This window comes from Lentzea sp. NBRC 105346 (assembly GCF_030269605.1).
Taxonomy (GTDB): domain Bacteria; phylum Actinomycetota; class Actinomycetes; order Mycobacteriales; family Pseudonocardiaceae; genus Lentzea.
Genome location: NZ_BSTQ01000015.1, coordinates 115344 through 281225, shown reverse-complemented (window position 1 = coordinate 281225; position 165882 = coordinate 115344). Strand labels below are relative to the sequence as shown.

The 165882-nt window shown below is 69.2% G+C and carries 149 protein-coding genes, 1 tRNA gene and 2 pseudogenes (1 of these 152 cut by a window edge); 75 read left to right on the top strand and 77 right to left on the bottom strand.

What is annotated here, in order from left to right; all coding sequences use genetic code 11:
• Window positions 1-279 precede the first annotated feature (279 nt).
• The gene (locus QSK35_RS29835) at window positions 280-606 is read right to left on the bottom strand and encodes an STAS domain-containing protein (protein ID WP_285750874.1); all 327 of its coding nucleotides are present in this window, start codon (window positions 604-606) and stop codon (window positions 280-282) included.
• Between the two features lie 187 nt (window positions 607-793).
• Here QSK35_RS29835 and QSK35_RS29830 point away from each other — a divergent pair, with 187 nt between their 5' ends.
• On the top strand, window positions 794-1186 hold the full coding sequence (locus QSK35_RS29830; protein ID WP_285750873.1) for an ATP-binding protein: 393 nt from the start codon (window positions 794-796) through the stop codon (window positions 1184-1186).
• Window positions 1187-1194: 8 nt separating this feature from the next.
• Here QSK35_RS29830 and QSK35_RS29825 read toward each other — a convergent pair whose 3' ends face one another.
• Together QSK35_RS29825 and QSK35_RS29820 are read right to left on the bottom strand one after the other, a co-directional pair.
• Entirely contained in the window at window positions 1195-1425 is a 231-nt protein-coding gene (locus QSK35_RS29825) for a hypothetical protein (RefSeq protein WP_285750872.1), read from the bottom strand.
• A 46-nt stretch (window positions 1426-1471) separates the two neighbouring features.
• Entirely contained in the window at window positions 1472-2326 is an 855-nt protein-coding gene (locus tag QSK35_RS29820) for a Ppx/GppA phosphatase family protein (RefSeq protein ID WP_285750871.1), read from the bottom strand.
• 144 nt (window positions 2327-2470) lie between these two features.
• Here QSK35_RS29820 and QSK35_RS29815 point away from each other — a divergent pair, with 144 nt between their 5' ends.
• Both QSK35_RS29815 and QSK35_RS29810 read left to right on the top strand, forming a co-directional pair.
• Entirely contained in the window at window positions 2471-2977 is a 507-nt protein-coding gene (locus tag QSK35_RS29815; RefSeq protein WP_285750870.1) for a CHRD domain-containing protein, read from the top strand.
• Between the two features lie 56 nt (window positions 2978-3033).
• Window positions 3034-4227, top strand: coding sequence for a glycoside hydrolase family 88 protein (locus tag QSK35_RS29810; RefSeq protein ID WP_502881738.1), 1194 nt, complete (start codon window positions 3034-3036; stop codon window positions 4225-4227).
• A 3-nt stretch (window positions 4228-4230) separates the two neighbouring features.
• Here QSK35_RS29810 and QSK35_RS29805 read toward each other — a convergent pair whose 3' ends face one another.
• Window positions 4231-4800, bottom strand: coding sequence for a hypothetical protein (locus QSK35_RS29805; protein WP_285750868.1), 570 nt, complete (start codon window positions 4798-4800; stop codon window positions 4231-4233).
• A 29-nt stretch (window positions 4801-4829) separates the two neighbouring features.
• Between QSK35_RS29805 and QSK35_RS29800 the strand changes: the two genes are divergently transcribed.
• From QSK35_RS29800 to QSK35_RS29780, 5 genes are all read left to right on the top strand, one after another.
• On the top strand, window positions 4830-5501 hold the full coding sequence (locus QSK35_RS29800; RefSeq protein WP_285750867.1) for a response regulator transcription factor: 672 nt from the start codon (window positions 4830-4832) through the stop codon (window positions 5499-5501).
• Window positions 5498-6793, top strand: a complete 1296-nt coding sequence (locus QSK35_RS29795; RefSeq protein ID WP_285750866.1) for a HAMP domain-containing sensor histidine kinase — start codon at window positions 5498-5500, stop codon at window positions 6791-6793. The genes QSK35_RS29800 and QSK35_RS29795 overlap by 4 nt, the downstream gene beginning before the upstream one ends.
• A 401-nt stretch (window positions 6794-7194) precedes the next feature.
• Window positions 7195-7821, top strand: coding sequence for a DUF4360 domain-containing protein (locus QSK35_RS29790; RefSeq protein WP_502881737.1), 627 nt, complete (start codon window positions 7195-7197; stop codon window positions 7819-7821).
• Window positions 7822-8022: 201 nt separating this feature from the next.
• Window positions 8023-8529, top strand: a complete 507-nt coding sequence (locus QSK35_RS29785; protein WP_352244157.1) for an ATP-binding protein — start codon at window positions 8023-8025, stop codon at window positions 8527-8529.
• A gap of 402 nt (window positions 8530-8931) precedes the next feature.
• Window positions 8932-9558, top strand: a complete 627-nt coding sequence (locus QSK35_RS29780) for a DUF4360 domain-containing protein (protein ID WP_285750864.1) — start codon at window positions 8932-8934, stop codon at window positions 9556-9558.
• 69 nt (window positions 9559-9627) lie between these two features.
• Here the strand turns inward: QSK35_RS29780 and QSK35_RS29775 are convergent, their stop codons facing one another.
• The 3 genes from QSK35_RS29775 to QSK35_RS29765 form a co-directional block, all read right to left on the bottom strand.
• Window positions 9628-10455, bottom strand: a complete 828-nt coding sequence (locus QSK35_RS29775; RefSeq protein ID WP_285750863.1) for an extensin family protein — start codon at window positions 10453-10455, stop codon at window positions 9628-9630.
• Between the two features lie 149 nt (window positions 10456-10604).
• A complete protein-coding gene (locus tag QSK35_RS29770; RefSeq protein WP_285750862.1) occupies window positions 10605-11114 on the bottom strand; it encodes a helix-turn-helix domain-containing protein in 510 nt (169 codons plus the stop codon).
• A gap of 111 nt (window positions 11115-11225) precedes the next feature.
• A complete protein-coding gene (locus QSK35_RS29765; protein WP_285750861.1) occupies window positions 11226-12608 on the bottom strand; it encodes a serine protease in 1383 nt (460 codons plus the stop codon).
• A gap of 73 nt (window positions 12609-12681) precedes the next feature.
• Between QSK35_RS29765 and QSK35_RS29760 the strand changes: the two genes are divergently transcribed.
• Window positions 12682-14163 carry an FAD-dependent oxidoreductase gene (locus QSK35_RS29760; protein ID WP_285750860.1) on the top strand — a complete coding sequence of 494 codons (1482 nt, stop codon included), beginning with the start codon at window positions 12682-12684 and terminating at the stop codon, window positions 14161-14163.
• A gap of 234 nt (window positions 14164-14397) precedes the next feature.
• Here the strand turns inward: QSK35_RS29760 and QSK35_RS29755 are convergent, their stop codons facing one another.
• Together QSK35_RS29755 and paaZ are read right to left on the bottom strand one after the other, a co-directional pair.
• Complete coding sequence (locus QSK35_RS29755) at window positions 14398-14952, bottom strand: hemerythrin domain-containing protein (RefSeq protein ID WP_285750859.1); 555 nt, start codon at window positions 14950-14952, stop codon at window positions 14398-14400.
• A 71-nt stretch (window positions 14953-15023) separates the two neighbouring features.
• Window positions 15024-17039, bottom strand: a complete 2016-nt coding sequence (gene paaZ, locus QSK35_RS29750; RefSeq protein ID WP_285750858.1) for a phenylacetic acid degradation bifunctional protein PaaZ — start codon at window positions 17037-17039, stop codon at window positions 15024-15026.
• Window positions 17040-17769: 730 nt separating this feature from the next.
• On the opposite strand from paaZ, the gene QSK35_RS29745 reads away from it, so the two are divergent.
• The 4 genes from QSK35_RS29745 to QSK35_RS29730 are packed head-to-tail and all read left to right on the top strand — an operon-like array spanning window position 17770 to window position 21960.
• Window positions 17770-18825: a cytochrome P450 gene (locus QSK35_RS29745; RefSeq protein ID WP_285750857.1), complete on the top strand. Its 1056-nt coding sequence runs from the start codon at window positions 17770-17772 to the stop codon at window positions 18823-18825.
• Window positions 18822-19982 (top strand): cytochrome P450, encoded by a 1161-nt coding sequence (locus QSK35_RS29740; protein ID WP_285750856.1) that lies wholly within the window; start codon window positions 18822-18824, stop codon window positions 19980-19982. The genes QSK35_RS29745 and QSK35_RS29740 overlap by 4 nt, the downstream gene beginning before the upstream one ends.
• Complete coding sequence (locus tag QSK35_RS29735; protein WP_285750855.1) at window positions 19979-20938, top strand: aspartyl/asparaginyl beta-hydroxylase domain-containing protein; 960 nt, start codon at window positions 19979-19981, stop codon at window positions 20936-20938. The genes QSK35_RS29740 and QSK35_RS29735 overlap by 4 nt, the downstream gene beginning before the upstream one ends.
• Window positions 20935-21960: an aldo/keto reductase gene (locus tag QSK35_RS29730; RefSeq protein ID WP_285750854.1), complete on the top strand. Its 1026-nt coding sequence runs from the start codon at window positions 20935-20937 to the stop codon at window positions 21958-21960. Before QSK35_RS29735 ends, QSK35_RS29730 begins: the two co-directional genes overlap by 4 nt.
• Here the strand turns inward: QSK35_RS29730 and QSK35_RS29725 are convergent.
• Together QSK35_RS29725 and QSK35_RS29720 are read right to left on the bottom strand one after the other, a co-directional pair.
• A complete protein-coding gene (locus QSK35_RS29725) occupies window positions 21913-23151 on the bottom strand; it encodes an MFS transporter (RefSeq protein WP_285750853.1) in 1239 nt (412 codons plus the stop codon). The two genes, QSK35_RS29730 and QSK35_RS29725, sit on opposite strands and share 48 nt — an antisense overlap.
• Window positions 23152-23225: 74 nt before the next feature.
• Complete coding sequence (locus QSK35_RS29720) at window positions 23226-23933, bottom strand: type 1 glutamine amidotransferase domain-containing protein (protein ID WP_285750852.1); 708 nt, start codon at window positions 23931-23933, stop codon at window positions 23226-23228.
• Between the two features lie 119 nt (window positions 23934-24052).
• On the opposite strand from QSK35_RS29720, the gene QSK35_RS29715 reads away from it, so the two are divergent.
• Window positions 24053-25267, top strand: a complete 1215-nt coding sequence (locus QSK35_RS29715) for an RICIN domain-containing protein (RefSeq protein ID WP_285750851.1) — start codon at window positions 24053-24055, stop codon at window positions 25265-25267.
• On the opposite strand, the gene QSK35_RS29710 is transcribed toward QSK35_RS29715, so the two are convergent.
• From QSK35_RS29710 to QSK35_RS29700, 3 genes are all read right to left on the bottom strand, one after another.
• Complete coding sequence (locus tag QSK35_RS29710; protein ID WP_285750850.1) at window positions 25242-26111, bottom strand: ornithine cyclodeaminase family protein; 870 nt, start codon at window positions 26109-26111, stop codon at window positions 25242-25244. The two genes, QSK35_RS29715 and QSK35_RS29710, sit on opposite strands and share 26 nt — an antisense overlap.
• Window positions 26108-26542, bottom strand: a complete 435-nt coding sequence (locus QSK35_RS29705) for a DODA-type extradiol aromatic ring-opening family dioxygenase (RefSeq protein ID WP_285750849.1) — start codon at window positions 26540-26542, stop codon at window positions 26108-26110. The genes QSK35_RS29710 and QSK35_RS29705 overlap by 4 nt, the downstream gene beginning before the upstream one ends.
• 482 nt (window positions 26543-27024) lie before the next feature.
• Complete coding sequence (locus QSK35_RS29700) at window positions 27025-28353, bottom strand: hypothetical protein (RefSeq protein WP_285750848.1); 1329 nt, start codon at window positions 28351-28353, stop codon at window positions 27025-27027.
• Window positions 28354-28517: 164 nt separating this feature from the next.
• On the opposite strand from QSK35_RS29700, the gene QSK35_RS29695 reads away from it, so the two are divergent.
• A complete protein-coding gene (locus tag QSK35_RS29695; RefSeq protein WP_502881736.1) occupies window positions 28518-30176 on the top strand; it encodes a DEAD/DEAH box helicase in 1659 nt (552 codons plus the stop codon).
• Between the two features lie 611 nt (window positions 30177-30787).
• On the opposite strand, the gene QSK35_RS29690 is transcribed toward QSK35_RS29695, so the two are convergent.
• From QSK35_RS29690 to QSK35_RS29675, 4 genes are all read right to left on the bottom strand, one after another.
• Entirely contained in the window at window positions 30788-31246 is a 459-nt protein-coding gene (locus QSK35_RS29690) for a (2Fe-2S)-binding protein (protein WP_285750846.1), read from the bottom strand.
• A gap of 10 nt (window positions 31247-31256) precedes the next feature.
• Window positions 31257-33458 carry a xanthine dehydrogenase family protein molybdopterin-binding subunit gene (locus QSK35_RS29685; protein ID WP_285750845.1) on the bottom strand — a complete coding sequence of 734 codons (2202 nt, stop codon included), beginning with the start codon at window positions 33456-33458 and terminating at the stop codon, window positions 31257-31259.
• Window positions 33459-33556: 98 nt separating this feature from the next.
• Complete coding sequence (locus QSK35_RS29680) at window positions 33557-36925, bottom strand: S8 family serine peptidase (protein ID WP_285750844.1); 3369 nt, start codon at window positions 36923-36925, stop codon at window positions 33557-33559.
• A gap of 66 nt (window positions 36926-36991) precedes the next feature.
• The gene (locus QSK35_RS29675) at window positions 36992-38134 is read right to left on the bottom strand and encodes a sulfite oxidase (RefSeq protein ID WP_285750843.1); all 1143 of its coding nucleotides are present in this window, start codon (window positions 38132-38134) and stop codon (window positions 36992-36994) included.
• Window positions 38135-39006: 872 nt separating this feature from the next.
• On the opposite strand from QSK35_RS29675, the gene QSK35_RS42890 reads away from it, so the two are divergent.
• Window positions 39007-39693, top strand: a complete 687-nt coding sequence (locus tag QSK35_RS42890) for a potassium channel family protein (RefSeq protein WP_502881735.1) — start codon at window positions 39007-39009, stop codon at window positions 39691-39693.
• Window positions 39694-39750: 57 nt separating this feature from the next.
• Here QSK35_RS42890 and QSK35_RS29665 read toward each other — a convergent pair.
• Window positions 39751-40743: pseudogene (locus QSK35_RS29665) on the bottom strand (AI-2E family transporter); the annotation flags it as partial.
• 55 nt (window positions 40744-40798) lie between these two features.
• Between QSK35_RS29665 and QSK35_RS29660 the strand changes: the two are divergent.
• On the top strand, window positions 40799-41524 hold the full coding sequence (locus QSK35_RS29660; RefSeq protein WP_285750841.1) for a metallophosphoesterase: 726 nt from the start codon (window positions 40799-40801) through the stop codon (window positions 41522-41524).
• 243 nt (window positions 41525-41767) lie between these two features.
• The gene (locus QSK35_RS29655) at window positions 41768-44635 is read left to right on the top strand and encodes a glycoside hydrolase family 2 TIM barrel-domain containing protein (RefSeq protein WP_285750840.1); all 2868 of its coding nucleotides are present in this window, start codon (window positions 41768-41770) and stop codon (window positions 44633-44635) included.
• Here the strand turns inward: QSK35_RS29655 and araB are convergent.
• Genes araB through QSK35_RS29635 form a run of 4 tightly spaced genes read right to left on the bottom strand, consistent with a single transcriptional unit; the run spans window position 44607 to window position 48424 of the window.
• Window positions 44607-46187 (bottom strand): ribulokinase, encoded by a 1581-nt coding sequence (gene araB, locus QSK35_RS29650; protein ID WP_285750839.1) that lies wholly within the window; start codon window positions 46185-46187, stop codon window positions 44607-44609. The two genes, QSK35_RS29655 and araB, sit on opposite strands and share 29 nt — an antisense overlap.
• A 9-nt stretch (window positions 46188-46196) precedes the next feature.
• A complete protein-coding gene (locus tag QSK35_RS29645; protein WP_285750838.1) occupies window positions 46197-47105 on the bottom strand; it encodes a serine hydrolase domain-containing protein in 909 nt (302 codons plus the stop codon).
• 18 nt (window positions 47106-47123) lie between these two features.
• Window positions 47124-48035 carry a catalase gene (locus QSK35_RS29640; protein ID WP_285750836.1) on the bottom strand — a complete coding sequence of 304 codons (912 nt, stop codon included), beginning with the start codon at window positions 48033-48035 and terminating at the stop codon, window positions 47124-47126.
• Between the two features lie 11 nt (window positions 48036-48046).
• Window positions 48047-48424, bottom strand: coding sequence for a VOC family protein (locus tag QSK35_RS29635; RefSeq protein ID WP_285750835.1), 378 nt, complete (start codon window positions 48422-48424; stop codon window positions 48047-48049).
• A 63-nt stretch (window positions 48425-48487) separates the two neighbouring features.
• Here QSK35_RS29635 and QSK35_RS29630 point away from each other — a divergent pair, with 63 nt between their 5' ends.
• Window positions 48488-49255 (top strand): AraC family transcriptional regulator, encoded by a 768-nt coding sequence (locus QSK35_RS29630; protein ID WP_285750834.1) that lies wholly within the window; start codon window positions 48488-48490, stop codon window positions 49253-49255.
• Here the strand turns inward: QSK35_RS29630 and QSK35_RS29625 are convergent.
• The 4 genes from QSK35_RS29625 to QSK35_RS29610 form a co-directional block, all read right to left on the bottom strand.
• On the bottom strand, window positions 49212-50348 hold the full coding sequence (locus QSK35_RS29625; protein WP_285750833.1) for an RNA polymerase sigma factor: 1137 nt from the start codon (window positions 50346-50348) through the stop codon (window positions 49212-49214). The genes QSK35_RS29630 and QSK35_RS29625 overlap by 44 nt on opposite strands.
• Complete coding sequence (locus QSK35_RS29620; protein WP_285750832.1) at window positions 50345-50749, bottom strand: YciI family protein; 405 nt, start codon at window positions 50747-50749, stop codon at window positions 50345-50347. The genes QSK35_RS29625 and QSK35_RS29620 overlap by 4 nt, the downstream gene beginning before the upstream one ends.
• 285 nt (window positions 50750-51034) lie before the next feature.
• A complete protein-coding gene (locus QSK35_RS29615; RefSeq protein ID WP_285750831.1) occupies window positions 51035-52186 on the bottom strand; it encodes a cytochrome P450 in 1152 nt (383 codons plus the stop codon).
• Between the two features lie 212 nt (window positions 52187-52398).
• Window positions 52399-53697 carry an amidohydrolase family protein gene (locus tag QSK35_RS29610; RefSeq protein ID WP_285750830.1) on the bottom strand — a complete coding sequence of 433 codons (1299 nt, stop codon included), beginning with the start codon at window positions 53695-53697 and terminating at the stop codon, window positions 52399-52401.
• A 121-nt stretch (window positions 53698-53818) separates the two neighbouring features.
• Between QSK35_RS29610 and QSK35_RS29605 the strand changes: the two genes are divergently transcribed.
• The 8 genes from QSK35_RS29605 (at window position 53819) to QSK35_RS29570 (ending at window position 62779) form a co-directional block, all read left to right on the top strand.
• Window positions 53819-53980, top strand: a complete 162-nt coding sequence (locus tag QSK35_RS29605) for a hypothetical protein (protein WP_285750829.1) — start codon at window positions 53819-53821, stop codon at window positions 53978-53980.
• A 90-nt stretch (window positions 53981-54070) separates the two neighbouring features.
• Complete coding sequence (locus tag QSK35_RS29600; RefSeq protein ID WP_285750828.1) at window positions 54071-54808, top strand: AfsR/SARP family transcriptional regulator; 738 nt, start codon at window positions 54071-54073, stop codon at window positions 54806-54808.
• A gap of 73 nt (window positions 54809-54881) precedes the next feature.
• Complete coding sequence (locus tag QSK35_RS29595; protein WP_285750827.1) at window positions 54882-55070, top strand: DUF6229 family protein; 189 nt, start codon at window positions 54882-54884, stop codon at window positions 55068-55070.
• Between the two features lie 6 nt (window positions 55071-55076).
• Entirely contained in the window at window positions 55077-57857 is a 2781-nt protein-coding gene (locus QSK35_RS29590) for a type 2 lanthipeptide synthetase LanM family protein (RefSeq protein ID WP_285750826.1), read from the top strand.
• A gap of 83 nt (window positions 57858-57940) precedes the next feature.
• Window positions 57941-59887 (top strand): ABC transporter ATP-binding protein, encoded by a 1947-nt coding sequence (locus QSK35_RS29585; protein WP_285750825.1) that lies wholly within the window; start codon window positions 57941-57943, stop codon window positions 59885-59887.
• Window positions 59880-61187 (top strand): FAD-binding oxidoreductase, encoded by a 1308-nt coding sequence (locus QSK35_RS29580; RefSeq protein ID WP_285750824.1) that lies wholly within the window; start codon window positions 59880-59882, stop codon window positions 61185-61187. The genes QSK35_RS29585 and QSK35_RS29580 overlap by 8 nt, the downstream gene beginning before the upstream one ends.
• 66 nt (window positions 61188-61253) lie before the next feature.
• On the top strand, window positions 61254-61658 hold the full coding sequence (locus QSK35_RS29575; protein WP_285750823.1) for an SsgA family sporulation/cell division regulator: 405 nt from the start codon (window positions 61254-61256) through the stop codon (window positions 61656-61658).
• A 32-nt stretch (window positions 61659-61690) separates the two neighbouring features.
• Complete coding sequence (locus QSK35_RS29570; RefSeq protein WP_285750822.1) at window positions 61691-62779, top strand: nucleotide disphospho-sugar-binding domain-containing protein; 1089 nt, start codon at window positions 61691-61693, stop codon at window positions 62777-62779.
• On the opposite strand, the gene QSK35_RS29565 is transcribed toward QSK35_RS29570, so the two are convergent.
• The 4 genes from QSK35_RS29565 to QSK35_RS29550 form a co-directional block, all read right to left on the bottom strand.
• Window positions 62758-63480 (bottom strand): ATP-grasp domain-containing protein, encoded by a 723-nt coding sequence (locus QSK35_RS29565; protein ID WP_285750821.1) that lies wholly within the window; start codon window positions 63478-63480, stop codon window positions 62758-62760. The genes QSK35_RS29570 and QSK35_RS29565 overlap by 22 nt on opposite strands.
• Window positions 63481-63495: 15 nt before the next feature.
• Window positions 63496-63568, bottom strand: a tRNA-Asn gene (locus QSK35_RS29560).
• A gap of 230 nt (window positions 63569-63798) precedes the next feature.
• The gene (locus QSK35_RS29555; protein ID WP_285750820.1) at window positions 63799-64269 is read right to left on the bottom strand and encodes a methylated-DNA--[protein]-cysteine S-methyltransferase; all 471 of its coding nucleotides are present in this window, start codon (window positions 64267-64269) and stop codon (window positions 63799-63801) included.
• Window positions 64269-64613: an MmcQ/YjbR family DNA-binding protein gene (locus tag QSK35_RS29550; protein WP_285750819.1), complete on the bottom strand. Its 345-nt coding sequence runs from the start codon at window positions 64611-64613 to the stop codon at window positions 64269-64271. Before QSK35_RS29550 ends, QSK35_RS29555 begins: the two co-directional genes overlap by 1 nt.
• A 78-nt stretch (window positions 64614-64691) precedes the next feature.
• Here QSK35_RS29550 and QSK35_RS29545 point away from each other — a divergent pair, with 78 nt between their 5' ends.
• The 3 genes from QSK35_RS29545 to QSK35_RS29535 all read left to right on the top strand — a co-directional run bounded on the left by QSK35_RS29545 (window position 64692) and on the right by QSK35_RS29535 (window position 67903).
• Window positions 64692-65450 carry an SDR family NAD(P)-dependent oxidoreductase gene (locus QSK35_RS29545; RefSeq protein ID WP_285750818.1) on the top strand — a complete coding sequence of 253 codons (759 nt, stop codon included), beginning with the start codon at window positions 64692-64694 and terminating at the stop codon, window positions 65448-65450.
• Between the two features lie 67 nt (window positions 65451-65517).
• Complete coding sequence (locus tag QSK35_RS29540; protein WP_285750817.1) at window positions 65518-66822, top strand: hypothetical protein; 1305 nt, start codon at window positions 65518-65520, stop codon at window positions 66820-66822.
• 25 nt (window positions 66823-66847) lie between these two features.
• Complete coding sequence (locus tag QSK35_RS29535) at window positions 66848-67903, top strand: quinone-dependent dihydroorotate dehydrogenase (RefSeq protein ID WP_285750816.1); 1056 nt, start codon at window positions 66848-66850, stop codon at window positions 67901-67903.
• Here QSK35_RS29535 and QSK35_RS29530 read toward each other — a convergent pair.
• A complete protein-coding gene (locus tag QSK35_RS29530) occupies window positions 67900-68805 on the bottom strand; it encodes an SDR family NAD(P)-dependent oxidoreductase (protein WP_285750815.1) in 906 nt (301 codons plus the stop codon). The genes QSK35_RS29535 and QSK35_RS29530 overlap by 4 nt on opposite strands.
• Before the next feature lie 105 nt (window positions 68806-68910).
• On the opposite strand from QSK35_RS29530, the gene QSK35_RS29525 reads away from it, so the two are divergent.
• Window positions 68911-69441, top strand: a complete 531-nt coding sequence (locus QSK35_RS29525) for a TetR/AcrR family transcriptional regulator (protein WP_285750814.1) — start codon at window positions 68911-68913, stop codon at window positions 69439-69441.
• On the opposite strand, the gene QSK35_RS29520 is transcribed toward QSK35_RS29525, so the two are convergent.
• From QSK35_RS29520 to QSK35_RS29485, 8 genes are all read right to left on the bottom strand, one after another.
• On the bottom strand, window positions 69420-71036 hold the full coding sequence (locus tag QSK35_RS29520; protein WP_285750813.1) for a cellulase family glycosylhydrolase: 1617 nt from the start codon (window positions 71034-71036) through the stop codon (window positions 69420-69422). The two genes, QSK35_RS29525 and QSK35_RS29520, sit on opposite strands and share 22 nt — an antisense overlap.
• The gene (locus QSK35_RS29515; protein WP_285750812.1) at window positions 70993-72141 is read right to left on the bottom strand and encodes a hypothetical protein; all 1149 of its coding nucleotides are present in this window, start codon (window positions 72139-72141) and stop codon (window positions 70993-70995) included. Before QSK35_RS29515 ends, QSK35_RS29520 begins: the two co-directional genes overlap by 44 nt.
• Window positions 72142-79149: a non-ribosomal peptide synthetase gene (locus tag QSK35_RS29510; RefSeq protein WP_285750811.1), complete on the bottom strand. Its 7008-nt coding sequence runs from the start codon at window positions 79147-79149 to the stop codon at window positions 72142-72144.
• A 12-nt stretch (window positions 79150-79161) separates the two neighbouring features.
• Entirely contained in the window at window positions 79162-82101 is a 2940-nt protein-coding gene (locus QSK35_RS29505) for a non-ribosomal peptide synthetase (protein WP_285750886.1), read from the bottom strand.
• Between the two features lie 255 nt (window positions 82102-82356).
• Window positions 82357-83601 carry an NAD(P)/FAD-dependent oxidoreductase gene (locus QSK35_RS29500; RefSeq protein ID WP_285750810.1) on the bottom strand — a complete coding sequence of 415 codons (1245 nt, stop codon included), beginning with the start codon at window positions 83599-83601 and terminating at the stop codon, window positions 82357-82359.
• Window positions 83598-84350 (bottom strand): amino acid ABC transporter ATP-binding protein, encoded by a 753-nt coding sequence (locus QSK35_RS29495; protein WP_502881734.1) that lies wholly within the window; start codon window positions 84348-84350, stop codon window positions 83598-83600. The genes QSK35_RS29500 and QSK35_RS29495 overlap by 4 nt, the downstream gene beginning before the upstream one ends.
• Complete coding sequence (locus QSK35_RS29490) at window positions 84347-85060, bottom strand: amino acid ABC transporter permease (protein WP_285750809.1); 714 nt, start codon at window positions 85058-85060, stop codon at window positions 84347-84349. Before QSK35_RS29490 ends, QSK35_RS29495 begins: the two co-directional genes overlap by 4 nt.
• A 12-nt stretch (window positions 85061-85072) precedes the next feature.
• Window positions 85073-85957 carry a substrate-binding periplasmic protein gene (locus QSK35_RS29485; protein WP_285750808.1) on the bottom strand — a complete coding sequence of 295 codons (885 nt, stop codon included), beginning with the start codon at window positions 85955-85957 and terminating at the stop codon, window positions 85073-85075.
• A gap of 130 nt (window positions 85958-86087) precedes the next feature.
• Here QSK35_RS29485 and QSK35_RS29480 point away from each other — a divergent pair, with 130 nt between their 5' ends.
• A complete protein-coding gene (locus QSK35_RS29480; RefSeq protein WP_285750807.1) occupies window positions 86088-87167 on the top strand; it encodes a CdaR family transcriptional regulator in 1080 nt (359 codons plus the stop codon).
• Here QSK35_RS29480 and QSK35_RS29475 read toward each other — a convergent pair.
• On the bottom strand, window positions 87158-88171 hold the full coding sequence (locus QSK35_RS29475; protein ID WP_285750806.1) for a serine hydrolase domain-containing protein: 1014 nt from the start codon (window positions 88169-88171) through the stop codon (window positions 87158-87160). The two genes, QSK35_RS29480 and QSK35_RS29475, sit on opposite strands and share 10 nt — an antisense overlap.
• Window positions 88172-88230: 59 nt before the next feature.
• Between QSK35_RS29475 and QSK35_RS29470 the strand changes: the two genes are divergently transcribed.
• On the top strand, window positions 88231-88695 hold the full coding sequence (locus QSK35_RS29470) for a MarR family winged helix-turn-helix transcriptional regulator (RefSeq protein WP_285750805.1): 465 nt from the start codon (window positions 88231-88233) through the stop codon (window positions 88693-88695).
• Here the strand turns inward: QSK35_RS29470 and QSK35_RS29465 are convergent.
• The 3 genes from QSK35_RS29465 to QSK35_RS29455 are packed head-to-tail and all read right to left on the bottom strand — an operon-like array spanning window position 88681 to window position 91252.
• Complete coding sequence (locus QSK35_RS29465; RefSeq protein ID WP_502881733.1) at window positions 88681-89454, bottom strand: ABC transporter ATP-binding protein; 774 nt, start codon at window positions 89452-89454, stop codon at window positions 88681-88683. The two genes, QSK35_RS29470 and QSK35_RS29465, sit on opposite strands and share 15 nt — an antisense overlap.
• A 2-nt stretch (window positions 89455-89456) precedes the next feature.
• A complete protein-coding gene (locus tag QSK35_RS29460) occupies window positions 89457-90458 on the bottom strand; it encodes an ABC transporter substrate-binding protein (RefSeq protein ID WP_285750803.1) in 1002 nt (333 codons plus the stop codon).
• 14 nt (window positions 90459-90472) lie between these two features.
• Window positions 90473-91252: an ABC transporter permease gene (locus QSK35_RS29455; protein ID WP_285750802.1), complete on the bottom strand. Its 780-nt coding sequence runs from the start codon at window positions 91250-91252 to the stop codon at window positions 90473-90475.
• Window positions 91253-91335: 83 nt separating this feature from the next.
• On the opposite strand from QSK35_RS29455, the gene QSK35_RS29450 reads away from it, so the two are divergent.
• Window positions 91336-92433: a LacI family DNA-binding transcriptional regulator gene (locus QSK35_RS29450; RefSeq protein WP_285750801.1), complete on the top strand. Its 1098-nt coding sequence runs from the start codon at window positions 91336-91338 to the stop codon at window positions 92431-92433.
• Window positions 92434-92442: 9 nt separating this feature from the next.
• A complete protein-coding gene (locus tag QSK35_RS29445; RefSeq protein WP_285750800.1) occupies window positions 92443-93570 on the top strand; it encodes a mandelate racemase/muconate lactonizing enzyme family protein in 1128 nt (375 codons plus the stop codon).
• Here QSK35_RS29445 and QSK35_RS29440 read toward each other — a convergent pair.
• Window positions 93548-94597, bottom strand: coding sequence for a chitinase (locus QSK35_RS29440; RefSeq protein WP_285750799.1), 1050 nt, complete (start codon window positions 94595-94597; stop codon window positions 93548-93550). The genes QSK35_RS29445 and QSK35_RS29440 overlap by 23 nt on opposite strands.
• A 279-nt stretch (window positions 94598-94876) precedes the next feature.
• Here QSK35_RS29440 and QSK35_RS29435 point away from each other — a divergent pair, with 279 nt between their 5' ends.
• Both QSK35_RS29435 and QSK35_RS29430 read left to right on the top strand, forming a co-directional pair.
• Window positions 94877-97738: an EAL domain-containing protein gene (locus QSK35_RS29435; protein ID WP_285750797.1), complete on the top strand. Its 2862-nt coding sequence runs from the start codon at window positions 94877-94879 to the stop codon at window positions 97736-97738.
• Window positions 97735-99276, top strand: a complete 1542-nt coding sequence (locus QSK35_RS29430) for an ABC transporter substrate-binding protein (protein ID WP_285750796.1) — start codon at window positions 97735-97737, stop codon at window positions 99274-99276. The genes QSK35_RS29435 and QSK35_RS29430 overlap by 4 nt, the downstream gene beginning before the upstream one ends.
• Here QSK35_RS29430 and map read toward each other — a convergent pair whose 3' ends face one another.
• Window positions 99277-100038 carry a type I methionyl aminopeptidase gene (gene map / locus QSK35_RS29425; protein WP_285750795.1) on the bottom strand — a complete coding sequence of 254 codons (762 nt, stop codon included), beginning with the start codon at window positions 100036-100038 and terminating at the stop codon, window positions 99277-99279.
• 36 nt (window positions 100039-100074) lie between these two features.
• Between map and QSK35_RS29420 the strand changes: the two genes are divergently transcribed.
• Complete coding sequence (locus QSK35_RS29420) at window positions 100075-100326, top strand: helix-turn-helix domain-containing protein (RefSeq protein WP_285750794.1); 252 nt, start codon at window positions 100075-100077, stop codon at window positions 100324-100326.
• Window positions 100327-100549: 223 nt separating this feature from the next.
• On the opposite strand, the gene QSK35_RS29415 is transcribed toward QSK35_RS29420, so the two are convergent.
• Complete coding sequence (locus QSK35_RS29415) at window positions 100550-101776, bottom strand: HNH endonuclease signature motif containing protein (RefSeq protein WP_285750793.1); 1227 nt, start codon at window positions 101774-101776, stop codon at window positions 100550-100552.
• A 392-nt stretch (window positions 101777-102168) separates the two neighbouring features.
• Window positions 102169-102630, bottom strand: coding sequence for a hypothetical protein (locus tag QSK35_RS29410; RefSeq protein ID WP_285750792.1), 462 nt, complete (start codon window positions 102628-102630; stop codon window positions 102169-102171).
• A gap of 73 nt (window positions 102631-102703) precedes the next feature.
• Here QSK35_RS29410 and QSK35_RS29405 point away from each other — a divergent pair, with 73 nt between their 5' ends.
• A complete protein-coding gene (locus QSK35_RS29405; RefSeq protein ID WP_285750791.1) occupies window positions 102704-103480 on the top strand; it encodes an SDR family oxidoreductase in 777 nt (258 codons plus the stop codon).
• 67 nt (window positions 103481-103547) lie between these two features.
• Entirely contained in the window at window positions 103548-104090 is a 543-nt protein-coding gene (locus QSK35_RS29400) for a dihydrofolate reductase family protein (protein ID WP_285750790.1), read from the top strand.
• Here QSK35_RS29400 and QSK35_RS29395 read toward each other — a convergent pair.
• The 3 genes from QSK35_RS29395 to QSK35_RS29385 are packed head-to-tail and all read right to left on the bottom strand — an operon-like array spanning window position 104075 to window position 107494.
• A complete protein-coding gene (locus QSK35_RS29395) occupies window positions 104075-104464 on the bottom strand; it encodes a DnaJ family domain-containing protein (protein ID WP_285750789.1) in 390 nt (129 codons plus the stop codon). The genes QSK35_RS29400 and QSK35_RS29395 overlap by 16 nt on opposite strands.
• A gap of 10 nt (window positions 104465-104474) precedes the next feature.
• A complete protein-coding gene (locus QSK35_RS29390) occupies window positions 104475-105239 on the bottom strand; it encodes a siderophore-interacting protein (RefSeq protein ID WP_285750788.1) in 765 nt (254 codons plus the stop codon).
• Window positions 105236-107494, bottom strand: a complete 2259-nt coding sequence (locus QSK35_RS29385) for an ATP-binding cassette domain-containing protein (RefSeq protein ID WP_285750787.1) — start codon at window positions 107492-107494, stop codon at window positions 105236-105238. The genes QSK35_RS29390 and QSK35_RS29385 overlap by 4 nt, the downstream gene beginning before the upstream one ends.
• Window positions 107495-107564: 70 nt before the next feature.
• On the opposite strand from QSK35_RS29385, the gene QSK35_RS29380 reads away from it, so the two are divergent.
• Window positions 107565-108371, top strand: a complete 807-nt coding sequence (locus QSK35_RS29380; protein WP_285750786.1) for a TetR/AcrR family transcriptional regulator — start codon at window positions 107565-107567, stop codon at window positions 108369-108371.
• Here QSK35_RS29380 and QSK35_RS29375 read toward each other — a convergent pair.
• On the bottom strand, window positions 108319-109308 hold the full coding sequence (locus QSK35_RS29375; protein WP_285750785.1) for a WD40/YVTN/BNR-like repeat-containing protein: 990 nt from the start codon (window positions 109306-109308) through the stop codon (window positions 108319-108321). The genes QSK35_RS29380 and QSK35_RS29375 overlap by 53 nt on opposite strands.
• Before the next feature lie 136 nt (window positions 109309-109444).
• Between QSK35_RS29375 and QSK35_RS29370 the strand changes: the two genes are divergently transcribed.
• Complete coding sequence (locus tag QSK35_RS29370) at window positions 109445-109984, top strand: hypothetical protein (RefSeq protein WP_285750784.1); 540 nt, start codon at window positions 109445-109447, stop codon at window positions 109982-109984.
• 20 nt (window positions 109985-110004) lie between these two features.
• On the opposite strand, the gene QSK35_RS29365 is transcribed toward QSK35_RS29370, so the two are convergent.
• Window positions 110005-111183 (bottom strand): MFS transporter, encoded by a 1179-nt coding sequence (locus QSK35_RS29365; RefSeq protein ID WP_285750783.1) that lies wholly within the window; start codon window positions 111181-111183, stop codon window positions 110005-110007.
• A gap of 54 nt (window positions 111184-111237) precedes the next feature.
• Here QSK35_RS29365 and QSK35_RS29360 point away from each other — a divergent pair, with 54 nt between their 5' ends.
• Together QSK35_RS29360 and QSK35_RS29355 are read left to right on the top strand one after the other, a co-directional pair.
• The gene (locus tag QSK35_RS29360) at window positions 111238-112383 is read left to right on the top strand and encodes an MFS transporter (RefSeq protein ID WP_285750782.1); all 1146 of its coding nucleotides are present in this window, start codon (window positions 111238-111240) and stop codon (window positions 112381-112383) included.
• The gene (locus QSK35_RS29355) at window positions 112380-113108 is read left to right on the top strand and encodes an SDR family oxidoreductase (RefSeq protein ID WP_285750781.1); all 729 of its coding nucleotides are present in this window, start codon (window positions 112380-112382) and stop codon (window positions 113106-113108) included. The genes QSK35_RS29360 and QSK35_RS29355 overlap by 4 nt, the downstream gene beginning before the upstream one ends.
• Here QSK35_RS29355 and QSK35_RS29350 read toward each other — a convergent pair.
• Entirely contained in the window at window positions 113092-114066 is a 975-nt protein-coding gene (locus QSK35_RS29350; protein ID WP_285750780.1) for an ABC transporter substrate-binding protein, read from the bottom strand. The two genes, QSK35_RS29355 and QSK35_RS29350, sit on opposite strands and share 17 nt — an antisense overlap.
• Window positions 114067-114140: 74 nt before the next feature.
• Here QSK35_RS29350 and QSK35_RS29345 point away from each other — a divergent pair, with 74 nt between their 5' ends.
• The 6 genes from QSK35_RS29345 to QSK35_RS29320 all read left to right on the top strand — a co-directional run bounded on the left by QSK35_RS29345 (window position 114141) and on the right by QSK35_RS29320 (window position 119428).
• On the top strand, window positions 114141-114464 hold the full coding sequence (locus tag QSK35_RS29345) for a hypothetical protein (RefSeq protein WP_285750779.1): 324 nt from the start codon (window positions 114141-114143) through the stop codon (window positions 114462-114464).
• Window positions 114465-114511: 47 nt separating this feature from the next.
• Entirely contained in the window at window positions 114512-115546 is a 1035-nt protein-coding gene (locus tag QSK35_RS29340; protein WP_285750778.1) for a PLP-dependent cysteine synthase family protein, read from the top strand.
• Window positions 115498-116727 (top strand): MDR family MFS transporter, encoded by a 1230-nt coding sequence (locus tag QSK35_RS29335; protein WP_285750777.1) that lies wholly within the window; start codon window positions 115498-115500, stop codon window positions 116725-116727. Before QSK35_RS29340 ends, QSK35_RS29335 begins: the two co-directional genes overlap by 49 nt.
• A gap of 25 nt (window positions 116728-116752) precedes the next feature.
• The gene (locus QSK35_RS29330; protein WP_285750776.1) at window positions 116753-117091 is read left to right on the top strand and encodes a hypothetical protein; all 339 of its coding nucleotides are present in this window, start codon (window positions 116753-116755) and stop codon (window positions 117089-117091) included.
• A 43-nt stretch (window positions 117092-117134) separates the two neighbouring features.
• Window positions 117135-118106: a C40 family peptidase gene (locus tag QSK35_RS29325; RefSeq protein ID WP_285750775.1), complete on the top strand. Its 972-nt coding sequence runs from the start codon at window positions 117135-117137 to the stop codon at window positions 118104-118106.
• Window positions 118107-118432: 326 nt separating this feature from the next.
• Window positions 118433-119428 carry a C40 family peptidase gene (locus QSK35_RS29320; RefSeq protein WP_285750774.1) on the top strand — a complete coding sequence of 332 codons (996 nt, stop codon included), beginning with the start codon at window positions 118433-118435 and terminating at the stop codon, window positions 119426-119428.
• A 78-nt stretch (window positions 119429-119506) separates the two neighbouring features.
• Here the strand turns inward: QSK35_RS29320 and QSK35_RS29315 are convergent.
• From QSK35_RS29315 to QSK35_RS29305, 3 genes and pseudogenes are all read right to left on the bottom strand, one after another.
• A pseudogene (locus QSK35_RS29315) lies at window positions 119507-119605 on the bottom strand (response regulator transcription factor); the annotation flags it as partial.
• A gap of 91 nt (window positions 119606-119696) precedes the next feature.
• A complete protein-coding gene (locus QSK35_RS29310) occupies window positions 119697-120875 on the bottom strand; it encodes an ABC transporter substrate-binding protein (RefSeq protein WP_285750773.1) in 1179 nt (392 codons plus the stop codon).
• Between the two features lie 81 nt (window positions 120876-120956).
• Window positions 120957-123521 carry an AfsR/SARP family transcriptional regulator gene (locus QSK35_RS29305; protein WP_285750772.1) on the bottom strand — a complete coding sequence of 855 codons (2565 nt, stop codon included), beginning with the start codon at window positions 123519-123521 and terminating at the stop codon, window positions 120957-120959.
• A 64-nt stretch (window positions 123522-123585) separates the two neighbouring features.
• On the opposite strand from QSK35_RS29305, the gene QSK35_RS29300 reads away from it, so the two are divergent.
• Window positions 123586-125208 carry a C39 family peptidase gene (locus QSK35_RS29300; RefSeq protein ID WP_285750771.1) on the top strand — a complete coding sequence of 541 codons (1623 nt, stop codon included), beginning with the start codon at window positions 123586-123588 and terminating at the stop codon, window positions 125206-125208.
• Window positions 125209-125503: 295 nt separating this feature from the next.
• Here QSK35_RS29300 and QSK35_RS29295 read toward each other — a convergent pair whose 3' ends face one another.
• Window positions 125504-126247 (bottom strand): anti-sigma factor family protein, encoded by a 744-nt coding sequence (locus QSK35_RS29295; protein WP_285750770.1) that lies wholly within the window; start codon window positions 126245-126247, stop codon window positions 125504-125506.
• Window positions 126244-126810 carry a sigma-70 family RNA polymerase sigma factor gene (locus QSK35_RS29290; RefSeq protein WP_285750769.1) on the bottom strand — a complete coding sequence of 189 codons (567 nt, stop codon included), beginning with the start codon at window positions 126808-126810 and terminating at the stop codon, window positions 126244-126246. The genes QSK35_RS29295 and QSK35_RS29290 overlap by 4 nt, the downstream gene beginning before the upstream one ends.
• Window positions 126811-126925: 115 nt before the next feature.
• Here QSK35_RS29290 and QSK35_RS29285 point away from each other — a divergent pair, with 115 nt between their 5' ends.
• From QSK35_RS29285 to QSK35_RS29255, 7 genes are all read left to right on the top strand, one after another.
• Window positions 126926-127504: a hypothetical protein gene (locus tag QSK35_RS29285; protein WP_285750768.1), complete on the top strand. Its 579-nt coding sequence runs from the start codon at window positions 126926-126928 to the stop codon at window positions 127502-127504.
• A 59-nt stretch (window positions 127505-127563) separates the two neighbouring features.
• Complete coding sequence (locus QSK35_RS29280) at window positions 127564-128283, top strand: DUF4142 domain-containing protein (RefSeq protein WP_285750767.1); 720 nt, start codon at window positions 127564-127566, stop codon at window positions 128281-128283.
• A 173-nt stretch (window positions 128284-128456) separates the two neighbouring features.
• Window positions 128457-129275 (top strand): ferric reductase-like transmembrane domain-containing protein, encoded by an 819-nt coding sequence (locus tag QSK35_RS29275; RefSeq protein ID WP_285750766.1) that lies wholly within the window; start codon window positions 128457-128459, stop codon window positions 129273-129275.
• Complete coding sequence (locus tag QSK35_RS29270) at window positions 129275-130645, top strand: NAD(P)/FAD-dependent oxidoreductase (protein WP_285750765.1); 1371 nt, start codon at window positions 129275-129277, stop codon at window positions 130643-130645. Before QSK35_RS29275 ends, QSK35_RS29270 begins: the two co-directional genes overlap by 1 nt.
• A complete protein-coding gene (locus QSK35_RS29265; RefSeq protein WP_285750764.1) occupies window positions 130645-130839 on the top strand; it encodes a hypothetical protein in 195 nt (64 codons plus the stop codon). Before QSK35_RS29270 ends, QSK35_RS29265 begins: the two co-directional genes overlap by 1 nt.
• A 102-nt stretch (window positions 130840-130941) precedes the next feature.
• On the top strand, window positions 130942-131340 hold the full coding sequence (locus tag QSK35_RS29260) for a hypothetical protein (protein WP_285750763.1): 399 nt from the start codon (window positions 130942-130944) through the stop codon (window positions 131338-131340).
• A complete protein-coding gene (locus tag QSK35_RS29255) occupies window positions 131340-131831 on the top strand; it encodes a YkvA family protein (protein WP_285750762.1) in 492 nt (163 codons plus the stop codon). The genes QSK35_RS29260 and QSK35_RS29255 overlap by 1 nt, the downstream gene beginning before the upstream one ends.
• A gap of 410 nt (window positions 131832-132241) precedes the next feature.
• On the opposite strand, the gene QSK35_RS29250 is transcribed toward QSK35_RS29255, so the two are convergent.
• A complete protein-coding gene (locus QSK35_RS29250) occupies window positions 132242-132712 on the bottom strand; it encodes a GNAT family N-acetyltransferase (RefSeq protein ID WP_285750761.1) in 471 nt (156 codons plus the stop codon).
• A 57-nt stretch (window positions 132713-132769) separates the two neighbouring features.
• Here QSK35_RS29250 and QSK35_RS29245 point away from each other — a divergent pair, with 57 nt between their 5' ends.
• The 4 genes from QSK35_RS29245 to QSK35_RS29230 are packed head-to-tail and all read left to right on the top strand — an operon-like array spanning window position 132770 to window position 136310.
• A complete protein-coding gene (locus QSK35_RS29245; RefSeq protein WP_285750760.1) occupies window positions 132770-133915 on the top strand; it encodes a PP2C family protein-serine/threonine phosphatase in 1146 nt (381 codons plus the stop codon).
• Complete coding sequence (locus QSK35_RS29240) at window positions 133912-135429, top strand: sensor histidine kinase (protein WP_352244156.1); 1518 nt, start codon at window positions 133912-133914, stop codon at window positions 135427-135429. Before QSK35_RS29245 ends, QSK35_RS29240 begins: the two co-directional genes overlap by 4 nt.
• Window positions 135422-135862 (top strand): response regulator, encoded by a 441-nt coding sequence (locus QSK35_RS29235; protein WP_285750759.1) that lies wholly within the window; start codon window positions 135422-135424, stop codon window positions 135860-135862. Before QSK35_RS29240 ends, QSK35_RS29235 begins: the two co-directional genes overlap by 8 nt.
• A gap of 49 nt (window positions 135863-135911) precedes the next feature.
• A complete protein-coding gene (locus QSK35_RS29230) occupies window positions 135912-136310 on the top strand; it encodes a ChaB family protein (RefSeq protein WP_285750758.1) in 399 nt (132 codons plus the stop codon).
• 6 nt (window positions 136311-136316) lie between these two features.
• Here QSK35_RS29230 and QSK35_RS29225 read toward each other — a convergent pair whose 3' ends face one another.
• The 5 genes from QSK35_RS29225 to QSK35_RS29205 are packed head-to-tail and all read right to left on the bottom strand — an operon-like array spanning window position 136317 to window position 138917.
• Complete coding sequence (locus tag QSK35_RS29225; RefSeq protein ID WP_285750757.1) at window positions 136317-136754, bottom strand: ClpX C4-type zinc finger protein; 438 nt, start codon at window positions 136752-136754, stop codon at window positions 136317-136319.
• Between the two features lie 25 nt (window positions 136755-136779).
• Complete coding sequence (locus QSK35_RS29220; RefSeq protein WP_285750756.1) at window positions 136780-136914, bottom strand: hypothetical protein; 135 nt, start codon at window positions 136912-136914, stop codon at window positions 136780-136782.
• A 16-nt stretch (window positions 136915-136930) separates the two neighbouring features.
• Window positions 136931-137635, bottom strand: coding sequence for a lysophospholipid acyltransferase family protein (locus tag QSK35_RS29215; protein WP_285750883.1), 705 nt, complete (start codon window positions 137633-137635; stop codon window positions 136931-136933).
• A 2-nt stretch (window positions 137636-137637) separates the two neighbouring features.
• Window positions 137638-138633, bottom strand: a complete 996-nt coding sequence (locus tag QSK35_RS29210) for an MBL fold metallo-hydrolase (RefSeq protein ID WP_285750755.1) — start codon at window positions 138631-138633, stop codon at window positions 137638-137640.
• Window positions 138634-138665: 32 nt separating this feature from the next.
• Window positions 138666-138917: a GNAT family N-acetyltransferase gene (locus QSK35_RS29205; RefSeq protein ID WP_285750754.1), complete on the bottom strand. Its 252-nt coding sequence runs from the start codon at window positions 138915-138917 to the stop codon at window positions 138666-138668.
• 48 nt (window positions 138918-138965) lie between these two features.
• Between QSK35_RS29205 and QSK35_RS29200 the strand changes: the two genes are divergently transcribed.
• The 3 genes from QSK35_RS29200 (at window position 138966) to QSK35_RS29190 (ending at window position 143328) form a co-directional block, all read left to right on the top strand.
• A complete protein-coding gene (locus QSK35_RS29200; protein ID WP_285750753.1) occupies window positions 138966-139958 on the top strand; it encodes an LLM class flavin-dependent oxidoreductase in 993 nt (330 codons plus the stop codon).
• Between the two features lie 71 nt (window positions 139959-140029).
• The gene (locus tag QSK35_RS29195; RefSeq protein WP_285750751.1) at window positions 140030-140812 is read left to right on the top strand and encodes an ABC transporter ATP-binding protein; all 783 of its coding nucleotides are present in this window, start codon (window positions 140030-140032) and stop codon (window positions 140810-140812) included.
• Between the two features lie 23 nt (window positions 140813-140835).
• Window positions 140836-143328 (top strand): ABC transporter permease, encoded by a 2493-nt coding sequence (locus QSK35_RS29190; protein WP_285750749.1) that lies wholly within the window; start codon window positions 140836-140838, stop codon window positions 143326-143328.
• A 67-nt stretch (window positions 143329-143395) separates the two neighbouring features.
• On the opposite strand, the gene QSK35_RS29185 is transcribed toward QSK35_RS29190, so the two are convergent.
• From QSK35_RS29185 to QSK35_RS29175, 3 genes are all read right to left on the bottom strand, one after another.
• The gene (locus QSK35_RS29185) at window positions 143396-143872 is read right to left on the bottom strand and encodes a hypothetical protein (RefSeq protein ID WP_285750748.1); all 477 of its coding nucleotides are present in this window, start codon (window positions 143870-143872) and stop codon (window positions 143396-143398) included.
• A 35-nt stretch (window positions 143873-143907) separates the two neighbouring features.
• Window positions 143908-146346 carry a LuxR C-terminal-related transcriptional regulator gene (locus QSK35_RS29180; RefSeq protein ID WP_285750747.1) on the bottom strand — a complete coding sequence of 813 codons (2439 nt, stop codon included), beginning with the start codon at window positions 146344-146346 and terminating at the stop codon, window positions 143908-143910.
• Between the two features lie 85 nt (window positions 146347-146431).
• The gene (locus QSK35_RS29175; protein WP_502881739.1) at window positions 146432-147289 is read right to left on the bottom strand and encodes an alpha/beta hydrolase family protein; all 858 of its coding nucleotides are present in this window, start codon (window positions 147287-147289) and stop codon (window positions 146432-146434) included.
• Between the two features lie 100 nt (window positions 147290-147389).
• Between QSK35_RS29175 and QSK35_RS29170 the strand changes: the two genes are divergently transcribed.
• Genes QSK35_RS29170 through QSK35_RS29160 form a run of 3 tightly spaced genes read left to right on the top strand, consistent with a single transcriptional unit; the run spans window position 147390 to window position 151955 of the window.
• Window positions 147390-148565, top strand: a complete 1176-nt coding sequence (locus tag QSK35_RS29170; protein ID WP_285750746.1) for a CaiB/BaiF CoA transferase family protein — start codon at window positions 147390-147392, stop codon at window positions 148563-148565.
• Window positions 148566-148581: 16 nt separating this feature from the next.
• The gene (locus tag QSK35_RS29165; RefSeq protein WP_285750745.1) at window positions 148582-150498 is read left to right on the top strand and encodes an endo-beta-N-acetylglucosaminidase; all 1917 of its coding nucleotides are present in this window, start codon (window positions 148582-148584) and stop codon (window positions 150496-150498) included.
• Complete coding sequence (locus tag QSK35_RS29160) at window positions 150495-151955, top strand: AfsR/SARP family transcriptional regulator (protein WP_285750744.1); 1461 nt, start codon at window positions 150495-150497, stop codon at window positions 151953-151955. The genes QSK35_RS29165 and QSK35_RS29160 overlap by 4 nt, the downstream gene beginning before the upstream one ends.
• On the opposite strand, the gene QSK35_RS29155 is transcribed toward QSK35_RS29160, so the two are convergent.
• The 4 genes from QSK35_RS29155 to QSK35_RS29140 form a co-directional block, all read right to left on the bottom strand.
• A complete protein-coding gene (locus QSK35_RS29155) occupies window positions 151952-153877 on the bottom strand; it encodes a galactosylceramidase (protein ID WP_285750743.1) in 1926 nt (641 codons plus the stop codon). The genes QSK35_RS29160 and QSK35_RS29155 overlap by 4 nt on opposite strands.
• A 40-nt stretch (window positions 153878-153917) precedes the next feature.
• A complete protein-coding gene (locus tag QSK35_RS29150) occupies window positions 153918-154706 on the bottom strand; it encodes an ABC transporter ATP-binding protein (protein ID WP_285750742.1) in 789 nt (262 codons plus the stop codon).
• Window positions 154707-154803: 97 nt separating this feature from the next.
• Window positions 154804-155739, bottom strand: a complete 936-nt coding sequence (locus QSK35_RS29145; RefSeq protein ID WP_285750741.1) for a FecCD family ABC transporter permease — start codon at window positions 155737-155739, stop codon at window positions 154804-154806.
• A complete protein-coding gene (locus tag QSK35_RS29140; RefSeq protein WP_285750740.1) occupies window positions 155736-156737 on the bottom strand; it encodes a FecCD family ABC transporter permease in 1002 nt (333 codons plus the stop codon). The genes QSK35_RS29145 and QSK35_RS29140 overlap by 4 nt, the downstream gene beginning before the upstream one ends.
• Before the next feature lie 62 nt (window positions 156738-156799).
• Here QSK35_RS29140 and QSK35_RS29135 point away from each other — a divergent pair, with 62 nt between their 5' ends.
• Both QSK35_RS29135 and QSK35_RS29130 read left to right on the top strand, forming a co-directional pair.
• Window positions 156800-157618, top strand: a complete 819-nt coding sequence (locus QSK35_RS29135; protein WP_285750739.1) for a DMT family protein — start codon at window positions 156800-156802, stop codon at window positions 157616-157618.
• Window positions 157615-158292, top strand: coding sequence for an SDR family oxidoreductase (locus QSK35_RS29130; RefSeq protein WP_285750738.1), 678 nt, complete (start codon window positions 157615-157617; stop codon window positions 158290-158292). Before QSK35_RS29135 ends, QSK35_RS29130 begins: the two co-directional genes overlap by 4 nt.
• On the opposite strand, the gene QSK35_RS29125 is transcribed toward QSK35_RS29130, so the two are convergent.
• On the bottom strand, window positions 158285-159244 hold the full coding sequence (locus QSK35_RS29125) for an ABC transporter substrate-binding protein (RefSeq protein ID WP_285750737.1): 960 nt from the start codon (window positions 159242-159244) through the stop codon (window positions 158285-158287). The two genes, QSK35_RS29130 and QSK35_RS29125, sit on opposite strands and share 8 nt — an antisense overlap.
• A gap of 70 nt (window positions 159245-159314) precedes the next feature.
• Here QSK35_RS29125 and QSK35_RS29120 point away from each other — a divergent pair, with 70 nt between their 5' ends.
• The 3 genes from QSK35_RS29120 to QSK35_RS29105 all read left to right on the top strand — a co-directional run bounded on the left by QSK35_RS29120 (window position 159315) and on the right by QSK35_RS29105 (window position 161323).
• A complete protein-coding gene (locus tag QSK35_RS29120) occupies window positions 159315-159857 on the top strand; it encodes a DinB family protein (RefSeq protein WP_285750736.1) in 543 nt (180 codons plus the stop codon).
• A 230-nt stretch (window positions 159858-160087) separates the two neighbouring features.
• Window positions 160088-160417 (top strand): hypothetical protein, encoded by a 330-nt coding sequence (locus tag QSK35_RS29110; RefSeq protein ID WP_285750735.1) that lies wholly within the window; start codon window positions 160088-160090, stop codon window positions 160415-160417.
• A gap of 63 nt (window positions 160418-160480) precedes the next feature.
• Window positions 160481-161323: an MFS transporter gene (locus QSK35_RS29105; protein ID WP_352244160.1), complete on the top strand. Its 843-nt coding sequence runs from the start codon at window positions 160481-160483 to the stop codon at window positions 161321-161323.
• Here QSK35_RS29105 and QSK35_RS29100 read toward each other — a convergent pair.
• The 3 genes from QSK35_RS29100 to QSK35_RS29090 all read right to left on the bottom strand — a co-directional run bounded on the left by QSK35_RS29100 (window position 161314) and on the right by QSK35_RS29090 (window position 164698).
• Entirely contained in the window at window positions 161314-162273 is a 960-nt protein-coding gene (locus QSK35_RS29100; RefSeq protein WP_285750734.1) for a glycosyltransferase, read from the bottom strand. The two genes, QSK35_RS29105 and QSK35_RS29100, sit on opposite strands and share 10 nt — an antisense overlap.
• Before the next feature lie 10 nt (window positions 162274-162283).
• Window positions 162284-163639, bottom strand: a complete 1356-nt coding sequence (locus QSK35_RS29095) for a GH1 family beta-glucosidase (protein WP_285750733.1) — start codon at window positions 163637-163639, stop codon at window positions 162284-162286.
• A gap of 63 nt (window positions 163640-163702) precedes the next feature.
• Window positions 163703-164698, bottom strand: coding sequence for a LacI family DNA-binding transcriptional regulator (locus tag QSK35_RS29090; protein WP_285750732.1), 996 nt, complete (start codon window positions 164696-164698; stop codon window positions 163703-163705).
• Window positions 164699-164875: 177 nt separating this feature from the next.
• Here QSK35_RS29090 and QSK35_RS29085 point away from each other — a divergent pair, with 177 nt between their 5' ends.
• Entirely contained in the window at window positions 164876-165016 is a 141-nt protein-coding gene (locus tag QSK35_RS29085) for a hypothetical protein (RefSeq protein WP_285750731.1), read from the top strand.
• A 4-nt stretch (window positions 165017-165020) separates the two neighbouring features.
• On the top strand, window positions 165021-165572 hold the full coding sequence (locus tag QSK35_RS29080; protein WP_285750730.1) for an MOSC domain-containing protein: 552 nt from the start codon (window positions 165021-165023) through the stop codon (window positions 165570-165572).
• On the opposite strand, the gene QSK35_RS29075 is transcribed toward QSK35_RS29080, so the two are convergent.
• Window positions 165573-165882 carry the 3' portion of an IclR family transcriptional regulator domain-containing protein gene (locus tag QSK35_RS29075; RefSeq protein ID WP_285750729.1) on the bottom strand. The gene runs 443 nt beyond the window's last position, so 310 of the gene's 753 nt are visible here — the last part of the coding sequence; the start codon falls outside the window, past its right edge — the gene reads right to left on this strand; it ends in the stop codon at window positions 165573-165575.

Sequence of the window (165882 nt, the reverse complement as noted above, 5' to 3'; positions counted from 1 at the left end):
GCATCCGAGACCCCAGGTCAAGCACGCTTTTCGCTTGACCTGGGGTCTCGGATGTGGCTGCCTCAGGTGCGATGCGACGGGAGGGGCCCACCACCCCAACGCAACCCACTACGAAACGACACCACGGCTGGGCCCCTCTTTGAGCTGAGCCGGGGTCCGGGGCGGAGCCCCGAGCAGTAAAAGGCGACCACGCACGAAACCGGCAGGCGGGGAAGCGACCAAGCACGAAACCGGCAGCCAACAGCCACGAACGAAAGCCGCCGCGTCACAAACGCAAGCTCAGGCGCAGGCGTCCGCCACACTCCCCCGAACGTCGAGCACATCAGCCACGTCCGCCAGAGCAAAAAGGCGGAGCACAGGAGCCTGAGGAGCAGCGATCCGGAGGATCCCACCCTTCTCCCCCAGTCGCCGATGCCAGTCGAGCACCAACGCCAGCCCCGTGGAATCCATGAACGTGACCTCGGCCAGATTGAGCACAGCCCGATCCCCTGTCACGTCCTCATCCAGGCGTGTGGCCAGCACGGGAACGGTGTCGATGTCGAGCTCGCCCGCGACGGCGATGACCCGCCAGCCGCTGAGGACCTCACTGCCGACCCGGAGTTCCATCGTCGCCGTTCCTTCCCGCCACGCCCGACACGTGCAGCCCAAATCGTGCAGCACGCGCCCTCCGGGTGCGACCACCGGGGGGTTGAAACACGCGTGCGCGTGTCGTGGCTCACGTCGATGGGCGCCTGGTGCGGTGTGCGACGATGCGGGTTGCACGCGAGGTCTACCGGGAGGCGCGGAGCGGAATGTGCTGAACGACCCACTGGCAGAGGTGCGCTTGACGCTGGCCGCGGAGGGCGGGTCCTGCGCACGCGCCAGGCAGCTGGTCCGCGAGGCCGCCGCGTCCTGGAACCTCACCGAGGACCTCGCGGACGACGCACAGCTGGTGGTGACCGAGCTGGTGTCGAACGGCATCGACCACGCCGAGGGGCCGCTGGAACTGACCGTCAAGAGAACCACGGGCGGGATGTTCATCGAGGTCTCGGACCGGTCGACGGTGCTGCCGCAGCTGCGGCCGGTCGATCCGACTTCGGCACGCGGGCGTGGGATGCAGCTGGTGAACGCGCTGAGCGAACGATGGGGCGCTGAGCCCAACTCAGTCGGCAAGGCCGTCTGGGCTGAGCTCAACGCCGGCAGGTGAGAAAAGAGTTACTTCCCGAGACGGGACGCGAGCAGCTCCTTGGCCTGCTCGGCACCCTTGCGGCTCTCGCCCTGGGCGCGCTTGAAGAACTCGGCCAGCTCGGTGTCGCCCGCGCGCTCGGCGTCGGCGACGTACTGCTCGAGCCGCAGCACGTTGTTCAGGCACGCCTCGGTGAACCAGATGATGTTGTAGTCCTTGTCCTGAGTCCCGGTGACCTGGCCGGTCTCGGTGGTGCTCACGGTGGAATCCTCCTTCGGAAGGGATCTCTCCACCGGGTACCCGCGTTCAGGCCGCTGACACGGCCCGGTTCTCCAGCAGGCTGAGCAACAGGCCCTCCTTCGTGGACCACGGCGAGATCTCCACGGCCTCCTGACCGGTGGCTCGCATGAGGCCCTCGGCGACGACCGCGCCGGCCAGCGACTGGTGCGCGCGGTGGCGGGAGATGCCCGGCAGCCGGGCGCGCTTCGACGCGGACAGCTTCGCCAGGCGCGGGATCCAGGCGGTGAGGTCGTCGGCGCGCAGCACGCGGCGGGTGCCCGCCAGGCGGGCCATCTGGCCGAACACCTTCGAGCAGCCGACCGCGCGGCCGGACGCGGGGAGGTCCACGCCGGACAGGCCGTCGGCCACGAAGGAACGCATCTCGGGCACGGTCAGGCCGGTCATGGTGAGCGTGCGGGCGCCCAGGGGCAATGAGCACGTGAACGACGGGTTCGCGGCATCGCCGTGCGCGACCTCGACCGTGCCGCCGCCGACATCGAGCACCAGCAGGGAGCCGCGGCCGAACCAGTGGCGCGCGGCCACATAGGCCAGGCGCGCCTCTTCCTTGCCGGACAACACCTTCAGCCATACACCGGTGCGATCGGCCACGCGTTCGATCACTTTCGCGGCGTTCGGGGCATCACGCACGGACGACGTGGCGAACGGGACCACACCGGCGATCCCGGCGCGGCGGGCGACCTTTCTCGCCGCCTGCACCGCTTCGCTGATCTGGTCGATCCCCGTACGCGAGATGCGGCCCTGCCGGTCGATCACGCGGTCCAGGCGCAGCCGCACCTTGTGCGACAGCACGGGATGCCTCAGGTCACGGTCCACGACGACGAGGTGCGCACTGAAACAACCGACATCGAGCACACCCGCCATCTGTCACCTCACTTGAGTCAGGCCTAGAACGTTCCCTGAAGCCGACCATTCAAACACCACTTCGCTCCGCGAGTCCCCAGTGTTTCTTGAACCTCACATACCGCGACGGCGTAGAAGCACCCGGAGGGAAGGGAGAACACCACCATGAAACGAGTGGCACTCGCGGTTCTGGGCCTGCTGTTCGCCGCCGGGTCGACGGCGGTCGCGGGCAGCGACGGCGACCAGGTCCGCCTCAGCGGGTACAACGAGGACCCGCAAGCACTGTCGACGACCGGAACCGGGCAGTTCAGAGCCAGAATCGACGACACGGAACAGGAGATCTCCTACCGGCTGACCTACAGCGAGCTGGAAGGCCCCGTCACCCAGGCACACCTGCACCTCGGCGGGCGGTCCCAGTCGGGCGGCGTCATCGTCTTCCTGTGCACCAACCTCGGCAACGGGCCCGCGGGCACGCAGGCCTGCCCGGCGGCGCCGGCGACCGTCACCGGCACGCTCAAGGCCGCCGACGTCATCGGCCCTACCGGGCAGGGCATCTCGGCCGGTGAGTTCGCCGAACTGACCCGCGCTCTGCGCGCGGGATACGTGTATGTGAACGTGCACAGCGCGAAGTACCCCGCGGGTGAGATCCGCGCACAGCTCGACCATCACTGACACTTGATCGTCAAAGATCCACTGGGCATAGTGAGCACGGGCGCACCGACAACAGGATGGGACACGTGAACCTGTCTCGACGCGCCCTGCTCACGGCAACCGCGATCACAGCCGTGACTCCGGCCATCGAAGTGAACGCCGCGCCTTCGGTGTACCGCACCGCGCTGGACTACGCGATCACCAAACTCCGTGCCACGGCACCGAGAATCACGAGCTTCCCCGAAGGCACCCGCTTCGAGAAGTGGACCTATGTCGGCGACGGCGGCTGGGTCGGCGGCTTCTGGCCCGGCACGCTGTGGCTGGCGGACCTCGACAGCGGCGACGAACTGTTCAAAATCCTTGCCGTGGCGGCGAACGACCGGCTGGCGCCGCGCCGGCTCGAACCACGGGACCACGACCTCGGTTTCCTGTTCTACCCGTCGTGGGTGACCGCGTACCGGCTCACCGGCGACACCAAGTGGCGCGACGGCGCGATCGACGCCGCCGCCACGCTCATCAAGCGGTACAACGACAAGGGCCGCTACATCCGGGCGTGGGGAGCGCTCGGCACGCCGAACAACGCGGGCCGCACGATCATCGACACGATGATGAACCTCGACCTGCTCGCGTTCGCGACCAAGGAGACCGGGGATCCGAAGTACCTCGACGTCGCGATCGCGCACGCGCGGACGACCCAGGCGAACTTCATCCGCCCCGACGGCTCGACGCCGCATGTGTTCGACTTCAACCCGGACACGGGCGCGCCCATCGGGCCGAACACCGTGCAGGGCTACAGCCCGACGAGTTGCTGGTCGCGCGGCCAGGCGTGGGGCATCTACGGCTTCACGACGATGTACCGGCGCACGCGAAACCGAGAGTTCCTCGACAGTGCCCGGAAAATGGCGGACTTCGCACTGAAAGCGTTGTCATCGGACCATGTTCCGGTCTGGGACTACCGCTCCCCCTTGGCGCCCAACGACATCAAGGACGCCACCGCTGGCGCGATCATGGCGTGCGGGCTGCTGGACCTCGCCACCGCGACGAGCAACCCGGTCTACCGGACCAAGGCGTACCGGATCGTCGAGGCGTTGTGCCGCACGTGTCTCACGACGAACTCCACCCGCGCCGAGGCGATCCTCGCGCGCGGCACGCGCAACCGGCCCGCCGAGGACGGTGTGGAGATCTCGTTGCCCTACGGCGACTACTACCTGATCGAGGCGTTGCTCAGGATCCTAAAGCCGCAGCAGATCGCCAGGGCGATCGGCCTGTGAGGATCACTGCTCGATGATCTTCCACGTCGGGCCGTCGCCCCATGTCGCCTCCAGTCTGGAGAGACGGCCCGACGTGGTCCGGAAGTTCACCACCAGCGGACCGCCCGGCTGCTCGACCGAAACCGAGTAACCCTCATGTGGGACAGCGGACATCGCCTCGACGTTCTGCGGCGTGAACCGGGCGGTCACCTCGCCGCCCTTGAGCTGGAAACTGCGCACGTAGCTGCCGTCGGACTGCCACACGCCCTGGTCCGGTTGAGCCGCCGGTGCCTTCGCAGCCGTAGTAGTAGTCGTGGGAACGTTCGCACGTGTGGCAGGAGGCGGACCGGGCACCGGAGTCGGTGCGGCCGGTGGCGCCACCGATGACGAAACCGTGGTGGGCGCGGGACTCGCGACCTCGGTGATGCTCGGCGCGTCCACGATGGCGGGCTGCCCGCCGTCGGTCGAGACCAGCGCCTGCGGTTCGGCCGTGACCCCGCTGTCCAGCGCCGACCGGATGCCCAGCCAGGACAGTCCGACCGCGACCGTGGTCGCGACCGCCCAGGCCGACAGGTATCCGACCGAACGCCTCATCGCGTCATCCTTTCAGTAAGTTGCCACGCATGCCCTCAGTACTTTTAGTCGAGGACGACCCCGTTGTGCGAGCGGCGGTCACCCGAGCACTCACCGACTTGGGCTATCGGGTGCACGCGGTGGGTACCGCTATCGATGCTCTCCGTGAGGTCGCCGCCGCTCCGTCCGACGCGATCGTCCTCGACCTCGGGCTGCCCGACCTCGACGGCGGCGACGCCCTGCGGATGATCCGCGGCGTCACCGACACGCCGGTCGTGGTGGCCACCGCACGCGACGACGAGGGCGAGATCGTCCGCCTGCTCAACGCGGGCGCCGACGACTACCTGGTCAAACCGTTCTCCAGCGAGCACCTCGCCGCCCGGCTCACGGCCGTGCTCCGGCGGTCGCGCTCCAAGGGCTCCTACACCGTCGGCGGCCTGGTCGTCGACCTCGACCGCCGGCAGGCCACTTTGGACGGACGGGACCTGTCGCTGACCCACAAGGAGTTCGAGTTGCTCGCCTACCTCGCCGCGAGGCCGGGGGAGGTCGTCCAGCGCGCGGAACTGCTCGCGAACCTGTGGCAGATCCCGAGCGGACAGGACGACCAGACCCTCGACGTGCACCTGTCCTGGTTGCGCCGCAAGCTCGGCGAACGGGCCGCCCAGCCGCGCTACCTGCACACCGTTCGCGGTGTCGGCGTCCGGCTGGTCGACCCGAGGTGAGGCGCTCACTCGTCCTCGTCGCACTGGCCGCCACCTCCATGGTCGCGCTGGCGTTCCTGATCCCGCTGGCGCTGCTCGTCCGCGAACTGGCCGAGGACCGCGCGCTGGCCGAGGCGCAGCGGCAGGCCAACGCGCTCACGCCGGCGCTGGTCATCACCACGGACCCGAACGCGATCCGCCAGGCCGTCGTCAGCACCCGGTACGGCGGCGAGCAGCGGCTCGCCGTGCACCTGCCGGACAAGGGCACGCTCGGGTCGTCGCGGATCAACAAGGATCAGCTCGCGGCGGCACGCAAGGTCGCGCGCGCCGCGACGCTGAAGCTGCCCGACGGCGTGGTGTACCTGCAGCCGGTGGCGCTGAACCTGGGCCGCGTCGCGATCGTCGAGGCCTACGTGCCCAGTGCGGAGCTCACCAGGGGCGTGACGACGACGTGGTGGGCGCTCGGCGGCGTCGCGATCGGCCTGGTGGCCGTGTCGGTCTTCGTGGCCGACCGGATGGGCGCACGGGCCGTGCGGGCGGCCACGGCGCTCGCTGAGGGCGCGCAGGCGATGGGCAGGGGTGATCTGGCGGCCCGCGTGGAACCGAGCGGTCCTCCCGAACTGAAGGCCGTCGGCGGGGCGTTCAACGCCATGGCCGAACGGGTCCATCACCTCGTGACCGCCGAACGCGAGGTCGTCGCCGATCTGTCTCACCGCCTGCGCACTCCCCTCACCGCGTTGCTGCTGGACGCGGAGACTCTGGGCGACGGCAGCGGAGCCGAGCGGATCCGCCAGGCCGTGCGCGGCCTGGAGCGCGAGGTGGACGAGATCATCCGCACCGCGCGCACGGGCCTGTCCAACCGCGACGGCGCGGCGAGCGACGCCACCGAGGTCGTCCGCGACCGCCTGGTGTTCTGGTCCGCCCTGGCCGACGACCAGGAACGCCCGTGGACCGTCCGCGGCACCGACCGGCCCGCGTACGTGCCGTTGCCGCGCACCGACCTCACGACCGCGCTGGACGCCTTGCTCGGCAACGTCTTCCGCCACACGCCCGAGGGCACGCGGTTCGCCGTGACCCTGTTCCACCAGGCCGACATGGTGGCCCTCGTCGTCGAGGACGCTGGTCCTGGCATCGAGAACTCCGAGGTCGCGGTCCGGCGCGGTGCTTCGGGCGGCGGTTCCACGGGGCTGGGCCTCGACATCGCCCGGCGGGCCGCCGAGTCCACCGGCGGTTCCCTGCGGGTCGACCGAGGCCCCCTCGGCGGAGCCCGAGTTCAACTCAGGCTCCGCCGCACCCTCCCCGCTCGGGTCTAGGAAATCCACGCCGGGGGCGTCGGATCCGTGGGACGAGTTCCGACGCCGCCCGGCGGGCACCGGCCGTGGCGCTCAGCGCACCGCTGCCGCACCACCGGTTCCGAGCAGGAGGGAGGAACCGATGAGCGATGCGCGATCGCCTTCCCACACCGGTGTTGTGAGGGGGACTGCCGGGGCTCACGGCGTCTGGTGTGGTGGACGGTGTATTCAGGTGGCTTGTGATCACGTTTGCTGTGATCACCACGAAAGTTACGCGACGGTACGCCGTCGCCAATCCACCGTTCAGACGATTAATCCGTTTTAAATATATTTAAGTTAACCCGGTCGGCTGTCCGCTCGTAAAGAATATTTACGATATCGTCACCGCACGCCGCCATCCAGCCCCGAAAGAAAGGCGCCTCATGCTCAGTGCGATGGCTGCTACCGGTTTGGCCCTGTCACTCGTCGTCGCGCCGACTGCGCCGAGCAGCGCGGACGTGGTCCCTCCCGGCAAAATCAAGGTCGAAGTCGTCACCGTGAACGGCTCCGGCTGCCCCGCGGGAACAGCCGCTGTCGCGGCCGCCGACGACAACACTGCATTCACGGTCACCTACAGCGACTACACAGCCAAGGCCGGCTCCGGATCGTCACCGACCGACTTCCGCAAGAACTGCCAACTCTCGCTGCGCGTGTTCTACCCGCAGGGATTCACATACGGCATCGCACAGGCCGACTACCGCGGGTTCGCGTCCTTACCCAGAGGCGGGAGGGGACTACAACGAGCCAACTACTACTTCATGGGAACATCGCCCACCGCGGTGAGCTCCCACAACATCAACGGCCCGTTCGGGGACGACTGGCAGTTCACCGACAAGACCGATGTCGCCTCGATCGTTTTCGCACCGTGCGGTGAGACGCGCAACCTCAACGTGAACACCGAACTGCGCGCCTACTCCAACGGCCACAACGCCTCGTCGTTCGTCACGATGGACTCGACCGACGGCGGGGTCAGCACGAAGTACCATTTCGCCTGGAAGACCTGTAAGTAGACTTGATCTTCACCGAGCGTCCCCGGTGCTCCACACAGAGTGAGCGCCGGGGCCTCGGCATGTGGACTACGAGGTGACTTTTGAGGCGAGAGTCAACCGGGGCGTTGCTTCCTCCGTATACCTGTGTAGATTCCCCCGCACCGCGACGGCCATTCGGGTGACTGTTGCGTGGTCGCGCGGCCGCACGCGAACGGAGGCAGCATGCAGGTGAACGCCCAGACCGCCCAGGTCGACGACCTCACACTCATCGCGCTGCCTACTGCTGTGAACTGCGCGGACATGTTCGTCCGCTTCACATTGGGCGAGTGGCGCCTGCGCAATCTGATCGAGGAGACGTCGCACGTGGCGTGCGCGCTCGTCGAGGCCGCGATCGAGTGCGCGGACCCGAAGACGAGCCGGTTGATCACATTGCGGTTGCGATTGAGCGGTGAGTACCTCGTGATCGAACTCGAGGCGGCGCGGTTCGTCATGCCGCCCACGAGCCCGGACCTCCGCACGGGCGAGCTGCCGCTCGGTGGCGGCGCCAAGCTCATTTGGTGCGAGCTCCCGCTGCCCACCGGCGTTAACGCAAACGCGGTGCCGCTGCCGCGCCGTGAGCCCCGCCGCTCCCCCGCCGCCGAGGCGCTCGGCGACGAGCCGGACGTCGACCCGGAGCTCATCCAGCGCATCCTCTTCGGCCTCGGCGGATCCATGGGCGGAAACGCCTGAAACCCCGAAACCCGCGGTTTCACCCACAAGGACGCGTCCGAATGTGGACGCGTCCTTGTTCGTGAAGGGTCTTCACGTCAGTTGACGGTTCACCAGATGCGCACGTGCAGTGGCCGCCGGCTTGCTCCGTTCGAGAACCGTTACATTAACCGCATGGCCCGCGAGCATGCGGTTCGAGCGAACCTTACGTTTTCGTAAGGTAGTGATTCCCCAATTACCGGCGCGAGATGTCCGACATTACTCTCCGCGATTGATCGGTAACTGTCATAATTGGCCGATGACATTCCTGTAGACCGATGCCTGCGCAATGTTGCTCCGGTTGGCGGGCGTTCGTTAAGACCCTTTCCGATACGGTCTGGTACCACGCCGCCGACATGTCGAGAGCATTCGGAAAGGTGTCCCATGATTAGCACGTTGGCTGCTGTTGGCATGGCCCTGTCCACAATCATCGTCCCGCCGGACTCGGTCCCTCCGCCGACCGGTGAGATCACCATCGACGTCGTCACAGTCAACGGGTCCGGCTGCCGTGCCGGCACCGCCGCGGTCGCCGTCTCGCCGGACAACAAGGCGTTCACCGTGACCTACAGCGAGTTCATGGCACAGGTCGGCCCCCAGGCCAAGCCGACCGACTTCCGGAAGAACTGCCAACTCAACCTGCGCGTGAACGTGCCCGGCGGATTCACCTACGGCATCGCCCAGGCCGACTACCGCGGTTTCGCACACCTGGAGAAGGGCGCGACCGGCACGGAACGCGCGAACTACTACTTCCAGGGAATGTCCGAAACCGAGTATCGCTCACACACCTTCAAGGGTTCCTACAGCGATGACTGGCAGACGACGGACAAGACCGACATCGCCGCCATCATCTACCACCCCTGTGGCGCCAAGCGGAACTTCAACATCAACACCGAGCTGAGGCTGAACAAGGGCACCTCGGACCCGAAGAAGACCAGCTTCATGTCCATGGACTCCACGGACGGCTCGATCTCGACGATCTACCACTTCGCCTGGAAGAAGTGCAACACCTGATCCTGACCCCCGGCACGGCCGCCGACGGCCCCCGTCCAGTTCGGACGGGGGCCGTTTCCCGGTCTGTGCCTAGAAGTTCTGGTTCGCGAAGCCCTTCTGGGCGATCTTCGAGAGCATCCCCTGCCACACCGACGAGCTCGTGTGCGGGTCGCCCGTCACGCCCAGCGCCGACTTGGCGGCGTTGAACGCCGACTCCGTCCTGGTGCCCCACACGCCGTCGATCGCGAGCCCGGCGTTGCGGAAGTTGTTGCACATGGCCTGAACGAACTTCGTGTCGGACTCCGAGTCCTTGAGCACACGGACCGGCATCCCGCCGAAGTCGGAGTGGATGTGGTCGTGGTGGTCGGCGTTGTACCAGCCGTCCAGCACGTACCGGAACCGCCTGCGGCACACGGCTTCCGTGGCGAGATACCGCTTGCGGATCTGCGCGTTGGTCGACGCGTGCTGCTGGTCGAGCGGTGAGATCGTGGTGCCGCTGCTCCACCGGACGTGGTCGAGGTCCATCGCGGTGCCCGCGCCGTGCTGACCCGGCTTGTCGACGTAGAAGCCGGCCGAGACGAGGTAGGAGATGCTGCCGTAGCCCGACGACAGCGACCGCAGGTCCCGGATCCACGCCACGAGCGCGTTGTAGAACTCCTGGGTGCACTGCCAGTTGCGCAGTGTGGTGTTCCCGCGGTTGGAACGCCAGTAGTAGACGGGCGTGCCGTCGATCTTCTGGAAGGTGATCAGCGCGGCCGCCGAGACGTCGGCGGCCGCGGGCTCGCTGATCGGGCCGTGGCCGATCGGGTCAGCGGCGGCGATGCCGGGCGCGACGGCCGCCAGGCCCGCGAGGCCGGCCGCGCCCGCTGTCCCGATGACGAACGACCTCCGCGTGATCTGCCCCTGGTTTTCGAGCACGCTCGACTCCATTCACACGTAAGAAGCTGTTAACAAGCCCTCCAGACAGTTGGTTGCTTTCCAACCAACCGGCGTGCGAAGTGTAGGGACGCGCCCGACGTTTCGGATACGGCCGAATGCCGTATCACAGGCCGATCACAGGCGAACCTTTACTGGCCGGCCGGACCGAGCTGGTAGCCCTGGTTCCACAGCGTCTTGATGACCAGTCCGAGCGGCTCGATGCGCCTGCGCAACCGCATGATGTGCAGGTGCAGCGCGTTGCTCGTGTCGCCGTCGCGTGTGGGTAGGCAGCGCAGCAGCTCGTCGCGCGATGTCAGCGCGCGGAACCGCCGCAGCAGCTCGGCGACCAGCGCCCGCTCGGTCGGCGAGAGCACCACCGACCGGGTGCGGAAGCGCAGGATCCCGGACGTGTCGAGCTCCGGTACGGCGTAGCGGGCCGCACGGGCGCGCAACATCGCTATCCGCACGGTGAGGTCCTGATGAGCGACCGGCGCGCGCACCCAGTCCTCACGCAGGTCGGTCAGCACCGGCGCGGGCGCGCCCTTCTCCACGACCAGAAGGCACAGCGTGCCGTTGCGCTGGCACACGTCCCGCGCCTCGGCCTCGATCGGCCAGCGGATGACCTCGACGGGCAACTGGTTCGACTGGTTCGGCGACATACACGTCCACTTCCGCTTGTCCACCACAGGGGAGCACCGACCCAGCCAATCGGTGCTATGCGTCGACAATAACCCGACCTGTTATGAAATATCTATCGTTGTCACGCGAATTCATTTCCCAATTCGCCATTTGAGATGCGGTTCGCGGTCCGGACGCTGGTCGTCGAGGCCCGGAGTGAACCGTGCTGTGGAGATCGTCACACCCGCCCAGCGGCGGATGGCCGACTCGGCCTGAGTCCGTTGCGCCGCAGGGAGATCACGGATGTCGACGTTGTGGTTGCCGCCGGGCACCTCGTACCAGAACGAGTCCGTGGTGCCGCTGCCCAGGCGAAACGGTTCCGCGCTCCACGGATCGACCTGCCCGTAGACGAACATCAGCCGTTCGCCTTGCTCCCGCACCCAACGATCGATGTCGGCCATCACTCCGGACTGATAGGTCATCGGGATGTCGCGTGGAACGAGGTAACGCGGTACGAACTGTCCCGGATAGCGCAGCAGGCCATTCAGGTGCGACTCCGGCATCGCGGGATAGCCGAGCTGCGTTCCCGCCTGGAAGTAGTACGGCAGGTAGTGCTCGATGGTCTGGTCGGTGTAGGAGTCGAATCCGACGGTCCGATCCAGCCACAGATAGAGCTGATCGGTGCTCACATTCGTCGCGGGAACCGAACGGCACTTGTATTGGCCGCCGTACTGCCAGAACACGTACGGCATCTCCACGACGAGCCACTCGAACGACCGGTCCGCGCCGCCGGAGGTGCGGCCGAACGTCCGGCCGTTCTCCTTGGCCCACGCCTCGTACCGGCCGATCAGCTCCGGGCGCCGGCGCAACGCCTCGGTCTGCAGGTCCTTGAGCGCCGTCCGGCACTTGGCGTCGGTGCCCACGCGGTCCAGGAAGCTCTCGTACGCGTCGTCGCCGTCGACCACGTCGTTGGGTGCGACGTAGGCGATGGTGGCGGTCACGTCGTCCGGGAAGAACCGCCGGTGGTAGACCGACGCCATGCCGCCCTTGCTCTCCCCCACCGACAGCCATTTGCCGGTGTAGATCTGCTTGAGCGCGGTGACGATCCGGTGGTGGTCGCTCGCCGCCTGCCAGATGTCGAGCTTGGACCAGTCCTTCGGCGCCGGGCTGGACGGCGGGAAGAACCGCTGCTCGACCGCGATCTGGTTGCCGCCCAGCAGGAACGTGGGCTCGGAGCGGAACGGCCGGTCCCAGTACACGTCGTACCCGCTGGTGTGCAGCACCATCGGTTTCTGCTCACCGTTGTGCAGCAACGTGAACCGCTGCTCGAACGATCCCTTCGCCGGGTCCCGGTGGTCGACCGGCTGCCGGTAGGTGATCGAGATGAACCGCTGGAACCCCGCGGGCGGCTGGCGGTCGGCGACCACGGTCAGCCCCGGTACCGCTTTCAGCCTGGTCACGATGTCCTCGGCCGCGCGGGCCGGTGCGACGGGAACGACGAGCAGCGCGAATACGAGAACGAGCCAGCGCCTCATCCGGCAACCTCTCGGGTCGACTCCGGGTACGGCGGCTGGCTAGAAGTTACCGCATCGCGGGTATCCCGTGACCATGACGACCACCGCTGACCAGTCGCTCTGGCTCCAGGACCTGCCCAAACGCGTCTACCCGCCGCTGTCCGGCCGGCAGGAGTTCGACGTCGCCGTAGTCGGCGCGGGCATCACGGGGCTCACCACAGCGCTGCTGCTCAAGCGCGCCGGCCTGCGGGTCGCGGTCCTGGAGGCCGACCGCGTGGCCGGCGGTGTCTCCGGCAACAACACCGGCAAGGTCACCGCCCTGCAGTCCACTGTGTACTCCACCGTCATGCGCACGCACGGCCTCGCGGGCGCCACCGACTACGCCACGGCGAGCACGGCCGCGGTACGCCAGGTGGCCGACCTGGTGGCGCTGGAGGGCATCGACTGCGACCTGCGCCGCTCGCCCGCCTACACCTACGCGATCAGCGAGTCCGAGGTCCCCGCGGTCGAGGAGGAGCTGACGGCCGCCCGGCGCGCGGGTCTGCCCGTCCGCCCCAGCGCGGACATGGACGTGCCGTTCCCCGTGCACGCCGCGGTCCGGCTGGACGACCAGATCGCCCTGAACCCGGTGAAGTACGTGACCGGGCTGGCCCACGCGGTCGACGGCGACGGCTCGCGGGTGTTCGAGCACAGCCGGGTGCTGGACGTGACCGAGCACCGGGTGTCCACATCGGACGGACAGGTGGGCGCACGGCACGTCGTCATCGCCACGCACTACCCGATGCTCGACCGCGGCCTGTACTTCGCGCGGCTGGAGCCGACGCGGTCCTACTGCATCGCGCTTCGTGTTGAAGGCGAGGTGCCCGCGGCGCTCGCGATCAACGCGGGCAGCCCGGTGTGGTCGATCAGCGCTTCCGGCGACCTGCTGATCGTTGGGGGCCAGGGGCACAAGACGGGTCAGGGCGCGCGGTCGCCGTTCGAGTCGCTGGAGAAGTTCGCCCGTACGCACTGGGACGTCGAGGAGGTCACGCACCGCTGGTCGGCGCAGGACCCGACGTCCTACGACCAGCTGCCGATGATCGGGCGCTACCTGCCCGGATCGACCGACATCTACACCGCGACCGGGTTCATGAAGTGGGGCCTGACCAGCGGAACGTTCGCCGGCCAGCTGCTCACGGACCTGATCACGGAGAAGCCGAACCCGCTGGCCGGCCGGTTCAGCCCCTATCGTGCGTCGCTCACCGCGCTACCGCACCTGGCGAAGATGAACGCCGAGGTGGCGATCGCGCTGGTCGGCGACCGGCTGCGGCCCGCCGACGCATCGTCGTCGTCGAGCCTGCCGCGCGGGCAGGCCCACGTCGTGCGGGACGGGCTCGGGAAGACCGGGGTGTATCGCGACCACGACGGTGAGCTGCACGCCGTGTCGATGCGGTGCACGCACCTCGGGTGTCTGGTGCGGTTCAACGAGGCCGAGACCAGCTGGGACTGCCCGTGCCACGGGTCGCGGTTCGACGTGGACGGCGAGGTGCTGGAGGGGCCGGCGACGAAGCCACTCCCCCGCCGCGACCCGCGCTGACAGGAGCTTCGTGGCCGAGACCTGGGCTGACCGGGGCTTCGTGGCCGCGCTCCGCGCTGCCGGGGATCCACGGCTGCCGGGGCGTGGCCGGGATCCACGGCTGCCGAGGTCTCGTCGCCCGCGCTGCCGGGGTCGTGAAGGCCCCTCCGCACCCGAAAGCCTGTGCCCGACCCTCAAACCCATTGAGGCCGCCCTCCCCAACCTCAGGTTCGGGAGGGCGGCCTCAATGGCCACTCAGGAGGTGGCCTTCTCCAGCTCCTTCTTGAGCTCGGCCTTGCTCATCCCCTGCGCACCCGAGATGCCGGCGTTGCGCGCCTGGATCAGCAGGTCCTCCCGGCTGGCCTGACCGGGCATGTCACCCAGGTGCTGCGTGCGCCGCTCGGCGAACGCCCGCCCCAGTTCGGCCCGCCGCGCCTCGGGGATCCGAGCCTTCATGCCGGGCAGCACGGTCGACTCCTCCTCCTCGACGTGGTGGGTGACCGCCTCGACGACCTTCTCCAGCGCCCGGTCGTACTCGGGAGACGCGGGGTCGCACGCCGACAGCTTGATCAGCAGCCGTTCCGCCTGCGCGTGCTCCTCCTGGCTGTGCTCGACCTCGTCGGTCTCGCCCGCCTCCTGCCGGGCCACCGGATACACCTCGGCCTCCTCGGCCCGGCTGTGCGCGACCAGCAGCGAGCACATCACGGGCGTGAGCAGCGGCCGTTTCTCCGGGTGGTTCTTCAGCTCGTCGAACAGCCGCTCGACCTCGCGGTGGTCGGACATGATCAGGTCGACGACGTCGTAGTCCACGATGGCTCCCTTCGACTGAACAGCACGCCCCTGGAGTACCCGCGAGCGCGCTGTTCAGTCGAACGGAGAGATCACCTCTTCGAGACCAGCGTGAGCACGTCGTACCGCGCGACCGACTCGCCCTTCTGGTTCGCGACGTCGGCGTCCCAGCGGACCTCGCCGTAGTCCTGGTCCTCGCGCGGCGTGATCTGCTTGACGGTGAGCGTCACGGTCAGCTCGTCGCCGGGGAACGTGGGCGTGAGGAACCGCAGGTTCTCCAGGCCGTAGTTCGCCAGCACCGGGCCGGGCTCGGGCGAGACGAACAGGCCCGCGGCGAACGACACCACGAGGTAGCCGTGCGCGACGCGACCGCCGAAGAACGGGTTCGCCGCGGCCGCCTCCTCGTCCATGTGCGCGTAGAAGGTGTCGCCGGTGAACTCGGCGAAGTGCTCGATGTCGGCCATCGTCACCGTGCGCGGGCCCGCGACGACCGTGTCACCCAGGCGCAGGGTCTCGAGCGTCTTGCGGAACGGGTGCACGTCCTCGGTGTTGCGCGGGGCGCCGGTGACCCAGCGGTTCGTCACCGCACCGAGCACGCGGGGGCTGCCCTGTACGGCGGTGCGCTGCATGTGGTGCAGCACGCCGCGCATGCCGCCCATCTCCTCGCCGCCACCGGCGCGGCCGGGGCCGCCGTGCACGAGCATCGGCAGCGGCGAGCCGTGGCCCGTCGACTCACCGGCGTCGTCGCGGTCCAGCACCAGGATGCGGCCGTGCCACGGCGCGACACCGATCACCACGTCCCGCGCGAAGTCCGCGTCGTGCGTGACCACCGAGCCGACCAGGGACCCGGCGCCGCGCACGGCCAGCGCGACGGCGTCCGAAGGCGAGTCATACGGCAGCAGCGTCGACACCGGCCCGAACGCCTCGACCTCGTGCGGCTGCACGGCGTCGGCGGCCGCCTTGAGCAGCGTCGGCGACATGAAGGCGCCGCGTTCGGCGTCGACGTCCACAAAGGACGACTCGTCGTAGACGACGGAAGCGTTCTCCAGCAACGCCTTCAGCGACCGGCGGACCTCCTCCCGCTGCTCGAGCCCGGCCAGCGCGCCCATCTTGGTCTCGCGGTTCGCCGGGTTGCCGATCACGACCCGCGCGAGCTTCTCGCGGGCCGCCTCGGCAACGTCGTCGAGCAGGTTCGACGGCACGAGCGCGCGCCGGATCGCGGTGCACTTCTGGCCGGCCTTGACCGTCATCTCGCTGACCAGCTGGTCGACGAACAGGTCGAACTCGGGCGTGCCCGCGACCGCGTCCGGGCCGAGGATCGAGCAGTTCAGCGAGTCGGCCTCGGCGTTGAACCGCACGGAGGACCGGATCACGGCCTGGTGCGTGCGCAGGTGCTGCGCGGTGGACGCCGAGCCGGTGAAGCCGACGAGGTCCTGCTCGGTGAGGTGGTCCAGCAGGTCACCGGCCGAGCCAGAGACGAGCTGCAGCGAGCCCTCCGGGAGCAGCCCGGAGGCGAGCATCAGCTCGACCAGCTTCTCCGTGACGTACGCGGTCTGCGACGCGGGCTTGATCAGCGACGGCACGCCGGCGATGAACGCGGGGGCGAACTTCTCCAGCGGCCCCCACATCGGGAAGTTGAACGCGTTGATCTGCACCGCGACGCCTCGCAGCGGGGTGCAGATGTGCTGGCCGACGAACGTGCCGCCGCGCCCGAGGGGCTCGAGGTTGCCGTCGACGTACACCTTGTCGTTCGGCAGCTCCCGCTTGGCCTTCGAGGCGTACCCGAGCAGCACGCCGAAGCCGCCGTCGATGTCGATCCACGAGTCGGTCTTCGTCGCGCCCGTGCGGTACGACAGCGCGTACAGCTCGTCCTTGTGCTCCTTGAGGTACAGGCCGAGCGCCTTGAGCAGCTGCGCGCGCTGGTGGAACGTCAGCTCGCGCAGCGCGGGCCCGCCGACCTCGCGTCCCCAGCGCAGCGCGTCCCCCATGTCGATGCCCGCGGACGAGATCCGCGCGATCTCCTCGCCGGTCACGGCATCGTGCAACGGCGCGCCCTCGACGTCCGGGGTGTGCCAGCGCCCGGAGACGTAGCTCCGCAACATGCTCATCGGGAATGCCCTCCTCCGCGGGGCCGGCGGATCCGCGCCGACCCGTCTGCACGCGAGCCTAGTGCGGCGGCACCGCCGAGGGCAGGTGCGCGGCAGGTAGGCGCGCTGTTCCGGTGGACGAGGACAATTCAATGCCGAGTTCATTTGCATCATGCCATTGTTGACTCTCCGCATTCATCAGCTGATCGCGAGGCGAAATCATTGCTCCGGACGGGTGAACGTCAAGATCGTCGATGACGTCGCTTGCGTTGGCCGTTGACCACTTGTACGTTCGAGTTCTGGGGAAGAAGCGACGACTGTTTGAATAGTCGGACGCAAGGGGGCTGGGGGCTCCGAGTCGTCGTTATTCGGGAATCTGGGCAGTGCCCGCTTCCGGGTGCGCCTGTCCTGTTCTGCCGCATAGCGGCATTCTCTTCCCGTTATGACCTCCGGTTGCCGACACATAGCCGAATGTACCGACAACTGTGGCTGTGACCTGCGGGTTTGTGCTGTTCGCAACCCGCGATGGCGCGCCAGGAAAGGGGGGTGTCATGCGTTACGCGTACTGATTGCCGCGCGGTGGCCCGGGCCGGGTGGTCCGGGCCACCACATCACGACGATTATTCCGGAGGTCTACGTGCCGGACTTCGATCCGCTGTCCCCATCGATGATCAGTGACCCCTTTTCGACGTATGCGAAACTCCGGGAATCCGAACCGGTTTTTTGGAGCGAACGACTGGGGTCGTGGGTGTTGACCAGGTACGAAGACTGCCGTTCCGTCCTGAGCAACACGGATATTTTCGCCTCGGACTGGCGCCGCGCGGGATTCGACGAGGTCGGGCCGGTCGCGAGCATGCAGGAGCTCGACCCGCCCGAACACGTGCCGATTCGCCGGTTGTTCACCACCGCATTTCGCGCGCGGGACCTGACCGCCATCGGCCGGCGGGCGCTCGCCCTCACCGAGTCGATCGTGGCCGGCCTGGCTCCTGGTGCCGCCTTCGACTTCACCGCCGACGTGGCCCGGCCGGTCGCGCTCGACGCCGTGTGCGCGCTGCTCGGCATCGATCCGCCGCCGGCGCACACGTTCGCGCCGCTCGCGGACGCCCTGGTCCGCGGGATGGACGCCGGCCTGCTGCCGGAGGTGCTGGAGCCCGCGATGGCCGCCCGCGCGGAGCTGAACGACCTGATCGCGGGCTGGTTCGCGGGGTCAGGAGACGGCGGGTTGCTGGCCCAGGTGCTGGCCGGCGCGGACGCGATCGACGTGTCGCAGGAAGCGGTCTGGAACAGCGCCAGGGTGCTGTTCCTGGCCGGGTTCAGCACGACGGTGGGCGCGGCGGCCAACGCCGTGCTGGCCCTGCTGCACGATCCCGAAGCACAGCAACGGATGCGTGACCCGGAGCTGCTCGAGTCCGGTGTGGACGAACTGATGCGCTACGACGGCCCGGTGCAGGGAACCAGCAGGGCCTGCGTCGAGGACGTCACGATCGGCGAGGTCGGGGTCAGGCGCGGACAGCTGGTGTTGCCGCTGTTCGCCGCCGCGAACCGCGATCCCCAGCGGTTCCCGAGGCCGGACGACCTCGTGCTGGACCGCAGGCCCAACCAGCACCTGGCCCTGGGCTGGGGGCCGCACAGCTGTTCCGGCGCGATGCTCGCCCGAATCGTGTTGCGCGCGCTCATCAGAGGGCTATGGCGCGGCTCCGCCTGGCTGCGGCTCGCCGGCGACCCGGAACGGGTGCCCAGGGCCACCTTGCGCTACCCGGACCGTCTACCCGTCGTCCACACCGAAACCTGGAGCCCGTACCCATGACCGGCCTCGCAGTCTCGTTCAACCCTCTCGACCCCGACACCCTGCGTGACCCGTACCCCGTGTACGCCGCGATGCGCGCGACCGGCGCTCCACAGTGGAGCGAACTGATGGACTGCTGGGTGGTCACCTCGTACCGCGAGTGCAAGCGCGTGCTCGTCGAACACGAGACGTTCGCCGCCGACTGGCGCCGCGGCGGTGACACGGTGCCCGACGCGGCGTTGAACGTGCACTCGTTGGACCCGCCGGAGCACACGCCCCTCTACCGGGAGCTGGGAACCACGCTGCGGCACGCCGCCACCACCGAACTGCCGGCGCGGATCCGGGCCGAGGTGGACCGGCGCCTCGACGCGCTGGCCGGTGAGCCGACGAACCTGATCACTGCTTTCACCGAGCCGCTCGCGTGCTGGTTCCTGTCCGAGGTGCTGCAGATCCCGCCGCTGGACACGCCGGAGATCCGGTCGATGGGGCAGGCCATCCACTACGCGATGGACGCCGGACTGGTACCCGCCGCGCACGAGCCGGGCAGGCGCGCGCACCGCGAGCTGGCGGCGCTGATCGAGACCTGGGTGGCCGAGGCGAAACCGGACCAGCCCCTGCGCGCGATGATGGACCGGGCCGACGAGGCGGGCCTCGACCCGCGGATCGTGGTCAACTCGGTGCGCACCCTCGTCGCCAACGCGTTCACCTCACTGCCCTCCGCGCTCGGCACGACCATGTACGCGGTCGGCCGCGACGAGACCATGCTGCGACGGCTGACCGACTCGGCTGCGTTCGACCGGGCCGCGCACGAGCTGCTGCGGTACGAGTCCCCGTCCCAGGGGACCACCCGGCTGGCCGTGGCGGACACGACCCTGTCCGGGGTTCGGATCCGCAGGGGCCAGGCGGTCCTTGCGATGGTCGGTGCCGCGAACCACGACCCCGAGGAGTTCGAGGAGCCCGACCGGCTCCGGCTGGACCGCTGGCCCAACCCGCACCTCGCGTTCGGCCGGGGCGCGCACGGTTGCTCCGCCACCGCGCTGTCGCTCGTTCTGCTGCGGGAGCTGCTGGCCACACTGGCCGACCTCCGAGTGTCGGTGCGCCTGACCGGCGACGCCACGCACAAGCGAGCCGCCACGATCCGAATGCTCGAGATCCTCCCCGCGGTGGTGATCCGATGAGCGCGCCAATGCCCGCGGCGGCGGCACAACTGCGCCCTGCCTTCGACGGTGTTCGCCTCGCGGCGGAAGTCGCCGAACTACGCGCGTCCACCTGGAAACGGCAGCAGTCCTATGACGTCGACGCGTTGCCACCGACCACTGAGGACTGGCGCTGCCTGGCATTGCGCAGCCCTGGGGGCGACGGGACGCGCACCGACCCCGGCGGGCCCGGCACCGAGGAGTTCGCCGACACCGAGTGGCTCGACCGGGCCCCGCTCATCAGGGAGATCCTGCGGAGCGTCCCCGCACCACTGCGTGCGGTCCGGCTGATGGCACTGGGGCCCGGCGCCCGCAGCATCGACCACTTCGACACCAAGTACGGACCGGCCTGGGGCGTCGCGCGCCTGCACGTGCCGGTGACCACCAACCCGGACGCGGTGCTGGTGCTCGGCGGTGTGACGTATCGCTGGCAGCCGGGGTCGTTCTGGTTCGGCGACTTCAGCCGCGAGCACCGGGTGGAGAACAACGGCGAGACCACCCGGATCCACCTGGTCATCGACTGCCTGGTGGTGCCCGGCCTCGCCACGCTCTTTCCGGCGGGCTGGCAGAGCTACTTCACCGACGGTGAGGTCCTGTACGGGCGCCCGACCGTTCCCGTCCAACGGCTCGACGACCACCTCTACCGCTTCCCGGTGCCGAAGGCCTTCGCGGACTGGGAACAGGATGACGTCTTCGCGCCGGGAACACCGACGGAGACGGCCGTAGTGATCCGGACACCGGGCGGGCTCGAACTGCAGACGTCAGAAGGGGCGCGGTTCGCGCTCGTGCACCTCGGCGACGGCGAGTTCCGCTTCGCGGGCTGGAGCGAGGAGCGCACCGTGCGGCTGCCCGCCGGCGCCACCGAGGCCACGTTGCGCACCAGGCGGGGGCGCACTATCGACGAGTACCGCGTTCCGGCCGAGCGTGCGGACCGATGAGCGGCGTGGCGGTCACCCGCCCGCTCGGGCGCACGGACATGAGCATCACCAGGGTCGGGCTCGGCGGCGCGGGCTGGGATCAGCGGGACGACGCGACCTGCGTCGCGACGATCCGCCACGCCGTCGAGCACGGCGTCAACTGGATCGACACCGCCGCGGTGTACGGAAGAGGACGGTCCGAGGAGCTGGTGCGCACCGCGCTGGCACCGTTCAGCGAGGCGGATCGGCCCTACGTGTTCACGAAGTGCGGCCACATATGGGATCCCGGTGATCCCGCGGCGCCGCTGCGCAAAGTCGGTGAGCCCGCGAACATCCGGCGTGAGGTCGACGAGTCGCTGCGCAGGCTCGGGGTCGACCGGCTCGACCTCTACCAAATGCACTGCCCGCCGGAGGACGGCACACCGCTGGCCGACTACTGGCAGACCCTGCTGGATCTGAAGCAGGCGGGGAAGGTCCGGGCGGTCGGGCTCTCGAACCACCGCGGCCCACAACTGGCCGAGGCCGAGGCACTCGGGCACGTCGACTCGTTGCAGCCGCCGTTCTCGGCGATCAACCGGACGGTCGCGGCATACGAAATCCCTTGGTGCGCGGACAACGGCACCGGTGTGCTCGCCTACAGCCCCATGCAGTCCGGGCTGCTCACCGGCGGGTTCACCGCGGCGAGGGCGGCCGCGCTGCCCGCTGACGACTGGCGTGCCGCGGTGGCCGACTTCCGCGGTGCGCGGCTCAGCAGCAATCTGGCGCTGGCGCAGGCGCTCCGGCCGGTCGCCGAACGGCACGGTGCCGGGCTGCCACCCGTCGCCTGTGCGTGGACACTCGCCTGGCCCGGTGTGACGGGTGCGATCGTCGGCGCGCGGACACCGGACCAGGTGGACGGCTGGCTGCCGGCGCTCAGCCTGGAACTGACCGGCGAGGACCTCGCGGAGATCACGCGCGCGATCGAGCACACGGGCGCGGGACAGGGACCGGTCGCTTCAGCCGGTTGGTCCGCCGGGCAGCTCGCGGAGCCGCACCAGCGGTGACAGCAGCAACGGCAGCAGGGCCGCCACCATCGCCACACAGCACACCCAGAGCGTGGCGCGGACACCGATCCACGTCCCCAGCAGACCGCCCAGCAGACCGCCGAGCGGCATCGCCCCCCACACCACGAACCGGACGCTGGCGTTCATCCGCCCCAGCAGCCGGTCGGGGCAGATCACCTGCCGGTAGCTGACCTGGGCCACGTTGAACACGTTGAACCCGAAACCACGGATGCAAAGCCCGACGACGAACAGCCCGATCAGCCAGCCCGGCCCGGCCAGCGGAACGAGCAGCGCGGCCGGCCACGTGACCAGCGGCACCAGCCACAGCGTGCGGACGTGACCGAGCCTGCGGGCACAGCGTTCCGCGGTGAGCGCACCGAGCACGCCGCCGACGCCGCCGGCCGCCAGCACGACACCCACCGCCCAGGCGGGCAACGCGAGATCCCGGGTCAGGAACAGGATCTGGGCCGAAACCAGCATCGCCCACGCGAGGTTGCTCATGCCGGTGCACATCATGATCGCGCGCAGGGTCCGGTCGGCGAACACGAACCGCAGCCCCTCGGCGACCTTGGTCCGCAGCCGGACGTGACCGCGCGGGGCTGGCGGCGACTCCGGCACGTTGATTCGCAGCAGGAAGATCGCCGACACGAGGTAGCCGAGGCTGGTGGTCAGTGCCGCGCCCGCGGCGCCCACCAGCTGGGTCAGGCCACCGCCCGCGCCCGGCCCGACGACCTCGGCCACGGACATGCTCGACTGCAGTCTGCTGTTGCCCGAGACGAGGTTGGCTCGTCCCACCACCGACGGCAGGTAGGACTGGGACGCGACATCGAAGAACACCGTGCTCACACTGACGAGCAGCGCGACGACGAGGAGCTGGGCGAAGGTCAGCACATCCAGCCACCAGCACACCGGGACGGTCAGCAGCAGCACCGCGCGGGCCAGATCGGCACCGACCATCAACGGCCGTCTCCGCAGGTGGTCCACCCAGACGCCAGCGGGGAGCCCGACGAGCAGGAACGCTGCCGTGCCCGCCGCGGTCAACAACCCCATCTGCAGCGGCGTCGCCGCCAGCGCCGTCGCCGCGAGCAGCGGCACCACGGTCTGACCGACGAAAGTGCCCAACTGCCCGACTGTGTGGCCCGCCCACAGGTTCGTGAACGCGCGCTGATCCCTTACGGTCACCCCCCGCATCAATCCGATACTCCCCAGGTGATCGAACGGCGTCAAATCACTTGTTCACCTGTCCACTGTGGACACATGCATGCCTAGAGGAGTTCCGCGAAGGTGCGAGCGAACAGATACGCGTCGCCCGGCCAGCGGGCCGAGACGTAGTTCCCGTCCCGCACGACGAACGCCGGCGAGTCGTCGGTCGCCGTTCCGCGCCTGGTCAGCTCGGTCGGGCCGCGCTCGAACCGGGCGCCGGACTCCACCACCTCGTCCTCGACGTAGGCCGGGTAGGTGCGGTAGTAGCGGCCGCGCCGCCACGCCGTGAGGTAGTACGCCGTGCGCTCCATGTACTTGGGCAGGCACGTGGTGCGACGCCCGGCCAGCACGCCCGAGCGGGCCAGCACGAGCACGCCGTGGCAGATCGCGCCCACGGGCCGTTCGAGCGCCCAGAACGCCCGGACCTTCTCCTGCAGGACGGATGAGCCGAGGTACTGCCGCATGCCCGGTGCGTGCCCGCCGGGCAGGATCAGCCCGTCGTACTCGTCCGGCTTCAGGTCGGCCCACGCGAGCGGGCTGCGGTACGCCGGGTCCGCGGTGAGCTGCCGGTAGAACTCCTTCGGCTCCGGCTCGGCGCCCAGCTGTCCGAAGAGGACGCCGGTGAGCAGCAACGGGTCCGCTTCGGGCGCGCTGCCACCGCGTTCGGTCGCGAACACGACGTCGTGGCCGGCGTCGGTGAGCAGCCGCCACGGGACGGCGACCTCCGTGACGTCGAAGTCACGGTCGGGCAAGGGGAGAAGAATCCGCACGCGAGCAGGATAAGTCTGAGAGCGCTCTCAATTCTGAGAACCTTTACATGTTGACGGTGTGTCACGGCATGACAACACTTCCGAACCACTGGGCGCACAACAGAAGAAAGGTCGGTTCGATGCATCGACGCATCGGCACTGTTCTTGCTGCCGCCCTGTTGGTCACCACCTCGGTAGTCGTCGCCCTCACGTCCCCCGCTCCCCCCGCCAGCGCGGCCGTGACCTGGTCCGACGAGTTCAACGCCCCGGCCGGCACGCCGGTGGACGGCTCGAAGTGGCAGATGGAGACCGGCGACAACAACGGCAACAACCACGAACGGCAGTGGTACACGTCCGGCACGAACAACGCCGTCCAGGACGGCCAGGGCAACCTGGTGATCACCGCCAAGCGCGAGAACCCCGGCAACTACAACTGCTGGTACGGCCGCTGCCAGTACACCAGCGCCCGCATCAACACCGCCGGGAGGTTCACCACGACGTACGGCCGCGTCGAGGCGCGGATGAAGATGCCGCGCGGCAAGGGCATGTGGCCCGCGTTCTGGATGCTCGGCGCCGACATCAACAGCGGCAACCCGTGGCCGGGCAGCGGCGAGATCGACATCATGGAGTTCCTGGGACACCAGCAGAACACCGTGTACGGCACCATCCACGGGCCCGGCTACTCGGGCGCGGGCGGCCTGTCCGCCGCCTACAACGGACCGAACTTCGCCGACGGCTTCCACACGTTCGCCATCGACTGGAACCCCGGCGAGATCATCTGGTCCGTCGACGGCAACGTCTACCACCGCCGCACGCCCGCGGACCTGAACGGCAAGCAGTGGGTGTTCAACAAGCCGTTCTTCATCATCCTCAACCTCGCGGTCGGCGGTGACTGGCCCGGCGATCCCGACGGCAGCACGACGTTCCCGCAGCAGTTCGTGATCGACTACGTGCGGGTGTCCTCCGGTTCCAGCAGCGGCAGCCAGATCACCGGGCTCGGCGGCAAGTGCGTGGACGTCTCCGGGGCGAACACGGCCAACGGCACCGCGGTACAGCTGTGGGACTGCAACGGCACCGGCGCGCAGCAGTGGACCGTCGGGTCCGACGGCACGATCCGCGCGCTGGGCAAGTGCCTCGACGTGTCCGGCGGCGGCATCGCCAACGGGACCGTCACGCAGTTGTGGGACTGCAACGGAACGGGCGCGCAGCGGTGGACGGTCACCGGGGCGCACGACATCGTGAACCCGCAGTCGAACAAGTGCCTCGACGCCACCGGGAACAGCTCGGCGAACGGGACGAGACTGCAGATCTGGGACTGCTCCGGTGGGGTTAACCAGAAATGGAACGTCGGCTGAGGAGCCTCGCCACCGCCCAGTCCTGACAGGCCACTCCGACCGACTTGAACACGGTGCGCCCGCCGGGATCCGGCGGATTTCCCAGCGCGGCACCGAGTTCGCACAGCTGCTCCACCTTCAGCACCCCGGCCTCCACGGCGGCGATGATCTCGCCCGCCTCGGCCATCGCGGCTCCGACCTCGTCCACGACGACGAGGTCGGAGGTGGTGAGCAGTTCCTCGGGCAACTCGCGCATGCCCGGCCGATAGGACCCGATCGCGTTGACGTGCACCCGTGCCGGCAGTGCCTCGGCCGGGAAGAGCGGGGTCGTCGACGGGGTCGCGGTGCACACCACATCCGCATTGGACACGGCGTCAGCGGCGGACGGCGCCGTGTCCAGTGCGGTGCCCGGCAGCTCGTCGCGCAGGAGCTCCAGCAGCGCCTCGGCATGGGCTATCGACCTGGTGTAGACGGTCAGCCGTTCCAGGGGCCGCACGGCGTGCACGGCACGCACCTGGTCGGCGGCCTGGGCGCCCGCGCCGATCAACGCCAGCGACGACGCGTCCTTGTCCGCCAGCAGATCCGTCGCCACGCCGACGACCGCACCGGTGCGCAACGTCGTCAACGCCACGGCGTCGGCGGTGAACTGGCCGGACGGGTCGGAGTACACGATGGTCCCGGTGATCACGGGGTTCCGATCGGGTTCCACGGACAGCGTCTTCACCACCGTCGACCGCGTGGGCGTGTGGTGCGCGGTCATCACCAGCGCACGTCCCTCGGAGAACGAAAGTCGTTGCGGCTGCTCGAAGTTCCCGGCGGCCAGCTCGATGAACGCCGAGCGCACCGCGTCGATGGACTCCTTCACGACATCACCACGGCCCGGCCGCCGGAGGTGTCGAACTCGTGCGCCACGGTCTGCAACGGCTCGCCGCCGGCCGCCCAGGCGGCCACCCACGTCAGGCCTTCCATCGCGCCGTTGCCGCCGCGTTCCACCAGGTCGGTGCCGATCTCATCGAGCCACGCGGTCTCCGAGGAACCGACGCCGCGCAGGAACTCCTCGTCCCAGTCCTGGATCAACGACCGGATCGTGCCCGCGTCGCGCGCCTCGGCGTTGACGCGGCGGATCCACTCCTGGCGTTCCTCCTCGGTCAGCACCACACCGGTTTCCGGCTCGCGGAACCCCGGCAGGTCGTGCGCCAGGCCGCCCGAGCCGACATAGAGCACGCGCTCGTCGCGTGCGGCGAAGAACTCCCCGACCCGGCGCCCCAGCGAGGCCGTCCGGCGGAACGACGCCACGGGCGGGCTGGCGCAGTTGATGAACACCGGCAGCACGGGCTTGCGTCGATGCTGCCGAGCAGGTCGCGGGCGGTGTGGCCGAACGCGTGGTCCAGCGCGACCCGGTAGCCGATCGCGATGTCGAAGTCGTGCGCGATCAGGTCGGCGGCCAGCTCACGTCCCACCTCGGACGGCACGTCGTAGGAGCCGGACGGACCCTGCACGTCGCCCTGCGCCGAGGCGGACAGCACGACCGAGAACGTCGGCACCACCTCGCGGAAGGCCCGGCGGTGGTCGGTGCCGAAGATCACGACCAGGTCCGGGTCGAACTCGTCGGCCGCCTTGCGCACCACGTCGATGGCCGCGCGCACCGGCCCGTGCGGGGCAGTGGGCAACGTCACCAAATGCGATGCGCACACCGTCAGGCTCTTCTTCACCCCGCCAGCATAGGGTCGTGAGTGTTTTCCGTTGCTTGGGCAACGGAAAACACTCACGACCAGGAATTACCCGATTGCTTCGGCGATGAAAGCGTTCAGGCTTTCCGTCTCGCCCAATGCGGCGCGCAGTTCCGCCGCGTACTCGTCCACCGCGGCCTGCAGGCCGGAGGCCACCGCCGCAGCCGACGCACCCGCCGCGACCGCCTTCACCTGGGCGCCCAGCAACAGGTCCGCGGGCACCACCGGCTCACCTTCCAGCGGCCACACCAGGTCCGGCAGCACCGCGCCACCGGTGACCTCGCGGACGAGGCTCGCCGCCGCGTTGCCCGGCGTGCGCGTGCCCTCGGGCAGCACCGCCTGGACGGTCGGGTGGCTCGCGACCCACTTCAGCAGCACCGAGTTGCCCTCCTCGCGCACCCGCGCCGGCGTGAGCCAGAGCGTGAGGTTGACGTAGTACTCGGTCAGCCTCCTCAGCACGTCACCGCCGACTTCGAAGCCCCACAGGTTGAGGTCGAAGTAGTGGTGCCACGTGGAGTCCGCGACGATGCGGCCGACGCCCGCGGCGGCGCCGTCGTAGGCGGTGGTGACGCCGTAGACCGCTCCGTTGCGCTTGTCGGTGCCGCGGGCGATGATCTCCGGCTTCGGCTGGCCGCGACGCCCGGACGGCCACACGTCGGTGGGGAACTGCTCGGGGATGAGCAGCTGGCCCTCGTGCATGTGGTCCGGGAACACCGTGATCGGCCCACGCCGGCCGGTGAACAACGGGTGCGGCCTGGTTCCGTAGCGCTTGAGGATGAGCTCCTGCGGGTACGGGTCGAGGTCGTTGGGAATCGGGTCGTTGATCTGGCTGCCCCACGGATCGGGCGTGTGGGTGTTGTGGCTGAACTCGATGCTCGAGTCCGGCCGGTCGTTCCACACCCGCAGCTCGCCCGCGCGCGGGATGCGGTGGCAGATCGCGCGGCCCAGGTTCAGGTACTCGGCCAACGACGGGTCGGCCTCGGGCGGCCTGGGGTTGGAGTGGTCGCCGGTGACGAGCACCCCGCCGCCCGCGTCCATCCACGTCCGCAGCGCCGCGACCTCGGCGTCGACGAGCTCGTTCTCCGGCATGCCGGGCAGGTTGCACTGGAACAGCCCGAAGAACCACACCTGCTCGTAGCGGCCCAGCAGCTCCGGCGTGAGCTTGTTCCGCGCGTGGCCGCCGGTGTGGCGGTTGAGCAGGTCGACCTCGAACGTGGCGTGGACCGGCTGGTTGTCGAGGATGAGCTTGCGCAGGATGCCGAGCGAGAAACCGCCTCCCCCGGTCAGCTCGACACCGTCGGTGTAGAACAGGACTCTGATTTTCGGCTTGGCCTCCTCGGCGACACCGTCGCCGACAATGCGTGCGTCGAACAACACGAGAATGACTCCCCCTGTGGTGGTTGCGACGTGCCCTCCCCGGCAACGCCGCTACTTCCACGTATACGCGAGGTCGTCTCATCCGGTGGTATTTGTTCCACATCGACTTTCGGATGACGGATGTGGTTCAGCGGCCCCGATCGGCGTAAGGGAAGATGTCCGCCATGACATCCGCCGACAACGGCTTCGCCGACCTGGGGCTGCGGCCCGACCTCCTCGCCGCCCTGACCACGCTCGGGTACGAGGAGCCGACGCCGATCCAGCGTGAGGCGATCCCGCCGTTGCTCGCGGGCAACGACCTGCTCGGCATGGCCGCGACCGGCACCGGCAAGACGGCGGCGTTCGCGTTGCCGTTGCTGGAACGCATCGCCGAGGACATCGGCAAGGGCGACAAGCCGCTGGCGCTCGTCCTGGCACCCACCCGCGAGCTGGCCGTGCAGGTGTCCGAGGCGATCCATCGCTACGGCCGCCAGCTGGGCGCGCGCGTGCTGCCGATCTACGGCGGCCAGCCGATCGGCCGCCAGCTGCGCGAACTGTCGCGCGGTGTCGACGTGGTGGTGGCGACCCCCGGTCGCGCGATCGACCACATCGGACGCGGCACGCTGTCCCTGGACGCGCTGCGCATCGCCGTGCTCGACGAGGCCGACGAGATGCTCGACATGGGCTTCGCCGAGGACATCGACGCGATCCTGCAGGAGACCCCGGAGAACCGGCAGACCGTGCTGTTCTCCGCGACCATGCCGCCGCGCATCGACCGGATGGCCAAGTCGCACCTGAACAACCCGGTGTCGATCCAGATCGGCCGCGAGAAGACCGAACCGGGCGAGGCGCCGCGCGTGCGCCAGACCGCGTACCTGGTGCGCCGCGAGCACAAGCCCGCCGCACTCGGCCGCGTGCTGGACGTCGAGTCGCCCACGGCCGCTGTGGTCTTCTGCCGCACCCGCGACGAGGTGGACCAGCTCACCGAGACGCTGAACGGCCGCGGTTACCGCGCCGAGTCCCTGCACGGCGGCATCAGCCAGGAGCAGCGCGACCGCGTGATGTCGCGCCTGCGTTCGGGCACCGCCGACCTGCTCGTCGCGACGGACGTCGCCGCTCGCGGTCTGGATATCGAACAGCTGACGCACGTCGTGAACTACAACGTGCCCTCCGCCCCCGAGGCGTACGTGCACCGGGTTGGCCGCGTGGGCCGCGCTGGGCGTGAGGGTGTTGCGATCACGCTCGTCGAGCCGCGCGAGAACTCGATGTTGAAGACCATCGAGCGGGTTACCAAGCAGAAGATCGCGGTCGAGAAGGTCCCGACTGTTGCGGACCTGCGGGCTCGCCAGTTGGAGCTCACTCGTGCCGCGTTGAACGAGTCGCTCCTGGAAGATGATCTGTCGCGGTTCCGCGTTGTTGTCGAGACGTTGGCCGACGAGTTCGACCTCATGGATATCGCTCTGGCGGCTGTGAAGCTGGCGCACGAGGCGTCCGGTGCCGCGGCCGACGAGGAGGAGATCCCCGAGGTCCGGCCGCGTGGTGGCGACGATCGCGGGCCCCGCAGTGGTGGTCCGCGTCCGGCTCGGCGTGGGCCGTCCGAGGGGATGACTCGCCTGTTCGTCGGGGCTGGGCGGACTTCCGGGATTCGGCCGCAGGACATCGTCGGTGCGATCACCGGTGAGACTCGGTTGAACGGGCGGGACATCGGGGCGATCGAGATTACCGATCGGTTCTCGCTCGTGGAGGTGCCTGGGCCTGCCGCGAACGAGGTGATCGAGTCGCTGCGGAACGCCTCTATCAAGGGGAAGCGGGTCACGGTCCGGCGGGAGCGCCAGGCTCGGTAACCGGTTTGCGCGTCCGGTTTGTGCCTGGGGCCGGGGCGTCCTGGGGGCGGGGCGCTGCGGTGCTTGCGTTGCGATTGAGGCTTGACTTGAGACCTCATGGGCGCTGTGCCTAATTTTGGGCAGAGGCGCTGGCGGGCTCAAACGGGCAAAAGGTGAGACGCCCGCGCCGCCGAGGGTAGCGCCTCGCACCCCAAGTCAAGCCCCAATCGCGCGGTGCCCACCAGACGCGCCCCTCTTCCTGCCAGGTCGCCTTGTGGTTGCAGCCGGTTCCGTGCGTGGTTGAGTTGTCGTTGGCTGCCGGTTCCGCGCGTGGTGGCGTTTCGTTCGCGGGCGGGCTTGATCGCTGTTGGGAGCGCTCTCAGGTTTTGCGAGGGGAAGATTTGTGTCGTCCAGCGTCACAAATCTTCCCCTCGCGAAGATCAACGATCTTGAGGTTGTCCGATTTGGCCGATGAGAGCGCGGCCATCGGGCACTTCTTAACCTCATGTTCGACACCAAAGATCAACCAAGTCCACCACGAAAGCCAAACGGGCGCGGCCCACATACACAAACCCGCCGACAACCGCCATCCCCCACCCACCGACCCCAAAAAACCAAACCCAGCAACCGGTTCAGCCCATCTTCGAAGCCGCAGCTTTGATCGCCTGCCGGATGCGGAAGTAGGTACCGCACCGGCAGACGTTCGCGATCTTGTCGATGTCCTCGTCGGTCGGCTCGCGCTTCTCCTTCAGCAGCGCGACCGCCGCCATGATCTGCCCAGGCTGGCAGTACCCACACTGAGGCACGTCCTGCTCCAGCCAAGCCTCCTGCACCGGGTGCAGAGTGTCGCCATCAGCCAACCCCTCGATGGTGGTGACGGACCGCCCGGCACAGGAGGCCACCGGAGTGACGCAGGGCTGAATCTCAGCTCCGTCCAAATGGGACGTACAAGCCCGGCAAACGCCGATACCGCAACCGAACTTGGGCCCACGCACCCCGAGCTTGTCCCGCAGGACCCAGAGCAACGCCAGATCGGCGGGCGCCTCGACAGTGACCGCCGAGCCGTTGACGACGAAGGTGTAGACAGGCACGGAAACTCCTTCAGCGCGGGAACGGCTCGAAGTCGACGGGGAAGATGATCGGGAAGCTGCGCGGCGCGATACCGGTGGCCCGCGCGTAGGCGTTGGCGATGGCGCCGACCGCCGCGGGCACGCCGAGTTCGCCGGCACCGCCCGGCGAGCCGGTGGCGGGCATGACGTGGATCTGCACGTCCAGCGGCGCGTCCTTCTGGCGCGCGTAGTGGAACTGCGAGTAAGAGCCCTCCAGCGGCAGGCCGCGGTCGATGTGCAGACCCGCGCGCAACGTCGTGGAGATCGCGTCCGTCAGGCCACCCAGCATCTGGGCCTGCAGGCCGCGCGGGTTGATCGGCCGGCCTACGTCCACGGCGATCACGGCCTTCACCACCCGCGGTGCCTTGGGGTCACGGGCGTCGATCTCGACCAGGCACGCCGTGCAGGACTGGTACTCGTCGTGGAAACCCACGCCCTGCGCGAAGCCACGTGGGAGAGAACGGCCCCACTGGCCGGCCGACGCGACCTTGTCCAGGACCGCGCGTTGCCGCGCGGTCTTGAGGAACTCGCGGCGGAACGCTACCGGGTCCTTGCCCATGCGCGCGGCCAGCTCGTCCACCAGGATCTCCTCCGCGCCACGGGTGTTCGCCGAGTAGACCGAACGCCACGCCGCCGTGTGCATCTTCAGCGGCACCTCGTTGAGCAACGAGGTCACGACACCGAAGTTGTAGGGCACATTCACCGTCGTCAGGAACACCGTCTGGGCGAAGGAGAGATTGCCGCCCACCGGCAACGATGCCGCGGTAGCGGTCAAAACCTCACCCAAGCCGTGCCGGAAGTCGGTCTCGACCGCGGCGACGCGGTGTTCGAACGTCAGGACGTTCCCCAGCCCGAACGTCGCGCGCAGCTTGTGGTGCGTGGCGGGACGCGCGCGGCCGTGGCGCATGTCGTCGGTGCGCGACCACATGAGTTTCACCGGCCGGTTCAGGGCCTTCGAGATCTGCGCGGCCTCCAGCGCGCCGTCGAAGAACAGCCTGCGGCCGAACGAGCCGCCGCCCTGGACCACGTGCACGGTGACCGCCGACTCGGGCAGTCCGACCGCGGCGGCGATCGTCTGCTGCGCCACGATCGGCGACTTCAGGCCCGCCCAGATCTCCGCGCGGTCGGCGCGCACGTCGGCGATCGCCGAGTTCGTCTCCATCGGCGCGTGGCTGACGAACGCGAAGTCGAACTCCGCGTCCACGTGCTGCGTCAGCAGCGGCGGCACGACGAACGGCAACGCTGCGGCGTGCAGCTTGGCACGAATGTCCACATCGGACAGTGAGTCGATCGTGCCCGGATTCCAGGTGACCTTCAGCGCGTCGCGGGCCGCCATCGCCTGGCCGAACGTCTCGGCGACCACGGCCACACCCGTTGGCACCACACCGATTGCCAGCACGCCCGGCATCTTCTCCGCGACAGCCGAGTCGACGGAGCGAACCGAACCGTTGATCGTCGGCGGGCGGCGCACAACGGTCGGCATCGCGCCTGGCACGTCGTGGTCGAGGGTGTACTTGAACTGTCCGGTGACCATGGCGCGCGCGTCGATCCGCGACTGCGCCGTGCCCACGAGTTTGTGTTCCGACTCGGGTTTCGGCTGCGCGGCGAACACGCCGGTCAGGGAAGCGGCCGCGGAGGTCAGCAGGCCGTAGGCGATCGCGCGGCCGTCCGGCAGGATCACCGAACCGTCCCGTGTGGACAGTCGGGAGGCGTCTACGCCCTCCTGCTTCGCGGCCGCGGCGAGCAGCCGGGCGCGGGCGGCGGCCGCGGCGTGCCGGACCGGGTCGTACACCGAGCGGATCGTGTTGGAACCGCCGGTGAGCTGGTTGAACAGCAGCTCGGGCCGGGCATCGGCCAACCGGACGCGGACCCGGGACAACGGCAGGTCGAGCTCTTCGGCTACAAGCATCGCGGTCGCGGTCGTGATGCCCTGACCGACCTCGGCGCGCGGCAGCTCGAGTGTGACGATCCCGTCGGCACCGACCTCCAGCACGGCCAGTGCACCGGCCGTGGGTGTTCCGGCGAGGATCAGGATTTCGCCGAGATCCCGGATCTCGGCGGGCTGCGGCAATGTCGGGATGACCGCCGAAGCGGTGCCGGGAACCGCGATCGTGAGGACCGGCGCGGCGACGAGCAACGTCAGGAAATGTCGCCGCGCCAGTCCATCCGAGACAGCATCGTCACGGGTCGTCATAGAAATCTCAACGAAACCCGGACTCCGGGGTTACGGGCGCAGGCGGTACGCCCTCAGCACGGTCTGGTCGACCGTGTTCCCATCCGTATCAACAGCCGTCACCCGCAGTGACACGAAGCCGCCGGGTTTCCCGCCTGGAGCAACGAATCCGTGCACGGGAACCCAGTTGGCACCGTCGTCATAGGACGCCCAGGCCTCCACTCACGCACCGTAGATCGGCCCGCCCCAGGTTGCCTCGGGAAGGTGAACCTGATCGGCAGCGGCGCACCGGCGCGCGCGGAGTTGTGGAGGTCGAGCGGTGCGTCGTACGCGACCTGCAACAACGGCAACACCTCCGAAGCCGAGGACGTGAAGCCCCACTTCGTATCGATACGGGTGGAGAGCCCGATCTGCGGCGGTCCCCCGCGTTCGGCCGACAACGCCAGCTCGTAGCGCCCCGATCCCGAAGGCACGGACCACGAACCGTCCCAGGGACGCGGCGACATGCCGAGCGACTGACCGTCACGGCTGAGCGTCAGCGTGCCCCAGCCGGTCCGCACCCAGCTCTCCAGCGCGTCACCGGCCGAGAACACCGACAGCTGCCCGGAGATCTGATCACCCTCGCGCACCAGAAGGTTCTTGCCCCACGACGCGTAGCCACCCTCCGGCGCGCCGAACCGCGGCGCGGACACCCCGGCGTTCCACGACAGGGACGTCTTCTCCCCCGGCCGGAACCGGAAGATCCGCTGCTCGCTCCAGTTGCCGACGAGCGGGTCCCGCGCGTCGCCGCCGAACATGCGGCCGATGGTGACCTCGCGGTACCAGCCGATCCCGTGGCCCGCCGAGTAGTACTCGGTGCGCGCGGCCGGTGCGAGCAGCCACTCGTCGAGCAGCACGTTCATCCGCGCCGGCGTGCCCTCGACCGCCGGGTGCACGCGTTGCGCGACCAGGCCGTCCGCACCGCCCATGTGGTAGCGCGATTTGACCTCGGCCACCTGCCCGCGTGAATAGGTCTTACCCACCGGCAGGGCCTGTTCCGGATAGAAAAGGTTGTAACTGACGGGAGACGTCTCCGTTCCCGTGACAGTCAGCGACACCGGCTTACCCGCGACGAGATCACCCACGAGCCCGGCGGCGAGCCGCTGCGGTGCCCAGATCACGGGCAGCGCGGTCTGCTGGTCGAGCGGCAACGGGATCGGGCCCACCTGCAGCACCGCCGCGGCACCCGCGTCCTTCAGACGTTGCGCGTGCGCGGGGATCTGCCACTCCTCGCCGTCCTTGAGCTGCAGCACGACCAACGCGCCCCGCACGTCACCCTCGGGCAGCGCGACCCGGTAGGACTGCTTGCCGGACACGGGCGGACTGGCCGAGAAGAAACCGACCGGGAAGTCGTACGCCCCGCTGATCGCGACCCGAGGCACGGCGGCCTTGACCAGCGTCTCGTATCGCAGCTGCGGCACATCGGCACCGAACTTGAGCCCGTACACGTCGGTGGCGCCGAACAGCGGCCCACTGAACCCGGAGTTCTTGCCCGCCGCCATCGGCACCGCCATCTCGTACTCGCGGTGCACCACCCGCACCCGCGGGTCGCCCACGTCCACCTTGATCGGCTGCGCGGTCCGCGTGTCGATCACCACGGTGGCGTCCTGCGCGAGGGACACCTGTCCGGCGATGTCGGTCGCGCTTGCCGGGGCCAGCCAGTGCCTGGCCTCGTCGTACTGCTTGATCCGGCTGAGGATGGCGTAGTCGGCGGCGGGCAGCTTGGCGCTGCTCCTGCCGGCGGCGTCCAGCCCGATCGCCGTGCTCTCGCCCGTCGTGCGGTTGATCGCCAGCAGGTACTCGCCGGCGGCGGGCTTGCCGTCGCGGCCGGTGACGGTCACGTCGAGCGTGTGCCGCTCCTCCTGGACGTACGCGCCCACGGCGGTCACGAGCCTCGTGCCCGGTCCCTCGGCGGTCAGCAGGCCGTAGAACTTGCCGAGCCCCTTGCGCCCGTCGACCGAGACGGTCAGCGGCGCGGTGCCGTGCGCGGGGACGGTGACCGAGCTCGCAGAGAGGCTGAAGTCGTTGAGCGGCAACGACACCTGCAGCGTGATCGGCTGGTCGCCGTCGTTGCGGTAGGTGATCGTCTTCGACTTCGGCGACGTGTGCGGCCACTCCAGGATCCCGAACGAGACGCTTCCGGTGTCCACGCGGACCTGTTGCCCGGAGGCCCGGCCGGCGTCGAGCAGCCCGGTACCCGCCTGGTCCGGCCGGTTGTCCAACTTCTTCGTGGTGGACATGAGCTGCGCCTTGAGCTCGCCCGCGGTCCACGCCGGGTGCTGCTGCACCAGGATCGCCGCCGCGCCCGCGACGTGCGGGGTCGCCATCGACGTGCCGGTCAGCCGGGCGTGCAGCTCGTCCACGGCCTGCTCCGGCAGCGTGTCCTTCGCGCGGGCGGCGACGATGTCCGTGCCCGGCGCGGCGATGTCCGGCTTCACCGCGAAGTCGCCGAGCCGCGGTCCGAGCGAGGAGCTCTCGTTGAGCCGGCTCTGCTTGGTCACGTTGGCGACGGCGAGCGCCGCGTCCGCCGACGCGGGTGACGACACCTTGCGGTACTGCCCCGAGTTGCCCGCGGCGATGACGAACAGCGCGCCGGTCTCGTTCGACAGCCGGTTCACGGCCTGCGACAACGGGTCCGTGCCGTCGGACTGGTCACCGCCGAGGCTCATGCTGACGACCTTCGCCTTCACCTCGCGGGCGGCCCACTCCATGCCGGCGATGATGGCGCTCTCCTGGCAGCCGAACTCCTCGCAGACCTTGCCGACCGCGAGTTTCGCCCCCTTCGCGACGCCCGTGTACTTCGCGCCGCGACCGGCGATCGTGGACGCCACGTGCGTGCCGTGGCCGTTGGTGTCCTGGATGCCGAGCCCGGTGAAGTCCCTGCTGGTGGCGACGACGTCCTTCAGCTCGGGGTGACCCTGGTCGTAGCCGGTGTCGAGGACTGCGACCGTGACGCCCGTACCGTCGAAGCCCTGCTGCCACGCCTGCGGTGCGTTCACCAGCGGCACGCTCTCGTTGAGCGTCAGCTTGGCCCGGCCGTCGAGCCAGACCTTGCCGGTGCTCCGCAGCAGACCACCCCACTGCCGCTTGGCATCCACCTTGGCCGTACTCGCCGCCCTGGCCCCGTCGCCGAGCACGGGGATCCGGTCGATCCTGGCGTCCTCGTAGCCGAAGTCCAGCAACGCCGTGACGTCGAAGAACCGCTTGTCGATCCGGTCGTCGTGCAGCAGCGGCAACGCGTCCTCGGGCACCACGAACTGGTGGCCGTCCGCGACGTACCGGACAAACGACATGCCCGGTCGCCCCTCGGTGCCGACCAGTGCTCCTTTGGCGTCGACGATCACCTTGTCGCCGCTGATCAGCGTGATCGTGCGAGGTCTTTCCTGAGTGCTCGGCGCCGCGTTGGCAGCTGGTGCGACAAGGCCTGTCGCGGCCAGCGCGGTGATCACTAAACATCGTGCAAGACGCACGTGTCCTCCCCATGGTGAAAAGCAATCACCATGGACACTCCCTAGTCAGTCAGAAGGTTGCACGACATTGACGGGATGCCGGACGACCGCACCGAAGAGGTAGCCCTGCGTGTTGAGCGGCGAGACGTCCGGCTGGGCGACACCACGCGAATCCGTGGCCCTAGCACGGAGTTCGTACTGACCTGGTGCCGCGGGGTGGAACGGGACCTGCCACTGCAGCCACCCGTGCCCGGACGAGGTCGGGACGGCGCGGCGCCACGTCGTGCCATCGGTGCTCACGTCCACGCGCCGCACCCGTCCGTCCGGCGACCACGATCGGCCGGTCAGTACCTGCCTGCCCAGCGGCAGCGTCGCGCCCCACGCCAGCTCGAACGCGCTCTTGGTCACCTGCGTCGTGACGAGCGTGCCCTCGGCCGGATACGTCGGCCCGACCATCCGGTAGTACTGCGTGTCCCACGGCGAGTCCAGCGCCGTGGTCGCGACCTCGAGCTCGCCGAGCCACTTGATGCTGGCGATGCCGATCCACCCCGGAACCACCAGCCGTGCGGGGAAACCGTGATCGGGCGGCAGCGGCTCACCGTTCATCTCGTACGCGATCAGCGTGTCGTCCAACGCCTTCTCGACCGGCAACGGCCGGCGCACGCGACCCAGGTTGACGCCACCGGTCACATACTCGGGATCGAGGCCGACCGGCAGCACGTCGACCGCGTCGTGGCGCAGACCGGCGAGCCGCAGCACGGTCGACAGCCGCACGCCGCGCCACCGGGCGAGGCCGACCGCGCCGAGCTTCCACGGCGTGCCCGCGACCGCCTGGCCCTGCTGGGAGGTGTAGAAACTGCGGCCGTTGCCAGCGCACTCGATCACAGTCTCGACCGTGCACGACGGCAGCGCACGCAGGTCCCGATACGTCAGCTCCAGCGGCCTGCGCACACCGTTGCCGTGCACCCGTAACCGCCACGTGGCGGCGTCGATGACCGGCGTGCGGGTGTGGTTGCGTACGAAGAACCGGTCGTTCGGGATCACGTGCCCGGAAAGCGCTGTCCACTTCATCTCGGCGTTGGTGCCGTGGACGGTGAAGTACTCGGGCGGCAACGGCTTCACGATCGGGCCGGGTTCCGCTGCCAGCGCCCTACCGGGCATCAGGGCAACGCCCGCCGTCGCCAACATGAGACTGCGCCGCGAGATCATGGGCGGAATCTATCGGCGCCACAAAGGGTTCTCCCACATCCTGGAACGTCGCACGTACCGTGGTGCCGCCACAAGGCGGGCTTTCGACAGATCGGCGCCGCCGACGCCGCCGTCCGACACCTCGACGACCACGGATTCCGACAGAGCTTTCACGGTGCCGACAACTTCCCGCTCACCCGCGCGTGTTTCGCCCTGTTGAGACAGTCGGTCCGGCGGAACCTCCCGCACAGCAGCGGGAATCGGCGACCGCTCGGGCACGGGGCAGGGGCGGCTTGGCTCGCCTGCCGTTCGCGGGCTCCTGGTGCCCGGATTCCGGCGATTCTGCTTCGGCGGGCTGCTTGATCACCGTTGGGAGCGCTCTCACGTTTTGCGAGGGGCGACTTTGTGACGCTGGACGTCCCAAATGTTCCCCTCGCGAAGATCAACGATCTTGCGCGCGTCTGGTTTGTCCGATGAGAGCGTGAACATTCGATCGTTCTTTACGTGGTGTTCGACTCGCGTGATCAACTGGGCTGGGTGTGCGGCGCTGCGGGCAGGGTCGGGATGAGCAACTCGGACCACCTCATCCCGGCCACGCAGCCCACCGCACCCACACAACGCAGGTCTGGGCCGGATCGGGACCACAACGGCGGCCAACCGGCTTTCCGGTACGAGCGCGCCGACGAAGGAGGCCCGCTCGTGTCGCCGCGCAGCGGCGTTTCAAGCGCCGCGCAGCGGCCCTCTTCCCACCAAACACCGGCATCCAGGCCCAACGACTTTGCCGGAGCCTTGGGGCACCGGGGGCTGACTCGCTCATCCGCGCAGGGTTAACCCCGTGGCGCGCCAACGGTGGCCTGGGCTGTTCTGGGGCACACTTCTCCGAGGTGATGTGAATGCGATTCCAGCCGTTGCGCCGCCGGATCCGGCGGTTCACCGAGGGACCGGTCTCCGTCTGGCGCGCGATGGTCGTGATCGTGTGGTCGGTCGGCGCGACGGTGCTCGTGGGCGGTCTCGTCGCGACGATCTTCGACCCGCACGACTTCCCGACGCTCGGCGCCGGCCTGTGGTGGGCGCTGCAGACCGTGACGACCGTCGGCTACGGCGACGTGGTGCCCACGACCGCGCTCGGGCGGGTCGTGGGCGCGGTGATCATGCTGGAGTCGATCGCGTTCGTGTCGATCCTCACCGCGGTGATCACGTCGACGTTCATCGAGCGCGCCCGCGGCGCCGAGCACAAACCGTTGCCACCACAACCGAAGCCGGAGCCGACGAACTCCGGCTCGGTCATGACCGTGCTGCTGGGCGGGTTCGAGCTGCTGGTGGGATTCGTGGCGTTGCTGAACCCCGCGTATTTCACGACGTCACACCTGCCGGTGCCGCTCGGGCTCGCCGCCTGGGGCTGGATCCACCTGCTCATCGGTCTCGCGCTGCTCGCCGCCGGTGTAACCGGCCGCGGCCGCGCCGCCGTGGCCCTCGCCGCCGCGTGCGCCGTCGCCAACCTCGCCTTCCTGCCCGCGTATCCGTTGTGGGGCGTCATTCTCATCGCCACCAGCGTGATCGTCATCAACACTCTGGCTTGAGCCGATCAACGCGGCGACCCACCGAACGCGCGGGTCGATGTCGATGAACAACGCCTTCACCAGCAGCGTCGCGGGCACGGCGAGCACGGCGCCGAGCGGGCCGAGCACCCACGCCCAGAACACCAGCGCCAGCACGGTCACGACGGTCGACAGGTCGACCGATCCGGCGACGAACCGCGGCTGGATCAGCGACTGCACCACGAAGTTCAGCAGGATGTAGACGACGACCACGACGACCATCCGCTGCCACCCGCCGTCGAGCAGGGCCAGCAGCGCGGGCGGCACGACGCCGACCACGAACCCGACGTTGGGGATGTAGTTCGTGACGAACGCGAGCGCGCCCCACAGCAACGGCGCCGGGACACCCATGATCCACAGAGCGCCCGTGTCGAGTACCGCGACGATGAACCCGAACACGGTGGTGACGAGCATGTACCGCCGGGTGCCGACGGCGAACCGGGTCAGCGCCGCGGTGATCCACGGCCGGTCGGCCGCCACCGCGGCCAGCCGCTGCTCGGCCCACGTCGCCTCGGTGCTCAGGAAGAGCAGCAGCGCGATCAGGAACACCAGGTTGGTGAGCAACCCCGTCACGCCGGCGAGCAGTCCGCCCGCGAGTGCCGCCAGCTTCCCGAAGTCGAGCGACCGGGCCGCCGCGCGCACCTCGTCGGGGCCGACCCCGAGCTGCCCGAGCAACGAGGTCGCCTGCGCGATGAGCTCGTCCGCGCGCGAGACGTACCCCGGCAACAGCGCCGCCAGCTGTGCCAGTGAGACGAGCACGACCAGGAACAGTGACAGCAGCACCGCGTACACGACCACCACGAGCACGGCACCGGTGAGCCAGCGGGGCCATCCCCTGCGGCGCAACGACGTCTGCACCGGACTCGTCGTGACGACGATGACCAGCGCGAGGAACACCGGTCCGAGCAACCAGGCCACCGCCTGGACGCCGGCCAGCGTGACGACCGCGGCCGCCGCGCCGACCAGGATGACCACCGAGCGGGGCAGCACCCCGCCGCGTCCGGCCGGCAAAACCGGGGGGAGAGTTCGCATTCACCCAGTCTTGGCCGCGGTTACTGTGGTCGGTACCTGGGGAAAGGATGAAATCGTGATCGTGCTGGCTCACCTCAGCGACACCCACATCGACGGCGGACAGCGCAACACCGACCGCGCCGTGCGAACCATGGCGTACGTCAACTCCCTGCCGGTCGACGCCGTCCTGGTCACGGGCGACATCGCCGACCACGGCACTCCCGAGGAGTACCTCGAGGTCGCGAAGATCCTGTCCTCGCCGCACCCGGTGCTCACCTGTCCGGGCAACCACGACGTGCGCGGCCCGTACCGCGAGTTCCTGCTCGGCTCATCCCCTTCGGATGAACCGATCAACCAGGCGCACTCGGTCGGCGGCGTGACCATCGCGATGTGCGACTCGTCGATCCCCGGCCGCGACGACGGTCTGCTCGACGACGAGACGATCGCGTGGCTCGATGGCGTGCTCGATCCCGAGGTCCCGACCCTGATCGCCTTCCACCATCCGGCGGCGCCGCTGCACATCCCGTTGGTGGACAACATCATGCTCAACGAGACGGACCGGCTGGCCGACTTCGTCTCGCGGTACCCGAAGGTCGCCGGAGTCCTGTGCGGGCATGCCCACACCCCGGCGGCCACGACGTTCGCGGGCCGTCCGATGCTCGTCGCGCCGGGTGTCATCAACACCGTGCTGCTGCCGTGGGAGCAGGGCGAGTTCGTCGATTGGGACGCGCCGCCCGCGGTCGCCTTCCACGTGCTGGACGACGACCTGCGTCTCACCACGCACTACCGCTTCGTGCCCTGAGTGAGTGATCCGATCGATTCTCGGCACCACCGGTGTGTAAACGATTTCTACGTGGTCATCGACACGGCACTAGAGGTCGGATGATTCAGGTTTCATTGGCACATCAGTGGTTGACCTCGCCGTGCTCATCGCGTGAGAGCGGATACAAAGCTCCGATCTCTGTCCCGTTTTGGTCTGGACCATAACTGGCGCGACTGCTAGGAATGTGCCGAGATCCCTGCGGATGTTCAACGGTGAGGTCCGATGTCTTGGCGACGATTGTTTTTCGTTCTGCTCCTCGTCGTGGGTGTGACCGGCGGCATGCCGGCCCAGGCGGCGACCGCCAGAAGCGAGAGCTTCAACCAGGGCTGGCGGTTCGCCCTGGTCAATTCGGAGAACGCGACCGACCCGACGGGCGCGTATGAAAAGGCCTACGAACCGTCCTACGACGACTCGAAGTGGCGGCAGCTGAACGTGCCGCACGACTGGAGCATCGAGCTCGACCCGACCAAGACCGGCACGTACCCCGGTGAGGGCTACTACCGGGCCGGGCTCGGCTGGTACCGCAAGACGTTCACGCTGCCCGCGAGCCTGAAGGGCAAGCGGATCTCGCTGGAGTTCGACGGCGTCTACATGGACTCGCACGTCTACGTGAACGGCAAGCTCGCGGCCGAACATCCTTACGGCTACACGGGTTTCAACGTCGACATCACGGACGTGGCGAAGACCGACGGCTCGCCGAACGTCGTCGCGGTGAAGGTCGTGCACCAGTCGCAGAGCAGCCGGTGGTACGCGGGCAGCGGCATCTACCGCAACGTGCACCTCGTCGTCACCGAGCCGGTGCACGTGGCCCGGCACGGGATCTTCGTGACCACCCCGGACCTCGCGACGACCTACCCCCATGGCTACGCCAAGATCAACGTCAAGACCGACCTCGTCGGCACCGGCACGGTGAGCCACGAAGTCCTGGACGCGCAAGGCAATGTCGTGTCGGACGCGAACCTGCGCGTCAACCAGCCGAAGCTGTGGAACACCGCCCAGCCGTACCTCTACACGCTGGTCACCAAGGTCTCGTCCGGCGGCAAGGTCGTGGACACGGTCCGCACTCCGTTCGGCATCCGCTGGTTCAAGTTCGACCCCGCCAACGGGTTCTCCTTGAACGGCAAGGGCATGAAGCTCGAAGGCGTCAACCTGCACAGCACCCTCGGCGCGCTCGGCGCGGTCGTCGACGACGACGCGATCCGGCAGCAGCTGCGCAAGATGAAGGACATGGGCGTCAACGCCGTGCGCACCTCGCACAACCCGCCCGCGCCGGAGTTCGTCCGCGCGTGCGACGAGCTGGGGCTGCTGCTGATGGTCGAGGCGTTCGACACGTGGCGCACGCCGAAGAAGCCTTACGACTACGGCAGGTTCTTCGACGCGAACAGCGACGCGGACATCAAGGAGATGGTGCACGCGGCCAAGAACTCCCCCGCCGTCATCCTGTGGTCGATCGGCAACGAGATTCCGGACGGCACCAAGGACATCGGCATCCCGATCGCCCGGCGGCTGATCGACGACATCAAGTCGATCGACAAGACGCGTCCGGTGACCATCGGTTCGCACAGCTACACCAGCGTCCCCGCGGACGGCTCGCCGCAGGACCAGATCCTGAAGATGCTCGACGGCGTGGGCCTGAACTACAACTCGGCCAAGTCCATCGACGCGCTGCACGCCAAGTACCCCACCAAGTTCTTCCTCGAGTCGGAGTCGTCCTCGTCGACGTCGAGCCGCGGCGAGTACCTCGATCCCGGTCAGCTGAACACCGGCCAGAACTACACGCCGGGCAAGCAGGGCAGCTCGTCCTACGACAACAACATCGTCGGCTGGGCGGCGTCCGGTGAGCATGCGCTGAAGAAGGACCGCGACCGCAAGTTCCTGGCCGGCGAGTTCATCTGGTCCGGCCAGGACTACATCGGCGAACCCACGCCGTACAACGGGGTCTTCCCGGTGCGCTCGTCGCTGTTCGGCGCGGTCGACACGGCCGGGTTCGAGAAGGACCAGTTCTACCTGTACCAGTCGCAATGGTCGACCACGCCGATGGTGCATCTGGTGCCGATGAACTGGACGGACCACGAGCCCGGCGCCAAGGTCACGGTGTGGGCGTACAGCAACGCGCCCGAGGTGGAGCTGTTCCTCAACGGCAAGTCGCTCGGCACCCGCAAGTTCACCTCCAAGAAGACGACCTACGGGAAGTCCTATCTGGAGACCGACGAGGCCACCGGCGACGACAAGTCGTTCCCGTCCGGCAGCTACACCAGTCCGAACGGCAGCACCGGGCACCTGCGGCTGACGTGGACCGTGCCGTTCGCGCCCGGCACGCTGACGGCGGTGGCGCGCAAGGGCGGCAAGGAGGTCGCGACCGACACGCTGCGCACGGCCGGCGCCGCGGCGAGCGTCAAGCTCGACGTCTCCCGCGGCAAGTCGCTGGACTACGTGACCGCGACGATCGTCGACAAGGACGGCAACATCGTGCCGTCGGCGGACCACCAGATCACGTTCGACGTGACCGGCGGGCGCGTCGTCGGCACCGACAACGGGCGGCAGGAGGACAAGGAGAACTTCACGTCCCCCGTCCGCCGCGCCTACCACGGCAAGGTGCTCGCGATCGTCACCGCGGGTGCGCAGGTGACCGCGCGCCTCGGCGCCGCGTCCACCCGTCCACCGGCCGACGCGTCGTACTCCGGTGCGGCGTCAACGCTTCCGGCCGCGATGCTGGACGGCAAGGCGGACACGGCGTGGTCCAACTTCTACACGAAGGGCCAGACGCCACAGCTGGCCGCGACCAGCCTGTCGCATGCCTCGGACTGGGTGTCGCTCGACTCGTCGTCGCGCCAGGTCTCGAAGCTGACCGCGCACTTCACGACGGGCGGGCAGTTCGCGCTGCCGAAGTCGGTCGACGTCCGCTACTGGGACGGCTCGAAATACGTGCCGGTCAAGGGATTGAAGGTCACCTGGGCGTCGGAGTCGAACGCGCCGAGCACGATCGCGTTCGACGCGGTGACGACGACCAGTGTCCGGCTCGTCATGACCAGTCCGACGCCCAGCACCTCGAACGGCTTCCTCAAGATCGCCGAGCTAGCCGCTTCATGACGTCGTTGCCGCCGCGCCCGAAGTAGTCGTGCAACGTCAGGTACTCGGCGTAGAGCCGTTGGTACGCCTGAACGTTCGCATTGATCGGCCGGTACACGTCACGCCGCGTCGAGCCCATCGTGGCCGACGCGGCGTGCACGTCCGGGTAGGCGCCGGCGGCGACCGCGCCGTGGATCGCGGCGCCGAGCGCCGCGCCTTGCTCGGAGCCGATGACCGACAACGGCATGTCGAGCACATCGGCGTAGATCTGCATCAGCAGCGGGTTCTTCACCAGCCCGCCCGCGACGACCAAGTCGTCGACCGGCACCCCGGCGGCGCGGAACGTCTCGATGATCGTGCGGGTGCCGAACGCCGTGGCCTCCAGCAACGCCCGGTACCCGTGCTCGGCGCGGGTGGCGAGCGTCTGGCCGACGATCACGCCGGACAGCGCGTGGTCGACCAGGACCGACCGGTTGCCGCTGTGCCAGTCGAGCGCGACGAGCCCGTGTTCGCCGACCTCCTGCTCGGCCGCCAGCTCGGTGAGGGTCGCGTGCACGTCCCCGTTCTCGTGGTACCTCGGCGGGACGCAGTTCTCGACGTACCACGCGAAGATGTCCCCGACGCCGCTCTGCCCGGCCTCGTAACCCCATTGTCCCGCAACGATTCCGCCGTCCACGACCCCGCACATGCCGGGCACCTCGCGCAGTTCGGTGCCACTCATCATGTGACACGTCGAGGTGCCCATGATCGCGACCATCCGGCCCGGCTGGGACGCGCCCGCCGCGGGCACCGTGACGTGCGCGTCGATGTTGCCGACGGCGACGGCGATACCCTCGGGAAGTCCGGTCCACGCGGCGGCTTCTCTGGTGAGCCCGCCCGCCTTGGCGCCCAACGGTTTCAGCGGTGCGTCGAGCTTGGCGGTGAAGTCGGCGAACGCGGGGTTCAGCGCTTTCAGGTAGTCGCGGCTCGGGTAGCCGTCCTGGTACATGCCCTTGTAGCCGGCGGTGGCGATGTTGCGGGCGTACGTGCCGGTCAGCCGCCAGACGATCCAGTCGGCGAGCTCCACCCAGTACCGCATCTCGCGGTAGACCTCGGGTGCCTCCTCCAGTACCTGCAACGCCTTGGCGAACTCCCACTCCGACGAGATCAGCCCGCCGTAACGGGCCAGCCAGGGTTCCGCACGTTCCTCGGCTATCCGGTTGATCCGGTCGGCCTGCGGCTGGGCGGCGTGGTGCTTCCACAGCTTCACGTAGGCATACGGCTCGTTCTCGAACTCCGCCAGCTCGCACAACGGGGTGCCGTCGGCGGTCGTGGGCATGACCGTGCACGCGGTGAAGTCCGTGCCGATGCCGATGACGTCGTTTGTATCGAGGCCTTGCAACGCCTCGGGAACGGCATATTTCAGGACGCCGAGGTACGGCACCTGCAGCGCCCAGCCGGGCCGGTCCTCGCGCACGCCGTGCGGGTAGTCGTACACCGCGCTGCCCAGTTCGGCGCCGTCGCGGACGCGGACCACGACGGCCCGTCCGGACAGGGTGCCGAAGTCGACGCCGACCACGAGCTGATCCGCCATCGGCCCAGCCTAGATCCCGAGCATCCGGCTGACCGGCCACGCCCCGTCCGCGGTGTTCGAGATGACCGTCGTCGTGGTGCCGTCGCGGCGCACGCTGCGGAACGACACGCCCGCGTCGTAACCCTCGAGCTTCACGCCGTGCTCGGGCAACCAGAACCCGAGCCCGTAGCCGACACCGTGCTCGTCACGGGTCATGCGGGCCACGTCGCCGACGATCTTCCCGGCGAACAGCGCGACCCAGAAGCGGTCGATGTCGGCCGCGGTGGTGTAGATGCCGCCGTCGCCGTTGCCGACGACCGGCAGGTGGAACACGTTGGTGCGCCCGTCGCTCAGGTAGCCGACTGCGGTGCGTCCCTCGGGCCGGTCGCTGCGCAGGAACGCCGTGTCGGTCATGCCGGCCGGTTCGCACACGCGGGAGTGCACGAGGTCGTGGTAGGAGATGCCGCTGACCCGCTGGGCGATCAGCGCGAGCAGCACGTATCCGCCGTTGCAGTAGGCGAACCGCTCGCCGGGCGGGAATTTCTGCGGGTGCCCGTCGAGCACCGGCAGGAAGTCCTCGGTGTCGACGAGTTCGTGCACCGGCCGGGTGAGGACGTACTCGTTGATGTCCGGGTGCTCGTCCTCGTCGAAGTAGTCGCCGATGCCGGACCGGTGGGCCAGCAGGTGCTCGACGGTGACGCCGCCGTCGACGAGCGGCAGGTCGTCGCCGAGCACCTCGCGTGCCCTGGTGTCCAGGCTCAGCTCACCGCCCTCGACCAGGCTCATGACCGCGAGTGCGGTGAACCCCTTGTTGCCGCTGGCGATGGCGAACCGCGTGTCGGGCGTGTTCGGGATGCCGTAACCGCGGTGCGCGAGCCCGTAGGCCCGCGCGTCGCCGTCGATGCTGATCACGCCCGAGAAGTCGCTGGGAACGTCCATGCGTTCACCATGGCGGCTTCACTGCTGCGCGGACAAACGCCTTTCCGCTGAGATGGAGTACGCGCCCGGACGGAACCGCAGCACCGGGTCGTCCGACAGCTCGACGCCCTCGGCGAGCCGGGTCGGGTCGAACACCGACCGCTGCCACTTCTCCTCGTCGGCGGTCCGCCCGGTGATCACGAACTGCCCGGCGGGCAGCAGCGTCCGGTGCTCGGGCCAGGCCCGCGACGGGTCGTGTGTCGGGTCGCCGGGCTCGGCGAACTGGAACGCCAGCGTGAAGATCACCGGCCCGGTGGTGAGCAGGTGGTCGAGCTGTGGAATGAGGAAGTTCGCGTCGAGGGTCTTGGCGTGCTTGGGGTCGAGGTCGACCTCGCCGAGCTGCGGGACGAGCCGGTAGCGGAACGCCCTGCGCTTGCCCTCGGCGTCGAGCAGGTAGAACGCGTGCAGCCCGTCGAACCGGGTGGTGGCGAAGCTCGCGGGGGCGTCGCGGCCGGCGAACGCCTTGAGCGTCGCGCGGCTCTCCGGGTGCTTGACGAGCAGTTTCGCCAGCCGGCCGAGGCCCTTGGCCTTGTCCTTGCCGGCGAGGGCGGTGAGCGCCTCGACCAGTTCGATGAAGCCCTCGGCGTCGCGGCTCGGGAACGCGCGGAAGTTCGCGGCGACCAGGTCGTGCACCGCTTTGCCGTCGCGCAGGAACTTGACGGCCATGCCCCGGATGCCCTTGGTGCGGTCGTCGGAGCGGAACTTCGGCGAGCCGTTGGAGAACCGGACGACGACGTCGGTCTCGGTGGTGAGGTGGGCGGCGACGGTCTTGATGTGTCCGGACGGGACGAACTTCCCGTCGTAGACGGCGCCGCGGGCGTGCAGCCGCCGGTCCTGCGGGCGGGGACGACCGGCCGCCTCGATGCGGTCGATGGACTCTTCCGGAGTCAAAGGGGCTCCACTCACTCGGCATTCGGGTCGTAGGTCATGGCACCGACGACGTTCCCGGACGGATCGGCCAGCCAGATCAGGTGCCCCACGCCCATGATCGTAGTTCGGTCCATCAGCACCCGCCCACCCGCGGCGACCGCGTCTCGCATGGTCCGGTCGACGTCGTCGACCCCGATCGTGCACTCGAACCCGGTCGTGGGCCGGTCGGTGAGGTCGCGGCGCGCCTGGACGGCGGCCGTGACGCCGGGCCCGGCGGGATCGTCCGCCTCGACCCGGTAGAAGCCGGGCGGTCCCCACGGTGCGAACTCCCACCCGAACGTACGCGCATAGAAGCGGCGTGTGGCATCGACGTCGTCGGCGTTGATGGCGAAGTGCGTCAGTTTCGGCATGACCCGACGTTAGGCGCGTCCTTGGGTTGCGCACAGTCGACAGTGCGGCGGATTCTGTCGAGAATGCGCCACGAACCGGATGTCCGGAGCTACGCGGTGACCCACCGCGGCGGCCGCCTCGTGCTGCCCCAGGCCGAGGGCTGGGACCAGCTGATCTACTCCGCGCACGGCACGGTGACCGTCCACACCGGACTCGGCAGCTGGGTGGTGCCACCGCACCGCGCGATGTGGGTGCCCGGCGGGATCCGCCACCGGATCGACGTGGCGGGCCGGGCCACGTTGCGCATCCTGTACTTCGCGGCGGGTCTGCGCGATGCGGGCTGCCAGGTGCTGGTGGTCAGCCGGCTGCTGCGCGAGCTGATCATGCACACCGTCGCCGAAGCGCCGCTCTACCTGGATGTTCCGCGGCATCGCAATCTGGTCGCGGTGCTGACCGATCTGCTCGGCGACGTCGCGCCCGAGCCCGCCCTGCAGCTGCCCACACCGGCCGAACCCCGCGCGCGAGCGATGGCGGACCTGTTGCGGGAGCACCTGTCCGATGCTCCGGGCATCGCCGCGCTCGCGGTCCGGACCGGCGCGAGCCGGCGCACGCTCGAACGCCTCTTCCAGGCCGAGACAGGCATGACGATCGGCGAGTGGCGGCGGCGCCAGCGCATGCTCGAGGCGTTGCGGCTGTTGAGCGAAGGCCGTCCGGTCGCGGAGGTCGCCGGCGCCGTCGGGTACGCGACGCCGAGTGCGTTCAGCGCGGCGTTCCGCACCGAACTGGGGGTCGCGCCGACGCAGACCGTCACGGCCGAAGCAGTTGCCGCACCCGCGCGGCCTCACGGGTGAGGTGATCGCGTTCCGGCACGCTGGTCGCGGCCCGGGAGGCTGCTGAATACAGCTCCGCGGCGTGCTCCAGGTCGCCGGACCGTTCGTGCAGGTAGGCGTTCACCGCGGTGTATCGCGGCAGGTCAGCCGGCACCTCGGCGAGTGCCGCCAGCCCCGCCTGCGGTCCGTCGGCCTCGCCGACCGCCACCGCGCGGTTGAGCCGGACCACCGGGCTGTCGGTCAGCGCCAGCAGTTCGTCGTACCACTCGACGATCTGCACCCAGTCGGTCTCGGCGGCGGTGGGCGCATCGGCGTGCAGCGCGGCGATCGCGGCCTGCGCCTGGTACTCCCCCAGCCGATCACGGGCCAGCGCGGCCTGCAGGATCGCCACCCCCTCGGCGATCAGCGCGGTGTCCCAAAGCAACCGATCCTGTTCGCCGAGCGGCACCAACCGCCCGCCGGGACCGGTGCGGGAAGCGCGGCGCGCGTGGTGCAGCAACATGAGCGCCAGCAGTCCCATGACCTCGGGTTCGTCGGTCAGTGCGATGAGCTGGCGGGTAAGGCGGATCGCCTCGGCCGCGAGGTCGACGTCGCCGCCGTACCCCTCGTTGAAGACGAGGTAGAGCACCCGCAGCACGGTGCCGAGATCACCGGGCTGGTCGAGTCGCTCGCCCGCGATCCGCTTCTTGGCGCGGCTGATCCGCTGCGCCATGGTGGCCTCGGGCACGAGGTGCGCCGTCGCGATCTGCCGCGTGGTGAGTCCGCCGACCGCGCGCAGCGTCAACGCCACGGCCGCGGCCGGCGGCAACGTCGGATGCGCGCACAGGAAGTAGAGCCGCAGCGTGTCGTCGGTGTCGGGCACCGGGCCGGCGGGCGGCTCGACCTCCACGGCGAGCTCCCGCCCGCGGCGTGACGCCTCGGCCCGCGCGGCGTCGAGGAACTTCCGCCACGCGACCGCGACGAGCCACCCCTTCGGATCACGCGGCGGATCGTCCGGCCACGTGTCCAGCGCGCGGATCAGTGCCTCCTGCACGGCGTCCTCGGCCGACGCGAAATCCGCTCCGCGCCGGACGAGGACACCGATCACCGCGGGCACCAGCTCCCGGAGGTTCACTCCGCCGCCGCGGGCGCGTGGGTGAGGAACGGCCGCACCTCGAGCCACTCGTGGATCGGCCGGCCACCGGCGCCGGGAGCGGCCGACAGCTCCCCGGCCAGCTCGACCGCGCGGTCCCAGGAGTCCACATCGATGATCATCCAGCCGGCGATGAGGTCCTTGGTCTCGGCGAAGGGGCCGTCTGTGACCGGCGGGCGTCCTTCGCCGTCGTACCGGACGAACGCGCCGTCGGGCGCCAGGGCCTGGCCGTCGACGAACTCGCCCGTCTCCTCCAGGCGCGCCGCGAAGTCCCGCATGTACTGCATGTGCGCGTCGACCTCCTCCGGCGTCCACTGGTCCATGGGCACGTCGTTCACCGGAGCCGGGGCGCCGCGGTAGTGCTTGAGCAGCAGGTACTTCATGACGTTCTCCCTCGTCGTGGTCCGTCTCGTACCCCTGGGACGGAGCCGCTCACGCGTTCTCGACAACCCTGCCGAACTTTTCCACCGAACTTTCCGCACCGCCGCGGCCGACCCTACGGCAGCCTCAGCCGCGGGTTGCGGATCTCCAGCCAGGCCGCGATGTCGAGCGCCTGCTCCAGCCCGCGCCGCACGTCCCGGTGCACCGCCGCCGGATCCACGGACGTGACGGTGGTGAGCCAGCCGGGGTTGACCAGCGCGAACGCGGCGATGTTGTGTTTTCCTTTGCTACCAGGCGATAGGGAGCTGCTCGACGCCGTACAGCAGGTTGTCCTGCCGGAACACCAGCTCGTCGATCTCGGCGGCGAGCCGCAGTCCGGGCAGCCGGGTGAGCACGACGCGCAACATGGTCTCCAGCTCGATGCGGGCCATCATGAGCCCGATGCACTTGTGGAAGCCGAAGCCGAACGTCATGTGCGGGGCGCGGACGCGCCGGACGTCGAACACATCGGGATCGGTGAACGCGGCCTCGTCGCGGTTGGCGGAGTCGATCAGCACGATCACGCCCTCACCCGCCTTGATCTCGATCCCGCCGACCTCGACGTCACACCGCGCCGCCCTCGGCAGGCCGAGGTGGTTGGCGGTGCAGTAGCGCAGGATCTCGTCGACCGCGTTGGGGTACAACGACGGGTCGGCGCGCAGCGCGGCCAGCTGGTCCGGGTTGCGCAGCAACGTGAGCAGCCCGATGCCGGTGGTCTGGGTGACCGTGTCGTAGCCCGCCAACAGCAGCAGTGCGACGACGCCGACCATCTCCTCTTCGGTGACATCGCCGGCGAGCACGAGCCGGCCGAGGAGGTCGCCGCCCGGTTCCTTGATCGCGTCGTGCACGAGCTTGCCGATGTACGCCTGCAGTTCCACCGCCGCGGCGCCGATCTCCTCCTCGGTGGTGCCGGCGCGCATCAGCGTCGTCTGGATCCGGCTTTCGAAGAACGGGTAGTCACTGTGCGGGACACCGAGCAGTTCGCAGATCACCACCGACGACACCGGGCGGGCGACCTTGTCGATGAAGTCCGCGGGTACCGGACCGGCGAGCAGGTCGTCCAGCTGCTGGTCGACGATCGCGCGCATCAGCGGCCTGAGCGCCTCCATATGACCGAGGAGGAACTCGCGGCTGACCGCACGGCGCATCCGCGCGTGGTTCGCCTCGTCGGCCTGCAGGAAGAACCCCGGCGGCGGGGTGACATCGCCGCTGAGGAACGTCGGGAAGCCGGGCGTCGAGGGGTTCGCGCTGAACCTGCAGTCGGTCAGCACGGCCCGGACGTCCTGGTAGCGGGTGATCAGCCACGCCTCGCCGCTCGGGGTGCGGACGCGGGCGACGGGTTGTTCGGCGCGCAGCCTCCGGTACTGCGGCGGCAGGTCGAACGGGTCGGTGCGGCGCATGGGGAAATCCTCTGATTCCATGTCGACCCCGTCCAGAGAAAAGCAATAGCTGATTCTTCGGACGCTACGACACCAATACCCCAGGCGGAAACAACGTCTCGATTGGTGTTACGATTATTCCCCCGGCCAGCGGCGCAAATGCAACGAAAAAGCATGACGAGAATAGGCGACAAGTATCGAGACGGCCCCCTCGGGTCTGTATGGCGGGTAACTCATGGAACCCTGTTCACGAGACTTCCGTTGCGCCACACGCGGGTGATTCCACGCATCGCCGAAATATCTGACGTCGGGTCGCCCTCGACGAGGACCAGGTCGGCCCGCAGGCCCGAGCGGATCCGGCCACGGTCGGCCAGGCCCCACAGCGACGCCGGCGTGGAGGTCGCCGCCCGCAGCGCGGCAACGGGCGAAAGCCCTGCTCGCACCAGGAGTTCCAGCTCAACCAGCAAGCTCACGCCGTGCGCGACACCGGGGATGCCGGCGTCCGTGCCCGTCGTGATCGGCACACCCGCCCGGTGCAGCGCGAGCACGTTGCGCAGCGCCTGAGCCAGCACACCGGGCCGCGCGAAACCCCATGGCGTCTCGAGGAACCCGCGTTGTTTCGCCGAGAGCAGCGGCGCCACCCGCGGGTCGCGCACGACCGCCGCGGACGCCGGGTTCTCCGCCGAGTCGAACGCGCTCCACAACGTCAGCGTCGGCGTCACGAAAGCGTTGGCGCGCAACGCCGTCCGGATCACGTCCGGCGCCACGTCCGCGTCGGTGAACAGGTGCACCAAACCGTTGACGCCGGCCTCGAGCGCCACCCGCGCCAGCTCCTGCCTGGTCGCGTGCGCGACCGCGGGCATCCCGGACCGCGCGGCCGCCGCCACCAGCGCACGGGTCTGCGCGGCCGACAACACCGGAATCGGCGTCCCATTGGCGAGATTGCGGTCCTCCAGCGCCAGTTTCAGGTGATCAGAGCCCTCCACCCGGCGCGCGGCGACGAACGCGGCGGCGTCGTCACCCGGCTTGAACACCGGGATCGGCAGCCCGGAGTCGGTACCCCAACCGCCCGGCACGGTCGCCCACCAGCCCGCGGTCCACAGGTCCGACAACGCCGTCGGCGCATAGGAAACCCGCTGCTCGCGATAAGGGCCGTGCCACGCCGGGTCGCTGACCATGTCCAGCTCGGTGGTCACGCCGAACCGCGGCGCGTCGGTGCGCGCGGGCGCCGTGTGGTGCACGTGCCCGTCGATCATCCCCGGCAGCAGTGTGCACCCCGAGAAGTCCTGCACCTCGAAGCCACCCGGCACCCGGCCGCCGTGGTGCACGGCCACGATCCGGCCCCCGGCGACGACCACGTGACCACACGGAACGACCCGCTTCCCGTCGAAGATCCGCACCCCGGCGATGACAAAAGGCGGCTTTTCAGCGGCCACGGCCGTCCCCGCGGACAGCACGGGCAACGCCAGACCGGCGGCGAGCACGCTGCGCCGGGTGACGCCCGACGAGGCAACGGCATGAGCGAAGCACATAACGAACCCCCAAGTCCCCACAGCTCCTGCGAATCGAGGGTGGCACAAGATCGTCTCAACTGGTACCGCTTGTTCCACCTTTACCACCGGCCTGGGGATTGCGTTTTCACCATGCGTGGCGATGCAGACAAACATCACCGGCGAAACTGTTCATTACATCTCGGAAGTCTCACCCCGCGAGGGCGACATTCTTACTGAACTAGTACCGGCTGCTCTGCGCTTCCCGGCGATTCAAGAAGCGGCGACAGCGAACCTTGAGTTTCAGTTAACACTGAAGCAATAGAGCTCATTGTGAACTCCAGCGTGTGGTGGTGATGTGGCGACGGTCGGTGAGATGTGTGCCATGGGGAGCTGGGGTGTAGGGGGAAGTTCGATGTCGGTCTTGGTGCTGGGACGGCCGGTGGTCGAGACACCGGACGCGGTGCTGCGGCCCGCCCGGCGAATGGCCAGGGTGCTGCTGGGCGTGTTCGCCCTGCGTCCCAACCGGTTGCTGTCGCTGGACTGGATCATCGACGGCCTGTGGTCCGGGCACCCGCCGCCGTCGGCCGCGGCGAACGTCCGGTCGCACATCACCGAGCTGCGCCGCCTGCTGGGCCCCAAACCGCTCATCGAGACCGCGCCGGACGGCTACCTCATGCTCGCCGACCCGGACGACGTGGACGCCTCACGGTTCTCCGACCTCGTGGCGCGCGGGCGACGGCACCGCGCGGCGGGCGCGGTCGCCGACGCGGCCGGCTGTTTCGCGGCGGCGCTCTCGTTGTGGCGCGGCGACGTGCTGGAGGGCGTGCCGATGCCGTCGATCGTCGAAGCCGAAGCCGTGGTGCTGGAGGACCTGCGGATGACGACGACCGAGGAACTGATCGACACCAGGCTTTCCCTCGGCCATCACCACGACCTCGTGCCGTTGCTCAAGGGACTGGTCGTGAAGTACCCGCTGCGGGAACGCCTGTGGCATCAGCTTTTGCTCGCGCTGTGGGCGACCGGGCGGCGCAGCGAGGTGCTGGAGACCTATCAGAAGCTCTCATCGGTCCTCGACGCCGAGCTGGGTGTTCCGCCCAGCCGGGCGACCATCGAGCTGCACGAGATGGTCCGCCGGGAGGCGCGCCAATAGTCGTATGCGGCCGCGTGTGCGGACCGTTCTTACTGTCTGGTTCCCGTTGAACTCAAAGGAGAGGGGAGTTTTCATGACAAGCGCTACCTTGCTGGAAGCCGAGGAGATCGTGGCCCGGTGGCGTTCGGGTCTCGACCTGGAGGGGCCGGCCGGCCCGCTGTTCGCCAGCGGTGAGTTCGCCGAGGGCGATATCGTCGCGTGCAACCCGCCCGGCAGCCGCTGCTCGGCGTGCACCGCGTCGCGTCCGGTCTACTGCTGCTGACGCCGCATGAGAACTGACGAGGTCGGCGAGCTCGACCGCACACTCGACTGGCTCATCAGACCGGCACTGCACCGGCTGGCCGGCCGGTTGGCCGGGATCGCCGATCTCGTCGCGGCGGAGAGGTCCGTTCTTCTCGACGCCGCCCAGGCCGCGCTGCTGGACACGGTGCGGCGCAAGGTGAACCGCGTGCTGGTGCTGGAGCTCAACGCCGCGCGCATCACCGGACGGCTCACGGCCGGGGACTCGGCGGGGCGGTGGAACGAGTTCGTCGCGATGGCGTCCACGCCCGAGTTCTGGCACGAGCTCACCCAGCACTACCCCACCCTCGTCGACCGCCTGCAGGTCGTGGTCGAGAACCGTTGTGCCGCGGTGGAAACACTGGCCCGGCGGTTCGCCGCGGATCGGCCCGCGGGTGAGCTGCTCGGGATCGAGATGGGTGCGGGCGACAGCCACCGCGGCGGCCACACCGTCTGCGTGCTGCGCTGCGCGGACCGGACTGTCGTCTACAAGCCGCGGCCGATGGAGGTCGACGCCCGGCTCGCCGACTTGCTCGCCGCGCTGGACACACCGATCCGTGTGCCGCAAGCGTTGGTGCGCAACGGTTATGGCTGGGCCGAGCACGTGCCGCACCGGTATTGCACCGACGACGAGCTGCCGTCGTTCTACCGCAACCTCGGCCACTGGCTGGCGGTGATGCGGCTGGTGTCCGGCACCGACCTGCACGCGGAGAACATCATCGCGCACGGGCCGATTCCCGTTGTGGTGGACTGTGAAAGCGTGTTCACGCCCCGGCCGCCGCATCCGCCGACCGGGGCGGGCAAGGCCACGGACCTGGTCGCGGAACAGCTCAACGGCACGGTGTTGCGCACGGGCCTGCTGCCCGGCCGCGGCGCGGGACTGGGCTGGCGCGGTGTCGACGGGTCCGCCATGGGCGGGCTGCCCGATGAGCAGCCCGAGATCGGTATGCCGGAACTCGTCGGTGCGGGCACCGACGAGGCGCGCATCGAGATCGTGCCGCAACGCGTGCGGCCGACGTTGAACCTGCCGAACCCGCAGCCGCAGCTCTCCCGTTACTGGGGGCGCGTGGTCGACGGGTTCGACGAGATGGCCGCTCAGATCAACGCCCTGGACGCCCGTGACGAGCTCTCACCTTTGTTAGAGGCCTTCACTTCGTGTGTGGTCAGGGTCGTCGTCCGCGACTCCGAGGCCTACAGCGAGCTCGCGCGCATGCTGTGGCACCCGGCCGGCCTGCACGACGAGCCCGCCGCGGTCGCCAAGGCGCAGGCGTTGCTGGCGCGGCATTCGATGAACACCAGGGGCCCGGCCGAGTCGGCCGTGCACGCCGCCGAGGTCGCCGAGCTGCTGACCGGTGACATCCCGGTGTTCACGACGACGCCGGCCGAGGGGTGGCTGCACACGCCCGCGGGCACGGTGTGCGGGCCTCGCGTCGATCAGATCCAGACCGCGCTGAACAACTGGCGCACCGCGGACTTCGCGCTCGAACGCCGGGTCACCCACGCCGCCCTCGTAAGCGCTTATCTCAACCAGGGCGCGTCGCCGGACCTGCACCGGATGGACGCTCCGCCGGTCGATCTGTCCAATCTGGACAAACGGCGGCGCGAGCTGGCGGCCGGCGTGGTCCGCGAGCTCGTCGATTCGGCGGTGCGGTGCGACGACGGCACGGCCACGTGGTTCGCGCCGATCCTCGACCGGTCCGGGTGGCAGACCACCCCGCTGACGCCCGACCTGTACGGCGGGACGCTGGGCGTCGCCGTGCTGCTGGCCGGGTATCAGCGTGAGGTTTCCGCCGGGCGGGCCGATCCCGTTCCCGATGTCGACGAAGTGCTGGCCGGGTGTCTGCGCACGGCGCGGCTGACGCAGCAATGGTGGGCCGAGCAGGCGACGCACACCAAACGGCGGCCCGACCCCGCGGGCGGTTACATCGGGCTCGGGTCGCAGGTGTGGTGCTGGCTGACGCTGGACCGGCTCGGCCACGACAGCGTCGAGGACGCGTTGTTCATCGCGGGTCAGCTGCCCGCGGCGATCGACGCCAGCGAAGGCCCCGATCTCGTGGTCGGGTCGGCGGGCGCGATCGTGCCGTTGCTGATGCTGGCCGACCGGACGGGCTGCGCGGGGTGGGCGTCGCTCGCGTTGCGGATCGGCGGCGAGCTGTCGGCTTCGGCGTTGCGGCCTGCAAAGGATCAGGTGTGCTGGGCCGTGCCGAACTGGCCGTCGGGAATCGGCGGGTTCGCGCATGGTGCGACCGGCATCGCGTGGGCGCTCGCACGGCTGGGCCTGCACACCGGCGAGACCCGGTTCGATCGGCTCGTTGCCGGGGCGGCCGCGTTCGAGGAGACCTGGTACGACGTCGCGCGCGGCGGCTGGCGTGACCCGCGCGAGCCTTCGTCGCTGGTCGCGGCGTGGTGTCACGGCGCAGTCGGTGTCGGTCTCGCCGCCGCGGACCTGCTGGGTTACTCCGATCGCTATCGCGATGTGCTCTCGCGGGCAGCCGCTTCCGCTGAGCGGGACGGTTTCGGGTGGACGCACACGTTGTGCCACGGCGACTCCGGAACATGGGAGTTGCTCGTCGCGGCCGGCCATGACCGGGAGGCCGTGTCCGCGCGGGTGATCGGCAGCCTGGAGGCACACGGCACCACCACCGGGCTGGCGCGCGAGGTCTACTCACCGAGTCTCATGTCCGGCTCAGGTGGCGTGGCGTACCAGTTGCTGCGTATGCACCCCGACTGCGACCTGCCGTCGGTCCTGTTACTCGGCGACGGTCCCTGACCTCGCCTTCCAGGTAGCGCGCCGCCGCAACCCCCACCTCGCGTGCGGCGGTGCGCTACCCATTCCCCGTTCGGAGGGTCCCGGTGGACGACCGTGAGCTGCACGTCCCCTACTGGCAGCTGGAACAGACGACCGCACCGCGCCGCGTAGTGCGCGACCTGCCGCGGGTGACCGGGCCGGTGCTGTCGATGATCTGGGCGGCCGCACCGCGTCCGGCCCTGGTGGTTTTAGTGCTGCAAGTCGCCTCCGGGCTCTTCGCGGCGTTCGGTCTGTTCGCCACGACGGACGTGCTCACATCGCTGTTGACCGGCGGCGTGGGTGCGGCCCTGCCGTCGGTGCTGGTCGTCGGCGCGGCATTCGGGCTGCGCGGCCTGATGGACATCGGGGTCGCCCTGTCGCACGCCCGCATCACCCCTGCCGTGCGGCGCGTCGCCGAGGAACGGCTGTACCGCGCGAGTCTCGGGGTGGAACTGGCGGCGTTCGACGACGCCGCGTTCTACGACAAGATGCACCGCGCGCGCGACCGCGGGCTGTTCTACCTGGAACGGTCGGCCGACAACCTCGTGGAGCTGATCGGGTCGCTGCTCGGGATCGTCGCCGCGGCGGGCAGTCTGACCGTGCTGCATCCGCTGCTGTTGCCCGTGCTGCTGCTGGCTGTGCTGCCCGACGGGTGGGCCGTGCAGCGGTCGGCTCAGCTGGCTTATGTTTCCGCGGCGCGGGCCGTGACTCTCGATCGGCGGGTGCAGATGGTGTCCTCGCTGGCTACTGAACGGGAGCCCGCCGCGGAGATCCGGGCTTGTCAGGCGGAGCCGTTCGTGCTGGCGGAGTACCGGGATGTCGCGGATCCGTTGCGGGACGAGGACATTCGGCGTGGTGTCGCTCAGGCGCGGGTGCGTGGGGCCGGGCGGGCTATGGCCGGGGCCGGGTTGGCGGTGACCTATCTGGTGCTCGGGTTGATGGTGCACGGCGGGTGGGTGGCGCTGGCGGTGGCCGGGACCGCGGTGATCGCTATCCGGGCTACTACTACGGCGCTCAACCGGTTCGTGCTGGCCGCCAATCAGTTGGTGGAGCAGGGCATGTATGTCGGGGACTACTTGACGTTCCTGGAGGCGGCACGTTCGGGGGGTGAGCGGGCCGTTGACGGGTCCGCGGGCCCGGAATTGTCAGACCCATCTGGCAGAGTTGAAAACGGGGGTCCCCCTGGCGGCGGGGACGCTCGCGTGAGCGCACGTGCCAGCGCCAACGGCAGCGCCCGCGGAGCCGTGGATTCGCGGCGGGTGTGCTTGGAGCGCGTCACCTTCACGTACCCGGAGAGCGGCACCCCGGCCCTGCGCGACGTGTCCCTGGCCATCGAGCCCGGCCAGACGATCGCCCTGGTAGGCGAGAACGGATCCGGCAAGACCACCCTCGCCAAACTGATCGCCGGCCTCTACTCCCCCACGCAAGGCCACGTGCGGTGGGACGGCCACGACCTGCGCGACCTGAATCGGGCGAGCGTCGCGGACAAAGTGATGATGGTGCTGCAGGACCCGATCCGCTGGCCGCACACGGCTCGCGCCAACGTCCGCGTCGGCAGGCACGACCGACGAGATCCCGGAGACCTGGCCCTGACCACAGCAGCAATGCAGTCGGGAGCGGACGACGTCGTCAACAGACTGCCGAAGCACTGGGAGACGTTGTTGTCCAAGCAGTTCCGCGGCGGCCTGGAGCTATCAGGCGGGCAGTGGCAGCGGCTCGCCGTCGCTCGCGGATTGTTCCGCGACGCCCCGCTGCTGATCTGGGACGAACCGACCGCGCCGCTGGACGCCAAGGCCGAGTTCGCCGTCTACGAGTCGTTGCGGACGCTCGCCGAGGAACGGACCGTCGTGCTCATCACGCACCGGCTCGCCAGCGTGCGGCACGCCGACCGCATCTACCTGTTGCACGAGGGCGAGCTCGCCGAGCAGGGCACGCACGACGAGCTCGTCCAAAGACGCGGGCGGTACGCCGAGCTGCACGACCTGCAGGCACGGATGTACGCCGATGCTTGAGCCGACGTTGCCCCGCAACCAGTTCATCGGCCGCCCCGAAGAAGTGTTGCCGAAGACCGTCGCACGCTGCCGCACGGCGGAAGACGTGGCGGAAGCGCTGAAGATCGCACAGGCCAACGACTGGGAGTTCGCGATCCGCGGCGGCGGGCACAGCAACGCCGGCTACTCCAGCAGCCGGGACCTGGTGATCGACATGTCGCCCGCGACAGAAATCAGCACCAACGGCACGCGCGTCACGATCGGCGCCGGCGTGCGCACGGGTGAGCTGGCAAGAGTGCTCGCGCCAAGAGAACGGCTGGTGCCCGCCGGGTCGTGCCCCTCCGTCGGGCTGGTCGGCGTGGCGCTCGGCGGCGGGTTCGGTAGTCACGGCCGCAGGCATGGGCTGACGTGCGACCACCTGGTCGAAGCCGAGGTCGTGCTGGCGGACGGCATCATCGTGTCCACCGACGACGAGCCGGACCTGCTGTGGGCGTTGCGCGGCGCGGGCGGCGGGAACTTCGGCGTCGTCACCAAAGCGGTGTTCGAGACCGTGCCATCGACGCCGCGCACGCACGTCCGCCTCACCTGGCCATGGCGGCACGCGAAGACGTTGATCCAGCAGTGGCCGTGGGACGCGCCGGACGACGTGTCGCTCGAGCTGATCCTGTGGGGCTCGGACTACCTCGACGAGGAACCCCAAATCACCCTGATCGGCACGGTTCCCGACGAACGGGCGCTCGACCGCATCGGCGTAGAACCGGCGACAAAACAAATCGTGCACCTCAACGCGGTGGACGCCGCGCTCAGACACCCGACCCCGGCGGACGCGGCCGCGCTGGACCCGGTCGCCATCCCGCTCACGACCGACCGGCCCGGCATGTGCACCGCCCGCACCGAGTTCTTCGACGAAGAGATACCGCCGACCGCCATCGATGATCTCCTGCGAACGTTCGTCACCGGACGGGTTCACGGCGAACTGCGCGAGGTGGCGTTCACGCCGTGGGGCGGCGCGTACGCGCACAAGGCAGCAGAGGCCGCCTTCGCCCACCGCACGCCGAAGTTCTTGGTCAAGCACACGGTGCTCGTCGGACCGGTCGGCGCGGCCCGGCGCGGGCACGAGGCGCTGGCGTGGCTGGACATGAGCTGGAGCACACTGCACCCGCACGGGACCGGCCGCTGCTACGCCAATTTTCCCGACCCCAACCTGCCCGACCCGCTGACCAGCTATTACGGCGCGAACCTTGATCGGTTGAAGGCCCTGAAGCGGCGGTACGACCCGAGAAACGTCTTCCACTTCGCCCAGTCCGTGAAAATCGATTGAACGTATCTGGGCCACCATCCGTGCGTCTGATGAAGTATGTCGACGGGATCGGACGGAGAGCGGCGCATGGCGAACACGACGCGGGTCGGCATCGAAACCGTCTTCGAGTTCATCGGACCGGACGGGCGCCCGGCGCCGGTCCCGGTCGAGCTCGGCTACCGCGCCGACGAACCCCACGCCGTCTCGATGACGTTCCGCATGGCCGACCAGGCCACGGTGTGGCTGGTGAGCCGCGACCTGCTCGCCGACGGTCTGGTGGCCGCGACCGGCGAGGGTGACGTGCGGCTGCGGCCGTTCACCGCGCGCGCCGCGATCCTCGAGCTGTACTCCGACGACGAGCACGCCGTCTTCCACGTGCCGGTCGGTAGTCTGCAGGCGTTTCTGAACAGCTCGTACGACGTGGTCGCACCCGGCCGCGAGGGCGATTTCCTCGACATCGACAGCGCCTTGCGGGGGCTCTTCGCCGAGTAACCCGGCTAGCCTGGTCACCGGGGGTGGGTGGCATGCGGGTGCTGGTCGTTGCGGCTCCACTGCTGGGGCACGTGTTTCCGTTGGTACCACTGGCACAGGCGCTGCGTCGCGCCGGCCACGACGTGCTGCTCGCGACCGGTGGCGAAGCCCTGAAGGTCCGCGAGTCCGGGCTCGCCGTGGAGGACGTCGTCCCGGCCGTCCACATGGGACGCCTCGCGCTGCGCACCTCGCTCGCCCATCCGCTGGCCGCGCGTTCGGAACTCCGCGGCGAAGGCGACCTGCGGTTCGTGTCGCACCTGTTCGCGGCCATCGGCAAACACATGCTGCCCGGCGTCTTCGCGCTCGCCGAACGCTGGCTGCCGGACGTCGTCGTGCACGACGCGCTCGCCGGAGCCGGCACGGTCGTCGCCGCCCATCACGGGATTCCCGCGGTCGTGCACGACATCTCGTTGTTCGACGGCGCCACGCTGACGGCCGCCGTCCTGACCAGGATGCGTCCCCGCACCGCCTTCCCGGAGCCCGCCACCGTGCTCCGCACGGCGCCGCCGAGCGTCGTCGAGTTCAGCGGCGGCTGGCCGATGCGGTTCGTGCCCTACGCCGGCGACGGGACCACGCCGGACTGGCTGCGCGAACGTCCGGAGCGGCCGCGGATCCTGGTGTCCCGCAGCACGGTCGCGGGACCGGGCGGCGGTCGCATGATGGAGGCCGTGCTCAAGGTGGCACCCCAGGTCGACGCCGAGTTCGTCGTCATCCGCCCCTCGGGTTCGTTGCCGGGCAACGTCCGCGGGGTCGACTGGGTGTCGTTGCCGCGTGTGCTCCCGCGGTGTGCCGCGGTCGTGCACCACGGCGGCGCCGGCACGTTGCTCGCCGCACTCACCGCCGGTGTCCCGCAACTCGTCGAACCCGGTGTCGGTGACCGCACGCGGCACGCACGCCTTGTCACCGCCCGCGGTGCCGGGCTGACCGCGCGGGCCTCGGAGGTCACGTCCGAACTGCTGGGCCGGCTCGTCACCGACAACGGGCTGGCGCGGGCGGCGAAGGAGGTCAGCGCGGAGATCTCCGCGATGCCCTCCCCCGCCAAGGTGGCGGCCCGGTTCAGTCAGCTCGCACACCGGCACTGACGCACGAACCGCCGGTCTCCGGCGGACACCTCGTCCCGCGGCCCGGCGGCACGCAGCACCACGTCGAGCACCCGGCCGGGATCACCCAGGTATGGCTGGGAGAACCACGCCATGTTGGCCTCCACGACGACGAGATCCGCGCGCGGATCATCCGGCGGACCGATCAGTCCGACGTCCACCACCACCGCGCTCGGCAACGACGGCAACGCCCGCACGAACTCCCGCAGCCGCCCGGCCTCGGCACCCAGCGGCGCCGGGTCGAGCAGGCCCCACGTCGCGTAACGCGACCCGGTATGCAGCTCGCCGTCGAGCACGTGCAACCGGTACTCGACCGCGAACTCGACGACCTCGCTCACGAGCACGGCCGTGTCGTGCGGCAGACCGGGCAGGTCGCCGCGGTACACGCGCGCCGGGAACCCCTTGTCGCTCGGCGGTTTCACGAACACCGGCCCCTCCAGCGACCGCGCTTCGCCGAGCGTCATCGCCTCGATCCGGCGCCGCGTCAGCTCCCACGGCAACGACGGCAGCCACGCGTCCGGCGGCTCCAGCAGTGCCAGGTCGAGGGCGAGGCGGTCGGCGTAGCGCGGACCGCCGTAGTAGTGCACCCGGCCACCCTCGGGCGGTGTGGAGACGACGGCCATGCCCCGCGCTCGCGCGGCCTGGTACAGCGGCAGCAGCGGGCGCGGCATCAGCAGGACCATTGCGTCTTTCCTTCGCAGTCGATCCGGGACTTGAACCCGGTCCTCCGCATTAATAGTGCGGCGGCCTCACCAGTCAGCCGCATCGACCAATAAAACAATGCACGCGAAATAAAGGAAGCCGCCCTGGTCGGTATCCCGACGGGCGGCTCCCTGGCGCGACGACCTCAGGACGTCACGGTGGGGAGCCCGTGCTGGCCAGCGGCAAGCACGCGTGAGTGAACGCGACACCTCGTCGCGTCACGCAGATCCGCATGCTCGTCATGGCTGGGCCTTTCGATTGCCGTTGGCGTTTATCATTGCGCACAACACGCGATGACGTCAATCAATTTGTTCGTGTGAGAGCAGCCATCGCTTCGTTTCGATGCCACCGCCGTAATCGACGAGACCGCCGTTCGACCCGATGAGCCGGTGACACGGGACGATGATGCCGATCGGGTTCTTGCCGTTGGCCAGGCCGACCGCGCGGGCCGCCGACGGCCTGCCGATCAGGGCGGCCAGCTCGCCGTAGGACATGGTCTCGCCGAACGGGATGCCGAGCAGCGCCTTCCACACGGTCTGCTGGAACGCCGTGCCGCGCAACGCCAGCGGCAGGTCGAACTCCCGGCGCGCGCCCGTGAAGTACTCGCCCAGCTGGGTCGTCACGGCGTCGAACACCGGATCGTCACCGCGAGGGCCGAAGGTCTCGTCATCGGGACGGTGCCGTTGCTCGACCATGTACAACCCGGCGAGCCCGCCGTCGCGCGCGACGAGCGTCAGGTCACCGACCGGGCTGGGGATCACGGTGTGCATCAGCGCTTTTCCAGGTACTCGCGGATGACCTTCTTCGGCACGCACATCATCCAGGCGGCCACGACGAGCTCCTCCATCTCGGTGTGGTCCAGCGCCTCGAGCCGCGCGTGCACCCAGTGGAACCGCTCGTCGGACTTGCTCGGCATCTCGAACTTGTCCGGCTCGCTCTCGACGAGCGCGGCGCGCTGCTCCTTGGGGAACCCGAAGCCCATGATCGTCTCGTCGCGCGACAGCGCCACGTAGACGATCTGGCCGACGCGGAACTTCACGCGGTCGCGGATCAGGTGCTCCGTAGTGCGCGGCAACGACTTCGCCACGCTCCGGATGTCCTCGACGGTCACCACCACCGCACCCTACGGCCGGAACGGGGTTAGCGTGCTGCGAACCGGCGACGATGTCGCAATCCCGCGAAGGAGGCGGTCGTGCAGCTCAGCGGCAAGAACGCGATCATCTACGGCGGCGGCGGCCAGATCGGCGGCGCGATCGCGCGGGCGTTCGCACACGCCGGGGCGAAGGTGTTCCTCGCCGGGCGCACGCGGGAGACGCTGGACCGGGTCGCCGGCCCGATCCGCGACGCGGGCGGTATGGCGGAGACGGCCGTCGTGGACGCGCTGGACGAGCGGGCGGTCGACGCGCACGCCGACGCCGTGGCCGCGCAGGGTGGCATCCACATCTCGCTCAGCGTCATCAACGACCAGGACGTGCAGGGCACCCCGATGGTCGAGATGTCGCTGGAGGACTACCTGCGCCCGGTCGTCACCGCGGTGACGTCGAAGTTCCTCACCGCACGGGCCGCCGCGCGACACATGATCAAGCAACGCGGCGGCGTGATCCTGATGTTCGGCGGCAGCGGCGACTGGAGCGGGCTGCGCGACTACCGGATCGGCGGGTTCCTCACCGCGCTGGAAGCCGTGGAGTCCATGCGCCGCCAGCTCGCCACCGAGCTCGGGCCGCACGGGATCCGGGTGGTCAGCCTGCGCACCGGCGGCGTGCCCGAGACGCTGCCCGCCGGCATGCCCGGTCGCGACGAGATCGAGCGCATGCTCGTCGACCCGACATTGACCGGCCGCGCCGCGACCCTGGAGGACGTCGGCAACGTGGCCGTCTTCGCGGCGTCCGACCTCGGTCGCACGCTCACCGGTACGTCGATCAACATCACCTGCGGCGCGCACGTGGACTGACGAACCGTTGTGTCGATCTCCGTGGAGGAGTTGCATGAACGGCGGGTCGGGCGAAGAGGTGAGTGTCATGCGTCGACTGGTGCACGCTGTCATAGCCCTGCTGCTGGTGTTGCCGTTCACCGTGGGATCCGCTGTGGCCGAGTCGCCACCGGCGTGGTTCGTGGACGAGAGCAAGCTGCCGTTCGCGGCGCTGCCCGGCACGGACACCGCGCGGTACTGGGGTGTGCACGGCGGCGCGGGCTACCGGGTCGAGGTGCCGCGCGACTGGAACGGGCGCCTCGTGCTGTGGGCACACGGATATCGCGGCGAGGGACTCGAGCTCACCGTCGACAACGGCCCGCTGCGGCCGTGGCTGGTGACGCACGGCTACGCCTGGGCGGCGTCGAGCTACGCCAGCAACGGGTACGACGTCGCACAGGGCGTCAAGGACACGCACGCGCTGGCGCAGCTGTTCGACGGCCTCGTGGCGCACCCGTCGAAGACCTACCTCGTCGGTGCCTCGATGGGCGGCCACATCACGGCCGCGTCGATCGAGCAGTACCCGCGGGCCTACGACGGCGCGATGCCGGTGTGCGGTGTGCTCGGCGACCACGAGCTGTTCGACTTCTTCCTGGACTACACGCTGGTCGCGCAGAACCTCGCGGGACTCGACGAACAGTTCCCGGTCCAGGAGCCGGCGTGGTCGTCCAGCACGGTTCCGACGATCACGTCCACGCTCGCCGCGGCCTGGCCGAACGGCCTCACCACCGCGGGTGAACACCTGAAGGCGATGACGGAGCTGCGGTCCGGCGGCATCCGCCCGATGTACGACGCCGCCTGGGTCAGCTGGGCGTCGTTCCTGCTCGGGCTGCCCGCGCAGGGCGACGGAACGATGCCGCGCTCGCCGGGCATCGTGGTCGACAACACCGACGCCGTCTACCAGTTCGACACCGATCCCGCGCTCAGCGCCGACGAGCAGGCGCTCAACGACACCGTGCTGAGGGTGGCGCAGGACCCGCAGGGCCGGGTCGACCGCGGGATGGCCAACGTGCCGGTGCTCGACGGCCGCATCACCGTTCCCGTGCTCACCATGCACGACCTCGGCGACCTGTTCGTGCCGTTCTCGATGGAGCAGATCTACGCCCAGCGCGTCGCCGCGCAGGGCCGGTCCGGCCTGCTGGTGCAGCGGGCGATCCGCGGGGTCGGGCACTGCGACTTCACCGCCGCCGAGTTCACCACGGGGTTCACCGATCTCGTGCGGTGGGTCGAGCAGGGCGTCCGGCCCGCGGGTGACACGGTGCTGGACCGCACCGCCGTGGCCGCACCGGCCTACGGCTGCGCGTTCACCACGGCGACCCGGCCGCTCGGCCCGTTCACCGCGCCGTGCCCCTGACGGAAAGCGCTTACCATGTGATGTGGTGAGCAGCTACGAACGGATCGTCCGCCCGGCGCTGTTCCGGGCGGACCCCGAATGGATCCACGACCGCTCGATCCGGTTCGCGCAGCGGGCGGGGTTTCTCGCGCCGTTGCTCGATCGCGTGTTCAGACCCGCGGACGAACGGCTCGCGGTCGACGTCGCCGGGTTGCGCATGCGTTCACCGATCGGTCTTGCGGCCGGTTACGACAAGAACGCGCGGGCGGTGGACCTGTTGGCCGCCCTGGGTTTCGGGCACGTCGAGGTCGGGTCGATCTCGGCGGACCACTCGGACGGCAACCCGCGGCCGCGGCTGTTCCGGCTGCCCGCCCAGGACGCGATCATCGTGTACTACGGGCTGCCCAATGACGGCGCGGACCGGGTCGCCGAGCGCCTCGCGGCGCGCCGGACCCGCGTTCCGGTCGGCGTGAACGTCGTCAACACCAACCGGCGTACCGAGGAGCCGGAGGACGTGATCATCGCCGACTACGTCCGGTCGGTGCGCACGCTGCACGACCACGCCGACTACCTGGTGCTGAACCTGAGCTGCCCCAACACGAGCGACGGCCGCGGGTTCTTCCACGAGCCGCGCAGGCTGAAACTCCTGTTAGAGGGTCTCACGGTTGCGAAGCCGTTGTTCCTCAAGGTGGCGCCGTTCGCCGGGACACCGGAGCTCGACGCGTTCCTGGAGGCGGTCGACGGCTTCGGGCACGTCTCGGGATTCTCGATCAACCTGCCGGCGGGCAAGCCGGAGGGCGTCGTCTCCGACCTGCCCGGCGCGGTGTCCGGGCGGCCCGCCGCGAAGCGGGCCGACGAGACGATTCGCCTGCTGTACCAGCGGATGGACCGGTCTCGGTTCACGATCATCGGCTCCGGCGGCGTGTTCACCGCGGCGGACGCCTACCGCAAGTTCCGGCTCGGCGCGTCCCTGGTGCAGCTGTTCACGTCGCTGGTCTACCGCGGACCGGGTGTGGTCCGGTCGGTGCACGACGGACTCGCCGCGCTGCTGGAGCGCGACGGAGTCCGCCGGATCGCCGACGTGGTGGGCGTGGGCGCCTAACCGGCGAGGGTCTCCTCGGAGACCTTCCACAGGCGGGCGGCCGACTCCGGGTCGAGCGCGTAGGCGGCGACGCCGCGGAACTCGCCCGGCTGGTTCGGCGCCGCGACAGCGCAGTCCTCGAAGTACTTGCCGCCCACGCCCTCCAGCTGCGGCGAGGTGGCGACCAGCACCGACGTGGCCGCGCCCTGCTCGACCGTCTTCCAGCGGAAGCTCGAGCCACGCTCGGCGATGATGCGCTGCAGCACCTCGGGATCCATGTGCCGCTGGAGGTTCGTCGAGATCGCGCCCGGCATCAGCGAGTTGGCGAAGATGCCGTCGGCCGCCCAGCGCCTGGTCGCCTCGACCGCGAACAGAACGTTGGCCGTCTTGCTCTGGCCGTACGCGAGGCCGGGGTCGTACGCGCGCGACTCGAAGTGGATGTCGTCGAAGATCACGTCCGACCGCAGGTGCGCCGCCGAGCTGACCGAGACGATGCGCGCGCCCTCCCGCGCCAGCGCGCGGTAGAGGCCGTTGGTGAGCGCGAAGTGGCCGAGGTGGTTGGTCGCGAACTGCAGCTCCCAGCCCTCGGGCGTACGCCACTCCGGCGTCGCCATGATGCCCGCGTTGTTGACCAGGATGTGCAGCGGACCGTCCCAGTTCGCCGCGAACGCCGCGACCGAAGCCTGGTCCGCGAGGTCGAGCGGGGCGACCTTGACGTTGCCCCCGATGTCGGCGGCGGTGCGCTGACCGGCGGCGATGTCGCGCACCGCCAGCGTCACCTCGGCGCCCGCGCCGGCCAGCGCCCGCGCGGTCTCCACACCGATCCCCGACGAGCCACCGGTGACTACGGCGCGGCGGCCGGTCAGGTCGATCCCGGCCACGACCTCGGCGGCCGTGGACTCAAAGTTGAATTCGGTGGTCATGCTCTCCCCTGCCGTACACTTAAGCGGAGGTTCCTCCGCTACGCGCTCCACACTAAGCGGAGGACCCTCCGTTTTCATTGAGACCTGCGTCACAGGGGGTTATTCGTGCGTGCCGACGCGCAACGCAACCGCGATCGTCTGCTGTCGACCGCGCTCGACGCGTTCACCCGCGACGCCGACGCGACGCTCGAGTCGATCGCCAAGGGCGCGGGTGTCGGCATCGGCACGCTGTACCGGCACTTCCCCACACGCGAGGCGTTGATCGAGGCCGTCTACCGCGCCGAGCTCACGAAGGTGTGCGACGCGGCCTCCGAACTGGTGGCGTCGCTGCCTCCCGACCAGGCGATGCGGGCGTGGATGGACCGCTTCTACGACTACGGGGCGACCAAGCGCGGCATGGCGGACGCGTTGAAGGCGGTCGTGGCGTCCGGCGTGAATCCCTATGCGCAGAGCCGGGCCCTGCTGACGTCGGCGCTGTCGACGTTGCTGGAGGCGATGGGCGTGGACGTCGATCCCGTGGACGTGCTGGCGTCGCTGAGCGGCGTCGCGTTCGCGGCCGGCGAGAAACGCGAGCAGGCTTCCCGGTTGCTCGACCTGCTGGTGGACGGGCTGCGCTACCGGGTTTCCCCGAGCTGAGCGACCCAGGAAGCCAGCTCGCTTCGGGCCCGGTCCGGGTCGCCGCCCGGCCTGTCGGTCACCAGGGCGAAGTGCACGCCGGTGTCCTGAGTGGACAGCCGTAGTCCGCCGTCGATCTCGTACCCGGCATCGGTGACCACGGTCGGCGTCGCGAATGTGCCGGGCAGGCGCAGTTCGGTCACACCACTACCGCGCCACACCAGTACGGCGAACCGGCCGGCGCCGACCAGCTCGCGCACACCCGGTAGGGACGCGGGAATCCGGTTCCACACCAGGTCGCCCGCCCGGTCCTCGTAGGTGAAGGCGATCGTGGTGCCCGCGACCGCGCGCGGGTACACGCGGTCGAGCAGCCGGCGGTCGACGGTGAGCACCGGCTCGCCATCGACCAGGCGTACAGCGGAGAAGTGCTCGGCGTTCATGGCGTCACCGTCGACGCAGACACGATCCGGGTTGTCGTTCTGTAGCTCGTGGTGGCGGCCGTAGTTGATGTCCCAGTGCCACTGGCTGGCGGACAGCACCGGTCCCGACGAGGCCGCCGACGACCACCACGACGCGCCGGGCACGCCCGAGTCCAGGGCCTGGTACATGGCCTTCAGGATCGAGGTCCGGCGCGCGGACGTGATCGGGTGCCCGAACTCGGACACGATCGCGGCGGTGCCGAGCTCCGCGGCACGGGAACGGATGCGGGCGAAGTCCGCGGCGTACTCGCCGTCGCGGGCGTTGCGGGGCTTGAAGATCACCGACTGGGCGCGGGCGTCGTAGAAGTGCGAGTTGAACACGAACCGCGGGCCCAGCGGTGGCAGCGAGGGGAAGCCGCCGGGTTCGGCGAAGAAGCCGACGTTGAGGTTCCAGTACACCAGGGGTTCGACGAACGCGATCTTGTCCGACCAGCCCGCGGCGTCCATCGCGGCGCGGAACTCCTGATAGAACGGCCACAGCCGGTCCCGCTCCCACGACAGCGAGGTCTCGCCGGGCGCATACCGGCCGGCGTACGGCTCGTTCAACGGATCCACGCCGATCACCAGCGCGAAGGCCTCGGGCGACAACCGGGACCGCAGGCCGGCGAGAGCCGCGCCCGCGGCATCGACGAACGCAGCACGAATGCCGGAACGGTTGTGCCAGAAGTCGCGCGTCGCGGACGTGACCGCCGGGTTGTTCTTCATGTTCTGCCCCCAGTGGAAGCAGAACCGGCACCGCGCCGGCGGATACCCCCGCGCGGCCCACGCGGGGGCACCGTCGCCGGTGTAACGGGAACCAGGCCCGAAGAGGTGACGGGAGTACAGGTCCTGGTGGAAGTCCAGGTACGCCATGACTCCCAGGTCCGTGAACGCGGAGAGCTGCGCGGCCACCCCGTCGAGGTACGACTCCGAGATGACGCCGGGCGTGGGTTCGACCCACGCCCACGTCAGCAGGAACCGCACGGCGTTCGCGCCGGTCAGTGACACCATCGCCCGAGCGGACACCGCGGCGTCCGCGGGCGACGCGAACGGCAGGCCGCCGTACTCGGCGAGCTTGGCCGTGCCGGACACGTTGAAGCCGCGCAGCACGACCTCACGACCGCTGGAGTCCCGCAAGATCCCGTCGATCACGCGCATCCGACGACGATAGCGAGGAACACCAGCGGGCCAACAGGATCAGCGCCACGCCGCCGACGCAGTGGAACACACCGAACGCGGGCAGGCCCCACGGCGCCGACAGCAGCAGCCCGGCCAGCTGCTCCCCCACCCCGAACACCAGCCCGAGGTAGAGGATCATGCTCGCCCGGATCTGCCCCAGCCGCTCCACCGGCGCCCGTTCGAGGATCTGCGCGTTGGTGTGGTGGATCCAGTACGCGTTGACGAACGTCAGCACCACGTAGATTCCCATGTGGACAGTCCAGGAACCGGACACGGCACCCGCCACACCACATGCCACCAACAAGAGAGCGAACACGTCGGAACGAACCCGCACGAGCGGCGCCGTCACCCAGAACGCCAGGCCGTAGAAGAACCACGCCAGCGGGAACACCACGGACGCGGGCAGCAGCCGCTGACCCGAGGCGATCACGGCGGCGTACACCATCATCCCGGACAGGGTCGTCAGGAAGACCACCTGCAGCAGGTTCCACGGCCACAGCTCCCTGATCCAGAACACCCGAGCCGCGCCGCCGATCGAGTTGCTCCACTCAAACCGCAGCGATCCGCCGAAAGACCCACGCAGCAACCAGATCACGACCACGCTGGACACCACGTCGAACACCAGCGCGCCCACCAGGGAGTTCATCGCCGCGCAGATCACCGCGGCGAACACCATGGCGCCCTGCGGAGACGTGACCATCTGCAGGATCGCCCCCCGTGAAGCGGACGATCCGTCGGCCAGCAGCCGGTACGCCAGCACCGAGGAAGCACCGACCACGAAGAACCGCAGCCCGGTCCACACCAGCACGAACCCCGGAGACGCGAACGACAGGCAAGCCAGGAACACCACGGCCAGCACGAGTTGAAAGGACTGCAGCAGCGCGAACTTGGCGCCCACGCGCCCGTGGTCGGCCCACACCGCGACCACGAGCGCGCCCAGCACGCCGAGCACCTGCCGTTCCATGCCGAGCAGGCCGACCAGGCCCTCGGACTGCGCCAGCGCCGAGAAGTGCGGCACCAGCAGCAGCCACAGCACGGTCGAGCCGAGCGAGCTCAGCAGGATCGTCGAGAACGTCGCACGCATCTACAGCCCCAGGATCGCTTGCAGCGGAACGGAAACACCGAAGCGGGCTCGCGCCTCGTGCGCGATCCGCAGTGCGGTCAGCGAGTCCACGACACCCTCGACGCGGAACTCGTCCACCAACCCCGGCAGCCACGGCGCCGAGAACGATGCGGAACCTGGCAGGTCGTACCCGTCCCCACCACCGGACGCGGCGGGCAGCGCGGCCACCAGGTCATCGATCGCCAGCGACGACAGCACGGCCTCGTACACCGAGACGACCGTCCGCAGGCCGGCGGCGCCGAGCACCCGCGCCGCCGCGTTGAAGGTGACCTTCAGCCGCGAGGTGAACAGGTCCGCGTTGAACGTCACCAGCAGCGCGAAGTCCGAGTGCTCGAACCACTTCAGGCCGTCGATCACCGGCTCGCCGAGCTGCGAGGAGTACGCGCTGAAGTTGACGAAGTTGAACCCCGTCTCCACCAGCCGCGAACCACCCGAAGCAGCCTGGATGGACGCGTAGGAGAACCGCCGGTGCGGGATCTGGGCGTGGTCGGCCTCGACCACAGCGGCGATCACCGACTCCCACGACCCCGACGCAGGAGCCCGCAGCGGCACGATGTTGAGGAACAGTCCCACCATCCGATCCGCGTCGGGATGCTCCGGCCGGCCATGACCGAACACACCGGTCGTCACGTCGGAGGTACGGCAGATCAGCGACAACGCCCGGAAGTGCACGGCCAGGCACAGGTGCCGCAGCGACACCCCGTGCCTGCGGGCGATCTCCCCGAGCCGCGCGACCTGGTCCTCCTCCAGCACCAGCTCGGCCTCCGCCCACCGCGCGCCGGCCGCGGGCAGCCGGGGCAGCTTCGTGTACGGCGCCCCGGCCAGCGCCGACGTCCAGAACGAACGCGATTCCGTGGACTCCTGGGCCGCGAGCTCAAGTCGCACGTAGTCGCGGTAGGCCAGCGGCGCGTCCTCACCCTCGGACACCGGCAGCCCGGCCAGCGCCCGCCGGTAGTCCTCCAGCAGCCGCGCCATCAGCCCGGAGAAGCTCCAGCCGTCGATGATCGAGTGGTGGAAGCTGACCGACAACGCGAACGACGACTCCGAGGTCCGGTGGACGAAGAACCGCATCAGGGTCGGCGCGCTCCACAGGAAGCCGGTGCTCTTCTCCGCCTCGAACCAGTCGTCCAGCAGCGGTGTCGGATTGTCCACATGCGACAGATCGTGCACGGTCAGGTTCACCGCACCGCGGGTGTGGACCAGCTGCAACGGCCGGGAGAACCCGGACAGCGCGAACGAGGTCCGCAGCACCTCGTGCCGCTCGACCATCGCCGAGATCAGCGACGTCAGCACCGCCTGGTCGAACGGCAGCGCGATCGAGTACCGGATGAGGTCGTGGAACGTGCCCTGCGCCGGGTCGAGATCGGTGTGGAAGATCATGCCGAGCTGCAGCTGGGTCGCCGGGTAGGCGTCATCCAACCCCTTGGGCAACAACGAAAGATCCGCCGCGGACAGCAACGCGAACGGCTCCACACCCACTTCTTCCTCCACCGGAGCCGAGACGACCGAAGCCAGCGAGCGAACCGTCTGCAGCCGCAGCAACTCGTGCAGCGGCACGTCGAACCCGGCCTTGCGCAACGCGCCGACCAGCCGGATGCCCTGCAGCGAGTCGCCGCCGAGCGAGTAGTACGTGTCGTCGATGCCCACCGACGGCACTCCGAGCACCGACCGCCAGATCTCCGCCAGCGCCGACTCGACCTCGTTGCGCGGGGCGACCCGTGACGCCGAGACCACCTGCGCCTCGGGATCCGGCAGCGCCCGGCGGTCGACCTTGCCGTTGATCGTCAACGGCCACGACGGCACCGGCACCAGGAACGACGGCACCATGTACGACGGCAGCCGCTCTCCCAGGTACTCCCGCAGCACATCGGCCGAGGCCGATCCGACGTAGTACCCGGCAAGCGCCTTGGCCCCGGACCGCCGCACGAACGCCTGCACCACAACGGAAGCCACGTCCGGGTGTGAGCTCAGCGCGAACTCGATGTCGCCGATCTCGATCCGGTAGCCCTGGATCTTCACCTGCGCGTCCCCGCGGCCGAGGTACTCGACGTCGCCGCCGGGCAGCCGCCGCGCCAGGTCGCCCGAGCGGTAGACCCGCGTCTCGCCACCACCGAGGTCCAGCGAGACAAAGCGTTTGGCGGTTTCCTCGGGCCGGTTCAGGTAGCCGAGCGCGACACCACCGCCGGCGACCGCGATCTCGCCGGGTGTGCCGAGCGGCACGGGACGGCCCGCGTCGTCGACGATGTACATGCCGAGGTCAGGGATCGGCTCGCCGATCATGCTGCCCGGCGACGACGTGTCCGCCGAGGTCACCGGCCGGTATGTGACGTGCACGGTCGTCTCGGTGATGCCGTACATGTTCACCAGCTGTGGCCCGTTGTCGCCGTAGTGCGCGAACCAGTCGGTGAGCGACGCGAAGTCGAGTGCCTCACCGCCGAAGACCACGTACCGCAGGCTGACGTCGCGGTCCATGATCGCCTGCTTGACCTGCCCGAACGCCGAGGGCGTCTGGTTGAGCACGGTCACCCGTTGCGCGACAAGAAGGTCCGCGAAGTCGTCGACCGAACGCGACACCCAGAACGGCACCACGACCAGGTGGCCGCCGTAGAGCAGCGCGCCCCACAGCTCCCACACCGAGAAGTCGAACGCGAACGAGTGGAACAGCGTCCACGTGTCCTGCTCGGTGAACCCGTACCAGTCCTCGGTCTGGGAGAACAGCCGCAGCACGTTGCCGTGCGTCACCTGCACGCCCTTGGGCTTGCCGGTGGACCCGGACGTGTAGATCACGTAGGCCAGCGCGCCGGCGCCGACCTCGCGATCCACAAAGGACTGACCGACGGCCGGGATTCGGTCGAGGGTGACGCGGTCCGGGAACATCGCGCACACGGCTTTTTCACCGATCAGCACCGCGACGTCGGCGTCCTCGACGGTCGTGCGGATCCGGTCCTCCGGGTAGCCGGGGTCGATCGGGACGTACACCGCGCCCGCCTTGACCACGGCGAGGATGGCGACGACCATCTCCAGGTCGCGCTCGAGCGCCAGCCCGACCAGGTCGCCCACCCCGACGCCGCGGTCCACCAGCGACGCGGCCAGCGCACCGGCCAGCCCGTCCAGCTCGCGGTAGGTGAACGACCGGTCCCCGCACGACACCGCGACCCGGTCACCGTGCTTGCCGACCATCGCCGCGAACCGCGAGCCGAGGCTGCGGCACCCGTCGAGCTCCGCGACGACCGGCCGCGCGATCGGCGGCAGCAGCACCTCCCGTTCCTCCAGGGACAACGGAAGCGTGTCGTGCCACGGTGCCTCGCCGTCGGTCACCAGCGCCTGGAAGCAGCCCAGGTAGTAGCCGAGGTACCGGGCGACCTGCGTGTCGGTGAACCGGCTCGGGTCGTACCCGATGCGGCACTCCCACCCGCCCGCGAACGAGTTCGACCCCACGTACACCACGAGCGGCGCGTTGGTCTGCTCGAAGTACTCCGCCGACACGACGGCGGAACCCGAGTGCACGTGGAAGTTCGTGAAGTTGAAGATGACCTCGAACGCGCTGCCACCGTGCAGCTTCTGGATCTCCGGCAGCGGGAACCACCGGTGCGGCAACAGCTTCTGCTCCTGTTCGAAGCACCGCAGCGCCAGCTCGCGCCACGACCACGACTCGTCCAGCCGCAACCGCAACGGCAGCGTGTTGAGGAACATGCCCAGCGCCCGCTCGGCGTTCTCGACCTCGGGCCGGCCGTTGGTCACGAACCCGGTGACGACGTCCCGCTGGTTCGCGATCAGGCTCAACGCTCGCAGGTGCGCGGCCACGAAGACGCTCTTCACCGGCACGGACCACTCGGCGGCCCGGCGGCGCAGCCCGTCCATCAGCCTGGCGTCCAGCGAAGTCCCGAGCACCTGGACCTCGGACGACCCTGTGCCCGGCCCGAGCCGCGGGATCTCCGTGATCGAGCTGTCCGCCAGCTCGGCCCGCCAGAAGTCGATCTGTTCCGAGGCCGCCGAAGCCGAGGCCTCCAGCTCCGCGTACCGCGCCTGCAGGGACAGCCCGGGAGCCGGATCGAGCGCACCGCCGTCCAGCAAGGTCAGGTATGCGCGGCTGAACTCCTCGACCAGCGTCGCGACACTCCAGCCGTCAAGGATGGCGTGGTGGAAGCTGAACCCGAACACCACCCGGTCCGGCGCGGTCTCGAAGAACCGCACCCGGTACGCGGGCGCGACCGTCGGGTCCACCGGACGCCGCTTCTCCGCCAACGCCCACGCCGCGGGATCCCCCGACACCACCCCGACGGGGTACTCGGTCACGTCCTCGACGACCATCCGGTCGACGTCGAACCGCGCCCGCAGCACGGGATGCCGTGCCGCGAGCCACTCCCACGCGGCCACCAGAGCCGCGGCGTCCACCCGCGGCACGGCGATCTCGTAGCGGAAGATGTCGTGGTAGACGGGAACATCCGTCTCCAGCGAGCTGTGGTACATCATGCCGATCTGCAAGGCGGAAGCGGGCCACGACGAAGCGTCCTCTTCGGACACAACGGCCACGGACGCCGGCCGCACCACGGACGCGAGATCCGCGAGCCGCTGGTGCGCGAACACGTCGCCGACCGTCGCCTCGTATCCGGCCTCCCGCAGCGCCGCCACGACCCGGATGCCCAGGATCGAGTCACCGCCGAGCGTGAAGAACCCGTCCGAGGCACCGACCCGCGACACCCCGAGCACATCGCCCCAGATGCCGGCCAGCAACCGTTCCACGTCAGTCGACGGTTCGACGAACTCGGCGCTCTCGCGCGTGGGCCGCGGCAATGACGACAGGTCGCGCTTTCCATTGTGGTTGGCCGGAATCGCGGGCACCGGCACCACGAACGACGGCACCATGTACGACGGCAGCTCGGCCGCGAGCGCGGCCCGCAGGAAGCCCTCGTCGAACGACCCGACCACGTACGCGCACAGCGTCTCACCATCGAGGGCCGTGACCGCGCATTCGGTTATGCCTTGCACACGCGTGGCGACGTGCTCGATCTCGCCCAGCTCGATCCGGTACCCGCGGATCTTGACCTGCGTGTCGAGCCGCCCCAGGTACTCGATCTCCCCGTCGGGCAGCCACCGCGCCAGGTCGCCGGTCCGGTAGTGCCGCTCGCCGTCCAGCACGACGAACCGCTCGGCCGTCAGCTCCGGCGCGTGCAGGTACCCGCGGGCGAGCCCGACGCCGGCGATGCACAGCTCCCCCGGCACACCGATCGGTGCCACCGCACCCGACCGCGTCCGCACGGACAACGTGATGTTGTCGATCGGCTTGCCGATCGGCACCGACCGCGTGGAATCCGTTGCCACACAGTCGAAGTAGCTCACGTCGACCGCCGCCTCGGTCGGCCCGTACAGGTTGACCAGCCGGGCCGAGGGCAACCGCGTGCGGAAGGCGGAGACGTGCGACGACGCCAGCGCCTCACCGCTCGCGAACACCGTCCGCAGCGAGGACAGCAGCGAGGCGCCGGCGTTGTAGGTGAGGAACGCCTGCAGCATCGTCGGGACGAAGTGCATGGTCGTGGCGCCGGTCTCGGCGATCCGGACCGCGATCCGCTCCGGATCGCGCTCCTCGCCGTTGGGCAGCGTCGCCACGGACGCGCCCGCGATCGACCACCAGAAGATCTCCCACACCGACACGTCGAACGTGAACGGCGTCTTGTGCAGGATCACGTCGTCGGACGTCAGCGGGTAGGCCCGCTGCATCCACCACAGCCGGTTGACGATCGCGCGGTGCTCGATCACCACACCCTTGGGCCGCCCGGTCGAACCGGACGTGTAGATCACGTAGCAGGCATCGGACGGACCGGTCACCGGCGGCAGGTCGGTGTCGTCGGCGTCCCAGTTCCGCAGGTCCGACAGGTCCAGCACGGTCCGCGAACCCAGCACCGGGATCGTCGTCGGCGTGGCGAGCACGAGCGCGGTTCCGCTGTGCTCCAACAGGTATTCGATGCGGTTGGCCGGCAGGGTCGGGTCGACCGGCAGGTACGCGCCGCCCGCCTTGAGCACGGCGTAGATCGCGGTCAGCATCATCGCCGACCGCGGCACGCACACGCCGACGATGCTGCCCGCGCCCACCCCGCGGTCGCGCAACGTGCGCGCCAGCCGGTTGGCCGCCAGGTTGAGCTGCGCGTACGTCGTGCCGTCGTCGACGATCGCGACGTCGTCGGGGTGCGTGCGCGCCCGCTCCTCCAGGAACGAGTGCAGCAGCCGGTCCGCCGGGAACTCCGCGGCCGTCTCGTTGAACCCGGCCAGCAGCTCCAACTCGGCATCGGTCGGCGCGAGCAGCTCACCGATCACGACCGAGGGGTTCGTCGTGATCGTCTGCAGAACGTGTCGATACACGCCGAGGAGCCGCTGTGCGGTCGTGTCGGTGAACAGCACCGGGTCGTAGCGCAACGTGATCCGCGCCGGGTCGGTGCAGAGCGTGAACAGCAGTGGCGCACCGGCCGCGTCCGCGTCGGCACCGTCCAGGTCACCGTCCACACCGGACATGAAGTCCGACGGCCGCGCGCCCGCCCGGTCCAGCAGCACCTGAACCGGCACATCTGAGTGCGGTTCGGCGGCCAGGAAGGCCGCCCGCACCGCGCCGAGCAGCCGCTTGCCGGTCAGCTCCGGCCCGACCGTGACGTCGACCGGCACCGCGCGGTTGGGCTTGGAGAACTTCAGCGACGGCACGAACGCGACCACGTCCGCCCGGTCGGTACTCCGAGCGGCCACCACCGACACGACGGCGGCGGCGACGACTCTGAGCAGCAACGGATCACCGTTGGTCAGCCGCAGCAACGCGGTGGCGTCGAAGTCCTCGGCGATGGTGATGGGTTCGCCGGCGCCGGGACGCAGGTGGTCGCGGACCAGGACGACCGGTTCGGTCCACGTCCCCAGCCGCTCGGTCCAGTGCTGTTCCTGTGCCGGATGGGCACGAAGTGCTTGCTGCGCCTGCAATGCGCTGGTCATCGGATTCTCTCGTCAGAAAGTGAAGTCGGCGTGGGCGGATGTGGTGGTGGCGAGCGCGGCTTGCCGGAACACCGGGTTGTCCGGGGTCCGCAGCAGCTCGTCGACCAGCTCGGTCACGCGGTCGAGCAGGTACTCGGCCGACGCCGTGGCGAACAGGGAGGTGTTGTGCTCGAGCTCCAGCAGGAACCCGCCGGACCGCGGATAGGCCTGGAGGTTGAGGTCGAACCGGCACGAGCCGTGGTGCGGCAGCTCGACGTCCACGCGCAGCCCGCCGCGCTCGAACGTCTCGAAGCCGATGTTCTGCAACGCGAAGAACGCGTCCAGCAGCGGCAACCGGCTCGGGTCGCGCGGCAGCCGCAGCGCGCGGACGACGTCCTCGAACGGAACCGCCTGGTGCTCCAGGGCTTCCGCGTGCCGCCGATGCACGGCCGCCACCAGGTCATCGAGCGTCGCGGTCTCGCCGACCTGGATCCGCAGCCCGGCGGTGTTGACGAACATCCCGACCACGGCGTCGAAATCGGGGTGCACGCGGCCGCTCATCGGGCTGCCGACAACGATGTCGGACTGACCGGAGAGCCGCATCAGCACCGCGGTGTACGCGCTGAGCAGCACGACGAAGTCGGTCGTCCCGGCCCGCGCCGCGATCTCCGAAACCGGCCCGCAGCTCCGGCGGACGACCGCGCCGACCGCCTTCCGCACGGCCGGACGCGGATGGTCGGTCGGCAGGTCGAGCCGCGGCGGGTCCCGCAGCACGTCCAGCCAGTACGTGCCGTCAAAATTCTCATCAGCGAACCACTGCGCGGCGTCCGCGTACCGCCACTTCGGTGCCGCCACCGCGACCCCGGCCAGCAGGTCGGCCAACTCCGACACCAGCGTCCGCAGGGACACGCCGTCGAACACAATGTGGTGAACGTCGAGGTAGAGCCGGTGATGCGCGTGGTCCATGCGCACCAGCCGGGCTCGCATCAAAGGCCCGCTGCCGAGGTCGAACGGCCGGACGAACCCGTCTTCCTGCTGTGACTCGACGAGTTCGAACGACGGCGAGTCCGCCACCTGCCGCACACCGTCCGATGTGGACACGAACCGCATACGCAGCGCGTCGTGCCGGTCGACCAACTCGGTCAGGGCGTCGCGAACCTGCCGCGCGTTCAGCGGTCCCGTGATGTCCAGCCGGACCGGCACGTTGTAGGCGACCGAGGCGGCGTCGACCTGCCAGCTCGTGTACAGGCCGCGCTGCTGGGGGTGCAACACGGACGGGCCCTCCGGCGCGGCCACGATCGGCCGGAGTGACCGGACCTGCGCCCGTTCGACGGCCTGGGCCATCGCGGCGAGCGTCCGGTGTTCGAAGACCTCGCGATACGGCAGGTCGACGCCGAGCCGGCCGATCAGCCGGCCCGCCGCCAGCGAGTTGCCGCCCAGCGCGAAGAAGTCGTCCTCCGGCTCGACGCGCGCAACGCCCAGGATCTCGGCCCACAGCAGCGCGAGCTGCCGCAGTGACTCGGGCAGGTCCGCGTGGTCGTCGGTTTCGGCGACCACCGCGGGCAGCCGAGCCTTGTCGACCTTGCCGTTCGGGTTGAGCGGCAAGCGATCCAGGACGACGACGTGCTGCGGCCGCATGTAGTCCGGGAGTCGCGCGGCGAGCTCGGCCCGCAGATCCGTGCCGGGTCCGAGCACGGTGTACGCGACGAGGAACTTTCCCGCCTCGCCGGACCGGACGACCACGCAGCCGTCGCGAACGCCGGCGCAGCTCAGCAGAACCGCCTCGACCTCCTTGACCTCCACCCGGTGCCCGCGGATCTTGACCTGGTCGTCGATCCGCCCGTGGAACCGGATGAGGCCGGTGTCGTCGACGCTGACGCGGTCACCGGTCCGGTAGTACCGCTCGCCGTCGATCACGACGAACTTCTCGGCCGTCAGATCGGGGTTGTTCAGGTATCCCCTGGCCAGCCCGGCACCGCCGGTGTAGAGCTCGCCGGTTCGACTTGGCCGGCGCCGCTCGTCGAGCACCAGCACGGTGGTGCCGTTGATCGGCCGCCCGATCGGGATGTCGCCCGTACCGGGCTGGATCTCGTGCGTCGTGGTGAAAGTGGTGTTCTCGGTCGGCCCGTACCCGTTGATCACGCGGATCGACGGGTCGAGCCGCTCGACGTGGCGGCGATGCACCACGTCCCCGCCGACGAGTAACGCGCGCAGGCCGGTGAACACCGACGGGTCCTGCTCGACGATCTGCCCGAACAGCGGCGCGGTCAGCCACATGACCGTGATGCCGTTGTCCCGCAACGCCTTCTTCAGGTTCGCCGCGACGACCAGCGTCTCCTTGCCCGCCACGTGCAGCGTCGCGCCGTTGAGCAGGCAGCCCCAGATCTCGAACGTCGCCGCGTCGAACTCCAGCGCGCCGGTGAGCAGCAGCCGATCGGTTTCGCCCAGCTGGAAGAAGTCGCTGTCCCTGACGAGCCGGACGATCCCGGCCTGCTCGATCAGCACGCCCTTCGGCCGCCCGGTCGAACCGGACGTGTACATGACGTACGCGAGCGGCGAGCCGTCCCGTGGCGCGACCTCCCACGGTTCATCGGACTCCAACTCCGCCAGAGTCACGCCACCCGGCAGCGTCATCCCGTCGCCGCACACCACCAGCACCGGGTCGCTGTCAGCGATCATGTGCGCGATGCGCTCAGCCGGGAAGCCGGGGTTGATCGGCAGGTACGCCCCGCCGGCCAGCACGATCGCCAGCGTGCACACGACGGCGTCCGCCGAACGTTCGAACGCCATTGCGACAATCGTTTCGCGCCCCACTCCGCGTGATACCAGTCCGGCCGCTATTCGGCCAGCCCTTTCATAGAGCTCCCGATACGTGAGACGCTGCCCGTCATCGACCAGAGCGACCGAATCCGGACAACGGGACACCTGTGCCAGAAATAGATCCTCGAGGAGCGGATGCTCATCCACCGGCATTTCCGCCGCGCCCATCCCCAAACGCCTTTCGAAAGGACCAAGAGGTGTGGCAGACCGCACCACCACACACGATGAAGATCGTCCCCCGACCGATCGCGACGGAGGCTAGCGATCCCCAAAACGGTCCACAACTCGCCGTGATTCCGACCACAGCGCGCCGAAAGTGTGTATCAGGAATGTTTTCCCAGTAAATCTTCGAGGCCATACTGAATGACGCCACACGGTCGCCACACGGAAGAAGTTAGGCCGAAAGTCCTAACGAAAACGGAAGGCGTTCAGCACAGCGGGACGTATTCCCGACACGACGTAGTCGACGAGCGCGCGTCCGGTAGCGGGCCCGAGCGTGACGCCGAGCATGCCGTGGCCGGTGGCGACGTAGACGTTGTCGTGGCCTGGCGCCTGGTCGATCACCGGCAGCCCGTCGGCAAGGAACGGCCGGCCGCCGACCCACGGGTCGCGGATGCGGCGCGGCAGGTCCTCGGGGTCGTCGAACCACTCGCCGAGGTAGTGCGTGCTGGCCTGGGCGATCGCCACGATGCGGCGCCAGTCGAGCTTGCGGTTGTTGCCGCTGAGCTCCATCGTCCCGGCGATGCGCGTGGAGCCGTTCATCGGTGACGCGACCACCCGGCGGTCACCGAGGTACAGGGCGTGGGCGGGCGCCGGGTCGAGGTCGACGGTGAAGCTGTATCCCTTGCCCGCCTGCATGGACAGCCGCACATCGAGCGACGCGAGCAGCGGCTGCGACCACATGCCCGCGGCGACGACGACCCCGTCGCACCACAGTTCGCCCTCGGTCGTCCTCAGTCCGATCACCCTGCCGCGGGCGCGGAGGAACCCGGTGACGCCGACGTTCTCGCGAACCTGGCCGCCGAGGTTCTTCACCGACTGCGCCAGCGACTCGACCAGCCGCACCGGATCCACGACACCCTCGCCGGGCACCAGGTACGACGCGCGCACCCCCGGCGACAGCGCCGGGTCGAGCAGCCGCGCCTCGGGCCCGGTGGTCACGTCGTCGGGCACGGTGTAGCCGGCCATCGACCGCTGCACCTCCAAGTGGTGCCCCGCCTCGGCCTCGGACAGGAAGGCGTGCACGAGCCCCGGCCGGGTCAGCGTCGTCTCGACACCCTGCTCGGCCAGCTCCGCGTAGAGGTCGAACGTCGGCCGGTTCAGCTCGGCCACGGCGAAGTACCCGCGGCGGAACGCCGCCTCGGAACTGTTGCGCCACAAGCGCCACAGCCATGCGAGGAACCGCGGGTCGAACCGGGGCCGCAGGTACAGCGGCGACTCCGGTCGGCCCAGCGACCGCAACGCGTAGTTCGTGACGCCGGGCGACGGCACCGGCGCCGAGTGGCTCAGGCACACCCACCCGGCATTGCCCCACGACGCACCCGAGCCGAGCGACGCCCGTTCGACGACCTCGACCTCGATCCCCGCGGTGGCCAGGTAGTGCGCGACGCACAGCCCGACGACCCCGCCCCCCACGACGACGACCGGGCTCATGATCCCTCGCGCGAGAAGTGGGTGAGGAACTCGCGGGTGCGCTGCTCGCGCGGGCTGCCGAGCACCTGCCGCGGCTCGCCCTCCTCGACGATCCGGCCGCCGTCGACGAACACGACGTGGTGCGCGACATCCCCGGCGAACGCCAGTTCGTGCGTCACCAGCACCATCGTCATGCCGTCGGCCGCGAGCTCCTGCATCACCTTGAGCACCTCTCCGGTCGACTCGGGGTCCAGCGACGACGTCGGTTCGTCGAACAGCAGCACGGACGGCTTGAGCGCCAGGGCCCGTGCGATCGCCACGCGCTGCTGTTCGCCGCCGGACATCTGCTCGGGATAGGCGGTGGCACGATGGGCGAGCCGCACCCGGCGGAGCAGCTCGACGGCCCGGCGCAGCGCCTCGTCCTCGGCCACCCCGGCATCGAGCGGCGCGAGCATCACGTTCTCGACGGCCGTCAGGTGCGGGAACAGGTTGAAGCGCTGGAACACCATGCCCACGCTCCGCCGCAGCTTCGGCAGGTCGCGGCACACCACCCCGTCCTCGAAGATCGGCGTGCCGTTCACGTCGATCCGCCCGCGGTCCGGTTGCTCGAGCAGGTTCAGGCAGCGCAGCAGGGTGGTCTTGCCGCCACCGCTCTGCCCGATGATCGCCGTGATGGTTCCACTGTGGACGGACAACGACACGTCGTCGAGCACGAGCCGGCCGCTGAACGACTTGCTCAGCCCCTTGATCGTCAGCACCTCTGAAGTCACGCCGGCACCTCCAGCAGTGCCCGTGCGGCGCGCAGCCGGCGCCTGCGCCTGGCCGACAGCGGTACCCCGGCGTGCATCCTTCGTTCGAACCACAGCAGCCCCTGGGAGAGCGGGTAACACAGGACGAAGTAGATCGCCGCGATCACGAGGTACACCTCGAGCGCGCGGAACGTGGCCGAAGTGATCAGCCGGCCCTGCGACATCAGCTCGGCCGCGGAGATCGTCACGAGCAGCGACGTGGACTTCAGCAGGTCCACCAGCATCGTGTTCGTGCCGGGCAACGCGAGCCGCATCGCCTGCGGGAAAACGACTTTCGCGAACGTGCTGAGCGTGCCCATGCCGAGCGCCTCGGCCGCCTCGCGCTGGCCGCCGTGCACGCCGTTGATCGCGGAACGGAAGATCTCCGACAGGTAGGCGGCGTAGAAGACGACGAGGCTGAGCGTGCCCGCCTGGAACGCGTCGAGCTTCAGCCCGACCGAGCCGAGCCCGAAGTAGGTCAGGAAGATCACCGCGAGCAGCGGCACGTTCTTGAAGATCTCGGTGTACAGCAACGCCGGGACCCGCATGAGCCGCGTGCGCCCCAGCCGCAGCAACGCGACCGCGAGGCCGAGCAGTGCCGCGCCGACGAACCCGACCACGGTGTACGACAGGGTTTTCAGCAACCCCTCCCACAGGTCGGCGGAGTACTCCGACCACGGAACCTGGAACATGGTCACTCCCCCTCAGATGGTCGGCGGTTGCCAGTCGGCGGGCCGGTCGACGCCCCGGCGCAGCGGCGCGATGTGCGGTGCGGGCTTGAGGAACTGGTCCGGGTCGCCGCCGTACTTCCTGATCAGCTCGGTCAGCTCACCGCTGGCGTACATCGCCCGGATCTCCTTGGAGATCGCCTGTTCCAGCGCGGTCGCCTGCTTGGGCAGGTAGAAGCTCGTCATGTACGACCGGAAGTACTCGTACGCCGGCTTCGCCTTGATGTCCTCGTCGGTCGGCGGCGTCAGGTACTGCGTCTTCAACGCCAGCTCCGGCCGGGCCTTCTGCGCGGCGATGATGATCAGCGGGTCGAGGAAGCCGACGTCGGTTCTTCCCGCGCCGAGATCGTCGATCACGCCGTTGCCGTCCGGGTACGCCTGCAGCTGCGCGCCGGGCACCGCCTGGATCGACTTGACCCACACGTAGCCCTCGACCGTGGCGAGCCGCTTGCCCTCCAGGTCGGAGATCGCCTTGTACTGCTTGTCCGACTTCACCGCCATCGCGGGCGGCGAGTAGTAGGGCGGATCCGTGAACAGGCCCTGCTTCTGCCGGTCGGCCGACCACGCGACGCCGCCGATGGTGATGTCCACGCGGCGCGACTGGACGCCGGCGAGCATGCCCGCGAAGTCGGTGACCTCGGGCTCGACGCGCAGCTTCAGCTTCTCCGCGACCTTGTTCAGGACGTCGCTGTCGAGTCCGGTCAGCTTGCGGTCCTTGTAGTCGGTGTACGGCGCGTACGGCTGGATGGCGACCTTGAGGACACCGGGTTCGATGGTGCCGAGGTCACCCGCGGTGGAGGCGTTGGACGAACAACCGGTCACCGCGGCGGCGACCAGCAGCAAGACAGCTGTTCTCGACATGGCACCCGTCCCTGGCTCGCTACTCGCTATGAGGTGGACCACACGCTAGGCGGCCCATTACCCCAGGTCACTGGTCGTCTCAACCAGAACTTCCTGGTTGTTTACCGCCGTCAGCTGTACGGTTCGTACAGTGAGCCTCACGCCCTCGATCGCCCACGAGATCGCGGTGGACACCAGCGCGATCATCGGCTTCAACGTGCTGATCACCGACCGGGACGGCATCGTGATCGGCAGCGGCGACCCCGCCCGCGTCGGCAGCTTCCACGAAGCGTCCATCGAGGTCGTCAAGACGTTGCGCGCCATGGCACACGACCTCGCGGCGGCCCGGAAACTGACCGGCGTCGAGCCGGGATGCACGCTGCCGCTCGTGCTCAACGGCGAGGCCGTCGGCACGGTCGGCATCACCGGCTCGCCAGACCAGGTCGAGCGCTTCGGCCGGCTGGTGCGCAACCAGACCGAGATCCTGCTGCGCGAGTCGGTCCTGTTGTCCTCCAGGCTGTTCCGCGAGAAGGCCGTGGAAGACCTGCTGCGCGACGTCGCGCACTACGACCGCGACACCGCCGAGCCGGACCTGCTCGCGTTCCGCGCGGCCGAGCTCGGCTACGACCTGCGCCTGCGGCGGGTGGCCGTCGTCGTCGAGTCCGCGGCCGATCCCGCGCGCGTGCTGCGGCAGCTGCGGCGGGTGTTCGACGATCCGCAGGACGTCGTCGGCAGCACCGGATCGGGCCGGTTCGTGGTGCTACACAGGGAGAAGGGTCCGATTCCCGAGCTGGGCTTCGACTGTGCTGCCGGCATCGGGTCGGCCGCGTCCTCGGTCACCGGGCTGCACGACTCCCACCAGGACGCGTCGACCGCGTTGTACCTCGCGGCCCGGCTGCCCGGCGTGGCGAAGGTCGTGCACATCGACGACGTGCGCGTGCCCGAGCTCGTCGCCGCCGCGGGCCAGCAGACGCGGGCCAGGTTCGCCCGCGTGCTGCTCGGTCCACTTCGGACACAGCACGACTGGCCCGTGCTGCGGCAGACGATCGTGTCGTGGTGCGAGTCCGGACTGCACCTCGTCCGCGCGGCGGCCGATCTGCGGGTGCACCGCAACACGCTGGTGTACCGGCTGGCCAAGATCGACGAGCTGACCGGGCACAGCACTCGCGACGCCCGCTTCGTGCTGAAGCTCTACCTGGCGAGCGTCGCGGACCTGCTCGATCAGCCGTAGATCGCGTCCAGCAACGGCCACCAGCGCGGGTCGCCGCCCACCGGGCCGAGGATGATCCGGTTCGTCACGTACGCGAACCCGATGCCGAGGTCGGGGTCGGCGAACGCGAGCGACCCGCCCGCGCCGGGATGCCCGAACGCCCGCGCGTTCGGTGAGAAGGCGCGGAGCTCGTTGGGCAGCATGTAACCCAGGCCGAACCGGGTGTTGCCCTCCAGGATCTCGTCGTGGCCTTCGCTGTGCGGCCGGATCGCCTCGGCGAGCACGCCTGGGGACAGCAACCCGTCCATGCGGCCGTACAACTCGGCGAGCGCGCGGGCGGTGGCATGGCCGTTGGCCGCGGGAATCTGCGCCCGCCGCCACGATTCGGTGTTGACGATGCCGGGCGTGCCGAGGGTGGGCGGGTTCTGGAACGCCCTGGCGGCGAGCAGGCCCGGGCTGAACGAGTTCTCGGTGATCTCCGGCGGCAGCACGTCCAGCACGCGACCCTCCACTTCGGACGGCAGCCCGATGAACAGGTCGGCGACGCCGAGCTCCCCGACGAGGTCGCGCACCTCCTTGCCGGTGATCCGCCGCAGCACCTCCCCGACCAGCCAGCCGAACATCAGCGCGTGGTAGCCGTGCCGCGTTCCCGGCTCCCACCACGGCTCCTGGGCGGCGAGCGCGGACGTCATCACGTCCCAGTCGAACAGGCCGCCCGGCGGCAGATCCTCGCGGACTGCGGGCAGACCCGCCTGGTGGTTCAGCACCTGCGCGACCGTGACGTCCGCCTGGAACTCCGGCCAGTACCGGGACATCCGCGCGTCCAGGTCCAACAGACCGCGGTCCACCAGGACGTGGGCGACGGTGGCCACCACGCCCTTCGTGACCGAGTAGACGTTGACCAGGGTGTCGCGTTCCCACCCCTCCCCCTGCCACACGTCCACGACCGTGCGGCCGCCCTCGGTGATCGCCAGGGCGCCGGGCCCGGTCTGCCGGAAGGCTTCGACGATGCGGTCGACGTTCATGATCCCCCAATCATCAACCTAAGTTGCTAAACCATGGTTGAAGATGTCAGCATCCGGCCGTGCTGTCAATCGACCGGGACCTCACGCTGCTGTTCACCGCGCTCTCCGCCGCGTGCGACGTGCGGGTGCGGCAACGGCTGGCCGACGCCGGGCACCCACAGGTGCGCACCATCTACGGGTACGTGTTCCAGCACCTGGTCATCGGTCCGACGAAGGTGACCGACCTGGCCGACCTGCTGGGCATGACGCCCCAGGGCGCGTCCAAGGTCATCACCGAGATGGAGCGCGCGGGCTACGTCTCGCGGTACACCGACCCGAACGACAGCCGGGTCCGCGTCATCGAGCTGACCGAGCATGGGCAGCACGCGATCGACGAGGGCCGCAAGGCGCGCGCCGAGGTGACCGCTGAGCTGCTCGGCGTTCTCGGGCCGCGGGCCGAGGCGTTTCTGGAGCAGCTCAACGCGTTGAGCGACCACACCAACGCGCTGCCGGAGATGATGGCTCGCCGGCTACGGCCGCATTGACGCTCCCAGCAGTTCGCGGATGTGCGCGGCCGCCGTGCTGAACTTCGGCAGCGCCATGGTCTCGGAGTAGTCGCGTTCCACGGGCAGGTCGACGTCGATGATCTCCTGCACCGCGCCCGGCCGCGGGGTCATCACGACCACCCGGTTGGACAGGTACACCGACTCGGCGATCGAGTGCGTCACCAGCAGCACGGTCGTGCCGGTCTCGCGCCAGATCCGGTGCAGCTCCACGTTCATCTGCTCGCGCGTCAACGCGTCCAGAGCGCCGAACGGCTCGTCCATCAGCAGCACGCGCGGCCGGTGCAGCAGCGCGCGGCAGAGCGCGACGCGTTGCTGCATGCCGCCGGACAGCTCGTGCGGCAACGCGTCCTCGAAACCGCGCAGCCCGGTCATCTCGATCAGCTCGTCGGCCCGCTTGCCCGCGTCGGGCATGCCGCGCATCTCGGCCTGCAGCAGGATGTTCCGGCGCGCGGACCGCCACTCGAGCAGCGCCGCGCGCTGGAACACGTAGCCGATGTCGTGCCTCGGGCCGGTCACCACGTCACCGAGCAGCCGCACTTTTCCACTGGACGGCTTGAGCAACCCCGACACCAGCTTGAGCAGCGTGGACTTGCCGCAGCCGGACGGGCCGACGATCGACACGAACTCGCCCGGCGCGACGTCGAGCGAGACCTCGCGCAGTGCCGTCACGTCGATCTTCTTCGACCTGAAGTGCACGGCGACGGAGTCGATCTCGACGGCGGCCGTCCCGACAGTCACGGTCATCCCTTCGGTGCCACGCTTTCCTCCCAGTACGCCGAGGGATCCTGCCCCTTCGTCGCGATGCCCGTCTTCACGAACGTCTCGATCGTGGTCTTCCAGTCCTCCACGGAGTTGACGCCCGGCCCCTGGCCCTTCGACTTCTCCGTGTGCAGCAACGTGAGCGTCGTCTTGAACTGCTCCAGCACCACCGTCGCCGACGGCAGCTGCTCGGACGCACCCTTCATCGAGTCGGCCGCGGCCTGCGGGTCCTTCTCGGCGGCCGACCACGCCTCGGCGGTCGCGGCGACCATCTTCTTCACCAGGTCCGGGTCCTGTTGCAGCTTGGACTTCGACGTCAGCAGGCCGTTGGAGAAGTAGTTCAGGCCGAACTCGGAGAACTTCAGGTACGAGACGTCCTTGCCCGCCTTTTCCTTAATCGTCGGACCCTGGTCGGACGCGAAGCCGAGCAGCACGTCCGCGCGGCCGGAGATGACCGCCGCGATCTTGCCGGCCGCGTCGACGTTCTGGATCTGGACGTCGCTCTCCTGCATGCCGTTCTGCTTGAGGAACGCCGGGAACGTCTTGGTCAGCGCGTCACCCGCGGTGGTCGCGACCTTGAGTCCCTTGAGGTCCTGTGGCTTCTTGATGTTCTTCTCGGAGAAGAACTGCACGGACGCGGGGGTGGTCTGCAGGAACACGCCGATGCTCTTCACCGGCACGCCCTGGTCGACCGCGGCGGCGAGCGCCGATGTGTCGGCCCAGCCGAAGTCGGTCTGGCCGGCCCCGGTCGCCTGCACGGTCTTGCCGGAGCCCTGCCCGGCCTGGATCTTGAGGTTGATCCCGTGCTTGCTGAAGATCCCCTGTTTGACGCCGTAGTAGAACGGCGCGTGCTCGCCGTAGGGGTACCAGTTGAGGGTCAGCGTGACGTCGGTCTTGCTCTCCTGCCCCTGCGGCGCCTGTGCCCCACCGCCACACCCGGTGGCCAGGAGGAGCAGACCGGCGACTACGGCCGTTCCCTTCATCGACAAGCCCTTCGCTAGATGGTGGTGGTGACGGCGGAGGTGCGGCGGCTGACGTGCCACGGCAGCATGAACCGCTCGGCGAGTTCCAACAGGACGAACAGCAGCACGCCGACGAGCGACATGACGATCAGGCCGGCGAACAGCATCGGGGTGTCGATGTTGCCGTTGGCCTGCAGGATCACGAAGCCGAGTCCCTCGTTGGCGCCGACGAACTCGCCGACGACCGCGCCCGTGACCGCCAGCGTCACCGCGACCTTCAGTCCCGCGAACAGGTGCGGCAGCGACGCCGGGAAGCGGATCTTGACGAACGTCTTGAGCGGGCCGCCGCCCATCGTCGACGCCAGCTCGAGCATCTCGGTGTCGACGGACTTCAGGCCGGTCACCATGGAGATCACGACCGGGAAGAACGCGATCAGCACGGCCACCAGCACCTTGGGCACCAGCCCGAACCCCAGCCACACCACGAACAGCGGCGCGATCGCGATCTTGGGCACGACCTGCGCGAACAACAGGATCGGGTAAAGCGTCTTCTCGATCGTGGCGGAGTAGACCATCGCCACCGCGGCCAGCACGCCGACCACGGCCGCGATCAGGAACCCGAGCACTGTCTCGTAGGTCGTGACCCACGTGTGGTGCCAGATGTAGGCCTGCTTCTCGACGAGGACGTCCAGCGTGGCGGCGGGCGACGGCACCAGGTACGGCGCGATCAGCCCGGTGGTCGTGACCAGCTGCCACACCGCCAGGCACGCGACCAGCAGCAACACCGGCCGCCAGCTGCGTTCCAGCCAGTCCATCGACACCTCCCCGGCGGAAAGCGCTTTCGGAAAGCGCTTTCCGCTACGCTAGAACTGCGCTACTTGGCGGTCAAGGGAGTCAGATGGCCGAAAACGGGCAGCCCACCCTGGGTGACGTGGCGCGCGCGGCCGGTGTCTCGCTGGCCACGGCGTCACGGGCGCTGAACGGCGCCACCCAGGTGCGAGCCGACCTGCGCGAACGAGTGCGCGTGGCGGCGGAACGGCTGGCCTACTCCCCCAACGCGCACGCGCGCGCGTTGGCCAAGGCGTCGAACGCCGGGGTCGGCGTCATCTGCCACGACATCGGCGACCCGTACTTCGCGGGCATCGCGCGCGGCGTGATGCGGGCGGCGGCGCGGCACGACCTGCAGGTGATCCTCGGCAGCACGTTCCGCGAGCCACTGCGGGAGATCTCCTACGCCTCGATGATGCGCGGCCAGCGCGTGCGGGCGATGCTGCTGATCGGGTCGGGCTTCGAGGACCGCGCGGTGCAGGAGTCGCTGCGCCGGGAGGTCGACCTCTACCGGGCCGCGGGCGGGCGGGTCGCGGTGATCAGCCGGCACCGCGGGCTGCGCGCGGACGCCGTGCTGCCGGAGAACCGGGCCGGTGCCGCGGACCTGGCGCGGGCGCTGCTCGGGCTGGGGCACCGGTCGTTCGCAGTCCTGTCCGGGCCGCTGTCGCTGACGACGGTCGTGGACCGGCTGGGCGGGTTCCGCTCGGCGCTGGCGTCGTGGGGAATCGAGGTGTCGCAGGTCGTCGAGGGCGCGTTCACCCGTGACGGCGGCTACGAGGCGGCTCGGGAACTGCTGCGGCGCGGCCTCGCGGCTACCTGCGTGTTCGCCGCGACCGACGTGATGGCGATCGGCGCGCTGGCGGCGTTCCGCGAGGCCGGGTTGCGGGTGCCGGAGGACGTGTCGCTGGCCGGATTCGATGACATCCCGATGATCCGCGACCTCACGCCGCCGCTGACCACGGTGGCTCTGCCGCTGGAGGACCTGGGTGAGCGGGTGATGGAGCTGGCCCTGCTGCCGGACCGCCCGGCGCGCGCCCGGATCGAACGCGTGACCGGCCGAGTCGTCCTGCGCGCCAGCACCGGCGCCCCACCGAGCGGTGCCCCTCATGAGGGTCACCCTCACCAACCTGAGCCTCATGAGGGTGACCCTCACGAGGGTCCCCGCTGAGGAGAGCTGATGGACCTGGTCGTCGAGCGCGTGGAGACGTTCGCGGTGGCGCTGCCGACCGTGCGCAGCTTCGGCGTGTCCGGCGGATCCGTTGCCGTAAGAGGAAAACCCAGCATCCGCGTCCTGGTGAAGGTCAGCGCGGACGGCGTGCACGGCTGGGGCGAGGCGACCCCGATCCCGGCCTGGACCTACGAGACGACCGAGTCGATCCTCACCACCATCGACGGCTACCTGGCCCCGGCGATCATCGGGCACCCGGTGTGGGACCTCGACGGCGTCAGCCGCATCTTCGACCGCACCATCAACCGCGGCTTCTCCATCGGCGCGCCGCTGGCCAAGGCGGCGGTGGACGTCGCGCTGCACGACCTGCTCGGCCGCGCGCTGGGCGTCCCGATCGGCGAACTGTGGGGTCAACGCAGGACCGAGGAGATCCAGCTGGCGTGGATCGTGTCCGGCCAGACGCCCGACGAGGTCACCGACTGCGTCGCCGAGGGACTCGGCGCGGGCTACCGGGCGTTCAAGGTGAAGATCGGCCTGCATGACGAGAAGACCGATCTGGCCGTGGTGACGGCGGTGCGCACGGCCGCGCCCGAGGCGCCGCTGTGGGTGGACGCGAACCAGGCGTACACGGCCGACACCGCGGTCCGGCTCGCCCGAGCGCTGCACGACCTGGGCGTCGCCGCGTTCGAGCAACCGTTGCCCGCCAACGACATCGCGGGCCAGCGGCGGCTGCGGGCGGTGTCGCCGATGCCGGTGGCGCTGGACGAGTCGCTGCGCCACCCGACGGACCTGGCGACGTTCGTGAAGCTCGACGCGATCGACGTCGCCATCGCGAAGGTGCAGCGCAGCGGCGGCCTGCTCCTGTCACGGCGGCTGTGCCAGCTCGCGGAGGACTGCGGGGTGCGGCTGATGGGGTCCGGGCTGACCGACTCCGACGTGGGGCTGGCGGCGAGCCTGCATCTGTTCGGCGCGTTCGGGATCAGCGGGCCGGTCGACCTGAACGGCAGGCAGTTCATCGAGTCGCCGTACGCCACGTCGACCGTCCACCTCGACGCCGGGACCGCCCGCGTTCCCACGGGTCCGGGCCTGGGCATCGAGGTGGACGAGTCGGTGGTCATCGACCTTGCAGTGACTTGACCTTGTCGCCGAACGTCCAGTTCTTCGAGCCGTCCCAGTTGATCGACCAGTCCATCAGGCCCTTGAGGGATCCGCCGAAGCTGTTCCACGCCTGGCCGACGAGCGACGGCGACATGTAGCCACCACCGGCACCGGGCTGCGCGGGCAGGCCGGGTACCTGCTTGTCGTACGGCACACGGATCGTGGTGCCCTGCACGACCAGCCCCGTGTTGAGGCACTTCGTCTGCGCGACGAAGCCCTGGACCGTGCCCGCCTGGTAGGAGTCGCCGGAGCACCCGTACATCGAGCCGTTGTAGTACTGCATGTTCAGCCACCACAGCCGGCCGTTGTCGGCGTACTTCTTCACGATCGGCAGGTACGCGCCCCAGATGGAGCCGTAGGTGATGCTGCCGCCGGTGACATACGCGGTCTCCGGCGCCATGGTGAGCCCGAAGTTCGACGGCATCTGCGCGAGCACGCCATCAATAATCTTGATGAGATTCGCCTGTGATGTGGACAGCGTCTTGATGTTGCCGCTGCCGACCAGACCGGTCTCGATGTCGATGTCGATGCCGTCGAAGTTGAACTTCTTCAGAATCGGCACGACGGTCGCGATGAACCGGTTGGCCACCGCGGCGGAGCTGAGGTCGATTCCGGCGGCCGCGCCGCCGATCGACATCAGGATCGTGGCGCCCGCCGCCTTCGCCGCGCACATCTCGGCCGGGGTGGCGACCTTGACACCCGCGTCCATGCCGTCTTCCCACAACACCGTGCCGTCCGATCGGATGACGGGGAACGCGGCGTTGATCACGTTGTAGCCGTGCTGCTTGATGCGCGTGTCGGTGATCGGCGTCCAGCCGAACGGCGGGTGCACGCCGTTGGACGCGCCGTCCCAGTTCTCCCAGTAGCCCTGCAGCACCTTGCCCGACGGCCGCGACTTCACCGCACACGTCTCCGCGGCCTGCGCACCCGGCGCGACCACCCCGGACGTGACCAGTGACGTGACGAGCAGACCGACCGCGAGCGCTGCTGACCTCCAGCGACCCATACCCCGACTCCCTTGTTCGGACGTGCGAGTACCTGGGCGGCCTGCATCGATCATCCGGCCCATAAATGGTCCAGACAACCCGGCAATCGGGCTAATACCCATAGTGTTCGCGAAACGGTTCCACGTATTACTCGACCAATTGAGACAGGGCTGGTGGAATCCCCAATTCCCCAGCACCATGCTGGAGCCGTACCCCAGTAGGGTGAGTCAGTTCACTCCCACGGAGCCGGATGGGCAGTCGCGACTGTGCAAACACCGAAGGGTCGCCGACGATCGCGCGTGTGGCACAAGCTCGCGATGATCGGGCTGGCGTTCACGCTGCCGCTCGCGACCGCGACGACCCTGCTGATGCTCGAGAACGGCAGGCGGATCGACTTCTGCCAGAACGAGCTGCGCGGCCTGGAGTACCTGCGGCCGCTCTCGGCACTACTCGTCGACCTCTCCGTGCACCGCAGGCTTAGCCGGCAGGTGCTGTCGGAGGAGCGGCCCGCAGGTGAGCTGGCCGCGCACAGCGCGAAGGTGGACGCGGACTTCGCGGCCCTGCTCGACACCGACCGGCGCCTCGGCGGTCACCTCAAGACGACCAGCGCAGACCTCAACCTCAACGCCACGCCGCAGGCCCAGGCGGACAAGTGGAAGGCGTGGCGCACCGGCCAGCCGGACAAGGCCGCGAGCGACGCCGCGCACACCCTGATGATCGGCGACGTGCGCACGCTCATCGCCTACGTGGGCGTCACCTCGAACCTGGTGCTGGACCCCGAGCTGCACACCTATCACGTGGCCGACGCGCTGGCCGTGCGCACGCCCGAGCTGGTGGACCGGATCGGCCGGCTCGGCGACACCGTGGACGGGCTGCTGGTCGACGGCCGGATCGCGTTGCAGGACCGCACCGCCGTGGCCGCCGCGGTGGCGACGCTGACGCAGCAGGCGGACGGCCTGCAGGAGGACCTCTTCACCACGTTCCGCGAGGGCGACCTGCTGCGGAAGACGCTCGGCCCCGTGCTGCACGACGCCTACCTGGCCGTGACCGATCTCGGCGCGCTCACCACCCGCGGGTTCGTGGAGGCGGCCACGGTCGAGCTGAACCGCGCCGAGTACGAGTCCGCGGTCAGCGGCGCCGTCGAGTCGGTCGCGCGGCTGACCGAGGCACTGCACGCCCAGGAGCAGCAGCTGATCAACGATCGGCTCGACGGCCACGCGCTGGACCGGGCGCTCGCGCTGGCCGCGGTGCTGGCGGTGCTGATGGTGACCGTGCTGCTCACCGTGTGGCAGTCCCGCCGCATCAGCACGGACGTCTCCAGCGTGGCCGGCGGCGCGGGCGCGCTCGCGGGCGGTGATCTCACCCGCCGGGTCAAGGTCCGCAGCCGCGACGAGATCGGCGAGATGGCGGCCGCGTTCAACACCATGGCCGAACGGCTGCAGGCGATGGTCGAGGAGCAGCGCGCGTCCGAGGCGCAGCTGCGGGAGGCCAAGGAACGGTTCCAGCAGGCGTTCGACAACGCGTCCATCGGCATGTCCCTGGTGGACATGGACTTCAAGCTGACGCAGGTCAACCGGGCGTTGTGCGAGATGCTCGGCCGCACGGAGTCCGAGCTGCTCGGCACCGGGTTCACCGAGTTCACCCACCCCGACGACCGCGAGCAGAGCCTCGCGGCGGCCGAGGCCATGCGCGACAACCACCACGGCCCGTTCCGGATGGAGAAGCGCTACCTGCACGCCGATGGCCGCGTGCTGTGGGTCGTGATGACGTCGTCGGTCGTGCACGCCGAGAGCGGCGAGCCGTTGTACTTCGTCACGCAGGTCGAGGACATCACCGAACGCCGCGAGGCCGAGGCGCAGCTGATGCGGCAGGCCATGCACGACCCGCTGACGGGCCTGCCGAACCGGACGCTGCTGCTGGACCGGCTGCGCCAAGTGCTGGCCCGCAGCGAACGGCACCCGATGCTGACCGCCGTGCTGTTCATCGACCTCGACGGCTTCAAGGACGTCAACGACAGCCTCGGCCACGACGTCGGCGACGAGGTGCTCCGCGAGGTCGGCCGCAGGCTGCAGCACCACGTCCGCCCGTTCGACACCGTCGCCCGGCTCGGCGGCGACGAGTTCGTCGTGCTGTGCCAGGACCTGCGGCAGGAACAGAACGTCTTCGAGATCTCCGAACGGCTGGCGCGGACGCTCGCGTCACCGGTCGTCGTCGGCACGTTCGAGGTCGTCGTCACCGCGTCCGTCGGCATCGCGCTCGCCAACGGCCACACGCCGACCCCCGAGGACCTGCTGCGCGACGCGGACGCCGCGATGTACGGCGCCAAGGCGCGCGGCAAGAACCGCTGCGAGATCTTCGACGAGGCGTTGCGCGAACGGTCCGTCGACCGGATCGCGATCACCACGGTCCTGCGCCAGGCGCTGCGCGAGGACCGGTTCGTCCTGCACTACCAGCCCGTGGTCGACGTCGTCACCGGCGCACCGGTCGCCGTCGAGTCGCTGGTGCGGCTGAACGACCCCGAACGCGGCCTGCTCGCGCCCGGCGAGTTCATCCAGGTCGCCGAGGACAGCGGCCTGATCGTGCCGATCGGCAACACCGTGCTGGAGCAGGCCTGCCGCCAGCTCGTCGCGTGGCGCGCGGAGGGCAAGGTGCCCGACGACCTGCGGATCACGGTCAACCTGTCCGCCCGCCAGGCCACCCGCCGCGACCTCGTCTCCACCGTGTCGACGGCCCTGTCCGACGCCGGCCTCGAACCGACGGCGCTGGCACTGGAACTCACCGAGACCGCGATCATGGAGGCCGACGCGGACACGTTGCGACAGCTCGAGGAGATCCGCGACATGGGTGTGCGGCTCGGCATCGACGACTTCGGCACCGGCTACTCGTCGCTGAGCTACCTGAAACGACTGCCGGTCAGCTTCGTGAAGGTCGATCGGTCGTTCGTCTCCGGCCTCGTCACCGACCCGTCGGACCGCGAGATCGTCACCGCCGTGATCCGCCTGGGCCAGGCGCTGGGCCTGACCACGATCGCCGAGGGCGTCGAGGAGCCGGACCAGTTCTCGGCGCTGCGCGACCTCGGCTGTGACCAGGCGCAGGGCTACCTGCTGGGCCGCCCGCAACTGGAGCCGCCCGCCCGTCTCCAGCCGGCGGCGCGCGGATGATCACTCGAAGAGAGCTGTTTCGCGCGGGCCTGTTCCTTGGCTGCGCGCTGAGCTGTTCGTGCACCGACGAGCACCAGCGGCAGGTCAGCTCCGCCGCGCTCGGCCCGCGCAAGAGCGGCGGCGTGCTGCGGATCGGCGTGACCGGCGGCAGCACCGAGGACTCGCTCGACCCGCACAAGTCCGTGACGTATCCGGACCAGGCGCGCATGTCGAACCTGTACGAGCCGCTGTTCCGCCGCGACGCGTCCTACCAGATCGAACCGGTGCTGGCGTCCTCGCTGGAACCGTCCGCGGGCCTGGACGAGTGGACGCTGCGGTTGCGTTCCGGGGTGTTCTTCCACAACGGCAAGGCGTTGGACGCCGACGACGTCATCTTCTCGTTGCGCCGCATCATGGAACTGCCGGGCATGGGCGCCTCGGCGCTGCAGATCGTCGACCTCGGCTCGTTACGCAAGATCGACCCGCTGACGCTGCGGATCAAGCTGACGCAGCCGCACGCCCTGTTCCAGGACGAGCTGGCGCAGTACTACCTCGGCATCGTCCCGGTCGGCTTCGACCTGCGCACCCCGGTCGGCACCGGTCCGTTCCGGTTCGGTTCGTTCGTCGCTGGTTCGCGTTCGTCCTTCCCCCGGTTCGACCGGTACTGGCGTCCGCACGAGCCCTATGTGGACGAACTGGTGATCATCGACTTCCCGGACGAGAAGTCCCGTTTGGACGCTCTGCTGAGCGGTTCGGTCGAGGCGATCGACAACCTGCCGCAGACGCAGGTGGCGGCGGTGAAGGCCGCCGGTGTCAACGTGCTCATCTCGGAGAGCGGCAACTGGTCGCCGTTCACCATGCGGGTGGACACACCGCCGTTCGACAACGTGCTGGTGCGCCAGGCGTTCCGGCTGATCGTCGACCGCGACCAGATGGTCAGCCAGGCGCTGCGCGGCCAGGGCCGGGTCGGCAACGACCTGTACGCCCCCTTCGACCAGTGCTTCGCCAAGGACCTCCCGCAGCGGCGCCAAGACCTCAAGCTGGCCCGTTCCCTGCTGGCGCAGGCGGGTCACACCGCGTTGAAGGTGGAGCTCGTCACCTCCGACGCGATCGGCGCCGGTGTGGTCGCGGCGGCCCGGCTGTTCGCCGAACAGGCCCGCGGCGCCGGCGTCGAGGTGGCCGTGCGGGAGGTGGACGCCGGCGTCTTCTACGGCAAGGACGACTACCTGCGGTGGCCGTTCGCGCAGGACTTCTGGTACACCCGCAGCTACCTGCCGCAGGTCGCCCAGGGGTCGTTGCCCGACGCGCCCTACAACGAGTGCCACTGGCAGGATCCCCGGTTCATGTCGCTCATCGCGCAGGCCCGGTCGGAGGCGGATCGGGAGCGGCGCTGCGGGTTGCTGCGCGAGGCTCAGAAGATCGAGTACGAGTCCGGCGGGTACATCGTGTGGAGCTTCAAGAACCAGGTCGACGCCTACTCCAGCCGCGTCACCGGGTTCGTGCCCGACCGGAACCTGCCGCTGTCCTCGTTCCAGTTCCGGTCGGTGTCGTTCGTCTGATTACCTTGTGAGCACCAAGGGTTCGTCCTCGGTGATGGCGACCGTGTGCTCGGAGTGGGCCGTGCGTGAGCCGTCCGCCGAGCGGATGGTCCAGCCGTCGGGGTCATAGACGATCCGGTCGGTCGTGCGGGCGAACCACGGCTCCAGTGCGAGGGTCAGGCCTGGGCGCAGCGTGAGGCCGCGTCCTGCTCGCCCCTTGTTGGAGACGTGGGGCTCCTCATGCATCGTGCGGCCGATGCCGTGACCGCCGAACTCGTTGTTGACCGGATAGCCGTGGTCGCGGGCCACCGCCCAGATCGCTGCCGAGATGTCGCCCAGGCGGTTGCCCGGACGTGCTGCTTTGATCGCAGCCTCCAACGCTTCTTCGGTGGCTCGTTTGATTCTTTGGTCCTCATCCGCCGCGTTGCCGACTATGACCGTGCGCGCCGAGTCGGCCACCCAGCCGTCGATGCTGACCGCGATGTCGGCCTTGAGTATGTCGCCGACGCGCAGCTCGTAGTCGTGCGGCAGGCCGTGCAGTACGGCGTCGTTGACTGACAGACAGATGACGTTGCGGAACGGGCCTTTGCCGAACGACGGCGCGTAGTCCCAGTAGCACGACTCCGCTCCGCGTCGCTTGATCATGCCTCGTACGTGGTGCTCCAGGTCCAGGAGGTTGACGCCCACTTCGGCTCGTTGTTCGACCTCTTGGAGCACCTCGGCTACGAAACGCCCGGTTACGTGCATGCTCTGGATCGCCGCGGGCGACTTCAGCTCAATCATGGACGGTATAGTAATACCGGTCTTATGCTTGGGGGCATGGTTCGGCAACCGCTCACTCCCTCGCAGATCGAAGCCGGGCGGCGGCTTGGTTCTTTGTTGCGGCATGCGCGTGGTGGTCGCGACCTGGTGGAGGTTGCTTCGGCTGCTGGGATTTCGCCTGAGACTCTGCGGAAGATTGAGACTGGGCGGTTACCTTCGCCTGGCTTTGGGACGATCGTTTGCCTGGGCGAGGCTCTGGGGTTGCCCGTGGAGGAGTTGGCTGCTGCTTGGCGGGGCGTTCTCGTCTAGCGGCTTCGTGTTTGAGCTTTGGACGCGGCTGCGCCGCGACACGTTGGCATTTTCGTGCGGGCCAGGCGCTAGGGCGCCTGTCCCGCACGAAAATGCCAACGTACCGAGACGGTGGTTGGCTGCCGTCGTGGTCCCGATCCTGTCCAGACTTGCGTTCGTTCGGTGCGGTTGCGGGCGCGGTCGCCATGAGGTGGCTGGAGTTGGCACCGTTTTTCCCCATGCGTCAGCTCACCATGTGCAGCGGGTTGCGCCTCGGCTGCCGTAGCGGATCCAGGAAGGCCGGTGGGATGAAGTACGGGATCCCGTTGAGCAGCTTCACTTCCCAGTCGCTGTGGTGGATCAGGTCATGATGTCGTCGGCAGAGCAGCACGCCGTTGTGCAGGCTGGTCTTGCCGCCGTCGGCCCAGTGTTTGATGTGGTGGCCTTCGCAGTGCCGTGGCGGGCGGTTGCAGCCGGGGAAGGCACATCCCCTGTCTCTGGCGACGAGGGCTCGGCGTAGGCCGCTGTTGAACAGCCGTGCCTTGCGGCCGACGTTGAGGGGCTGGGAGCGGCTGCCCATCACGATGGGGATGACGCCTGCTTCGCAGGCGAGCTTGCGCAGCTGCTTGACCGGGATGTGTTCCTGGTTGTCCAGCACCGCGTGCCCGGTCTTCGCGGCCAGGTCGTCGTAGGAGACCGTCACGGCGAGGGTGACGGTCTCGCCGCCGTGCTCGGGCAGGACATCGGCGCGCAGCACCAGGTTGATCAGCTCGGCGAAGGCGTCGCCCTGCCGTTCGGCATAGGTGCGCGTGTCGGGGCCGTCCGGGCCGGTGGGGCGGGGTTTGGCCAGCGGGTCCAGCGCGCCCAGGAATTTAGCGCCGATCTCCGGGCCGAGATCGAAGCTGCCGCGGCAGCGGCCGCGTTCCATGCGGGCGATCAGCTGGTCACTCGGTGGCGCCGGATCCTTCTCGTCGGGTTCGGGGTCGTTCTGGAACATCCGATAGATGATCTTCTTGCCGAAGTCGCGGATCGAGCCCGGCTCGAACTTCCGGCCGAACTCCGCCAGCTGCCGCTCGACGAACGCCGCCTTGTCGGGCGTGGCATCGGCGGGCATGTTCTTCATCGCCCTGGCGATCGCGTCGACATGCTCCTCGGTCAACGCGCCCTCAGCAAGCGCCTCGGCGGTGGCCGGAAGTTCGGGCTCGATCTCCGCGCCGGACGGGCCCAGCTGGTGTGTCAGCAGCCGCGCGCGGCGCAGCTTCGCCTTCGACACGCTGGGATCCCAGTGCACCCGGTCCTTCAACACCCCGACCAAGTCCTTGTAGCCGAGCTCCGCGGCCAGGCCACGGCGGTCCATCTCGGCGATCCAGCGCAGCAGCCGCTCATGACGCACACGGATCTCACGCTCCATCGCGGCGAAGCCGTCAAGCAGCTCACCACTGGAGAGGAGGGACAGATCCGTGTCGACCATGCGTTCGACTCTACCGCAAGATCACAAGTCAACAGGCCGTCTACCAGCGAAAACAAGCCACACGATCGGGTGAACCTCTTTTAAAAACGATCAAAACGCAAGCCACCTCATCCCAGCCACGCCCGCAACCGCACAACACAACACAACCCAGCCAACAGATCGGGACCACGACGGCAGCCAACCACCTTCTCGGTACGTTGGCATTTTCGTGCGGGACAGGCGCCCAGCGCCTGGCCCGCACGAAAATGCCAACGTGTCGCGGCGCAGCCGCGTCCAAGCCAACTCAGAGCGACCAAGCCAGGAGATGCCCATCAGTCCCACTACCGAACCCACCGGAGTTCCCGTCCACGAGGTAGAGAACCCCGTTGGCCACAACGAGAGACGTGGTCCAGTTACTCCAGGCGGTCCACTTGAGACTCAACTCGGCCCGTCCGCAACGGCAAGCTTGTGCACCAGCCCGTCGTTGGTATTGGCATAGACGTACCGACGGCTGGGGTCGACAGCCGGACTGGAGTTCGACATCCCGGAACCGGGAACCGATCGAAATCAGACCTCAACCCCGTGCGCGCGTCGAAAGCGCTGACCCTGCCACGTTCCCCTTGCAGGTAGACGAGATCCCGAAGCCCAGCGGCGGTAGCAACCCCGGAAAGCAACACCGGCGAACCGTCCGGCACATCGTTCAACGGCACATTGAACAGCGGCCGAAGCCGGTTGACGTTGCCGGGACCAATGACGGTTTCGAAGACGTTGTTCGCGGACTTGGTCTGATCGAACGCGAGCTGCAGCCAGTCCTGCTTGGCCGGCACGGGCACGGCCGTCAGGCCCGTCACCAGCAACAAAGAAAGAAGTCGCACGCCCGCCTCCACAAGACGCGGTGGCGGTGAACCCTTCCTACCGCGACCCGGCGAGGCCTGGCAAGGTGGGCCGATGCACGCGATCATCACCGGCGGCTCGAGCGGCATCGGACTCGCGACCGCACGCATCCTCAAGGCCCGCGGCTGGACGGTCTCACTGATAGCCCGAGGCGCCGCCCGCCTCGAAGCGGCGGGCGAGGAGCTCAACGCGAACACCCGAGCTGTCGACGTGTCCGACGAAACGAAACTCAGCGCCGCGATCGACGGCCTGGTCGACGAGGCCGGTCCGTGCGACGCGCTGATCAGCTGCGCCGGGCTGGCACGTCCGGGCCGGTTCCTCGAACTGGACACCGAGGTGTTCCGGCAGATGATCGAGGTGGACTACTTCGGCACGCTCTACGCGATCCGGGCCGTGGCACCGCAGATGGTCAAGAACAGGGCGGGCAGCATCGTCGCCGTCAGCTCGGCGACCGGGTTGCTCGGCATCTACGGGTACAGCGCGTACGGGCCGGCGAAGTTCGCGGTCCGGGGCCTGATGGAGTCACTCAGGGCGGAGCTGACGCCACACGGCGTGCACGTCGGCGTGGTGTTCCCGCCGGACGTCGACACGCCGCAGCTCGCCGATGAGAACCGGTTCAAGCCCGCGGAGACGTTCGCGATCAGCGGCACGATCAAGCCGATGACCCCCGAGGCCGTCGCTCAGAAGATCGTCCAGGGCATGGACCGGCGCAGGTTCCTGATCTGCCCGGACACCGGAACGTCCCTGCTCGCACGGCTGGGCGGCCTCGTCTCGCCGGTGCTGAACCGGACGTTCGACCGCCGGATCGCGCGACTGGCGAAAAAATCTTGAGCCGGATGTCGAATCGCTACGAGAGCCGATCGACGGGAGAGTGACACACCGAGGAAAGGGTGGAGCCATGCGTCTTGTCGCGGTGGAGTACGTGTCCCTCGACGGCGTCTTCGAGGAACCCGGCCAGTGGTCGCATCCGTGGTTCAGCGACGAGGTCGGCCAGTTCAAGTGGGCGGAGCTGCAGGCGAGCGACGCGCTGCTGCTCGGCCGCAAGACCTACGAGGGGTTCGCCGAGGCGTGGCCGAAGATGCGGGCCGAGACCGGCGAGTTCGGCGAGAAGTTCAACACGATGCCCAAGTACGTCGTGTCATCCACTTTGGACAGCGCGGACTGGGAAGGGTCGATCCTGCTCAAGGGCGACCCCGTCGAGGAGGTCCGCAAGGTCAGGGAGCAGCCCGGCAACGACCTGCTGCTCAACGGCAGCGCGCAGCTGTTCAACACGCTGCGGCAGGCGAACCTCATCGACGTCTACCGGATCATGCTGTTCCCGGTGGTGCTCGGCGAGGGTCGCAAGCTGTTCGCGGACGGGTTCGGCAAGCAGCCGCTCAAGCCCGTCGAACAGCGGAACTACGACAGCGGCCTCACGATCATCGACTACGAGCCGGCCTGACGTTCCCGCAGCACGGCCTCGACGTCGAACGGCATGAGGTTCAGCGGTGGCCCGGACAACGGCTTGCGCAACGCCTCGACGATGCGGGCGTTGATCGCCGAAAGTATCCGCCGGGCCTCGTCGTCGGAGGACGCCGCGACGGCGAGCGCGCGGGCGTCGAAGGCCTCCCGGCGCAGCTGCAGGGAGGCGGGCAGGACGGTGCCCTCCTCCTCGCGGACCTTCTTCTTGATCCACCAGTCCTCGTCGTACGGTTCGACGGGCAGGGGTTTGCCGGAGCCGGCGAGGTTGTCGAACTCGCCGCGCTCCTGTGCCTCGCGGATCTGCCGGTCGACCCACGACTCGAACGACACGCCAGGTGGTTTGCGCTCGGTCATGCTTTCCACGTTACCGATCCTGGATGTCGGCCAGATCCTCCTCGGTCGGGGCGTCGTCCTGCGTCAGCGACCGCCGCCAGTACCCGGTGAAGTCGATCGACTGCTTCGCCAGACCCCGCTCCCCCACCAGATGCCGCCGCAGCTCGCGCACCTCGCCCGCCTCCCCGGCCAGCCAGGCGAAGACCGAACCGTCGGGGAAGATCGCCGACGACACCGCGGACAGCAGCATCCCGCGCGGCACCCACTGAACCTCCCGCCCGAGGTCCTGCTTCTCGTACTCGTCGACAACCGACACGAAGACCTGCACGGGCGCGGACAACGACTCCAGCAGCGACCCGATGGCCGGGATCGCCGTCTCGTCACCGGCCAGCAGGTACCAGTCGGCCGAACCCAATGGCTTGTGGTACATGCGATCCGGCCCGTACCGGCCCACCACGTCACCGGGCGAAACCGCGGCGGCCCAACGGGAAGCGGGTCCGGACGGGCCGTGCAGCACGAAGTCGACGTCGATGGTGGCGGTGGACGGGTCGTACGAACGCACGGTGAAGCTGCGCATCCACGGCCGAGCGGCCTCGGGCACCGCCAGATAGGCCTGATACCACGACATGACGTCGTCGAAGTCCAAGCGGGGCAAAGAGAAACCGGGCTTGGGGAACAGCAGCTTCAGCTGCTGGTCCGGCCACGTCTCGAACGAGTCCAGTCCCTCCCCCGCGAACGTCACCCGGACCATCCGCGGGGTCAGCGGCCGCACGGCCACCACGGTCAAGAGCTTCACTTCAGGTACTCCCGGAGGTGCTGTGCGGTCAGAGTGTCGGAAGAACCCACCAGATCCCGGGGCGTGCCGGTGAAGACGACCCGCCCGCCGTCGGCTCCGGCGCCGGGGCCCAGGTCGATGATCCAGTCGGCGTGCGCCATCACGGCCTGGTGGTGTTCGATCACGATCACCGAGTTGCCCGAGTCGACCAGCCGGTCCAGCAAGGCGAGCAGCTGGTCGACGTCGGCCAGGTGCAGGCCCGAGGTCGGCTCGTCCAGCACGTAGGTCGCCGCGTCCGAGGCCATCCGGATCGCGAGCTTCACGCGTTGCCGCTCACCGCCGGACAACGTGGTCAGCGGCTGCCCCAGCGACAGGTAGCCGAGCCCCACGTCCACGAGCCGGTCGAGGATCGTGCGCGCCTGGCCCGACGGGAAGAACGACTGCGCCTCCAGCACCGGCATCGCCAGTACCTCGCTGATGTCCTTGCCGCGCAGCTTGTAGGCCAGCACGGAAGGCGTGAACCGCTTGCCCTCGCACTCCTCGCACACCGACGCGACGCCGGCCATCATCGCCAGGTCGGTGTACACCAGCCCGATGCCCTTGCACTTGGGACACGCGCCCTCGGAGTTCGCGCTGAACAGCGCCGCCTTCACGCCGTTGGCCCTGGCGAACGCCGTGCGGATCGGGTCGAGCAGGCCCGTATAGGTGGCCGGGTTGCTGCGCCGCGACCCGCGGATCGCCGACTGGTCGACGACCACCACGTCGTCGCGGCGGGACAACGACCCGTGGATCAGCGACGACTTGCCGGAGCCGGCCACACCGGTGACCACGGTGAGGACACCGAGCGGCACGTCGACCGACACGTTCTGGAGGTTGTGCAACGACGCGTTCTCAATCGAAAGAAACCCAGAAGGCGCACGGAAAGCAGGCTTCAACGTCACCCGATGGTCGAGGTGCCGCCCGGTCAGCGTGCCCGACTTCCGCAGCCCACCCACATCACCCGCATAAACCACGTGCCCGCCGGCGGGGCCCGCGCCCGGACCGAGGTCGACGACGTGGTCGGCGATCTGGATGGTCTCGGGTTTGTGCTCGACGACGAGCACGGTGTTGCCCTTGTCCCGCAACCGGATCAGCAGCTCGTTCATTCGCTGGATGTCGTGCGGGTGCAGGCCGACGGTCGGCTCGTCGAACACGTACGTCACGTCGGTGAGGCTGGATCCCAGGTGCCGCACCATCTTCACGCGCTGCGACTCACCGCCGGACAACGTGCCGGACTCGCGGTCCAGCGACAGGTACCCGAGCCCGATCTCGACCAGCGAGTCCAGCGTCTCGCCGAGCGTGGTCAGCAGTGGGGCGACCGAGGGTTCGTCGAGCTTGCGGACGAACTGCGCCAGGTCGCTGATCTGCATGGCCGAGCAGTCGGCGATGTTCAGCCCGTCGATCTTCGACGACAGCGCGGCCTCGTTCAGCCGGGCGCCACCGCACCCGGTGCAGGTCATGAAGGTGACGGCGCGGTCGACGAACGCCCTGATGTGCGGCTGCATCGACTCGCGGTCCTTCGCCAGGAACAGCCGCCGCACCTTCACCACGAGGCCCTCGTAGTTGGTGTTCATCGTGCCGAGCTTCATCTTGGTGGCCGGGCGGAAGAAGAAGTCCTCGCGCTCCCGCGGGGTGTAGTCACGGATCTTCTTGTCCGGGTCGACGTAGCCGGAGTACGCGAGCGACTGCCAGTACCAGCCGTCCTTGGTGAAGTTCGGGACGCGGATGGCGTCCTCGTTGAGCGACTTGTCGAAGTCGACGAGCTCGCTGACATCCACATCGGACACCTTGCCGAGGCCCTCGCACGCGGGGCACATGCCTTCGGGCAGGTTGAAGCTGAACGCGCCGGACGTGCCGACGTGCGGCGTGCCCAGGCGGCTGAAGACGATGCGCAGCATGGTGTGCGCGTCGGTCGCCGTGCCGACCGTGGAGCGGGAGTTGGCGCCCATCCGTTCCTGGTCGACCACGATGGCCGCGCTCAGGTTCCGCAGGCCGTCGACGTCCGGGCGGCCGATGTTCGGCATGAACGACTGCAGGAACGCCGTGTAGGTCTCGTTGATCAGGCGCTGCGATTCGGCGGCGATCGTGCCGAAGACCAGCGAGGACTTGCCCGAGCCCGACACCCCCGTGAACACGCTGAGCCGGCGTTTCGGGATGTCGAGCGAGACGTTCGCCAGGTTGTTCTCCCTGGCGCCGCGGACCTGGATCACATCGTGGCTGTCCGCCTCGAACGGCATCTTGTCCCCCTGATACTTTATGGTGTAAAGAGTCAGTGCGACGTTACTTTATGCCGTAAGGAGTGGCAAGGTGGTTGTTTTCGCCGGCCAGGGCGACCCACGGCGGTCGCTGGCGCTGCTCTGGCGCACGCACGACGACTCGCCACGGCCCGGCCCCAAGCAGGGCCTCACCGTGGATTCGATCGTGGACGCGGCGATCGGGGTCGCCGACGAGTCCGGCATGGCCGCGCTGTCGATGCGCGCGGTCGGGGAACGGCTCGGCCGCACGGCGATGGCGCTCTACACGTACGTGCCGAACAAGAGCGAGCTGGTCGACCTCATGTACGACCGCACGCTCGGCGAGCTGCCCGCCGATTACCCCGTCGAGGACGGCTGGCGGCCCGCGGTGACGGCGTGGGCGGAGCAGCTGTGGGCGTTCTACCTGCGCCACCCGTGGATGCTGCACGTGTCGCAGGCGCGGCCGGTGCTCGGCCCGAACAGCTTCGGCTCACTGGAGGCCGTCGCCGGGATCCTGCGCACGACCGGCCTGCCCGCCGCGCGGCTGCGGCCGATCGTCAGCGCGCTCGTGCACTACGTGCGCGGGTCGGCCGAGTCCGTCACCGAGGCGCGCGACGCCAGCACGGCGACCGGCACCACCGACGACGCGTGGTGGGCCGGTCAGTCCGCGGCACTGCAGGAGGTCGCGCCGGACTTCGCCGCCCGCTTCCCGATGCTCACGTGGTTGCAGAGCGAGGATCCCGACGACGTGCCGGACTACGAGCACAAGGTCCGGTCGGCGTTCGCCGACGGGCTGGCCGTGCTACTGGACGGCGTGGCGGCGGCGATCAGATCGGCAGCGGAGACCAGCCGGCCCCGCCGTCCGACGTCCGGTAGATGACGCCGTCCTGCACCGCGAAACCGTGGTCCGGATCGGTGAACGCCAGGTCGAACAGCGGCCCGCCCTCCTGGACGAACGGCGTGGTCCACTCGCCCTTCACCGAACGGTGCAGCCAGCCCGCGCCGATCCCCACGGCCGACACGACCGCGGTGGACTGCGACGCCGCCGCGAGGTCGATCGTGATGCCCTGGTCCGGCCCACGGCTCACCGTGGCGAACTCACCATCCACTGTGGCCTGACGCAGTTCCTTGAACATGAACCCCTGGCCGGGATTCCAGCTGCACAACGCGAAGACGGCGTTCTCCACCGCGCTGAGCTTGGTCGCGCTGTCCACATCGCACGGCGGCTTGGCCTCCTGCCAGCCGAGCCGGCCGTTCACCCAGTACCTGCGCTCCTCGTGCACCTTCGCCAGCACGACGTAGGACCGCCAGCCGAGCATCGCGATGTCGCCGTCCGCCGCGCCGGTCACCGACACTCCGGGCACGGGGCTCCAGGAGCCGCCCGACAGCGGCGACCGGTAGAGCTGCGTCACCGCCGGGCTCGACACCACGACGAGGAACGACGTGGAGTCCGCGGCGATCGCACCGAACGAAACCCGTTGCGGCGTCGGCAAAAGCACCTCGCGCCACGTGACGCCGCCGGTGCGGGTGACGAACAGCCGCTCGCCGTTGGTGATCACACCGGCCATCTCGTTGGCGAAGAACACGCGCAGCCGGTCCGTGCCGGGCGCGATGTCCGGCGTGGTGGTGCGCCGCCACGACGCGCCGCCATCGACCGTGCGCAGCAACGCCGTGCCTTTGTCGTCCGTGCCGAGCGCCCAGCCACGCGACTTGGCGGTCCAGGATGTCGACGACACCTGGAATTTCGGTGCCGCGCCGGCGGATCCGGTTGCTCCGATCGCCAGCATCGCCGCTAACGCGGCGACCACTACCTTCATGATCACTCCCCCTCGTGCACCCTGCAGGCGTACCACCAAAATACCCCGGTTGGCTCCTGTGCGAGCGGGGCCCGGCACTGGAAAGGTCGGAGGGGCCGCCGACGGGGAAAACCCATTCCACCGAAGGGATTCCGCTGTGCCTCACAGACGCAGATCCGCTGTGCTCGGCGTGATCATCGCGCTCGTCACGACGTTCCTCTCGGTAACACCCGCCCACGCAGCACCCGACCCGGCCGTCGGACTGCAGCAGGCGCAGGAGAAACTGGCCGAGCTCAAGCAGGTGAACCCCGCCGCGCGGGCCGTCTGCTACAACGCACACCTGCAGGACATCGGCTGGCAGGGCGCCCGGTGCAACGGCGAGATCGCCGGCACGACCGGGCAGTCGCGCCGGCTGGAGGCGATCGTCATCGTCGTCAGCACCGACGTCGGCGGCGTCTGCTACAACTCGCACCTCCAGGACATCGGGTGGCAGGGCACCCGCTGCAACGGTGAGATCTCCGGCACCACCGGGCAGTCGCGCCGGCTCGAGGCCATCGCGATCGGCGCGAGCATCGGCAGCATTTGCTACAACTCCCACCTGCAGGACATCGGGTGGCAGGGCACCCGCTGCAACGGCCAGGTCTCGGGGACGACCGGCCAGTCCCGCAGGCTCGAAGCCATCGCGATAGTCGTCTGACAGTCCACTAGGGACGGTGGTCACACCGGGCTACCGGTGTGACCACCGGCTTGCCGTGGCCAGAACACCGCCACCGCGATGGTCGCCAGCGTGCCCAGCCCGCCCGCGATCACGAACGTGACCGGCGGCGACGTCGCGTCGAGCAGCAGCCCGCCGAGGAGATACGACCCGGCCGCGGCCACGCCGATCGCGCCGTACAGGTTGCCGAACACCCGCCCGAGCATCGCGGGCGGGACGAGCCGCTGCAGCAACGTGTTGCTCGCGACGTCCATCGCCGCGATGCCCAGTCCCCGCACGGTCTGCACGGCGAACGCGAACGCCACCGCGCCCGCGAGGCCGGTCAGGAGGTTGCCGACGCTGCTCACCGCGAACCCGGCGACCAGCAGCACGGTCATCGGCGGTTTCAACCGGGCGAGCACCAGGTAGCCGGCGAAGAGGCCGATGCCGACCGCGGCCAGCAGCAGGCTCGTCGCCGACTCCCCCGCCCCGAACGTGTCGCGCGCCAGCATGACGAGCGCGACGTCGTCGATCCCATTGCACAGCACGACCGCGCAGAACCCGAGTGAGATCACCCGCAGGGCGGGTACGCGCCAGAGCAGCGTGAGCCCGGCTTTCGCCTGTCCCACCAGGGTTTCCGCGTCCGGCGTGCGCGGCAGCGCCGCGAGTCTCGTCAACAGCCCGGCGGAGAGGAGGAACGACGCGGCGTCCACGAGCAGCACGCCACGGATCCCGAGGAACGGCAGGAGCGCCGCCGCGAGCAACGGCCCGACCACCTCGGCGCCGTTGGTCCCGAAGCCCAGCAACGAGTTCGCCCTCGGCAGGTACTCGTCGTCGACCAGCGCGGGCACGGCGGCGCGCGACGCGGGCAGGAGGATCTGCCCGGCGATCGCCCGCAGCGCGACCAGCCCGAGCAGCAACGGCAAGGGCGGCAACGAGAACGCGATGAGCGCGAGCAGGGCGCCCTGCACCAGCTCACACGTGATCATGACCCGCTTCAGGTCGAAGCGGTCGCTGATCGCACCCGCCAGCGGGCTCAGCAGCGACGGCACGAAGTCACCGGCGAGCAGCAGGGCCGCCACCGCGATCGCCTTCCCGGTCGTCGCCTCGACGTGCAGCATCAGCGCGACGAGGCTGAGCGAGTCACCGGCGAACGACACGACGCGCGCGGTCCAGAGCAGGCGGAACGGGCCGGAGAGCACGCGAGGAAGCGTAAATGGATCGACGGCGTCAGGCCCGCCTGTTAGGCAGAACGGGTGTGGCGTTACCTGACCTCCGCCGGACTGGCGCGGCTCGCCGACGAGATGGTGCTGCTCGCTGTCGTCTTCCTGGTGCAGGAACGCACGGACAGCAAGATGCTGGCCGCGGTCACGGCGGCGGCCTACACGCTGCCGTCCATCCTGTCCGGACCGCTGCTGGGCGCCTGGCTCGACCGCACGCGCCGGCCGCTGATCGCGTTGGCGGGCAACCAGTTCGTCCTCGCCACGATGACGCTGGGCATGGTGTTGTCCCCCGCACCGTGGCTGCCGGTGCTGGCGCTGGTCTCCGGCGTGACGCTGCCGATGACGAGCGGCGGGTTCACCAGCATGCTGCCGCGCCTGGGCGGTGACCTCGCGCGCGTCACGGCCTACGACTCGATGCTGTTCAGCGCCTCCGCGATCGTCGGGCCCGCGGCCGCGGGTGTGGTGGCGGCGGCGTGGTCGCCGACGGCGGCGATGGTCGTGATCGCCGGACTGGCGGTGGCCGGTGGTGTGGTCACGCTCGGCCTGCGGCTCGCGGCGCCGCGACCGTCCTTACACGACTCACTGCTGGCCGCGTTGCGCGCCGGAACCGCCCATCTGGTGCGGATGCCGCCGTTGCGGGCGGCGACCGTGACGTCCGTGGTGAGCTTCGTGGGGTTCGGGATGCTCCCGGTCGCGCTGCCGTGGCTCGTCCAGGGCCTCGGGTCGGACCGCGAGCTCGCCGGTCTCGTGTTCGCCGCGCTCGACCTCGGCATCCTGGTGTCGGTGATCGTGCTGCGGCCGTACCTGTCGCGGTGGCGGCCGGAGCGGATCCTGTTCGTGACGACCGGGTTGTACGCGGTGTCGTTCGCGGCGTGGACGCTCGCGCCGGACGTGGTGTGGCTGGCGGCGCTGGCGTTCCTCGCCGGTCTCGCGTCCGGGCCGACGCTGACCGTGCTGATCACCGCCCGGCAGCGGTACACGCCGGCCGACCTGCTCGGCCAGGTGTCGACGACCGGGGCGAGCCTCAAGATCGGCGCGTTCTCGCTCGGCGCGTTCGCCGCCGGGCCGCTGCTGTTCCACGGGCCGGTCACCGTGGTGCTGTTCGTGGCGGGCATCCAGCTCGTCGCGGTGCTGGCCGGCCTCGCGTCTCAACCGGCGTCGGTAGGCTCGCCGGCGTGACGGGCGTTGCGGTGGTGACGGGTGCGGGTTCCGGCGTCGGACGCGCGGTGGCGCGCACGCTTCTCGACGCGGGCTATCAGGTGGCGCTGGCCGGTCGGCGGCCGGACGCGTTGGCGGAGACGGCACCCGATGCCTTCGCGGTGCCGACCGACGTCACGCAGGAGTCCGAAGTGGTCGCCCTGTTCAACGCGGTCGTCGCCCGGTTCGGCCGCGTCGACGTGTTGTTCAACAACGCCGGGACGAACGTGCCCGCGACCCCGCTGGAGGACTTCACCGCACAGCAGTGGACGACCGTCGTGGACACGAACCTGACCGGAGTGTTCCTGTGCGCCCGCGAGGCGTACCGGGTCATGCGCGACCAGGACCCGCGGGGTGGCCGGATCATCAACAACGGCTCCATCTCCGCCACCACCCCGCGGCCGAACGCCATCGCCTACAACGCGACCAAGCACGCCGTCACCGGCATCACCAAGTCGATCTCGCTGGAGGGCCGGCGGTACAACATCGCCTGCGGGCAGATCGACATCGGCAACGCGGCCACGCCGCTGACCGAGCGGATGAGCCAGGGTGTCATGCAGGCCAACGGTTCCGTCGCACCCGAACCCACGATGGACGTCCAGCACGTCGCCGATGCCGTGCGCTACATGGCGGGACTGCCGGTGGGCGCCAACGTGCAGTTCATGACCGTGATGGCGACGGCCATGCCGTTCATCGGCCGAGGCTGATTTCCAACTGGTCCGCCAGCCGATTCATGATCTTGGCGTAGCTCGCGTACGACATCGGCGCCACGGCGTCCCATCCCACGAACCTGTTCGCGGCAGCGGCCGGGAGAGCGGCGAACACCGGGTGCTGCTTCATCTCCTCGGGCTTGTTCGACGCGCGCCGGGTGTCCCACAGCAACACGTCCGGGCGGTAGGTGCCCGCGTTCTCCCACGACAGCCGCTCGAAGTAGCCGCCGCCGGGCAGGTCGGGGTTGGCCGGCGTGGTGATCGGCAGTCCGAGGCTCACGTAGTACGCCAGGTCCGGCGCGCGGGCGGGAACCGCGACGAAGTAGCCCTCCGTCGTGCCGCCGACCGCCAGCACGGTCTTGTTCTCCGCGCGCATCCGGGATCCGATCGAGCGGATCCGGTCGGACGCCTTGGTGAACGCGTCGAAGTCCGCCTTCACCCGTGCCGAGTCGACGTCACCGCCCAGCGCCTTCGCGAGGTCGCGGTAACGGGCGATCGTGTCCGGCAGCGCCTTGCCGGACTGCAGGATCCCGACCGTCGGCACCATCTTCCGGACCGACTTCTCCTGCTCCTCGGTCACGTGCCACAGCCCCGCGTACTCGGCGTACTTGCCGCTGACCAGCAGGTCCGGCGACAACCCGGCGATCTTCTCCAGGTTCAGCTCGCCGTAGCCGCCGCCCGTGACGTCGGTGACCGACGCCGGGTCGACGCTGCCCGCCTCGGCCTCGACAGTGCCGTCGTCTTTCTTCAACGGCCCGAACGTGCCGGTCACCTTGACGCCGAAGTCGGTGAGCGCACCGGCCGCGGACACCTGGGCGATGATCCGTTGCGGACGTTCGCGCGCGCTGACCGTCTCGTTGCGGTCGTCGGTGAACGACCAGCCCTGGCCGGTGTCCGGCGCGGCCGAGCAGCCGGCGAGCAGTCCGGTGATGATCAGTACGGCGGCGAGTCGCACGAAACCCCCTTGGTTAGGCCAACCTAACCTAACAGTGGTGGACAAGATCGCCGAACACCCCTACGTTGGTCACTGTGCGGAACCTGTTGACGACTCTCGGTGTCGTCTTCGCGTTCCTCGGCTGCGTTCTGCAGCCCATGTGCCCGGACGAGCCGGCGATCGCCGTGCCGCACGTCAGTGCCGAGCACTGCCACCACTCGCTGCCCGGCCATCACGACGAGATCGTCGGCCAGAGCACCACCACAGCGGTCACACATCAGGACGTGGCCGAGAAACGAGACCTCGCGTCTCAATTCCAGCATCTGGTCCACCATGGACGGACCGGTTTCCCCTGCGCTAGAACGGATTCGTCCGCGGGGCGCCGGCTTCTGCTCGACATCGGGGTCAGTCGGACCTGAGCCGCCCAGAGCTGCTCACGTCCATGCACCTTCTTATTAGGGACCCCATGCGCACCACGCACACGCCGGCGTCCGCCGTCGGCAACACCCCTGTCCTGTGGATCTCCGACCTGACCGGCCCCGGAGGCGGGTTCTGGGCCAAGCTCGAGGGCGCCAACCCCGGCGGCATGAAGGACCGCACCGCGTTGCACATGATCGGCCGGGCCCGTGAGCGCGGTGAGCTCGCGGCGGGCGGCCGGATCGTCGAGTCGACCAGCGGCACGCTCGGGTTCGGGCTCGCGCTCGCCGGGATCGTGCACGGCCACCCGGTGACGCTGGTGACCGATCCCGGCATGGAGCCGATCGTGCACCGCATGCTGAGCGCGTACGGCGCGCAGATCAGCGTCGTCACCGAGCCGCACCCGACCGGCGGCTGGCAGCAGGCGCGGCGGGAGCGGGTCGAGGAGATCCTCGCGCGCACGCCCGGTTCGTACTGCCCGGACCAGTACAACAACCCGGACAACGTCGCCGGCTACTCGTCGCTGGCCGAGGAGCTGATCGACCAGGTCGGGCGAGTGGACGTGCTCGTGTGCTCGGTCGGCACGGGCGGTCACTCGGCGGGCGTCTCGCGGATCGTCCGGGAGCACAACCCATTTCTCAAACTCGTCGGCGTCGACACGATCGGCTCGACGATCTTCGGCCAGCCCGCCCGGCCCCGCCTGATGCGCGGTCTCGGGTCGAGCATCTATCCGCGCAACGTCGACTACAGCTCGTTCGACCAGGTCCACTGGGTCGCGCCGGCCGAGGCGGTGTGGACGTGCCGCGCGCTCGCGGCCCGGCACCACGCGACCGGCGGGTGGAGCGTCGGCGCGGTCGCGCTGGTCGCCAGCTGGGTCGCCCGGACCTCACCCGGCCTGCGCGTCGCCGCCGTCTTCCCCGATGGGCCACAGCGCTACTTCGACACCATCTACAACGACGACTACTGCCGGACCCACGGGTTACTCGGCCGTGCTCCCTCGGGCCCGCGGCTGTTCGACGGGGGCGAGGCCCTCGCATGGACCGTGACCGACGCGGTCATCGACCCGTTGGGAGCGAGCGCGTGATCCGGCAATACCGGTCGTTCGACCGCAGCGTCCAGCTCCTGCTGCTCAACCAGTTCACCATCAACATCGGCTTCTACATGCTGATGCCCTACCTGGCGATGCACCTGTCCGGCACGCTCGCGCTGGCCGGGTGGCTGGTCGGCCTGATCCTGGGGGTCCGGAACTTCACCCAGCAGGGCATGTTCCTGCTCGGCGGCACCCTCGCCGACCGACTCGGCTACAAGCCGCTGATCGTCGCCGGGTGCGCGCTGCGGACGGTCGGCTTCGGCCTGCTCGGGTTCGTCGACAGCGTGCCCGCGCTGATCGTCGCGTCGGCGGCGACCGGGTTCGCGGGGGCGCTGTTCAACCCGGCCGTGCGCGCGTACGTCGCGCGGGACGCCGGTGAGCGCCGAGTCGAGGCGTTCGCGCTGTTCAACGTCTTCTACCAGACCGGGATCCTGGTCGGCCCGCTCGTCGGGCTGGCGCTGACCGGGATCGACTTCCGGCTCACGTGCCTGGTCGCGGCCGTGGTGTTCGCGCTGCTCACAGTGCTGCAGATCCGATCGCTGCCCGCATCGCCGCCGGACGCCACCCGGTCGACCGTGCTCAACGACTGGCGCATGGTGCTGGCCAACCGCAGGTTCGTGCTGTTCGCACTGGCGATGACGCTCTCGTACGTGCTGTCGTTCCAGGTCTACCTCGCGCTCCCGCTGGAGGCGCAACGGATCGGCGCCGGTGCCGTGGGGTCCGCGGCCCTGTTCGCGGTGTCCGGGGTCGTGGCGATCGCCGGGCAGGTGCGCATCACCACGTGGTTCCGGCAGCGGTTCGGACCGGACCGGTCGCTGGTGCTCGGGATGCTGATCATGGCCGCGGCATTCCCGCCGCTGCTGGTGCCGAGTCTCCTCTCGGTGATCCTGGCGGCGACCCTCATCGCGGTCGCGACCTCGGTCGTGTTCCCGTTCGAGATGGACCGGATCGTGGCGCTGTCGGAGAACCGCCTGGTCGCGACGCACTACGGGCTCTACAACACGATCGTCGGCGTGGGGATCCTGATCGGGAACCTGGCCACGGGCACCGTGCTCGACCTGACACGTAACCATCCCGTGGTGCCATGGCTGGGACTGGCCGCACTCGGTCTGCTGTGTTCGTGGATTTTGTCCGTGCTCCATGTCGAACCGAAGGTGGCTGCTTCGACGTCTTAGTAACAGCACCGGATGGGAGGACGTCATGGACGCCACGCTCGCGGATCGCCTGGTCTTCGAGGACCACGCGGAGGACACCGGCTTCCTGGCGCCCGACGACCGGCTCACCTGCCACGTGCACGGCCGGTGGATCCACCAGTGTGTGTCGTCCCCCATCCACGTCAACCAGGTGACGCGCCACCGCTGGTGCCGGGACTGCCGGTGCGAGCTCGGCGTCGTCGTCGACGAGCTGTCCGGTGACGTCGTCATGCGCTGCCGCCGCTGCGGTGAGGGCGGCAGCGCGGCCACGTCCCGGCTGGTCCGGGCGTGCCGCGCTGCGCTGGAGGAGTCCCGCGTTCGCACCACGGTGCTCGCGGCGGCCTAAGACCCTTCTGAACCGCTGCGGCCGTTCGGCCGTACGCCTCGTTATGCCGGGTATCCGCACGCCCAAGTCAGCCCTTGTCGCCGCCGTCATCGCCGCGGCCGCGTTCACCCCGTCGCCGGTCACCGCACAGCCGGCCAACGACGCGCTCAACCAGTACAACGAGCTGGCGAGACAGGCCGAGAAGCTGCACGAGGACCACCTCAAGGCGCAGGAGGACCTCAAGGCCAAGCAGGGCGAGCTCGACAAGGCCAACGGCGACCTGAACTCGGCGAAGCAGGCGGAGGAGGCCGTGCGCGGCCGGGTCGACCTGCTGACCGAGGCCTCGTTCCAGGGCGCGCGGTTCAACCAGCTCTCCGCGTTGCTGGTCGCCGAGTCACAGCAGGACTTCCTCAACCGGATGACCGCGCTCAACGCGCTTGCCGCCGACAACGCCGAGGCCATCGGCACGCTGCAGGCGGCGGTCGACAAGGCCACCGCCGCGTCCGGCAAAGCGAAGGAAGCCACCGACGCCGCCCAGAAGCTCGTGGACGACATCGCGGCCAAGAAGGTCGAGCTGGACAAGCAGGTGAACGAGGCCCGCGCGAAGTACAAGACGCTCTCCGCGCCGCAGAAGGCCACGCTGGCCAACCCCGGCAACACCGGTCCGGTGAACGTTCCCGCCGGTGCCGCGGGCGTGGCGCTGCAGTTCGCGCTCGCGCAGCGCGGTGACCCCTACGTGTTCGGCGCCAACGGGCCCGACGCCTGGGACTGCTCGTCGCTGACGCAGAAGTCCTACGCGGCCGCCGGCATCTCGATCCCGCGCGTCACGTACGACCAGGCGAAGGTCGGCCGCGCGGTGGGCCGCGGTGAGGTCGCGCCCGGCGACCTGATCATCTACTACTCGGGTCAGTCGCACGTCGCGATGGCCGTCGACGGCACCAACGCGGTGCACGCGTCCACCGAGGGCGTTCCGGTGAAGATCGCCCCGATCGACTCCATCGGACCGATCAGCGTCATCCGTCGCGTGGTGGGCTGACGTTCACGTTTGACCATGATGTCGGTCACGCGGAATCCGGAATGGACGTAATTCCCGATCATTTGGCACAGACCGATGCTGACCTGCACGGGGCACGTGCGAGCACGGTCCACGGTGGACGTACCATCCGTAACCAATGCACTTCCATCCGCGATTTACGGGTCGGAAGCGACCTACCCGGTGGTGGACTTAGCCAGCACCAGTCCGTAACCTGGCCGAGACCTTCGGGCCGGTCGTTAGCTCCAACGGGGCACCCGCGAAGGTTGTCGCCTCACGCGCAGTAGTCCTGCGCAGGCGGCTGCTAGGAAGAAGGAGGACTGCGCGACGTGGTGTCGCAACCCTCACGCCACACCGTGCGTGGAGCTCTGCTGGCGACCGCGGTCGTCGTGGCATCGAGCCTCCCCGGTGGCCAGGCTGTGGCTCAACCGCCCGCCAACGCGTCGGACGCGCTCAAGCAGTACAACGACCTGTCCCACGAGGCGGAGAAGCTCAACGACGAGCACCTCAAGGCCCAGGAGGACCTGAAGGCCAAGCAGGGTGAGCTCGACAAGGCCAACGGTGACCTCAACGTCGCCAAGCAGGCCGAGGAGGCCCTGCGGGGTCACGTCGACCTGCTGACCGAGGCCTCGTTCGAGGGCGCGCGGTTCAACCAGCTCTCGGCGCTGCTCGTCAGCGAGTCCCAGCAGGACTTCCTCAACCGGATGTCCGCGCTCGGCGTGCTCGCCTCCGACAACGCCGAGGCGATGGCGAAGCTGCAAGCGGCGGTCGACAAGGCCAACGAGGCGTCCGGCAAGGCGAAGGAAGCCACCGACGCAGCCCAGAAGCTGCTGGCCGAGATCGACGACAAGAAGAAGAAGCTCGACGGTCAGATCACCGAGGCGCGCAACGCGTACAACCGCCTCAGTGGTTCCGACCAGGCCGCGCTCAAGAGCAACGGCGACATGTCGAAGATCCTGGTTCCGCCGGGCACCGCGGGCAAGGCGCTCGAGTTCGCGCTCGCGCAGCGCGGCGACCCGTACGTCTACGGCGCCAACGGCCCGGACGCGTGGGACTGCTCGTCGCTGACGCAGAAGTCCTATGCGTCCGCGGGCATCAGCATCCCCCGCACCAGCCAGGCCCAGGCGGGTATCGGCGTCGCGGTGTCACGGGGCAACGTCAAGGCGGGTGACCTCATCATCTACTACTCGTCGCAGACGCACGTCGCGATGGCCATCGACGGCACCCGTGCAGTGCACGCGTCGACCGAGGGTCAGCCGGTGAAGATCGCGGACATCGACTCGATCGGTCCGATCTCGACGATCCGCCGGATCGACAACTCCTGATTTCAGTGCCGTTAGGGGCACCCTTGGGACATCAGACGTCCCAAGGGTGCCCCTAACGGTTTTCACGACCAGGGCCAGCTGGGTGCGGTCCCGCAGCTCCAGTTTGCGCAGCACATTGGACACATGGTTCTTCACCGTGCCCTCGGTGATGAACAGCTGCCGGGCGATCTCCCGGTTCGTGGGACCGGACGGCGTTGCCGCGGCTGCTGCTCGGCGTCGCGCTCGCCATCGTCGTCACCACGGCCGCCGCGGCGGTGACCGGTATCCGTCAGGGCTTGAGCTTCGAGACCTCGATGTAGTCGGGGACCTGAGCTTTCAAAGCGCCGTTGGGCTGGAACCGGTAGAACAGCAACGCCGTGTGACACGCGGAGTTGCCCATCCACCCGTGGTCACAGGTGATCTGCGGACCGAGGAAGCTGTCCAGGTTCTTCACCCCGCGCAGCGCCTCGCCCACAGTGGACGCCGTGATCGGGCCGTTGATCGTCGACAGCACCCGCGACAGGGTCATGGTGTCGGCGAACGAGACCACCGCGCCGGGCACCGGCTCGGTGTGGCCGGCCTCCTTCATCGCCTCGTCGTAGACCTTGATCTCCTCCTGGTTCGCGGGCGGCGCGGACAGCGGGTCGCCCGGATTCCAGTGGTCCTGCGACAGTTCCACGCCGATCGACTGCTTTCCGACGGCCTTCGGCAGACCCGTGCACGACGACGCGAGGATGCGGCCGTTGTAGTTGACGTCGCGCAGTGCGCGGACCATGTGCGCGCACTGTTCCTCGGTCGCGGCGATGCTGCCGCTCGCCTCCGGCCCCTCCTGCAGGACCTGCTGCGCGAGGACCGTCCACTGTGGATCAGCGGCGTCGTAGTAGATCGTCTTGTACCGCAACCCGAACCGCTGCGCCGTGGGCCGGGCGACGGTCTCGGTGAACGCGTGGCTCGTCTCGGCGTCGGGCAGCAGCCACGTCACGGTCTTCACGCCCTGGTCGGCGTAGTACTTGAGCGCCGCGGTGCCGTACGCGACGGCGGCGGCGCCGAAGAAGTACGAGTTCTGGTCCTGCATCTGGCCCGGCGAGAACTGCACGTGGCCGACGATCGGGATGCCGGCCTGCGTGAGGATCGGCGTCGCGGCGTCCGCCCCGGTGTCGACGCCCTCCACGGACACCACGACCTTCTCGCGGACGAACATCTCGGCGCACTGCGCGGACTGCTCGGGCGTGCCGTCCGTGGCGCAGCGGACGACGTCGATCGGGCGGCCCTTGATGCCGCCGTTGCGGTTGAGGTACTGCACGGCGACCTCGGAGCCGGTCTTCAACTGCGGTGCCGCGAATGCGCCTTGTTCGTTGTTGACGAATCCGATCTTGATGGGTTCCCCGCTCGCGGCGTTGCTCGCCTCGGCGGCGCAACCTCCTGCGAGAGCTGCTACGAGCACGGCGGTGGTGACCCTGGCCTGCATGTGGTGACACTCCCAATCTCGGCATCGGCGGTGATGCGAGCAGCGATGATCACCAGCTGAGACGCCACCGAGAAGTAGGGTTCACCCCATAGCTAAGCGACGAAGCGCTTCTTCTTCGCCCCACTGGAAACCGATCATCCGGCACAGTTCGAGCGCGGCGCGATAGGCGTCCCGTGCGTCCGGCGCACGGTCCGCCAGCTCGTGGACACCGCCGAGGTCGAGCAGCAGCCCCGCTTCGGTCTGCCGGTCCCCCAGCTCGCGGGCGAGATCCAGCGCGGCGGTCACCGAGGCGAGCGCGAGGTCCTCCTCGCCCAGCTCCCGTTGCGCCTGCGCGATGTTGGCCAGCGCGAACAGCTCACCGGAGCGGTCGCCGACCTGTCGGAACGTCCGCGACGTCCGTTCGTAGCACTCCAGGGCCGCGGTGTGGTCCCCCGCCGCGGCGTGCACGAGGCCGAGGTTCGTCAACGCCTTCGCCGCGCCCGGCTCGTCGTCGAGCTCGACGCGCAGCGCGAGCGAGGACTCGAGGCACTCGCGCGCCGCCGCGAGGTCGCGCCGCCGCCAGTGCACGATGCCGATGTTGTTCAGCATGAACGCTTCCAGCGCGCGATCCCCCAGTTCACGTGAGAGCTCCAGCGCCGCGGTCCAGTGGGTCATCGCGTCATCGACGCGCAGCGCGCGTTCGCAGGCCGCGCCGAGCTCCTTCAACGCCAGCGCCTCCGCCCGCTGGTCACCGGTCTCCCTGGCCGCCGCCAGCGCGATGTCGTTGATCGCCTCCCACTCCACGACCTCGGAGCGGCGGCGGAAGTACCACGACAGCGCGTGCGCGAACGCGATCGCGGTGGCGGGTTCGGCCTGCCGCACGGCGGCGAGCAGGTTCAGCCGCTCCGCCTCCAGCCACGTGTCGTCCGGCCCGTTGTTCAACGCGGTCAGCAGGTGCTCGTGCAGCCGCCGCAACGCCTTCGTCCGGTCCACTCTGGACTCTTCGGCGCGGCAGCGTTCGCGGGCGAACAGGCGCAGCAGGTCGTGCAGGTGGTAACGGCCGGGCTCCGGTTCCTCGACGAGGCACGCGTCGGCAAGCTCGGCGAGCGCGTCCTCGACGTCCGGGTCGTCGGCCAGCGCGACCGCCGACGTCACCGCCAGATCAGGTCCGTCGACCAGGCCGAGCAGCCGGAACGTCCGTGCTGCCAAGGAACTTCCCAGCTCCGCATAGCTCACGGCGAACGCCGTGCGCACCGCCAGGTCGCCGAGCTTGAGCTCGTCCAGCCGGCGCCGCTCGTCCGCGAGCCGGTCCGCCAGCGCCTGCAGTGTCCACTGTGGACGGGCGACGAGCCGGGCGCCGATGATGCGCAGCGCCAGCGGAAGCCCGCCGCACCACCGGACGAGCTGGGTCGCCGCGGTCCGGTCGGCCTGGACGCGCTCGCGCCCGGCGACCCCGTTGAGCAGCCGCAGGGCCTCCTTCATCGGCAACGCGCCGAGCCGCAGGTAGGACGCGCCTGCGAGGTCGGCGAGCGGGCGGCGGGAGGTGACGAGCACGGCCGAGCCGGGACCGGTGGGCAGCAGCCTGCGGACCTGGCCGGCGGACGCGACGTTGTCCAGTACGACGAGCAGCCGGCGTTCGGCGGTCAGCGACCGCAGCTGTGCCGCCGCCTCGACCCGGTCCACGGGCACGTCGGTGACACCCAGCGCCCGCAGGAACCGGTCGATCGGGTTGCCTTCGGCGAGGTCGGCGTAGAGCTGGCCGTCCGGGTAGTCGCGCGCGACCGAATGCGCCATCCGCACGGCGAGCGCGGACTTGCCGATGCCGGCCTGCCCGGTGATCACGCACACCGCGACCCGGCCGGTTCGCGCCAGCTGTTCGCGCAACGAGGCCAGCTCCGCGGTGCGCCCGGCGAACGACGCCACGTCCGGCGGAAGCTGGCGGACCGGTTCTCCCGCAACGGGTTTCGCGCGCAGGATCGCCGCGTGCAGACGCTTCAGCCCGGTGCCGGGCTCGACACCGAGCTCGTCGTCGAGCAGCGTCCGGCACTCCTGGTAGGCCGCCAGCGCCTCGGCGGACCGGCCGGACCGGTGCAACGCGATCATCTGTTGTTCGCGCAGGCGTTCGTGCAACGGATGTTCGCGCACCCAGCCGTTCAGCTCCGCGATGATCTCGACGTGCCGGCCGCGGTCGAGCTCGGCGTCGGCACATTCGACGCGCGCGGCCAGTCGCAATTCGTCGAGTTGCGCAACGACTCCGCGCAACAATCCCGAAGCCGCCAAATCCGCGAGCGCCGGACCGCGCCACAACGAAAGCGCCGCGCGATATCTCTCGGGCGTCCGCTCACGCCGCGCGACGTCCAGCAGCTCGGTGAACCGGACGAGATCGAGTTCCTCCGGACGCACGGACATCAAATAGCCGGGCGGGCGGGAAAGCAGCCGCGACCCCACGATCTTGCGCAGCTGGTAGACGTAGACCTGGAGGTTCTTCAGCGCGGTCTTCGGTGGCGCGTCGTCCCACAGGACGCTGATCAACCGGTCGACCGAGAGCACCTGCCCGGCCTGGGCCAGCAGCAACGCCAGCACCGCGCGCTGCTTGGGAGGTCCGACGGGCAGCCGCGAGCCGTCGTCGGCATAAGCCTCAACCGGCCCGAGCAGGCGGAACTCCACAGGGTCAGATCGTAACTACCGGACGCATACCGTTCACATGCCAAGACCGGGTGACCTTTGGCCCATGAACAGATCCACTATCGCGGCGGCACTGGCACTGCTGGCCCTCGCGGCGACCGGTTCCCCCGTCCAGGCGCAGCAGCAGTACACCGAGCGGCCGTCCCAGGCGCGGGCGGTGCAGGCGGCCAACGGCTACGACGTCGTCGTCGGTGGCGTGAAACGTGCGACGATCCCGGTCTCCGACCCGGCGTTCACCCTCAGAACATCGGCAACCTCCGACGGCGCGCTCGCCGCCGTGATCACCGACTTCGACAGCACCAAGGGCAGCGGCCTGGTGACCGTCTCCCCCGCCGGACGGATCCACGAGATCGCTCGCGGGGAGATCACCTCCGCCGAGTTCTCCTCCAAGGGCGTTCTCGCCTACCTCGACAAGAACACGGTGCACGTCGACGGCAAGCCGGTCGGCGAGGTGAGCGGCCGGGCGCCGAAGATCCTCGGCTGGACGAGCGACGGCGGCGGTCTGCTCGTCGTGCAGCACCCGGACGTGCAGGACGACAGCACGTACGTCGAGACGCTGAGCCGGTTCGACATCGCCACCGGCGCCACGACCACGTTGATCGCGAGCAAGGACGACCTGTACCGCAACTTCAAGATCGTCGACATCGGCGGCCGGCGGCACGTCAGCTTCATCAAGGCGAACGAGATCTACCGCTGCGGCGCGCCGAACACGCTGGGTCTGGCCACCGAGACGGGCAAGGTCACGAAGTTGCTCGCTGAGACCAAGGGCCACTACCGCTCGGCGGTGTGGAGCGAGGACGGCAGCAAGGTCGCCTACGAGCTGATGGGCTGCGTGACGGACAAGAAGCTCGGCCCGCAGCAGCTCGACGGGATCAACGGCGTGTACGTCCAGGACCTCGGCGGGAAGGCCGCGAAGGTCGTCACCGGCCTGTCGTTCCGCTACCCGCTGAGCGGTTTCGACGGCGCCGAGGTGACCATCGGCTCTCCGAATTCCGGATATCGCAAGGGAAATGGGCTGAACGCCGCACAGCTGGATGCGCCGTCCGGGGACGTGACCATTAACGCCAGATTGAACCGTGCGGAGTACATCCACCAGTTGTGGGACACGCGCAACGAGTTCAACGGCAACTCCTCGTGCGGCCCGACGAGTGCGGTGATCGACCTGGTGACCTACCAGCTGCCGAACGAGTTCGGTGTGCAGGTCTCCTCGCCGTACAGCCACTGGTCCAAGTGGGGGCGCTACATCACCGACGAGTTCACCAACCGCGGCACCACGTTCAACCGGACTCAGGTGGACTGGGCGCTCAACGGTGCCTGGAAGGGCGCCCACGGCTGGATCACCGAACGCGCGTGCGGCGGCAATCCCGCCCGGCCGTGCGCGGTGTGGGACAAGGAGCGTGACTTCCTGGCCCGCAACGGCGCCGCGGTCTCCCAGGGCAACTACACCCCCGCGCAGGTCAGGGCGTACCTCGACCAGGGCAAGTTCGTCATCATGAGCGGCACCTGGGGCAACACCGCCGGCCACCTCTCGGTCGTCATCGGCTACACCGACAACGGGCGGTTCTACGTGCACGACACCTACGGCGCGGGCACGGACGGCAGCTACGACGGCGCCAACCAGATCTACGACTGGTCCTACATCAACCCGGCCCAGATGTGGGCGGCCTGACCCCCTGAAACGCTGACCCTCTGAAACGAAACAGGTCCCCCGGTCGCGGAGCGCCAACGCCGCGACCGGGGGACCCGGTACGTCCGGGTCAGGAGGCGACGTGCCTGCGACGGCACCTGGGGCAATACCACCGGCCACCTGTCGGTCGTCATCGGCTACACCGACAACGGGACGCTCTTTCAACCCGGCCCAGATGTGGGCGGCCTGACCCCTGAAACGCCGACCCCCTGAAACGAAACAGGCCCCCCGGTCGCGGAGCGCCAACGCCGCGACCGGGGGACCCGGTACGTCTGGGTCAGGAGGCGAGGACCTCGACGAGGACCTTGCCGTTGTCGTCCATCAGCCGGAACATCGCGATCTCGTGCCAGCGCATGGCGACCGTGCCGACGAGGAAGAAGGACTTCTTCTCGCCCGCGATCGGCTCCGGCGCGAAGAAGCTCGCCACCTGCGCCACCCGTCCGGTCCGGGCGACGGCGACCAGCTGCCCCTTCGCGGGACCGCTCATGCCCTTCACCTCGAGCTGGACGTTCATTCCCGCCGTCTCGTCGGTCGCGTTGATCTTCACGCCGACGCCGGTGGCAGGGTTGTCGTTCTTGATCTCCTTGCTGGTGTCCTTCGAGTTCTGCGCCACGCGCGTCTGCGACGTCTCCGTCGACTGCGTGGGCTGGGCGGTGTTCGAGCCGCCGCCGTTGTCGTCGCGGACGATCAGCGTCGTGGTCACCGCGGTCACCGCGATGATCCCGGCCGCCGCGGCCGCGACGCCCTGCGCCACGAACCAGCGCCGCCTGCGCCGTTTGGCCGCAACCTGGTCCAGCATCACGCGCACCGACTTGCCGTCGGGGCGTTCCGGGGCGGTCCCCCTGAGCATGCCGCCCGCGTCCGCTTCGTCGATCAGGTCCGGCACCACCGCGAAGTCGCGCAGATCGAGTGCGCACCGGCGACACTCGGTCAGGTGGTTCTCGAACGCCTCCACCTCGTCGGCATCCAGGATGCCGAGCACATAGGCGGCGACGTCGAGGTGGTCAGGTGCCGTTGTCACCGCGACTCTCCCCGATCGTGCAACGCGCGCCGCAACGCTCGCAGCGCGTAGTACACCCTTGATTTGACGGTTCCCGGTGGCACTCCAAGCGCCGCCGCGGCCTCACCAACGGTGCGATCCCGCAGGTACGTCTCGAGAATAGCCTCCCGATGTTCCTCGGACAGGCCGTTCATGGCTTCCGCCACGACGATGGCCGCCAGGGTCCGGTCCTCCTCATTGCCCTGAGGGGACTCGTCCGAAGGGGTCAGTTCGAACTCCTGCGGACGGACGCTGCGCTTACGCCGGTCGTCGATGACCAACCTCCGTGCCACTGTGAACAACCAGCTTCTCAGCAGTACGGGGTCGCGCTCCAGTTTTTCGGCATTGCGCCATGCTCTGACCAGCGTTTCCTGCACGATGTCCTCGGCCCATTGCCGATCATGACCCGTCAGTCTCATGCAGTGCCCGAGCAGCGCGCTGCCGAACTCTTCGTACAGCCGGCGAATCAACTCCTCTTCGAGGCTCCCCGGTCTTGGTGTGTCTGCTAACTCGCGTTGACGTCTATGCCGCGCCACGGGGGACATCCTTGCCCCATCAACCGTCTCAAGTCGAGAGGCAAATATTCGTCACGTTGTCCATGAACCGTTGCCGGATCGTGTCCGTACTCCTCGGTACCTCACCCGAGAAAGGACTCACCAGATGCGACGAGCCCTGGCCGTACTCCCAGCCCTCGCGCTGGTGCTGTCCGCCTGTGGCACGAGCGGCAACCCCGTCGCTCAGGGTCCGAAACCGGTGGCACAGCAGGGCAAGGGCGCGAACGGGCTGTTGACGGTCATCGAGTCCGATCAGGTCGGCTGGCATGTGGTGAACGGCAACGGCATGGCGCTGTACCGGTTCGAAGGGGACAGCGTGAAACCGCCGAAGTCCAATTGCGAAGGTGAGTGCGCGAAGAAGTGGCCGCCCGTACCCGCGGAAGGCACTCCTCTGACGACCGGTGTCGACCCCCTGACCCTCGGCGTGGTGACCAGGGCGGACGGCACGAAACAGCTGACCATCAACGGTGTCCCGCAGTACACGTTCGCCGGGGACGCACAGCCCGGCGACGTGAAGGGACAGGGCAGTGGCGGCAAGTGGTTCGCCACCGGGCCGACCGGCCAGAAGGCGTCCCTGACCGCGGGCATGCCCGGCGTTCCCGGGAACAAAGGACAACAGCAGCAACAACCCACCTCGGGAACCAACCCCACGTCCAGCCAGCCGGCTCCCCCGCCCGGCTCCTGAACCCGATCTTTTCGGCACCCACCCGACTCCCTCCAACTGACGGACGAACACACACGACGATGATCAAAAGAGCCCTAGTCACCGTCCTGGCCACGTTCTTCCTGCTGCACAGCGGTTCCGCAGCCGCTCTGGCCCAGCCTCAGGAGAACAACCCCACCGTCGACACCCCGACCGGGCCGTTCACCCAGAACGACCGCGACCTCATCATCAAGGTCAAGCAGGCAGGCCTGTGGGAGATGCCCATGGGTGAGCTGGCAGGCAAGGTCGGCCAGAGCCAGCGGGTCAAAGAGGTCGGCAAGCTGCTGATGCTCGACCACATGAAGCTCGACCAGGCGTCGAACAAGCTCGCCGAACAGTTCGGCATGACGCTGCCCGACATGCCCACGCCGGCCCAGCAGTCCTGGATGAAGGAGCTGGAGGGCCTGCAGGGCGCGGAGTTCGACCGGGCCTTCGCGGACCGGCTGCGCGCGGCGCACGGCCAGGTCTTCCTGTTCATCGCGAAGGTCCGCACGCAGACGGCCAACGACGCGATCCGCCCCTTCGCCCAGGTCGGTATCGACATCGTCATGAAGCACATGACCCTGCTGGAGAGCACCGAGCTCGTCAGCGACGCGGGACGCGCCGACCCGGTTCCCTTCGGCGGCGTCATCAACGCCTCGTTGCAGAACCCCGAGGGCGGCAGTCCCAACATGCTGGTGATCCTCGTCGTCTCCGTCGCCGGAGTCGTCACGACGATCGCGCTCCTCCGAGTCCTCCGCCCGCGAAAGCCGGTGCGGTGAACCGTCAGAGCTAGACCCGACCACCCCGGATGGGAGGTGGTGAGCAAAGCCAGAGGCACTCCAACGCGGACCTGTTCCCACCCGTCCGGTCCTTCACGTGTCCACTCCTGCACGGCAGGACCGGACGGGTTCCCGCGACAACAGCAACCGCAGCATCGTTTCCGGAGGATCGATTGACCAGCCAGATTCCGCTCCTGGTGGCTCAGGCGTCCGATTTCGACTCAGGCGTCAAGAAGATGGCCCAGATCTCCGCCAGGCTGGCTTACGTGTTGATGTGCGCGACCCTCTCGTGGGGCGTGCTCATCGCGACCGGATGGGCGCAGAAGCTCACCGGCAGGGAGGGGCTGAAGAACGGGCACATGGTGCTCGCCAGCCTCGCCATCGCGTTCGGGGCGTTGCACGCCTTCGCCTTCTCGCTGCTGCGGGACGGCAACCTCGGCTTCATCCGGCTCGTGCTGCCGTTCGTCGAGGGCGGTTTCTTCCGCCACGCGCTCGGCATCGTCGGCCTGGAACTGATGGCGGCCATCGCCATCTTCGCCTCGGTGCGCCACAAGGTCTTCTACCGCAAGTGGTTGCGCTTCCACCAAACCGCCTACATCGCGGTGGCCCTCACCGTGGTGCACTCCTGGTTCGGCGCGATCGCGAACGGCAACCTGTCGATCACGTGGCTCGGCGGTCTGACCGTGCTGGTACCGACCGCGACCCTGGCCCTGGCGCGGTTCCTGCCACCCGAGATGCTCACCAAGATCGGCATGCTGGAGCCCGAGCCCGGCAACCAGGGTGACGGCGACGCCATGGACGTCAGTGTCAACAACGAGAAGTGCCACCGGTACGGCACTTGCCAGGCCGAGGCGCCCGATGTCTTCCAGCTCATCGAGGACAACCGCCTCACCTACAACCGCCGCCCGCCCGAAGAACACTTCGCGCAGGCTCGCGCCGCCGCACGCGCCTGCCCGATGCGCGCCATCGACATCAAGGAGCGTGTCCGATAATGGCCGAACGCATCGTCATCGTGGGCGGTGGGCTCGGTGGAGTCCGTGCCGCGGAACGGTTGCGGGAGATGGGTTTCGACGGATCGGTCACCATCCTGTCCGCCGAGCACCACCTGCCCTACCACCGGCCCGCGCTGTCCAAGCAGATCATCACCGGCGAGTGGCACCCGGACGACTCCCTGCTGTCGTTCGACCCGGACCTCGACGCCGAGTGGCGCCTCGGTTCGCCGGCGCTGCACCTCGAGCCGGACCGCCAGACGGTGTGGCTGCCGGGCGGCGAGGAGATGAAGTACGACGGCATGATCATCGCGACCGGTGTGGACGCCCGCACGATGAAGGGCGCTCCCCGGCACGACCCGCGCGTGCACGTGCTGCGCACGCTGGACGACGCGATCAACATCCGCAACAACATCCGGGAGAGCCAGGGCCTCGTCGCCGTCATCGGCGGTGGCTTCATCGGCTGCGAGATCGCTTGTTCGGTGCGGCACCTCGGCCGTGACGTGGCGTTGATCGCCCGCTCCCCGCAGCTGCTCGGCGGTGTCGTCGGTGACGACATCGGCAAGACGATCACCGAGGCGCACAAGCACCACGGCGTGCGGCTCGCGACCGGTGTCGGCATCCGGCACTGGGTGCGCCAGCCCGGCGGCATCGGCATCCACCTGTCCGACGGCCAGGTGTTCTTCGCCTCGTGCGTGGTGCTCGCGGTCGGCGCGTCGCCCGCCGTGGAGTGGCTGCGCGGGTCCGGCCTGATCATCGAGGACGGCGTTCTCTGCGACGCCACGAACCACGTCATCGGTGCGGAGAACATCGTGGCGTGCGGCGACGTGGCGCGGTGGCCGAACATGCGCTTCGGCGGCGTGCTGCGGCGCGTCGAGCACTGGCTCAACGCCGTCGAGGGCGGCCGCGCGGCCGCCGAGAACCTCCTGATCGGCAAGACCGCCGCCAAGGCGTACACGCCCGTACCCCGGTTCTGGACCGAGATGTACGGCATGCGCGTGCAGGGCGCCGGGCTTCCGGTGCTGGGCAAGGACACCACGGACGTCAACGGCCTCACCGGTTTCATCGCCGATGGCAAGCTGGTCGGTCTCGTCGGGCTGGAGCAGCCCGGCCGGATCATCAGGGACACGCCGGAACTGTTCCGGCAGAACACCGTCGAACTGGAACGTCCTACGTGGACGAACCCGCCGGTTCCCGAGCCCGCCCCGGCTCCGGAACCCCCGGCTCCCCCGGTTCGCGAACAGGTTCCCACCACCGCACTGTCGATTCCCCCGTCGGTCTCCTCCTCGATGTCCCCGCCGCTCCAGCGGCGCAGGCATTCGCGGTCGCGGCCGGAGACCGTGCGGTCCGGTGGCGGGCGCGCGAGACCCTGATGCAGGGCTCGGACGGCAAGGGCAGCGGGTTCGGGTGTCTCGTCAGCCGCTGGCGCGGCCAGGTGGCGGACCTCGTGCCGCACAGCGGTGAGACCCCGTCCCCGCGCCGTCCGACGCGCGTCTCCTCGGTGTTGCGGCTCGGCGGGCTCCCGAGCCGCAACACCGTCTGTTTTGTTTCCAGTGTCCGGTTTTAGGTAAGGTTGCGAACGGGTACTCCGAGTGAAACAGATCGCCACACAGGACGTTGAATTCGTGACATCCTGTGGGCAGTAGATCCGTCTTGGGAGGCTGTGTTCGTGGCGATCAGCCCTGCCGTCGTAGACCGGTGGCTCGAAATGTCCATTCCGGAACTGCGCCCGCAGGTCAAGCAGCTCGTGTCCGCGCGGCTACCGGGTGATCACGCGGTGTGGCAGGCGATCCGGCGTCATCCGGCGCTCGTGGCGGCCATCCGCGGTGTCCTCTCCGGACTCACCGCCGAGGCCGCCGGGTCCAAGGACGAGCACATGCAGAAGGTCTGGATCTCGAAGGCCCGCGCGGCGCTCGACCAGGCCCCCGCACCCAAGCTGGCGGTCAAGAAGCCGGTGAAGAAGGAAGAGCAGCCTGAACCGGTCGTCCCGGTGCTCGAGCAGCCCGTGAAGCCGCAGGCCGCCGAACGGCCGGTCATCCCGGCCATGGTGTTCCAGGAACCCAGCTGATGGTCGTCTTCGGGGGCTTTCTCGCGGTCGTGGGGCTGATCACGCTCCTCGTGCGGGACGACTACCTGCTCGGCCTGCCCCCGGTCGCGGTCGGGTGGAGCCTGATCGGCGTGGGCGTGGTCGTCGGCGGCGTCGGGATCATCCGGGCGCGGCGCCGGCGGCTACGCGGCGAGCCTCACCCGATCGGGAACCCGATCCAGCGGCTCAAGGCACTCCCCCGGCTGGTGCGCAGCATGCGCAGCGGTCAGTACGCCGGGCTGCCCAAGAGCCGGCTCGCGCTGTGGGCGTTCGCTCTGCTCTACCTGGTGTCGCCGATCGATGTGCTGCCGGAGCTGTTGCCGATCATCGGGGTGACGGACGACGCCGGGGTGCTCGTGTGGCTGCTCACGAGTGTGTCGGCGGCTTCCGGGTTGTTCCTGCGGTGGGAGAAGCAGCAGCGGGCGGTGCCGCCGGCGCCGGGCAAGGCGGCCGGGGGCGAGCTCGGCCACTGATCCGGCTGCGCCGCACGGCTCGGGCCGCGGCGGGCGGCCGGGGTACGAGCCTGACCACCGATCCGGCCCCTGCCGCACGATTCCGCCCACGGCGGACGAGTCACGCCACCCGGCCGACCGCCGGGATACGAACCCCGCCACCAATCCAGCCCCACCACACGGCTTGGGCCGCCGCGGGCGGATCCCGCCACCCCGGCCAGGCCGCCCGGATACCAACCCCGCCACCAATCCAGCCCCGCCACACGGCTTGGGCCGCCGCGGGCGGATCCCGCCACCCCGGCCAGGCCGCCCGGATACCAACCCCGCCAGCAATCCGACCCCACCACGCGACTCCGCCCGCAGCCCGCCGTCACACCTGCGGCCGGTTGAGCAGCATCGCGACCCCGCCCGTCAGCACCCGCGCCCCCGCCTCAATCCCGCGGCGGAGTGAGCAGCATCGCGACCCGCCCCGTCAGCCCGTGCGCCGCCTCCTCCGCCATCACCGCGGCCAGCTCGGGCCCCAGCACATCCATCTCCACGAACCCCAGCCGCGCGTAGTAGGGCGCGTTCCACGGCACGTCCCGGAACGTGGTCAACGAAACCGGCCCCTCGGCGACGTGCGAGATCAGAGCCGCGCCGATCCCCCGCCGAGCATGGCCGGGATGCACGCTGACCTGGTGGATGTGCCGCACCCCGTCCACCACACCAAGCGCCACGAAAGCCACCGGCACGTCGTCGGAGTCCACGGCCACCCACACCTCACTGGCGGCCAGCAGCGAGAGCGAGATCGGGTCGTCGTCGGCGATCTCGGGCATGCCGATGGCGCGGAACGGCTCACCCGAGGCGTTCTCGATGTCCTGCAGGTGGGGTAGCTCGTCGGCGAATGCGCGGCGGATCTTCACAAATCGATATCGTGGCGTCCGGACACGGCGAATTCCACTGAGTTAATGTCCTCCGCGATGAGAACGAAAACCGTGCGCGTGCTGCTCGTCGAGGACGATGAAGGAGACGCCCTGCTCGTCGAGGCGCTCCTCGACGAAGCTCGCGCTCCGGTCATCCTCACGCGGGCGCGGACGCTGCAGGAAGCGGAAACGCTGCTGGCGGAGGCGGAGTGCGTCCTGCTCGACCTGGGGCTGCCCGACGCCACCGGGCTGGATGGCCTGCGCCGGCTGCTCGACCGGCCCAGCCCGCCCGCGATCCTCGTGCTGACCGGCGTCACCGACGAACGGCAGGGCATAGACGCGGTCACCGCGGGTGCGGAGGACTACCTCGTCAAAGGCCAGGTGGACGGGGAGCTGCTGCTGCGCAGCATCCGGTACGCCTACGAGCGGCGTCGCGCCGAGGAGGCGCAGCGGCAGCTGCGGGAGGCGAAGCTCCTCGCGGCGGAGAAGACCCGCCTGGAACGCGGCCTGTTGCCGCCTCCCCTGTTGCAGCACGCGGACCTGGGGCTCGCGGTGCGCTACCAGCCGGGCGGGATGCGGCTGCTGCTGGGCGGCGACTTCTACGACGTGGTCGCGGACGACGACGGCACGGTGCACGTCGTGATCGGCGACGTGTGCGGGCACGGTCCGGACGAGGCCGCGCTCGGGGTGGCGTTGCGCATCGCGTGGCGCGCGCTGGTGTTGTCCGGGCAGCCCGCCGAGAAGGTGCTGCGGACGCTGCACGAGGTGCTGGTCGCCGAACGGCACGCCGAGAGCCTGTTCACGACCGCGTGCATGGTCACCATCTCCGCGGACCGCCGCAAGGCGCGCTACTTCCTCGCCGGGCACCCCGAGCCGCTGCTCATCGTGGACCAGCGGGTGGTGGACCTGCCGAAGACACGGATCGGCGTGCCGCTGGGCGTGCTGCCGGACTACGAGTGGCAGGGCGTGGACATCGACCTGCCGCCCGGCTGGTCGCTGCTCTGCTACACCGACGGCCTCATCGAGGGCCGCGTGCCGGACGACACCGAAAGGCTCGGTGTCGAGCGGCTGTGCGACATCGTCAACAGACTCGTGCCCGACGGGCCGGACTGGCTGGACCCGCTGATCGCCGAGGTGAAGGACCTCAACGGCGGGGAGCTCGACGACGACATGGCCGTACTGCTGCTGAGGGATCGTCCGTGAAGGGCCGCTGGCCTGCGAAACGCCTGCTCGTCGCGACCGTCGCCATCCTCGTGCTGATGACGGCGGTCACCGTCGGCGCGATGGTCGTGGCCCTCGGCCGCACGGCCGACTACCGGGTGCGGGCCATCGATCAGCTCGAGCCCGCGAGCAGGCACGCCCAGGACCTCAGCCGCACGCTGCTCGACCAGGAGACGGGCGTGCGCGGGTTCGCGCTCACCGGAGAGCAGGACTTCCTGCAGCCGTACCTGGACGGGCAGAAGCAGCAGACGGCGGCCGAGGCGGGGGTGCGCTCGCTGGTCGGCGACCCGAACGGCTCGCTGGACCGCATCGAGGCGTTGGCCGAGCAGTGGCGCGCCGAGTACGCCGAGCCGGTGATCGCCCAGGTCCGGGCGACCGGTCCCGGTCTCGCCCAGGCCGGCGACCAGGACCGCGCGAAAGCGATCTTCGACCAGATCCGCGGGCAGCTCACGGCGTTGCAGCAGAACCTCAGCCGCGACGCACAGCAGGCGCGGGCGGACCTCGACGACGCGGCCAACACGGCGCTGCTCCTGTCGATCGCCATGGGCACGTTGCTGGTGTTGCTCATCGCCGCGGTCGCGGTGGTGCTGTACCGCATCGTCGTCACGCCGCTGGCGCAGCTCGCCGACGAGGTGCGGGAGGTCGCGTCCGGCGACTTCCATCGCGAGATCGACGCGCACGGGCCGCGCGAGGTGGTCATGCTCGGCGAGGACGTCGACGCGATGCGCGCGCGGATCGTGCAGGAACTGTCCAAACTGGACGAATACTCCGCCGAGCTGCGGCGGTCCAACTCCGAGCTGGAGCAGTTCGCCTACGTCGCGTCGCACGACCTGCAGGAGCCGCTGCGCAAGGTGGCGAGCTTCTGCCAGTTGCTGCAGCGCCGCTACGGCGGGCAGCTCGACGAGCGCGCGGACCAGTACATCGACTTCGCCGTCGACGGCGCGAAGCGCATGCAGGTGCTGATCAATGATCTGCTGGCGTTCTCCCGCGTCGGGCGGATCACCCGCGAGCACACCTTGGTGGACCTCAACGACGTCGTCCGCCAGGTCGTCGAGAACTACTCCGAACGCATCGAGGAGACCGGCGCTCAGGTCGTGATCGGCGACCTGCCCGCGGTGCGCGGCGAGGCCTCACTGCTCAGCGCGGTGTTCCAGAACCTGGTCAGCAACGCGCTGAAGTTCCACGGCGAGCACCCGGAGATCTCGATCACCGCCGAGCGTACCGGCGACGAGTGGCTGTTCACGTGCCGCGACAACGGCATCGGCATCGATGCCGAGTACGCTGACCGGATCTTCATCATCTTCCAGCGGCTGCATCCGAAGGACGCCTACCCGGGAACGGGCATCGGCCTCGCGATGTGCCGCAAGATCGTCGAGTACCACGGCGGCACGATCTGGTTGAACACCGACGAGGGACAAGGCACGACCTTCCAGTTCACCCTGCCCGTCGCCGCCGAGGAACTCGACGGATCCGGCACCGAGGAGACCGATGTCTGACCCCTCGCTCAACGTGATCGACGTGCTGCTCGTCGAGGACGACCCCGGCGACGCGCTGATGACGAAGGAGGCGTTCGAGCACCACAAGATCCGCAACGCGCTGCACGTGGTGCGCGACGGGGTCGAGGCGCTGGAGTTCCTGCGCCGCCAGGGTGACTACGCCGACGCGCCCCGGCCGGGCCTGATCCTGCTGGACCTCAACCTGCCCCGCAAGGACGGCCGCGAGGTGCTGGCCGAGGTGAAGGCGGATCCGGAGCTGCGGTCCATCCCGGTCGTCGTGCTGACGACGTCGGAGGCGGAGGAGGACATCCTGCGCAGCTACAGCCTGCACGCCAACGCCTACGTCACCAAGCCGGTGGACTTCGACCGGTTCATCGAGGTCGTCCGGCAGATCGACGACTTCTTCGTCACCGTGGTCAAGCTGCCCCGCTGACGTTCACGTCCTCCGGCGGCGGGTATCCCGGTACCGGAGGTGAGCGACCATGCCCGGCGCCAAGGAACTGCCCAGCACGATCGCACGCTCGTCGAAGAAGGCGCAGCGCACGTGGATCAAGGCTCACGACTCGGCCGTCGAGACCTACGGCGAGGGCGAACGCGCGCACCGCACGGCGTTCTCCGCGCTGAAGCACTCGTTCGAGAAGGTCGGCGACCATTGGGAACCCAAGCGCGAGAAGGGGCCTTCGGACCGCCAGGCCGCGCGCAGCACCCGTGATCGGGAGGTTCCGACGGCCGGCGGTGTGGACGCCAACGCGTCCAAGCAGCACCTGTACGACATCGCGAAGCGCCTGGGTGTGCCCGGCCGGTCGACGATGACCAAGCAGCAGCTGGTGCGGGCCATCGAGAAGGCCAACGACCGCAAGACCGCCGAGGCTCGGTCGTAGGAGGAACTACAGGGCGGCCGCCGCCACCACCTCGGCGGCGAGCCGCACGCACCCGTCGCAGATGCGCGCGTCCTCTCGCTGAAACACCGGGCCGTTCTCCCCGCAGAAGGAACAGTCACCGGTGGCGTTGGCCTGGGCCTTGCCCACGCACGTGTCGCAGATGAGCTCGGACGGCCCGGCGACGAGTTTCGCAACGTGGTTCTGCCCGGCGAAGCAGAACGAGCACGACGGCCCGCTCTCGCGCCGGGCGGCCACGATCTGGTGCACGCGCTGGTGGCTGAGCGAGAGCGCTTCGGCGATCTCCCGCAGCGAGCCGCCCGCGGCGTGCAGCCTGCGGACGGCGTGGTGGTAGTCGGCCTTGGCCAGTTCGGCGGTGTCCTGGGCGGCGGACCACTTGGTGGACGCCGCGCGTGCCTGCCGGAGCAACTCGTCGTCGAGCGTCATGTGTCTAGTCTAGCTAGACACCCCCTCAGTCGACACTCTTCACGATGAGCTCGTCCTCGTCCTCCTGGCTCACCCACTCCTGCGAGTCCCGTTGCTCGGGCACAACGGGAGCCCACAGTCCTGCACCACCGGGCCTCACGTTTTCCTGCGGAGTAGTCATGACTGTGGCTACCCCGTCAGGATTCGCTCAACCGGATGCCGCGCAACAGGGTCGTGATCGCGGCCATGATCCGTTCGGTGGCCTCGTCCAGCACCTCGCGGGTGAGCTCCTGGTCGTAGAGGTCGGACAGGTCGACCGCCGGGCCCGCGACGACGTGCACGGTCTTGCGCGGCAGCAACCTCGGGACGACCTTGCCGCGCGGCGTGATGTGCTGCGTGCCCCACTGCGCCACCGGGATCACCGGCGCGCGGCTGGTCAGCGCCAGCCGGGCCGCGCCCGACTTCGCCTTCATCGGCCAGCCGTCCGGGTCGCGGGTGAACGTGCCCTCGGGGAACACGCCGACGCACTCCCCTTGGTCCAGCGCGGCGACCGCGAGGTCGAGCGATTCGGCCGCGCGTTCGGTCCCGCGCTGTACGGGAATGTGCTTGCCGGACCGCATGATCCAGCCGACGACCGGCATCCGCCACAGGCTCGCCTTGGCGAAAATGCGCGGCACCCGCCCGGAGGCGAGGGTGAACACGACCGTCGACACGGTGTCGGCGTTGGAGAGGTGGTTGGCGGCGAGGATCACGCCGCCGTTCGACGGCACGTTGTGCCTGCCCGCCATGCGCATCCGCACGAACAGCACCACGATCGGCCACAGCGCGTCGATCGCGAGCGAGAACCAGAAGCCCCGCCCGCGCCGCGGCAACCGCGGCGTCAGCGCCGCGAGCTCGAACATCGTCACGCTTGATATTCGAGCACGCCGTCGATCCGTTTCGCGGTCAGTTCACCACGTTTCACCAGGACGTCGAGGTGCGCCGCCGTCTCACCGACCGCCAGCACCTGGTTGAACAGGTCGAGGTCGTCGAACTTGCGCTGCCGGCGCGTCCAGCCCACGTTGCGGGCCGTCTCGTAGGCGGTGCCGCGCACGGCCTCACGCATCGCGACCAGGCGTTCCTCGTGGTGCAGCAGCAGCTCGTCAACCCGCGCGTGGACGCTCCCCGCGACCGGCCCGTGCGCGGGCAGCAGCGTCATGTCGGGCAGGTTCCGGGTGATCCGCAACGACTCCAGGTAGTCGGCCAGTGGCAGCTCGGGCCGCACCGGCTCGAAGCCGATGGACGGCGTGATGTGCGGCAGCACGTGGTCGCCGGAGAACAGCAGTCCGGCCTGCTCGTCGGCGAACACCACGTGGCCGCGCGTGTGGCCGGGCGTCGGGATGACGCGCAGCACGCGCTTCTCCAGCCCGATCTCGTCGGCGCCGAGCCACTCGTCGGGCCGGTCGTAGTCCTCGAGCAGCTTCGCGCGGTCGATCTGCTCGATGAGCTTCGCCCACGTCTGCGCGAGATGCGGTGCGCCCCACGTGTACAGCTCGGTCAGCATCGTCTCGGCCTGCCCGGCGAGCACGCGCTCCAGCGACGGCTGCTCACCGATGCCCAGCGCGATCTTGCTGCCGTACAACCGGCGCAGGTGCACGGCCAGCGTGTAGTGGTCGCGATGCACGTGCGTCACGAGGAACCGGGTGACGTCCTCGAATCCCCGGCCGAGCGTGTTCAGTGCCCGTTCCAGCTGGTCCTGGGCCTCGGCGAGGGCCCAGCCGGAGTCGACGAGCACGAGCCCCTCGCCGTCCTCGATCGCGTAGACGTTGACCGCGTGCAGCCCGTCATTGGGCAGCGGCAGGGGGATGCGGTGCACACCGGGTGCCACCTCGTGCGCGCCCGGTTCGGTCCAGTCCCGCATACCGCCACCCCGTTGTTAGCGTCAGCAACTATCTACTCGACGGTAACACGGTATTCGGGGTGCCTCTCCAAGTACTTCTTGATGAACGGGCACTGCACCACCACGTCGTCGAGGGTGTCCAGCGCGTGCTTCGCCAGCCGGCTGCCGATGCCCTTGCCCTCGACGAGGCTCTCGGTGTGCACGAGGACCGTCTTGTCGCCGACCTTGCGGTAGTCGAGGAAGCCGACGAGCTCGTCGTCCTCCCACGCTTCGAACCGGGTCTTCTCCGGGTTGTCGACGATCATCGGCGGCTCCTGATCACCTTGACTGCCTTCCCCTGGAATCATCGTGGCATGGGCACCGACGTGTACCTGCTGATCCTCGGCGACCACCTGCCGAACCCGTGCACGGGCGAGCAGGTCTCCGAGGCCGACCGCCTGCGCGCCATGGTCGAGCAGGCCGTCGTCGCCGAGGAGGCGGGCTTCACCGGTGTGGCCATCGGCGAACACCACTTCACCCGCTACGTCGTATCGGCCCCCGAGCTGCTCCTGGCCTCGATCGCGGCGCGGACCGAGCGGCTGCGGCTGTCCACGGGCGTCACCCTGCTCGCCCACCACGACCCCGTGCTGGTGGCCGAAAGCCTGGCGACACTGGACGTGCTGAGCAACGGCCGGGCCGAACTGATCGTGGCACGCGGCGTAGACCAGCAGACCCACGCGGCGTTCGGAGTGAACCCCCAGGAACTACGCCCGAGGTTCGAGGAACACCTGAGGCTCCTCCTGAAGCTCCTGGGAGAACCGAAGGTCACGTGGGACGGCAGGTTCCGCGGCCACCTCACCGAGGTCACGACGACACCGCGTCCGGTGCAAACGCCGCACCCGACCGTGTGGATGGGCAGCGGCAGCGCGGTGAGCGCGGACCTCGGCGCCGAGCTCGGCCTGCCGCTGATGCTGCCGAGCACCCTCAGGGATCCCCTGATCTACAAAGACGTAGTGCGCCGGTACCGCGAGCTGCACCCGAACGGACGCGTCGGCGTCCCCAGCCACGTGTTCGTGGCGCACGAGAACGCACGAGAACGGTGGTGGCCGCACCTCGGCGAGTACGCGCGGTTCGCCGATCCGTGGCGCGGGGACGGCGAGATCGACCTGGAGCTCATCCTTGCCGGGGCGGCGATCTGCGGGGATCCGGCGCAGGTGGCGGATCGGCTCAACACGTTGCAGGCCGAGCTGACCATCGACACGCATCTCGTGATGGCCGACATCGGAGGCATGCCGCACGAGTCCGTTGTGGACACGATTCGGCTGTTCGGCGCCGAGGTCCTCCCCCGCCTCACTGCCCGCACGTGACCGGGCACGGCGAGTAGTCCAGGGTCCTATCCGGGTTGTTCCCGACTCGGTTTCGAAGCGCAGCAAGCAAGATGTGGCGAAACGTCTTTGAGAGGGGCACTCAGGTGGGAACGTCCGGAGTCGCGGCCAGTGCCGTCGACGTGTGGAAGTCTTACGGGTCCGGCGACGCCGCCGTGACCGCGCTCGCGGGGGTGAGCGTGGAGTTCGAACGCGAGCGGTTCACCGCGATCATGGGGCCGTCCGGTTCGGGCAAGTCGACCCTCATGCACTGCCTTGCCGGGTTGGACGATGTGACCAAGGGCGAGGTGTGGATCGGCGACACCAAGGTGACGGGCCTGAAGGACAAGGGACTCACCGAGCTGCGCCGCGACCAGGTCGGGTTCGTCTTCCAGCAGTTCAACCTGCTGCCCACGCTGACGGCGGAGGAGAACATCACGCTGCCGCTGGCGATCGGCGGCCGGAAGGTCGACCGCGCGTGGTTCGACACCGTGATCGACACGGTCGGCCTGCGCGACCGGCTCAGCCACCGGCCCACCCAGCTCAGCGGTGGCCAGCAGCAGCGCGTGGCGTGCGCCCGCGCGTTGGTTTCGCGGCCGGAGGTCGTGTTCGCCGACGAGCCGACCGGCAACCTGGACTCGCGTTCCGGCGCGGAGGTGCTGGGATTCCTGCAGAAGTCGGCGCGTGAGTTCGGCCAGACGATCGTCATGGTGACGCACGACCCGAACGCCGCGTCCTACGCCGACCGCGTCATCTTCCTGGCGGACGGCCTGATCGTGAACGAGATCCTGGACCCGACCGCGGACGCCGTGCTCGAGACGATGAAGCACCTCGACGCCTTTGTCGGGGCGCAGTGATGTTAAGAGCCACACTGAAGAGTTTGCTGTCACGCAAGCTCCGTCTGGTGCTGTCCGCGCTGGCGGTCGTGCTCGGCGTGATGTTCGTGTCCGGCTCGTTCGTGCTCACCGACACGCTGAACCGCTCGTTCACCGACCTGTTCACCAACGTCTACTCCGGCGTGGACGTCTCCGTCACCGCCAAGGAGAAGGCGGGTTCGCCGGGCACGCTGCCGGCGACGATGGTCGACCGGGTCGAGGCCGTCAACGGTGTCGAGAAGGCGGTCGGGCAGGTCAACGGCTCCGCGCGGGCGATCGGCAAGAACGGCAAGGTCCTCACGACCGCGGGCGCGCCGCGCCTTGGCTTCGCGTGGACCGGTGACGAGTCGCAGATCGAGATGCGCGACGGCACCGGCCCGAAGACCGACACCCAGGTCACGATCAACGCATTCCTGGCGTCCACCGGCGGGTTCAAGGTGGGCGACCAGATCGAGCTGATCACGTTGGAGCCCAAGAAGAAGTTCACCGTCGCTGGAATCTTCGGCTACCCCGGCGGCCGTGATTCGCTCGGCGGTGAACTGAGTGCTGGGTTCACCGAACCCGTTGCGCAGCAACTGTTGCTGGGGCAGAAGGACACGTTCACCGACATCAAGGTCACCGCCGCCGCGGGCACGTCGCAGGACCAGCTGCGCGACCGGCTGAGCTCCGAGCTCGGCGGCGACTACGTGGTGAAGACGGGCACGCAGCTCGCGAAGGACCAGGCCGACCAGATCCAGGAGGGGCTGAAGTTCTTCAACTACATCCTGCTGGCGTTCGCCGGGATCGCCTTGTTCGTCGGCATCTTCATCATCCTCAACACGTTCTCCATCATCGTCGCGCAGCGCACCCGTGAGCTCGCGTTGCTGCGGTCGATGGGCGCGAGCCGCGGACAGGTCATCGGCTCGGTCGTGCTGGAGGCGTTCGTGATCGGCCTGATCGCGTCCGTCGTCGGCCTCGGCGCGGGCTTCGGTGTGGGTGCGTTGCTGGCGAACTTCTTCGCCACGTTCGGCGGCGGCAACCTCAAGCTGGCCGGCATCGGCCTGCCGATGTCCGCGGTGATCTCGTCGTTCGCGGTGGGCATCGTGGTGACTCTCATCGCGGCGGTCATGCCCGCGCTGCGGGCGTCGCGGATCGCGCCGGTCGCGGCGATGCGGGAGGCGGCGACGCCGGACCGTCCGCTCACCCGGCCGACGGTGGCCGGTGCGCTGATCCTCGCGGCCGGTGGCACCGCGATGGGATTCGGGTTCGTCCAGCAGAGCCTGGTGCTGATCTTCGGCGGTGTGCTGGCGGCCTTCGTCGGCGTCGCTTTGCTGACGCCGCTGGTGTCGCGCCCCATGGTGTCGCTGATCGGGCGCCTGCTGTCGTGGTCGATGCCGGGCCTGCTGGGCCGGCGCAACTCGGCGCGCAACCCGCGCCGGACCGCGATCACGGCCGCGGCGCTGATGGTCGGCATCGCCCTGATCACCGGTGTGAGCGTCGTGCTGACGTCCGCGACGGCGTCCATCACGAAGCTCGCCGACACCCAGGTGCGCTCCGACCTGATCATCTCCGGCGAGACCGGCGCCGACGGGACGTCGGCCCACTTCGCGGTCGACACGATCGACAAGATCAAGGCGAAGCCCGGCGTGCGCTCGGCGTTCGGCTTCGCGGGTGAGCCCGCGCTCGTCAACGACGAGCAGTCCTGGGTCTCCTCGGTCACGGACGTGCTCGCGATGCAGCAGCAGTTCGGGCTGCAGGCCAAGGAAGGCACGTTCGCACCGCTCGGCGCCACGCAGATGGCGATCAGCGAGGACTACGCGACGCAGAAGAACCTGAAGCTCGGCAGCACCATGAGGATCCAGCTGGCCAAGGGTGAGGCGACGACGTTCACCGTCGCGTTCGTCTGGGCCAAGTCTCAGGTGATGCAGGGGATGGTGCTGTCGTCGAGCGCGATCGAGCACCTGCGGATCCCGCAGCTGAACAACGCGTTCGTACAGGTGAACTCGGGCGCGTCGGTCACGGACGTGCAGAAGTCCATCGAGCCGTTCTTCGCGGACAACCCCGAGGTCTCGGTGCAGGACCGCAGCGCGTTCGTGAAGCAGCAGACCTCGCAGTTCGACACGGTCCTGCTGATGATCCAGATCCTGCTGGCGCTGGCGATCATCATCGCGGTGCTGGGCGTGATCAACACGCTGGCGTTGTCGGTGATCGAACGGACCCGCGAGCTGGGCCTGTTGCGCGCCATCGGTATGAGGCGCGCCCAGGTGATGCGGATGATCACCGTCGAGTCGATCGTCATCTCGGTGTTCGGCGCGGTGCTCGGCATCGCGGTCGGTACGGCGCTCGGCGTCGCGACCGTCGCGGCGCTGAAGGACGAGGGCATCACGGAGCTCGGGTTCCCGTGGATGACGATGGTTCAGTACCTGGTGGTGGCCGCGGTGGTCGGTGTGGTCGCGGCGATCCTGCCCGCGATCCGCGCCGCCCGCCTCAACGTCCTGGACGCCATCGCCTACGAGTAGGAACCACCGTTATGGCCACCTTCACTGCGCTGGACGCAGTGAAGGTGGCCATAACGGCACCCCTCGGTCAGAGAACGCGGTAGAGCTCGATTCGGTCGGGGCCGGTGAGGAGAGCCGGGTCCTCGCCGGGCACGAGCTCCATCGAGTTGACCGCCTTGCCGATCTCGTCGGCCTTCTCGAACGACGTGGCGAAGCCGACCGCGACGGCGGACCGCTTCACCTTGTCGACCAGCACGCAGCCGTCGACGTACCCGTCGTAGCCCTCCAGGAACGGCTTGATGCGCCGCTCGTGCGCGAACGCGCCGGCATCCCACCGCTCCTGGCTCAGCGGACCGTCCATGAACACGAGCGTGCAGCAGACGCGCGGACCACCCGCCGACGGGCCGGTGATCGTGTCCTCGACCTCGTAGACCTGGTCCGAGGCCTCCTTGGCGTCCTGCTCGGTCGCCCAGAACGCGAGGATCGTCCTGTCTCCCGTACCCACCTGCTGGAGGCGGTGGGCACCGTCCGGAATCTGTGCGATGTCTTTGATGGTGGCGAACATGTGGCCAATGCTCGGGATCCGCGGGGCCGGGCACCTCAGTGCGACCACGTAAGTCCACTACGTACGACCCAGCCGGCGACCTGGGTCCGGTTCTCCAGGCCGAGCTTGAGCAGCAGGTTGCGCACGTGCGTCTCGACGGTCCGCTCCGACAGCACGAGCTTCGCCGCGATCGCCTTGTTCGCCAGTCCGTCGGCGAGCATCAGCGCGATCTCCTGCTCGCGGGCCGTCAGCGGGATCGCCGTCAGCGCCTCGATCTGCTTCACCAGCGGCTTCATCCCGAGGTGGCGCGCGATGCGCACGGCGGACTCCAGCAGCTCGTCCCGCCTGGTCACCTTGGCCAGCTCGAACTGGGCCATGGCGAGGAACGGCAGGGCGCCGATGCGCTTCTCCATCGCGATGGCATCGTTCAGGTGCGCGACGGCATCCTCGGTGCGGCCGAGCGCGGCGGCGAGCATGCCGAGGACGCGGCTCACCGAGCCCTCGCAGCCGGGCGACTGGTTGGCGTAGTACGCCTTGAGCGGCAGCAGGTTGTCGTACAGCAGCGGCGCGAACTCGAGCTCGCCCAGCCACAGCGCCACCTGCGCGGTGAACATGCCGGTGTTCGGCCACCGCAGCTCGTCGGGCATCGTCGGAATCATCGGGCACAGGCGTTCGTAGGCGAACCGGACGGCGTCGCGGTCGCCCTTCGCCACCGACACCATCGCGTTCGCGCTGAGGTAGATCGGGAGGTACATGGCGATCTCGGCCATGTGCTCGGGCAGCTCGTACTTGTCGAAGTCGCCGGTGAACCGCGCCAGCTGCTGCGTGAACGAGTAGAACAGCCCGATCGCGGACCCGTCCTCGATGCCCATCGCGATGTCGCGGCACTCCAGCGCCAGCCGTTCCGCCTCGGCGAACCGGCCGACGAGCTCGGCCCGCGCCGCCCTCGACCTGGTGTGGTGCCAGCGGGCCAACGGCCAGCGCATCCGGTCCGCGAGCCCGCCCAGCTCGGCGAGCTCGGCGTCGATCTGGTCGATCGCGCCGAGCCAGAACGACCCGTCGATCCGCCACGCGTGGCCCCACAGCGCGTTCTCCGGCTTGCCCGTGGCGATCATGCGGCTGCCCAGTTGGAGCACCTCCGCGACGCTGTCGACGAGCAGGAGACGCGCCTTCATGGCGGAGACGATCGCGTCGGGATCGCCCGATCGGTCGGCCATCTCCAGTGCCCGCGCGGTCAGCGGCCGGACGTGCGCGCGCCCCCGTGTGTCGGCGAGCAGCTTCGCCTGCTGGGCGAGCACCTTGGCGTGCCGGGCGCTGTCCTCGTCGCCGAGCAGCTCCCGCGCCCGGACGCACAGCGCCACGATCCGGTCGACCGCCTCGCCCTGCACGTCCCGCACCACGACCGCCGCCCGTGCTGTCACGTCGGCATCGCCGAGGTCCGACGCGCGCTCGCAGTGGTCGAGCGCCTTCATGACCAGGCCTTCCTGGTACAGCTGCTCGGCGATGTCCAGGTGCAGCTCGGCGCGTTCGGCGTCGGTGTCGGCGAGCGGCAGGGCGCGTTCGAACCAGCCGACCTCCCGGCACGCGGCCCGTGCCTCCTCCTTCGTGCCGCCCCGCAGCAGGTGCCGGGCGCGGTCGGTGCCCGTGGTCCGCTCGGCCAGCTGCCGGTGCAGTTCGATCCTTCGACGTCGCGGCAACGCGTCGTAGACCGCCTCGCGCAGCAGCGTGTGCGACCAGCGGACGGTGTGCGGGCTCGCCGGGTCGTCGGTGAGCAGGCCGGCGGCGATCGCCTCGTCGAGCCCCTCTTCTCCGATCAGGTCGAGGTCGACGTCGTCGCCGACGACCGCTGCCCGGTCGAGCAGCTCTCTTGTGGACTTCCGCAGGGGTTCGAGCCGCGCCTTGACGAGGTGGGCCAGCTCGCCGTCGTTCGAGTCCGTTGTGGACAGCAGGCGCAGGTACAGCGGGTTGCCTCCGCTGCGGCGCAACAACTCTTCGGCGTGCTGCGGGCCCGCGTACTCGGCGACGTCGGTGAGGCTCAACGGTCCCAGCCGGACGATCCGCGCGTTCGGCACGTCCATCATTTCGCGACTGGTCGCGATCACCGTCGGTCCGTCCTCGATGGACAGGTGCGCCAGCAGGCGGATCGAGGCGTCGTCCGCCCAGTGCAGGTCTTCCAGGACGATGGTGTGTGCGGTCCCGCGCAGTTCGTCGGCGCACCGGGTGATGGCGCGGAACCGTGCGGCCGCCCGTGACTCCCCCGGCAGCGGGTCGACGGTCAGCAGGTCCCGGCTCAGCCCCACGCCGTCGAGCACACGCAGCCAGGGCCAGAACTCGGGCGCACCTTCGTCGGCGACGGCCCGTCCGACGACGGCGTCGAGGTGCGCGACCAGGGCGGACTTGCCGATCCCGGCCTCACCCACGACGAGCACGACGCGCCCGCGAGCAGCACGCAACAGCTCAAGCTCACGCGCCCGCCCCACGAATCTCCCGTCCACACCACCAGTGTGGGACACGGGGTGCGGGAAGGTGGGACTCGCGGATAGTCGCGAGTCCCACCTTCCGGCAGGGTGAGTTCTACCGTCAGGCGTGGGGGCAGGTGTCTCGGTACTCCGAGATCCTTGAGTCGGGGCGCGGAGGTGGGCAGAGGAACTGGTCGTAGCGGGTGTCGTTGTCGATGAACCTCTTGAGCCACGAGACGCTGTACTTGCCGATCGTCACGTTCGGCCCCTGCGTGCTCGGCGCCGAGTGGCCCGCGCCCTTCAGCTCCAGGTACGCCTTGTCAGGCGCGGCCGTGATCGAGTTGTAGAACGGCTCGGAGTGCGAAGACACCGGGGCGACCGTGTCACTCTCCGCGCCGACGACCATGGTCGGCACCTTCACGCCCGACCAGTTCTTGGTGGAGTGCCAGCCGGCGAGCGGGATCGCGGCCTGCAGGGCCGGCCGCGTGACCGACGCGCGCAGGGCACCGCCGCCGCCCATCGAGTGGCCCATCACGCCGAGCCGCGTGCCGTCCACCCGGCTGCGCACCGTCGAAGAACTCACGACGTAGTCGAGCGCGGCGAGCAGCTGCCTGCCGCGGCTGTCCGGGTCGTCGTAGACCGACAGCGTGTTGATGGTGATGACGACGAACCCGTGGGACGCGAGCCGCGGGCCGTACCAGGCGACGCTGCTCTGCGACGCCGTGTAGCCCGGTGAGATCGCGACCGCGCCGAACGTGCCCTCGGCGGTGCTGGTCGGGTAGTAGATCGTGCCGCCGCCGAACCCGGACTGCCGGGCCACGATCGCGGTGGCCGTGGCGAACGGGCCGCGGGCGGCTTCCAGTGCGGCGGCCGTGGGTGCGGGGCCGCGTTCATAGGGGTTGTCCGCCGCGTAGGCGGGGAGGGGCGCGAGGGTGAGCGCCAAGGTGACGAGCGCTGCCCAGAATCCACCTGGTCTGATGTGCACCACTGTGTACACCTCATCGGTCGCAGGGAACCAAATGCGGCGGCACATCGAAACTAGCGCGTTTCGATACACATCGGGAAGCTAAGTTTTCAATGTGCACGGATCTTTGGATGACATTCGGGTGATCGATTTCTCGACGGTCGTGATGGGGCCCTACGCGACGCAGATCCTCGGCGACCTCGGCGCCGACGTGATCAAGGTCGAGGCACCGGCCGGCGACACGCTGCGCGTCCCGCCGCCGTACCGCAGCCGGGGCATGTCGTCGCTGGTGCTGGGCGTGAACCGCAACAAACGGTCGGTGGGGCTCAACCTCAAGGACCCGCGCGGACTGAAGGTCATGCTGGACCTGATCGACACCGCGGACGTGCTCGTCACGAACCTGCGGCCCCAGGCGCTGGACCGGCTCGGGCTGTCCTACGAGCAGCTGGACAACCCGCGGCTCGTCTACTGCTCGGCCCAGGGGTTCAGCGGCGACCTCAGGGACCGCGCCGCGTACGACGAGATCGTGCAGGGCGCCTCGGGCACGGTCGACCTGATGCGCCGGAAATCCGGCACCCCCGGATATGTGCCGACCATCGTGGCGGACAAGGTCAGCTCGCTGACGATCGCCTACTCCGTGCTCGCCGCGTTGCTGCACAGAGGTAAGACCGGCCGCGGACAGCGCATCGAGGTGCCCATGACGGACACCATGCTGGCGTTCAACCTCGTCGAGCACCTCGGCGGCGACACGTTCGAACCGCGGCACGGCCCGTTCGGCTTCCCGCGGTCGCTGGCACCCAACCACCGGCCGGTGCGGACCAAGGACGGCATGGCGTGCATCGCGATGTACGGGCCGCGCAACGTGGCCGACTTCTTCCACGTCGCCGGGCGGCCCGATCTGGCGACCGATCCGCGGTTCTCCTCCAGCGACGCGCTGTACCAGCACTTCGAGGCGTTCTACGACGTCGTCGAGAAGCTCGCGCTCGAACGCACCACCGACGAGTGGGAGGCGTTGTGCGCCACGAAGAGCATCCCGTTCGGCCGGGTCACGGATCTCGACGACGTGGTGTCTCGATTGGACACAATGGAACATCCGACCGAGGGCACGGTCCGCGTCGTGCCGACACCCGTGGAATTCTCGGAAACGCCGGCGTCCATTCGGCGGCACGCACCGTACCTCGGTGAGCACAACGACGAGGTGTTGGCCGAACTCGGTTACCCAGCGCAGCAGATCCGTCAATTGTCGTCCGATGGAGTCACCGCAGCGGCGGTACCGGACCGATTGGTCTGAACATCACTGTGAGCGCGTGGCCACACGGAGACACTTCCTGATCCTCGGCGGGACCGCGGCACTGTCCACGCTGCTCCCCCAGACCGCTGCCGCCGCCCCGGCGGCGCAGCCCTATGCGTCCTACTGGCACCCCAGCACGCTGCTGAACTGGAACCCCAGCACGGACCCCGACGCGCGCTACAACCGGAGCACGGTGCCGCTGGCCAAGCGCGTCGTGCCGGCCCGCCGCGCCAACGCCCACGCGCACGCCGGCGAGGCCCGCGTGCAGGCGCTCGTCGCGTACGCGCCCACCAGCGGCAACCCGGCGCAGGGCTCGCTGGACGTGAACTACTACGCCACGAACTACTGGCAGTACATCGACGAGCTCGTGTTCTGGGGCGGCTCCGCGTCCGAGGGCCTGATCCTCGCGCCCAACCCGACCGTCACCGACGCCGCGCACCGCAACGGCGTGCGTGTGATCGGCAACGTCTTCCTGCCGCCCACGGTCTACGGCGGACAGCTGCAGTGGGTGCGCGATCTGGTGCAGCGCAACGGGGATCGCTTCCCCGTCGCGGACAAGATGATCCAGGTCGCGCGGCACCACGGGTTCGACGGCTGGTTCCTCAACCAGGAGACCTCCGGCGGCGACGCGGCGTTGGCAGAACAGATGCGCGACTTCGTCACCTACCTGAAGGCCAGCGGCCTGCGGATCATCTGGTACGACGCGATGACGAAGTCCGGCAGCGTCAGCTGGCAGAACGCGCTGACCGCGCAGAACCAGATGTTCTTCGAGCGCAGCGACGAGATGTTCCTCAACTTCTGGTGGAGCGCCAACGGTCTCAACAACTCGGCCGCGCTCGCGAAGCAGCTCGGCCGCGACCCGTACGACCTCGCGGCCGGTGTGGACGTGGAGTCCAGCGGGTACAACACGAACGTCGGCTGGAGCTCGGTCTTCCCCGAAGGCAAGCCGCACACGGTCTCCCTCGGATTCTACCGTCCCGAGTGGACTTTCAAGTCGTCATCGAGCGTCGCGGACTTCTACGCGCGCGACAACCGGTTCTGGGTCGGCCCGAACGGCGATCCGTCGAACACGGTATCGGTGGCCTCGTGGAAGGGCATCGCGCACTACGTCACCGAGCTGACGCCGATCACGACGCTGCCGTTCGTCACGAACTTCAACACCGGGCACGGCCGGAAGTTCGCCGTGGGCGGCCAGGTGCTGAGCACGTCGCCGTGGAACAACCTGTCGTTGCAGGACGTCCTGCCCACGTGGCGGTGGACGGTCGAGGGCCGGGGGCTCACGCCGTCGCTCGACTTCGACAACCCCTACGACGGCGGCACCTCGCTCAAGCTCACCGGTGACGTCACCGCCGCGGCCGACCTCCGCCTGTTCGCGGCGAACCTGAAGCTCAGCGCGGCGAGCCGGCTGGAGCTCGTGTTCCACTCGGTCGTCGCGGGACCGTCCCGGCTGCAGGTGGTGCTGCGGTTCGGTGGCGCGCCGATCACCATCCCGGTCGGTCAGTCGAAGGGCTCCGGCTGGCAACGTGTCACGGTGCCCCTGACCGGGCACGCGGGCAAGGAGCTCACCGAGATCGGCCTGCGCGTGCTGCCCAGCGGCCCGTTCACGGTGTACGTCGGCCGGCTGGGCGTGCACGACTCGGCGCCGCAACCGGTTCAGTCGCCGTCGAATGTCAAGATCGAGCAGGTGAGCCAGACCAACGCCACCACGGCGGCCGTCCGGCTCACATGGACGCACGCCGCGACCCCGCCGCGGCAGTACCGCGTGTACCGGCGCAACTCCGACGGCACCAGGACGTTCCTCGGCGGCACGCCGAACGACGCCTACTTCGTGCCGGCTGTAGCGAAAGCCGCCGGGGAGACCGTGACGCTGGAGGTGCTGTCGGTGAGCGAGGCGTTCGCCGCTTCGGCACCGGTTGTGGTCGCGTTGACATGATCGTCCGGTTGCTGGGCCCGGACACCGTGTTCGGGCCCGCCAAGCAACGGGCGGTGCTCGCGATGCTGGCGTTGCGCCTGAACCAGCCGGTGTCGCGGGACGAGATCATCGACGGCGTGTGGGGCGAGGAGGTTCCGCCGACCGCGGCGAACCTCGTCGCCACCTACGTGGCCCGCCTGCGCCGCCTGATCGAGCCGGGCCGGGAACGGCGCGCCGCGGCCGCGGTCGTGATGTCCACCCCGACCGGGTACCTGCTGCGGCTGGAACCGTCCGAAGTGGACGTCTACGTGTTCGAAGAGCTCCTGACCGCCGGGCGGGTCGACGACGCGCTGGCGTTGTGGCGCGGCTGCCCGCTCGAGGGAGTCCCCGGCCCGTTCGCCGCGGCGGAACGCGTCCGGCTCACCGAGCGCCGGTTGAGCGTCCTGGAACAGCGCATCGCCGACGGGCTCGCGCGCGACGAGGACTGGACGCCCGAGCTGGCCCGGCTCGTCGCGGCCCACCCGTACCGGGAACGCCTGCGGGCGCTGCAGATCACCGCGCTGCGCCAGTCCGGTCTGTGGACCGAGGCCGTCGCCGTGTACCGCGACGCCGAACAGGTACTGGCCGGTGACCTCGGCGTCTCCCCCGGTCCCGAACTGCGCCGCGCGCACCAGCGCACGCTGGCCGCACCGGACCTCGCGGTCCACTACCTCGAACGCGTCCGGGACGCCGACCTGCTCCTGCGACCGGGCCGCGGTCGCAGCGAGCGATTCCGCACCTACCACGAGGCTCTGGCGTGGCTCGAGGACCGGCGGCAGGCCATCGTCGACGCCGGTGTTGCCTCCGAGGATCCGGCCGTGGCGGCGGCACTCGCGACCGCGCTGCGGGCGTTCACCCACCGCCGCGGCTACTGGGACGACCAGCGCAGGCTCGCCGCCGCGGCCTCCACCCAGGAGGACGACCACGCCGCCGCGCAGGGCATGCTCGAACTGGGCGGCGTCTCCTACCTGCGCGGACAGCTCGTGCAGGCCGACGCGCAGGTGAGCCACGCGCTCACGTTGTTCGACCTGCTCGGCGACACCGCGGGCATCGCTCGGGCGATGAACAACCTCAGCATGATCCGCGCCGGACGCGGCCTGCTCGCCTCGGCGGCCGCGCTCGCCGACGACCACCTGAAGCTCTGCCGCTCGCCCGCCGACCGGTCCATCGCGCTCGACACGCTCGCGCTGGTCGCGGTGCGGCGCGGTGCGTTCACCTCCGCGGTCGACCTGTGCGAGCAGAGCATGGACATGCACCGGACGATCGGCTCGTCCGTGCTGGCCAGCGCCGCACTGCACCTGCAGGGCGAGGCGTACCTGGGGCTCGGCGACCGGTCCCGCGGCACGTCCTGCCTGCGGCGCAGCGCGCGACTGGCCAAGCTCACCGGCAACCGGCACCGTGTCCGGCTCGTGTCGGCGAGCCTGGCCCGGCTCACCTAGCCGATCCGCAGGTTGTCGAACCGCGCGTTGATCGTCTGGCTGACCGCGATCCCCACCTGACCGGCGGCGTAAGCGCCATCGGTCACCGCGGCGACCTGCGAGCCGTCGATCGACGCGGTGATCGACGTTCCCTTGAAGGTCATCGCCAGCTTGTGCCACTTGCCGATGCCCAGCGCGGCAACGGTTCCGGAGGCGAGCGTCGTCAGCTTCGGCGTGGTGTCCGATCGCAGCAACGACCAGGCGCCGCCGTCGGTGACGCGCAGGAAGTACGCGTTCACGCGGTCCGGCGACAGGCCCTGCGTACCGACCCGGCCCTGCAGCTCGACGAACCCTTGATGCTCCAGCAGCACATCGGTCGACACGGTGTAGTCGGTCCACGTGACGTCGCCCAGCAACGCGGACGGGTTGCGTTTGCCGTTGCGCCAGACGATCGGTGCCTGCGACATCACCTGCCGCACACACCGCCCCGCCCCGCAGGGCACCACGGTGAACGCGCCGTCCATGTCGGCGAGGTAGCGGGGTTGCTTGTCCAACGGGGTGGAGTCGAAGTTGTCCTGGTATGGCAGGGCGAGCGGCTTGGGAGGCAGCCCCGCGGCCGTGCCCTTGCCCGCCTTGGTGAGAGTGCTGATCGTGTACACATGACCGGGCTTCACGGTCAGCGAGTACTTCCCGCCCACGGGCGTGATGTCGGCCTGCCGCACGAAGTGGTCAGCCGGATTGTTCGAACGAAGATCCGAGGCGTAGACCCGCACCTTGCCGCGCTTGAGCCCCGCGGCCACGGAGAAGTCGACCTTCTGCGGCGCCGTGGCGTCGATCGTCTCGATGACGGTGCTGTAGTCGGTGCCGGACCGCAGCGACACGTAGCTGCCGTTGTCCCGGTTGCCGCCCAGATACCCCGAGGCCTGGTCGAGGTACTTCCAGCCGGGCGCGGTGAACTGCGTGGTGTGCGCGATCCCCCAGACCTGTTTGCCCACCTCGTACGAGCCGGCCCACGGCTGCCGGGCGAGCATCAGGCCGGTCGTGCTCCACCGCAGGTTCGGGGTGATCGCGGCGACCAGCGGCCAGTTGAAGTACCCAGTCATGCGCGCGTCGATGTAACCGCGGTTGAAGCTGCGCACCGACGCGAACACGCCGGTGTTCAGGTCCTGCGAGCCGGTCTCGCTGGCCCACAACGGTTTCCCGAGCGATCGCGCGTTGGCGCTGTCGAGGCACTTCTTGCCCTTGTCCGTGCCCTGGTAGCCGCACGAGTAGTGGATCCCGGCCACGTCGACCGACGCGGCGAACGCCGGGTCGGCGACCATGTCGTCGGCGACGCCCCAGCCCTTGTTGCCGTCGTCGCCGACGACCAGCGCCTTGTATCCGTTGGCGCGCAAGGCTTTGTGGAACTTCTGGTACCAGGCCTTGTCGTAGCCCTTCTCGTTCCACCCACCCATGTAGTCGATCGTGAGGCCACGCGAGCGGGCGCAGTCGAGCCACTTGATGTGGTAGTCGATGGTCTTGTCGCTCCAGAACGTCCCCACCCAGCCCGGCGCGCCCCACGCCAGGGCGGCGAGCTTGATCCTGGGGTTGCGGGCCTTCGCCTGCTCCATCAGCCACCACTCGTAGCCGCGGTCGCACGACAGGTCGCCCGGCGCGTGCATGTGGCTGTGCTCGGCGCCGTCCGTGGAGTTGGTGTCGCCGCCGATCTCGACCTTCAGCAGCTGCAACGAAGCGCCGTACCCCGGTTTGAAGAGGTAGTCCAGGATCTGGCCGCGCTGCGGCTCCGGGTAGTCGTACAGCAGCCGCGAGTTGCCACCACCACCGCTGATCGCACCGACGCCGTCGAACGTCCGGCCGGGCGATGCGGGATCCAGGGTGATCGACGTGTCGGCCGCGACGGGAACGGCCAGCGCCAGCACGAGTGAGGAGACGAGAGCCCACATGGGGCGCACACTCGCGAGGCCCGATGGAATGTGGATGGAATCAGCGTCTGCGTTTGAGAGGGACGACGAGCGGCGTGCCGGTCTCCGGGTCCGGTACGACGCGGCACGGCAGCCCGAACACGTCCTCCACCAGGTCGGCGGTGATCACCGCGGACGGGTCACCCGTGGCCACGATGCCCTCGTCGGGCTTCATGACGATCAGGTGCGTCGCGTAGCGGCATGCCTGGTTCAGGTCGTGCAGCACCGCGACGAGCGTGTGGCCGCCGGACTCGTGCAGGTCCGCGCACAGGTCCAGCACCTCGTGCTGGTGCGCGATGTCCAGGAACGTCGTGGGCTCGTCGAGCAGCAGGATGCCGGTCTGCTGCGCGAGGACCATGGCGAGCCACACGCGTTGCCGCTGCCCGCCGGAGAGTTCGTCGACCAGCCGGTCGGCCAGGTCGTCGACACCGGTCTTGCGCATCGACTCCGACACCACCGCCTCGTCCGCGGGCGTCCACTGGCGCAGCAGGCCCTGGTGCGGGTAGCGGCCGCGCGCGACGAGTTCGGTCACCGTGATGCCACCCGGCGGGGTGGCCGTCTGCGGCAGCATCCCGAGCCGGCGCGCGACCTCCTTCGAGCGATACGACGTGATCGCCGCACCGTCGAGCAGCACCGTGCCGTGCACGGGTTTCAGCATGCGCGCCAACGCTTTCAGCAACGTCGACTTGCCGCACGCGTTCGGTCCCACGATGACGGTGAACGACCCGTCCGGGATGGTCGCGGTCAACGACTCGGCGACGGTCCGCGAGTCGTAGGCGAGCGTCAGGTTCTCCCCGCGCAGCCGGGTCATGCAGTCCTCCGCCACAACATCCACACCAGGTATGAACCGCCGGCCGCGACGGCCCGCAAGTCGCAGGCCGACGTGAGGCTCTCCCCACACCGCCGGTTCACGCTGTCCTCCGCCACAACATCCACACCAGGTACAGGCCGCCGATCGCGCCGGTCATGATCCCGACCGGCAGCGGCACCGAGAAGATCCGCAGCACCAGCAGATCGCTGGCCAGCAACAACAACGCGCCCATCAACGCCGCCGCGAGCACTCCCGGCGCCAGCCTGCGGGCGAGCTGCGGGGCCGCGAGCGCGACGAACCCGATCGGTCCCGCCGCCGCGGTCGCCACCGCGGCCAGCGCGACGCTCGTGCCCAGCACGAGGAACCGCGACCGCGGGACGTCGACGCCGAGCCCCTGCGCGATCTCGTCGCCCATCTCCATCAACGTCAACCGCCGCCACAACAGCATTGCGGCGGGCAGCAGCACCGCGACACCGACGCCGGCCGCGGTCACCTGGCCCCACGTCCGGAGGTTCAGCCCGCCGACGAGCCACGCCTGCGCGACCAGCGCCTCCTCGACCGACGCCCGCGTGATCAGGAAGTGGTTGACCGCCACGAGCACGAACGACACCCCGATGCCGACGAGCACGAGCTGCCCGCCACGCCGGATCGCGAGCAGGTAGACCACCGACGCGGTCAGCAGGCCGCCGAGGAACGCCCCGAGCGCGATCGCCGTCATCCCGCCGTGCAGGAAGAACATCACGCAGATCGCGCCGGTCGCCGAACCGCTCGTCAGTCCCACGATCTCCGGGCTGCCCAACGGGTTCCGCGTCAACGACTGCAGCAGCGCGCCGGCCACACCCAGTGCCGCACCCACGAGGATCGCGCACAACACGCGCGGCAGACGCAGCCGCAGCACGATGAAGTCCGACGCGCGATCCCCCTGTCCGGTCAGGGAAGCGACCACTTCGGACAGTGAGACCGGCGCGTCACCGGTCGTCAGCGTCACGAGACCGACCGCGAGCAGAGCGAGCAGAAGCAGAACCCGTGTCACAGGCGCGCCAACTTCCGGCGGCGCACCAGGGCGATGAACACGGGCGCGCCGAGCACGGCCGTCACGATCCCGACCTCCACCTCGCCCGGTCGCGCGGCGATCCGGCCCAGCACATCGGCCGCCAGCAACAGGATCGGCGCCAGCACCATCGAGTACGGGAACACCCAACGGTTGTCCGAACCGCCGAACGCGCGCGCGACGTGCGGCACGGTCAGCCCGACGAACGCGATCGGCCCGGCCGCGGCGGTCGCCGCCCCGCACAGCAACGTGATCGCGACCCCGCCGAGCACCCGGATCCGATTGTTGTTCAGCCCCAACGCCGTCCCGGTCTCCGCGCCGAGCGCCAGCACGTTCAACGGGCGCGTCAGTCCCAGCGCGAGCAGGATCCCGGCGATCATCACCGGGGCGATGCGCGCCACGACGTCCATCTGGCGTCCGGCGATCGAGCCGACGTTCCAGAACCGGAACGTCGCGAACGTCGTCGGGTCGAGCAGCAGCATCGCGGAGATGAACGCCAGTAGCACCGCGCTGATCGCCGCACCGGCGAGCACCAGCCGGTCCGGCGACGCCGCGCGGCCGGCCGCCCCGAGCCCGTGGACCGCGAGCGACGCCAGCAACGCACCGGCAAGCGCGAACCACAGGTATCCGGTGATCGACCCGACGCCCAGGAACGCGATGCCGGCCACGACGGCGGCCGCGGCGCCGTGCTCCACGCCGAGCAGCCCTGGATCGGCGAGCGGGTTGCGCGTCAACGACTGCATCAACGCGCCGGCGAGCCCGAGCGAGGCGCCGACCAGCAGGCCGGTGATCGTGCGCGGCACCCGGTGGTCGCGGATCACCAGCGCCTGGACCGACCCGTCGTCGCTCCACAACACGTGCCACGTCGCCGAGAACGAGATGTCACGCGAGCCCACCCACACGCTGAGCAGGCACATCAATATCAGTACTACGAGTCCGGCCCCCAGGCCCGCGCCCTTGGTGACGCGTCCGACACCCATCGATTCCCCCTGTCGATCAGGCGAGGCCGACCGTATCAAAAGGCCGGCATTACGCTGGATATGTGGTCGGGCTCGCGATCGGATGCGCGGTCCTCGGCGCCGTGTGCAGCGCACTCGGCGCCGCGCTGCAACACGCGGGTGTGCGAGACGTCGGCGAGCTGACGTTGCGCCGGGCCTACCGGCTGGCCGCCAGCCGCCGGTGGCTGCTGGGTTTCTCGGTGCTGTTCGTGGCCGCGATCCTGCAGATCCTCGCGTTCTGGCTCGCCCCGGTCACCGTCGTGGCGCCCTTGGCAGTCCTGTCCTTGCCGATCATCGCGATGATCGACGTCCGGCGTTTCACCCCACGTTTCGCTGTCGCGGTGGCCGCGGCGACCGGCGGTGTCGCCACGTTCGTCGCCATCGCGGCGGGCTCGGCGGTGCCCACCGACGTCCCCGAGAAAGTGGTGCTGCAGGCCGGTCAGCTGGTGGCCGCGGCGGTGTTCGTGTTCGGCATGATCGCCACGTTCCAGACGGGCACCATCCGCTGCCTGGCGTTCGCTGTCGGTGCGGGCGCCGCCTACGGACTGGTGTCCGTGCTGGTACGTGACGTGACCACCGCGCTGCCGCATATCCCGTGGCTGTCCTTCGCGGCACTCCTGATCGCGTTCGCCGTCGGCGCGTGGTTCATCCAGCTCGGCTACTCCAGCGGGCCGGCCGACCTGGTCGTGGCCGGCCAGACCGTGGTGAACCCGATCGTCGCGTCGTGGATCGGCATGGAGCTGCTGGAGGAGACCGAGGGCGCGTCGCTCGGGACCGAGATCGCGCTGATCGCCAGCGGTGCCGTGGCGGTGACCGGAATCATCGTGCTGGCACAGTTCCACCGGTCCAGAGTGGTCACATGACGATCGTGGTGACCGGCGGCCGGGGCGCGCTCGGCCGGCACGTGGTGAGCGCGTTGCCGGACGCCCGCGCGGTGTCCCGATCGACCGGCACGGACCTGTTGCGCGGCACCGGCCTTTCCGCGCTGGAAGCCGACACGATCGTGCACTGCGCCACGTCGTTCCGCCGCGAGGTGGACATGGCGCGCGCCGTTCTCGCCGCCAGGCCACGCCACCTCGTCTACATCTCGATCGTCGGCGTGGACCGCGTGCCGTTCGCCTACTACCGGCAGAAGCTCGCGGCCGAGGACCTCATCAGGTCGTCGGACGTCCCATGGACGATCCTGCGCGCCACCCAGTTCCACTCGCTGCTGCACCGGATCTTCGCCGCCTCGGCGCGGCTACCACTGATGTTCGTGCCCGGCTTCCGGTTCCAGCCCGTCGCGGAGGCGGAGGTCGCCGCCGAACTGGCCCGCCTGGCGTCCGGACCGCCCGCCGGCATGGCCCCGGAGATCGGCGGGCCGGAGGTCCGGCCCGCAACCGAGCTCGCCCGGACGTACCTGGCCGCCGCCGGGAAGCGGCGTCCGGTCGTACCGGTCCGCCTGCCCGGCCGGACGTTCCGCGCCTACCGCGACGGCGGCAACCTCACGCCCGGCCGCGCGGTAGGCCGCGTCACGTTCGAGGACTACCTCACTTGATCGCTTCCAGCTGCGGCACCAGGTGGTCGAGCGCATACGGGATGCTGAGCACCGTGTTGAACGAGATCGACGCACCCACCGGCGGATCCTCGTACGGGACGTAGAGCGCCCGGTTCTCCTTGACCACGTTGAGCCGCTTGTACAGCGCCTCGTTCTTCAGCTGCTCCACCACCAGCGGGCTGCTCAGCAGCCACACCAGCCGATCGGCCTCGAGCACGTCGAGGCGTTCGTAGCTGAAGTCGACGACATCCGTCTTGCCGATCTCCTTCTGGATCGCCTCGGGCATCTTGAACCCGAGGTCCTGCAGGAACTTCGTCTTCGGGTCGTGGCTCGCGAACACCGCGAAGTTGCCCGCCTGGAAGGAATCGGCGACGATCGCGGTCTTGCCCGCCCACTCGGGGTGCTTGTCGCGAACCGCCTTGAACCGTCCGTTCATCTCGTCGATGATCTTGTCCATCTCGGCGGACTTGCCGAGCGCCTTGGCCGTGAGCCGGGCCATCTCCGCCATCGGGGCGCCGTAGTCCTCGAAGCCCTTCACCTGGGCGACGACCGGCGCGATCTGCGAGAGCGTGTCGTACTGTTCCTTCTTGATGCCGGAGTAGTGCGCCAGGATCAGATCCGGCTTGAGCGAGGCGATCTTCTCGACGTTGTACTCGTCGCGCTCGCCGACGATCTCCGGCGTGCCGATCTTGTCCTTGAGCCACGGCCACTTGCCCCAGGGCCGTTCCTTGAACCAGTCGATGACGCCGACCGGCTGGATCCCCAGCGCGACGACCGCGTCGTGATCGGACAGTCCCAGCGTGACGATCCGCTTCGGCGGCGCCTTGATCTCGGTGGTGCCGAGCTTGTGCTCGACGGTCACCGGGAAGCCCGCAGCGGCTTTGGTCGGGACGTCCGTGACCGTGCCGCACGCTGCGAGCGCCAGCACAGCGACCAGCATCAGTGCTCTCATCTTCCCCCCAGTTCCAGTAAGGCGACCCTAACCTACCGCTTTTGTCAGACCCCACTGCCATGCTCGACGCATGGTGCACATCCCAGCCGAGAACTACGCCCCGAAGATCACGGACGACACCCGCACGCCCGTCCCGTACGTCGGCGAGGAGCGCGAGCTGCTGGTCGCGCTCCTCGACTTCCAGCGCCACACGTTCGAACTGAAGTGCCGGGGGCTCGAGCAGGCGCAGATGTCCTTGCGGTCCGTGCCGCCGTCGGGGCTGTCGCTGCACGGCCTGCTGCGTCATCTGGCGGGGGCGGAGCAGTGGTGGTTCAGCACGCAGTTCTCCGGTTCCTCCGAGCCGCTGATCAACTATTCCGATGATGATCCCGACCAGGATTTCGAACGGCTTGACGGTGACGTTGGCGTCGCTTGGGAGGAATGGCGGCGGCGGACGGCCCGGTCGCGGGAGATCGTGGCCGGGGCTTCGCTCGATGACACCGGCGTCATCCAGCGCACGAACGAGCCGGTGTCGCTGCGCCGGATCATGCTGCACATGATCGCCGAGTACGCGCGGCACAACGGGCACGCGGACCTGCTGCGGGAACGCATCGACGGCGCCACGGGCTTGTGACGGCTCTCAGGCGTAGGTGCCCAGCCGGCGCGCCACCGCCGCCGGCGACGGCATCAACGTGATCTCCGCCGCCAGCTCCCGCGCCGCCTCCCAAGCATTGGCGAACTGATCAACCCCTGGGGCAAAACCTAGCTGCGGCACCCCGGCCGCAAGCGCTCCAAGCGTCGTATCGCTCCCGCGCCGTATCGACGGTGCCACCCGTTTATAACAGCACTGTTAGAGTTTCCGGCGTGAAGAACGCGCTGATCGACGTGACTCCCCTGCGCGTACGGGAGTTCCGGCGGCTTTGGGTGGGGCGGACGTTCTCGGTGTTCGGCAGCCAGATGACGCTGGTGGCCGTCCTCTTCCAGGTCTGGCAGTCGACGTCCAGCACGATCTGGACCGGCGCAGTCGGCCTGGCCCAGGCCGTCCCGCTGATCGCGTGCGGCCTGATCCTGGGCCCGGTGATCGACCGGACCGACCGCTTCCGCCCGGACCGAACCCGGCCGGAAAGTTATCCACAGGCTGGTGCCGACCTGGGGCGGAGCCGCGGAATTGTCAGACCCCGGCGGTACGCTTGAGCGAATTTGGAAGCGCGCGGGGGCAGCGTGCCTCAGCACAGGCGGACGGGCCGGCACCGGTAGATCGAACCTGGGACCGACAGATCGGCAGGCCGACCCGGCTCCCAGCTGGCGGCGGGCCTCGCGCTGACCCGGATCTCGAACCAGGCGGCGATGCTCGCCGGCCCCGCGCTCGGCGGCCTGGTGGCGAGCTGGGCCGGTGTCGGCACCTGCTACCTGCTCGACGCGGTCACGTTCGCGCTCGTCCTCCACGCCGCGTACCGCCTGCCACCGCAGGAGGTGAACGAACCCTCGCGCCCCGGCCTGCACGGCGTGCTCGACGGGCTCCGCTTCATGGCCTGCACGCCGCCGGTACGCGGTGTGCTGCTGGCGGATCTGGCGACCACTGTCCTGTCGATGCCGATCAGCCTGTTCCCGTTGATCAACGCTGAGCGGTTCGGCGGTGACCCGAGCACGCTCGGCCTGTTCATGTCCGCGATCGCCGTCGGTGGTGTCGCGGCCTCGTTCCTCTCCGGCACGTTCACGCGGCTCTCCCGCCCCGGCCTCGTCATGCTGTGCGGCTCGGCCACGTGGGGACTGGCGCTCGTGTTGTTCGGCGTCTCCACGAACCCATGGCTGGGGCTGGCCTTTCTCGTGATCGCGGGCGCCGCCGACACGGTCGCGGTCGTGTCGCGCAGCACGGTCGTGCAGCTGCTCACGCCCGACGCACTGCTGGGCCGGGTCAGTGCCGCCGAGCAGATCGTCGGACAGGCCGGGCCCGACCTGGGCAACCTGCGGGCTGGCCTCGTCGCCGGGATCGGCTCGGGCGCCACCGCCCTGGTGAGCGGCGGGCTGATGTGCGTCGCGGCCGTCGCCTGGATCGCGGCGGCCACCCCAGCCCTGCCCAAAACACGCCTTCAGGCGTAGGAGCCCAGCCGGCGCGCCACCGACGCCGGCGACGGCATCAGCGCGATCTCCGCCGCCAGCGCCCGCGCCGCCTCCCGGTAGGACCGGGAAGCGAGCAGAGTCAACGTGTCATCGCCGATCGCCTCACCACTGATGACCGCAGGAGCCAACCCGACCCCAGCCGCCACCACGGCCGCCGCGTTGGCGAACTGATCAGCACCCTGCGGCAACACGAGCTGCGGCACCCCAGCCGCGAGCGCGCCGAGCGTCGTACCGCTGCCCCCGTGGTGCACGACCACGCTGGCGTGCGGCACGACGGCGGCCTGAGGCACCCAGGAATGAGCGGTGACGTTCGAGGGCAGCGGGCCGAGCGAAGCGACGGGCACCCGCCCGGTGGCGACCACGACCTGCGAAGCGAGCCGCGCGACCGCCGGGATCACCATCGACAGCAGCGACGCGGTCCCGAAGGCCGTCCCGAACGTCACGTAGATCAACATGCCGGCGGGCCGTTCCCACGCACCCGGCCGGAACGGGACCGGACGCAGGGCGATGCGCGAAGCAGAAGACAGAAACTCCTTGTCCTGCAAGGAGATCGGGCAGATGTCGACGTGTGGGGAGCCGAAGTCGGGCCGGGAAAGCCCGATGTCCGGCGGGAACATCCGGCCGAACCCGTGCCACAAACCAGGGATGCCCGCGGCCCGCGCCGCAGCAGCCGCGCCCGGCACACCCCACCCGTGCACGACCAGGTCAGGGCGCAGCCGCTCCAGGTCCGGGGCGAGGTCCTCGGCGTAGATCTCGTAGAACGAGTCGGCCGGGCGGAACGGACGTACTCCCAGAACAGACAGGTCGGAGTGCACGTGCTCGCCGGCCGCCCAGTGCACCTCGTGGCCCGCGTCCCTGGCGGCGACCGCCAGCGGGATCATCGGGTAGGTGTGGCCGGCCGACGCCAGGCTGGCGAACAGCACGCGCATACGGAAGAACCTACAAGCCCCGGTGCTGATGGATCGTGTCGCGGTACCAGTGCGCGCTCTGCTTGAGCACGCGTTCCTGCGTCTCGTAGTCGACCCGCACGATGCCGAACCGCTTGGCGTAGCCGTAGGCCCATTCGAAGTTGTCCATCAACGACCACGCGAAGTACCCGCGCACGTCCGCGCCGAGCGAGCACGCCTTGCCGACCGCTTCGATGTGGGACGCGATGTAGGAGACCCGATCGGCGTCCGCGACGAAGCCGTCAGAACCAGCGACGTCGTCGAAAGCGGCACCATTCTCGGTGATCACCATGGGCAGGCCGTAGTCGTTGTGCAGGCGGACGAGCAGGTCGGTCAGGCCGGACGGCACGATCTCCCAGCCCATCGCGGTCACCGGCAACGACTGCGGCACGACGACCGGGGAGGCCGGGTCGTCGCCGCCGCGGAACGTCAGCGACGAGTAGTAGTTGACGCCCAGCACGTCCAGCGGCGTCGAGATGATCTCGAGGTCGCCCTCGGCAACCGGCAGAGAAACACCGATGTCCTCCAACACATCAGCCGGATAACGCCCGTGCACCAACGGATCCAGGTAGATCCGCGTCCCCAGCCCATCGGCCCGCCGCGCGGCGTCGATGTCCGCCGCCGACGAGGAGAACGGCGTGGCACAGCCCATGTTCAGCGTGATGCCCAACTCCCCCACACCCAGAGAACGCAACGCCTGCGCGGCCAGGCCGTGCCCCAGCAGCAGGTGGTGCACTGCCTTCATCGCGTCACCGAAGTCCCGCCGGCCCGGCGCGTGCACGCCCTGGTGGTAGCCGAGCATCGCGGAGCACCACGGCTCGTTGAGCGTCGTCCACGTCGGCACGCGGTCGCCCAGCACGGAGTGCACGAGCGAGGCGTACTCGGCGAACCGGTAGGCGGTGTCACGCGCCGGCCAGCCGCCCGAGTCCTCCAGCTCCTGCGGCAGGTCCCAGTGGTACAGGGTGATCCACGGCTGGACACCGGCCGACAGCAGCTCGTCGACCAGCCGCGAGTAGAAGTCGGCGCCGCGCCGGTTGAGCGGGCCTCGGCCACCGGGCTGCACGCGCGGCCACGACACCGAGAAGCGGTAGGCGTCGACGCCCAGTCCCGCGATCATCGACACGTCCGCGGGCATCCGGTGGTAGTGGTCGCACGCCACGTCGCCGTTCTCGCTGTTGAAGACCGCGCCGGGCACGCGGCAGAAAGTGTCCCAAATGGACTGTGTGCGGCCGTCCGCGTCGACCGCGCCCTCGATCTGGTACGCCGATGTCGCCACACCCCAGCAGAAGTCGGCCGGCAACCCGGCGGTCACGTCCGCCGACGCGGCTTCCTGCCCGACGATCGTCATATTGCTCCTCATGGCACGACAAACCGACCGCCCAGAACAGACGGCCCTACGAACAGGCACAGATCAGGGTGCGGACTCGCGCACTACCAGCGACGTCGGCAGCACGATCGGGTGCTCCGGCAGCGGCCGGCCTTCCAGGGTGGAGATCAGCGTGCGCGCGGCGGCCCCGCCCATCTCCTGCAGCGGCTGACGGATCGTGGTCAGGCGGGGCTCGCTGTGCGCGGCGATCGGCACGTCGTCGAACCCGACGACGGCCACGTCCTGCGGCACGGTCCGGCCCGCGTCCTTCAGTGCGCGCATGACCCCGACCGCGGACAGGTCGTTGTGCGCGAACACCGCGTCGAACTCCAGGCCGCTGTTGATCAGCTTCTCGACCGCGACCGCGCCGCCGGTCGTGGTGAAGTCGGCCTCCACCACCAGGTCCGGGTGCAGGGGGAACCCGGCGGACGACAGCACCTCGCGGAACCCGTCGAGCCTGGCCTGCGTGCAGCCGAAGTGCAGCGGGCCGGTGACGACGGCGAACCTGGTCCGGCCACGGGCGACGAGGTGCCGTGCGGCATCGGCGCCTCCCTGCCGATTCGTCGTCGCCACCGACGGGAACTCCGGGTGCAGGCCGCGATCGTCGATCATCACGACGGGCAGGCCCGCCCGGTAGAGCGTGGAGATGTAGTGCAACGTGTCCGGCGGCTCGATCACCAGCAGCCCGTCGAAGGCGTTCGCGGAGACGTGGTTCGCGAACTGGTTGAGCGACTCCGGCCCGCGGTTGACGGTGTAGAGCAACAGCCCGTACCCATCGGCTTCGAGCGTGTCGACGACCCCCTGCAGCACCTCGCCCATCCACGGCCAGGTCAGCGACGGCGCGAGCATCGCGACCGTGCGGGTTCGCCCCCGAGCGAGCCCGACCGCTCGCGCGCTCGGCACGTACCCGATCTCGTCGATCACCTTCCGCACGCGCTGGGCCGTCGTCGAGTCGACATCGGGTTTTCCGTTCAGCACGCGTGACACGGTCGCCTTGGACACCTGGGCGCGTTGGGCGACCTCAGCGATCGTGACACGCATGCCGAACTCCCTCCGACGGCCTCCCGGAACCGGTACCGAAACCGGTTACGGAAGAGGTATCTGGAGTTAACCGCCGCGCCACATGACCGGTCAAGAGGTTCGTGGGAGCGATTTCACGATTCACCGTGGGAGCGTTTTCACAGATTGCGCCACAGGAGTGAAACCAGCGCCGATCGAGTGAACCCAAACGAGATTCCGAACGAGACGCGGCCCGGCGTCGTGAAGCCGCACATGGAAACCGAACTGACGATCTTCGATGTCCTGTCCGGCGACGTTACCTGGGAGGAGCTGGACGAGACCCGCGTGGTGGTTGAATGACCCCATGGGGGTTGTCACAGCACATGTCACAGCGGTCAGCCGCAATGAGGAGTACTCGTTCACCAAGCCCGTGCGCGACAGCATCCGCCTGCTGGCGGGACTCGGTGTCGAGGGCGACGTGCACCAGGGCGTCACGGTCAAACACCGGTCCAGGGTCGCCCGCGATCCCTCGCAGGCGAACCTGCGTCAGGTGCACCTGATCCACGCGGAGCTGCACGACGAGCTGCGCGCGGCCGGGTTCGACGTGACGCCCGGTGCGATCGGCGAGAACATCACCACCCGCGGGCTCGACCTGCTCGGGCTGCCGACCGGCACCCTGCTGCACATCGGCGACGCGGCGGTGGTCGAGGTGACCGGCCTGCGCAACCCGTGCAAGCAGATCGACGACTACCGGACCGGGTTGCTCAAGCAGGTGCTCGGCAAGGACACCGACGGCAACGTGGTGCGCAGGGCCGGGATCATGGCGGTCGTGCGCACCGGCGGCGACGTGCGGCCGGGCGACGAGATCCGGGTCGAGCTGCCCGCCGAGCCGCACGCGCCACTGCAACCCGTGTGATCAGGAACGCAGGTCCTCCTCGATCAACCGCGCGGTGTCGCGCAACTCGGGCAGCAGATCCTCGACCACGGTGGTCGCGTTGCCACGGTTGGCGTGCGCGGACACGTTCAACGCCGCCACGACCTCGCCCGCCGACGACCGGATGGGCACGGCGACCGACCGCAGGCCCTCCTCCAGCTCCTGGTCCACCAGCGCCCACCCCTGGGCGCGAACCTGCGACAGCGTCTCCCCCAGCACCACCGGGTCGATGATGGTGTTGCGGGTCAACGGCCGCAGCCGCACGGACGACAGGTACGACGAGAGCCACGCG

Coding starts and splice junctions, on each gene's coding strand:
- QSK35_RS29500 (WP_285750810.1), bottom strand. CDS start 83,601: ATGAGCCCGGTCGTCGTCGTGGGGGGCGGGGTCGTCGGGCTGTGCGTC.
- QSK35_RS29235 (WP_285750759.1), top strand. CDS start 135,422: ATGTCTGACCCCTCGCTCAACGTGATCGACGTGCTGCTCGTCGAGGAC.
- QSK35_RS29475 (WP_285750806.1), bottom strand. CDS start 88,171: ATGAACGTCGACCGCATCGTCGAAGCCTTCCGGCAGACCGGGCCCGGC.
- QSK35_RS29630 (WP_285750834.1), top strand. CDS start 48,488: ATGCGCCACGAACCGGATGTCCGGAGCTACGCGGTGACCCACCGCGGC.
- QSK35_RS29450 (WP_285750801.1), top strand. CDS start 91,336: ATGGCCGAAAACGGGCAGCCCACCCTGGGTGACGTGGCGCGCGCGGCC.
- paaZ (WP_285750858.1), bottom strand. CDS start 17,039: ATGAGCATGTTGCGGAGCTACGTCTCCGGGCGCTGGCACACCCCGGAC.
- QSK35_RS29155 (WP_285750743.1), bottom strand. CDS start 153,877: ATGTGGGCTCTCGTCTCCTCACTCGTGCTGGCGCTGGCCGTTCCCGTC.
- QSK35_RS29325 (WP_285750775.1), top strand. CDS start 117,135: ATGCCGGGTATCCGCACGCCCAAGTCAGCCCTTGTCGCCGCCGTCATC.
- QSK35_RS29230 (WP_285750758.1), top strand. CDS start 135,912: ATGCCCGGCGCCAAGGAACTGCCCAGCACGATCGCACGCTCGTCGAAG.
- QSK35_RS29375 (WP_285750785.1), bottom strand. CDS start 109,308: ATGAAGGTAGTGGTCGCCGCGTTAGCGGCGATGCTGGCGATCGGAGCA.
- QSK35_RS29725 (WP_285750853.1), bottom strand. CDS start 23,151: ATGCGGGGGGTGACCGTAAGGGATCAGCGCGCGTTCACGAACCTGTGG.
- QSK35_RS29160 (WP_285750744.1), top strand. CDS start 150,495: ATGATCGTCCGGTTGCTGGGCCCGGACACCGTGTTCGGGCCCGCCAAG.
- QSK35_RS29420 (WP_285750794.1), top strand. CDS start 100,075: ATGGTTCGGCAACCGCTCACTCCCTCGCAGATCGAAGCCGGGCGGCGG.
- QSK35_RS29760 (WP_285750860.1), top strand. CDS start 12,682: ATGACGACCACCGCTGACCAGTCGCTCTGGCTCCAGGACCTGCCCAAA.
- QSK35_RS29225 (WP_285750757.1), bottom strand. CDS start 136,754: ATGACGCTCGACGACGAGTTGCTCCGGCAGGCACGCGCGGCGTCCACC.
- QSK35_RS29200 (WP_285750753.1), top strand. CDS start 138,966: ATGGGCACCGACGTGTACCTGCTGATCCTCGGCGACCACCTGCCGAAC.
- QSK35_RS29140 (WP_285750740.1), bottom strand. CDS start 156,737: ATGGGTGTCGGACGCGTCACCAAGGGCGCGGGCCTGGGGGCCGGACTC.
- QSK35_RS29610 (WP_285750830.1), bottom strand. CDS start 53,697: ATGTGCTTCGCTCATGCCGTTGCCTCGTCGGGCGTCACCCGGCGCAGC.
- QSK35_RS29400 (WP_285750790.1), top strand. CDS start 103,548: ATGCGTCTTGTCGCGGTGGAGTACGTGTCCCTCGACGGCGTCTTCGAG.
- QSK35_RS29575 (WP_285750823.1), top strand. CDS start 61,254: ATGGCGAACACGACGCGGGTCGGCATCGAAACCGTCTTCGAGTTCATC.
- QSK35_RS29405 (WP_285750791.1), top strand. CDS start 102,704: ATGCACGCGATCATCACCGGCGGCTCGAGCGGCATCGGACTCGCGACC.
- QSK35_RS29185 (WP_285750748.1), bottom strand. CDS start 143,872: ATGTTCGCCACCATCAAAGACATCGCACAGATTCCGGACGGTGCCCAC.
- QSK35_RS29490 (WP_285750809.1), bottom strand. CDS start 85,060: ATGTTCCAGGTTCCGTGGTCGGAGTACTCCGCCGACCTGTGGGAGGGG.
- QSK35_RS29095 (WP_285750733.1), bottom strand. CDS start 163,639: ATGACGATCGTCGGGCAGGAAGCCGCGTCGGCGGACGTGACCGCCGGG.
- QSK35_RS29655 (WP_285750840.1), top strand. CDS start 41,768: ATGTCTTGGCGACGATTGTTTTTCGTTCTGCTCCTCGTCGTGGGTGTG.
- QSK35_RS29460 (WP_285750803.1), bottom strand. CDS start 90,458: ATGAAGGGAACGGCCGTAGTCGCCGGTCTGCTCCTCCTGGCCACCGGG.
- QSK35_RS29210 (WP_285750755.1), bottom strand. CDS start 138,633: ATGCGGGACTGGACCGAACCGGGCGCGCACGAGGTGGCACCCGGTGTG.
- QSK35_RS29130 (WP_285750738.1), top strand. CDS start 157,615: ATGACGATCGTGGTGACCGGCGGCCGGGGCGCGCTCGGCCGGCACGTG.
- QSK35_RS29485 (WP_285750808.1), bottom strand. CDS start 85,957: ATGTCGAGAACAGCTGTCTTGCTGCTGGTCGCCGCCGCGGTGACCGGT.
- QSK35_RS29715 (WP_285750851.1), top strand. CDS start 24,053: ATGCATCGACGCATCGGCACTGTTCTTGCTGCCGCCCTGTTGGTCACC.
- QSK35_RS29430 (WP_285750796.1), top strand. CDS start 97,735: ATGATCACTCGAAGAGAGCTGTTTCGCGCGGGCCTGTTCCTTGGCTGC.
- QSK35_RS29780 (WP_285750864.1), top strand. CDS start 8,932: ATGATTAGCACGTTGGCTGCTGTTGGCATGGCCCTGTCCACAATCATC.
- QSK35_RS29080 (WP_285750730.1), top strand. CDS start 165,021: ATGGGGGTTGTCACAGCACATGTCACAGCGGTCAGCCGCAATGAGGAG.
- QSK35_RS29635 (WP_285750835.1), bottom strand. CDS start 48,424: ATGCCGAAACTGACGCACTTCGCCATCAACGCCGACGACGTCGATGCC.
- QSK35_RS29675 (WP_285750843.1), bottom strand. CDS start 38,134: ATGATCTCGCGGCGCAGTCTCATGTTGGCGACGGCGGGCGTTGCCCTG.
- QSK35_RS29505 (WP_285750886.1), bottom strand. CDS start 82,101: ATGCCGGTGGATGAGCATCCGCTCCTCGAGGATCTATTTCTGGCACAG.
- QSK35_RS29395 (WP_285750789.1), bottom strand. CDS start 104,464: ATGACCGAGCGCAAACCACCTGGCGTGTCGTTCGAGTCGTGGGTCGAC.
- QSK35_RS29815 (WP_285750870.1), top strand. CDS start 2,471: ATGAAACGAGTGGCACTCGCGGTTCTGGGCCTGCTGTTCGCCGCCGGG.
- QSK35_RS29245 (WP_285750760.1), top strand. CDS start 132,770: ATGAGAACGAAAACCGTGCGCGTGCTGCTCGTCGAGGACGATGAAGGA.
- QSK35_RS29265 (WP_285750764.1), top strand. CDS start 130,645: ATGCAGGGCTCGGACGGCAAGGGCAGCGGGTTCGGGTGTCTCGTCAGC.
- QSK35_RS29100 (WP_285750734.1), bottom strand. CDS start 162,273: ATGCGCGTGCTGTTCGCCAGCCTGGCGTCGGCCGGCCACACCTACCCG.
- QSK35_RS29570 (WP_285750822.1), top strand. CDS start 61,691: ATGCGGGTGCTGGTCGTTGCGGCTCCACTGCTGGGGCACGTGTTTCCG.
- QSK35_RS29520 (WP_285750813.1), bottom strand. CDS start 71,036: ATGCGCGTGATCGACGGGATCTTGCGGGACTCCAGCGGTCGTGAGGTC.
- QSK35_RS29510 (WP_285750811.1), bottom strand. CDS start 79,149: ATGACCAGCGCATTGCAGGCGCAGCAAGCACTTCGTGCCCATCCGGCA.
- QSK35_RS29805 (WP_285750868.1), bottom strand. CDS start 4,800: ATGAGGCGTTCGGTCGGATACCTGTCGGCCTGGGCGGTCGCGACCACG.
- QSK35_RS29385 (WP_285750787.1), bottom strand. CDS start 107,494: ATGCCGTTCGAGGCGGACAGCCACGATGTGATCCAGGTCCGCGGCGCC.
- QSK35_RS29620 (WP_285750832.1), bottom strand. CDS start 50,749: ATGAAGTACCTGCTGCTCAAGCACTACCGCGGCGCCCCGGCTCCGGTG.
- QSK35_RS29730 (WP_285750854.1), top strand. CDS start 20,935: ATGAGCGGCGTGGCGGTCACCCGCCCGCTCGGGCGCACGGACATGAGC.
- QSK35_RS29220 (WP_285750756.1), bottom strand. CDS start 136,914: ATGACTACTCCGCAGGAAAACGTGAGGCCCGGTGGTGCAGGACTGTGG.
- QSK35_RS42890 (WP_502881735.1), top strand. CDS start 39,007: ATGCGATTCCAGCCGTTGCGCCGCCGGATCCGGCGGTTCACCGAGGGA.
- QSK35_RS29765 (WP_285750861.1), bottom strand. CDS start 12,608: ATGAGGCGCTGGCTCGTTCTCGTATTCGCGCTGCTCGTCGTTCCCGTC.
- QSK35_RS29445 (WP_285750800.1), top strand. CDS start 92,443: ATGGACCTGGTCGTCGAGCGCGTGGAGACGTTCGCGGTGGCGCTGCCG.
- QSK35_RS29770 (WP_285750862.1), bottom strand. CDS start 11,114: ATGTCGCCGAACCAGTCGAACCAGTTGCCCGTCGAGGTCATCCGCTGG.
- QSK35_RS29310 (WP_285750773.1), bottom strand. CDS start 120,875: ATGCAGGCCAGGGTCACCACCGCCGTGCTCGTAGCAGCTCTCGCAGGA.
- QSK35_RS29800 (WP_285750867.1), top strand. CDS start 4,830: ATGCCCTCAGTACTTTTAGTCGAGGACGACCCCGTTGTGCGAGCGGCG.
- QSK35_RS29280 (WP_285750767.1), top strand. CDS start 127,564: ATGATCAAAAGAGCCCTAGTCACCGTCCTGGCCACGTTCTTCCTGCTG.
- QSK35_RS29735 (WP_285750855.1), top strand. CDS start 19,979: ATGAGCGCGCCAATGCCCGCGGCGGCGGCACAACTGCGCCCTGCCTTC.
- QSK35_RS29820 (WP_285750871.1), bottom strand. CDS start 2,326: ATGGCGGGTGTGCTCGATGTCGGTTGTTTCAGTGCGCACCTCGTCGTC.
- QSK35_RS29555 (WP_285750820.1), bottom strand. CDS start 64,269: ATGCACACCGTGATCCCCAGCCCGGTCGGTGACCTGACGCTCGTCGCG.
- QSK35_RS29340 (WP_285750778.1), top strand. CDS start 114,512: ATGCGCACCACGCACACGCCGGCGTCCGCCGTCGGCAACACCCCTGTC.
- QSK35_RS29685 (WP_285750845.1), bottom strand. CDS start 33,458: ATGACGACCCGTGACGATGCTGTCTCGGATGGACTGGCGCGGCGACAT.
- QSK35_RS29440 (WP_285750799.1), bottom strand. CDS start 94,597: ATGGGTCGCTGGAGGTCAGCAGCGCTCGCGGTCGGTCTGCTCGTCACG.
- QSK35_RS29740 (WP_285750856.1), top strand. CDS start 18,822: ATGACCGGCCTCGCAGTCTCGTTCAACCCTCTCGACCCCGACACCCTG.
- QSK35_RS29790 (WP_502881737.1), top strand. CDS start 7,195: ATGCTCAGTGCGATGGCTGCTACCGGTTTGGCCCTGTCACTCGTCGTC.
- QSK35_RS29615 (WP_285750831.1), bottom strand. CDS start 52,186: ATGCGCCGCACCGACCCGTTCGACCTGCCGCCGCAGTACCGGAGGCTG.
- QSK35_RS29215 (WP_285750883.1), bottom strand. CDS start 137,635: ATGTTCGAGCTCGCGGCGCTGACGCCGCGGTTGCCGCGGCGCGGGCGG.
- QSK35_RS29205 (WP_285750754.1), bottom strand. CDS start 138,917: ATGATCGTCGACAACCCGGAGAAGACCCGGTTCGAAGCGTGGGAGGAC.
- QSK35_RS29090 (WP_285750732.1), bottom strand. CDS start 164,698: ATGCGTGTCACGATCGCTGAGGTCGCCCAACGCGCCCAGGTGTCCAAG.
- QSK35_RS29335 (WP_285750777.1), top strand. CDS start 115,498: ATGGACCGTGACCGACGCGGTCATCGACCCGTTGGGAGCGAGCGCGTG.
- QSK35_RS29255 (WP_285750762.1), top strand. CDS start 131,340: ATGGTCGTCTTCGGGGGCTTTCTCGCGGTCGTGGGGCTGATCACGCTC.
- QSK35_RS29645 (WP_285750838.1), bottom strand. CDS start 47,105: ATGGACGTTCCCAGCGACTTCTCGGGCGTGATCAGCATCGACGGCGAC.
- QSK35_RS29415 (WP_285750793.1), bottom strand. CDS start 101,776: ATGGTCGACACGGATCTGTCCCTCCTCTCCAGTGGTGAGCTGCTTGAC.
- QSK35_RS29565 (WP_285750821.1), bottom strand. CDS start 63,480: ATGGTCCTGCTGATGCCGCGCCCGCTGCTGCCGCTGTACCAGGCCGCG.
- QSK35_RS29120 (WP_285750736.1), top strand. CDS start 159,315: ATGGTGCACATCCCAGCCGAGAACTACGCCCCGAAGATCACGGACGAC.
- QSK35_RS29835 (WP_285750874.1), bottom strand. CDS start 606: ATGGAACTCCGGGTCGGCAGTGAGGTCCTCAGCGGCTGGCGGGTCATC.
- QSK35_RS29150 (WP_285750742.1), bottom strand. CDS start 154,706: ATGACCCGGCTGCGCGGGGAGAACCTGACGCTCGCCTACGACTCGCGG.
- QSK35_RS29515 (WP_285750812.1), bottom strand. CDS start 72,141: ATGCGTGCGACGTTCTCGACGATCCTGCTGAGCTCGCTCGGCTCGACC.
- QSK35_RS29785 (WP_352244157.1), top strand. CDS start 8,023: ATGCAGGTGAACGCCCAGACCGCCCAGGTCGACGACCTCACACTCATC.
- QSK35_RS29580 (WP_285750824.1), top strand. CDS start 59,880: ATGCTTGAGCCGACGTTGCCCCGCAACCAGTTCATCGGCCGCCCCGAA.
- QSK35_RS29590 (WP_285750826.1), top strand. CDS start 55,077: ATGAGAACTGACGAGGTCGGCGAGCTCGACCGCACACTCGACTGGCTC.
- QSK35_RS29600 (WP_285750828.1), top strand. CDS start 54,071: ATGTCGGTCTTGGTGCTGGGACGGCCGGTGGTCGAGACACCGGACGCG.
- QSK35_RS29330 (WP_285750776.1), top strand. CDS start 116,753: ATGGACGCCACGCTCGCGGATCGCCTGGTCTTCGAGGACCACGCGGAG.
- QSK35_RS29540 (WP_285750817.1), top strand. CDS start 65,518: ATGCGTCGACTGGTGCACGCTGTCATAGCCCTGCTGCTGGTGTTGCCG.
- QSK35_RS29605 (WP_285750829.1), top strand. CDS start 53,819: ATGCAGACAAACATCACCGGCGAAACTGTTCATTACATCTCGGAAGTC.
- QSK35_RS29530 (WP_285750815.1), bottom strand. CDS start 68,805: ATGACCACCGAATTCAACTTTGAGTCCACGGCCGCCGAGGTCGTGGCC.
- QSK35_RS29300 (WP_285750771.1), top strand. CDS start 123,586: ATGAACAGATCCACTATCGCGGCGGCACTGGCACTGCTGGCCCTCGCG.
- QSK35_RS29285 (WP_285750768.1), top strand. CDS start 126,926: ATGCGACGAGCCCTGGCCGTACTCCCAGCCCTCGCGCTGGTGCTGTCC.
- QSK35_RS29595 (WP_285750827.1), top strand. CDS start 54,882: ATGACAAGCGCTACCTTGCTGGAAGCCGAGGAGATCGTGGCCCGGTGG.
- QSK35_RS29195 (WP_285750751.1), top strand. CDS start 140,030: ATGTGGCGAAACGTCTTTGAGAGGGGCACTCAGGTGGGAACGTCCGGA.
- map (WP_285750795.1), bottom strand. CDS start 100,038: ATGATTGAGCTGAAGTCGCCCGCGGCGATCCAGAGCATGCACGTAACC.
- QSK35_RS29270 (WP_285750765.1), top strand. CDS start 129,275: ATGGCCGAACGCATCGTCATCGTGGGCGGTGGGCTCGGTGGAGTCCGT.
- QSK35_RS29290 (WP_285750769.1), bottom strand. CDS start 126,810: ATGTCCCCCGTGGCGCGGCATAGACGTCAACGCGAGTTAGCAGACACA.
- QSK35_RS29695 (WP_502881736.1), top strand. CDS start 28,518: ATGACATCCGCCGACAACGGCTTCGCCGACCTGGGGCTGCGGCCCGAC.
- QSK35_RS29810 (WP_502881738.1), top strand. CDS start 3,034: ATGGGACACGTGAACCTGTCTCGACGCGCCCTGCTCACGGCAACCGCG.
- QSK35_RS29455 (WP_285750802.1), bottom strand. CDS start 91,252: ATGGACTGGCTGGAACGCAGCTGGCGGCCGGTGTTGCTGCTGGTCGCG.
- araB (WP_285750839.1), bottom strand. CDS start 46,187: ATGGCGGATCAGCTCGTGGTCGGCGTCGACTTCGGCACCCTGTCCGGA.
- QSK35_RS29125 (WP_285750737.1), bottom strand. CDS start 159,244: ATGAGAGCACTGATGCTGGTCGCTGTGCTGGCGCTCGCAGCGTGCGGC.